The sequence below is a fragment of the Xanthomonas sp. 3075 genome (assembly GCF_014197275.1).
In the GTDB taxonomy this organism is placed as follows: Bacteria; Pseudomonadota; Gammaproteobacteria; order Xanthomonadales; family Xanthomonadaceae; genus Xanthomonas; species Xanthomonas campestris_B.
The window spans coordinates 1-204,741 of the sequence record NZ_JACIFI010000008.1; the positions used below are offsets into that span (position 1 = coordinate 1).

General features: G+C 65.0%; 151 protein-coding genes, 4 other RNA genes, 3 pseudogenes and 1 riboswitch. Of the genes and pseudogenes, 65 read left to right on the top strand and 93 right to left on the bottom strand.

The window, feature by feature from the left end:
* Positions 1 to 250 precede the first annotated feature (250 nt).
* The 3 genes and pseudogenes from GGR62_RS09255 to GGR62_RS09265 form a co-directional block, all read left to right on the top strand.
* Positions 251 to 703 (top strand): hypothetical protein, encoded by a 453-nt coding sequence (locus GGR62_RS09255; protein WP_221229116.1) that lies wholly within the window; start codon positions 251 to 253, stop codon positions 701 to 703.
* A gap of 65 nt (positions 704 to 768) precedes the next feature.
* Complete coding sequence (locus GGR62_RS09260) at positions 769 to 1,359, top strand: hypothetical protein (RefSeq protein ID WP_184407755.1); 591 nt, start codon at positions 769 to 771, stop codon at positions 1,357 to 1,359.
* Positions 1,356 to 1,985 (top strand): annotated as a pseudogene (locus GGR62_RS09265) (DUF6792 domain-containing protein); the annotation flags it as partial. The gene GGR62_RS09260 and the pseudogene GGR62_RS09265, both read left to right, overlap by 4 nt.
* A 259-nt stretch (positions 1,986 to 2,244) precedes the next feature.
* Here GGR62_RS09265 and GGR62_RS09270 read toward each other — a convergent pair.
* Positions 2,245 to 2,769 (bottom strand): hypothetical protein, encoded by a 525-nt coding sequence (locus GGR62_RS09270; RefSeq protein ID WP_326520247.1) that lies wholly within the window; start codon positions 2,767 to 2,769, stop codon positions 2,245 to 2,247.
* 250 nt (positions 2,770 to 3,019) lie between these two features.
* On the opposite strand from GGR62_RS09270, the gene GGR62_RS09275 reads away from it, so the two are divergent.
* Positions 3,020 to 5,047, top strand: coding sequence for a sodium-translocating pyrophosphatase (locus GGR62_RS09275; RefSeq protein WP_184407623.1), 2,028 nt, complete (start codon positions 3,020 to 3,022; stop codon positions 5,045 to 5,047).
* A 266-nt stretch (positions 5,048 to 5,313) separates the two neighbouring features.
* Here the strand turns inward: GGR62_RS09275 and GGR62_RS09280 are convergent, their stop codons facing one another.
* On the bottom strand, positions 5,314 to 5,796 hold the full coding sequence (locus GGR62_RS09280) for a hypothetical protein (RefSeq protein WP_184407624.1): 483 nt from the start codon (positions 5,794 to 5,796) through the stop codon (positions 5,314 to 5,316).
* A 197-nt stretch (positions 5,797 to 5,993) separates the two neighbouring features.
* Between GGR62_RS09280 and ppa the strand changes: the two genes are divergently transcribed.
* Both ppa and GGR62_RS09290 read left to right on the top strand, forming a co-directional pair.
* Complete coding sequence (gene ppa / locus GGR62_RS09285) at positions 5,994 to 6,530, top strand: inorganic diphosphatase (RefSeq protein WP_005990841.1); 537 nt, start codon at positions 5,994 to 5,996, stop codon at positions 6,528 to 6,530.
* Between the two features lie 113 nt (positions 6,531 to 6,643).
* Entirely contained in the window at positions 6,644 to 7,792 is a 1,149-nt protein-coding gene (locus GGR62_RS09290; protein ID WP_184407625.1) for an HDOD domain-containing protein, read from the top strand.
* Positions 7,793 to 8,077: 285 nt separating this feature from the next.
* Here the strand turns inward: GGR62_RS09290 and GGR62_RS09295 are convergent, their stop codons facing one another.
* The 3 genes from GGR62_RS09295 to GGR62_RS09305 form a co-directional block, all read right to left on the bottom strand.
* Positions 8,078 to 11,047, bottom strand: a complete 2,970-nt coding sequence (locus GGR62_RS09295; RefSeq protein ID WP_184407626.1) for a TonB-dependent receptor — start codon at positions 11,045 to 11,047, stop codon at positions 8,078 to 8,080.
* Between the two features lie 48 nt (positions 11,048 to 11,095).
* The gene (locus tag GGR62_RS09300) at positions 11,096 to 11,989 is read right to left on the bottom strand and encodes a helix-turn-helix domain-containing protein (protein ID WP_184407757.1); all 894 of its coding nucleotides are present in this window, start codon (positions 11,987 to 11,989) and stop codon (positions 11,096 to 11,098) included.
* Between the two features lie 110 nt (positions 11,990 to 12,099).
* Positions 12,100 to 14,436 carry a winged helix-turn-helix domain-containing protein gene (locus GGR62_RS09305; RefSeq protein WP_184407627.1) on the bottom strand — a complete coding sequence of 779 codons (2,337 nt, stop codon included), beginning with the start codon at positions 14,434 to 14,436 and terminating at the stop codon, positions 12,100 to 12,102.
* On the opposite strand from GGR62_RS09305, the gene GGR62_RS09310 reads away from it, so the two are divergent.
* Positions 14,402 to 14,737 carry a hypothetical protein gene (locus GGR62_RS09310; RefSeq protein ID WP_184407767.1) on the top strand — a complete coding sequence of 112 codons (336 nt, stop codon included), beginning with the start codon at positions 14,402 to 14,404 and terminating at the stop codon, positions 14,735 to 14,737. The two genes, GGR62_RS09305 and GGR62_RS09310, sit on opposite strands and share 35 nt — an antisense overlap.
* 129 nt (positions 14,738 to 14,866) lie before the next feature.
* Here the strand turns inward: GGR62_RS09310 and thiC are convergent, their stop codons facing one another.
* A complete protein-coding gene (gene thiC, locus GGR62_RS09315; protein WP_184407628.1) occupies positions 14,867 to 16,744 on the bottom strand; it encodes a phosphomethylpyrimidine synthase ThiC in 1,878 nt (625 codons plus the stop codon).
* 114 nt (positions 16,745 to 16,858) lie between these two features.
* Positions 16,859 to 16,955, bottom strand: a riboswitch (TPP riboswitch).
* Between the two features lie 342 nt (positions 16,956 to 17,297).
* Between thiC and GGR62_RS09320 the strand changes: the two are divergent.
* Both GGR62_RS09320 and GGR62_RS09325 read left to right on the top strand, forming a co-directional pair.
* A pseudogene (locus GGR62_RS09320) lies at positions 17,298 to 17,578 on the top strand (TonB-dependent receptor plug domain-containing protein); the annotation flags it as partial.
* A 289-nt stretch (positions 17,579 to 17,867) separates the two neighbouring features.
* Positions 17,868 to 19,838, top strand: a complete 1,971-nt coding sequence (locus GGR62_RS09325; RefSeq protein WP_184407629.1) for a prolyl oligopeptidase family serine peptidase — start codon at positions 17,868 to 17,870, stop codon at positions 19,836 to 19,838.
* 9 nt (positions 19,839 to 19,847) lie between these two features.
* Here the strand turns inward: GGR62_RS09325 and GGR62_RS09330 are convergent, their stop codons facing one another.
* Together GGR62_RS09330 and ggt are read right to left on the bottom strand one after the other, a co-directional pair.
* Positions 19,848 to 21,686, bottom strand: a complete 1,839-nt coding sequence (locus GGR62_RS09330) for a methyl-accepting chemotaxis protein (protein WP_184407630.1) — start codon at positions 21,684 to 21,686, stop codon at positions 19,848 to 19,850.
* 78 nt (positions 21,687 to 21,764) lie between these two features.
* Positions 21,765 to 23,474, bottom strand: coding sequence for a gamma-glutamyltransferase (gene ggt / locus GGR62_RS09335; protein ID WP_184407631.1), 1,710 nt, complete (start codon positions 23,472 to 23,474; stop codon positions 21,765 to 21,767).
* Between the two features lie 644 nt (positions 23,475 to 24,118).
* On the opposite strand from ggt, the gene ilvC reads away from it, so the two are divergent.
* The 5 genes from ilvC to GGR62_RS09360 all read left to right on the top strand — a co-directional run bounded on the left by ilvC (position 24,119) and on the right by GGR62_RS09360 (position 29,881).
* Positions 24,119 to 25,120, top strand: a complete 1,002-nt coding sequence (ilvC, locus tag GGR62_RS09340; RefSeq protein WP_184407632.1) for a ketol-acid reductoisomerase — start codon at positions 24,119 to 24,121, stop codon at positions 25,118 to 25,120.
* A 42-nt stretch (positions 25,121 to 25,162) separates the two neighbouring features.
* Complete coding sequence (gene ilvG, locus GGR62_RS09345) at positions 25,163 to 26,884, top strand: acetolactate synthase 2 catalytic subunit (RefSeq protein WP_184407633.1); 1,722 nt, start codon at positions 25,163 to 25,165, stop codon at positions 26,882 to 26,884.
* Positions 26,868 to 27,125, top strand: a complete 258-nt coding sequence (locus GGR62_RS09350; protein WP_184407634.1) for an ACT domain-containing protein — start codon at positions 26,868 to 26,870, stop codon at positions 27,123 to 27,125. The genes ilvG and GGR62_RS09350 overlap by 17 nt, the downstream gene beginning before the upstream one ends.
* A 75-nt stretch (positions 27,126 to 27,200) precedes the next feature.
* The gene (locus GGR62_RS09355) at positions 27,201 to 28,322 is read left to right on the top strand and encodes a threonine dehydratase (RefSeq protein ID WP_184407635.1); all 1,122 of its coding nucleotides are present in this window, start codon (positions 27,201 to 27,203) and stop codon (positions 28,320 to 28,322) included.
* Positions 28,319 to 29,881, top strand: coding sequence for a 2-isopropylmalate synthase (locus GGR62_RS09360; RefSeq protein WP_184407636.1), 1,563 nt, complete (start codon positions 28,319 to 28,321; stop codon positions 29,879 to 29,881). The genes GGR62_RS09355 and GGR62_RS09360 overlap by 4 nt, the downstream gene beginning before the upstream one ends.
* A 1,011-nt stretch (positions 29,882 to 30,892) precedes the next feature.
* Here GGR62_RS09360 and GGR62_RS09370 read toward each other — a convergent pair.
* The 4 genes from GGR62_RS09370 to leuC form a co-directional block, all read right to left on the bottom strand.
* Positions 30,893 to 31,693, bottom strand: coding sequence for an inositol monophosphatase (locus GGR62_RS09370; RefSeq protein ID WP_184407637.1), 801 nt, complete (start codon positions 31,691 to 31,693; stop codon positions 30,893 to 30,895).
* A 44-nt stretch (positions 31,694 to 31,737) separates the two neighbouring features.
* Positions 31,738 to 32,811, bottom strand: coding sequence for a 3-isopropylmalate dehydrogenase (leuB, locus tag GGR62_RS09375; protein WP_184407638.1), 1,074 nt, complete (start codon positions 32,809 to 32,811; stop codon positions 31,738 to 31,740).
* A 76-nt stretch (positions 32,812 to 32,887) separates the two neighbouring features.
* On the bottom strand, positions 32,888 to 33,535 hold the full coding sequence (leuD, locus tag GGR62_RS09380; protein WP_184407639.1) for a 3-isopropylmalate dehydratase small subunit: 648 nt from the start codon (positions 33,533 to 33,535) through the stop codon (positions 32,888 to 32,890).
* A gap of 67 nt (positions 33,536 to 33,602) precedes the next feature.
* Entirely contained in the window at positions 33,603 to 35,042 is a 1,440-nt protein-coding gene (gene leuC / locus GGR62_RS09385) for a 3-isopropylmalate dehydratase large subunit (protein WP_184407640.1), read from the bottom strand.
* Between the two features lie 120 nt (positions 35,043 to 35,162).
* On the opposite strand from leuC, the gene GGR62_RS09390 reads away from it, so the two are divergent.
* A complete protein-coding gene (locus GGR62_RS09390) occupies positions 35,163 to 36,047 on the top strand; it encodes a LysR family transcriptional regulator (protein ID WP_184407641.1) in 885 nt (294 codons plus the stop codon).
* A gap of 222 nt (positions 36,048 to 36,269) precedes the next feature.
* On the opposite strand, the gene GGR62_RS09395 is transcribed toward GGR62_RS09390, so the two are convergent.
* A complete protein-coding gene (locus GGR62_RS09395; RefSeq protein WP_184407642.1) occupies positions 36,270 to 39,224 on the bottom strand; it encodes a ligand-binding sensor domain-containing diguanylate cyclase in 2,955 nt (984 codons plus the stop codon).
* Positions 39,225 to 39,607: 383 nt separating this feature from the next.
* Between GGR62_RS09395 and GGR62_RS09400 the strand changes: the two genes are divergently transcribed.
* From GGR62_RS09400 to GGR62_RS09410, 3 genes are all read left to right on the top strand, one after another.
* On the top strand, positions 39,608 to 40,261 hold the full coding sequence (locus tag GGR62_RS09400) for a TetR/AcrR family transcriptional regulator (RefSeq protein ID WP_184407758.1): 654 nt from the start codon (positions 39,608 to 39,610) through the stop codon (positions 40,259 to 40,261).
* A gap of 129 nt (positions 40,262 to 40,390) precedes the next feature.
* The gene (locus GGR62_RS09405; RefSeq protein ID WP_184407643.1) at positions 40,391 to 41,047 is read left to right on the top strand and encodes a protein-L-isoaspartate O-methyltransferase; all 657 of its coding nucleotides are present in this window, start codon (positions 40,391 to 40,393) and stop codon (positions 41,045 to 41,047) included.
* Between the two features lie 20 nt (positions 41,048 to 41,067).
* Complete coding sequence (locus tag GGR62_RS09410) at positions 41,068 to 42,450, top strand: TolC family outer membrane protein (RefSeq protein ID WP_184407644.1); 1,383 nt, start codon at positions 41,068 to 41,070, stop codon at positions 42,448 to 42,450.
* Positions 42,451 to 42,655: 205 nt separating this feature from the next.
* Here GGR62_RS09410 and waaA read toward each other — a convergent pair whose 3' ends face one another.
* On the bottom strand, positions 42,656 to 43,972 hold the full coding sequence (gene waaA, locus GGR62_RS09415) for a lipid IV(A) 3-deoxy-D-manno-octulosonic acid transferase (RefSeq protein WP_184407645.1): 1,317 nt from the start codon (positions 43,970 to 43,972) through the stop codon (positions 42,656 to 42,658).
* A 76-nt stretch (positions 43,973 to 44,048) separates the two neighbouring features.
* On the opposite strand from waaA, the gene GGR62_RS09420 reads away from it, so the two are divergent.
* Complete coding sequence (locus GGR62_RS09420) at positions 44,049 to 44,969, top strand: LpxL/LpxP family Kdo(2)-lipid IV(A) lauroyl/palmitoleoyl acyltransferase (RefSeq protein WP_184407646.1); 921 nt, start codon at positions 44,049 to 44,051, stop codon at positions 44,967 to 44,969.
* Between the two features lie 64 nt (positions 44,970 to 45,033).
* Here GGR62_RS09420 and GGR62_RS09425 read toward each other — a convergent pair whose 3' ends face one another.
* Genes GGR62_RS09425 through GGR62_RS09435 form a run of 3 tightly spaced genes read right to left on the bottom strand, consistent with a single transcriptional unit; the run spans position 45,034 to position 47,669 of the window.
* Positions 45,034 to 46,368, bottom strand: a complete 1,335-nt coding sequence (locus tag GGR62_RS09425) for an O-antigen ligase (RefSeq protein WP_184407647.1) — start codon at positions 46,366 to 46,368, stop codon at positions 45,034 to 45,036.
* Positions 46,349 to 47,461 carry a glycosyltransferase gene (locus GGR62_RS09430; protein ID WP_184407648.1) on the bottom strand — a complete coding sequence of 371 codons (1,113 nt, stop codon included), beginning with the start codon at positions 47,459 to 47,461 and terminating at the stop codon, positions 46,349 to 46,351. Before GGR62_RS09430 ends, GGR62_RS09425 begins: the two co-directional genes overlap by 20 nt.
* Before the next feature lie 10 nt (positions 47,462 to 47,471).
* Positions 47,472 to 47,669 carry a zinc-finger domain-containing protein gene (locus GGR62_RS09435; RefSeq protein WP_016902555.1) on the bottom strand — a complete coding sequence of 66 codons (198 nt, stop codon included), beginning with the start codon at positions 47,667 to 47,669 and terminating at the stop codon, positions 47,472 to 47,474.
* 319 nt (positions 47,670 to 47,988) lie between these two features.
* Here GGR62_RS09435 and GGR62_RS09440 point away from each other — a divergent pair, with 319 nt between their 5' ends.
* Positions 47,989 to 51,351, top strand: coding sequence for a GH92 family glycosyl hydrolase (locus GGR62_RS09440; RefSeq protein ID WP_184407649.1), 3,363 nt, complete (start codon positions 47,989 to 47,991; stop codon positions 51,349 to 51,351).
* Between the two features lie 233 nt (positions 51,352 to 51,584).
* Here GGR62_RS09440 and GGR62_RS09445 read toward each other — a convergent pair.
* The 3 genes from GGR62_RS09445 to GGR62_RS09455 form a co-directional block, all read right to left on the bottom strand.
* A non-coding RNA gene (locus GGR62_RS09445) (sX9 sRNA) lies at positions 51,585 to 51,660 on the bottom strand.
* Positions 51,661 to 51,736: 76 nt separating this feature from the next.
* Entirely contained in the window at positions 51,737 to 54,046 is a 2,310-nt protein-coding gene (locus GGR62_RS09450; RefSeq protein ID WP_184407650.1) for an NADP-dependent malic enzyme, read from the bottom strand.
* Positions 54,047 to 54,212: 166 nt separating this feature from the next.
* Complete coding sequence (locus GGR62_RS09455) at positions 54,213 to 55,586, bottom strand: dicarboxylate/amino acid:cation symporter (protein ID WP_184407651.1); 1,374 nt, start codon at positions 55,584 to 55,586, stop codon at positions 54,213 to 54,215.
* Positions 55,587 to 55,870: 284 nt separating this feature from the next.
* Between GGR62_RS09455 and GGR62_RS09460 the strand changes: the two genes are divergently transcribed.
* From GGR62_RS09460 to GGR62_RS09475, 4 genes are all read left to right on the top strand, one after another.
* The gene (locus tag GGR62_RS09460; RefSeq protein ID WP_184407652.1) at positions 55,871 to 57,043 is read left to right on the top strand and encodes a porin; all 1,173 of its coding nucleotides are present in this window, start codon (positions 55,871 to 55,873) and stop codon (positions 57,041 to 57,043) included.
* A 205-nt stretch (positions 57,044 to 57,248) separates the two neighbouring features.
* Positions 57,249 to 59,894, top strand: a complete 2,646-nt coding sequence (locus tag GGR62_RS09465) for a PAS-domain containing protein (RefSeq protein WP_184407653.1) — start codon at positions 57,249 to 57,251, stop codon at positions 59,892 to 59,894.
* A gap of 314 nt (positions 59,895 to 60,208) precedes the next feature.
* Positions 60,209 to 61,558 carry an MFS transporter gene (locus GGR62_RS09470; protein ID WP_184407654.1) on the top strand — a complete coding sequence of 450 codons (1,350 nt, stop codon included), beginning with the start codon at positions 60,209 to 60,211 and terminating at the stop codon, positions 61,556 to 61,558.
* Positions 61,559 to 61,566: 8 nt separating this feature from the next.
* Positions 61,567 to 62,334 carry a substrate-binding domain-containing protein gene (locus tag GGR62_RS09475; RefSeq protein ID WP_184407655.1) on the top strand — a complete coding sequence of 256 codons (768 nt, stop codon included), beginning with the start codon at positions 61,567 to 61,569 and terminating at the stop codon, positions 62,332 to 62,334.
* Here GGR62_RS09475 and GGR62_RS09480 read toward each other — a convergent pair.
* From GGR62_RS09480 to GGR62_RS09500, 5 genes are all read right to left on the bottom strand, one after another.
* On the bottom strand, positions 62,326 to 63,228 hold the full coding sequence (locus GGR62_RS09480) for a LysR family transcriptional regulator (protein WP_184407656.1): 903 nt from the start codon (positions 63,226 to 63,228) through the stop codon (positions 62,326 to 62,328). The two genes, GGR62_RS09475 and GGR62_RS09480, sit on opposite strands and share 9 nt — an antisense overlap.
* Positions 63,229 to 63,551: 323 nt before the next feature.
* Complete coding sequence (locus tag GGR62_RS09485; protein ID WP_024938967.1) at positions 63,552 to 64,190, bottom strand: response regulator transcription factor; 639 nt, start codon at positions 64,188 to 64,190, stop codon at positions 63,552 to 63,554.
* Positions 64,191 to 64,224: 34 nt separating this feature from the next.
* On the bottom strand, positions 64,225 to 65,274 hold the full coding sequence (locus tag GGR62_RS09490; protein ID WP_184407759.1) for an ABC transporter substrate-binding protein: 1,050 nt from the start codon (positions 65,272 to 65,274) through the stop codon (positions 64,225 to 64,227).
* Between the two features lie 8 nt (positions 65,275 to 65,282).
* Positions 65,283 to 66,668 (bottom strand): sensor histidine kinase, encoded by a 1,386-nt coding sequence (locus GGR62_RS09495; RefSeq protein WP_184407657.1) that lies wholly within the window; start codon positions 66,666 to 66,668, stop codon positions 65,283 to 65,285.
* The gene (locus tag GGR62_RS09500) at positions 66,661 to 67,362 is read right to left on the bottom strand and encodes a response regulator (RefSeq protein WP_184407658.1); all 702 of its coding nucleotides are present in this window, start codon (positions 67,360 to 67,362) and stop codon (positions 66,661 to 66,663) included. The genes GGR62_RS09495 and GGR62_RS09500 overlap by 8 nt, the downstream gene beginning before the upstream one ends.
* A gap of 250 nt (positions 67,363 to 67,612) precedes the next feature.
* Between GGR62_RS09500 and GGR62_RS09505 the strand changes: the two genes are divergently transcribed.
* The 4 genes from GGR62_RS09505 to GGR62_RS09520 all read left to right on the top strand — a co-directional run bounded on the left by GGR62_RS09505 (position 67,613) and on the right by GGR62_RS09520 (position 72,343).
* Positions 67,613 to 68,806 (top strand): porin, encoded by a 1,194-nt coding sequence (locus tag GGR62_RS09505; RefSeq protein ID WP_184407659.1) that lies wholly within the window; start codon positions 67,613 to 67,615, stop codon positions 68,804 to 68,806.
* A gap of 106 nt (positions 68,807 to 68,912) precedes the next feature.
* Positions 68,913 to 70,241, top strand: a complete 1,329-nt coding sequence (locus tag GGR62_RS09510; RefSeq protein ID WP_184407660.1) for a CitMHS family transporter — start codon at positions 68,913 to 68,915, stop codon at positions 70,239 to 70,241.
* 169 nt (positions 70,242 to 70,410) lie between these two features.
* Positions 70,411 to 71,151, top strand: coding sequence for an acetoacetyl-CoA reductase (phbB, locus tag GGR62_RS09515; protein WP_184407661.1), 741 nt, complete (start codon positions 70,411 to 70,413; stop codon positions 71,149 to 71,151).
* A 160-nt stretch (positions 71,152 to 71,311) separates the two neighbouring features.
* Positions 71,312 to 72,343, top strand: a complete 1,032-nt coding sequence (locus tag GGR62_RS09520; protein ID WP_184407662.1) for a LacI family DNA-binding transcriptional regulator — start codon at positions 71,312 to 71,314, stop codon at positions 72,341 to 72,343.
* Positions 72,344 to 72,476: 133 nt separating this feature from the next.
* On the opposite strand, the gene GGR62_RS09525 is transcribed toward GGR62_RS09520, so the two are convergent.
* A complete protein-coding gene (locus GGR62_RS09525) occupies positions 72,477 to 73,796 on the bottom strand; it encodes an MFS transporter (protein ID WP_184407663.1) in 1,320 nt (439 codons plus the stop codon).
* Between the two features lie 265 nt (positions 73,797 to 74,061).
* Here GGR62_RS09525 and GGR62_RS09530 point away from each other — a divergent pair, with 265 nt between their 5' ends.
* The 3 genes from GGR62_RS09530 to GGR62_RS09540 all read left to right on the top strand — a co-directional run bounded on the left by GGR62_RS09530 (position 74,062) and on the right by GGR62_RS09540 (position 78,635).
* Positions 74,062 to 76,515, top strand: coding sequence for a TonB-dependent receptor (locus GGR62_RS09530; protein WP_184407664.1), 2,454 nt, complete (start codon positions 74,062 to 74,064; stop codon positions 76,513 to 76,515).
* An 81-nt stretch (positions 76,516 to 76,596) separates the two neighbouring features.
* Positions 76,597 to 76,672: non-coding RNA, sX9 sRNA (locus GGR62_RS09535), on the top strand.
* Positions 76,673 to 76,694: 22 nt separating this feature from the next.
* Complete coding sequence (locus tag GGR62_RS09540; RefSeq protein ID WP_184407665.1) at positions 76,695 to 78,635, top strand: alpha-amylase family protein; 1,941 nt, start codon at positions 76,695 to 76,697, stop codon at positions 78,633 to 78,635.
* 739 nt (positions 78,636 to 79,374) lie between these two features.
* Here the strand turns inward: GGR62_RS09540 and GGR62_RS09545 are convergent.
* The 3 genes from GGR62_RS09545 to rsgA all read right to left on the bottom strand — a co-directional run bounded on the left by GGR62_RS09545 (position 79,375) and on the right by rsgA (position 82,649).
* Complete coding sequence (locus tag GGR62_RS09545) at positions 79,375 to 80,055, bottom strand: type 1 glutamine amidotransferase domain-containing protein (RefSeq protein ID WP_184407760.1); 681 nt, start codon at positions 80,053 to 80,055, stop codon at positions 79,375 to 79,377.
* 240 nt (positions 80,056 to 80,295) lie between these two features.
* Positions 80,296 to 81,558, bottom strand: coding sequence for a flavohemoglobin expression-modulating QEGLA motif protein (locus GGR62_RS09550; RefSeq protein ID WP_184407666.1), 1,263 nt, complete (start codon positions 81,556 to 81,558; stop codon positions 80,296 to 80,298).
* Complete coding sequence (rsgA, locus tag GGR62_RS09555) at positions 81,558 to 82,649, bottom strand: ribosome small subunit-dependent GTPase A (RefSeq protein WP_184407667.1); 1,092 nt, start codon at positions 82,647 to 82,649, stop codon at positions 81,558 to 81,560. Before rsgA ends, GGR62_RS09550 begins: the two co-directional genes overlap by 1 nt.
* Positions 82,650 to 82,802: 153 nt before the next feature.
* On the opposite strand from rsgA, the gene GGR62_RS09560 reads away from it, so the two are divergent.
* From GGR62_RS09560 to GGR62_RS09575, 4 genes are all read left to right on the top strand, one after another.
* Complete coding sequence (locus tag GGR62_RS09560) at positions 82,803 to 84,074, top strand: pyridoxal phosphate-dependent aminotransferase (RefSeq protein ID WP_184407668.1); 1,272 nt, start codon at positions 82,803 to 82,805, stop codon at positions 84,072 to 84,074.
* Complete coding sequence (locus tag GGR62_RS09565; RefSeq protein ID WP_184407669.1) at positions 84,074 to 84,733, top strand: SGNH/GDSL hydrolase family protein; 660 nt, start codon at positions 84,074 to 84,076, stop codon at positions 84,731 to 84,733. The genes GGR62_RS09560 and GGR62_RS09565 overlap by 1 nt, the downstream gene beginning before the upstream one ends.
* Positions 84,730 to 85,155 (top strand): hypothetical protein, encoded by a 426-nt coding sequence (locus GGR62_RS09570; RefSeq protein WP_184407670.1) that lies wholly within the window; start codon positions 84,730 to 84,732, stop codon positions 85,153 to 85,155. Before GGR62_RS09565 ends, GGR62_RS09570 begins: the two co-directional genes overlap by 4 nt.
* 258 nt (positions 85,156 to 85,413) lie before the next feature.
* Positions 85,414 to 86,085 (top strand): methyltransferase, encoded by a 672-nt coding sequence (locus GGR62_RS09575; protein WP_184407761.1) that lies wholly within the window; start codon positions 85,414 to 85,416, stop codon positions 86,083 to 86,085.
* 34 nt (positions 86,086 to 86,119) lie between these two features.
* Here GGR62_RS09575 and GGR62_RS09580 read toward each other — a convergent pair.
* The 3 genes from GGR62_RS09580 to GGR62_RS09590 form a co-directional block, all read right to left on the bottom strand.
* Positions 86,120 to 86,195: non-coding RNA, sX9 sRNA (locus GGR62_RS09580), on the bottom strand.
* Between the two features lie 314 nt (positions 86,196 to 86,509).
* Entirely contained in the window at positions 86,510 to 88,693 is a 2,184-nt protein-coding gene (locus tag GGR62_RS09585) for a TonB-dependent siderophore receptor (RefSeq protein WP_184407671.1), read from the bottom strand.
* Positions 88,694 to 88,981: 288 nt separating this feature from the next.
* Positions 88,982 to 89,773, bottom strand: coding sequence for a polysaccharide deacetylase family protein (locus GGR62_RS09590; RefSeq protein WP_184407672.1), 792 nt, complete (start codon positions 89,771 to 89,773; stop codon positions 88,982 to 88,984).
* Positions 89,774 to 89,818: 45 nt separating this feature from the next.
* Between GGR62_RS09590 and grxD the strand changes: the two genes are divergently transcribed.
* On the top strand, positions 89,819 to 90,745 hold the full coding sequence (gene grxD / locus GGR62_RS09595) for a Grx4 family monothiol glutaredoxin (protein WP_184407673.1): 927 nt from the start codon (positions 89,819 to 89,821) through the stop codon (positions 90,743 to 90,745).
* Between the two features lie 450 nt (positions 90,746 to 91,195).
* On the opposite strand, the gene GGR62_RS09600 is transcribed toward grxD, so the two are convergent.
* Positions 91,196 to 91,762, bottom strand: a complete 567-nt coding sequence (locus GGR62_RS09600; RefSeq protein WP_184407762.1) for a DUF924 family protein — start codon at positions 91,760 to 91,762, stop codon at positions 91,196 to 91,198.
* Between the two features lie 134 nt (positions 91,763 to 91,896).
* Here GGR62_RS09600 and GGR62_RS09605 point away from each other — a divergent pair, with 134 nt between their 5' ends.
* The 7 genes from GGR62_RS09605 (at position 91,897) to GGR62_RS09635 (ending at position 99,385) form a co-directional block, all read left to right on the top strand.
* Positions 91,897 to 93,297, top strand: a complete 1,401-nt coding sequence (locus GGR62_RS09605) for an amidohydrolase (protein WP_184407674.1) — start codon at positions 91,897 to 91,899, stop codon at positions 93,295 to 93,297.
* Entirely contained in the window at positions 93,294 to 94,574 is a 1,281-nt protein-coding gene (locus GGR62_RS09610; protein ID WP_184407675.1) for an amidohydrolase family protein, read from the top strand. The genes GGR62_RS09605 and GGR62_RS09610 overlap by 4 nt, the downstream gene beginning before the upstream one ends.
* Positions 94,575 to 95,156: a DUF2809 domain-containing protein gene (locus GGR62_RS21425; protein ID WP_326520248.1), complete on the top strand. Its 582-nt coding sequence runs from the start codon at positions 94,575 to 94,577 to the stop codon at positions 95,154 to 95,156.
* Between the two features lie 138 nt (positions 95,157 to 95,294).
* Complete coding sequence (locus GGR62_RS09620) at positions 95,295 to 95,621, top strand: hypothetical protein (protein ID WP_184407763.1); 327 nt, start codon at positions 95,295 to 95,297, stop codon at positions 95,619 to 95,621.
* 226 nt (positions 95,622 to 95,847) lie between these two features.
* On the top strand, positions 95,848 to 97,446 hold the full coding sequence (locus GGR62_RS09625) for a rhamnogalacturonan lyase B N-terminal domain-containing protein (protein WP_184407676.1): 1,599 nt from the start codon (positions 95,848 to 95,850) through the stop codon (positions 97,444 to 97,446).
* Positions 97,447 to 97,869: 423 nt separating this feature from the next.
* A complete protein-coding gene (locus GGR62_RS09630) occupies positions 97,870 to 98,814 on the top strand; it encodes a DegV family protein (protein WP_184407677.1) in 945 nt (314 codons plus the stop codon).
* Between the two features lie 232 nt (positions 98,815 to 99,046).
* Entirely contained in the window at positions 99,047 to 99,385 is a 339-nt protein-coding gene (locus tag GGR62_RS09635) for a hypothetical protein (RefSeq protein ID WP_184407678.1), read from the top strand.
* Between the two features lie 232 nt (positions 99,386 to 99,617).
* Here GGR62_RS09635 and GGR62_RS09640 read toward each other — a convergent pair whose 3' ends face one another.
* Positions 99,618 to 100,544: an EamA family transporter gene (locus GGR62_RS09640; protein WP_184407679.1), complete on the bottom strand. Its 927-nt coding sequence runs from the start codon at positions 100,542 to 100,544 to the stop codon at positions 99,618 to 99,620.
* Positions 100,541 to 101,332, bottom strand: coding sequence for a PhzF family phenazine biosynthesis protein (locus tag GGR62_RS09645; RefSeq protein WP_184407680.1), 792 nt, complete (start codon positions 101,330 to 101,332; stop codon positions 100,541 to 100,543). Before GGR62_RS09645 ends, GGR62_RS09640 begins: the two co-directional genes overlap by 4 nt.
* 128 nt (positions 101,333 to 101,460) lie before the next feature.
* Here GGR62_RS09645 and GGR62_RS09650 point away from each other — a divergent pair, with 128 nt between their 5' ends.
* Positions 101,461 to 102,876 carry a PLP-dependent aminotransferase family protein gene (locus tag GGR62_RS09650; protein WP_184407681.1) on the top strand — a complete coding sequence of 472 codons (1,416 nt, stop codon included), beginning with the start codon at positions 101,461 to 101,463 and terminating at the stop codon, positions 102,874 to 102,876.
* 617 nt (positions 102,877 to 103,493) lie between these two features.
* Here GGR62_RS09650 and fghA read toward each other — a convergent pair.
* From fghA to GGR62_RS09670, 4 genes are all read right to left on the bottom strand, one after another.
* Entirely contained in the window at positions 103,494 to 104,324 is an 831-nt protein-coding gene (fghA, locus tag GGR62_RS09655; protein WP_184407682.1) for an S-formylglutathione hydrolase, read from the bottom strand.
* Between the two features lie 59 nt (positions 104,325 to 104,383).
* Positions 104,384 to 104,959, bottom strand: coding sequence for an S-(hydroxymethyl)glutathione synthase (gfa, locus tag GGR62_RS09660; RefSeq protein WP_184407683.1), 576 nt, complete (start codon positions 104,957 to 104,959; stop codon positions 104,384 to 104,386).
* Between the two features lie 67 nt (positions 104,960 to 105,026).
* The gene (locus tag GGR62_RS09665) at positions 105,027 to 106,136 is read right to left on the bottom strand and encodes an S-(hydroxymethyl)glutathione dehydrogenase/class III alcohol dehydrogenase (RefSeq protein ID WP_184407684.1); all 1,110 of its coding nucleotides are present in this window, start codon (positions 106,134 to 106,136) and stop codon (positions 105,027 to 105,029) included.
* Positions 106,137 to 106,200: 64 nt separating this feature from the next.
* Positions 106,201 to 106,476, bottom strand: coding sequence for a metal-sensing transcriptional repressor (locus GGR62_RS09670; RefSeq protein WP_184407685.1), 276 nt, complete (start codon positions 106,474 to 106,476; stop codon positions 106,201 to 106,203).
* A gap of 486 nt (positions 106,477 to 106,962) precedes the next feature.
* Between GGR62_RS09670 and GGR62_RS09675 the strand changes: the two genes are divergently transcribed.
* Positions 106,963 to 107,039, top strand: a non-coding RNA gene (locus tag GGR62_RS09675) — sX9 sRNA.
* 46 nt (positions 107,040 to 107,085) lie between these two features.
* Here GGR62_RS09675 and GGR62_RS09680 read toward each other — a convergent pair.
* Complete coding sequence (locus GGR62_RS09680; RefSeq protein ID WP_184407686.1) at positions 107,086 to 108,186, bottom strand: glycosyltransferase; 1,101 nt, start codon at positions 108,184 to 108,186, stop codon at positions 107,086 to 107,088.
* Positions 108,187 to 108,323: 137 nt separating this feature from the next.
* Here GGR62_RS09680 and GGR62_RS09685 point away from each other — a divergent pair, with 137 nt between their 5' ends.
* A complete protein-coding gene (locus tag GGR62_RS09685) occupies positions 108,324 to 109,043 on the top strand; it encodes a response regulator transcription factor (protein WP_326520249.1) in 720 nt (239 codons plus the stop codon).
* A complete protein-coding gene (locus GGR62_RS09690; RefSeq protein WP_184407688.1) occupies positions 109,040 to 110,560 on the top strand; it encodes an ATP-binding protein in 1,521 nt (506 codons plus the stop codon). Before GGR62_RS09685 ends, GGR62_RS09690 begins: the two co-directional genes overlap by 4 nt.
* Before the next feature lie 236 nt (positions 110,561 to 110,796).
* Here the strand turns inward: GGR62_RS09690 and GGR62_RS09695 are convergent, their stop codons facing one another.
* Positions 110,797 to 112,161: a glutamate--cysteine ligase gene (locus GGR62_RS09695; RefSeq protein WP_184407689.1), complete on the bottom strand. Its 1,365-nt coding sequence runs from the start codon at positions 112,159 to 112,161 to the stop codon at positions 110,797 to 110,799.
* A 215-nt stretch (positions 112,162 to 112,376) separates the two neighbouring features.
* Here GGR62_RS09695 and GGR62_RS09700 point away from each other — a divergent pair, with 215 nt between their 5' ends.
* Positions 112,377 to 113,072 carry a VIT family protein gene (locus tag GGR62_RS09700; protein WP_184407690.1) on the top strand — a complete coding sequence of 232 codons (696 nt, stop codon included), beginning with the start codon at positions 112,377 to 112,379 and terminating at the stop codon, positions 113,070 to 113,072.
* A 172-nt stretch (positions 113,073 to 113,244) separates the two neighbouring features.
* Here GGR62_RS09700 and yihA read toward each other — a convergent pair whose 3' ends face one another.
* A complete protein-coding gene (gene yihA, locus GGR62_RS09705) occupies positions 113,245 to 113,868 on the bottom strand; it encodes a ribosome biogenesis GTP-binding protein YihA/YsxC (RefSeq protein WP_184407691.1) in 624 nt (207 codons plus the stop codon).
* A gap of 144 nt (positions 113,869 to 114,012) precedes the next feature.
* Between yihA and GGR62_RS09710 the strand changes: the two genes are divergently transcribed.
* From GGR62_RS09710 to GGR62_RS09745, 8 genes and pseudogenes are all read left to right on the top strand, one after another.
* Complete coding sequence (locus tag GGR62_RS09710; RefSeq protein ID WP_184407692.1) at positions 114,013 to 114,810, top strand: c-type cytochrome; 798 nt, start codon at positions 114,013 to 114,015, stop codon at positions 114,808 to 114,810.
* A gap of 97 nt (positions 114,811 to 114,907) precedes the next feature.
* Positions 114,908 to 115,558: a thiol:disulfide interchange protein DsbA/DsbL gene (locus GGR62_RS09715; protein WP_184407693.1), complete on the top strand. Its 651-nt coding sequence runs from the start codon at positions 114,908 to 114,910 to the stop codon at positions 115,556 to 115,558.
* A 91-nt stretch (positions 115,559 to 115,649) separates the two neighbouring features.
* On the top strand, positions 115,650 to 116,468 hold the full coding sequence (locus GGR62_RS09720) for a thiol:disulfide interchange protein DsbA/DsbL (protein WP_184407694.1): 819 nt from the start codon (positions 115,650 to 115,652) through the stop codon (positions 116,466 to 116,468).
* A gap of 49 nt (positions 116,469 to 116,517) precedes the next feature.
* On the top strand, positions 116,518 to 117,255 hold the full coding sequence (locus tag GGR62_RS09725; RefSeq protein WP_184407764.1) for an endonuclease/exonuclease/phosphatase family protein: 738 nt from the start codon (positions 116,518 to 116,520) through the stop codon (positions 117,253 to 117,255).
* A 134-nt stretch (positions 117,256 to 117,389) separates the two neighbouring features.
* Positions 117,390 to 119,369: a choline BCCT transporter BetT gene (gene betT, locus GGR62_RS09730; RefSeq protein ID WP_184407695.1), complete on the top strand. Its 1,980-nt coding sequence runs from the start codon at positions 117,390 to 117,392 to the stop codon at positions 119,367 to 119,369.
* 40 nt (positions 119,370 to 119,409) lie between these two features.
* A complete protein-coding gene (betB, locus tag GGR62_RS09735) occupies positions 119,410 to 120,882 on the top strand; it encodes a betaine-aldehyde dehydrogenase (protein WP_184407696.1) in 1,473 nt (490 codons plus the stop codon).
* Positions 120,883 to 121,039: 157 nt separating this feature from the next.
* Entirely contained in the window at positions 121,040 to 122,710 is a 1,671-nt protein-coding gene (gene betA / locus GGR62_RS09740; protein ID WP_184407697.1) for a choline dehydrogenase, read from the top strand.
* A 190-nt stretch (positions 122,711 to 122,900) separates the two neighbouring features.
* Positions 122,901 to 123,155, top strand: a pseudogene (locus GGR62_RS09745) (MarR family transcriptional regulator); the annotation flags it as partial.
* 236 nt (positions 123,156 to 123,391) lie between these two features.
* Here the strand turns inward: GGR62_RS09745 and GGR62_RS09750 are convergent.
* Positions 123,392 to 126,271, bottom strand: coding sequence for a TonB-dependent receptor (locus GGR62_RS09750; protein ID WP_184407698.1), 2,880 nt, complete (start codon positions 126,269 to 126,271; stop codon positions 123,392 to 123,394).
* Between the two features lie 270 nt (positions 126,272 to 126,541).
* Between GGR62_RS09750 and GGR62_RS09755 the strand changes: the two genes are divergently transcribed.
* Both GGR62_RS09755 and GGR62_RS09760 read left to right on the top strand, forming a co-directional pair.
* Complete coding sequence (locus tag GGR62_RS09755) at positions 126,542 to 128,515, top strand: transglycosylase SLT domain-containing protein (protein ID WP_184407699.1); 1,974 nt, start codon at positions 126,542 to 126,544, stop codon at positions 128,513 to 128,515.
* Positions 128,516 to 129,174: 659 nt separating this feature from the next.
* The gene (locus GGR62_RS09760) at positions 129,175 to 130,407 is read left to right on the top strand and encodes a multifunctional CCA addition/repair protein (protein ID WP_184407700.1); all 1,233 of its coding nucleotides are present in this window, start codon (positions 129,175 to 129,177) and stop codon (positions 130,405 to 130,407) included.
* 166 nt (positions 130,408 to 130,573) lie between these two features.
* On the opposite strand, the gene GGR62_RS09765 is transcribed toward GGR62_RS09760, so the two are convergent.
* The 25 genes from GGR62_RS09765 to GGR62_RS09885 form a co-directional block, all read right to left on the bottom strand.
* The gene (locus GGR62_RS09765; protein ID WP_184407701.1) at positions 130,574 to 133,237 is read right to left on the bottom strand and encodes a TonB-dependent receptor; all 2,664 of its coding nucleotides are present in this window, start codon (positions 133,235 to 133,237) and stop codon (positions 130,574 to 130,576) included.
* Between the two features lie 640 nt (positions 133,238 to 133,877).
* Complete coding sequence (locus tag GGR62_RS09770; protein WP_184407702.1) at positions 133,878 to 135,257, bottom strand: S41 family peptidase; 1,380 nt, start codon at positions 135,255 to 135,257, stop codon at positions 133,878 to 133,880.
* A gap of 221 nt (positions 135,258 to 135,478) precedes the next feature.
* Complete coding sequence (gene nagA, locus GGR62_RS09775; RefSeq protein ID WP_184407703.1) at positions 135,479 to 136,633, bottom strand: N-acetylglucosamine-6-phosphate deacetylase; 1,155 nt, start codon at positions 136,631 to 136,633, stop codon at positions 135,479 to 135,481.
* Between the two features lie 2 nt (positions 136,634 to 136,635).
* Complete coding sequence (locus tag GGR62_RS09780) at positions 136,636 to 137,664, bottom strand: SIS domain-containing protein (RefSeq protein WP_184407704.1); 1,029 nt, start codon at positions 137,662 to 137,664, stop codon at positions 136,636 to 136,638.
* 5 nt (positions 137,665 to 137,669) lie between these two features.
* Positions 137,670 to 138,737, bottom strand: a complete 1,068-nt coding sequence (locus GGR62_RS09785; protein WP_184407705.1) for a LacI family DNA-binding transcriptional regulator — start codon at positions 138,735 to 138,737, stop codon at positions 137,670 to 137,672.
* Between the two features lie 40 nt (positions 138,738 to 138,777).
* The gene (locus tag GGR62_RS09790; RefSeq protein WP_184407706.1) at positions 138,778 to 140,115 is read right to left on the bottom strand and encodes a sugar MFS transporter; all 1,338 of its coding nucleotides are present in this window, start codon (positions 140,113 to 140,115) and stop codon (positions 138,778 to 138,780) included.
* 46 nt (positions 140,116 to 140,161) lie between these two features.
* Positions 140,162 to 140,884, bottom strand: coding sequence for a GntR family transcriptional regulator (locus tag GGR62_RS09795; RefSeq protein ID WP_184407765.1), 723 nt, complete (start codon positions 140,882 to 140,884; stop codon positions 140,162 to 140,164).
* Between the two features lie 258 nt (positions 140,885 to 141,142).
* Positions 141,143 to 142,303 (bottom strand): heparan-alpha-glucosaminide N-acetyltransferase domain-containing protein, encoded by a 1,161-nt coding sequence (locus tag GGR62_RS09800; RefSeq protein ID WP_184407707.1) that lies wholly within the window; start codon positions 142,301 to 142,303, stop codon positions 141,143 to 141,145.
* 118 nt (positions 142,304 to 142,421) lie between these two features.
* A complete protein-coding gene (locus GGR62_RS09805; RefSeq protein WP_184407708.1) occupies positions 142,422 to 144,797 on the bottom strand; it encodes an alpha-N-acetylglucosaminidase in 2,376 nt (791 codons plus the stop codon).
* Positions 144,794 to 147,688 carry a beta-galactosidase GalA gene (galA, locus tag GGR62_RS09810; RefSeq protein WP_184407709.1) on the bottom strand — a complete coding sequence of 965 codons (2,895 nt, stop codon included), beginning with the start codon at positions 147,686 to 147,688 and terminating at the stop codon, positions 144,794 to 144,796. Before galA ends, GGR62_RS09805 begins: the two co-directional genes overlap by 4 nt.
* A gap of 159 nt (positions 147,689 to 147,847) precedes the next feature.
* Positions 147,848 to 150,556, bottom strand: coding sequence for a TonB-dependent receptor (locus GGR62_RS09815; protein ID WP_184407710.1), 2,709 nt, complete (start codon positions 150,554 to 150,556; stop codon positions 147,848 to 147,850).
* Positions 150,557 to 151,288: 732 nt separating this feature from the next.
* Positions 151,289 to 152,008, bottom strand: coding sequence for a type II secretion system protein N (gene gspN, locus GGR62_RS09820; protein ID WP_184407711.1), 720 nt, complete (start codon positions 152,006 to 152,008; stop codon positions 151,289 to 151,291).
* Complete coding sequence (gene gspM / locus GGR62_RS09825) at positions 152,005 to 152,463, bottom strand: type II secretion system protein GspM (protein ID WP_184407712.1); 459 nt, start codon at positions 152,461 to 152,463, stop codon at positions 152,005 to 152,007. Before gspM ends, gspN begins: the two co-directional genes overlap by 4 nt.
* Positions 152,460 to 153,554 (bottom strand): type II secretion system protein GspL, encoded by a 1,095-nt coding sequence (gene gspL / locus GGR62_RS09830; RefSeq protein WP_184407713.1) that lies wholly within the window; start codon positions 153,552 to 153,554, stop codon positions 152,460 to 152,462. The genes gspM and gspL overlap by 4 nt, the downstream gene beginning before the upstream one ends.
* Positions 153,551 to 154,543 carry a type II secretion system minor pseudopilin GspK gene (gene gspK / locus GGR62_RS09835; protein ID WP_184407714.1) on the bottom strand — a complete coding sequence of 331 codons (993 nt, stop codon included), beginning with the start codon at positions 154,541 to 154,543 and terminating at the stop codon, positions 153,551 to 153,553. Before gspK ends, gspL begins: the two co-directional genes overlap by 4 nt.
* Positions 154,540 to 155,142, bottom strand: coding sequence for a type II secretion system minor pseudopilin GspJ (gene gspJ / locus GGR62_RS09840; protein ID WP_184407715.1), 603 nt, complete (start codon positions 155,140 to 155,142; stop codon positions 154,540 to 154,542). Before gspJ ends, gspK begins: the two co-directional genes overlap by 4 nt.
* Positions 155,139 to 155,519 carry a type II secretion system minor pseudopilin GspI gene (gene gspI, locus GGR62_RS09845; RefSeq protein WP_184407716.1) on the bottom strand — a complete coding sequence of 127 codons (381 nt, stop codon included), beginning with the start codon at positions 155,517 to 155,519 and terminating at the stop codon, positions 155,139 to 155,141. The genes gspJ and gspI overlap by 4 nt, the downstream gene beginning before the upstream one ends.
* Positions 155,503 to 155,955, bottom strand: a complete 453-nt coding sequence (locus GGR62_RS09850) for a GspH/FimT family pseudopilin (protein WP_260305758.1) — start codon at positions 155,953 to 155,955, stop codon at positions 155,503 to 155,505. Before GGR62_RS09850 ends, gspI begins: the two co-directional genes overlap by 17 nt.
* A gap of 51 nt (positions 155,956 to 156,006) precedes the next feature.
* Positions 156,007 to 156,471 (bottom strand): type II secretion system major pseudopilin GspG, encoded by a 465-nt coding sequence (gene gspG, locus GGR62_RS09855; RefSeq protein WP_184407718.1) that lies wholly within the window; start codon positions 156,469 to 156,471, stop codon positions 156,007 to 156,009.
* Positions 156,472 to 156,499: 28 nt separating this feature from the next.
* Complete coding sequence (gene gspF / locus GGR62_RS09860) at positions 156,500 to 157,702, bottom strand: type II secretion system inner membrane protein GspF (protein ID WP_184407719.1); 1,203 nt, start codon at positions 157,700 to 157,702, stop codon at positions 156,500 to 156,502.
* Complete coding sequence (gene gspE, locus GGR62_RS09865; protein WP_260305760.1) at positions 157,689 to 159,188, bottom strand: type II secretion system ATPase GspE; 1,500 nt, start codon at positions 159,186 to 159,188, stop codon at positions 157,689 to 157,691. The genes gspF and gspE overlap by 14 nt, the downstream gene beginning before the upstream one ends.
* Before the next feature lie 4 nt (positions 159,189 to 159,192).
* On the bottom strand, positions 159,193 to 161,277 hold the full coding sequence (gene gspD, locus GGR62_RS09870) for a type II secretion system secretin GspD (RefSeq protein ID WP_184407721.1): 2,085 nt from the start codon (positions 161,275 to 161,277) through the stop codon (positions 159,193 to 159,195).
* Positions 161,274 to 162,092 carry a type II secretion system protein N gene (locus GGR62_RS09875; protein ID WP_184407722.1) on the bottom strand — a complete coding sequence of 273 codons (819 nt, stop codon included), beginning with the start codon at positions 162,090 to 162,092 and terminating at the stop codon, positions 161,274 to 161,276. Before GGR62_RS09875 ends, gspD begins: the two co-directional genes overlap by 4 nt.
* A 159-nt stretch (positions 162,093 to 162,251) precedes the next feature.
* The gene (locus tag GGR62_RS09880; protein ID WP_184407723.1) at positions 162,252 to 164,891 is read right to left on the bottom strand and encodes a TonB-dependent receptor; all 2,640 of its coding nucleotides are present in this window, start codon (positions 164,889 to 164,891) and stop codon (positions 162,252 to 162,254) included.
* 78 nt (positions 164,892 to 164,969) lie between these two features.
* The gene (locus tag GGR62_RS09885) at positions 164,970 to 166,442 is read right to left on the bottom strand and encodes a hypothetical protein (RefSeq protein WP_184407724.1); all 1,473 of its coding nucleotides are present in this window, start codon (positions 166,440 to 166,442) and stop codon (positions 164,970 to 164,972) included.
* Between the two features lie 187 nt (positions 166,443 to 166,629).
* Between GGR62_RS09885 and GGR62_RS09890 the strand changes: the two genes are divergently transcribed.
* Both GGR62_RS09890 and GGR62_RS09895 read left to right on the top strand, forming a co-directional pair.
* The gene (locus GGR62_RS09890) at positions 166,630 to 167,490 is read left to right on the top strand and encodes a 2OG-Fe(II) oxygenase (RefSeq protein ID WP_184407725.1); all 861 of its coding nucleotides are present in this window, start codon (positions 166,630 to 166,632) and stop codon (positions 167,488 to 167,490) included.
* A gap of 339 nt (positions 167,491 to 167,829) precedes the next feature.
* Positions 167,830 to 169,875 (top strand): TonB-dependent receptor, encoded by a 2,046-nt coding sequence (locus GGR62_RS09895; RefSeq protein ID WP_184407726.1) that lies wholly within the window; start codon positions 167,830 to 167,832, stop codon positions 169,873 to 169,875.
* Positions 169,876 to 170,118: 243 nt separating this feature from the next.
* Here the strand turns inward: GGR62_RS09895 and GGR62_RS09900 are convergent, their stop codons facing one another.
* Both GGR62_RS09900 and GGR62_RS09905 read right to left on the bottom strand, forming a co-directional pair.
* Positions 170,119 to 170,532, bottom strand: a complete 414-nt coding sequence (locus tag GGR62_RS09900; protein ID WP_184407727.1) for a VanZ family protein — start codon at positions 170,530 to 170,532, stop codon at positions 170,119 to 170,121.
* Positions 170,520 to 171,773 (bottom strand): SAM-dependent methyltransferase, encoded by a 1,254-nt coding sequence (locus tag GGR62_RS09905; RefSeq protein ID WP_184407728.1) that lies wholly within the window; start codon positions 171,771 to 171,773, stop codon positions 170,520 to 170,522. The genes GGR62_RS09900 and GGR62_RS09905 overlap by 13 nt, the downstream gene beginning before the upstream one ends.
* Between GGR62_RS09905 and GGR62_RS09910 the strand changes: the two genes are divergently transcribed.
* The gene (locus tag GGR62_RS09910; RefSeq protein ID WP_184407729.1) at positions 171,772 to 172,509 is read left to right on the top strand and encodes a pteridine reductase; all 738 of its coding nucleotides are present in this window, start codon (positions 171,772 to 171,774) and stop codon (positions 172,507 to 172,509) included. The genes GGR62_RS09905 and GGR62_RS09910 overlap by 2 nt on opposite strands.
* On the opposite strand, the gene GGR62_RS21170 is transcribed toward GGR62_RS09910, so the two are convergent.
* From GGR62_RS21170 to GGR62_RS09935, 6 genes are all read right to left on the bottom strand, one after another.
* Complete coding sequence (locus GGR62_RS21170; protein ID WP_260305765.1) at positions 172,502 to 172,630, bottom strand: hypothetical protein; 129 nt, start codon at positions 172,628 to 172,630, stop codon at positions 172,502 to 172,504. The genes GGR62_RS09910 and GGR62_RS21170 overlap by 8 nt on opposite strands.
* Before the next feature lie 67 nt (positions 172,631 to 172,697).
* Positions 172,698 to 173,213, bottom strand: coding sequence for a 2-amino-4-hydroxy-6-hydroxymethyldihydropteridine diphosphokinase (gene folK, locus GGR62_RS09915; protein ID WP_184407730.1), 516 nt, complete (start codon positions 173,211 to 173,213; stop codon positions 172,698 to 172,700).
* Between the two features lie 93 nt (positions 173,214 to 173,306).
* Positions 173,307 to 174,809 (bottom strand): hybrid sensor histidine kinase/response regulator, encoded by a 1,503-nt coding sequence (locus tag GGR62_RS09920; protein ID WP_184407731.1) that lies wholly within the window; start codon positions 174,807 to 174,809, stop codon positions 173,307 to 173,309.
* A gap of 3 nt (positions 174,810 to 174,812) precedes the next feature.
* Positions 174,813 to 175,253 carry a response regulator gene (locus GGR62_RS09925; RefSeq protein ID WP_184407732.1) on the bottom strand — a complete coding sequence of 147 codons (441 nt, stop codon included), beginning with the start codon at positions 175,251 to 175,253 and terminating at the stop codon, positions 174,813 to 174,815.
* Positions 175,250 to 177,061, bottom strand: a complete 1,812-nt coding sequence (locus GGR62_RS09930) for an ATP-binding protein (protein ID WP_184407733.1) — start codon at positions 177,059 to 177,061, stop codon at positions 175,250 to 175,252. Before GGR62_RS09930 ends, GGR62_RS09925 begins: the two co-directional genes overlap by 4 nt.
* A 298-nt stretch (positions 177,062 to 177,359) precedes the next feature.
* Complete coding sequence (locus GGR62_RS09935) at positions 177,360 to 177,731, bottom strand: BON domain-containing protein (RefSeq protein ID WP_184407734.1); 372 nt, start codon at positions 177,729 to 177,731, stop codon at positions 177,360 to 177,362.
* Positions 177,732 to 177,880: 149 nt separating this feature from the next.
* Between GGR62_RS09935 and GGR62_RS09940 the strand changes: the two genes are divergently transcribed.
* Positions 177,881 to 178,939, top strand: a complete 1,059-nt coding sequence (locus GGR62_RS09940) for an oxidoreductase (protein ID WP_184407735.1) — start codon at positions 177,881 to 177,883, stop codon at positions 178,937 to 178,939.
* Between the two features lie 225 nt (positions 178,940 to 179,164).
* On the opposite strand, the gene gnd is transcribed toward GGR62_RS09940, so the two are convergent.
* The 8 genes from gnd to GGR62_RS09980 form a co-directional block, all read right to left on the bottom strand.
* Entirely contained in the window at positions 179,165 to 180,106 is a 942-nt protein-coding gene (gene gnd / locus GGR62_RS09945) for a phosphogluconate dehydrogenase (NAD(+)-dependent, decarboxylating) (RefSeq protein ID WP_184407736.1), read from the bottom strand.
* A 21-nt stretch (positions 180,107 to 180,127) separates the two neighbouring features.
* A complete protein-coding gene (locus GGR62_RS09950; RefSeq protein WP_184407737.1) occupies positions 180,128 to 181,441 on the bottom strand; it encodes a hypothetical protein in 1,314 nt (437 codons plus the stop codon).
* 186 nt (positions 181,442 to 181,627) lie between these two features.
* Positions 181,628 to 182,008 carry a glycine zipper 2TM domain-containing protein gene (locus GGR62_RS09955; RefSeq protein ID WP_184407738.1) on the bottom strand — a complete coding sequence of 127 codons (381 nt, stop codon included), beginning with the start codon at positions 182,006 to 182,008 and terminating at the stop codon, positions 181,628 to 181,630.
* 126 nt (positions 182,009 to 182,134) lie between these two features.
* Positions 182,135 to 182,908 (bottom strand): DUF2242 domain-containing protein, encoded by a 774-nt coding sequence (locus GGR62_RS09960; RefSeq protein WP_184407739.1) that lies wholly within the window; start codon positions 182,906 to 182,908, stop codon positions 182,135 to 182,137.
* Between the two features lie 73 nt (positions 182,909 to 182,981).
* The gene (locus tag GGR62_RS09965) at positions 182,982 to 184,046 is read right to left on the bottom strand and encodes a DNA methyltransferase (RefSeq protein WP_184407740.1); all 1,065 of its coding nucleotides are present in this window, start codon (positions 184,044 to 184,046) and stop codon (positions 182,982 to 182,984) included.
* A complete protein-coding gene (locus GGR62_RS09970; RefSeq protein WP_184407741.1) occupies positions 184,039 to 185,145 on the bottom strand; it encodes a radical SAM protein in 1,107 nt (368 codons plus the stop codon). Before GGR62_RS09970 ends, GGR62_RS09965 begins: the two co-directional genes overlap by 8 nt.
* A 16-nt stretch (positions 185,146 to 185,161) precedes the next feature.
* Positions 185,162 to 186,565, bottom strand: a complete 1,404-nt coding sequence (locus GGR62_RS09975; protein ID WP_184407742.1) for a nicotinate phosphoribosyltransferase — start codon at positions 186,563 to 186,565, stop codon at positions 185,162 to 185,164.
* A 115-nt stretch (positions 186,566 to 186,680) separates the two neighbouring features.
* Positions 186,681 to 187,736 (bottom strand): bifunctional nicotinamide-nucleotide adenylyltransferase/Nudix hydroxylase, encoded by a 1,056-nt coding sequence (locus GGR62_RS09980; protein ID WP_184407743.1) that lies wholly within the window; start codon positions 187,734 to 187,736, stop codon positions 186,681 to 186,683.
* 160 nt (positions 187,737 to 187,896) lie between these two features.
* On the opposite strand from GGR62_RS09980, the gene GGR62_RS09985 reads away from it, so the two are divergent.
* Complete coding sequence (locus GGR62_RS09985) at positions 187,897 to 188,769, top strand: endonuclease/exonuclease/phosphatase family protein (protein ID WP_184407744.1); 873 nt, start codon at positions 187,897 to 187,899, stop codon at positions 188,767 to 188,769.
* Positions 188,770 to 188,826: 57 nt separating this feature from the next.
* On the opposite strand, the gene GGR62_RS09990 is transcribed toward GGR62_RS09985, so the two are convergent.
* Positions 188,827 to 189,711 (bottom strand): LysR substrate-binding domain-containing protein, encoded by an 885-nt coding sequence (locus GGR62_RS09990; protein ID WP_184407745.1) that lies wholly within the window; start codon positions 189,709 to 189,711, stop codon positions 188,827 to 188,829.
* Between the two features lie 188 nt (positions 189,712 to 189,899).
* Here GGR62_RS09990 and GGR62_RS09995 point away from each other — a divergent pair, with 188 nt between their 5' ends.
* Positions 189,900 to 190,643 (top strand): sulfite exporter TauE/SafE family protein, encoded by a 744-nt coding sequence (locus tag GGR62_RS09995; RefSeq protein ID WP_184407746.1) that lies wholly within the window; start codon positions 189,900 to 189,902, stop codon positions 190,641 to 190,643.
* A 191-nt stretch (positions 190,644 to 190,834) separates the two neighbouring features.
* Here GGR62_RS09995 and GGR62_RS10000 read toward each other — a convergent pair whose 3' ends face one another.
* From GGR62_RS10000 to GGR62_RS10015, 4 genes are all read right to left on the bottom strand, one after another.
* Positions 190,835 to 192,994, bottom strand: a complete 2,160-nt coding sequence (locus GGR62_RS10000; RefSeq protein ID WP_184407766.1) for a carboxy terminal-processing peptidase — start codon at positions 192,992 to 192,994, stop codon at positions 190,835 to 190,837.
* Between the two features lie 389 nt (positions 192,995 to 193,383).
* A complete protein-coding gene (gene lipA / locus GGR62_RS10005) occupies positions 193,384 to 194,397 on the bottom strand; it encodes a lipoyl synthase (RefSeq protein WP_184407747.1) in 1,014 nt (337 codons plus the stop codon).
* A 16-nt stretch (positions 194,398 to 194,413) separates the two neighbouring features.
* Positions 194,414 to 195,112, bottom strand: a complete 699-nt coding sequence (gene lipB, locus GGR62_RS10010; RefSeq protein WP_184407748.1) for a lipoyl(octanoyl) transferase LipB — start codon at positions 195,110 to 195,112, stop codon at positions 194,414 to 194,416.
* A complete protein-coding gene (locus GGR62_RS10015) occupies positions 195,100 to 195,378 on the bottom strand; it encodes a YbeD family protein (protein WP_184407749.1) in 279 nt (92 codons plus the stop codon). Before GGR62_RS10015 ends, lipB begins: the two co-directional genes overlap by 13 nt.
* Positions 195,379 to 195,640: 262 nt before the next feature.
* Between GGR62_RS10015 and GGR62_RS10020 the strand changes: the two genes are divergently transcribed.
* A complete protein-coding gene (locus GGR62_RS10020) occupies positions 195,641 to 196,702 on the top strand; it encodes a lipid A deacylase LpxR family protein (RefSeq protein ID WP_184407750.1) in 1,062 nt (353 codons plus the stop codon).
* 144 nt (positions 196,703 to 196,846) lie between these two features.
* On the opposite strand, the gene GGR62_RS10025 is transcribed toward GGR62_RS10020, so the two are convergent.
* From GGR62_RS10025 to GGR62_RS10040, 4 genes are all read right to left on the bottom strand, one after another.
* Entirely contained in the window at positions 196,847 to 198,052 is a 1,206-nt protein-coding gene (locus tag GGR62_RS10025; protein ID WP_184407751.1) for a D-alanyl-D-alanine carboxypeptidase family protein, read from the bottom strand.
* Positions 198,053 to 198,312: 260 nt separating this feature from the next.
* On the bottom strand, positions 198,313 to 199,701 hold the full coding sequence (locus GGR62_RS10030) for a septal ring lytic transglycosylase RlpA family protein (protein ID WP_184407752.1): 1,389 nt from the start codon (positions 199,699 to 199,701) through the stop codon (positions 198,313 to 198,315).
* Positions 199,698 to 200,846: a lytic murein transglycosylase B gene (gene mltB, locus GGR62_RS10035; protein ID WP_184407753.1), complete on the bottom strand. Its 1,149-nt coding sequence runs from the start codon at positions 200,844 to 200,846 to the stop codon at positions 199,698 to 199,700. Before mltB ends, GGR62_RS10030 begins: the two co-directional genes overlap by 4 nt.
* 423 nt (positions 200,847 to 201,269) lie before the next feature.
* On the bottom strand, positions 201,270 to 204,620 hold the full coding sequence (locus tag GGR62_RS10040; protein ID WP_184407754.1) for a peptidoglycan-binding protein: 3,351 nt from the start codon (positions 204,618 to 204,620) through the stop codon (positions 201,270 to 201,272).
* Positions 204,621 to 204,741: the final 121 nt, after the last annotated feature.

A 204,741-nucleotide genomic window follows, 5' to 3' on the forward strand; every position in this document is an offset into this window, starting at 1 on the left:
GTCACCTTGGAGACTGCGCCATGCGCGCACTTGTTTCCACTGGATCAGTGGCATAACTTGCTGATCCAGCTAGGGAAAACGTGGGGATACCTCAGGGTCTGCCCCATCGCGCACAGGCATGGCACGCCCCAGGGTACTTCAGGTTCTGCGAAGTAGGTAACTCGCACGTCATAGGAGCGATGCAGTGGATAGAGCGCTCTTCCCTCATGAGGCACGTTGGTATCGGTCTGCCGAGAGCCTTCGAAATCTGATGATCGTTGTTATCTTGATGCTCGCCCTTAACATCACCCTGATCGCATTGGCCTATCGCACGACGTTTAATGTCCTGCTCGGGCTTGCGCACTATGTGGCCATTGTCGGTGCAATGCTGCACGTTGCCGTTATCCTGCTGCTGACAGTGCGGATTGCACATGCTGCAATCGTCTGTAAAAACCTGCGCAGCCAAGGCAAACACACTGCGGAACTGAGACAGTTGCGCCAGACCATCTTCAACACGACCGGCATGACTGTGCTGATGCTGCCACTGACAGTTAGCGCAGCATGCCTCCCATTGGTGATGCAACTCCCCGAGCTCGGGTTGGTGTTCGGCTTCCTGCTTATCGCCGTGGTGTTGCACAGCGCCAATATCAATCGCAGCGCTCGCCAGCTGCGTGATGCGATCACCGCCGCCGAGCGGTCTGCCCAGCGCACAATAGCTGCATGAACGGTCATCTGAAAATCAAAATTCTAGGCTGTCTTTCCCTAATTCTCTTGGTCGGGTGCAACCCCATGAATGGTGCCTCTGAAAGACACGACACCAACGCGACCACCATCGACGGCGATCCGGTCTACCGCAAGAACCCGCATCCGACGCAGGCATACCGGATCACGATGACCATCGAGGATGCGCCGGGGCCGTTTGGCATTGTGTCAGGCACCGCGTTCTATGACATGACCAACCGCGACGACTGCGCGCCGTTCGATGCTGCATTGGGAATGTCAACAAAGCCAAAAGAAGAAGTAATCCCTATCGTTTTTCAGAGGATTGATGACACGACTTATACGGCGACAATCCATACAGATGGCATGGCTGATGCTGATTACTATGGCAAGGGCGTCTGTCACTGGGATTTCGGCGGCTTAGGGATTTCGCTGAAAGCGACTGGCAAAGATGATGAAACAGAATTCCTGCCGAGTTTGGATAAGAAGCAGCTGGCGACGCTAACTCCGGAAGTTAAATACTTCTGGAAATCTCGCTATCCAAAGTCCGGAATGGAAAACTTTCCCGATATGGGTAAGAAGAAAATCGAAGATTTTAATGAGGATGCTCGGAGCAATCTCTTCAAGGTGACTCTGAGTGCGAAAAGGATAGCCCCATGACCTTGACTAGCCAGCAATATGCAGCGCTTTCGCGCGATGTCTATGACGAACCAGAACAGACGGGGCCAAGAAGCCCCATCGTAGATATCGGCGGAGTTTCTTATCAACGTCTCAAGTACATCGACAACCCATCGGGTTATCAAGGCATCGTCTATCAACGCGTCGATACCCAGGAGATCATCGTCGCCCATCGCGGCACAGAGACCGAGCGGCAGCTCAAAGAAGATGGTCTGTACACCGATGGCGGCATGGTCACGGCACGCTACAACAACCAAGCTGCCGAGGCACTTGAGTTGACCCGCTATGCGCTGAACTATGCCCACGAATTGGGCAAGGGCGGTAAGTCTCCCCAGGTCACCGTCACTGGCCACTCGCTCGGGGGCGATCTGGCACAGGTCACGGCGCATCACTATGGCCTTAAAGGCGAGACTTTCAATGCGTACGGCGCGGTTAGCCTGGATCGCCGTATTCCCGAAGGTGGCTCGGATGTGATCAATCACGTGATGGCTGGCGACGCGGTCAGTGCTGCCAGCAAGCACTACGGCCAAGTGAAGCTCTATGCCGCGCCGCAGGAGATCGCTTTGCTGGAACAGGCCGGTTACGCCAGTGACCGCAGCGTGTTGAATGCTGGGCTTCGCGGCCAAGGTAGATTTGTCCGAGCGTGTGCCCTCCCAGCAGGAGAGCATTCGTCAGTTGCAGTTGCTGGATATGCATCTATCCCCGCAGGATGCTAACCGTCTTCCAAAGCCGCTTTCCCTAGCTTTCCCTATGAGCAATGAATATATGTACCTTAGTCCGTCAAGACTTTTTTAAAGGCAATCGTCATTCAAGCATCATATTCACTCTACGACTGTTAACTCGGCAACGGCTCACCCGCTTACATTTTCACTGGCAGGCCTTGCCTTCCATCGTCTGCTGCGCAGCAAACATCGGCACTTGCGGGATCTTGCCGGCGGCGGCCTGCTGCTTTGCCTCTTCCAGATAGATGCGTGACTGGCCTTGTCCGTCGAGCTGCGGCTTGGCATCCACCGGCTTGCGCCACACGCGTACAACCGCCTGCTGCGCTGGGCAAGCTGCACTCGGCACGCGGATCACATCGTTGAAGATCCAGCCCGACGCAACGCTGGGTGCAGCCTTGGCGAAATCCACGAAGCGCGCACGCGGTTGACACGTGGGGCTGCTACGTACCACCGACAAGGTGTAGGGCTGCGCCGCGTTGCCGGTGAACACACCTTCCAGGCGAGCGCAGGCTTCGGGAATCTGGCGCAAGGTGTGCACGGCACCGACCGCTTGCGCGGTTCCGGGTGCACGCTGTTTCAACTCGGGGGTCGGGTCGGCCGCAAGCGCGTGGCCACTGAGCAACAGTGCAGCGATGATCACGGCATATTTCGACGCGGCATGGTTTGACATAGTCACTCCTGGATCAGATCGGTCACGTTGCCCGCAGGCTGTCACGTGGCGACTGAACAGCACGCCAAAGCCGGCATGCTGGCAGCCACGCACTCTGCGGCGCATACTCGGTCGCAATCCGGCCACCATGAACACTCGCGACGCGCATCGCGGTCCCTGTGGCCGTCGAGTCTGTCTCCACTGTCCACTCGCTGCGTGCATCGCCCTTCGTTCGTCCGACCGGACGACATCCATTCTCTTGGGAGGGGTCATGCTGGAACACTACGGGTTACTGCTTGCGCTGGCTTGCGCGGTCTTGGCAATCGTCTATGGAATCGTATCGGCACGCTGGGTGATCGCGCAGCCCAGCGGCAACGCACGCATGCAGGAGATCGCCGCGGCGATCCAGGAAGGCGCGCGTGCCTATCTCAACCGGCAATACCTCACTATTTCGGTTGCTGGCGGCGTGTTGTTCGTGCTGGTCGGACTGTTTCTCAGTTGGTACACCGCCGTGGGGTTTGCGATCGGCGCGGTGTTGTCCGGGCTGGCCGGCTATATCGGTATGAACGTCTCGGTGCGCGCCAACGTCCGTACCGCCGAGGCGGCGCGGCATGGCATCGGCCGTGCGATGGATGTGGCGTTCCGTGGCGGCGCCATCACCGGCATGCTGGTGGTGGGCCTGGGGTTGCTCGGGGTGGCCGGCTACTACGCGGTGCTGCAGGCAATGGGATTGCCGTTGGAGCAGAACCTGCACGCGCTGGTAGGGCTGGCATTCGGCTCGTCGCTGATTTCGATCTTCGCCCGCCTGGGTGGCGGCATCTTCACCAAGGGCGCGGACGTGGGCGCGGACCTGGTCGGCAAGGTCGAAGCCGGGATCCCCGAGGACGACCCGCGCAACCCGGCGGTGATCGCAGACAACGTCGGCGACAACGTTGGCGACTGCGCAGGCATGGCGGCGGACCTGTTCGAAACCTATGCGGTCACCGTGATCGCCACCATGCTGCTCGGCAGTCTGACGCTGGCCGAAACCGGGCCGCATGCCGTGCTGTACCCGCTGGTCCTTGGCGGGGTGTCGATCGTTGCGTCGATCGTGGGTGCGTCTTTCGTCAAGGTCAAAGCGGGCGGCTCGATCATGGGCGCACTCTACAAGGGCGTGATCGTGTCCGGCGTGCTGGCCGCGCTGGCCTATTGGCCGATCACCCAGTCGTTGATGCGCGACAACAGCCACGGTGCAACATCGTTGTATGTCTGCGCCTTGATCGGACTGGTCCTCACCGGCCTGATCGTGTGGATCACCGAGTACTACACCGGCACCCAATACGCGCCGGTGCAGCACGTGGCTTCTGCCAGCACCACCGGACACGGCACCAACATCATTGCCGGCCTCGGCATCTCGATGAAGTCCACCGCGCTGCCGGTGATCGCGGTGTGCGCAGCGATCTGGGGCGCGTTCCACTTCGGCGGCCTCTACGGCATTGCGATCGCTGCCACGGCAATGCTGTCGATGGCCGGCATGATCGTGGCGCTGGATGCCTATGGCCCCATCACCGACAACGCCGGCGGCATCGCTGAAATGGCCGAACTGCCGCCGGAAGTGCGCGCAATCACCGACCCGCTGGATGCGGTCGGCAATACCACCAAGGCGGTCACCAAGGGCTATGCGATCGGCTCGGCGGCGCTGGCGGCGCTGGTGCTGTTTGCCGACTACACCCACAACCTGCAGGCAGCCAATCCCACCGAGGTCTTCGCCTTCGACCTGTCGGACCACACCGTGATCATCGGTCTGTTGATCGGCGGCCTGATCCCGTATCTGTTCGGTGCAATGGCGATGGAAGCGGTGGGCCGCGCGGCCGGCGCGGTGGTCGAGGAGGTCCGCCGTCAGTTCCGCGAGATTCCCGGCATCATGGCCGGTACCGCCAAGCCGCAATACGACCGCGCGGTGGACATGCTGACCCGCTCGGCAATCCGCGAAATGATCGTGCCCTCGTTGTTGCCGGTGGTGGTCCCGATCGTGGTCGGGCTGCTGCTCGGGCCGCGCGCTTTGGGTGGCTTGTTGATCGGCACCATTGTCACCGGGCTGTTTCTGGCCATTTCGATGACCACCGGTGGCGGCGCCTGGGACAACGCCAAGAAGTACATCGAGGACGGCCATTTCGGCGGCAAGGGCAGCGAAGCGCACAAGGCGGCGATCACCGGCGACACCGTGGGCGACCCCTACAAGGACACGGCCGGGCCGGCGATCAATCCGCTGATCAAGATCATCAACATCGTCGCACTGCTGCTGGTGCCGTTGCTTTGAGTGCAACTTGCAACCCGCCGCGCCGTTGGTGAGCGCGTGCGATCGGCGCCCCGGTGCGGGACGTGCCCCTGCACGTCCCGCCTCCTGCGCCAGCCCAGGCTGTGCGGCTGCCGCTAATAGCCATCGCGTTGGTCCCAATACCAACCGGTGTGCGGGCCTTCGATGTCCATTTGCAACAGGCCCGATCCCATCGCCACTGCACAGCCCCTGGGCACGGTCATTGCCTTGGGCGAGATGCGGGCCGCCGCAACAGACCTACCAGCCGCTTACAGACAACCGATCAGCCCGTCGTAGATGGGAGGCGCACCATGCGGCAGTGGCTCGAACAAGGGGTTGGTCACCGCCAGGGTGCGATACATCTCGTCCAGGCGGGTCCCCGCTTTCAAGGGTGCGGTACAGCGCCAGACCCGGCTATCCGAACGTAGGAACCCACTGCGCGGATCCACACTCACCTCACTGGCGCCGAACGTCCAGATACAGCTGCCGATCACACCGGTCGCCTGGTTCACCGAGCAGCGGAAGCGCAAGGGCTGGTAGTCGCTGAAGTCCCCGCCGCAGAAGGTGTCGCCACAGATCTGGTCGAAGTCGTGATCCAGCCGCTGTTCCAGATCGACAAACGCCTCCCAGCCCTCGCCATTGGCGGGCCAGTCCACCGCGTCCACGAAGGTCGGCGGTGGCGTGGCGGCCACAGCCAGTTGGGAGAACGGCGACAGCAGCAAAACGACGAGTACACGTGCAAATCTGGACATGGCGATTCCCGCGCAGTGAATGAGCCTGCAGCGTGCGCTGTGGCGCTGGCTGCAACGATCGGGAACCTGCCCGCGATGAATGCAGGCTATGCCGCATCGCGCCCTCAGGAGATTGCCCATTCAGTGTCGCTGCACCGCAACAGCCGAACGCGTAGAATCGCGCCCTACACACTAGCTGACGCCTCGGAGTTACGCGCATGGGTCTTGAACTGGTCACCTCCGGCAAGAATCTGCCGGAAGAAATCAACGTCGTCATCGAAATCCCCAAGGATTCGGAGCCGGTCAAGTACGAAGTGGACAAGGCCAGCGGGGCGATCTTCGTCGACCGCATCCTGTCGACCCCGATGCGCTACCCCTGCAACTACGGCTACGTGCCCAATACGCTGTGCGGCGATGGCGACCCGGCCGATGTGCTGGTGGTGCTGCCGCTGCCGCTGGTGCCTGGCTCGGTGGTGCGTTGCCGTCCGGTGGGCGTGCTGCGCATGAGCGACGAAGCCGGTAGCGACGAAAAGATCCTGGCGGTGCCGATCGAGAAGATCTTCTCCGGCTATGCGCACATCGAGGACATCAACCAGGTGTCCAGCCACTGGATGGAACGCATCGGCCATTTCTTCGAGCATTACAAGGACTTGGAGAAGGGCAAGTGGGTCAAGCTGGATGGGTGGGGCGGCGCGGCCGAAGCCAAGCGCATCCTGGTGGAGTCGGTGGAACGCTATAATTCCGACGCTCCCTGATCCTTAGATCGTGGTGCAGCCCCGCAGCCAAGGGGCGATCGGGATCACGCTTTGGGCGTGATCCCGGTGACCGCCGTTGGCGGATTAGGTACATTGCCGACAGCGTTTGGCCGGTGTCTGTCGCCGGTGACTCTTGGGGAAGTGTCTTGCGTATTCTGTTTGTTGGGGACGAAGCCAGTCTTCCGTCCGATCTGATCGACTATGTCGCCGATCTCGGCGATGACTGGCAAGCCCAGCGGGTAGCCGATGGCAATTCGGCGATCGAAGCCGCTGCCCTGTCGCCGTTCGATGCGGTCATCGTTGCACCCGTGTTGCCTGATCTCACGTCCGCCACGTTATTGGGGCAGATCCGGACACTGCGCCCGGACACCATCCGCATCGCGTTGATCGATGTCCAGGATGGCCAGCGCACGCCGCCGGCACGCATCATCGGCGTGGCGCATCGCTTTCTGCCGATGCCGCTATCGCCGGAAGTCATGCTCGAAGCGATCACCAGCCTGGAAGAGTTGCGCGACCTGCTCGGCAATCCGCGACTGCGCGCCACCATCGGACGCATCGAAAAACTGCCCTCGCCGCCGCATCTGTACCTGAGCCTGATGCACGCATTGGAGGAGGATGACGGCGCCGATGCTGCCGACATCGCCAAACTGATCACCGGTGACCCGGCAATTGCGGCCAAGGTGCTGCAGCTGTGCAATTCGGCGTTTTTCTCCGGCGGCCGCAGCATCACCGATTTGCGCACGGCCGTGACCCGCCTGGGCGTGGCGACGTTACGCGACCTGGTACTGGCCAGCGAGGTGTTCTCGGTGCAGACCCTGAGCCCCGCCGAGCGTAGCTCGATGCAACGCCGTGCCCTGCTCTCTTCGCGTCTGGCCGCCAAGGTATTGCCGCCGACCAGCGCAGAACTCGGCTCGACCGCCGCGTTGCTGGCCGATATCGGGCTGTTGTTGCCTGGTGTGCGCGACGAGCGTGAACCGCCAATGGAAGGCGGCGACGAGCGCCTGGGTCACACCGAAGCCGGTGCCTATCTGCTCGGCCTGTGGGGCCTGCCGATGCCGATCATCGAAGCGGTGGCCTTCCATCGCCACCCGCAGCGCTCGAGCCTGCGTAGCTTCTGGGTCACCGGCGCAGTGCACGTGGCCACCGCACTGGCCAGCGGCGAGGCCGTGGACGAAGAGTATCTGACCAAGGTCGGCGTCATTGCCCGCCTGCCCGCCTGGCGCGAGCAGGCCGATACGTTGTTGGGGCTTGCTGAGGCCTGAGTGCGGCAAGACTTGCGATCAAGCGAAAAGGGCGCGACATGGTCGTGCCCTTTTTCTTTGCGTCGTGGTTGAGCAGGCGGCGATCGATGCACCAGCTATCTGCACGGTGCATGGGACGGTTCTGATAGCTCTCGTCTCGATACCGACGTATGTTTTTCTGCAAGTGCTCGTACGGCTGCACGCAGCTTTTGCAAGCGAATCAACGCAACGCCGCTAACCCGCACGGTTGCGACGAATAAAAAAAGCGGGCCTTTCGGCCCGCTCTTTTTCCCGACGCTTCGATGATCAGAAGCGCTGGTTGTATTGCATGAACAGGAAGCGGTCGTAATCGAGCATCGGATCGATCGCAGCACTGCTGCTGTTGGTGATCGAGTAGCTGATCGGCGGCTTCTTGTTCCACACGTTACGTGCACCGATGGTCACGCTGCCGTCCCACGGCGCCTGCCAGGTGAGCGAGACGTCCTGGTAGGAGATCGAGCCCTTCTTGTTGGAGCCAGTGCCGCCGCCCCATGCCGGGTTCGGGGTCTGGTAGCCAGGGTTGTTGCACTCGATTCCAGCCTGTGCATCCCAGCAGTAGTCACGGAAACCACCGTAGTAACGCAGGTCCCAGCTGGCCGACAACGCATCACGCGACCAGTTCACGCCCAGCGTTGCACGCACGCGCGGGTAGTTCCAGTAACCCGCATTGTTCGCCCAATCCGCGCCCGCCTCTGCCTGCGACTTGTAGGTCGCCAGGTAGTTGGTGTCGAGGTTGACGGCGAACTTGCCGATGCCCATTTCCGGCAGACGGTAACGCACGCCGAAGTTGTAGCCTTCGGTTTCCAGGCGACCCAGGTTGACGTTGCCACGGCTCAGCGTGGTGACCTGACCGGTGACCGAATCACGGCCGTAGTCGGCGCAGTAGCTGGCCAGGTTGTTGAGGTAGCAATTGTTCAACACATCATTGGCGGTCAGCGCGGTGATGATGTTGGAGATCGAAATGCGGTACCAGTCCAGCGAGAAGTCCAGGCCCTGCACCCAATGCGGGCTGTACACCATGCCCACGGTACGGGTGATGCTGTATTCCGGCTCCAGCTCGGCATTACCCACGCCCGAGTTGAACGGCGCATTGCCCTGCACATCGCGGCGCGTCACCGGGTTGCCCGCGGTATCGGTCTGGCGGAAACCAGCCGGCAAGCCTTCGCCTGCGCAACGTGCTGCCACGCCGCCGGTGCCCAGCGAACCGAAGGTGGCATCGCATGGATCGGTGAAGGTATCGAACGTCTGCGAGCCGCCACCGAAGGTGTCCGACAGCGTCGGCGCACGGAAACCGGTGCCGTAGGTGCCACGCACCAGCAGGTCGTCAATCGGCTTCCAGGTGAAGCTGAACTTGGTGTTGGTGGTATCGCCGAAGCGGCTGTAGTTGCTGTAGCGCGCGGCGACGTCGAACGACAGTTCCTTGGCACCCGGCAGATCCTTCAGCACCGGAATCAACAGTTCCAGATAGGCTTCGTTGGTCTGGTAGCTACCTTCGGTTGCCTGCGCGGCCAGGTCGGTGGTGTAACCGGCGCTGGACAGCATGTCCGGATAGTCGTAACCGCTGATCTCGCGGTGTTCGAAACCAGCCGCAAAGCCCAGCTCACCTGCCGGCAATTCGAACAGGCCGCCAGTGATGTTGGCGGTCCACTGCTTGCTCAGGCTCTGCTGCGTCGACTGACCCAGTGCATTGATGTACTGCAGCACATCCGGGTTAGAGGCCGACGGGCCGCCCAGGATGTTGAACGGGGTGCACTGGCCCAGGGCGTTGCTGGTGCCCAATGGCAGCGGGCTGGCCGCAGTGCCGCACTGCACCTGACCCTGTGCATTGAGGAACGACGGACCGAGTGCTTTCTGCAACGCCAACAGGTTGATGTTGCCGCGCGACACCTGGGTGACGTCGTACTTGTTGTAGTTGAAGCCCACGTCCCAGTTCCAGCCGTGGCTGCCGACGTCGAACACGCCTTCCAGCGCCGCATCGAAGTGGGTGGACTTGACGTTGCCTTCGGTGGTGCGCGGCAACTCGATGGTACGGCGGAACCAGCTATTGATGTCCTGGCCAATCGGGTTGTAGTAGCTGCTGCCACTGATCGCCACCGGGAACTGCGGCTGCGAACTTGCTTGCAGCGGGTAACCCGCGATCTGGCGAAGGGACTCGCGCTCGGAGTACATCGCGGTCGACTTGAAGGTGATGCTGTCGGTGATGTTGTAGCTGCCGCTGGTGAAGACCGACTTGTTCTTGCTGGACTGCTGCAACATCATCTGGTCGACGGAGTTGTAGTAGTCGTCCACGCCCGCGCCAACGTGATAGTTGGAGAGGTCGCGCGAATCGGCACCAACGCCCTTGCCGTCGAAGGAGCCAGTGTGATTGAGCACCCACTGATTCGGCGTCCACGTCCCCTGGCCAGCACCGACAACGTTACCCCTGGCATCGCGATAATCGCCCGCGCCCACAGTACCCTCTGCACGCGGATCGTTGAAACGACCCCACGGGCCGGTCGCGCTCAAGCTGTCTTCGATATGGTTCGGGCCCGACGAGTAACGGGTCAGCGCGCGATCCTTGGCCCACACCGGGTCTTCCTGGGTGTAGTTGACGCCGAACACCAGCGAGGAGCGGTCATTGCTGGTGCCGGCGGTGAAGGAGTACTGCTCCTTGGAACCGTCGCCGCGACCATTCTGGCCAAAGTAGGCAGACGCTTCGGCGCCCTCGTAGTTCTTGCGCAGGATGATGTTGACCACGCCGGCCACTGCGTCGGAGCCGTAGATCGCCGAGGCACCGTCCTTCAGGACTTCGATGCGCTCGATCAGCGAGCTCGGAATGGTGGACATGTCGCTCAAACCAGACAGGCTGCTGGTCCAACGCTTGCCGTTCACCAACACCAGGGTACGGTTCTCGCCCAGGTTGTACAGGTTGACGTACTGGCCGCCCTGCTCCGGGTCGGAGGTCAGCACGGCTGCCTTGCTGTAGGTCTGCGTACCGGCAATCGACAGGTTCTGGAGGATGTCGCCAACGCTCACCAGGCCGGACTTCTGAATGTCCTGCTGAGAGACGGTGAATACCGGCTGTGCGGTTTCGACGTCGACCGAGCGGATGCGCGAGCCGGTGATTTCGATGCGGTCCAGCGTCGTGGTCGACGGGGCGGACTGCTCTTGTGCATTGGCGGCAAATGCCGGCGTCAACGCGATCGCAATACCGGCGGGCAACAGGCCCAGCCGCACTGCGGAGGTGCGAAGGTTCATCAATCTCTCCAGGGTTCGTTAGTGGCGCGTTAAACGCCCCCGTGCAAATTACGTTTGCGTGAACGCCGTCGCTTTGCGCGTCACGTTACGTGGCTTTGCCGAATCTGGCGGATTTGTCGTTTGGTCGCGGTAATGCGAAGCGGAGACACCGAAACGCGCACGAAAGGCACGCGCGAAGCTGCAGCAATTGTCGAAGCCGCTGGCGGCGGCAACCTCGCCGATCATCATCGACGTGTCGCGCAGCAGATCGGAGGCGCGCTCCAGCCGCAGGCGTGCCGACAAGGCCTGCGGGCTTTCTTCGTACAGGCTCTGGAACGTCTTGGAGACGTACCAGCTGGAGAAGTTGGTCAGCTGCGCCAGTTCGGCGATGCGCACGACGCGGTCGCTGTTGCCTTCCAGATACAGCCGGGCGCGTTGCATGCGCCCGAACACCTGACGGCGGCGGCTGCGCGAGCGGCCCGGGCACCGTTGTTCCTGTTCGGTGAAGCCGCGTTGCATCGCGGCCAGATGCAACAGCAACGGGCGTGCCGAGGCGCTGCCGCTCTGGGCCGCTGCGTTGCGCCACAACCGCAATGCAATGCGTAGGTCGCTGCGCGCCAGGTGGCTGCGTCCCGGATACAGCGTGGCGTCGGTCAGCTCGGCCAGCGACTGCAGGCTGTCGCCATCGAGGCTGACGCCGACGCACAAGGCGCTCCGGTCGGCCTGCACCGTCGGATGCGATTCCTTGTCGAAGGCGATCCAGTCACCGGCGCGCAGACGGAACCGGCCTTCCTTGGATTCCACCCAGGCGCGCCCGCGCAGCTGCACCCATAAGGTGAAGGTAGCCGCAGCAGTACGGATGCTGCCCAGGCGCGAGACTGCCAGACAGGTGGTCGATGTCGACCCGCTGGCACTATCCAGCGCGAGGGCGAGCCCACGATCTGCAGTGATGACCTGTTGCATGTTGGCAGCCCCCTGTACAAAAGAGGGCATAGTGTTTTGCCGAATCTGGCGCCAGTCAGGAAGTCCCGACGAAGGCGTTCCGAAATCGCCACGAAACCTTTCCGAAGAAGTTACGAGACGATTTTTCTCAGCAGGAACAACAGGTTGGATACCCAGCCTACGCTTACCAAAGCGCGTTCCGGCAGCGGCATGTAGGCGATGGCACTGCCATCTTCCTCTGCCAACGCCACGTAGAGCGCGCCACTGTGCTGATCCGCGCTGAACCCGTTGATGGTGGTGTACTTGGACACATCCAGGCATCGCCCGGCACCACCACGCAACTCGATGTCATAGGTGGCACAGGCGTCGTTGGACGCCAGGTAGTGCACCTTATTCGGCAGGCCAGGCGCCCAGCTGCGGTAGCGCCAGCGCGATGGCTGTTGCGGGTTGATCGAGTGCAATGTGTCGGCTGCCAGCGACGGCGCAATCTGCAACAGCCCTCCGCCACTCAACCGGGTCAGCAGCACCTGTCCGCTGGTACGGTCCAGCCGTAGTTGTGACACATCCTGCAACGACGCCAGCGCACGCCAGGGACTGCTGCGCCTGTCGTACAGCGTGGCGAAGGTGCGCCCATCGGCGGCGGCCGCAAGCACCATCAACCGGTCAGGATCGGGAAGATGGATCGCCTGCAACGGGTGGGCCTGCGGCACAGGCAGGCGCTCGACCTTGCCACTGCCCGGAGTCACCTCGAACAGCCCCACATGCCCTCGCGCGTCGCTGCCAGTGACCAGTATTCGCTGCGCATCGGCCGACCAGTCGGCGGCCTGGTGCGCATCGGGTTGTATCCCTTCGATCAACCGCACCGAACCCGGTTTGGTGACATCGCCCCACCACAGCGCATATGCACCGGAGCGGTTGGAGGCGAAGATCAACTGGCGCCCGTCCGGCGCGATCATCGGCTGGCTGTCGCGCCCGTTCGAAGGGAACAGGCGTCGCCGGATGTAGCCACCATTCATCCGGTCGCCAATGACCTGGTACACCCCGAATTGCGGCTTGCGCTGCACGAATACCAGATGGCCATGCGCCACATCCGGCGCCTGCGCGTCATCCACCCCCAGGTCGTACAGGCGCCGGTCGTGCAGGTCCAGGCGATACAGCCGCGCCTCGCTATCGACCCGGCGCCCGAAAATCAGTCCACTGCCATCCGGCAACCAACTCCAGCCACGGATATCGGCGCTGTCGTGGGTGAGCCGTTCGGCGGTTCCGCCAGTGGCCGGAATGCGCCACAGATCGCCAAACTGCGGATTGCGCAGAAAGACGATCCAGCGGCCATCGGGCGAATAGCGCGGCTTGTAATCGAAGTCGTTCGGTTGCGCGCTGTAGGTCAGCGTCTGCCATTGCCCGGTCTCCAGATCCAGCCGGCGGATGCGCGGCGCGCCACGCGCACCGGTCATGCTGCCGAACAACAACGCGCGGCCGTCCGGCGACCAACTGAAACTCAGCATGTCCGCGCCGTCGCAGCGCGCCACCTCGTGGGCAGCGGCCGGACCGTGTGCGGCGGCCACCATGATCTTGCAGTGGCCATCCGGGGCCTGCCTGGAGAAGGCGATTTCGCGCCCATCCGGCGACCAGGCCGGCAATCGATCGGAGATGCCGGGCGCGGGTGTGTCCAGCACCCGTGGGTAAGCGTTATCGGTGGTCTTGACGAGAATCGAGGTGCCGAGTCGATCGCGGGTCAGCGAGGCATACGCCACCATTGCGCCGTCCGGCGACAGGCTGGGTGTGAGGTCGAAACCGCCACCTGCAGTGATGATCTGATAGGGCCGCTTGGGACTGCCCATTACCGCAGACGACGCCTCGACGGCGTCGGCCGGCGCACGCAACCACCAGGTGCGCGCAGCCAGGCCCAGCACCACCAGTAACGCCACGCTGGACACCGCCAATGCCATCCAACGGCGTTGCCGCGGCGGGTTTGCAGGATGTGGAAGCGACGATGCGGGTTGCTCGTCTGCAGCGTCGCCTGGCGATGCAGCTGCAGCAGTAGCCACTACCTCAGTGCCCAGGTCGTCCTGGGCATGCACGTCGCCAGACGCTGCGACGCCGATGCTGGCGGCAGTCCCGGCCGAGCTGTCCGATTGTTCTTCCCAGGCCACCGGCGCCAGCAGGCGATAGCCGGTCTTGGCGATGGTTTCGATATGTTCCGACCGCTGGCTGCCATTGCTGGCGAGCGCCTTGCGCAGCTGCGTGATCGCCTGGGTCACCACGTCGTTGGTCGGCAAGGTGTCGGGCCAGACCTCGGCCAGCAGCTGCTCGCGCGTGACGACTTGGCCGGGCCGCCGCGCCAGCGTCAACAGAACCGCCAGCGATTTCGGTGCCAGGCGCATCGGGTGCCTGGCACCTGCCACGTGCACTTCGCGCGAGGCAACATCGACCATGCACTGGCCGACACGCAGCCGGTCCGATGGCATTGCATTAACGGGAGGAACACTCATTGGCAAAACACGCATCGGCATGCAAGGACGGCAAGAGCGAATCGCGCAGACCCTGCGAAACGCCAAATTCAGCAAAGGACCACAACCAACTGTGTCATGCATCCAATTGGTGCAAATTTTACTCTATGCCCTGTTGCTTCCTTACGACGGGCGGCAACGTCAGGCTCTCTCTCTCTCGCCGACGAATTCAAATAATTACGATGTTCCCTTCGCGCCTCTGGCGCGATTTTTTTATCTGCGGTTCAGGGAAATCCGTCGAAATCCTTATGTGGTGTAACCGCTTGCACTGCGATCGCACGGCGGCACTTGCGGACCACGGTGCGATCTGATGATGACTAAGCTGAATTTTTCTTAAGCGCTCAGTCCGCGGCAATGTCGTCAATGCATGCCGGCATGCCGCGTGTTGTCAGGTGGCGCGATACACCTGCGCGCCTTGCGCAAGAAATTGCGCCGACTTTTCCTCCATCCCGGCGGTCAGCGCGCGGTCTTCGCCCATGCCGTGCTCAGCTGCGTAATCGCGCACATCCTGGGTGATCTTCATCGAGCAGAAGTGCGGCCCGCACATCGAGCAGAAATGCGCCAGCTTGTGCGCGTCCTTGGGCAGGGTTTCGTCATGGAACTCCTTGGCCTTCTCCGGATCCAGGCCGAGGTGGAACTGGTCGTCCCACCGGAACTCGAAGCGCGCCTTGCTCAAGGCGTTGTCGCGCACCTGCGCACCGGGATGCCCCTTGGCCAGATCGGCCGCATGCGCGGCGATCTTGTAGGCCATGATGCCGTCGCGCACGTCCTGCCGGTTCGGCAGGCCCAGATGCTCCTTTGGCGTGACGTAACAAAGCATCGCGGTGCCGAACCAGCCGATCATTGCCGCACCGATCGCGCTGGTGATGTGGTCGTAACCCGGCGCGATATCGGTGGTCAACGGTCCCAAGGTATAGAACGGCGCCTCGCCACATTCGCGCAACTGCTTGTCCATGTTCTCCTTGATCAGCTGCATCGGCACATGCCCCGGACCTTCGATCATGGTCTGCACATCGTGCTTCCACGCAATCTTGGTCAGCTCGCCCAGCGTTTCCAGTTCACCGAACTGCGCCGCGTCGTTGGCATCGGCAATGCACCCCGGACGCAACCCATCGCCCAGCGAGAACGCCACGTCGTAGGCCTTCATGATCTGGCAGATGTCTTCGAAGTGCGTGTAGAGAAAGTTTTCCTTGTGATGGGCCAGACACCACTTGGCCAGGATCGACCCGCCGCGCGAGACGATGCCGGTGACGCGTCTGGCCGTGAGCGGTACATAACGCAGCAACACACCGGCATGGATGGTGAAGTAGTCCACGCCCTGCTCGGCCTGTTCGATCAAGGTATCGCGGAAGATCTCCCAGGTGAGTTCTTCGGCACGGCCATCGACCTTTTCCAGCGCCTGATAGATCGGCACCGTTCCGATCGGCACCGGCGAGTTGCGGATGATCCACTCGCGCGTTTCGTGGATGTGCTTGCCGGTGGACAGGTCCATCACCGTGTCGCCGCCCCAGCGGATCGACCACACCAGTTTCTCCACTTCTTCGGCAATCCCCGAGGACACCGCGCTGTTGCCGATGTTGGCGTTGATCTTGGTCAGGAAATTGCGGCCGATGATCATCGGCTCGCTTTCAGGGTGATTGATGTTGTTGGGCAGGATCGCGCGGCCACGTGCGATTTCGTCGCGCACGAATTCCGGTGTGATGCGTTGCTGGATCGCGGCACCAAAGGCTTCGCCTGGGTGCTGCTTGCGCAGGATCGCGTCGGTCACCGCATCCAGGCGCTGGTTTTCGCGAATCGCCACGAATTCCATTTCCGGGGTGATGATGCCGCGGCGCGCGTAATGCATCTGGGTGACGTTGGCACCGTCGCGCGCCACCCGGGGCAGGTGCCGCGCGGGGAAACGCACCGCATCCAGGCGCGCGTCGTGCTCGCGGCCGCGCCCGAAGCTGGAACTCAAGCCTTCCAGCGCCACGGTATCGTCGCGTTCTGAAATCCAGCGCGCGCGTAGCGGCGCCAGACCCGCGGCAAGATCGATCGCAGCGTGCGGGTCGGTATACGGCCCGGACGTGTCGTAGACACTGAGCGGCGCATTGTCTTCGCCACCGAACAAGGTGGGCGTGCGGGTCAAGACGATCTCGCGCATCGGCACCTGCAGATCGTCGCGCGAGCCCTGCACGAAGATCTTGCGGGACCCTGGAATCGGCTGGGTCACAGCCTCGGACAGCGACTGGGCTTGTTGCTGCAAAACGGTAGGCGCGGCATGCATGGCGTTCGTCCTGTGTGCTGGAAAACCAGCACCCACGGCGCTGGCTCTGCGAAGGATTCGCAGGCGGACGAAGCGGCGGCGCTCAATGGCGAGGTCCCCGTGCAGGCACGGACCATCGCATCTTACGAAGCTTCCCTACGCCGGTATCAGCCGGATCAGGTTCGAAGGGACTGTCTCAACCGCAGCCATCGCGGTACCCCCACTTCGGCGGCGATTAGATCACATCGCACTCGGCGAGGACATGTGTCCACGCGCGTCTTGCCGGTCAGCACTGCGAACGCACTGCATGCGCCGAACCACAACAACGTAGCGATTTGCGAAAACCGGTCGCGAAAATCGCTCGCTCATTCTCGCTAAGCCTGCGTGCCATGCAGATGAAACCGCACGCACAGCCGGCGTCATTCAACCCGGACCACATCGCCGCTCATCCTCTACCGGGAAACCGCCGCACACATGACGATGCCGGCGCTCCACCCGACCATGCGCAAGGGCTCGCTCGCGCTCGCGATTGGCTTATGTGTCACCCACGCAGCTGCTGCGCAGGGCCAGATCAACGGGCCTGTCCGGCTCGGTGGCTCTCAATCCCATGCCCTCGGCGATCGTCGAGCGGGTGGAAGTGCTCAAGGACGGCGCTTCGTCGATCTATGGTTCCGACGCCATCGCCGACGTGGTCAACATCATCACCCGCAGCGATTTCGATGGTGCCGAAGTCAACGCCTATGTCGACCAGTACGCCAGGGCGATGGTCAGCGCGGCTCGTTCGATACCACCGTGGGTACCACCCGCGAGCGCGGCAATCTGGTGATCGGGCCGTCCAGCGTCAAGGAGGATGCGGCGAACCCCGGTCGTCCGACCCGATCCTGCGCCACGTCTGCGGACCACACGGCCTGCCGCAGGAGGTCGTTGTCTTTTGCCAGCGCTGACACGCAACAGGCCGCCTGGCGCGGCGCCCCCGACAGCGCCATCCGGGGACATTCCCACAACACCCCCATCGGTAATCTGGCGGCAATACAACAAGAAACTGCTCGCTCTCCCTGCCGCCGATCTTCGGCGGCTTTTTTTCGCTTGTCATCGCCACCCGCATTTCGTTATGGTTCCGTGAAATGACCAATGGACGATGCAGATGCACGGGATGCAACGATGCGCTTGGGCCGCAGCGGCACTGCTGGCGCTGCTGGCGGGTGGTGTGATGGCGGCTTCCCCGCCGCCTGTCGAGGCCTTCGTCGAATCGGGCCCGATTTCCTCGCCCTCCATGTCGCCCGACGGCAAGCATCTGGCGGTCAGTGCAGAGCTGGGGGACGGCAACTACGCACTGGTGGTCTACCGGATCGCTGACATGCAATCGACCACGATGCTGCGCCTGCCGCGCTATGAGCTGCCGGTACGGATTGCCTGGGTCAGCGACCGTCGTCTGGTGATCGGCAAGGGGCGCAAGCTCGGCTCGCTGGAAGAACCCACCCCGATGGGCGAGATCATCGCCACCGACCTGGATGGCACCAATCAGCGCTACGTCTACGGGTATCTGCAGAGCACACGCAATGCGGGACTGGAGCGCGGATTCGGCTATATCGAAGGCCTGCCGAGTCGCCGCAATGGTCACTTCTACATGCGCCGCCTGTCGCTTGGGTCGCGCCACTCGATGCTCTACGACGTCGACACCACCACCACCACCCATCGCCTGATGGCCGACATCGACGTCCCCGACCTGCGGTTCGTACTCGATCACGATGGCGTGGCGCAATACGCCTACGGCACCGATGACGACGACAACTCGCTGTTGTTTCGCCGTGCGGGCAATGGCTGGTCGCCGATGCCCCAGGTCCAGGCCAACTGGCGCCCGATCGCATTTGCGCGGCAGCCGGGTCGGCTCTATGGCTGGTACACCGAGGCGGATGGCCCTGCGGTCCTGGTAACCACCGATCCCGATGGACAGCAACGCAGCGTGCTGGCGTCAGACCCGTTCTATAGCGTGGACGATCTGCAATGGGGGCCGGCGCCGCAGACGCCGTTCGCAGCTCGGCTCGGACCGGGCCGGCCGACGCTGCGCTACTTCGAGCAGGACACTACCGAGACGCAACTGCACCGGAGCCTGAGCCAGACCCTGGCCGGCCAGTACGTGGACTTCATCAATTTCACCGCCGACGGCAATGTCCTGCTGCTGAAGGCCTATAGCGACCGCGATGCCGGGGCCTGGTACATCTTCGACCGGCCGAGCAACACGCTGAAACTTGTCATCAAGGCACGCACTGCATTGCAGGCGGCGCAGATGAGCGAGCGTCGCATGGTGACGTTCCAGGCCCGCGACGGCTTGATCCTGGACGGCGTCCTCACCGTCCCCGGCACCGCTGCCGATGGCGTACGGCTGCCGATGATCCTGCTGCCGCACGGCGGCCCGCATGCGCAGGGAGATGGGTGGGCGTTCGATACCGACGCGCAGTTCTTGGCCAGCCGCGGCTATCTGGTGCTGCAGGTCAATTACCGCGGCGGGCTTGGCCGTGGCAACCGGTTCGAGCGCTTGGGCTATCGCCAGTGGGGCGAACGTATCCAGGATGACCTGATCGACGGCGTGCGCTGGGCGGTGAGCCAGGGGCTCGCCGATCAGACGCGTATCTGCAGCTACGGCGCCAGTTTCGGTGCGTATGCCGCGATGATGGTGCAAGTCAAGGCGCCGACACTGTTCCGCTGCGCGGTCGGCGTTGCAGGCATCTACGATCTGCAAATGATGTACAGCAAGGGCGACATCAATCGCAGCGACTACGGCATGAATTATCTGGAGCGCGCCATCGGCCATGACACTGCCGAACTGGCCGCCCACTCACCGGTGATGCTGGCCGATCGCATCAAGGTGCCGGTGCTGTTGGTACACGGCGAAGAAGACGAGCGCGCACCATTTGCCCAGGCAAAGAGCTTGCGCGCGGCGCTGACGCGCAGCGGCAATGCGCCGCAATGGATGGCCGTTCCCAAGGAAGGACACGGCTTCTACAAGGACGCCAACCAGGTGACGTTTTATCGCACCCTGGAACGCTTTCTGGGCGAACAGCTTGGGAGCGCGGCGACACCGCCCTCCGCTGCGGCATCTACTGCGGCGCAGTAACGACGGCACCTACTCCAGCGTATAGCCCACCCGCAAGCCGCCCCAGTGCTTGCGGCCGACGAAGATCGGGGCCGACAGGTCGAACATGATTTGCCCGGTGTCGCGGCGGTAGACCTGCAGACGATAGGGGTCGGTGTGCGCACCGACGCTGCGGCCGACGCGGTCGGTGAACCTGCGCTTGGTGCGGTTGCCGACCAGGTCGCGCTTGGCGTCGCCGGTCAGTGGCTGGGTGAAACGCAGATTGTGGGTGGGCACATAGCCATCGGGATTGGCGCAAATGGCGAAGACGATCCACGGATGCGCCTCCAGCAACGGTTCTTGCAAGGCCGGCAAGACCTGATCGCAGAGCGCATCGAAGTCGGTACTGAACTTGGGTGGCTCCACGCCGGGGATCTGCGTATAGGTGCGTGCGAACAGCGACGCTTCATCGATCTGGCCGCGCGCTATCGCCTGCGCCAATGCGGCGCCGATGCGGCCGGCGGTGGCCACGGCCAGTTCCTTGACCCGGGCATGCCGGGGCACGTGCAGCGGGTCGGGCGGCAGGCGGAACAGGCCCACGCAATCGCGCAGTGTTTCGGTGCCACGCTCCAGCGCTTCGCTGCGTTCGGCCACATGCGCGGCGTGTTGCAGATTGCTGCGCCCCAACGCGACCACACCCTCCACGGCACGCTCGATACCGCGAATCTCGCCATCTTGCGCCTGGATACGCCCGGCCACCGCCGTCATCGCGCCGCTGGCCTGGCCGAGCACGTGGGTGATGCCCTGAAGCACCGCCTCGGTGCCACGTGCCGAGGCGGCGCCCTCGCCCACTGCGGCACTGGTTTCGGCCAGAATCGCGCGCACGTCGCGGGCTGCTGCAGCGGCGCGCTCGGCCAGGCGACGGATCTCGGTGGCGACCACCGCAAACCCGCGCCCGGCATCGCCGGCATGCGCCGCTTCGATGCCGGCGTTGATCGACAAAATATTGGTCTGGAACGCCACCGAATCGATGACTTCGATGACTTCGCCGGCGCGCGCAGCGCGACGTTCCACTTCATGCATGGCCTGGCCCAGGGCATGTGCGGCAGCTACGCCTTGACGTGCGCTGTCATCGGCGCTGGCGGCCAGCCCAATGACCTGCGCCAGCTCGGTGTTGACGTCCTGCAGGTTCGACGACAACCGCTCCACTGCCGTGCGTGCGCCATCCAGCGCCACGGTCTGCGCTTGCGACTGGCGCACCATCTCGTCGTTCTCGGCGACCAGCGGCGGTACTTCGGCAGCGATCTGCACCGACAACGCCACCGCCTGCCGGATCGCTTCGGCCAGGTTGCCGAAGCCAGCCTGCAGACGACGGCCGATGTCGGTCTCGGCCAGCGCGGGCGGCAACGACAGGTCCAGCTCGCACCCGGCCAGCGCCTCGGTGGTGCGCTCAAGCACGGTGCGATCGTCGTGTTCGGCCTGCAGTCGCGCCACCAACGGCTGCAGCAGTGGCGAAATCGGCACCGGCAGGCTGTCGTCGGCCAGCCGGGTCGCTTCGCGTAGCAGGATGGCGGTTTCCACATGCGGCAGCGACAGCATCCAGCCGCCATGCGCACGATCGCGCACATAGCGCACGCGCCTGGCCGGGTCGTCGCCCGGTGCGGCCCATACGCCCTCTTCGCCGCTCAAATCGGCCGCATCCAGGCCCCACAGCACCTGCGCGGGCGCGCCCTGCAACTCGCGCGCGGTCTTGCCCAGTAGGTCCAGGCCGGCACGATTGCAGGCCACCACGCAGGCATCGGCAGACAACCGCAACAAGGCGACCGGTGCATCGGGCAGCACGGCCGCATCCGTGTGCGGCGGCAGATCAGACGGTTGCATCGCAGTCATTAGGAGTTCTCCGAACCCAGTCGAACCATTAGCGGCATGGCATGCGGATATCTGCAGCAGTGGGCAGGCGCCGGCTGCTCAATAGCCGGCCGCCTGTCCGTCCTTGCGGCTTTCCGACGCGCCGTAATAGACCCCGTTGACCGGGTCGCGCGCAATGGCCTGGTAACCGCCGTAGGGGCCATCGGCAAAGATCACCCGGTGGCCCTTGCGCATCAGCGCACGGATGGTGTCGTAAGAGAAGCCGGTTTCCAGATTGAGTTCGCCGCCATCGCTCATCGCGGTCGCCTGGCCGGTCGGCTCGGTGGAGCCTTCGTGCTGGATGCGCGGGGCGTCGCCGGCTTCCTGCAGATTCATATGGAAGTCCACCAGATTCATCACGATCTGCGCATGCCCCTGCGGCTGCATCGCCCCGCCCATCACGCCGAAGCTCAGCCACGGCTTGCCGTCCTTGGTAACGAAGGCCGGAATGATGGTCTGGAACGGGCGCTTGCCCGGCGCATAGCCGTTGGGGTGATCCTTCTTGAGCACGAACATCTCGCCGCGGTCCTGCAGGATGAAGCCCAGCCCTGGAGGCGCCATGCCGCTGCCCATGCCGCGATAGTTGGACTGGATCAACGACACCATCATGCCGTCGGCATCGGCCACGGTCATGTAGATGGTGTCGCCCTCCTCCAACTGCTTGGGCGTGCCCGGCTGCACTTCCTTGAGTGCCTTGTCCATGGAGATCAGCGCGCGACGTTGTGCGGCGTAGTCCTTGGAGATCAGCTTTGCCAACGGCGCCGGTTGAAACGCCGGGTCGGCATAAAAGCGCGCGCGGTCGGCGAAGGCCAGCTTCTTGGCTTCGGTGAACAGATGCACATGCTCGGCAGAGCCGAACGGGATTTTGGAAAAGTCGTAGCCCTCCAGGATGTTGAGCATCTGCAACGCGGCAATGCCCTGACTGTTGGGCGGCAATTCCCACACATCGTAGCCACGGTAGTTGGTGCTGACCGGCTCGACCCACTCACCGTGGTGGCTGGCCATGTCCTCGTAACTGAGAAAACCGCCGTTGGCCTTGAAGTACGTGCCGATGGTGCGCGCGATGGCGCCCTTGTAGAACGCATCGCGGCCGCCGTCGGCGATCTGCTGCAGCGTATTGGCCAGGTTCGGGTTCTTCCACAGCTCGCCCTTGCGCGGGGCATGCCCGTCGATGGTGAACTGCTCGTTGAAGCCCGGGTATTGCGACAGACGCGGCACCGAGCGGTCCCAGTAATAGGCGATCGTCTCGGCGACCGGATGGCCTTCGCGGGCGTAGCGGATCGCGGGCGCCAGATTCTGTGCCATCGGCTTGCGACCGAAACGCGCGTGCAGCGCGAACCAGCCATCCACCGCGCCCGGCACCGACACCGGCAACGGGCCGGTCGGCGGGATGTCCTTCAACCCGCGCCGCTGGAACTCGGCCAGCGTCAGCGATTTGGGCGAGCGGCCCGAACCGTTGTAGCCATAGAGCTTGCTGGTCTTGGGATCCCAGACGATGGCGAACAGGTCCCCACCCACCCCATTGCCGGTCGGCTCCATCAGCCCCAGTGCGGCATTGGCGGCGATCGCCGCATCCACCGCCGAGCCGCCGTCCTTCATCACATCCAGCGCGATCTGGGTGGCCAACGGTTGCGACGTGGCCGCCATCGCATGCGGCGCGATGACTTCGGAACGGGTGGCGAACGGCTGCCCGGTGATGCGATCGGCGGCGCCGAGAGGTGGCGCGAGCAGCGCCAGGGCAGACACCAACAAGACAGTTACGCGACGCATGACAGGAAGGCCCCCAAGACGCAATTTGTAAGTCGCCAACCATACCAGCGGGACATGCCAGGTCGCTCGATCCACGCCTTTGGGCATGGCAGATCCCGCGCAATGGGTGACCTGGGTTGTCTGTTTCCACGCAGCGCCGATCCTGTTTCAGCAGTAACCATGCTGTCACCACGCGGCTTCGCGCAATGGGCTGCCTGTCTCTGCAGCCGTTTCACCCGCAAGGGTTGACACCCCACTGGCGACGATGGTTATCTCGGATCCATGCCGCAACGCCACACCACCTCGAATGCCCCGATGTCCGCGCCTGTCGGCGTGTCGGCAGCGTCGCTTCTTGTGCTCGTACTTATTACCTCGCCAACCGGTGCGGGACGAGACTTCGTGTAGGCAACAGACACACAAGGCTTCGATCAGACCCCGCACCGGCAACGGCGCGGGGTTTTGCTTTTCAGGGACAACCAAAAGTTTCGAATGACATGAACCACACCACTGACATCGCCGTCATCTGCCCCAGCCGCGCCGACCGCTGCGCTGGTGCTGTGCCTGCATCGCCGGTGTCATCGTCCATCCCCGCATTGCTCGGCCGGCCAGCCGCTGATGCTGCCCGCTGATCTTTTTCCCACTGCCAACCCCGCAAGGACTACTCCATGAGCAACGACATCCAACCGAAAATCGCGATCATCGGCTACGGCAGCCAGGGACGCGCCCATGCCTTGAACCTGCGCGATTCCGGCTTCGACGTCACCGTCGGCCTGCGTCCCGGTGGCCCGACCGAATCCAAGGCGCAGGCCGACGGCTTCACCGTCGTGGCGCCGGCCGAAGCGGCGAAGAGCGCCGACCTGGTCGCAATCCTGACCCCGGACATGGTGCAGAAGAAGCTCTACGAAGAGGTCATCGCCCCGAACATGAAACAGGGCGCCTGCCTGCTGTTCGCGCATGGCCTGAACGTGCATTTCGACATGATCAAGCCGCGCGCCGATCTGGACGTGGTGCTGGTCGCGCCGAAAGGCCCGGGCGCGCTGGTGCGGCGCGAATACGAAATCGGCCGCGGCGTGCCGTGCATCTACGCGGTCTACCAGGACACCAGCGGCAAGGCCGAGCAGTTCGCGCTGACCTATGCCGGCGGCCTGGGCGGCGCACGTGCCAACATCATCAAGACCACCTTCAAGGAAGAAACTGAAACCGATCTGTTCGGCGAGCAGGCGGTACTGTGCGGCGGCGCCTCGTCGCTGGTGCAGGCCGGTTTCGAAGTGCTGGTGGAAGCCGGCTACCAGCCGGAAATCGCGTATTACGAAGTACTGCACGAATTGAAGTTGATCGTGGACCTGTTTTACGAAGGCGGCATCACCCGCATGCTCGAATTCGTGTCCGAAACCGCACAATACGGCGACTATGTCAGCGGCCCGCGCGTGATCGACGCCAGCACCAAGGCGCGCATGAAGGACGTGCTGACCGATATCCAGAACGGCACCTTCACCAAGAACTGGGTGGCCGAATACGACGCCGGGCTGCCGAACTACACCAAGTTCAAGCAGGCCGATCTGGAGCACCCGATCGAGGAAGTGGGCAAGAAGCTGCGCGCCAAGATGGTGTGGCTCAACGGCGAACAACAGGCCGCCACCGCACCTGCGAATCAACAAGCGGCGTAATGCCGCCGCACCCCCACCGCTAACACCGAAGGTCCGCAACGCATGAACACCTCCGCACACAGCACGCCCCGCAACGGCGCGCGCTGGCTGACGCAGGCCCTGGAAGCCGAGGGCGTGGAAACGCTGTTCGGTTATCCGGGCGGCACCATCATGCCGTTCTACGACGCCCTGGTGGATTCCAGGCTCAAGCACATCCTGGTCCGTCACGAACAGGGCGCCGCGCTCGCCGCCAACGGCTACGCCCGCGCCAGCGGCCGGGTCGGCGTGTGCGTGGCCACGTCCGGCCCGGGCGCGTCCAATCTGGTCACCGGCATCGCCGACGCGATGCTCGACTCGGTGCCGATGGTGTGCCTGACCGGCCAGGTCGCCACGCCGTTACTGGGCACCGATGCGTTCCAGGAGCTGGACGTGTTCGGCATGACCATGCCGATCGTCAAACACAGCTTTCTGGTGCGGCGGGTGGAGGAGCTTCCGGAAATCGTGCGCGAGGCGTTTCGCATCGCGCGCGAGGGACGCCCCGGGCCGGTGTTGATCGACCTGCCCAAGGACGTGCAGATTGCCAATGCGGCGCATCTACCCGACCACGTGCCGGCGGCGGTGCTGCCGCCACCGGCACCGGCGGACGCGAAATTGGCCGAAGCACTGGCGGCCATCGCCAGTGCCGAGCGCCCGGTGGTATACGGCGGCGGCGGCATCGCCTTGGCCGGCGCGGTGGACGCATTTCGACACTTCGTCGAAGCCACCGGCGTGCCTACCGCGCTGACCTTGCGCGGCCTGGGTGCGTTGCCGCATGCACACCCGGACTACCTGGGCATGCTGGGCATGCACGGCACCCGTGCGGCCAATATGGCGATCCAGGAATGCGATCTGCTGGTGGTGGTCGGCGCACGTTTTGACGACCGTGCCACCGGCAAATTGAGCGAGTTCGCCCCGTTTGCGCGCGTCATCCATCTGGATGCCGACGCCTATGAAATTTCCAAGCTGCGCACGGCCGACATCGCCGTACCCGGCGATGTGACCATCAGTCTGAAAGCCTTGAGCGCGGCGCGCGGCAACTGCCAGGCATGGCGCACGCGCTGCTTTGCCAACCGCGAAAAATTCGGCGCGCGTTACGATGCGCCCGGTACCGATATCTACGCACCAGCGCTGCTCAAGCGCCTGAGCGAAGTGGCCCCGCCCGACACCATCATCGCCTGCGACGTGGGTCAGCATCAGATGTGGGTGGCCCAGCACTGCCGCTTCAATGACCCACGCAATCACCTCACCAGCGGCGCGCTCGGCACGATGGGCTTTGGCCTGCCGGCGGCGATGGGCGCGCAGTTCGCCTGCCCCGACCGCACCGTGGTGCTGGTCTCCGGCGACGGCAGTTTCATGATGAACGTGCAGGAGCTGGTGACGATTGCGCGCTGCAAGCTGCCGGTGAAGATCGTGCTGCTGGACAACAGTTCGCTGGGCATGGTGCGGCAGTGGCAGGAGCTGTTCTTTGCCGAGCGTTACAGCGAAATCGATCTGTCCGACAACCCGGACTTTGCCGCGCTGGCGCAGGTCTTCGGCATCCCCGCCAAGCGCATCATCGCGCGTGGCGATGTGGATGCGGCGCTGGCCGAGCTGCTGGCGCAGCCCGGCCCCGGCCTGCTGCATGTATCCATCGATGCGCGTGCCAACGTGTGGCCGCTGGTGCCACCCAACAACGCCAACAGCACCATGCTGGACAGCAATCCCGCACACGCGGTCAAGGAGACGCCCAATGCGTTACCGGCTTGATCTGGTGCTGAAGTCGGCCGAAGGCGCACTGGTGCGCGTGATCGGCATGACCGAGCGACGCGGCTTCCGCCCGTGCGCCATCCAGGGCGGCACGGTCCCGGACGATGCCGGCCGCTGGCATCTGCAACTGGATGTGGACAGCACCCGTCCGCCGGAAACGCTGCGCCTGCAGTTGCAGAAGGTGTACGACTGCGAATCGGTGGCGATCACTGCACTGGATTCGGTCGAGGCCGCGGCATGAACGCCCCGACCTCGCACGACCAACAAACCGCTGTCCGGAGGTGTCTTCTTCCGGATTGGCCGTGCGCGTGCCGCAATGCCTGATTCCGACCGCCCGTCACTGCAGGAGCCCGACGTAAGCGACGTGGCCGTCAGCGTGGCCGATGTGCTGGCTGCGCAGGCACGTCTGCGCAAATACCTGTCGCCCACGCCGTTGCATTACGCCGAGCGCTTCGGGGTGTGGTTGAAGCTGGAAAATCTGCAGCGCACCGGCTCCTACAAGGTGCGCGGCGCACTGAACGCGTTGCTGGCCGGCCTGGAACGCGGCGACGAGCGCCCGATCATCTGCGCCTCGGCCGGCAACCATGCGCAAGGCGTCGCGTGGTCGGCGTATCGGCTGGGCGTGCAGGCCATCACGGTGATGCCGCACGGTGCGCCGCAGACCAAGATCGCTGGCGTCGCACATTGGGGCGCCACCGTGCGCCAGCATGGCAACAGTTACGACGAGGCATTTGCGTTTGCGCGCGAGCTGGCCGACCAGAACGGTTACCGCTTTCTGTCTGCCTTCGACGATCCCGACGTGATCGCCGGGCAGGGCACGGTCGGCATCGAACTGGCCGCGCATGCGCCGGATGTGGTGATCGTGCCGATCGGCGGCGGCGGGCTGGCGTCGGGCGTGGCACTGGCACTGAAGTCGCAAGGCGTACGCATCGTCGGCGCGCAGGTGGAAGGCGTCGATTCGATGGCGCGCGCGGTGCGCGGCGATCTACGCGAAATCACCCCGGTGCCGACGCTGGCCGATGGCGTGAAGGTCAAGATTCCCGGCTTCCTGACCCGCCGTTTATGCGCGAGCCTGCTCGACGATGTAGTGATCGTGCGCGAAGCTGAATTACGCGAAACCCTGGTGCGGTTGGCACTGGAAGAACACGTCATCGCCGAGGGCGCTGGGGCACTGGCATTGGCCGCTGGTCGCCGCGTTTCAGGCAAACGCAAATGTGCGGTGGTCTCTGGCGGTAATATCGACGCAACTGTCCTGGCCACCCTGTTGTCCGAGGTACGGCCGCGGCCGCCACGCAAGCCGCGCCGTCGCAATACCGAGCGACTTCGTAGCGAACGCAGCACCAAGCCACCTCCCGAAAAAACCAACGCACCTTCCCGCCCATCCGCAGTCGCTTCAACGCCTGTCACCGCCATCGCCGTAGAGGAGTCTTCCTGGTGAACACGACCGTATCCAACCAGACCCCGCGTATCCGAATTTTCGACACCACCCTGCGCGACGGCGAGCAATCCCCCGGCTGCAGCATGACGCCCCAGCAGAAGCTGGTGATGGCGCGCGCACTGGACGAGCTCGGTGTGGACATCATCGAGACCGGCTTCCCGGCCAGCTCGCATTCCGACCGCGAAGCCATCGCGATGATCGGCCGCGAGTTGCGTCGCCCCACGCTGGCAGTGCTGTCGCGCTGCCTGCAGGCCGATATCGAAACCTCCGCACGTGCGCTGGAGGCGGCCGCCAATCCGCGCCTGCATGTCTTCCTGTCCACCAGCCCGCTGCACCGCGAGCACAAGTTGCGCATGAGCCGCGAACAGGTGCTGGAATCGGTGCACAGGCATGTGACGCTGGCGCGCGGCTACATCGACGACGTCGAATTTTCCGCCGAAGACGCCACTCGCACCGAGGAGGATTTCCTGGCCGAGGTCACCCGCGTGGCGATCGCCGCCGGCGCCACCACGATCAACCTGCCGGACACGGTGGGCTTCACCACCCCGGAAGAAATTCGCGGCATGTTCTCGCGCCTGATCGCCAGCGTGGAAGGTGCCGACACCGTCATCTTCAGTGCGCACTGCCACAACGATCTGGGACTGGCGGTTGCCAATTCGCTGGCCGCCATCGAAGGCGGCGCGCGTCAGGTCGAGTGCACCATCAACGGCATCGGCGAGCGCGCCGGTAACTGCGCGGTGGAAGAAATCACCATGGCACTCAAGGTCCGTGGTGCGTTCTACAACATCGACTCGGCCATCAACACACCACGTATCGTGTCCACCTCGCAGCTGCTGCAGCGCCTGGTCGGCATGCCGGTGCAGCGCAACAAGGCGGTGGTGGGCGGCAATGCGTTTGCGCACGAGTCGGGCATCCATCAGCACGGCATGCTGCGCCATCGCGGCACCTACGAAATCATGCGCCCGGAAGACGTGGGCTGGGAATCCTCGCAGATGGTGCTGGGCCGCCACAGCGGCCGCGCGGCAGTGGAGCAGCGTCTGCGTGCGTTGGGGTACCTGCTGGAAGAAGAAGAGGTCAAGCTGGTCTTCGAACAGTTCAAGACACTGTGCGAGAAGCAGCGCGTGGTCTCCGACGCCGATCTGCAGGCGCTGATGCAAGACGCCACCGTGCAGGAAGGCTATCGTCTGGCCTCGATGACCATCAGCGATGTCGGCAGCCGCGCCAATGCGCTAGTTGAATTGTCCGATCCGGAAGGCAATCGTGTTGCCGAAACCGCGCAAGGCAATGGTCCGGTGGATGCGCTATTCGGTGCGCTGGCGTCGGCCACCGGTGTGAAGCTGGAATTGGACAGCTATCAGGTGCACAGCGTGGGCATCGGTGCGGACGCACGTGGCGAAGCCAGCCTGAGCGTGCGCCACGACGGCGTGGAATACGAAGGCACCGGCACCAGCAAGGACATCATCGAAGCCAGCGCGCTGGCGTGGTTGGATGTCGCCAACCGCTTGTTGCGTCAGCGCCAGCGTGGCGTGGTTGCTGGTAAGACGGCTGCGGTGGCGTAGCGCTGCCATCTGCTAAACGATGTAAACCTGACGGCCGGCGGAGTGATCTGCTGGCCGTCTTGCTTTTTGGTAGTTGGTGATTTGAACGTTTTCCAAGAATGCATTGCGTGCCGATCAGCAGCCGCGAAGAGTGGGAGCGCGGCGCCGCATCGACCAATCCCACGCACGACGTCTGCCGGGTTCGCGCAAACGCCTCGATCACTGAGGGCGCTTGCACGCGTACCGGCGTGGGACACGCCGCGAGTACGTCCCTGTAGGCTCTTACGCGGCATCCATGCCGCGTAAGGTCCCACGCCGGTACGCGCACAAGCGCCTCCGAATATTGTTGGAGACTGAAGGAAAAGCGACGTCTGGTTGATTGATGGTGCTTCAGAACGCGGCTTTCGCTGCCACAGTAAAGGCGAAGCATTGAAGTGATCCTAGCGACATCGCCTGCCGAGTCGGCGGGCCCGGCGTGTGCCTGAAAGCATTGTTTGCCGATCAGCGGCAGCGATAGTGGGAGCGCGGTGTTACGTCCGGGGGCAGGACCATGTACCGGCATGGATGCCTCCACATAGTCCTCATGGATAAATCCACGGCGTGTCCGGATAACTGATGCGGCACCGCGCCATCAATGAGCACCACAAACGAAAACGGCCATCGCCCGATAAAGCGATGACCGGTATTACCTAATGAAACTCTTCCATGAGCAGGCCAACGATGCCGCGGCCATCGTACTTGCCAACGCGTGCAGATAGTCGCTGCCGGTACAGAAGGCGCGCACTCCCGCACCTGCCAAAACGATCACGCCGATGGTCCTGTCGTACCCGGCGCGGTGCAGCGCGGCTATGAGCTCATCGCAAGCCTGCCGACGAAATGCGTTCAGCTTGCCTGGCGGTTGATGGTGATCCACTCGAAGCCATTGCGTCGCTCGCACAACGGATCTTCAAACTCAATCGGCTACTCCAGTTGGTGAGGTACAGGGTCATGGGAAGACAAGACAGCGCACCGGCGTACCGCGCCGTAAATCTTCTAGAGATGTTTACGAACGAGCTTTGCGACTTGCCGATGTAGCGCGGGTGCACCGGCAAGGACTGCGTACTCCTTGTCGTGCGCGGTCTCGGTCAGATCGAAAGACAGAAGATCACCCGTGATGGTGGTGTAAAGCCCCCCAGATTCCTGGACAACCAGGGACGGTGCTGCGATGTCCCATAGCCGCGTGTTGCGGTTAAGCATTCCTCCAATCTTTCCGGTGCACGTTAAGGCGGAATCGACCAGACTGTTGGTCGTCCTCAAATTTCGCACGCTCCGAAGAACGTCGAAAAGCAGCCGACCATCCCGTTGCTCGTGCAATTCATCAGGCGCGTCCATGCCGTACGCCCACAGTACGTTACTCAGCTCCGTCTCTTCAGTTACGCGAATCCGCTGACCATTAAGAAATGCGCCTCGACCGCGCTCGGCAACGAACAACTCGCTGCTTTCTGGCAAGTACATGACTCCGAGCTCTGGCGTTGCGTCGCGCATCAGCGCGATCAGTACGCCGTACCAGGGTAGCCCCGCCGCATAGTTGGAGGTTCCATCCAGCGGGTCGACGACCCAGGTATATGGGCTTTCGGGATGGAGCTTTACTCCACTCTCCTCCGCAATGGTCGAGTGGTTTGGAAATGCTCGGTGCAAACCATCAAGGATCAGCCTTTCCGCGCCGATGTCCGCCTCTGTCACGACATTAAACTGGTCGCCCTTGGCGACTGCCCTGCCGATGTTCGACCGGTTGCGCATCAGATAAGCGCCGGCCTCTTGAGCCACAGCCATGGCCACAGCCAGCATCTTCATCTAGTTGACCCTCGCCAGTACAAAAGACAAGCGAATGAACGGCTTTACAGCGCAGCCACCACCGCATCACCCATCGCGACCGTGCCGACCTTGGTCGTGCCTTCCGACCAGATGTCGGCGGTGCGCAGGCCCTGGTCGAGTACCTTGCCGACAGCGTGTTCGATCGCATCGGCAGCGGCGGCCTGCGCGAAGGTGTAACGCAACATCATCGCCACCGACAGGATGGTCGCCAACGGATTGGCGATTCCCTTGCCCGCAATGTCCGGTGCCGAGCCATGACACGGCTCGTACATGCCCTTGCTGTTGGCATCCAGCGACGCCGAGGGCAGCATGCCGATGGAGCCGGTCAGCATGGAGGCCTGGTCGGACAGAATGTCGCCGAACATGTTGTCGGTCACGATCACGTCGAACTGCTTGGGTGCGCGCACCAGCTGCATCGCCGCGTTGTCCACGTACATATGCGACAGCGCGATGTCCGGATAGTCCTTTGCCACTTCTTCGACGACCGCACGCCATAGCTGGCTCGACGCCAACACGTTGGCCTTGTCCACCGAACACAGCTTCTTGCCGCGCAGACGGGCCATCTCGAAGCCGGCCTTGGCGATGCGGCGGATCTCGCTTTCGCTGTACGGCAACGTGTCGTAGGCCTGGCGCTCGCCGTTGTCCAGCATGCGGGTGCCGCGCGGCTGGCCGAAATAGATGCCGCCGGTGAGTTCGCGCAGGATCAGCAGATCCAGCCCGGCCACCACCTCCGGCTTGAGCGTGGAGGCATCGGCCAACTGCGGATACAACAGCGCCGGGCGCAAGTTGGCGAACAACCCCAGCTGCGAGCGGATCTTGAGCAGGCCACGCTCCGGGCGCAGCGCTGGATCGATGGTGTCCCATTGCGGCCCACCGACCGCACCCAGCAGCACCGCGTCGGCAGCGCGCGCGCGCTCCAGCGTTTCGTCGGCCAACGGGCTGCCGTATTTGTCGTAGGCCGCGCCACCCAGTTCGTCGTACACCAGGGTGAAGCCCAGGCCATGTTGCGCGTCGATCCGCGTCAACACCTTGACCGCTTCGGCCATGATCTCCGGGCCGATGCCGTCACCAGGAAGAATCAGAATCTGCTTGCTCATGCAATCCTCGTCAGTGAAATCAACACAGCGCAGCACGTCCCTGGCGTAACCGGATCGTTGGCACGTGCCGGCGAAATTACTGCAGCGCGCCGAACAGCCACGGTTGGCGCGCGCGATGGCCTTGCTCGAAATGACCGATTGCATCGGCGTCCTGCAAGGTCAGGCCGATGTCGTCCAGCCCGTTGAGCAGGCAGTGCTTGCGGAATGCATCGATCTCGAAGCTGTATTCCACGCCATCGGGACGGCGCACGCGTTGTGCGGCCAGATCCACGGTGAGCTGGTAGCCCTCGGTGGCAAAGCACTCCTCGAACAAGGCGTCCACTTCTGCTTCGGCCAACACGATCGGCAGCAAGCCGTTCTTGAAACTGTTGTTGAAGAAGATATCGGCAAAGCTGGGCGCGATCACTGCGCGGAAGCCATATTCGTCCAGTGCCCACGGCGCGTGTTCGCGCGAGGAACCGCAGCCGAAGTTCTCGCGTGCCAACAACACGCTGGCACCTTGATAACGCGGAAAATTGAGCACGAATTCCGGGTTGATCGGGCGCTGGCTGTTGTCGCGGCCGGGCTCGCCGATATCCAGATAACGCCATTCGTCGAACAAGTTCGGCCCGAAACCGGTGCGCTTGATCGACTTGAGGAATTGCTTGGGAATGATCTGGTCGGTATCGACATTGGCGCGATCCAGCGGGGCGACCAGGCCGGTGTGTTGGGTAAAAGGTTTCATAGGAAGGCCGGGAATTAGGAGTGGAGAATGGGGAATCGGCAGAGCGGAGACGGGACGTGGCGATTCCCTATTCCCGATTCTCGATTCCCTGCAGTGCACGCACATCGACGAAGTGGCCGCTCACCGCCGCCGCCGCCGCCATTGCCGGGCTGACCAGGTGGGTGCGTCCGCCGGCGCCCTGGCGACCTTCGAAGTTGCGGTTGGAGGTGGAGGCGCAATGTTCGCCGCTGCCCAGCTTGTCCGGGTTCATTGCCAGACACATCGAGCAACCGGGCTCGCGCCATTCGAAACCGGCATCCAGAAACACCTTGTCCAGGCCTTCCGCCTCGGCCTGCGCCTTGACCAGGCCCGAGCCCGGCACCACCAGCGCCTGCTTGATGGTGGAAGCAACCTTGCGGCCCTTGGCCACCGCAGCGGCGGCGCGCAGGTCTTCGATCCGCGAGTTGGTGCATGAGCCGATGAACACCCGATCCAGGCGGATGTCGGTGATCGGCTGATTGGCCTTCAGGCCCATGTATTTGAGCGCGCGCTCGATCGAATCGCGCTTGGTCGGGTCCTGCTCGGCGGCCGGATCCGGCACCTGCTGATCCACCGCCAGCACCATTTCCGGCGACGTGCCCCAGCTGACCTGCGGCTTGATGTCTTCGGCGCGCAGCTCCACCACCGTATCGAAGTGCGCGCCCGGGTCGGAGACCAACGTCTTCCACAGCGCCACGGCAGCGTCCCAGTCCGCACCCTTGGGCGCGAACGGGCGGCCTTGCACGTAGGCAATGGTTTTCTCATCCACCGCCACCATGCCCACGCGCGCACCGGCTTCGATGGACATGTTGCAGATGGTCATGCGGCCTTCCATCGACAACGCGCGGATCGCGCTGCCGGCGAATTCCAGCGCATGCCCGTTGCCGCCGGCGGTGCCGATCTTGCCGATCACCGCCAGCACGATGTCCTTGGCGGTCACGCCGAACGGCAGCGTGCCGTCCACGCGGACCTGCATGTTCTTCATCTTCTTGGCGATCAGGCATTGCGTGGCCAGCACATGCTCGACCTCGGAGGTGCCGATGCCATGCGCCAGCGCGCCGAACGCGCCATGGGTGGAGGTGTGCGAATCGCCGCAGACCACGGTCATGCCCGGCAACGTGGCGCCCTGCTCCGGGCCGACCACGTGCACGATGCCTTGGCGCGCATCGTTCATCTTGAACTCGAGGATGCCGAAGTCGTCGCAGTTCTCGTCCAGCGTCTGCACCTGCAGGCGCGAGACTTCGTCGGAAATGGACTCCAACCCACCCTGACGCTCGGCGCGCGTGGTCGGCACGTTGTGGTCGGGTGTGGCGATGTTGGCGTCGATGCGCCACGGCTTGCGCCCGGCCAGGCGCAGGCCTTCGAACGCTTGCGGCGAGGTCACTTCGTGCAGGATGTGGCGATCGATATAGATCAGCGACGAGCCATCGTCGCGACGCGTGACCTCGTGCATGTCACACAGCTTGTCGTACAGCGTCTTGGCAGTCATTGCGGCGATCCGGTTGACGGTTGGTGGGAGCGCCCACCTGGCTGAGCTCGATGCTAGGAGCTTGCCTTGGATTACGCAAATTCATATTGTTTATTCAACAAATGAATTTTAGGAATAGAAGTGGATCTTGCGAGCCTCAGCGCGTTCGTGGCGATTGCCGAAAGCGGCAGCTTTTCGGCCGCCGGCGAGGCATTGCATCTCACCCAACCGGCGGTGAGCAAGCGCATCGCCATGCTGGAGGGCCAGTTGTCCGCCCGCCTGTTCGACCGCCTCGGCCGCCAGGTGGTGCTGACCGAAGCCGGCCAGGCCCTGCTGCCGCGCGCACAACGCGTCCTCGCCGAACTGGATGACACCCGCCGTGTGCTGGAACATCTGGGTGCAGCCGTCGGCGGACGCCTGAGCCTGGCCACCAGCCATCATGTCGGCCTGCATCGCCTGCCCGCCCTGCTGCGCGGCTTCACCGCACACCACCCGCAGGCAGCTTTGGACATCCAGTTCCTGGATTCGGAATTGGCGTACGCGGCGGTGCTGCGCGGCGAGGTGGAATTGGCGGTGACCACCTTGGCGCCCGACACGCGTGCGCCGCTGCGTGCGCAACCGATCTGGCACGACCGCCTGCATTTTGTGGTGGCACCCGATCATCCGCTGGCAGCGATGACCAGCGTCGCGCTGGAGGATGTGGTGGCACATCCGGCGGTGCTGCCGGATCCGGGCACCTTCACCCATCGCATCGTCGCCGGCCTGTTCGCCGCGCGTGGATTGGCCCCGAGCCTGCGCATGACCACGAATTATCTGGAGACGATCAAGATGCTGGTGTCGGTGGGCCTGGCCTGGAGCGTGTTGCCGCAGCGCATGATCGACCATCAGATCGTGGCGCTGCCGCTGGCCGATGTGACGCTGTCGCGCGAGCTGGGCTGCGTGACTCACGGCGGGCGCACCTTGTCGCGCGCGGCGCAGGCCTTCGTTGCTTTGCTGAACGCGCAGGCCGACTCGCTGCAGGTCTAGGTGTATCGCGTTTGTTGCACGCTGTCTTTATTGAACACGCCGACATCCTGTTGCCGTCGAAGACCACATCAAGACAGGGAGTGCGAACGCAGTGCAGCCAGCAGCGACCGTTGGATACGCGCGCGACGCATGGCGCACAGGACACGTAGCGCAAGGACGCATGCACCACGCCGGATAAATCTAAAGACCTCGCGCGTCGAAGCACAGCCCACAACACCAGCGCTACGGCCCCACCAACTGCGCCCGCCCCTGCCGCTTTGCCTGATACAAGCGGCGATCGGCCAACCCCAGCAATTCGCGCCGCGTCGGCGCCTCTTCGCTCATCGCCATGCCCATGCTGGCAGTGCACTGCACCTGCACGCCTTGCACTTCCACGCTGATCGCAGCCAGGCGTTGGCGCATGCGCTCGAACAGCGCCTGGGCCTGCGCCACATCGAGGCCGGTCGCCACCAGCAGAAACTCCTCACCGCCATGACGCGCCGCGAAGAAATGCACCTGATCCTGTTCGCTCAAGGCCTGACCCACCGCACGCAGCACCGCATCGCCCACCTCGTGCCCGTACGCGTCGTTGATGCGTTTGAAGTGGTCGATATCCATCAGCGCCAGCGACAACGCGGCGCCACCGGCGTGCGCCTCGTCGAACCATTGCTGCAGCACCCGCTCTGCCTCGCGTCGGTTCGGCAATGCGGTGAGCACATCGTGGCTGGCGCGATATTCCAGCTGTCGCATCAACGCTTCGCGTTCCTGGCTGGCCTGCTGCAACGCGAGATTCTTGTCGCTCAGTTCGCGCGTACGACGGTCGATGACCGTATTGAGTTGGCGTTGACGACGACGATAACTGGCGGTGCGCCACAAATAAAAGCCGTAGATCAGCCCGCTCAGGCAGGCGATGCCCACCGCGAGCACTTCGGCGCGACGCCACCACGGCGGCGCCAACGCGATGAACAAGCTGGCCTCGCCCACCAGGTCGGCCTGTCGCCAGTCCACCGGCAGCGACATCGCCTGCACGCGAAACCGGAAGCGCCCCGGCGGCAGATTGGTGTAGATCGCTTCGCTGGCATTGTCGCTGTCGATCCACTCCGGATCGAACCCCTCCAGACGGTAGCGATAGCGCAACTTGTCCGGGCCGCGAAAATTCAGTCCCGCAAAATTGATGGCGATCCGTCGGGTCTGCGCGCCGAACCGATGCAGGCCGCTCAGCGGCTGCGCCATGCCATCGACCAGCAGCCGCTCGAACACGATCGGCACACGATGGCCTTCCAGGGTGCCCACACGCGCCGGATCGATCACGCCCAGGCCGGCAGAAGTGGGGAACAACAGCTGCCCGGCGTGGGTCAGCCAGCCGGCCGGTGCACTGCTGCCGTTGCCTTGATTGCCAGGCATGCCATCGCTGCGATCCACCACTTCCACACTCAGTTGTTCGCGGATGCCGGCGTCGACCTGATCGAAATCGCCGCGCGCGATGCGGAACACGCCGTGGTGGCTCGAGAGCCACAAGTAGCCGCGGCCGTCGTCGATCACGCGAAACACCTTGTCGCGTGGCAGCCCGACGCGGTGGTCGTAGACGGTGAACTGCTCGCCATGCAGCCGCAGCAGGCCACGGTCGCTGGCAATCCACAGATCGCCACCGCCATCGCGCAGGAAATCGAACACGTTCTGCGCCGGGAAGTCCTGCTCCCCCAACCACTCACGCGTGTTTCCGTTGGGCGCTAGCGCGGTCATGCCGCGATCGGTGCCGATCCACACCACGCCCAACGTATCGCGATACAGCACCTGCACCGAACCTTCCGGCACACCGTCGGCGGCGCCATAACGGCGCGCCTGGCCATTACGCCAGTGCACCAACCCGCCCGCCGTGCCGATCCACAGGGCATCGCCATCGGGCAACACCGAACGTACCGTCATCGATGGCAGACCATCGGCCACCCCGATGCGCGACAGCGCGCGGCCTTGCGCATCCAGGCGTACCACTCCCTGGCTGTAGGTGCCGGCCCAGACACCGCCATCACCGGCATCGGCCAATGCCAGCACCGACTGCTCCCGCACGCGTCCGCGGTCGTCGGGCAGCAGCGACACCCGGCGGGTGATGCCGTTGCGTAATCGGTCCAGACCGACCGCGCTGCCTACCCACACCGTGCCATCGCCGGTCTGCAGCACGCTGCGGACGTAGTCCGACGCCAACCCGTCCTCGTGGGTGACGCCATGCGCGGCGCCTTCGGCAACCCGGAACAGGCCGTGCGTGCTGCCAGCCCAGATCAGGCCTTCGGCATCCTCCAGCAGCGCCGGACTGGAGACGCCGGAGATCGGGATTTCTTCGTCCGGGGTATTCCGGCTGCTGTGCACCACCAGCATGCCCGACGGCATGCTCATCCACAGATGCCCGCGCCGGTCCAACAGCAACGCATCCACGCGCTGGCCCCGATGGAATCGCTGCAAGCCGCCGCCGCCACGCTCCCACCACCACACGCCATCATCGCTGGCGACCAGCAAGCCGCCCTGACGGTCGCCGGCAAGCCGCCGCACCGGCACGCTGCGCATGCCGTTGGCCTTGCCCCAGGCTACCGCCGCGCCACCCTCGCGCGGCAGGCGATACAACCCCACCTCGGTGCCGATCCACAGAGCGCCGCTATCGTCGGCCAGCAATGCCGTGATGCGCGCACGCGGAAGCCCGGCCTGTTGCCCCACATCGACCGCGCGGCCGTTCGCTTCGATCCGGTACAGCGTCTGCGGCGTGCCGACCCACAGCGCGCCGTCCGCAGCTCGCAACAGCGCACTGACGGCCAAATGGCGCGCGGACGCATCGCCCAATTGCTGCCATCGACCATCCTGATAGTGATAGACCCCATCGAAGGCAGTGCCGAACAGCATGCCGCCGGCGCTGTCGCGCACCACCACGAACACGCCGCCGAGTTCGACCCCCGGCGTGTTCTGCCTGTCGTAGACCGTGAAGTCGCGGCCATTGAAGCGCGCTGCGCCTTCCCAGGTGCCCAGCCAGAGCTGCCCATCCTCTGCCTGCGCCACCGTGTGCACCAGGTTGTGCGGCAGGCCGTCGTCCATGGTCCAGCGCGTGACCGTGTGGTGGGTGGTGTGGTCGAGCGCCTGCGCAACGGCCGGACAGGCGCCGAACAGCCCGCAGCAGAGCAACGCCCACAGCCACAGTCGCCCGATCCGCTGCACGCATGTGCTGCGAACGCAGCCTGCATGCGTATGCGCCCTGGACGTATCCACCCTCCAAATCCCCCTGTATCCATCTATCGAAGATACCCGCCGGTATGGTACAGACAGACTGCGGCAATCTATCACCGCAGTTTTCCTCGCATCCTAAAATTCCGCACCTGCCGGTAACTCACGGCATCCGGTGACATGCGCTGTTTGCGGGGACCGCCCTGGAACGCCCCCACGGGACCGGATCGCAGCCGGCGATGCCATCGATTCCCCATGCATCGACGCCTACGGCACATCGCTTCGCCGCTCTCGCGAATCGCCGCTCCAGGCCCCGGCCTGATGCGTTCATCGCAGCCGAGTATAAATATAGAACCCGATGGTCTAGTATTGGCGCCATGTCCAGTTCGCCCCCCCTCACGTCCAAGACCAAGAGCAACGGTCCCGGGCGCCCCAAGGATCTTGGGAAACGTGCCGCCATTCTGGGCGCTGCCCGCACCATGTTCATGGAACAAGGCTATGCGGGGGTCAGCATGGATGGGATCGCGGCCCAGGCCGGCGTATCCAAACTGACCGTCTACAGCCATTTTGGCGACAAGGAGAGCCTGTTTTCCGAGGCGATCCGTGCGCAATGCCAGCACATGATGCCGGACGACCTGTTCGATCACGCCCCCAAGGGAACGCTCCGCGATCAGTTGATCGAAATCGCCAACGCCTTCTTCGCGATGGTCAGTACCGACTCGGCGATCGCCACCCACCGCATGATGATGGCGCCGGGGACCGGCGACGTGCATGTGCGCGAAATGTATTGGGCCGCCGGACCCACGCGAACCAAGCAGGCGCTCGCAGACTTTCTTTCGGCGCGCGTGGCCGATGGCCAGCTGGAGATCCCCGATCTGGCCCGTGCCGCCTCGCAATTCTTCTGCCTGCTCAAGGGCGAGCTGCACGCGCTGATGATGTGCGGCCTGCATGGTCAGCCCACCCGCGCACAGGTGGATGCACACATCCAGGCCAGCGTGGACTTCTTCTTGAGGGCCTATGCGCCCCGCTGATCGCCCCCGGCCTTTGGTGGCGATGACTTCCGGCACTGCGCCGGTTGCCGCCGCGCAGCGATGCTAGATGCACCAGGCGCCCCCGCGCACCGCTAAAATGTTTGCCCCACCGCGTTGGATACCCGCACCATGACGATCGATTTCTCCCAGGCCCGCGAAAAGATGGTCGAACAGCAGATCCGGCCGTGGGACGTGCTGGACCTGCGCGTGCTCGACGTGCTGGCGCGCCTGCCGCGCGAAGCCTTCGTACCGGAGGCCTACAAGACCCTGGCCTATGTCGATGTGGAGATCCCGCTGTCGGCCGGCCACAAGATGATGAAGCCGGTCGTGGAAGGCCGCATGTTGCAGGCGCTGGATCTGCAGCCGGGCGAAGAGGTGCTGGAAGTGGGCACCGGCAGCGGCTATTCCACCGCCTGCCTGGCCGCGCTGGCGCGCGAGGTGGTCAGCCTGGAGATCGACCCGGCACTGGCGACGGCCGCACGCGCCAATCTGGACAGTACCGGCCTGGGCAGCAATGTGCGCATCGAAACCGCCGACGTGTTCGGCTGGCAGAGCGAGCGCCGTTTCGATGCCATCTGCGTGACCGCTGCGGTCGATACGCTGCCGACGCAGTGGCTGCAATGGTTGCGCCCGAACGGCCGGCTGTTCGTGGTGCGCGGTCACGAACCGGTGATGGAAGCAGTCCTGGTCCGTGGCGAAGTCAACGCCGCGCGCATCGAATCGTTGTTCGAAACCGACATCGCCTATCTCCAGGGCGCCGCACCGACGCCCCGATTCCAATTTTGATCCCCAAGGAAGCTTCCCCGATGATCCGCCGATCCCTCGTTCTGGCCCTGGCCGCCGCCCTGTCTCCAATGGCTGCGCACGCCACCGACCTGCTGCAGGTCTACGAAATGGCCCGCAACGGCGATCCGCAGCTGGCAGTGGCCGAGTCCACCCGCCTGGCGAATCGGGAGGGCCAGGTGCAGGCCCGCGCGGCGTTGTTGCCGCAACTGGATGGCAGCGCCGGTTTCACCCAGTCGCACCGTGAATTGGAAGGCGTGGACGGACGCTCCACCACCAAGCAACGCTCCTACGCGATCCAGGGCAGCCAGACCATCTTCAACTGGGCCCAGTTCGCCAACCTGCGCGCGCAGCGCGAAGTGGCCAAGGCCGCCGACTTCACCCTGGAATCGGCCAACAACGACCTGATCACCCGCACCTCGGCTGCATATTTCCAGGTATTGGTGGGCATCGAATCGCTGGCGGCAGCAGAAACCAACGAGGCAGCGGCCAAGAAGCAGTTCGACTACGCCGACAAGCGCCTGGAAGTGGGTCTTGCCCCGATCACCGACGTACACGAAGCCCGCGCCCAGTACGACCAGGCGCGTGCCGACACCATCAACGCACGTAATACGCTCAAGGATTACTACCAGGCGCTGACCGAGCTGACCGGCCAGCCGGTGGTCGGCTTGCGCGCGCTGCCGGAGGAATTCCGTCCGGAAGTGCCGGCCGCCTACGCCAATGTCGATCAGCTGGTGTCCACCGCCATCGCTGACAATCCGGCGCTGAAAGCGCAGCAGCTGCAGGTCAGCGCCGCCGAGGCCCAGGTCAATGCGGCACGTGCAGGCCATTACCCGACCTTGAACCTTGGTGCCAATGTCGGCCGCAGCAACAGCTGGGGCGGTGCCAGCACGGTCGATCAGGCGGCAGGCAACTTCACCACCAACGGCCGCGACATCGATACCGACTCGATCGGCATCACGCTGTCGATTCCGATCTTTGCCGGCGGCGCCACCCAGTCGGCGGTACGTCAGGCGCTTTCGCAGCGCGATATCCAGCAGGACACCTACGAGCAGCAGAAGCGCGCGCTGGATCGCAATACGCGCAATGCCTATCAGACCGTGGTCGCCGGCATCAGCGAAGTGGAAGCCCGCCGCCTGGCCGTGGTTTCCGCACAGGCCGCATACGACGCCTCGCAGGTAGGCCTGGAAGTCGGTACGCGCACCGTGCTGGACGTGGTGCAGAATCAGCGCACGCTGTTCCAGGCGCAGCTGAACTATGCGCAGTCGCGCTACAACTTCCTGCAGAACCGCCTGCTACTGGGCCAGGCCATCGGCAAGCTCGACATCAGCGACCTGCAGGATGTGAACCGCCTGCTGTCGCAGGACGCCGAGTCCAAGCTGCAGGGCAGTGGCTCACTGCAGTAAAGCCGGCAGCGACATCACTGCAGAAGAAGGCGGGCACAGGCCCGCCTTTTTTGTGCCTGCCCTGGGTGGACGTCGCCGCGTGCAATGACTGGGTTGTGCATCGCCGCGCTTGACTCCCGTCACGACAACAGCGCAAACGGCCGCGACGTGAAAGCATGTATTGCGTGACGATCGCAATGCAACGATGCACTGCGCGAAGGCATCGTCAGGACGAAGCCCCGTCGTCGACCACTGGCGGCAGGTCCGGCGCAATCTGCACCAGCGTGCGCGCCACTGCCCCCTTGCCATTGGCAACCAACGCCAATCCGTTGGCCGCCATCGCCTCGCGCTGCGCCGGGTCGCCGAGCAGACGCGCCAGATCGTGATACACGCAATCGGCATCCTCGCAAATGGCCACCGCCTCGGCTTCGCGCATGCGCCGCGAAATCTCCGAGAAATTATGCAGATGCGGGCCGGTCACTGCAGGCGTTCCGACCGCTGCCGGTTCGAGCAGATTGTGCCCGCCGATCGGCTGCAGGCTGCCGCCGACGAAGGCGACCTGCGCGCAGGCATAGAAGCTCATCAGCTCGCCCAGGGTATCGAGCACGAACACCTTGTCGCGCGCCTGCGGCCATTGCTGCGTCTTGCGCGTGGACACTGCCCAGCCGCGCTCGCGCGCCAGCGCTTCGACCCTGGCAAAGCGCTCGGGGTGACGCGGCGCCCACAGCAGCAGCAACTCGGGAAACTGCACCAGTAGGCGCGCATGGAGATCGGCCACCGCCGACTCTTCGCCTTCATGCGTGCTGGCCGCGATCCACACCGGTCGCGTTACCGGCACATGGGTGCGGAACTGCGTCACCAACGCCTGCAGTTGCGTCGGCGCGGCGATATCGAATTTCAGATTGCCCAGCGCGGTCACCTGATCGGGACGCGCGCCCAGCGTGAGGAAGCGCGCTGCGTCGTCCTGCGACTGCGCCGCCACGCAGGTGACGGTACGCAGTGCGCGGCTGATCAGCGGCGCCAGCACGCGGTAACCGCGCAGCGACCGCGCCGACAAACGCGCATTGAGGATGTACACCGGAATCTTGCGGTCGCGGCAGCCAAACAGCATGTTCGGCCACAGTTCGGTTTCCAGAATCAGCGCAAGACGCGGGCGAAAGTGCTCCAGGAAGCGACCGACGCTGCCGGGCACGTCGTAGGGCAGATAGACATGGTCCACCGCATCGCCCCAGACCGCGCGCACGCGCTCGGAACCGGTCGGCGTGATGGTGGTGATGACCCAGCGGATATCCGGGCGCTGCGCACGCAGCGCATTGACCAGCGGCGCGGCGGCGTTGACCTCGCCCACCGACACCGCATGCAGCCACACGCGTGGACGCCCGCGGGCATGCGGATAGGACGCATAGCGCTCGTTCCAGCGATTGAAGTATTCGCGTACACGGAAGCCGCGCCACACCAGGTGGTACACCGTCACCGGCAGCAACAGGTACAACAGCGCCGAGTACAGCCCGCGCAACAGCCATTCGATCGGATCTTTCCGCATCGGTGCAGGATACGGGAGCGTTGCAGCGTGCGCATGTGCACGCTGCCCGGCGTGCGTGATCCCTTAGACTTGACGCATGTCCGAATCCGCCACCGTCGCCGTCCGCCCTTCCCTGCGCAACCCCGGGCACTGGCCCATGTATCTGGGTCTTGCGGTCATGGTGCTTGCCGGGCGCCTGCCCTGGATGCTGCAGCGTGCGCTGGGCCGTGGCGTGGGCTGGATCGCGATGCGTCTGGCGGGCACGCGTCGGCGAGCGGCCGAGGTCAACCTCAAGCTGTGTTTTCCAGAGCAGGACGATGCCTGGCGGGCGCGACTGCTGCGCGATAGTTTCGATGCGCTGGGCGTGGGCCTGTTCGAATTCGCGCGTGCATGGTGGGGCAGCATCGATGCCATTCGCCCCGGCGTGCAGATCGAAGGCCTGGAACACCTGCAGCAGCTGCAGGAGCAAAAGCGCGGCGTGTTGCTGGTGTCCGGCCACTTCATGACGCTGGAAATGTGCGGACGGCTGCTGTGCGATCACGTGCCGCTGGCCGGCATGTACCGCAAGCACCGAAACCCGGTATTCGAATGGGCGGTCAAGCGCGGCCGCTTGCGCTATGCCACGCACATGTTCGCCAACGAGGATCTGCGCGCCACCATCAAGCATCTCAAGCGCGGTGGCTTGCTGTGGTACGCGCCGGACCAGGACATGCGCGGCAAGGACACCGTGTTCGTGCCGTTTTTCGGGCATCCGGCCTCCACCATCACCGCCACCCATCAGCTGGCGCGTCTGACCGGTTGCGCGGTGGTGCCGTACTTCCATCGCCGCGAAGGCGGCCGCTACATCCTCAAGATCGCACCACCGCTGGCAGGCATTCCATCGGACGATGTGATCGCCGATACCACGCAGGTCAATGCGGCGATCGAGGACATGGTGCGCGAGGCGCCGGACCAGTACCTGTGGATCCATCGCCGCTTCAAACGCCAGCCCGGTGGGCGCAGCGATTTCTATCGGTGATGTCGGTTGTTTGGATGCATGCGATGCAGGCATCCGCAGATGCCACGCTTCGAGCCAGCCTGGGTTATCGCGGCAGCAGCCGGTCTGCATCGTCGTTGAGCAAGGCGCCGGCATACAACGCGGCCAGCATCAGGCTCAGGCCGCCCCAGAAGCTGGAATAGAACGCCAGATGCGTATTGAACGGGAACACAGTGGCGACCAGTGCGATCATCGCCGGCCGCGCCTGCTCGCGTGCCGCCACACTGGAATAGCGCCACGCACGCCAGGCCTGCGCCGCACCGGCCAGCCACAGCAGTAAACCGATCACGCCGGTTTCGGCCAGGATTTCCAGTACGATCTGGTGCGCATGGAAAGCCGGCCCGGCGCCCCAGGCTGGTGCCTGTCCGGGGGCCGGATTACAGGCTGGATATGCCTGACGGAAACCGCGCGCACCGACTCCATTGAACGGATGTTCGCGAATCATGCACAGCGCCGCGCCCCATATCTGCGCACGCCCGGACAAGGCCTGATCCACGCCTTGTTCGCCATTGCCGAAGGCCAATGCGGTGCGCTGGACCCGCTCGCGCGCTTGCGGCGCCACGGCGACCACGCCGACGGCCAGGAGCGCGCCGACCAGCGCCACGCCCAGCAGACGACGGCCACCGAGCAACTGCCAGCCGGACAGCAGCACGATCACGCCATAGGTGATCCACGACGCGCGCGAGCCGGCCAAGACCAGCACCACCCCGACCGCCGCCGCCGCGCCTGCCCAGGCCCAGGCGTTGCGCCGCCCGAGCGCCAGCAACAGGAACGGCGACAGGCTGGCCAGGGTCTGCCCGAACTTGAGATTGCACGGCCCCAGCACGCCGCTGAGGCGGTCCACCAACGCCAACTCCTGCGGCGTACACAGGCCATGGCCACTGATCAGCTGCTTGAGCTGATCCAGCCCGAAGAACAGCGGACTGCTCCCGAATGCGGCCTGCAGCAACGCATCCAGCGTCCACACCCCGCCAATCACCGCCAGACCAGCGAAGGTGCGGCGGCGGCGCTGCGGATTGGCGACCGCAATCGCACACAACCACATGAAAGGCAGGTAGCGCAGATCGGTCGCCGATTTGCGCAACGCGCGGCCGACATCCACCGCGTCGAACGCCGACAGCATCTGTGGCAACCAATAGGCCATGAACAACACGCTGGTCAGCGCCCAGGCCGCGCTGCTAAGCAAGCGGGTGCCGCCGCGGAACCGCGCATGCAGCAAGCGATATCCAGCGAATACCGCACCCAGCGACAGCACTGTTTCGGCCAATCCGGGCGTGGGCCATAGCGCCACGAACAGGATGACCCACAACGGGGCCCAGCGACCGGCATCGGGCGTCAACACAGGCGTGTGCGGGATGGCCTCAGCGGCGGAGTTCGTCATAGACCTTCAAGGTGGCCGATTGCATGGCCTGCAACGTATAGGGGAGGACCGCGGGCGGTGTCGGCGCCTGCTGCAGCAAGGCCAGCGCCTGCGTGCGCAGGGCGTTGGCATCGAAGGCCGGCACGGCGCCGCCGGGATGCAGCTCGGCCAGCAGTTCGCCGACGCCGCCGTGCGCCCAGCCCAGCACCGGCCGGCCCACCGACAAGGCCTCCACCACGGTGCGACCGAAGGCCTCGGGTTTGCGCGACAGTTGCAGCACCAGATCGCTGGCTGCATAGGCCTCGGCGATGCGTGCGGTGGGCTCGGTGAACGCGACCGCATCGGCCACCCCCAGCCTGGCCGCCTCGGCCTCCAGTTCGCGCACATAGGCTTCGCGCCCCGGCTCGCGCGCGCCCGGCAACCACAGCCAGGCCGGCACACCGGCGGCGCGTACATCGGCCAGCAATTGCAGGCCGTCGGCATGCCCTTTCAGGCGCGTGCCGCGACCGGGCAACAACAACAGCGGCGCGTCGACCGGCAGGCCGGGCAACAGCGTCTGTGCCCACTTGCGCGCGCGGTTATCAGGCTGCGGACGACGCGGAAACTGCACGATATCGACACCGCGCGGGATCGTGCGCAAGCGCGCGGGGTCGGTCTGCGGATAATGCGTGCAGACATACTCGCGCACTGTCTGCGAGACGCAGATCACCCGCTCGCCGTAGGTCATCACCGCGCTGTAGCGACTGGGCGAATTGAGCCCGTGCACGGTCGTGACAAAGCGCGGACGCGTCGCCTCGGACATACCGCGCAGCGCGTACCAGCCCAACCATGCGGGAAGGCGCGAGCGCGCATGCACGATGTCGGCGCCCAGTTCGGCAAACAACCGGCGCAGGCCGACCACGTGGCGCAAGGTCAGCAGCGACTTGCGCCCGATCTCCAGGGTGAGATGTTCGCCGCCCGCCTCCAGCAACGGCTGCACCAAGCGGCCGCCGGCCGAGACGACCACCGCGCGGTGGCCGGCGCGCACCAGCGCAGCGGCGATTTCCAGGGTGGAGCGCTCGACGCCGCCGGACTGCAGCGCCGGCAGCAGTTGCACCACGGTCAGGCGGTGCATCCGGCCAGGATCAGTCGGCGAGTACGAACAACGCGCCGCAATACGGGCACTTGGCTTCGCAGTTGGGCTCGTCTTCGATCGGCAGATACACCCGCGGATGCGAGTTCCACAACGCCATCTGCGGCGTCGGGCAGCTCAGCGGCAGATCGCTGCGGTGCACGGTGTAGCGCGATTCGGCATTGGCGGGCGCGGTGGCGGTCTGGCTCATGGCGGCACGATCAAGGGGCAAAGGCAGAGCGCGGATTCTAGCAGCCTGCGTGGTGATCGGCCCATTGACCTCGCCGCGCGCGATGGCGCAGGCGATCGTTTCACTGGTTGCCGGTCAGGTTGCCGAGGTGGTCTGCGGATGCGGTCGCCGCCTATGCGCTCCGACAGCCACTGTCGCTGCAGGGCACGACACTGCGCCCCCACCATCGCGCCTATCATCGGGGCGAACGGCGTTCCGTCATCCGGCTGGTTCAGCTGAAAGACGATGCAGTACCCCATCGAACGTCATGCCGTGTCCGCCGCCAAGGAGCCATCACTACGTGACCATGCCTATTGTCCTGCTGCGCCAACCTGGGCTGCTGCGCTCGATCGCTGTTGCCCTGGCTGGCATCGTACCGTTGCCGGTGATTGCAGCAACTGGGTTCGCAACCGCGTTCGAAGACGGCGAGCCGTTGCCGGTCAACGCCGAGGCAGGCGATGTACGGATTGCGATCGGCACCGGACCGGCGACGCCTTATGCGGCCAAACCGAACGCCGGCTACAGCGGTGCGCATGCGTTGCGGTATGACAGCCACGGTGCGGGCGGGCGACGCAGCTTGTTTACGCGTGATATTGCGATCGGCGCCGATACGACGCTGTCGTGGCTGGTGTTGCCGGAAAGTGTGGGTAGCGATCATGTGGCCTCGACCTATGTGTCGTTGGATCTGTTGCTGGACGACGGCACGCGCGCGTCCGCCAGCGCTGCGCGGGATCAACATGGCATTGCGCTCGGCGCGCGGGCGCAGGGCGCGTCGAAGACGCTGTATCCACAGCAATGGGCGCGCAAGGTCGTGCGGCTCGGCGATGTGGCTGGATTGCGCGGGCGGCGTGTGGTGGCGATCGAACTGGACGTGGCACCGCCGGCAGGCGCGACCGGCGCTGGCTGGATCGACGACATCGCCATCACCGAAGTACCGCGCGCGGTTCCCGCGCGGCCATCGGATTGGGTGCTGACCACGCGTGGAACGCAGTCCAACGGCACGTTTTCGCGCGGCAATAATTTTCCGGCGACGGCAGTGCCGCATGGCTTCAACTTCTGGACGCCGGTGACCGATGCGGGGACGCTGACCTGGCTGTATCGCTGGAACGAACGTAACGACGCGGACAATCGGCCAAGCCTGCAGGCGCTGTCGCTCAGCCATCAACCGAGTCCGTGGATGGGCGATCGGCAGACCTTCCAGGTGATGCCGTCGCTGAGTGCAGGCGTGCCGCAAGCCGATCGCAACAAGCGCGCGCTGGCGTTCTCGCATGCCAACGAAGTCGCGCGTCCTTACCGCTATGCAGTGCAGCTGGACAACGGTATCCATGCCGAGATTGCGCCGACCGACCATGCAGCGCTGTTCCGCTTTCGTTTTCCCGCCCAGGGCGATGCCAATCTGCTGTTCGACAACGTGGATGCACGCGGCGGGTTGCAGCTGGACACCCAGACGCAGACGCTGTCCGGCTACACCGATGTGCGCAGCGGTTTGTCGACCGGGGCCACACGCATGTATGTGTATGCCAGCTTCGACCGGCCATGGACGGCCAGCGGCAGCATCGCAAGCGGGCGGCCGACCTGGTGGATCAAGTTCGATGCCGGAAGCGCGCGGCAGGTGCAGATGCGCATAGCGACCTCGCTGATATCGCTCGAACAGGCCAAACACAACCTGGCGCTGGAGATCGCGCCGCAGGCGAGCGTCGAGCAGGTCGCTGCGCGGGCGCAGGACGCCTGGGATGCGCTCCTGGGCCGGATCGAGGTCGCCGATGCGACGCCCGACCAGAGCACCACGCTGTATTCCAATCTCTACCGGCTCTACCTGTACCCGAACTCCGGGCACGAAAACGTGGGGAGCGCGCAGGCGCCGGACTGGCGCTATGCGAGCCAGTCCAGTTGGTCCGACGACAACGTCGATGGCAGCGCGGTGCGCAGCTTTGCGCCAGTCCGCGACGGGCGGGTGTACGTCAACAACGGCTTGTGGGACACCTTTCGCACCGCTTGGCCAGCGTATGCGTTGTTCGCCCCAGACGATGCCGGAGCCCTGGTACAGGGTTTCGTGGAACAGGCGCGCGCCGGGGGTTGGATCGCGCGCTGGTCCTCGCCCGGCTACGCCGACCTGATGGTGGGCACCAGCTCGGATGTGGCATTTGCCGATGCCTGGCTCAAGGGCGTGCGCGGCTTCGATCCGGCCGAGGCCTATGCCGCAGCGCTGAAGAACGCCACCGTGGTGCCGCCGGATCGGCATGTGGGCCGCAAGGGCATGGCGCGCTCGACCTTCCGTGGCTACGCCGATACCGACACCCACGAAGGCATGTCGTGGTCGATGGAAGGCGCACTCAACGACTTCGGCATCGCCAACATGGCCGAGGCCTTGTCTCGCCAGGTAACCACAGCGAACGATCGTGAGCGCTATGCAACCGAGGCGGTGTACTTCGGTCATCGCGCGGCCGGCTATGCGGCCTTGTTCGATCCGTCGATCGGCTTCTTCCAGGGACGCAATGCCGATGGCCGATGGCGGGTGGATGCCGCGCACTACGACCCGCGTGTCTGGGGCCACGACTACACCGAATCCAGCGGCTGGACCTTCGCATTCACCGCACCGCACGATGGCGAAGGGCTGGCCGCGCTGTATGGCGGACGCGCGGCGTTGGCCGCCAAACTGGATACCTTCTTTGCCACGCCGGAAACCGCCGAAGCCAAGTTCGCCGGTTCCTACGGCGACACCATCCACGAGATGACCGAAGCGCGCGATGTGCGCATGGGCATGTACGCGCAGAGCAACCAACCGGCGCACCACATTCCATGGATGTATCTGTATGCCGGGCAGCCGTGGAAAACCCAGCAACTGACGCGCGAGATTCTGGCGCGGCTATACCTGGGCAGCGAGATCGGCCAGGGCTATGCCGGCGACGAAGACAATGGCGAGATGTCGGCGTGGTATCTGTTCGCGGCGCTGGGCATTTATCCGCTGCGCATGGGCGCACCGGAGTACGTGATCGGCTCGCCGTTGTTCCGGCACGCGCGCGTGCGGCTACCCGGCGGTGGCACGCTGACCGTCAATGCGCCGCAGAATTCGCCGCAGAACGTGTACGTGCAATCGCTCAAGCTCAACGGCAAGCCATGGCGCAAGACCTGGTTGCCGCATGCGGCGATTGCCAGCGGCGCAACGCTGGATTTTGTGATGGGGCCGTCGCCATCGCGCTGGGGCACCGGGCCAGACGCTGCCCCGCCGTCGCTGACGCCGGCCGGGCAACGCCCTGCTCCCTTGCGGGACCTGCTGGGTGCCAACGCACGCATCATCCAGGCCGACGGTCGCGCGCTGGCGGCGTTGCATGACGACGATGCCGGCAGCGCGAGCGCGGTGTCGCCAGCCACGGTACTGACGTTGAGCGGTCTCGATCACGGTGAGGCCACGCTTTACACCTTGACCAGCGGCAACGCCGCGATTGCATCGGCAGGCTGGACGCTGGAAGCACGCAACGCAGAAGGTGCGTGGCGCGTCGTCGACGAGCGCCGCGAAGAGCGCTTCCCATGGCCGCTGCAAACGCGTCCGTTCCGGATCGCGACGCCGGGCTCGTATGCGGAGTATCGGCTGCGTTGGACGATGCCCGCGCGTGCGCAGTTGGCGGAAATCGAGTTACTGGGTGCAGTGCCGGATGGGCGTTGAGGCGTGAAGTCTTTGGCGTGATCGCTTCGGACGACGACGACGCACGACGCCTGATACTTGCGTCGCCCGTCATTGTTTCGGGTCGTCGACGCTGAGTCGACAGTTGCTGCAGATGTGGTGCCGGCTTGCTCGGCGCCTTGCAGCAGAACATCGAACGAAACACTTCTCGGCCGTTGCCCTGTCGACGGTGCGTTTACGACGTCGAATCAACCGGTGCTTTGTCGGCCAGGAGCGGCTAACAGAACGTGCCGAGAGTCGTCAGATAGCTGTGGACGGCGCGCTCGGAACCTGCGTGTACGCGTGGTACACGCCGATTCCGAGCACGCGCCCACCCAGCGGCTGCGCAGCCGTGTTGCTAGCGGCTCTAAGTCGTTAACGCCTCGACTCAGTCGTTGCTTTTCTCGGTTGCCGCTTTTTCCGCATCGCGCTGGCGGCGGATCTGCGCATCCACCGCAGCGATCGCGGTCATGTTCATCACCCGGCGCGAGGTGGCGCTGGTGGTGAGGATGTGCACCGGCTTGGAGATGCCCATCAGGATCGGGCCGATCGCCACGCCGTCGGTGAACACGCGCACCAGGTTGTAGGCGATGTTGGCCGCTTCCAGGTTCGGCAGCACGAACAGGTTGGCGCGACCCTTGAGCGTGCTGTTGGGCATGATCTGCTTGCGCAGCGCTTCGTCCCAGGCGGTATCGCCCTGCATCTCGCCATCGATGTTGAGCTCGGGCTTGCGCTTGAGCAGCGCCTCGCGCACCTGGCGCATCTTCAGCGCGTCGCGCGAGTCGTGGCTGCCGAAGTTGGAGTGCGACAGCAGCGCGATATTGGGCTCGATACCGAACAGCTTGAGGCGGTAAGCGGCCTGCAACGTGGCTTCGACCACCTGCTCCACGGTGGGGTCTTCCTGCACATGCGTGTCCAGGAAGAAGAACACGCCCAGCTGGTTGATTACACCGGTCATCGCCGAGGTGGAGCTCACCCGCGGTTCCAGCGGAATCACGCTGCGCGCGTAGCCCAGCTTCTTGTGGAAACGGCCCACCACGCCGGACAGCATCGCATCGGCTTCGCCGCGCGCCACCATCACCGCGGCGATCAGGGTCGGACGCGAGCGCATCAGTTCCTTGGCGGCGGTGACGGTCACGCCGCGACGTTCGGTGAGCGCGTGGTAGTACTGCCAGTATTCGTTGAAGCGGGGGTCGTCGAGGATGTTGGTGATCTCGAAGTCCACGCCGGCGGTCAGGCGCAGGCCCATGCGCTCGATGCGCGCTTCGATGACGTCCGGACGGCCGATCAGGATCGGGAACGCCAGGCCTTCGTCGACCACGTTCTGCACCGCGCGCAACACCACTTCTTCTTCGCCTTCGGCATACACCACGCGCTGCTTGTCGGCGCGCGCGCGGTCGTAGACCGGCTTCATCATCAGGCTGGTGCGGTAGACGAACTGGCCGAGCTTGTCGCGGTAGGCCTCCATGTCGTCGATCGGGCGCGTGGCCACGCCCGAATCCATCGCCGCCTGCGCCACCGCCGACGACAACTCCACCAGCAGGCGTGGGTCCAACGGACGCGGAATCAGATAGTCGGGGCCGAAGCTCGGGGTCTCGCCACCGTAGGCTGCGCCCAGGTCGGAGGCCTCGCGCCGTGCCATCGCCGCGATCGCCTTGACGCAGGCGATCTTCATTTCCTCGTTGATGCCGGTGGCACCCACGTCCAGCGCGCCGCGGAACAGGTACGGGAAGCACAGCACGTTGTTGATCTGATTCGGATAGTCCGAGCGGCCGGTGCCGATGATGCAATCCGGGCGCACCGCCTTGGCCGCTTCCGGGGTGATCTCCGGGTTGGGATTGGCCAGCGCGAAAATCACAGGCTGGCGCGCCATCGTGGCGACCATTTCCGGCTTGAGGATGCCCGCCGCCGACAGGCCGAGGAAGATATCGGCACCTTCGACGATTTCGGCCAGGGTGCGCTTGTCGGTGTCGCGCGCATAGCGCTGCTTGTCCGGGTCCAGGTCGGTGCGGCCGGTGTGGATCACCCCGTCGCGGTCCAGCGCCAGGATGTTCTCCGGCTTCAGGCCCAGCGAGACCAGCATGTTGACGCAGGAAATGCCCGCCGCGCCCATGCCGGTGGTGGCCAGCTTGACCTCTTCGATCTTCTTGCCGGTGACCACCAGCGCGTTGAGCACGGCCGCGCCGACGATGATCGCAGTGCCGTGCTGGTCGTCATGGAACACCGGGATGTTCATGCGCTCGCGCAGCTTGCGCTCGACGATGAAGCACTCCGGCGCCTTGATGTCTTCCAGGTTGATGCCGCCGAAGGTCGGCTCCAGGCTGGCGATGATGTCCACCAGCTTGTCCGGGTCGTTCTCGTTGATCTCGATGTCGAACACGTCGATGCCGGCGAACTTCTGGAACAGCACGCCCTTGCCTTCCATCACCGGCTTGGACGCCAGCGGGCCGATGTTGCCCAGGCCCAGCACGGCGGTGCCGTTGGTGATGACCGCCACCAGATTGCCGCGCGCGGTGAGCTCGCTGGCCTGGGTGGGTTCTTCGACGATCGCCTCGCAGGCGAACGCCACGCCCGGCGAATACGCCAGCGACAGATCGCGCTGGGTCAGCATCGGCTTGGTCGCGGAGACCCTGATCTTGCCGGCCGGCTGCTGGCGGTGATAGTCGAGGGCGGCCTGTTTGAAGTCGTCGTTGGACATCGGCTGTGTGGTTCTCAAAGGCGCAGAAGAGTCAATTCTACCCGTCTGCCTGAACAAGGGCCTGTCGCGCAGCTGTCACTGCGGCAGGAACATCGAACGCACTGCAACGCGAAACGGCCCTGCACCCCATCGGGATCGCCGATGGAATGCAGGGCCGCAGGACGCATCAGCGCAAGCTGGCCGGTGCGGTGCCTGGTTCGCCGACCGGGGCCTGCATCGGCGGTTCGCCGCCATCCAGGGCCAGCTTCAGCTGGTCCCGATCCAGGGCGTTTTCCCAGCGCGACACCACCACCGTGGCGACCGCGTTGCCGATGAAGTTGGTCAAGGAGCGGCATTCGCTCATGAAACGGTCCACGCCCAGGATCAGCGCCATGCCGGCCACCGGCACTTCCGGCACTACCGCCAGCGTGGCGGCCAGGGTGATGAAGCCGGCACCGGTGACGCCCGCCGCGCCCTTGGAGCTGAGCATCGCCACCGCCAGCAGCGCGAGCTGGTGACCCAGGGTCAGCTCGGTATTGGTCGCCTGGGCGATGAACAGCGCCGCCAGGGTCATGTAGATGTTGGTGCCGTCCAGATTGAACGAGTAGCCGGTCGGGACCACCAGGCCCACCACGGACTTCTCGCAGCCGGCCTTTTCCATCTTCTCCATCAGCGACGGCAGCGCCGACTCCGACGACGAGGTGCCCAGCACCAGCAGCAGTTCGGCCTTGAGGTAGCGGATCAGCTTGAGCACCGAGAACCCGCACAGCCGGCAGACCAGCCCCAGGATCACCAGCACGAACAACAGCGAGGTCAGGTAGAACGACCCCACCAGCCAGGCCAGGTTGACCAGCGATTCCACCCCGTACTTGCCGATGGTGAAGGCGATCGCACCGAAGGCGCCGAGCGGTGCGGCACGCATCAGGATGTGGACCAGCTTGAACACCGGCGCGATCAGCGCTTCCAGGAAGTGCAGCACCGGCTTGCCGCGCTCGCCCACCAGGGCCAGCGAGACGCCGAACAGCACTGCCACGAACAGCACCTGCAGGATGTTGGGCCCGGTCAGCTTGCCGTTGACGACCTGGTCGCCGGTGAAGGCGCCGATCAGCGAGTTGGGAATGATGTCCATCAGGAACCCGACCAGGGTCAGGTCGTGCGACTTCTCGACGTAGCTCTTGACCGCGCTCTGGTCCAGATCGGCCGGATTGATGTTCATGCCGGCGCCGGGCTGCACCACGTGCGCCACCACCAGGCCCACCACCAGTGCCAGGGTGGAGAAGAACAGGAAGTAGGCCATCGCCTTGCCGAACACCCGGCCCACCGTCTTGAGGTGGGTCATGCCGGCGATGCCGGTGACGATGGTCAGGAAGATCACCGGCGCGATGATCATCTTCACCAGCTTGATGAAGGCATCGCCCAGCGGCTTGAGGCTCTCGGCGAAGGCCGGTTCAAAGTGGCCAAGCAGGGCACCCAGGACGATCGCCACCACCACCTGGAAGTACAGCTGGCGGTAGAAGGGGACAGGCGCCGGCAAAGGGCCGGCAGGCTTGCTGATGTGCATGACGCCACTCCGAGGGAACTGGAAGGTGCCTGAGCAGGCACCCGGTGCACGCATTCTGGCCGTACGTCACAGCTGCGGCCGATAACCCATTGGTACTACGCGCTGTCCGTGGGCTGAACGTGGTCTTACACTTCAGCTGCGCCATCGCCGGCCGTTAATTGCGTTTAACGCAGACACCGACTTCAGGGTTGTCGCCGTCCGGAACCTGCGCGCTTGCTGAAGCTATTCAGTGCGAACGCCATGGCAGGACGCCCGGCCCCTACTCACAGTCGAAGACCACTCCTATGCGCATCAATCCGCTCGTTCTTGCGTTGGCCATCGCCGCCGCGCCCGCTGCCGCCAACGCGGCCACCTCGCTGGAAAACTGGCCGACCAAGTACACCTTCGGTGATGGCACCGAGGTTGGCGTGACCGGCAACTATGCCTACGACGACAACAACTTTTCCGGCGACGACCGCCTGGAAGACCGCACCGATTTCCGCCGCAAGGAATTCGGCGCCACGATCCGGAAGAAGGGCGTGTACGACGCCGGCGTCAACTTCGATTTCGAAGCCAAGCTGTGGCTGGACGTGTTCTTCCGCGTCGAGACCAAGGCGCTGCTGGGCCAGGATTACGGCCGTGTGCGCCTGGGCTACATGAAGGTGCCGGTGGGCCTGGAAGCGCTGCAGGCCTCGCGTGCGGGGACCTTCATGGAACTGGGCCTGCCGATCCAGGCGGTGTTCCAGGGCCGTCGTACCGGTGCGGAGTGGACGCTGGAGCGTCCGCAATACCTGTTGCAGGCCGGCGCCTACGGCGGCAAGGACCTGCAGGGCGACAACCCCGGCACCACCCAGGCGCTGCATGCGGTGTGGACCCCGATGAAGGCCGAAGGCGACGTGCTGCACCTGGGCATCGCCGGCTCGGTCGAAAACCCGCGCGGTTTCAGCGACGGCCGCGGCGTGTCCTTCAGCCCGCGCGTGCGCCTGCGTGCCCGTCCGGAAGCCGGCCTGACCGACGTGCGCCTGATCGACACCGGCACCATCCTGGATGTGGACCACGTGATCCGCGCAGGACTGGAAGCGGTGTGGATCCATGGCCCGTTCTCGCTGCAGAGCGAAGCGCTGCGTGCCGAAGTGGCGCGCAACGACAACCAGCCGCACTTCATCGCGCAGGGCCAGTACCTCTACGGCACCTGGACGCTGACCGGCGAATCGCGCACCTATGTCGCTGGCGTGCCGGGCAACATCAAGCCGGCGCACGACTACGGCGCCGTCGAGCTGACCGCCCGCTACAGTCGCCTGGACCTGGAAGACAACCGCGTCAGCGGCGGCCGCCAGCACGACACCACCATCGGCGCCAACTGGTACCTCACCAGCCACTTCAAGATGCAGGCCAACTACAGCTGGGTGGATGCCACGCGCAACGGCGTGCATGAGACCCCGCACGTGATGGAACTGCGTGCGCAGGTGCAGTTCTAAGCGTCGTCGCCACATCCGCTGTACGGCGGTATGACCGCCGCGCAGCGTGTGTGATGCCTGTTTCAAGGCACCACTTCCGCCACTGCGTGGTCCCATGCGACCGCATCCTTCCCGGGTGCGGTCGCAGTCGTTTAGGGCAGTGGTCGGTAAGTGCGGTCACGGCAATGGCTGACCGATCGACCGACAGACCGCCATACTTGCCGGCATGTACGCCTCGCAACGTCGCCGCCTGCTGCTCACCCTGACCATCGTGCTGGGGGGCATGGTGGTGGCCATGGTCGCGGCAGGGCACTTTGTCGAACAGAGCGCCCTGCACGACGAAAGCGCCACCGTGCGGCGTCAGCTGCGCCTCTATGCGCAGGCCTTGCAGCAGCGCATCGATCGCTATCGCACCCTGCCGCAGATTCTGGCGCTGGACCCGGAACTGCGCGCCGCAGTGTCCGTCCCGTTGTCGCCCGAACAGGTGGAAGAGCTCAATCGCAAACTGGAGCGCGCCAACAACGTCACCCAATCGTCCACGCTCACGTTGATCAACCGCAACGGCGTCGCGCTGGCCGCCAGCAACTGGCGCGGCGCGCGCAGCAACGTGGGCGTGGATTACGCGTTCCGGCCGTACTACCAACAGGCATTGGCCAACGGCACCGGCAGTTTCTACGGCATCGGCATGACCACCAGCGAGCCGGGCTATTTTCTGTCGCAGGCCATTGTCGACAGCGCCGGTCAGGTGCAGGGCGTGGTGGTGATCAAGATCGCGCTGGCCGCGCTGGAGCGCGAGTGGCTGCAGACGCCCGATATCGTGCTGGCTTCCGACGCGCACCAGGTGGTGTTCCTGGCCAGCCGCCCGCAATGGCGCTACCGCATGCTCGCTCCACTCAGCGTGCGCGATCGCAGCGAATTGCAGAGCACCCGCCAATACGCCGATCAGCGATTGCTGCCACTGCGGCGCCGGTTGATCGAGCAGACCGGCAACGGCGGCGTGCTGGCCGAGGTGCGCGACCCCGCACTCGCCAGCCCGGTGCTCTGGCAGAGCCTGGACGTGCCCGAAAGCGGCTGGCGCCTGCACCTGCTGCACGACACCCGCGCCAGTGCAGCGGCCGGGCGCGCCGCAGCGATTGCGGCCGCCGGTACCTGGTTGGCGCTGTCGTTGCTGTGGTTGTTCGTGCAGCAACGGCGACGGCTATCGGCCTTGCGCCAGCGCAGCCGGCACGAGCTGGAGACAGTGTTGCAGCAACATGCCGAGGAGTTGCGCACTGCGCAGGATGGCGTGGTCACCGCCGCGCAACAGGCCAACGCCGGCCTGAGCCGCAGCCTGGAACATCTGCCGCAGGGCGTGGTGGTGATCGACGAGGCGCTCAATCTGGTGGCGTGGAATTCGCGCTACGTGGAGTTGTTCCGCTTCCCGCCGGAGCTGCTCAAGATCGGCCGCCCGATCGAGGAGTTGTTCCGCTTCAATGCGCGCCGTGGCCTGCTCGGCCCGGGGCCGATCGAGGCCGCCATCGAGCGCCGCCTCAACCATTTGCGCAGCGGCAAACCGCATATGCGCGAGAGCGAGAAGGAAGACGGCACGGTGCTGGAAATCCGTGGCAATCCGCTACCCGATGGCGGATTCGTCACCAGCTACGCCGACATCACCAGCTACAAGAACGCCGCGCGCGAACTGCGCTCGCTGGCCGATGCACTGGAACACCGCGTGGCCGAGCGCACCCGCGACCTGGCTGCCGCCAAGCGCGAAGCCGAGAACGCCAACCGTTACAAGACCCGCTTCGTCGCCTCGGCGGTGCACGACCTGCTGCAACCGCTGAACGCCGCGCGCATGTTCGTGTCGGTGTTGCGCGGGCAGGTGCCCGACGCCGGCAGCGCGCGCGTGGTCGACAGCATCGAAGGCGCGCTGGCCGCGCAGGACGCCATCCTCAACAGCCTGCTGGATATCTCGCGCCTGGAAGCGGGCAGCCTGAAAACCCAGGTCCGCGATTTTGCGATCGCCCCGCTGCTGGAAACGCTGGCGCGCGAATTCGGCATCCTTGCCGAAGACCGTGGTCTGCTGCTGGACTGGGTGCCGACCTCGGCGGTGGTGTTGAGCGATGAAAACCTGCTGCGGCGCATCCTGCAGAACTTCTTGTCCAACGCCATCCGCTACACCCCGCGCGGCCGCGTCCTGATCGGTTGCCGCCGCCGTGGCGGCTGGCTGCGCATCGAAGTCCACGACCAGGGGCCCGGCATTCCCGAAGCCCTGCAGCACGAAATCTTCGAAGAATTCCGGCGCCTGGACGACGGTGTCGCCAACGATCGCGGCGCCGGGCTGGGCCTGGCGATCGTCGAGCGCATCGGCCGCCTGCTCGGCCACCGCATCGGGCTGCGTTCCACGCTTGGCGGCGGCAGCGTGTTTTCGGTCAGCGTGCCGCTGGGCGAGCGCGCAGCCATCGCCAGACAATTGCCACCACCCACCATCCCTGCGGAAAACGCCAACGACCCGATCCTGCACGGTTGCCGCATCTGGTGCGTGGACGACGACCCGCGCGTGTGCGAGGCCACCCGCACCCTGCTGGAACGCTGGGAATGCCGGGTGGATTTTGCCGGCGGCCCCGACGATGCCCTGGCCGCCGCCAATGCCGAGGACGTACCGGAACTGCTGCTGCTCGACGTGCGCATGGGCGAGCATGACGGCCCCACGCTGCTGCCGCAGTTGGTGCAGCGCTGGCACCGCGAACCGCGCGTCATCCTGGTCACCGCAGAGCCCGACCCGGCCCTGCGCGAACACGCGCTGGAACTGGGCTGGGGATTCCTGTCCAAACCGGTACGCCCGCCGGCACTGCGCGCGTTGGTGACACAGATGTTGCTGCGGCGCGGGTAGTTTCGAGCGGCCAGCGCTGCATGCTTCACCGCAACTGCGCGAGAGCGGCAGACTACGTACCCGCCAGGGCTGACCGCGCATCGATCGGTCGAGAGAGCGCCCGCTGCGACAGCGTCGGCCGATACCCGCCTGCGCCTGGCGGACTCCCTGCCCGCAGCTGCCGCATGCGCGACACCTGTCGCATCGCAGCGAGGCAGAGCCGCGCGCGGCTCCACTGCGCATTGATGTTCAATGCACATCAATCGATGAGAAAGCAGCAATTATCAACCTCGGCGATCTCGACCAGAATCGATTGCCTCAGATGTCATACGCACATGCATACCTATCGTGGAGGGCGATCTATGCAGACTTCGAGCCTTGAGGCAAAGGGGCAGTCGAAACTGGGAATGGTGCTGAGGGTGACCTCGGGCAACTTCCTCGAGCAGTTCGACTTCTTCCTGTTTGGTTTCTACGCAACCCAGATTGCTGCCGTGTTCTTCCCGGCGAGCAATGAATTCGCCTCGCTGATGATGACCTTCGCCGTCTTTGGCGCGGGCTTTTTGATGCGCCCGCTGGGTGCCGTGATCCTGGGCGCCTACATCGACAATGTCGGCCGTCGCAAAGGCTTGATCGTCACCCTGGCGATCATGGCCAGCGGCACCGTCTTGATCGTGCTGGTGCCCGGCTATGCCAGCATCGGTCTGTGGGCGCCTGCACTGGTGCTGCTTGGCCGGTTGCTGCAGGGCTTCTCGGCCGGTGCCGAAATGGGCGGCGTGTCGGTGTATCTGGCCGAGATGGCGACGCCGGGTCGACGCGGTTTCTATGCCAGTTGGCAATCGGCCAGCCAGCAGGTCGCCATCGTCGCTGCGGCAGCCATCGGGTATGCGCTCAACCAGTTCCTGGCACCGCAGGATCTGGCGCAATGGGGATGGCGGATTCCGTTCGCCATCGGCTGCGTCATCATCCCCTTCATCTTTTTGCTGCGACGCAGCCTGGAAGAGACGGCGGAGTTCGCGCATCGCAAGCAGCGGGTCACGATGCAGCAGGTGATGCGCGGGCTGGCGAACAATGCCGGCATCGTGGTGGCCGGCGGGCTGATGGTGGCGCTGACGACGACCGCGTTCTACCTGATCACCGTGTATGCGCCGACCTTCGGCAAGAGCGTGCTCAAACTCAGTACCGGCGATGCATTGATCGTGACGCTGCTGGTGGGCATCTCCAACTTCATCTGGCTGCCGATCGGCGGCGCGCTCAGCGACCGGTTCGGCCGCAAGCCGCTGCTGGTGGCCATGTCGGTAGTGTGCGCACTGACCGCCTATCCGGTGCTCGCGTTTCTCGCGGCCGCACCGAGCTTTGCGCATATGTTGCAGGCCTTGCTCTGGCTGTCCTTCATTTACGGCATCTACAACGGCGCCATGATTCCCGCACTCACCGAACTCATGCCGGCGCATGTGCGAGTAGCGGGCTTTTCGCTCGCCTACAGCCTGGCGACGGCGATCTTTGGCGGTTTTACGCCGGTGATGTCCACCTGGCTGATCCATGTCACCGGCGACAAGGCGGCCCCAGGGTACTGGCTCGTTTTCGCCTCCACCTGCGCGCTGTTGGCGACGCTGTTCCTGTATCGCCGCCATGGCAACGCAGCGACTGCGACCGGCCTGGATGCTGCTGCGGGAGCGGCGAGATGATGCGGGCCATGTGGAAGAAATGGCTGGGTGCGATTGTCGCAACGGCCCTGCTGTCGTCGGCCGCAGGCGCGCAGGATCTGACCGTGATGACCTCCGGCGGCTTCACTGCCGCCTTCGACCGCCTGGCGCCGCAGTACAGCAGGCAGACCGGGGTGACGGTAACGACGCTGCACGGCCCTTCGATGGGCAAGACGCCGCAATCCATTCCCAGCCGGCTTGGCCGCGGCGAGCATGCCGACGTGGTGATCATGGTGGGCAGCGCTTTGCAGAAGCTGATCGATGCAGGAGTGGTGGACCCGGCATCGCGGGTGGAGCTGGCCGATTCCAGGATCGGCATGGTAGTGCGCAGCGGTGCACGCAAGCCCAAGATCGACAGCGTCGAGCAGTTCAAGCAGGCGCTGCTGCAGGCCGGTTCCGTCGCCTATTCCGACAGCGCCAGTGGCGTCTACATCGAAACCACGCTGTTCAAGCGGCTGCAGATCGAAGGCCCGATGATGGCCAAGAGCCACAAGATCGAGCGCATCCCGGTGGGCTCGGTAGTTGCCGACGGCAGCTACCAGCTCGGCTTCCAGCAGGTGGCCGAACTGCTTCCGGTGGCGGGCGTGGATTTTGTCGGCAAGATCCCCGAGCCGCTGCAGTCGATCACGCGCTATGCGGCGGGCGTGCCGGTCACTGCGGATCACCCCGACGCGGCCAAGCGCCTGCTTGCCTACCTGCAGTCGAGCGACGCGCAGGCGGTCGCGCGCGAGACCGGGTTGGATCCGGTCTCACCCTGAGCGCGCAGGCATCCGCCGCACCAGCTTCGCCAGTTCGAGCGCGGTGGGCGTCAGCGTACGTCCACGGCGTTTAAGGATTCCCACATTGCGCAGCACCTCCGGTTCGACCAGCGGCACCGCCGCCAGCACCGGATGCGGGCCGGACGGCATGGCGATCGAAGGAACGGCGGCAATGCCGACACCCGCCTCCACCAATCCCAGCAACGTGGTGACATGGCGGGTTTCGCAGATGCTCGGCCGGTCCGGCGTAAAGGCAGACAACGCCCGATCCAGCACCAGTCGATTACCCGATGTCTTGTCGAGCGTGATGTAGTCGTAGCCATACGCCTCCTGCCAGCTGACCTGTTCGCGCCCGGACAAGGGATGGTCCTGGCGGCAGGCGATCACATAACGCTCCTGCAGCAACGGTTCGAACTCGACCTCCGGCGCCAGGTTGCCGCTAAAGCTGACGCCGAAATCCGCTTCGCCGGAGGCCACCGCCGCACTGACGTGGCTGGCGCTGCCATCGAACAGCCTGATGCGGATCTTCGGAAACAGCTGGTGCAGCCCGTGGATCGCCTGAGGCATGAAGTAGTACGCCGCCGACGGCACGCACGCCACGGTCACCGTGCCCATCCTGCTGGACCCGGCATCGCCGATGCTCATCAGCGCCATATCCAGATCGTCGAGCATGCGCTCGACCTGCGGCATGAACGCCTGACCGACCGTGGTGAGCACCACCTTGCGCGTCGTGCGTTCGAACAACTTGACGTTCAACGCCGACTCGAGCTTGTCGATCCTGCGACTGAGTGCCGGCTGGGTGATCCGAATGTGTTCGGCAGCCCGACGAAAGCTGCCGTTTTCGGCAACCGCGCGGAATGCCTGAAGATCGTTGAGGTCGAATTTGATGGTCACGATGCCGCGGCTGCGATGGTCGATGGCGGTCGGCATAGCATAGACAGTTGCCCGTCGCGCTGCGCGCGCGCAGCCTGCGCGGCACGTGCGCGACGCGATCGACCACGAATGCACACGCCTGCCGCAGACACAGCAGATGCCTGCGCTCGCAGCGCCTTGTTCCAACATCGCAGCGATGCGCTGCAGCACGCTGGAATGCGGTTCCATCGTCGGCGGACGGACTGACCACACGCACACCGCCGCCGCGCAGTGCATCGACGCGACGCGCAGCGCTGCACTGACCTCGCCGACCTCGAAAGCGCGCTGCCGAACAGTCGCCTTGCTCAGCCCTCGCCTTCCGGCTCCAGCGCCTTGACCAGCACCGCCGCTTGGGTGCGGCTGTAGCAGTCCAGCTTTTTCAGGATGGCGGTGACATGCACCTTGACGGTGTTTTCGGCCAACCCCAGCTCGTGTGCGATCTGCTTGTTGAGCAGGCCATCGGCCAGGCTCAGCAAGACCCGGAACTGTTGCGGGGTGAGCTGGGCGAGTTTGGATGCCAGTTGCGCATCGGCCTCCGAGCGCTCGGCGGTCATCGGCGGAAACCAGGTGCCTCCCTCCAGTACGCTGGCCACGGCGGTGCCGATCGATTCGGCCGGGGTGGATTTGGGAATGAAGCCGGCCGCGCCGAATTGCTGCGCGCGCCGGATCACGCGGGGGTGATCGTTGGAGGAGATCACCACCACCGGGATGTCCGGATGCTCGCCACGCACGTGCAACAGCGCCGAGAACCCGCGTGCGCCCGGCATGGCCAGGTCCAGCAGCACCAGCTCGGCCTGCGGATGCGAGCGCAGCATCGCGCTCAACGTGGCGGCGCTGGAGGCCTCCACCACATCGGCCTGCGGCAAGGTCTGCTGCAGCACGTGGATCACGGCGGCACGGAACAGCGGGTGGTCGTCGGCGACGAGAATGGTGAGATCGGCCATGCGCCAAGTCTGGCACATGGGCGGTGTGCCGCAACTATCGCGGTGGCTGCGTGCTCGCGCGCCAGGCGTCCAGAAACTGCCGGCGCTTGAGTTTGTCCAGATACACCAGCAGGCCGGGGCCGAGCGGGATCGGGCGGAACGGCGGCTGCGCCGGACCGCCACGGCCACCGGCGGCCGGCAGGATCGGCAGCAGCCGCGCCTCGTGCGAGAGAACCTGCTGGCCGCGTGGCGACAGCAGGTAATCGAGAAAGCGGCGCGCTTCGGGTGCATGCGGCGCGCTCTTGGGAATCACCGCAGTCCGCAGCGCCACCAGGGTGTAATCCTGCGGCTGCACGATACCCAGCGGCGCGCCGGCATCGATGCGCGTCTGGGCGTAGGAACCGAGCACGTTGTAGGCCAGCAACAACTCGCCACGGCTGACGCGATCGAGCAAGGCACCGGTGCGTTCTTCCAGCTTGACCTGGTTTGCGCCCAACGCCGCGAGCAAGGCACCGGCGATGCTGCCCACCTGCCCGTCCTGGGTGGCGAACAGATAGCCCACGCCGCTGCGCTCCACATCGTACGTGCCGACCCGGCCACGCAGCGGCGCATCGGGCGCACGCAACAGGGCCAGCAATTGCCGACGCGTGCGCGGCACCCGCGCAGCATCGAGCTTGCGGGTGTTGTAGACGATCGCCACCGGCTCGTAGCTGATACCGAACACTTCGTGCCGCCATTGCGCCCATGCCGGCAGCGCTTCGGTCTGCACGGAACGATGTGTCAGCGCGTGGCCGTCGTTCACCAGTTTGGTCTGCAGATCCATGCTGGCGCTGATCAACATGTCCGCACGCGGCGCGCGCGGCTGCGGATGCAGATAGCCCTCGTAGATATCCCAGGCGATGATGTCTTCGTAGATCACCTCGGTGCCCGGATACAGGCGTTGGTAGTCCTGGATCACGGCACCGAACACGTCCAGATCGGTGGAGCCCTGCACGCGCAAATGCGCGCGCGCAGGTCCCTGCGCAGGAAACACACGCACATCGCCGGCTGCCGCCCAGGCGAGGCTGTGGGCGAACAGCAGGCACAGCAGGCACAGCAGGCACAGTACGCGGCTCACCGGGCACCTCCAGGAAAATGCAGCGAGGCGATCAGCCCGCCACCGACACGGTTGCTCAAGTCGATGCGCCCGCCATGCGCCTCGACCACACGTTTGACGATGGCCAGCCCCAACCCGGCGCCGCCGGCCGGTGCGTCCGGCCCACGCACGAAGCGCTCGAACACCCGCTCGGCCTCCGCCGCCGGAATACCCGGGCCGTGATCGGCGATGGTGACCACGTGATGGCTGCCATCGCTGGTCAGCGCCACCTGCACCGCAGCGCCGCCACCGTATTTGCAGGCGTTGTCGATCAGGTTCTTGAGCGCCTCGCGCAGCAGCAGCGCATCGCCGCGCAGCAGTGCCGGTTGCGGGTCGATCGCCAGTTGCACGCGTGGTGCCGCATCGCTGCGCGGCAGTGCGTCGTGCAGTGCCTGGTGCAGCACTTCGGCCAGATCCACGGTGGCGAAGCGCTGCAGATTGGCGCGGTGAATCACGCTGGCGTCGCTGAGCAATTGATTGAGCAGCCGGCTCATATGGCTGGCGTTGCGCTCGATCGCCACCAGGCTGCGTTGCATGTCGCGCGGGTCGTCGTCGTCCATCGCCAGCTGCGCCTGCGCACGTAATGCGGCCAACGGCGTGCGCATCTGGTGCGCGGCTTCGGCCATGAACGCGCGCAAGGTTTCGTTGCTGGACGACAGCCGCGCCATGAAGCGATTGAGCGCGGCCACCATCAGCTGCATTTCCTGCGGCGCCGGCACCGTGAGCGGCTTCAGATCGGACGGCTCGCGCCGCGACAGATCGCGCTCGATGCGCTGCAACGGGCGCAAGGCGCGATACACGCCCAGCCACACCAGGCCCAGCGCAAGCAGCGACAGCACGCCGATCGCCACCAAGGCATTGAGCACCACATCGCGTGCCACCGCGTCGCGCGCGCGGCGGGTCTGGCCCACCTGCACGCGCACTTCGCCCTGCCCGGACGCCGACGCCACCCGATGCATCACCACCGCAAACCGCACCAGCTCGCCGCTGTAGTACGCATCGAACAACAGCGGGCGCTCGTCGCGGGGAGACCGCTGCGGCAACGGCAAGTCGTCTTCGCCGGTGATGGTGTGCCCTTGCGCATCGAAGACGCGGTAGAACACGCGATCTTCCGGTGCCATGCCCAGCAGATCCAGCGAGGCATACGGTAGATCCACCTGCCAGTCGCCGCCGACCAACGCCACGCTGTCGATGATCGACAGCGCCGAAGACACCAGCAAATGATCGTAGGAACGATTGGCCGCCCGCTCGCCGTAGTCGCGCGCGGCGAAGAACAACACCACCGCGCCCAGCAGCGACAGGCTGCCCAGATACAGCAGCAGGGTGCGCCGGATCGATGGCGCCACCACCAGCGGCTCAGCCATCGACGCCTGGCTCCACCGGCGCATGCCGGTCGGCTTCTTCCAGTTTGTAGCCGGCGCCGCGCACGGTGACGATGCGCAACGGCGCGGCCGCCAATTTGCGACGTAACCGCCCGACATACAACTCGATCGCATTGGGCCCGGCATCGTCGTCGAAGCCGAACAAGCCGTTGCCGATCTCGTCCTTGCCCACCACATGGCCCAAGCGTCCGATCAGGATCTCGAACAAGCGGTACTCGCGATTGGGCAACTCGATCGGCACGCCGTCCAGCATCAACGTGTGCGCGGCGTTGTCGAACACGAAGCCGCCGAGCTGCACCACCTCGCTGGCCTGGCCGCGATTGCGCCGCAGCAGCACCCGGCAACGCGCCTCGAACTCGCGGAAGTCGAAGGGCTTGCCCAGGTAATCGTCGGCACCGACATCCAGCGCCTGCACACGGTCCTCGATGCCATCGCGCGCGGTGAGCATCAGCACCGGCGTGGTGTCGCCGCGCTCGCGCATCCCGGCCAGCACCCGCAGCCCATCCAGCTTGGGCAAGCCGATATCCAGCACCACCAGATCGAAGCTCTGATAACGCAGCACGCTGGCCGCCGCCAATCCATCGGACTGCCAATCCACCGCATGCCCGCTACGGCGCATGCGCCGCACGATGGCATCGGCGAGGTCGGCGTTGTCTTCGACTAGCAGCAGGCGCATGGGGCGGGGAATCGGGAATCGGGAATGGGGAATCGGAACAGCGCTTGGCTGCGGCCGGAAGGTAACAGGCCTCGCGGGCAAAAGCTCTTAACGCTCTTGCGATTCCCCATTCCCGACTCCCCATTCCCCAATCCCCGCCCCAACGACAGGTCCATGACAGCTTCACCGGTCTAGGCTGCTTCCAACGCGCCGCAGGGTAGTTCTGCGGTGCATCGCTGAACGTGATTCACACATGTACCTGGGAGGGTCTGTGAGCAACGACACTTTGCGTCTGCGCGTCTTCACTGCCTGCGCTGCGCTGTGCCTGGTACCGGCGGCGCAGGCCGCCGATGACGATGGTCCGGTCACTGCCGAGATAGGCGGGCGTGTGCATTGGGACTTCACCGTGTTCGACAACGACGAACGTGGTGCGCCCGAGCGCAACGACACCCAGTTCCGCCGCGTGTGGCTGGATGTGGCGGGCAAGTTCTACGGCTTCAACTACAAGGCCGAAGCGGAATTTGCCGGCCTGCAGTACGAGCCCGGCGGGCGCGGCATTCTGGCGCGCGATGTGTACATCGCCAAGAAGTTCTCCGCCGGTACCCTGACCGTGGGCCAGTTCAAGCAATACTTCTCGCTGGACGATCGCACCGGCTCCAACTACGGCCCGTTCCTGGAACGCGGCTATGCTTCGACCACACTGGCGCCGATCTATCGCAAGGCCATTTCCTGGCAGGCCAATCGCCCCGACGCCACCTGGTCCACGGCGGCCTACAGCCTGGAAAGCATCGACAATTCGTCCACCAAGGGCGGCGCGCTGGGCACCCGTCTGACCTTCGCTCCGGAAATGGGCGAGGCGCGGCTGCGCCATCTGGGCGTGTCGCTGGCGCACGAGCGTTATTCGCACCCGGGCAGTGGCGGCGCGGCGGCGCTGCTGATCCGTCCGCGTCCGGAAAACGACCTGGCCAACAACAGCCGCATCACGCTGGCGCGCTTTGCCGATGGCCGCGATACCGATTTCGACAAATGGTCGCTGGAATACGCCGAAGTGCTGGGACCGTGGTCGTGGCAAAGCGAATTCAGCGGCGGCCTGCTCGACGACGGCGCACAGCATGCCAAGGTGTTGGCCAGCTACGGGCTGGTCAGCTGGTTCGTGACCGGCGAGTCGCGCGGCTACGACCGCAAGACCGGGCGTTTCAGCCGCATCAAAACCCCCAATCATCCTACCGGCGCGTTCGAGCTGGCGCTGCGCTACGACTACATGCGCGGCGACCAGCATCTGGATGGCCAGCCCGATTTCATCAACGCCAGCACGCAATCGTGGACGTTGGGCGGCAACTGGTACTTCAAGCCGAACCTGCGCGTGATGCTCAACGTGATCGACAGCCGCAACCGCGACCGCATGGCCGATGCGGTGGTCGATCACACCCTGGCGGTGACCGGCCGGTTTCAGTACGACTTCTGATCCACATGCCTGAGGTTCCACCCTTGATGCATTACCGCAGCTGCATGACACCCGCCGCCGCGCGCTCCACTCTCCCCCTGCTGTACGCCTCAAAGGATTTGCCCGCATGCTGACCGCGCTCGGTTTCGGAATGGTGATCACCTTCATGTACCTGATCATGAGCAAGCGGCTGTCGCCGCTGGTGGCTCTGATCACGGTGCCGATCGTGTTCGCGCTGCTGGGCGGCTTCGGCACCGGCATCAACGAGATGATGCTCGACGGCATCAAGAAGATCGCGCCCACCGGCGTGATGCTGATGTTCGCCATCCTCTACTTCGGGGTGATGATCGACGCCGGCCTGTTCGATCCGCTGGTCGGCCGCATCCTGCGTCTGGTCAAGGGCGATCCGTTGAAGATCGTCATGGGCACGGCGATCCTGGCGATGCTGATCTCGCTCGATGGCGATGGCTCCACCACCTACATGATCACCGTATCGGCGATGCTGCCGCTGTATCAGCGTCTGGGCATGAATGCGCTCAACCTCACCTGCGTCACCATCCTCGCCAGCGGCGTGATGAATCTGACCCCCTGGGGCGGGCCCACCGCGCGCGCCGCCACCGCCCTGCATGTGGACCCGGCCGATGTGTTCGTCCCGTTGGTGCCGGCGATGGCGATGGCGATCATCGGCATCCTCGCGCTGGCCTGGTATCTGGGCATGCGCGAACGCCGTCGCCTGGGCGTGGTGCGCCTGCCCGCCGACGGCAACTGGCTGGACACCAGCATGCCCGAAGAAAGCGATGCGCTGCCGCGCGTGGAAGACACCGAGGACATGAAGCGGCCCAAGCTGCTGTGGGTGAACCTGATCCTGACCCTGGCGCTGATGGCCGCGCTGGTGGTCGGTGTGCTGCCGATGCCGGTGCTGTTCATGATCGGCTTTGCGCTGGCGCTGATGATCAACTACCCCAACCTGGCCGAGCAGCGCCGTCGCCTGGTCAATCACGCCGGCAACGTGTTGTCGGTGGTGTCGCTGATTTTCGCTGCAGGCATCTTCACCGGCATCCTGTCCAACACCGGCATGGTCGAAGCGATGTCGCGCAGCTTTCTGGCGGTGATCCCGGATAGCTGGGGCCCGTACCTGGCGGTGATCACGGCGATCGTCAGCATGCCGTTTACGTTCTTCATGTCCAACGACGCGTTCTATTTCGGCGTACTGCCGATCCTGTCCGAAGCGGCCGGGCACTACGGCATCACCCCGGTGGAAATGGCCCGCGCCTCGCTGGCCGGGCAACCGGTGCATCTGCTCAGCCCACTGGTGCCCTCGACCTATCTGCTGGTCGGCCTGGCCAAGGTCGATTTTGCCGACCATCAACGCTTCACGCTGAAGTGGGCGGTGCTGATTTCGCTGCTGATGCTGGCGGGCGGATTGTTGTTTGGCCTGTTTCCGCTGGCGCGCTGATCGCGCGCCGGGAATGGGGAATCGGGAGTGGGGAATCGCAAGGGCGGCGCTGTGCTGTCGTGTCGATTCCTGACTTCCACATGGACAACAGACACCGCAAGCGCGGCTCCTTGCTCCACCGATTCCCCACTCCCGATTCCCTATTCCCAACTCCGAAGGAGTTCACCCAATGACTCTCCGCATCGCATACGTCACCAGTGGCATGGGCAGTGTGGGTACCGCGATCTGCCAGAAGCTGGCGCGCAGCGGGCATACCGTGGTCGCCGGTTGCGGCCCCAATTCGCCGCGCAAGACCGCCTGGTTGCGTGAGCAGCGCGAACAAGGCTTCGAGTTCGTCGCCTCCGAAGGCAATGCCGCCGATTGGGATTCCACCGTGGCCGCCTTCGCCAAGGTCAAGGCCGAGGTCGGCGAGATCGATGTGCTAGTCAACAATGCCGGCGGCAGCCGCGATACCTTGTTCCGGCAAATGAGCCGCGACGACTGGAATGCGGTGATCGCCAGCAACCTGCACTCGCTGTTCAACATCACCAAGCAGGTCGTCGATGGCATGACGTCACGTGGCTGGGGGCGCATCGTCAATATCGGTTCGGTCAGCGCACACAAGGGCCAGATCGGGCAGATCAATTTTGCCACCGCCAAGGCAGCGATGCATGGTTTCAGTCGCGCGTTGGCGCAGGAAGTGGCCTCGCGCGGCGTCACCGTCAACACCATTTCGCCTGGCTATATCGCCAGCGCCTCGATCAGCAGTTTTCCGCCCGACGTGCTCGACCGCCTGGCCACCTCGGTACCGATACGCCGGCTCGGCAAGCCGGCCGAAGTCGCCGGGCTATGCGCCTGGCTCGCCTCCGATGAGGCCGCCTACGTGACCGGCGCCGACTACGCGGTCAATGGCGGCCTCTACATGGGCTAAGGCATGCGCCCGCCGACGTGGGCGCCACGCCATGCACGCATGCCGCTTGCCATCGCGTCGGAGATGGCGTTCGGCCCGGGCACGCAAGCGACCGCCACTGCGCGATCGACCCGCCCCAGCGCGAACTGATTACACTCGGTGTTTTCCGCATCGCGCTGCCATGGTCAAACCTTCAGAACGCGCCACACCGGCTGCCCGCCCGCAGATGGCCGACATCGCCCGCATGGCGGGCGTCTCCGAATCCACCGTGTCGCGCGCGTTGGCTGGCAGCCCGGTAGTGGCCGAGCGTACGCGCGCCTACATCAAGCAGATTGCCGCCGATGCCGGCTATCAGGTCGACCCGGTCGCACGCAGCCTGCGCGCCAAGCGCTCCAACACCGTGAGCGTTGCGGTGCCGATGATGCACGCACTGGATCAACCCCTGTCCGACCCGTTTCTGATGACCATGCTGGCGCTGCTGGCCGAAGAACTCACCGGGCGCGGCTACAGCATGCTGCTGTCCAAGCTGGACCGTCACCAGGACGGTTGGGTCGAACAGCTCGCGCGCGGCAGCCGCTCCGATGGCGTGATCGTGCTGGGGCAAAGTTCCGAACATGCCGCGCTCGACGAAGCTGCCCGCGACGGCCTGCCGATGGCGGTATGGGGCAGCCGCATCGACGGGCAGTCCTACATCAGCGTGGGCAGCAACAACTTCCAGGGCGGCGTGCTCGCCACCGAGCACCTGATCGCCAGCGGCCGCCGCCGCATCGCCTTCCTGGGCGACGATCAACTGCCCGAGGTGGCACCGCGCTTTGCCGGCTACCGCGATGCGCTGGAGCGGCACGGGCTGGAATTCGATACGCGCCTGCATGCGCGTAGTCACTTTCTCAGCGAAGATGCCTACCGCCTGACCCGCGCCATGCTCAAGAAAACCGATCCGCCGGACGGCCTGTTCGCCGCCTCCGACGTGATTGCGGTCGGAGCGATCCGCGCCCTGGTCGAAGCCGGCCACCGCGTCCCGCAGGACATCTCGCTGGTGGGCTTTGACGACATTCCGCTGGCCGCGTACAGCCAACCGCCGTTGACCACGGTACGGCAGGATCTCGGGCTGGCTGCACGCTTGCTGGTGGACCGGCTACTGGCGCTGATTGCCGGCGAGTCGGTGGAGTCGGTGGAAATGCAGGTGAAGCTGGTGGTGCGCGAATCGGCTTGAATCGGGAATCGGGAATCGGGAATCGGGAATCGGGAATCGTAAGAGCGTGCGTCCGGGGCCGGTTGCACGCAATCAATTGGTGCTGCCACGCGGCGTTTCTTGGCGCCGAGGTAGTGCGGCACCGCCCCGGCGGCTACGCCACCACGGCCTGGGGCTTGCGCACTCGCACGCACAACATCGCTACCGCTGCGGCCAGCATCAGCGCGCCGGCCAGGCGGATCACGTTGCGTGGGTCGCCGTGCAGCAGCGGCTCGTAGTACAGAGGCAAGGTCACGATCTGGATCAGCATCGGCAGCACGATGAACAGGTTGAACAGGCCCATGTACACGCCGGTGCGCTCGGGCGGAATGCTGTCGGCCAGCATCAGATACGGGTTGCCCATCATGCTGGCCCAGGCAAGCCCAATGCCGATCATCGGCACTAGCAACAACCAGCGATCCTGGATGCCCGGCAACACCCACATGCCGATGCCGGCCGCGACCAGGCAGGCCGCATGCGTGTACTTCGGGCCGAGGCGACGTACCACCGGCACCATCGCAAACGCCGCCAGAAACGCGACGAAGTTGTAGAACCCGCCGATCTGTCCATTGACCAGACCCGCCTCGCGAAAGCCATGCGAGTTGGCTTCGGTGGTGCCGAACAAGGTGGTCGACAGCGACAGCACGATGTATTGCCAATAGCTGAAGATCGCATACCACTGGAACAACATCACCGGCGCGAGCTGGCGCATGGTCGGTGGCATCGCGCGCAAGGCACTGTAGATTTCGCGCACCGTCGCTCCCAGGCCCGCCCCGGTCTGGCGCATGCGCGCGATCTCTGCCGGCGGAATCACCGGTTCGCGCACGCTGCGCGCAGTGAGCAGGATCGATGCCGCAGAAAACCCCGCACCGATCACGAACGCCGCGATGGTCACGTAGGGAATATGGTGGGCATTGGCGGCGTCCTGGTTTATGCCCATCCACACCAGCAAGGGCGGTGTGAGATAGGCCAGCGTCTGCGCCAGGCCGGTGAATGCGCTTTGGGTGAGATAGCCCAGCGGCCGCTGCGGCGGCGCCAATACATCGCTGACCAGCGCACGGTACGGCTCCATCGCCACATTGTTGGCCGCATCCAGCATCCACAACAGGCACACCGCCATCCACAGCGCGGTACTGAACGGCATCGCCAGCAGGCACAGGCTGCACACCAGTGCGCCCAGCACCATATAGGGCATGCGCCGGCCCCAACGGGTCACCGAACGGTCGCTCCACGCGCCCACGAACGGCTGCAACACCAGCCCGGTGATCGGCCCGGCCAGCCACAGGTACGGCAGGCTGGCGTGGTCGGCGCCCAGGTAGTTGTAGATCGGGCTCATATTGCTCTGCTGCAACCCGAAGCTGTATTGCACGCCGAAAAAGCCGGCGTTGAGCGCCAGGATGCGCGCAAAGGAGAGCGGTGGAGCGTTCGACGACATGCAAGGTCCTGAGCTTCGGTGCGGCTATCAGTGGCCGCAGCGCACTGTACGCTGACGTCTTTGCAATCGATTGTAACGCTGCGGCGCAACACGCTTATGATTTTCAAATAACGCAACAAATGCTGAGCTAAATGCTGCAATGCGGGATTGCAATCGATTGTAGTGCAGCGTATTACTGCGCTCGCACTGCAGGCCCCACGGCCATTCCCTGGGAGGGGACGATGCAGGCGTCGGCACACCACCATCCGTGAGAGAGAGAATCGCGATGTCCACCTTGCACACCCTGCGCTTGCACGCCCTGGCCTGCGCGGTCGTTTCCTGCCTGTGCGCGCCAGCCGCGCTGGCCCAGGACGCCACTGCCGCACCCACCACTCCGCCGGCTGCCGACAGCGCTGCGGTCAACCTGGATTCGGTGTTCGTCACCGGCACCTCCACCGCCACCACCAAGCTCAAGTCCAGCGTCTCGGTCAGCACCGTCGGCGCCGAGGCGATCGAACAATCGGCGCCGCGCAGCACCGCCGAGATCTTCCGCAACATTCCCGGCATCCGCTCCGAATCCAGCGGCGGCGAAGGAAACGCCAACATCGCCGTGCGCGGCCTGCCGGTCGCCTCCGGCGGCGCCAAGTTCCTGCAGCTGCAGGAAGACGGCCTGCCGGTGATGGAGTTCGGCGATATCGCCTTCGGCAACTCCGACATCTTCCTGCGGTCGGATTTCACGCTCGACCGCATCGAAGCCATTCGCGGCGGCTCGGCCTCGACGTTCACCAGCAACGCGCCCGGCGGCATCATCAACTTCATCAGCAAGACCGGCGACACCGCAGGCGGCAGCGTCGGCGTGAGCCGCGGCCTGGATTACGACAACACGCGCGTGGACTTCAACTACGGCGCACCGTTTGCCGAGCACTGGCAGTTCAACATCGGCGGCTTCTTCCGCCAGGGCGATGGCGTGCGCGACGCCGGTTACACCACCGACAAGGGCGGCCAGCTCAAGGCCAACCTCACCCGTCTGTTCGACAACGGCTACGTGCGCCTGTACGGCAAATACCTCAACGACCGCGCCGCCGGTTATCTGCCGGTGCCGACCTCGGTGCGCGGCCGCGATGGCGCGCCGGACCTGGGCGGCTTTGCCGGCTTCGATCCGGGCAACGACACGCTGTACAGCCGCAACTTCCGCACCGATGTCGGTCTGGATGGCAACAATCAGCCACGCCGCACCGACCTGGGCGACGGCATGCATCCGATCTCGCGCACCATCGGCGCCGAGGCCTGGTTCGACCTGGGGAACGGTTGGAACCTGAGCGAGAAATTCCGCGTCGCCGACAACAGCGGCCGCTTCGTCAGCCCGTTCCCGGCCGAGGTCACCGATGCGGCCACGCTCGCCGCATCCATCGGTGGTGCCGGCGCGCAACTGGTGCAGGCCAGCGGCCCCGACGCCGGCCAGGCCTACACCGGCAATGCGATCCGCACACATCTGTTCAACGTGGCGATCAACGACCTGGGCAACGTCACCAACGACCTCAGCGTTTCGCGCGCATTCGGCGGCGACGACCGCACGCTCACCCTGCGCATGGGCTATTACAGCTCGCGCCAGACCATCGACATGGACTGGACCTGGAACTCCTACGTGCAGACCCTGGGCCGCGACTCGCGCCTGCTCAACGTCGTCGATGCCGGCGGCGCCGCGTTGTCGCAGAACGGCCTGTACGCCTATGGCGTGCCGTTCTGGGGCGACTGCTGCAATACCCGCAGCTACGACGTGCGTTACGACGTCAACGCACCGTACGTCGCGCTCACCTTCGACAGCGGCAAGTTCAGCCTCGACGGTAGCCTGCGCTACGACATGGGTGATGCGCGCGGCACGTACGCCGGCACCGCGATCGCGCAGAACCTGGACGTCAACGGCGACGGCGTGATCCAGCCGGTGGAGCAGAACGTGGCCACCGTCGATCTCGCCAACCCGAAGCCGGTGGACTACGACTGGAATTATCTGTCGTATTCGTTGGGCGGCAACTATCTGATCAACGACGACCTGGGTGCGTTTGCACGTATCAGCCGTGGCGCACGCGCCAATGCCGACCGTTTGTTGTTCGGCGTGATCCGCGACGATGGTTCGGTGTCCTCCGATGAAGGCGTCAACGTGGTCCGCCAGGCCGAAGCCGGCTTGAAGTGGCGCCGCGACGGCTTGAGCCTGTTCGCTACCGCGTTCTCCGCACGCACCGAGGAACAGAACTTCGAAGTCACCAGCCAGCGCTTCTTCAACCGCAGCTACAAGGCGCACGGCGTGGAGTTGGAAGCCAGCTATCGCTACGAGGGCTTCACCGTCAACGGCGGCCTGACCTGGACCGACGCGGAGATTTCCAAGGACCAGATCACCCCGGAAAACACCGGCAATGTGCCGCGTCGCCAGGCCGATGTCGTCTGGCAGCTCACCCCGAGTTATCGTGGCGATGGCTACCAGTTCGGCGTGAACCTGATCGGCACCACCGATGCCTACACGCAGGATTCCAACCAGCTGAAAATGCCGGGCTACACGCAGGTGAACCTGTTCGGCGACTACCGCGTGACCGATGCGCTGACCGTGGCGCTCAACGTCAACAATCTGTTCAATACATTCGGCCTGACCGAAGCAGAGGAAGCCACGATTCCTGCCAACGGCATCATCCGCGCGCGCTCGATTGCCGGCCGCACCACCAGCATCAGCCTGCGTTACGACTTCTAAGGACCCCTCGCCCCGCCCAAGAGCGACCAGCAATACGCCTGCGCGGCCGTCAGGCAGGCGCAGCCGGTGCAAGGAATCGGCGTGTATCGTTCGTACACGTCGGTTCCTTCGCGCCGTCCGCACCCACCTGACGACCGCTCGCTCCGTTTTGTTAGCCGCTTCAAGCCCGGCCCTTGCCAATGACCGCCTCCCCCATCGATTTCACTGCATTGCGCGCGGCCTTTGCCGCGCCATTGGATGCGCAGCGTGCAAGCGCGCTGCTGACGCGCTTCGACCGGCATGCACCGCGTCTGCTGGATGCGTTGCACATGCTGTATGGACAGCGCCCCGACTATGCGTCCTGGCTGACGCAATGGCTGGGCGCGCTCGGCACGCGCGCCCAGCAGCGCTCATCTGCACTGCAACAGCTCGACACGACGCGGCAGGCCGGCTGGTTCGGTCAACAACACATGCTGGGCTACAGCGCCTACGTGGACCGCTTCGCCGGCACCTTGCAAGGCGTGGCTGCGCGCGTGCCGTATCTGCAGGAGCTGGGCGTGCGCTATCTGCACCTGCTGCCGTTCCTGCGTGCGCGCGCCGGCGACAACGATGGCGGCTTTGCGGTCAGCGATTACGGCCAGGTCGAACCGAGCCTGGGCAGCAACGACGATCTCATCGCGCTCACCACGCGCCTGCGCGAGGCGGGCATCAGCCTGTGCGCGGATTTCGTACTCAACCATACCGCCGACGATCACGCCTGGGCACAGGCAGCACGCGCAGGCGATGCGCGCTATCTGGACTACTACCACCACTTCGCCGATCGCACCCTGCCCGACCGTTACGAGGCCACGCTGGGCCAGGTCTTCCCGCATACCGCACCCGGCAACTTCACCTGGGTGGACGCCACCGCGCAGTGGATGTGGACCACGTTCTATCCGTATCAATGGGATCTGAACTGGAGCAACCCGGCGGTGTTCGGCGAGATGGCGCTGGCGATGCTGCAGCTGGCCAATCTGGGTGTGGAAGCCTTCCGCCTGGATTCCACCGCGTATCTGTGGAAGCGCACCGGCACCGACTGCATGAACCAGCCCGAGGCGCACACCTTGCTGGTGGCGCTGCGCGCGGTCACCGATATCGTCGCACCGTCGGTGGTGATGAAGGCCGAAGCCATCGTGCCGATGACGCAGCTGCCGCCCTACTTCGGCAGCGATGCGGATCGAGGACACGAATGCCACCTGGCTTATCACAGCACGCTGATGGCGGCCGGTTGGTCGGCATTGGCGCTGCAACGCGGCGATATCCTGCATAACGTCATCGCGCATAGCCCAACGCTGCCGCCCAATTGCGCGTGGCTGAGCTATGTCCGCTGCCATGACGACATCGGCTGGAATGTGCTGCAACACGAAGCGGCCGGCACTGCGGAGCAGCCGCCGTTCGCGTTGCGCGATGTGGCGCGTTTCTACGCCAACGACGTGCCAGGCAGTTATGCGCGCGGGGAGAGCTTCCAAAGCAGCGGCGACGGCGTGCACGGCACCAACGGCATGACCGCCGCGCTTGCCGGCATTCAAGCCGCCCACGCGGCCGGCGATGCGGCGGCATTGGCGACGGCGGTGGATCGCCTGGTGCTGCTCTATGCCATCGCATTGGCGATGCCAGGCGTCCCGTTGATCTACATGGGCGACGAACTCGCCCTGCCAAACGACAACAGCTATCGCAACGACCCGCTACGCCGACACGAAGGTCGGTGGCTGCATCGCCCGGCGATGGATTGGCAGATCGCCGCACAACGCGAGAATGCAGAAAGTGTGAGCGGCAAGGTCTATCGCCGCCTGCATGCATTGATCCAGCAACGCGCCGTACTTCCCGCGCTGGCGGCAGATCAAGCAGTGGGAAGCCTCGCGTTGAGCGACTCACGTCTGTTCGCATTGACGCGTGGCGACCGCTTTATCGCCGTGCACAACTTCAGCGACCGCGCATTGCAAGCACAGCTTCCGATCGGCGCACAGACGCAATGGAAGTTCAGTGCAGCCACGCAATGCGCGACCTCACGCGATGGCGGCGACATCGCGACCGAACCGCTGAGCGCAGGTACACACCTGCAGCTTCCCGCTTACGCAGTGCGATGGCTGGAGCGTTGCTGACCGCAAGCCACAAGCGGACGAACGCACCGGTTTGGTCAAGCCCGGATCGCATCCAGAGCGCGTTTTCCTGTCTGCGAACCTGTTCCAGCCTGCGAACTGACCGCCTCTTGCTTACAAACCGACGGCGCCCATTCTGCAGGCTGAGCTCCCTTCCCCCGCCTGCGGGGGAAGGTGCCCGACAGGGCGGATGGGGGCAGACCCGTCAAGCTCCCAGACTACGAAACGACTTCGCGTCAGCCTACTGCAGGCCGGCTGATCTGCGGCCTGGCTGCAGGGCCCTTGCCCGCCCAGCGTCGCGGGACACGCTGCAAGTACGTCCTTGTAAGCTCTTACGCGGCATCCATGCCGCGTAAGGTCCCGCGACGCTGGGCGGGCAAGGACCAGTCAAGATGGTCGGCATGCATGGGTTTAAACACAGCAACCAGCGGAGTCTCTGGTGCGGTGTCCTCGCCGCTTGCGGGACCGTGTGGCGGCATGGATGCCGCCACCGAGCCCCCAGGGACGGGTTCACGGCGTGTCCCGCGAGCGGTGAGGGCACCGCGCATTCGACCCACTCAGTGTTTGATCTGGACTTCTGACTGCATCCACCAAGATACGGCCGACAAACCACTGCACTCACTGACAGGCGCTCGCCAGGTTTTGTTAGCTGCTCTAAAACCGAAACGCGATCCGCCCAGCTAGCACCCAACATGGGTGTACCCAATGGGTGTACCCACTCCCCCCTTCAACCGCCCATTCCTCAGCGCGCAAGCAACGCCAACAGCGCCTCGGCAGCCTTCTCCGACGACGCCGGATTCTGGCCGGTGACCAACGTGCCATCGGTGACCACATGCACGCCCCAGTCCGCACCCTTTTCGTAGCGGCCGCCGAGTTCGGTCAACACATCCTCGACCAGGAACGGCACGATCTTGGTCAGGCCAACGCCGTCTTCTTCGCCATTGGTGAAGCCGGTGACGCGGCGACCATTGACCAGCGGCTTGCCATCGCTACCCTTGACGCGACGCAGGGCGCCCGGCGCGTGACAGACCAAGCCATGCGGCTTGTTTGCAGCGGCAAATGCTTCGATCAGCGCGATCGAGTGCGCGTCTTCAGCCAGATCCCACAACGGGCCATGGCCACCGGGGTAGAACACCGCATCGAAGTCGTCGGCCTTGACGTCCGCCAGGCGGTGCGTGCTGGACAGTGCCTGCTGCGCATCGACGTCCTGCTTGAAACGCTTGGTGGCCTCTGTCTGAGCGTCGGGCTCGTCGCTCTTGGGGTCCAGCGGCGGCTGGCCGCCCTTGGGCGACACCAGGGTGATCTGCGCGCCTGCATCCTTGAAGACGTAATACGGCGCGGCGAATTCCTCCAGCCAGAAACCGGTCTTCTTGCCGGTATCGCCCAGCTGATCGTGGGAAGTGAGCACCATCAGGATGTTCATCGCATTGCCTCGTGTCATGGCCCATCTTGGGCAAGGCGAGCAGTGTCCGGCTCAACCCGTTGCAGCCTCGTGTAGAACGCGTGGGCACGATGCATACGATTCAGCGGCACCTTGCATGAGACCCGCAATCGCGATCACAACGCAGTCACATTAAACATCCGCATGTCACGTGCGATGACCACGCTACGTCGTGCAGCCGCACCTGGCGGGCGACTGCAGTTGAAGATCTGCCAGCGATGCTCAGACATTCATCGCAGGTGGCTGCAGCTGATCCATGCGAATGCGGTTGGCGAACAACGAGAACGCCAGCATGCCGGCCAGTCCACTGACCCGGCTCACCCAGGGCGGCAACCAGCGCGGTGCGACCAGCACACCACTCTCGAACAACGGCGCAAGGCGCGCCACATCACCCAACGCCATCTTGCCGGCGAACAGATAACGGCACAGCTGCAGCTGGTCGCGCTGCAAGGCATGCCGGAAGAACGTATGCACCGCCACCAGCCCGCGCAGGTACACCGTGTCCTTGGTGAAGGCACCGCCGCCGTGGGTCGGCACGCCGCGGAATACGCGCTGCGCCGAGGAAAAGCTTTCCGCCGCGCTCTGCCCGCCTGCGGTGAAATAGCGGAACACCTCGATGAAGTCCGCACCCGAGCGCGCCATCGCGATCGCTTCGATGCGCAGGCTGATGCGCTTCATGCGTTCGATATCGATGCTGCCGGTGATCTGCTCGGCAAAGGTCGCCAGGCCTTCCTGGGTCGCGGTGGTCCGCGGCGAGGAAATGCCCAGGCTGGGCAGGTGCACCTGCGCGCGCCCGTTGAGCGCGGTCAGCGAATGCACCAGTGCCTCGTGGTGGAACAACTGCGCGCGGTCGTAATCGCTGAAGGTGGCACCGCTGCGCAGGCGGATGCGATGCGCGCCGGCCGCCGCCTTGGCGAGCAGATCGGGGTCCAGCGTGACGGTGATGACGCGCCCTTCGAAGAACGCATCCAGATCGTTCTGCAGCTGCATGCGCAAGGCGGTCGCGGAGACAGGCACCTGCTCTTCGGGCGCCAGCAGTTCGCGGTCCAGCTCCTGCGCAATCTGGATGAAATGCCGCGCCGCCTCGCGCGTGCTCGGGCCGTTGCCCGGCATCGGGTCGTCGGGCACGCCGAACAGCTGCGCCGAGTAATCGCTGACTGCGGGAGTGCCCAGCGATTCCAGCAAGCCGGCGGCCAGGCTCCAGCTATGCGTCGAATCGATCAGGTACGCACCCAGCGGATGATGCGGGTCGGCGTCCTTGGCGATGGCCGCCAGCTCGCGCCGGGTGTCGCCGAAATCCAGCGCCGGGTACTCCACCTGCGGCAACTCCGGCTGCCCACGCGCCACGCTCTGCAGGAACGGCTCCTGCAGCGAGCGCGGCCAGCTGGCCAGCGCAAGCAGGCGCACACCGCGTACGGCCTTGACCAGGCGCGCATCCAGCGTCGCGTGGTGGACGATGTCTGGAGGCCCCTTGCGCGCTGGCATCAGCGCCGTCCGGTGCGATCGACGCTGGCAGGCCGCCGGCCAGATCCCTTGCCACGATTGTTCTGCGCCAGGCGCGTGGCGAGCTTTTCGGCCGCTGCGGCCACTTCCACGCGCAGCTTCATGTAGTTGGCCACCCGCTCCGGATCCAGCGTATCGGCCTCGATCGCCGCACGCACCGCGCAGCCGGGCTCGGCGATATGTGCGCAATCGTTGAAGCGGCATTGCGCTGCCAATGCCTCCACATCGGAGAAACCGCCCTCGGCCAGGTCTTCCTCGCCGGTGGGCTTGAGCTCGCGCATGCCGGGCGTATCGATCAGGCAGGCACCGGACGGCAACGGAATCAACGCACGGTGGGTGGTGGTATGCCGGCCGCGCGAATCGTTCTCTCGCACCGCATTGGTCTTCATTCGCTCCGTGCCGAGCAAGGTATTGGTCAGCGTCGACTTGCCGGCTCCCGACGAGCCCACCAGCACCGCGGTGCGGCCGTCGCCCAGCCACGGCCGCAACGCGGCCACGCTCTCGGGATCCTTGGCATTGACCGCGCGCAGCGGGATGTTCTGCGCCTCCAGCTCCTCCAGCACCGCCAACGCATCCTCGGCGTACTCGGTCTGGTCGGCCTTGGTCAGCACCACCACCGGCTCGGCACCGCCACCACCCACCAGCAACAGATAGCGCTCGATGCGGCGCGGATTGAAGTCCGCATCCAGCCCGCACACGATAAACACCGTATCGATATTGGCCGCGATCACCTGCTGATGGTAATGCTCGCCGGCCGCACCGCGCTTGATCGAGGTGCGCCGCGGCAGCAAGGTCACGATGCGCTTGCCCTCCATCAGCACCCAATCGCCCACCGCCGCCCGCTCATGGCTGGGAAACCGCGGCCGCTGCCACTCCGGCAACGACTCCGCCTTGAGACTGGCCTCCGGCGTATCGGCCACCACATAGCCGGTGCGGTGCTGCTCCACCACCCGCGCCGGCATGGCCTGTGGATGCGCGGCGAAAAGAGCCTGCCAGGCCGGGTCCTCGGCAGGGCCAGGCCAGGGCCAGCCGATGGATTGGAGGGTGGGGTAATCGGGGGACACATTGCTCATGGGACGATTCTAGCCGGCTGGCTGCAGCAGCTTGTGCAATAGCACTCCGCGCAAGGCTTCAAGCGCCTCTTGACATCGTTGCCGATGCAAGCATGTCCGCCTGTCATATTTCCGCTACCATGCCAAGACTCACGCCTACAACCGGCCCGTCGCATGTCCACTGCCCCGCAAAAGCCGCTCGCCATCCGCGAGCGTCTGTCCGAAGTCCGCTACGAAATTCGGGGCGAACTGGCGCGGCGAGCGCGGGAGCTGGAGGCGCAGGGCCGCAAGCTGATCAAGCTCAACATCGGTAACCCGGGCGCGTTCGGGTTCCGGGCACCGGAGCATCTGCAGCGCGCGATCGCCGACGACATGGGCCGCACCGATCCGTACACCCATCAGCAAGGCCTGCCGGAAGCGCGCGAGGCGATCGCCAGCGCGTATGCGCGGCGCCAGCACCCGGACGCGCACCCGGACCGCATTTTCATCGGCAACGGCGTCAGCGAGCTGATCGATCTGTCGCTGCGGGCGCTGCTCAACCCCGGCGACGAAGTGCTGGTGCCCTCGCCCGACTACCCGCTGTGGTCGGCGGCAACCATCCTCAACGATGGCCGCCCGGTGTATTACCGCTGCGCGCCGGAGAACGGCTTCCAGCCGGACCCGGTGGAAATCGAGACGCTGGTGTCCTCGCGCACCCGCGCCATCGTGCTGATCAATCCGAACAATCCCAGCGGCGCCAGTTATTCGCGCGAGTTGCTGGAGCGCATCGTGGCCATCGCCAGCAAGCACAATCTGTTGCTGATGGTCGATGAGATCTACGACCAGGTGCTCTACGACGATGCCGCCTTCGTGCCGGTCGCGCCGCTGGCCGGTGCGCATCCGTGCATCACCTTCAGCGGGCTGAGCAAGGTGCACCGCGCCTGCGGCTGGCGCGTGGGCTGGGCGCTGCTGTCGGGCGAACAGTCGCGCATCAACGACCTGCGTAACGCGATGGACCTGCTTGGCGCCTTGCGCCTATGCGCCAATGTGCCGGGCCAGTACGCCATCGATGCGGCGGTCAACGGGCCGGACACTATTTCCGCGTTGTGCGCGCCCGGTGGCCGCTTGTACGAAACCCGCCGTGCGGTGATCGAGGCCTGTGCGGCCAGCGAGCATCTGCAGCTGGTGGCACCGGCCGGGGCGCTGTACGCATTCCCGGCGGTGGTCGGCGCGGCCGCGCGCAATTTCGACGATCACGCGTTCGCGTTGGATCTGATGAACGAGGAAGGCGTGCTGGTGGTGCCGGGTTCGAGCTTCAATGTGCCGTACCGCCATCACTTCCGCGTGACCTTGATGCCGGAAGCAGCCGTCATGCGCGATGTGTTTGCGCGCATCGACCGTGCACTGGCACGCCGTGCGGAAGCCGTGACCAAGGTGGTACCACTCAAGTCGCGCAGCGTCGCTTGATGGCGGCGCTTGGTACGCCGCTGCGCTATCTGGCGCTGGGCGACTCCTACACCATCGGCGAAGGCGTTGCCCCCGCGCAGCGCTGGCCGATGCAGTTGGTCGATGGCCTGCGTGCCCACGGTTGGAACGTGGCGCCACCGCAAATCATCGCCACCACGGGCTGGACTACCGACGAATTGCAGGCCGGTATCGATGCGGCCGCACCGCAGGGGCCGTTCGATCTGGTGAGCCTGCTGATCGGCGTCAACAACCAATACCGCGGGCGCTCACTGGATGAGTACCGCACCCAGTTCGATGCCCTCTTGCAGCGCGCGATCGCCTTTGCCGACGGCCATGCCGCGCGCGTGCTGGTGCTCTCCATCCCCGATTGGGCGCTGACCCCGTTCGCGCATGCGCAAGGCGGCGATGCAGCGCTGATCGCTGCACAGATCGACGCCTTCAACAGTGTGGCGGCAGAACGTTGCGCAGCGCGCGCCGTGCGGTTTGTCGACATCACCGCCACCAGCCGCGATGGCGGTGACGCCGTCGACATGCTGGTCGACGATGGTCTGCACCCCTCAGGTGCGATGTACGCGCGGTGGACAGCGGTCGCGCTGCCTGCTGCGCGCGATGCGCTGGGCGCTGTCGGTACGCTTGAGACGAGGCATGAGACCCTATGAAACTCGGTATTTCGGAAGCATTCCGAAGATACGGAGCAACGCTCAAGAACGTTAACTGGTCCGTCAGCTCGTGGACGGACGAAAGAACTTTGGTGGTGAGTCTCTGGGACCATCACCATCTCAAAAATTATGGCGTGGGAATTCTGGCATTCGGGGACCAATTTGATCGTTGGTCCGGGCCGGGCAACACTGAATTTCGTGCCAACGTGACCCGCGCTTATGAACAAGAATCGACGGTCCGCCTGGTCCTCGCTCGTGCTCTGGAACCGGACCGCGTCCAACGGGGCGAGGATGGCAGCAAAATCCCAAAAACGTTCGCTGTCCGCGATGACGTGATCGGCCGGGTAGCGAATATCAGCGGAGAGACCTATGTCATCGAGTTCCGCAGACCAGCAAGCCAAGCGCTCTCAAACGCTGAATAACCAGAGAAATGACGCTGAATCTTTGTCGCATTTCCGCCACATGCGACAGCGTTGAGTTGGGGAGAGACAACGACATCTGCGGCCGATGCTGCCAGTGCTTGGCACCCCGATATTTCCTGAAATAGCGCAGTCGAGCCTGGACCAGTGACGCGACCCACCCAACCGGCCCTACCCCAATCAGCCCGACAAGCCCTAAGCTAGCCGCGCAGCACGCCTGATTGCCAAGGAACGACATTGCACAGCACCGCCACCCAACCGATGAGCCGCGCGCAGGCGCTGGCGATCGCACGCGCTTTTTTGCCCAAGCATCCGCTCGGCAACCGCTACGATTACTACTACACGCAGGCCAAGCTGCGCACCGACCCGTTGTACCCCGGTGTGCTGGCCGAGCTGCGCAGTACCACTGCGCCGGTCCTGGATCTGGGCTGCGGGCTGGGCTTGCTGGCGCATGCATTACGCGCAGACGGCCAGGCGCTGACGTATCACGGCGTGGATGTGGATGCGTCCAAGATCCGCCGCGCGCAGCACATCGCGCAACGCTCGAATTTGGGCGATACCAAGTTCGAAGTGGTCGATCTGAGCATCGCGTGGCCGCAGCATCAGGGCAGCGTCACCATCCTGGATGTGCTGCAGTATCTGCAGTCGGACATGCAGGCCAGTCTGCTGCGCAGCGTGGCGCAGATGCTCACACCCGGCGCCAAACTGGTCATTCGCAGTGCATTGGGCGATGCCAGCAGCCGTGGCCGCACCAGCCGCGTCACCGACGTGCTGGCGCACCTGAGCGGCTGGATGCAGCGCATGCCGCGTAGCTATCCCACTCGCGACAGCCTGCAGGCACATCTCGAAGCCGCCGGCCTACGCGCGACGTTTGCGCCGCTGTATGGCAACACGCCGTTCAACAACTGGTTGATCGTGGCCGAGCCGCGCTGAGCCGCTGCGCGAAGCGCTTTGTTCGATTGGGAGCGGCTAACAAAACGTAGCGAGCAGTCTTCAGGCGGGTGCGGACGGCGCGGAGGAACCGGTGTGTACGCGTGGTACATGCTGCACCCAGCACCGGCCGCGCAGTCGTTCTAACAGCCGCTCTTGACGTTATGTAGATGGTCCCAAGCTGCGTTGGTCGAGTGCGGCGCCCTCACCGCTCGCGGGACACGCCGTAAATCCGTCCGTGGAGGCTCGGTGGCGGCATCCATGCCGCCACACGGTCCCGCAATCGGTGAGGACACCGCACCAGAGAGTTCGCTGGTTGCTTTGTTGAAAGCCATGCACACCGACCATCTCGACCGTCCCTTGCCCGCCCACCGTCGCAGACCTTTTGCGGCATGGATGCCGCCAGCGGCTGGCGCCTTGAGCAAAATCAGAACTTCCAGGACACCGTCAGCTCCACATCGCGCGGGTCGCCGTAGATCAGCTGACTCTGGTAGACGATGTTGGCGTAATACGTGCGATCGAACAGATTGCGCACGTTGAGTTGCGCCGACCACGCCTGGTTGATGTCGTAACGCGCCATTGCGTTGGCCAACACCACGCTGCCCTGATTCAAACGCACGGTATTGCCCTGCGGTCCGGCCATCAATTCGTGGATCGCCGACTGCCAGCTCAGGCCACCACCAACGCGCCACGGGCCGGTCTGCCAGCTGGTGAACAGCGTGGCTTCGCGACGCGGGCTGGTTGGGTTCACATCGACGCCGCTGGCATCGTTGGCATCGAACTGGGCAAAACCAAAGGCAATGCGCCATTGCTCGGAGAGCTCGCCATCGAGCTGGAATTCCACACCCTGGCTGACCGTACCCTTCGCCGCCACGTACGCCTGATCGGTGGTACCAGGCACCAGCTGACCCGGGTCGTTGACCGCCAGGTTGTCCTGCTCGATACGGAACAGCGCCAGCGCCGCATTGAGCTGGCCGCCGAGGTATTGCCCCTTCGCACCGATCTCGTAGCTATTGCCTTCCAGCGGAGCGATGGTGCGCCCGCTGCGGTCGCGATTGTTCTGCGGTTTGAAGATGCCGGTGTAGCTGGCGTAGAGCGAATGGTGGTCGTCCACATCGAAGATCAGGCCGGCGTAGGGCGTGGTCCGGCCGCGGCGTTCATAGGTGTTGGCCGGCAACAGTTGATCGGTGTTCTTCCAGTCGGTGACGCGTGCGCCGATGATGGCCTTGAGCGAATCGGTCAGGTTGAAACGGCCTGCCGCGTAGGCGGCCACCTGGCGCACATCGCGCTCTTCGCCTTTCGCCAATGCGGTCCATTGCGGCTGCGCCATGGTGCCGGTCCAGGCGTACACGCTCTCGGCAGTCAGGGGCTGCAGCGGTGCGTTGGACCAGCTGCGCACGTTGCGGTTCATCCAGGTGGCGCCGGCCACCACTTCATGCTCGCGGCCCCACAGCTGCAGCGGCATCCTGAGGTAGGCATCCAGACTATTTTGCGCATTGAGCGCGGGGTAGCGCCCGCCAGAATTGCTTTCAAGGCCCAAGCCGGTGTCCCTGTCCGGATAGTCCAGGTAGCCGAACAGCACCGATTTCCAATCGGCTTCGAAGCGCTGATGCGAATACTCCACATGCAGCTGCGCACCGTTGTCGAAGCGATGGGTCAGCCCGGCGAAGGCATTGGTGGTATCGGCCACGCCGCGCGCCCAGCGCGGAGTGAACGAATCCGAGCGCGCGAAATCGGTGCGACCGCCATCGCTGAAGTAAGCCGGCACACCGCCCCAAGTGGTGCCCCGGCCGTCGTTGCGTTGCTTGTTGATGCCGATGTAGCCACTGGTGGCATCGCTGAAATCGGCATCGACGATGCCGTAGAACAGCGACGACTGCTTGCTGTAGTAATCGCGGAACGACTGCTTGTCTTCATAGCTGGCCACCACGCGGCCACGCACGTTGCCGGCGGCATTCAATGGCGACTGCAGATCGACAGTGCCGCGATAGCGGTCCCAACGCCCAGCCGACAGATCGACCCGGCCAGTGAACACATCGCTGTTGGCATGTTTGCGTACCAGGTCGATGGAGGCGGCCGGGCTGCCCGCGCCGGAGGTAAGGCCATTAGCGCCCCGGACGATCTCGACCCGGTCGTAGATGGCCATGTTCTGCTGCACATCGCCGGTGTAATCGACGGGAATGCCATCGATGCGGTAGTAGTCCACCTCGAAGCCGCGCGCACTGATGTAGGTGCGCTCGGTGTCCCAGGTCGGCGAGTTGAAACCGGCCACGGTATCGGTCACGTCCTGCAGCGATTGCAGATTGCGGTCGGCGATCTGCTGGCGGGTCACCACCACCACCGACTGCGGGGTGTCGCGCAGCGACAGCTCCAGCTTGGTCGAACTGCGCGCGACATCGGCCGTGTAGGAGTCGGTGCCTTCGGTGGCGGCGCCGCGATGCGCCTCGATCTGCAGGCGGTCCAGATCGACCGGATCGCGCGCGCTCGACTGCGCCATCACAGACAACGGCCATGCACAGGCCAGGGCCAGCAAGGAGTACGACAGACGGGCGGGCGACGGGCGGAAATCCGCACGCACAACAGCGCGCGCAGGGACGATGCGATAGGACATGGGGTCAGCCTCAAGAGCAAAAATAATGCCGTCGGTGACGGCTGGTGAGGCTGGCGTGGCAGCGCCATGAACAGGCGCGCACCATTTGCTGGCTGGGGCGCATGTTCGATCCACGTTAAATCGCTGTCAATACATGCGTGGATTACAGGTTCGGTCGACCCTCGATCATTTCCAGCCATGTTGCACGCGGCAACGACCACACAGGCAGACGCAGCGCTCCACACCCCGACGCTGCCGCCATCGGCCTACGGCATCACGCCGGGCCGGCCAGGCTCCGTTCGCAGGCACTCAATCCGGACGCTGTCCCACCAGCCCCCGCTCCCGCATCGCCTCCAGCACGCCACGCAGGATGGTGAGGTTGTGCCCGTGCGCGGCGCCTTCGTGCAGCAGGACGATCGCGCCGGGACGCAGGTCGCGCACGATGCGGGCGATGGTGGCATCCGGCTCGCAGCGCACACCATCGAAGCCGCGCGCGCTCCAGGCCACGCGGGTCAGCCCATGCGCACGCAACGGCGAGGCCACGAAAGGATTGGTCATGCCCACCACCGAGCGATACAGCCGTGGCGCCTGTCCGGTGATGGTGGCCAGCACGCGCTGCGTCTTGCCGATTTCCTGCGCCATGCGGCACGGCCCCAGCGCCCAGAACCAGGCCTGCGGGTGACTGTGGCTGTGGTTGCCGATCCCGTGCCCGCGCCGCACCATCTCGCGCACCAGCTCAGGCCGCTGCTCGGCGCGTGCGCCGACCACGAAGAACGTGGCCTTGGCTGCGTAGGCGTCCAGCAGGTCCAGGATGGCCGGGGTGTCGTCGGACGGTCCGTCATCGATGGTCAGCCAGACCTGCGGTGCGCGGCCCGGCAGGCGTGCCAGCACCGGCGCGTACAGGCGCGCGCGCGGCAGGAACACCGGCACCACGAACAAGGCGTGCGACAACAACAGCCCCGACACCCCCCAGACCCAGCCCAGCTGCCACCACAGCAGTGCGACCGCCGCCTGCGAGAGGGCCAGCCAGACGATCCAGCGGTAGGGATGCGCGGGAATGCGATACAGCGTTTGCAGCGTGGTCATACCGCATGATGCCATGCGGCGTAGAATGGGCGGACTCCACGTTCTGACTGAAGTGCTGCCATGTCCCTCGATCCCGCCCTGCGTTCCCGTATCGATACGCTGCTGCAATCCAGCCGCGTGGTGCTCTTCATGAAAGGCCAGCCCGGCATGCCGCAGTGCGGTTTTTCGGCCAAGGCGGTCGGTGTGCTGGATGGTCTGGGCATCGACTATGCCCACGTCAACGTGCTGGCCGACCAGGAAATCCGCGAAGGCATCAAGGCCTATGGCGATTGGCCGACCATTCCCCAGCTGTACGTGGACGGCGAGCTGGTCGGCGGCAGCGACATCATTTTGCAGATGGCCGACAGCGGCGAACTGAGCAGCATGCTCGGCCTGCAGGCGCCAGACCGGACTCCGCCCAAGATCACCATCACCCCGGCGGCGGTCGAAATGCTCAAGGGCGCACTGGCCGACGCGCCGGATGCATCGCTGACGTTGTCCATCGATGCCAACTTCCAGCCGAATTTCCAGCTGGCGCCGACCAACCCGAACGCCATCGCGGCCGAATCCAATGGTCTGCGCGTGCAGTTCGACCTGGCCAGCGCACGCCGCGCCGATGGCATCACCATCGACTGGGTGGACGATATCCGTGGCCGTGGCCTGGCCATCGACAACCCGAATGCGCCCAAGCCGGTGCAGGAACTGTCGGTGCGCGATGCGGACGACCGCCTCAAGGCCGGCACCCTGACCCTGGTGGACGTGCGCCCGGCCGACGAGCGTGCGCTGGCCTCGGTCGCTGCCCCGTTCCGCACGCTGGATGCGCACGAGCGTGCCGCCATCGAACAGTTGCCCAAGGACACCCCGCTGGCGTTCCTGTGCCACCGTGGCGGGCGCAGCCTGCAAGCGGCCGAGCACTTCCGCGGCCTGGGCTTCAGCAACGTCTACAACGTCACCGGCGGCATCGATGCCTGGTCGGACGAGGTGGACAACGGCGTGGCGAAATACTGAGCAAGACAGCCACTACGCAGCGGTACTGACTTGGCTGGCGCTGCGCTGTTCGGGAACTGTGTTGTGCCGGTTTAGCGCTCTGGTGTTCGGCAGTGGGTCGCGGGTGCGGTGTCCCCGCTACTCTCGCGGGACATGCCGTCAATCCGTCCATGGCGGCTCCGTGGCGACATCCATGCCGCCACAGGGTTCCGCAAGCGTCGTGCACACCGCACCAGCGATTTTGCTGGCCGCTTTGTTGAAAACCATGCACACCGACCATCTCCACTGGTCCTCGTCCGCCCACCGTCGCTGGACATCATGCGGCATGGATGCCGCACAAGCGCCTGCATGGACGGATTGACGGCGTGTCCCGCGACGGTGGGCGGGCAAGGGCCCTGCAGCCAAAATACGGATCAGCCGCCCTGCAGCCGAAGTAGCAGCCTCCGATCGGCGCAAAACTGCCAGCGCCCCTTACCCGGCAAACCCACCGTCATCGAGAAACTGCTGTTCTTCAGCAGTGGTCTCACGCCCCAACACCGCATTGCGATGCGGGAAGCGCCCGAAGCGCTGAATGATCTGCTGATGTTCCACTGCCCAATGGGTGGTTTCGGCATCGTCCAGCGCGGTGATGAGCTGCACCGCGCGCGCCTGCTCGTGCAGATCTTCCGCATGCTCGAACGGCAGGTAGAAGAACAATCGCAATTGCGCGGAAACCTGTTGATCGAAACCGTCGGCTACCGCCTGTTTGGCGTAATGCAGCGCCAGGCCGTCGGTGGCGTAGGAATGCGCGCTGCCGCGAAAGGCATTCCGTGGAAACTGGTCGAGCAGGATCAGCAAGGCCAGCGCATCTTCGGCACGTTCCATCCAGTGCGCATACTCGCCGCGCGCCGCAGCGAAATGCTGCTCGCTGAAATGCTGGCGAAAGTTGGCGTCGAACGCATCGTTGTGGGTGAACCACCGGGCCGAACCGGCCAGTTCCCAGAAAGCCAACACCACATCGGCCTGCTTGTTGCGCTCTGATTTGGCGATCATCGACATCTCCCCTGACGAATAGGGCATAGCATGCACCCGCGTGTGTGATGAGGCCGCCGCCATCGCCCTGACAGCACTTGGCAAGCACCGCGCGGGCGGCTAGGTTTGCGGCCTACGCTTTCGTTGCATCGGGGAAATCCATGCGTTCCATCCTGTTCGCCGCACTGGGCGCGGCCATGCTGTGCCAGCCAGTGTCGGCCGCGTCACGCTTTGTCCAAGATCCCTATCCGAGTACCTACCGCGTGCTCGCCTCCGGGCCGGTGCTGATCCAGCACGCGACGGTCCTGACCGGAACAGGCCAACGGTTGGACGACGCCGATGTGCTCCTGCGCGACGGCAAGGTGGCGGCGGTCGGCCACGCGCTCGACACACCGGCCGATGTGCGTCGCATCGACGGCACCGGCAAGTGGGTCACGCCCGGCATCATCGATGTGCACTCGCATCTGGGCGTGTATCCCAGCCCCGGCGTCAGCGCGCACAGCGATGGCAACGAGATGACCGCACCGGTGACGCCGAACGTCTGGGCCGAGCATTCGATCTGGCCGCAGGACCCCGGCTTCGGCACCGCGCTGGCTGGTGGCATCACCTCGCTGCAGGTATTGCCGGGCTCGGCCAATCTGATCGGCGGACGCGGCGTCACGCTCAAGAACGTGGCGTCGACGACGTATCAAGGCATGAAGTTTCCCGGCGCGCCCTGGGGCCTGAAAATGGCCTGCGGCGAGAACCCCAAGCGCGTGTATGGGCAAAAGGGCGGCCCCGGCACGCGCATGGGCAATGTCGCCGGGTACCGCGCGGCCTTCATCGATGCGGCCGAGTATCTGCAGAAGAACGCGCCAAAGAAAAAGGCAGCGAAAAAGCGCCACTGGTGGAGCAGCGGCGGCGACAACGACAGCAGCGGCGATGCCGGCGGCAAGCGCGATCTCAAACTCGACACGCTGGCCGGCGCCATCAATGGCGACATCCGCGTGCACATCCACTGCTACCGCGCCGATGAAATGGCGACCATGCTGGACCTGTCCAAGGAATTCGGCTTCCATATCGCCGCGTTCCATCACGGCGTGGAAGCCTACAAGCTAGCCGACCGTCTGGCGCAGGAAAACGTCTGCGGTGCGCTGTGGGCCGATTGGTGGGGCTTCAAGATGGAAGCCTTCGATGGCATCCAGGAGAACATTGCGCTGGTCGATCGCCCGGCCAACAGTTGCGCCATCGTGCATTCGGATTCGGAAGAAGGCATCCAGCGCTTGAACCAGGAGGCGGCCAAGGTAATCGCCAACGCGCGCCGCAGCGGCATGGAGATTCCGCCCGAGCGCGCGATCCGCTGGCTCACCAGCAATGCCGCCAAGGCGCTGGGCATCGAGCAGCAGACCGGCGCGCTGGAGCCGGGCAAGATGGGCGATGTAGTGGTGTGGAACGGCAATCCCTTCAGCTCCTACGCACTGGCCGAACAGGTGTATATCGACGGCGCGCAGGTCTACGACCGGCATGACCGCAGGCTGCAGCCGGTGTCCGACTTCATGCTTGGCCAAGAGGTGGCACGATGAACCGCGCGAATCGGTTTCGCCCGCGTGCGCGCGTCCTGCCGGCGGTACTGCTGGCGGCGCTTGCGTTGCCCGCACTCGGCCAGCAGGTGCTGATCCGTGGCGCCACGGTGCACACCGCCACCGCCCAAGGCACGCTGCGCAACACCGATGTACTTGTGCAGGGCGGCGTGATCCGCGCCATCGGCAGCAACCTGGCCGTGCCCACCGATGGCCGCGTCGTCGACGCCAAGGGCCGGCCGCTGACGCCGGCACTGTTCGGCGGCATCACCGAGATCGGTATCGAAGAAGTCTCCGGCGAAGACAGCACGGTGGACAGCGGCGTCAAGCTGAGCGATCAGCCGATGCGCCCGGAATTCGACGTCACCCTGGCCTACAACCCCGACTCGGTGCTGGTGCCGGTGGCGCGGGTGGAAGGCATCGGGTTCACCGCGCTGGGCGCGACCACCAGCGGTGCGTTTATCGCCGGCCAGGGCGGCATCGTGCGGCTGGATGGCAGCCCCGATCCGATCGGCCCGCATGCGCTGTTTCTGCGTCTCGGCGCGGCGGCGTCCGACCTCACCGGCAGCTCGCGCGCCGCGCAGTGGATGCTGCTCGATCAGCTGGTGGCCGAAGCGCGTGGACGCGTGCCGGCCGACTCGCCGCATGCGCTGTTGACGCCGGTTGGCCGCAGCGTGCTGGCCAAGTACCTGGCAGGGCAAGGCCGCATCGTGGTGCAGGTGGAGCGGGCGGCCGACATTCGCCAGTTGTTGCGCTGGGCGCAGCGCGAGAAGGTCCGCATTGCCATCGCCGGCGGTGCAGAAGCGTGGAAGCTGGCGCCACAGCTGGCGCAGGCCAAGGTGCCGGTACTGGTGGATGCGCTGGCGGATCTTCCTTCGACCTTCGACCAGATCGGCGCCACCCTGGAAAACGCCGCACGCCTGCGCGCGGCGGGTGTGGATGTGAGCTTCAGCCAGAGCAACGATGCCTCGCACAATGCGCGCAAGCAGCGCCAGTTGGCCGGCAACGCAGTGGCCAACGGGATGCCGTGGGAGACCGCACTGGCCGGGCTGACCCGGGTACCGGCGGAGATCTTCGGCGTTGGCGACCGCATCGGCAGTATCGCCGTTGGCAAGCAGGCCGACCTGGTGTTGTGGGACGGCGACCCGCTGGATGTCGCCCACTACGCAGAGCAGGTGTGGCTGGGCGGCCGCGACATGCCGATGCGCTCGCGCCAGAGCGAGCTGCGCGACCGCTACATGCAACAAGCCGGATCGCTGCCGCGCGCCTATCTGAAGTGAGTGTCGCGGCAGTTGCATGCGGTGCGGGACAACACCCCGTGCCGCGCCTGCGACCTTGCCCCGACGTTTCGCCTGCGCCATGTGCGCCGGCAGCGCGCACGCACCGGCACCGGCACGATGCCCATCACGACACACTCGCCCGGGATTGCCGATGCACGCAATGACACGGATGCCGCCCGCTGCACGCGGTCTCTCTCTGTTGCTTGCCGTCGCCATGCTGTTGATCGAAGTGGCGATCGGCGCCGGCACACTCGGCGGGCCATGGTGCGCGGCACCCTGGGCGATGTGCTGGCGGCGATGCTGGTTGACTGCGGGCTGCGCGGTCTGTTGGCCATGCCGCCGCATTGGGCCGGTGCGCTGGCCATGGCGCTGGGAGTGCTGATCGAAGCCATGCGGGCGATCCAACAGGCCGACCACCTTGGCCTTGGCCTGCGCCCCGGCAGCGCAGCATCCATCGCGCGCGGCAACACCGCCACGCCGCGCGATCTGATGCTGTATCTGTCCGGCATTGGTATTACATACATCTGGGATGTGGTCTCATTACGTAGCACTGTGCTTGCCGGGAGTGCTTCGCCCCGTTGATGCCCTCCTTCAGGTCCCGCCCATGTCGTCCGTTTCGCCATCGGCTCCGACCGGCACATCCGGCACTTCGCCGCTAACGGCTCAGCCGAGCCCTGCGGCGGGAGCGGAACAGTGACCGCGCTGTTTCAGGGCGGCGGATTGCGCTCGATCGATCGGGTGGTACTACGCCAGACCCCGGCCAATCTGCAACGCGGGTTGGGCGCGGTGGGCGGGCGCTTGATCCTCACTGTCGATGCGCTGTTGTTTCAGCCGCATAATTTCAATGTGCAGACCCGATCGCTGACGCTGCACCTGACCCGGATCGTAGCGATGCAGCGGCGCTGGACACGTGTGTTCGGGCTGCTGCCGTTGGCGCCGACATCGCTGGCGATACAAGTCGACGACGGTAGCGAATATCGCTTCGTGCTCGGCAAGCGCGTGGAATGGATCGCGGCCATCGAGGCGGCGCGCGCCGCATTGCGCTGAGATCAGCGGCCGATTGCAGCGCAGCACCTGTGCAGGACATCGGCGTACCCGCACCGCACGTCGCCGCATCCTGCTCCCAGGCCAGGCATGAAACGGCGTGCGTTTCATAGCGGTTGTCCAAGCGCGGCGCACGCTCTGCACACTTGGCCGGCGCTGCCATGGCGCACGCTACCTGGGACCGCGTGCCGGTAGAACGACGGCCACTTACCTCGACATGGAAAGCGCTATGCCCCGCTCCATCCTGCGCCGCCTGGCATACGCCTTGTTGTTGTACGGCGGCGTCAGCGCACCCGCCCTGGCCGCGTTCGGCGCCACCCGCAGCGGTGACCGCATCGTCGTGGATACAGGCGCCGAGCTGGTGTTTTCGGTAGACGCCAACAACGGCGATATCGTGTCGATGCGCTACCGCAACAATGAATTGCAGACCACTGAGCCCAAAGGCTCGCATCTAGCCTCGGGCCTTGCCAGCGCCAGCGTGCACACGCGCACGCTGGGCGAATCGATCGTGGTCTGGGCCAGCGCCGGCGACCTGACCCAGACCTACATCGCGCGCAAGGGTCGCAATGCGATCTACATGGCGACCTACGCACCGACCTTGCTGCCGATCGGCGAATTACGCTTCGTCGCCCGCTTGAACGCGTCCAAGTTGCCGACTGCACTGCAACAACCCGATTCCAACGTAGGCACGCCGATCGAGGGCCACGATGTGTTCCTGCTGCCGGATGGACGGACCAGTTCCAAGTTCTACTCGGCGCGACGCATGATCGACGATCAGCTGCATGGGGTCAGCGGCCCGGGCGTGGCGGTATTCATGCTGATGGGCAACCGCGAACGCAGTTCGGGCGGGCCGTTCTTCAAGGACATCGCCACGCAAAAGACGCGCACGACCCATGAACTCTATAACTACATGTATTCCGATCACACCCAGACCGAAGCGTTCCGGGCGGGGTTGCACGGTGTCTACGCGCTGCTGTTCACCGATGGTGGCGCGCCCTCCGGCATGCAGCTGGAGACCGGTTTTGTCGCCACGTTGGGGTTGAGCGGATATCTGGCCAAAGCTGGGCGCGGCGCGGTGAGCGGGCGCGTGAGCGGCGTGCTGCCTGGGCAACCGGCGGTGGTCGGGCTAAGCAACGACCAGGCCGAATACTGGACCCGTGCCGATGACAACGGTCATTACCAGATCGCCGGCGTGCGTCCGGGCCGCTACCGCATGACGCTCTATCAGAACGAACTGGAAGTGGCGCAGTGCGATACCCAGATTTTCGCCAACGCGACCACGCAAGCCTCATTGCGAGCGGTCCCATTGCCGGGCACGGTGAGATGGCAGATCGGCATGCCCGATGGCACTCCGGCGGGCTTTCGCTACGCAGATCTGTTGCCGCACGCACATCCATCCGACCAGCGCATGCGCTGGACAGCGGCCACCTACAGCGTCGGCTCGAGCAGTGCGGACAACGTTCCGGCACTGCAGTGGCGCGACATCAATTCGCCGACACGCATCGCGTTTTCCCTGGCCGCCGATGAGGTGCATGGCTATCGCCTGCGCATCTTCGTGCCGCTGGCCCAGGCCAATGCGCGTCCGCAGATCCGCGTCAATGCGCGCTGGAACGGACCGCTGCCGGCTGCGCCCAACCAGCCCAAGACACGCGGCATCACGCGTGGCACCGCGCGCGGCAACAACACGCTGTACGAAGTGAATATCCCCGCCTCCGCGTTGCAGGCCGGCATCAACCGTCTGGATATCGACATTGCCTCCGGTGCACCGGACAACGGCTTCCTCGGCCCGGCACTGGTGTTCGACAGCATCCAACTGGTGGCGATGTGAACATGGCCGGCGCGGAGCGTGCCATGTGCAGCGCCGGTATCGCCGTGGTCGCGCGGCGCCATCGCAGTGACCGCGCTCGCCCGGCAATTGCGCCGATGTTTCTGGTGACTGCTACAGAGGCCCAGCCTGCGCCGATGCTCGATTCATCCGTCCACTTGCCATCGCTGCGCGGCTCTCGCTCCGATGCCCAGCAAGCTGGCGTGCATGCATGGTGCGTCGCCACATCCGCGCACCGTGGGGCTGGAGGCGCGCCCACTCGCCGGATCATGCAGGGCGCGCGACAGCTGTTGCAGCCCGAACGCAATATATGGAAGAGCTTGCCAGCAGGTGTCATGCGCCGCACCGGACCGACGGCGCTACGCCCAGCGGCCGTTTTGCGATAGCGTGCGCCCCTGGAAGACGCAATGGCCGAAGGGGGCGACGATGCGCATCGGAATCGTGGTGGACAGTGCGTGCGATCTGCCGCAGGACTTCATCCAACACAACGACATCATCGTGCTACCGATCAGCGTGCGCATCGGCGAAGCGGTGCTGGCCGATCACCGCGATGAGGAGGCGACGCTGAGCTTTCTGCAGGCGCACGTGGCCGAGCGCGGTCACGAAGCGGAGACCACCCCGCTGTCGGTCAACCAGATCCGCGACCTGTTCCTGCAACAGCTGGTCATCGATTACGACCACGTGTTCTGCCTGACCATTTCCAAGCTGCGCAGCCAGATCTTCGACAACGCCACCCAGGCCAGTTTCGCCATCCTCAACGATTACAAACCGGTGCGTCGCGCTGCCGGCCACAGCTCGCCATTTGCCTTGCGCGTGATCGACACCTTGAGCCTGTTCGCCGGCCAGGGGATCACAGCAGTGGAGGCGGTCCGCCTGCGCGAACAGGGCCAGGGCGTGGCGGCCATTCGCGCGCGCCTGGAACAGCTGGCCGAACATACGTACGGCTACATGATTCCGCGCGATCTCTACTACCTGCGTGCGCGTGCACGCACCAAGGGCGATCGCAGCGTGGGCCTGATCGGCGCAGCGCTGGGCAGTGCGCTGGATATCAAGCCGGTGCTGCGCGCCTATCGGGGTGTCACCGAGCCAGTCGCCAAACTCAAGGGCTTCGAGCCGTCGGCCGAGAAGCTGTTCGGCTTTGCCGTGCGCAAGATTCGCGAAGGCCTGATGACACCCACCGTGTGCGTTGGCTATGGCGGCGAGCTCGCCGAGTTGCACGCGCTGCCCGGCTACAGCACCTTGCGGACTGCCTGCCGGGACCAAGGCGTGGAATTGTTCGAAAGCGTGATGAGCCTGACCGGCATGGTCAACGTGGGCAAGGGTGCGCTGGCAGTGGCGTTCGCGGCCGAGCCGCATGCGTTCTCGGCCTGAGCGCTACGGATCCCACCTTGCGAGCGGTGGCCGCGTGGTCCGGGCGGCGTACACAGCCCCTGCATGCGCCAGATAGGCAGCGTTTGCCGGTCGTCCCGGGTGCGTCTGGCCGCATGCTGGTCGCGTCGCCGACTCTACTGCGTTCGCCGACGCGCATCTGCGCATGTGCGTCGACGGAGCACTCACCGCCGCTGCACTAACGTGCCGGCGTCATCCACCGGAGTCTTTGCCCATGCCCGTCACCTATTCGATCAGCCTGCCCGACCCCAAACTCGCCCGCAGCAGCGACCCGAGCGTGAGCTTCACTGCCCATGGTGCCGAGTCCTTCGCCGAGCAGTTGCAGGCCGCATTGCGTGATGGGTCCTGGTTCGAGCGCTGGCGCCAGCTGCAACCGGACCCGGATGCAGTGGACCCGAGCCTGGGCGTGACCGATCCGTCGGCGACGGTGACCGGTCAGCAGGGCGATCTGCGCATCGATCTGGTCGCCACCACCAGCATCCCGGGCGATCTGCTCAAGCTGCGCATGCAAGCGCTGGCCGGACATCACTGGGAACTGCGCGACGTACGTTGAGCGCGTTTGATCACACCTGAACACCGCCGCGCAGCCAGTCTGGTCGCGCGGCTGCTTAAAGTGAGACGGCAGCGCCGCTTTAGTGCGGACACGTTCGCCGCATCTGCCTGCGCCAATCACCGCGCGTTGTCTCTGGCCTGAGCCTGGGAACCAGTGCGCGTATCCGCTCCGTTTCTCGGCACGCTGCCCACGCCAGAAAGACGACGGCTCGTTACGTGGTAGCGGCCACTCCTTACGTCAGTGCGCTGGCGGCGGCACGCCGTGGCCAACGCCACTTCAGATTCACTGCCAATGTCCCGAGCACGATAAGCGCCAGACCCACCCATTGCACCGGCACCAGCGCGTGGCCGTACAGCAGGTAATCCAGCACTAGCGTGACCAGTGGATACACGAATGCCAGTACTGCGATCGTGGCCACATGCAAGTGGCGATACGCCGAATAGAACAGCACGTAGACGATGCCGCTGTGGATCACGCCCAATCCCACCAGCCACAGCCAATGCACGCCTGGATGCAGGACAGCGCTGCTGGAAAATCCGGCAAGCAATACCGTGCCGACCCAGCATTGCACCGTCACCACCGCCAGCGGCCGCTCGCGACTGATGCGCCGCGACATCAGCAACGAGGCACCGCACAACAGCGCGGCCAGCAAGGTCAGCGCGATACCGATCACGTAGCCGCGATCGGCCGCCTGCCACAGCCGTGCCGGATTGGCCGAACAGGCCACGCCAACAAACGCCAGTACCGTCCAGCCCAGATCGGCACGCCGCGTGCGCTCGCCCTGCAGCAACGCTGCCAGGATCAGGATCACGAACGGAAACACGTGGTAGACCATTGTCGCCACGCCGATCGAAGAACGCGCCATCCCCGCGAACAGGGCCACCCAGTTCAATACCAGCAGCACGCCGCTGATGCTGGCATCGCGCAGCAACGCATGCTCGCGCCATAGCCCGCGCAGCTGCCCGCCGATCACCCCGCACACGGTGAGGAACAGGGCACCGAACAGGCAGCGGTAGAACACCGCAGTGACCGGATCCTGACCACTCTCGTGGACGAACACGCCGACCGAGCCGATCAGCACTTCGGCCACCAGCAGCTGCCAGACCGCGCGACGCGTCGCACCGACCGTCGTCGTTTGCATCGAGAAGCACGTGCTCATACGGCGATCGTTCCCTGCAGATACTGGACAGCGCTACCGCGCACAGACACGTGCTGCGGCTCGACGCGGCAATCGAGCTCGCCGCCGCGTGCAGAGACCTGTCGCGCACGCAACTCGGTTTTCCCAAGCCGTTGCGCCCATAACGGCGCCAGCGCGGCATGAATCGAACCGGTCACCGGATCCTCGCTACCGCCATTGGCCGGCCAGAAATAACGCGAGACGAAATCGTGCCCGATGCCTGGTGCGGTGATCGCCACATCGCGCGGCGCCAGCGTCAGCATTCGCCGCAGATCAGGCACCACGTCGCGCACCTGTGCTTCATCTGCATATACGGCGATATACGCCTGCGCGTTTGCATGCACTGCCTGTGGCGGAATCGACAACGCTTCCAACAGCGCCGGCGGCGGCACCGCGACCACTGATGGTGCCTGGTTGGGGAAGCGCAACTCGAACGTGTTCTCGTCCACCCGGGCGATCTCGATCTCGCCGACCGCCGCCGCGCGCAATCGCAACGGAAACGCGACGCGTTGATGCGTCGCAAGCACGAACGCACTGGCCAAGGTCGCATGCCCGCAAAAGCCGACCTCCCTGGTCGGGGAGAACCAACGAATATCGAACACACCGCTGGCGTCGCGGACGAAAAACGCGGTCTCCGACAGATTGTGCTCGCCCGCAATCGCCTGCATCAGCGACTCCGGCAGCCAGGCCTGCAATGGCACCACGGCTGCAGGGTTGCCGTTGAAACGTACCGTGGTGAACGCATCGACGATGAAGACAGGAAGCAGCACGACCAACCTCATGGGAAAGAGCATCGCCGGGCGTACTGACCGGGCACACGCAGTCTGCGCCGCAGCACACGACCATGACAGATTCAGATACGCTGCAAATAGACCAATACAGATGGAAGGCGCGGCGCATGCTTCTGTACGAATCGTTGGCCATGCAATTGCGGCAGCAGATCGAAGGCGGCACCTTGCGCGCGGGCGAACGCCTGCCGTCGATCCGGCAACTGGCGGCCAATCACGGCATCAGCACGGCGACGGCCGTGCAGGCCTGCCTGCAGCTCGAACGCGAGGGACGTGTACAGGCGCGGCCGCGCTCCGGCTACTTCGTGCGCAGCATGGCGTCTGCGATGCCGGCGGCAGCACCGGCGGCACGGCGGCGCAAGCCGGGCATCATCGATAACCCGGCACTACAGCGCGTCCTCGACACCCTGGCGCGCACCGATCTACTGCCGCTGCACACCGCCACTCCCGCACCTGCGCTATTGCCGACTGCGCAGTTGGCGGCGGCCCTATCGCGCCAACTGCGTCGCCAACGCACGGCTGCGCTGGACTACGCACCGCCGCAGGGCCACCCCGCACTGCGACGACAGATCGCTCAGCGGTACGCCCACTGCGCAACGCCCGTCGCCGCCGATGAAGTAGTGATCACCGCAGGCGCGATGGAAGCGATCAGCCTGGCGTTGCGCGCGCTCACCGCACCGGGCGATGTGGTCCTGGTGGAAACACCTACCTACCACGGCATCTTGCAGGCAGTGGCCGCGTTGCGGCTCAAGGTGCTGGAAGTCCCCAACCGCGCCGGTCACGGCATCGATGTCGCGCGTCTGGAAGCGTTGCTGCAACGCGCGCCCGTGCGTGCGGCGGTGCTGGTGCCCAACTTCAACAATCCCAACGGCAGCCTGACGCCCGATACTGCCAAGCGCGCATTGCTCGACAGCTGCGCGCGTCACGGCACCGTGGTGATCGAGGACGATATCTACGGCGAGCTGGATTGGTCGGGACAACGCCCACGGCCGCTACGCCATTTCGACACCCATGCCAACGTCATCACCTGCGGCTCGTTCTCCAAGGTGCTGTCGCCTGGCTTGCGCGTCGGTTGGCTGCTCGGTGGTGACTGGACCGACGCCTTGGTGCGCGCCAAGTATTTTTCCACCGTCGGCAGCGCCAGCCTGCCGCAACTGGCCTTGGCAGATTATCTGGCGCAACACGATCTGGAACGGCATCTGCGCAAGCTACGCCGCACCCTGGCCGACAACGGCCAACGCCTGCGCGATGCGATCGTGCGGCATTGGCCTGAGGGCACGCGGGTGGGCGACCCGGCCGGCGGACTGTCGCTATGGCTGCAATTGCCTGACGGCGGAAGTGGTCAAGCCTTGTTCGAGGCGGCACTGGCCGAAGGCATCGGCACCTCGCCCGGCCATCTGTATTCCAGCCGTGGCGACTATGCCGATCATCTGCGCCTGACCTGCGGCCAGCCATGGAGCGACACACTGGAACGCGCCATGCGCCGCTTGGGCAAGCTGGCGGCGCAGGTGGCGTCTGAGCGATGACTGCAGGGTTGGCAGTGGCAGTGGATAACCAAGGATGTCGTGTCGCCGCAACTGCTCCGCCCGAACGTCCATGGGTGAGCCAAGGAGCCCGGCTCTTCCGCGGGACGTCGGTCTTCTTCGTTGGGCGCACCGCTGCCCTGACTACCAGCTGCGATCCGCGCCCTCATCCGCCCCTGCGGGGCACCTTCTCCCACTCGTGGGAGAAGGACGTCAAGATCGAACGCGCAGTAGCCCCTCTCCCGCCTGCGGGAGAGGGGTTGGGGTGAGGGCACGCGCCGAAGCCCTCGTAATCTTCTAATTGCACGAAGCTCCACACGCGCCCTCATCCGCCCCTGCGGGGCACCTTCTCCCACTCGTGGGAGAAGGACGTCAAGATCGAATACGCATTAGCCCCTCTCCCGCCTGCGGGAGAGGGGTTGGGGTGAGGGCACGGGGCGAAGCCCTCTTAGTGTTCCAACTGCACGAAGCTCCACATGCGCCCTCATCCGCCCCTATGGGGCACCTTCTCCCACACGCAGGAGAAAGAAAATCGTCGAGTGGCAGTCGTACGTCATCAACCCTGGCAACACGGCCACGCCAATCGCGTCGCCGTGCGTCGACCTTACTTGAGCGCACACTCAGCCATGCAACGCCGCAGCATGATGCGCAATATGCTCGCCGATAAAGCTGGCGATGAAGTAATAGCTATGATCGTAGCCAGGCTGCAGCCGCACTGTGAGCGGATACCCGGCAGCCTTTGCCGCCGCCTCGAATAAGCCGGTCTTCAGTTGATTTTCAAGAAACTCGTCGGCATCGCCCTGATCGATCAACAGCGGCAAGCGCTCCTGCACCTGTGCGATCAATGCGGTGGCGTCGTACGCCTTCCAGCTGTCGCGATCGTCACCCAGATACTGCCCGAACGCTTTCTCGCCCCACGGCACCTGGCTGGGTGCGACGATCGGCGAGAACGCCGACACGCTGCGATAGCGCCCCGGATTTTTCAACGCAATGGTCAAGGCGCCATGACCACCCATCGAATGGCCGCTGATCGCGCGCGCGCCGGTGGTGGCAAAGTGCGCTTCGATCAACGCCGGCAATTCGTTCACAACATAGTCGTACATGCGGTAATGCGCAGCCCACGGCTGCTCGGTGGCGTCCACGTAGAAGCCGGCGCCCTTGCCGATGTCGTACCCCTCTGCATCGGCGACATCGTCGCCACGCGGGCTGGTATCCGGCGCGACCAGGATCACCCCATGCTCGGCGGCATAGCGCTGCGCACCGGCCTTGCCGATGAAGTTCTGTTCGGTGCAGGTCAGGCCGCTGAGCCAGTACAGCACCGGCAACGGGCCATCCGCGGCCTGGGGTGGCAGATAGACACCCACCTGCATGCTGCAACCCAGGCTCTGCGACTGATGCCGATACACATCCTGCCAACCGCCAAAACAGGCACGGTGTTCGATACGTTCCATGAAGATTCCTTACGAAGAGAAAACCCTGCGCCCGGATCAGCGGGCGCAGGGTTGGACCATCAGTGCAACACGCCCTTCTTGCGCGCTACCTGCGTCGACAGCGCATCCATCAACGCCGGCGACAGGCAGTCGTAGGGCGCCAACCCCAGCTCGGTCAGACGCGCACGCACGCCATCCATCTGCTCCGGCGGGGTGCCGGTTTCGATGATGGACGAGACGAATGCGGCAAAGCCTGGCGCCGACCATCCCTGCTGCTTGGACAGCTCGGTGTGCACGAAATCCAGCCCATAGAACGCATGCTCCTTGTTCTCGATCCGGCCGATCAGATGCACGCCGCATGCTGTGCAGGCGTGTCGCTGGATCATCGCGCTTTCATCGACGATCTTCAGCTTTTCTTCGTGCGCAAGCACCTTGACCTTGTCGCGCGGCGCTACTGCAATCACGGAAAACGTCGCGCCCGCGGGTTTCCAGCATTTGCTACAACCGCATGCGTGGTTGTGTGCGGTCTGCGCAGCCACTTCCACTACCACCTTGTCGCTGGCGCAGTGACATTCGAGGGTTCCCCCTTGAAAGTTTTCTGCACCACCTCGCGCAATGCCCCCATCTACCGAAGGATGAATCGACACGTTAGCCATCATGCCCCTCCCGGAGTCTCGGTCCCACGTGCGCGGAAGCGGCCGCGCGCCGCTCCTGGCCGTGTGGTCAGAAATGAATCACGGTGCGGATCGACTTGCCTTCATGCATCAGGTGGAAGGCTTCGTTGATCTCTTCCAACGGCATGGTGTGGGTGATGAACGGATCGAGATCGATCTCGCCCTTCATCGACTGCTCCACCATGCCCGGCAATTGCGTGCGCCCCTTGACGCCACCGAAGGCGCTGCCGCGCCAGACGCGGCCGGTGACCAACTGGAACGGACGGGTACTGATTTCCTGGCCGGCGCCAGCCACGCCGATGATGACGCTCTCGCCCCAGCCCTTGTGGCAGCACTCCAGCGCCGAGCGCATCACATTGACGTTGCCGATGCACTCGAAGCTAAAATCCACGCCGCCATCGGTCAACTCCACGATCACTTCCTGGATCGGCTTGTCGTAGTCCTTGGGGTTGATGCAATCGGTGGCGCCCATGCTGCGCGCCAGGTCGAACTTGCCCGGGTTGGTATCGATGGCCAGGATGCGCCCGGCCTTGGCCTGCACCGCACCCTGGATGACCGCAAGACCAATGCCGCCCAGGCCGAACACCGCCACGCTCTCGCCCGGCTTGACCTTGGCGGTGTTGTGCACCGCACCGATGCCGGTGGTGACGCCGCAGCCGAGCAGGCAGACCTTTTCCAGCGGTGCTTCGGGATTGACCACCGCCAGCGAAATTTCCGGCACCACGGTGTACTCGCTGAAAGTACTGCAGCCCATGTAGTGGTAGATCGGTTCGCCGTTGTAGGAGAAACGCGTGGTGCCGTCGGGCATCAATCCCTTGCCCTGCGTGGCACGCACCGCCTGGCAAAGATTGGTCTTGCCGGACAGACAGAATTTGCACTTGCGGCATTCGGCCGTGTACAGCGGGATGACGTGGTCGCCGACCTTGACGCTGGTGACGCCCTCGCCGATCTGCTCGACGATGCCACCACCCTCGTGTCCCAGCACCGACGGGAAGATGCCTTCCGGGTCATCGCCGGACAGCGTGAAGGCATCGGTATGGCACACGCCGGTATGGGTGATGCGGACCAGCACTTCGCCGGCCTTCGGCGGTGCAACGTCGATCTCGACGATTTCCAGCGGCTTGCCGGGTCCGAATGCAACTGCTGCACGGGATTTCATTGGGATAGCGCTCCTGACGAGGATGTTCAAGGACGGGCGCGGCATGCGCCGGCCCGGTGGGAGTTCATTTGAGGTAAGACCGGACCAGGCCGAGCAATTCCTGCACGCGCGCTGCACGTTGCGCATCGGATGCGGCGGCATGCCCGAAATCTTCGCGGATGTGTGCCTCCAACACCTGCGACATCAGCCCATTGACGGCCCCCCGGATCGCGGCGATCTGCTGCAGAACGGGGCCGCAGTCTGCGCCCGCCTGCAACGCGCGCTCAAGCGCATCGCACTGCCCGCGCAACCGCCGCACGCGTGCCAGCGCCCGTTTCTTCTCTTGCGGCGAATGTGGCATGACGGCCCCGGCCGGATACTGGGGGGTAGTATATGACGTCTGGCGAAGAAAACTACAGGCCGCTGCTCCGCCAGGCGATACCGGTGTAGCGGTCGTCCGCGACGACGAGACGGCCTGCCGGGCCGAGATGCCTTCCAGGAATCACGCGCCCCCTCGTAGACTTCGCCAGACAGCGTGGTCTTGTATCTACCCAGGATTCGCCTGGGCTACGCAGAGGTGCCGACGGCGCAGCAGCAGCGCACCGCGCAGATGCGCGTGTCGCACATATGCAGTGGAGATCGGACTGCACACACATCATTCCCCCTGTGGATCGCGCACCGCGCACGCCATGCGCGTATGTGCAAAGCGGGCCGTACTGCGTGTGACCAGGGAGCGTTGCACGCGGATATGCGCGGCATTTGCCGCTCCACGCCGCTAACTGGTGCGGGCCGGCATGCACTCAGCGCGGCTCATGGCGCTACTGCGCAGCCAGTGCCTGCAAGCGGCATGTACGCTCCGTACACGCCGGTTCCGAGCGGGCCGTCCGCACCCACCTGACGGCCTCTCGCCATGTTGGGTCAGCCACTGTTCTACCGCTGCCGCAGATCCTGCGGAACCAACAGTGGAGCATCAGTTCTTGAGGACAGCCGGCGCCACACTGACGGCTTGCTCCACCGCGTGGCCAGGCAGGCTGGACAATACCGCGTCGCGAAAGCGCGCCGCAAACGCGGCGTCGTTGGCCTGGTAGAACGCACGCGCATTGGCCGACAGCTGCTCCAGCTGGGCCTGCGGCAATGCCAGTGCGGCTTCCACCGCCTGCGCGATGCCGATGGCGTCCACGTAGTAATACGAGGCCAACCGCCGCTGGCGCACCTCGGCCACCGGAATCAACACACCGTGTTCTGGCCTGACCAGCTCGTTCATGGGCTCGCCGTCGGTGGCCAGCGTCACCGCACCTACGCTCAGCGCTTCCATCAGGTAATGACCGAAGCCCTCGGCCTCGGACGGGCAGATATGAAACAGGTGCGCATTCTGCAGCCGACGCAGTTCGGCATCATTGAGATAGCGCACGCGGTGGTCGATGTTGGGCGCCACCACCGGCTTGCCGGCAGTGCGCGGATTCTGCACCACCGTCAGCAGCGGCCATTCCGGATGCCGCTGCCAGGTCTCCAGCAGTACGCGGGTTCCCTTGGCGGTACTGCGCCCGGCCAGATGGAAAAAGGCGCGCTGACGCGTCACTTGCCCATCGTGCCGGTCGGGGCTGGTGAAGCCGATATAGCGCGTGCTGCAGCCCAGACTGCGAAAGATACGCTCGGCGTGATGGGTCTTGCACAGCACCGCATCGAATTGCGGCAGACGCGGCAACCACTTGGGCAGCAACCACTCCGGATTGGGCACCAGCAGGTTGATCTGGCCCAGCGGCAGGCAACGCGCATACACGCGTTCGGAAAAGATCTGCAACGGCACCCGCCCGAACAGCGCGCGGCTGGCCCACAGACGGGCTTCGCGCGCGGTGTCCTGCAGACGCTGGCTGGTGAAACCAACTTCCTGCACCGGCACACCGCCGGCACGCAGTGTCTGCGCCATCAGCTCCATGTCTCGGGTCAGGCCCACGCCATTGTCGCGGCTGATCACCCGCATCATCGGAAACGCTTCGTCATGCGCACATGCGCCATTGCAGCGGCGGAGTGTCGATGTCGTGGGTTCCTGCGCGATGTTCCGTTCTGTCATGTTGCGTCACACGTGTGCCAATAGTTGACAAATTCGATCATTATGATGCGTGCTCCTGCCCTGCAACGAGGAGCACCATGTATCCGGTAGCCACTACCCTACGCGGGCCAACCTCCGCGCCACCGACAATGACCTCCATGGACATGCAACAACCCTGCGTTCTTGTGGTCGACGACGACCCGGACCTGCGCAAGCTGATCGGCGAGTTCCTCAGCGCCCATGGTTATCTGGTGGACGTTGCCGAAAACGTGGCAGAGATGCGCAATATGATAGCGCAGCGCCGCCCCGACCTGATCGTCCTCGACGTCATGATGCCTGGCGAAGACGGCTTGAGCGCCGCCCGCACCCTGGCCAGCGAGCGCGGCTCACCGGCGGTGATCATGCTCAGCGCGCTGGGCAACGACACCGACCGCATCATCGGGCTGGAAGTGGGGGCCGACGATTATCTGGCCAAACCCTGCAATCCGCGCGAATTGCTGGCGCGGGTGCGCGCCTTGCTGCGCCGCAGCCAGGCTGCCAGCGAGCAAGCCGATCACCGGGGCAATGTCTATGAGTTCGCCGGCTGGCGCCTGGATGTGGTGCGCCGCGATCTGCGCGACCCCACCGGCATCTTCATCAATCTGTCCGATGGCGAGTTTGCCTTGTTGCGCACCTTCGTCGAGCATCCGCAGCGGGTGCTGAGCCGCGACCAGCTGCTGGACTACGCCCGTGGCCGCGATACCGACGTCTACGACCGCGCCATCGACAGCCAGATCAGCCGCCTGCGCCGCAAGATCAACGAGCGCGTGCATACCGAGTTGATCCGCACTGTCCGCAACGAGGGCTACATGCTGCTGCCGGGCGTCTCGCGTCTGTGAGCAAACCGGCACGTCGCGGGCTGTCGATCTTTGCCCGTACCTTCGTCTTGCTGGCGGTGGCCCTGCTCACCGCGCAGGCGGTGGGCATCTCCCTGCTGGTGATGCGCACGCCGGTCTACGAGCTGCCGGTGCATCCGCCGGAGGTGGTGGCGCTGCTGTCCACGCGCATGCCGGCCGGCACCCAGACCCTGAAGGTCAACGAGTCCGCCCAGGCCCCGACGCCGCCGGCAGGCCAGGTGCGCGACCATTTTGCCGAAATGCTGCTGGCCCACTGGCTGGACGTGCCCGAGCAACGCGTACGCTTCTACCGCAGCGCCGACGATCGCGAAGCCAATCGGCTCGAAATGCTCCAGCCGCAACCCGCGCCCAGCCAACCGCACGCGTCGGTTGCCAGTGCTGGCAACGACCATAGTGCTGGCAACGGACGCGACCGCGAGCCGCAGATACCGCCATTGCCCGACGACTGGCCACCCAACCGCCAGCCTGGCGAGCCGCCGTTCGGCAATGGGCTACGCCCGGACGACCTGCAGGCGGGGTGGGAAAGCGAGCGCCTGACCCCGGGCGTGCCGTTGCTGGATGGCTTCACCGCCGCATTGCAGCAACCCGATGGCAGCTGGCGCACCGTGGAATCTCCACCGCGGCGCCTGTCGGCCGAGTTCAAGACCCACGTCACGCTGTTGTTCCTGGCCGGCTTGCTGGCCAACGTGCCGTTGGCATGGTGGTTCTCGCGCGCGTTGTCGGCGCCGATCAAGCGCTTTGCCGAAGCTGCCGATCGCCTGGGCCGCAACCCGGATGCGGCCGCACTGCAACGTAGCGGCCCGCCGGAAATCGTGCGCGCAGCCGATTCGTTCAACGCCATGCAGGCACGCCTGAACCGGCTGATCAACGAGCGCACTCACATGGTGGCGGCCATCGCGCACGACCTGCGCACGCCGTTGGCGCGCTTGTCGTTCCGCCTGGATGGCCTGCAGCCGCCGCTACGCGAGAAGGCGCTGGCGGACATCGACGAAATGAAGGCGATGATTTCCGCAGCATTGAATTTCATCCAGAACGACCGGCACCGCGGCGAACGCGCACCGCTGGACCTGCGCCTGCTGGTGGAAAGCGTGGTCGACAATGCCGCCGACATCGGCGCGGATGCGGAGTTGCTACCAGGCCGGGCGATCACCCTGGACGGCGACCCGCTGGCGTTGCGTCGGGCCGTGATGAACCTGCTGGAAAACGCGTTGAAATACGGCAGACGCGCACGCCTGCAACTGCAACGTGATGGCGAAGACGGCGTGTTGTGGATCGACGACGACGGCCCCGGCATCGACCCCAGCCAGCGCGAGCAATTACTGCTGCCGTTCGTGCGTGGCGAATCCTCGCGCAACCGCGACACCGGCGGCATCGGGCTGGGCCTGTCGGTGGCGCACAGCATCGTGCTGGCACACGGCGGCGATCTGCGCCTGGACAATCGTGCCGGTGGCGGGCTGCGGGTCACGGTGCGCCTGCCGTGCATGCCGGAGCGACGCTGAGCTCCGCAGCGGCGTTGGGCCTGCCATTCCGGGAGCGGCACGCGTCACTGCGACGGCATGGTCAGAAGCAGAGCGCGCCTGGCCCCAGCACCATCGCTAGCGGTGCGGCAGTCCGGGCAAGAACACGGTAGGCGGCAGGCCACCGGTAGCGCCGCGGCGCACCCGATCAGCGCGCGCGAACCTGCGCTCGGCGCGCCACAGCAACACGGCCGCGCCGCCTTGCCGTCAGCACGCGCTCAGTATGCAAACTCGCGGAATACGCGATCGATATCACCGTTCCATGCGCCGTGATACAGCGCCAGCTTGCGCTCGGCGGCAGTCACGCCGCTTTCGGCGATCTCGGCGATCACATCGACAAAGCCGGTTTCATCCTGACCGTCGGCATTCAACCGCGCGCGCCGACGCAGGCCTTCGCGGGCGATGTTGACCGCCTCCACTGCCAGATCGCGCACGGTGCCGTTGCGGAACGGCAGGCCCAGCGCATGCTTGGGCACGCCGTCGCGCAAGGCGTGGCGCTCGGTGGGGCTGAAATCCTTGACCAGGTCCCAGGCCGCATCGAGCGCGGTCTGGTCGTACAACAGCCCAACCCAGAACGCCGACAACGCGCACAGGCGATTCCACGGGCCGGCATCGGCGCCGCGCATTTCCAGATACTTCTTCAAACGCACTTCCGGGAACGCGGTGGTCATGTGATCCGACCAATCGCGCAGCGTCGGCAACGCGCCCGGCAGTGCCGGCAGCTTGCCCTGCATGAAATCGCGGAAGCTCTGCCCGCTGGCATCGACGTAGACGCCGTCGCGGTAGGAGAAATACATCGGCACATCGAGCAGGTAATCGACGTAGCGCTCGTAGCCGAAGCCGTCCTCGAACACGAAATCCAGCATGCCGGTGCGATCGGCGTCGGTGTCGGTCCAGATGTGCGAGCGGTAGCTCAGGTAGCCGTTGGGCTTGCCTTCGGTGAACGGCGAATCGGCGAACAACGCAGTGGCGATCGGCTGCAGCGCCAGCGACACGCGGAACTTCTGCACCATGTCCGCTTCGGTGGCGTAATCCAGATTGACCTGCACCGTGCAGGTGCGCGTCATCATGTCCAGACCGAGCGAGCCGACCTTGGGCATGTAGTTTTTCATGATCTGGTAGCGGCCCTTGGGCATCCACGGCATCTGGTCGCGGCGCCACTTCGGCTGGAAGCCCATGCCGAGAAACCCCAGTTGCAGCTCGCCGGCCACCTGGGCCACTTCGTCCAGATGGGTGCCGGTTTCCACGCAGGTGTGATGCAGGGTTTCCACCGCCGCGCCGGACAGTTCCAGCTGGCCGGCCGGCTCCAGCGTCACCGAGGCGCCGTCGCGCAGCAGCGCGATGGTGCGGCCGTTTTCCTGCACCGGCTCCCAGCCGAAGCGGGTCAGGCCGGTCAGCAAGGCCTGGATGCCGCGCGCGCCTTCGAAGGTGGGCGCGCGCAGGTCATCGAGCTGGAAGCCGAACTTTTCGTGCTCGGTCCCGATCCGCCAGTCGGCGCTGGGCTTCTCGCCGGAGGCCAGCACCTGGACCAGCTCCGCACGTTCGGTGATCGGCGTTTCGGCAACGTGGCTGGGACTCGACAAGGGCAGGCTCGCAGGAAAATTTAGGGGAACGATGTGGGGATCCTCCCCAGCCACCGCAAGGCCCGCACTATAACCGTAGGTCATGGAAGAATCGCGGTCACCGGCCAGGTCTGAGATTTCCATCCATGGGCACTAAGCGGCCCGATGCGATTGCGAGACAGTCACTCCGATGGCAATGGCTTGGCATACGCTCCTGGTAGCCAACGGACCCCGACATGCCTGCGCAACCCACCGAAACTCATCGCACCGACCGCAGCGGTTGGCTGCGTGCAGCCGTGCTCGGTGCCAACGACGGCATCGTCTCGATCGCCGGGCTGGTGGTCGGGGTGGCCAGCGCAGGCGCTTCTGCCTCGGTGGTCCTGGCGACCGGCATTGCCGGAACCGTGGCCGGTGCGATGTCGATGGCAGCGGGCGAGTATGTCTCGGTGCAGTCGCAGGTCGACACCGAACACGCCGACCTGGCGACCGAGCGCCGCGAACTGAAGGACTTTCCCGAAAGCGAACTGGACGAGTTGGCTGCCATCTATTGCCAGCGCGGCCTCGACCCCACGCTGGCACGCCGTGTCGCAGAACAGCTCACCGCTCACGACGCCCTGCAAGCCCATGCACGCGACGAGCTGGGCATCACCGAAACGGCGCGCGCCCGTCCGCTGCAGGCCGCAGCAACGTCGGCGGCAGCATTCATTGCCGGCGCGGTCCTGCCGGTGTTTGCCGCTCTGCTTGCACCGGCCGGCGGGCAAATCTGGGCAACGGGCGCGGCGACGCTGGCCGGACTGACCTTCACCGGCGCACTGGCGGCGCGCGCCGGTGGCGCACGCATGTGGCGCGGCGCGCTGCGGGTGGTGTTCTGGGGTGCGGCGGCGATGCTTGCCACCGGCCTGGTCGGCAGCTTGTTCGGCGTGCAGGTCTAAAGCGCGGCAGGCCTAGAGCGTGATGGGCCGTGAGGCGAGTCCGCAGCGGCCGATCCCTTGACGGCGCCCGGCAAGTGGACCGATCGTCGCATCGCACCAGGAACTGCACCGAACTCCGCCAGCCTCCGCCGAGCATCGCTGACCGCGCGCGCCCGATGCAGACCAGCGTCGATCACGCCTGCGCGGGCGGCGCCGTCTCCAGGCCCAGCCAGCCGCCGACGATGCCGCGCAGTTCGTCCACGCCCTGGCGCGATTCGCCGGAGTAGGTCTGCACGGTCACGCTGTCGCCGAAGCGCGAGGTCACTTCCTTCTTGACCTTCTGCAGGGTCTGCATCTGCTGGCCACGGCCGAGCTTGTCGGCCTTGGTCAGCAATCCGTGCGCGGGCAGGCCGCGTTCGGCGGCATAACCGAGCATCTGCAGGTCGTAATCCTTGAGCGGATGGCGGATGTCCATCACCACCACCAGCCCGCGCAGCGCCTCGCGGGTGCGGAAATAGCGGTCGATGAAGGCCTGCCAGTGCGCCTGCAGGTCCTGCGGCACCTTGGCGTAGCCGTAACCGGGCAGATCCACCAGATAGCGCTCGGGCTGGATCTGAAAGAACACCAGCTGCTGGGTGCGGCCAGGGGTCTTGGACACCCGGGCCAGCGCGTTCTGGCGGGTCAGCGCATTGAGCGCGCTGGATTTTCCGGCGTTTGAGCGGCCGGCGAAGGCGACCTCGTAGCCGCCGTCGTCCGGCAGTTGCCGGGCGTTGTGGGCGGACAGGTGGTAGCGGGCTTGTTCGATAAGGAGCGACATCCCCCTAGGATCGCACGTTCGGGCGTTGGCAGTTTTGCTGCACTGTTCGTTGACCCTGGCGCAAAGGCGTGTCGATAATCGAAGTACGCCTGCCACTGCCAGCACCCAACGCGCGCGGGCCGGGTCCATACGGAGCTTTAGCTGATGCGCCATGCTCGTGTGCTAGTTCTCACCGCCCTCGCCGTGCCGGTCATTGCCGCCGTGGCGTTTGCGCAATCGGCAGTCACGCCGATCCCCGATCCGCCTGCCGTGCGCGTTGCGCCGCTGGAGGTGGACCTGTCCAAGACCACCTGGGGCGATGCCAAGGCCGGCCAGACCAAGGCCGCCGCCTGCGCGGCCTGCCATGGCCCGGACGGCAATCCGGCGCTAGCCATGTACCCGCGCATCGCCGGCCAGACCGAGCGCTACGTGGCGCATCAGGTCGCCCTGATCGCCAGCGGCGAGCGCAATAGCGGCATGTCGGCGGTGATGGTGCCGTTCGTCAAGGACCTCACTGCGCAGGACATGCGCGACCTGGGTGCCTACTTCGCCACGCAGAAGTCTGCCGCCGGGGTGGCCGACGATGCCGTGGTCAACGAGGGGCCGTACCAGGGCATGAAGTTCTACGAGGTCGGCGAGAAGCTCTACCGCAGCGGCGATGTCGCACGCGGCCTGCCGGCCTGCATGGCCTGCCATGGGCCATCCGGCAGCGGCAATCCCGGTCCGGCGTATCCGCGCCTGGGCGGCCAGCATGCCGAGTACGTGGCGCGACGCCTGAAGGAATACCAGGCCGGTACCACCCAGGAGCGCAATCCGGCGCTGTTCAATATCATGGCGCAGGTGGCGCACCCGCTGACCGAGCAGGAGATCCAGGCGCTGGCCAGTTATCTGCAGGGTCTGCACAACCGCGCCGACGATGCCGCCGCCGCACAGGCACCGGCCACAACGCCGGCGCGCTCATGAGTTGACCGCCGCCACGGCCCCACCGCGTCACGACGCCGGTCCCGCGACCGGCGTCGTCGTTTCCCGCTCTCCCTCTCGCATCCCCTACGGAGCCTGCATGAATCTGTTTTCCCGCTTGTCCTTGCTGTTGTTGATCGTGGTACCGCTGGCGGCCTGTGCCGCCGACAAGAAGGCGGTGCCGGTCGAGGGCGAGGACTACACCCTCATCGAGGGCGGCCAGCCCTACGCGCCGCTGGCCGGCAAGGTGGAAGTGACCGAGATGTTCGGCTACACCTGCCCGCACTGCGCGCATTTCGAGCCGGTGCTGGAAGCCTGGGCGGCCAAGCAGCCGGCCTATGTGCGCTTCACCCCGGTGCCGGCGGCATTCGGCGGATTCTGGGATGCGTTCGCACGCGCCTACTTCGCCGCCGACATGCTGGGCGTGGCCAAGCGCAGCCATCGCGCGATGTTCGAGGCGATCCACGAAAAGCAGACCGTACCGACCCAGAACGTGGCCCCGGAAGAGCTGGCAGCGTTCTACGCCAACTACGGCATTGCGCCGCAGCGCTTCATCGATACGCTCAAGAGTCCGGCGGTGGAGGCCAAGCTCGATGCCTCGCGCGCCTTCGCCAAACGCAGCAAGATCCCCGGCACCCCGGCCATCATCATCAACGGGCGCTATCTGATCGGCGCGCGCAATTACCCGGACATGCTGCGCGTGGCCGACTATCTGATCGCGCGCGAGCACGCCGCACCTGCCAAGCCCTGAACTGCGTAACCGCCACCGACGGCGGCCCGTGGCATCATGCGCCCCGCGGCCGCCCGGCCCTTTCCTCGCCCCACGCTGGAGATCCAACCCGATGAAGACCCGCTTCGCCCTGACGCTGATGGCGCTGCTGCCGATCCTGGTCGCCTGCAAGGCCCAGGACGGCTCGTCCGACACCGCGCCGGCCGCCACCACGCCGGCTGCCGGTGCCGCATCCGCGCCTGCCGCGTCCACGCCGGCCGCCGATCCGGCTGCACCGCCTGCAGTTGGCGAAAGCGCCACCACGCCGCCGCCGGCCGCCGCGCCCAGCGCCGCCCCGCGCGCACCGAATGGCCCGGAGCCGGTCGCCGGCACCGATTATCTGGATATCGAAGGTGGCCAGCCATACCAGCAGGCCGCCGGCAAGATCGAAGTGGCCGAGGTGTTCGGCTACGTGTGCCCCGCCTGCAACGCGTTCCAGCCGCTGATCGGCCCGTGGAAGGCCGGCTTGCCGTCGGACGTGCATTTCGTCTACGTGCCGGCGATGTTCGGTGGCCCGTGGGACGACTACGGCCGCGCGTTCTATGCTGCCGAAACGCTGGGCGTGCAGGAAAAGACCCACGAAGCGCTGTACAAGGCCATCCACGTCGACCAGACCCTCAAGGGCGAGCGCGGCAAGGATTCGGTGCAGGACATCGCTGCGTTCTACGCCAAGTACGGCGTAGACCAGAAGACCTTCATCGACACCATGAGCAGCTTCGGCGTGTCGGCCAAGACCAACCGCGCCAAGCAGTTCGCCCAGCGCAGCAATCTCACCGGCACTCCGTCGCTGATCGTCAACGGCAAGTACCTGGTCAAGGGCCAGAACTTCCCGGACATGCTGCGCATTGCCGATCACCTGATCGCGCGCGAACGCGCCACGCTGGCCAAGTGATCGCAGCGATCGCAGCCCCGTGAACGCGTCGGATTCGCGCACCCTGCGGGTGCTGACCGCCAATATCCAGGCCGGCTCCAGCACTCGCCGTTACAGCGATTACGTCACGCGCAGCTGGTCGCACGCGTTGCCGCTGGGCGCAAAGCGCACCAGCCTGGACAGCATCGCCAAGCTGGTAGGCGAACGCGACATCGTGGGGTTGCAGGAGGCCGACCCCGGCAGCCTGCGCTCGGGCTTCACCAACCAGACCCACTATCTGGCCGAGCGCGCCGGCTTCCATTACTGGAGCCACCAACCCAACCGCCGCATGGGCGGGGTGGCCTCCAGCGCCAATGGCCTGCTCAGCAAACTCGAACCGCTGGAAGTGCAGGATCACGCCCTGCCCGGTCGTATCGGCGGGCGCGGCATCCTGTTGGCCAAGTTCGGCGACGGGCGCGATGGCTTGGCGGTGGCGGTGGCGCATCTGTCGCTGGGTGCCAATTCGCGCATGGCGCAGTTGGCCTTCATCGCCGAGTTGTTGTCCGATCATCCCAACGCGATGTTGATGGGCGACTTCAACTGCGTAGCTGACCGGCCGGAAATGCAGGCCTTGTACCGCCACACGCGCCTGCAACCGCCAAGTTGCGTCGTACACACCTTTCCGAGCTGGCGTCCCGAGCGGGCGATCGACCATATCCTGGTCAGCGACAGTCTGGTGATCGAACATACCGAAGCGATTCCTGCGGCATTTTCCGATCATCTGGCAGTCGGCATGGATATCCGCGTTCCGCTGCAGTTGCTGCGCTAGCGCACGTAAAGTGCCGACGGGTTCGCACTGGCGAACTCGACCGACGACACCCCCTAGACGCCGCCTGTGCGATAACACAGGCGGTTTTTCGTTGGGAGCACGTCACGTGATACGCATCATATGAGTGCGTCGGTATGAGTGCAGTCGAACCGCAGCCGTTGCCGGTGCGCACCTTGCGGCCGGTGTTCTTGCTGGCGGCGACGGTGGTGTGCACATTCGCCTTGCTGGTTGCGCTGTTTCCGCTGGATGCAGGGCGTGTGCTGCTGGATGCGCAGACCTGGGCCTCGCACAACGTCGGCTGGTACTACCTGCTGGCGATGACGGTGTATCTGGTGTTCGTGCTGGGCGTGGCCTTGTCCAGCTACGGCAACATCAAACTCGGCGCCGATCACGACGAACCGGAATTCAGCTATCTGTCCTGGGCCGGCATGTTGTTCGCTGCGGGCATCAGCATCACGCTGTTCTTCTTCTGCGTCTCCGAACCGCTCACCCATTATCTGCAACCGCCGCAAGGCGGCACCGGCAGCGGCGAAGCCTCCGCACGGCAGGCGATGCAGCTGTTGTTCCTGCATTGGGGCCTGCATGGCTGGGGCGTATTCGCACTGGCCGCAATGGCGCTGGCGTACTTCGCCTTTCGTCACAACCTACCGCTGGCCTTGCGCTCGGCGTTGTATCCGCTGATCGGCAAGCGCATCAACGGCCCGATCGGCTACACCGTGGATGCGCTGGGCATCGTGGCGACGGTGTTCGGCATCGGTGCGGACATGGGCTTTGGCGTGCTGCATCTCAACGCCGGGTTGAGCACCTTGTTCGATGTGCCGCATACGCACTGGGTGCAGGTCGCATTGATCGTGGCGATGATGGGCGCGGCGATCGTGGTGGCGGTCTCCGGCGTGGAAAAAGGCGTGCGCTGGATGTCGGACATCAACATGCTGCTGGCGATCGCGCTGCTGCTGTTCATGCTGTTCGCCGGCCCCACGCAGTATCTGCTCAACGCATTGATGCAGAACCTGGGCGACTACCTGGGCAGCGTGGTAAACAAGAGTTTCGATGTGTACGCCTACGGTGGCCGCAGCGACTGGCTCGGCAACTGGACGGTGTTCTACTGGGCGTGGTGGATCGGCTGGGCGCCGTTCGTGGGCCTGTTCATCGCACGCATTTCGCGTGGCCGCACCATCCGCGAGTTCGTGCTCGGCGTGTTGCTGATCCCGCTCGGCTTCACCCTGGCGTGGCTGTCGATCTTCGGCAACAGCGCGCTGGACCAGTTGCTGCATCACGGCCAAGGCGCGCTGGCGCAACAGGCCATCGATGCGCCGCAGACGGTGCTGTATTCGCTATTGCAGAGCTACCCGTGGAGCCGCACGGTGATCACGGTGACGGTGGCGATCAGCTTTGTGTTCTTCGTGACCTCGGCCGACTCGGGCACGGTGGTGCTGTCCACGCTGTCCTCGCACGGCGGCGAGCCGCATGACGATGGCCCGCGCTGGTTGCGGGTGTTCTGGGGCGTACTCACTGCGGTGGTGACCGCCGGTTTGTTGCTGGCCGGCAACATGGATGCGCTGAAATCGGCGGTGGTACTGGCATCGCTGCCGTTTTCTGCGGTATTGCTGCTGATGGCATGGGGGTTGTCGCGCGCCCTCAGCGAAGAGTCGCAGCGCAAGCGTGCGCAGCTCTACAGCCCCAGTCCGTTGATCGGGCAATCGCGGCATCACCGTGGTTGGCGTCAGCGTCTGGGCCAGGCGATGCATTTCCCGGCACGCGACGAGGTCTACCGTTTCATGCACGACCAGGTGCGGCCGGCGATCGAAGCGGTCACCGCGCAGCTGCAGGAAGAAGGCTGGCAGGCCGGCAGCCGGCTGGACGACGACGACATGGAAATCAGCGTCGATCACGGCGAGCAGCAGGGCTTCCGCTACCAGGTGGTGATGCGCGGCTACCTCACGCCGTCATTCGCCGCGCAGCGCCTGCGCAACGAACGTTATTACCGCGCCGAAGTGTATCTGTACGAAGGCAGCCAGGACTACGACCTGGTGGGATACAGCCGCGAACAGATCATCAACGACATCATCGATCAATACGAGCGCCACCTGCAGTTTTTGCATCTCACTCGCTGAGGTGCCGTCGCTGCGGCGTGCGCTCCACAGGAGGTTTGTCATGCCACGTTTCCCCGACCAGTTGCTGTATATCGGCGGCCGTTATGTTCCCGCCCGCGGCGGCCACACCTTCGAAGTGGTCAACCCTGCTACCGGCGAAGTGCTGGCCAATGTGCACAACGCCGGCGCCGACGATCTGGATGCCGCCGTCGATAGCGCCAAGGCCGGCCAACAGCAGTGGGCGGCACTGACCACGGTGGAACGCTCGCGCATCCTGCTGCGCGCGGTGGCGTTGCTGCGCGAGCGCAACGACGCGCTGGCCGAACTGGAAACGCTCAACACCGGCAAGCCGCTGAGCGAAACCCGCAGCGTGGATATCGTCACCGGTGCGGATGTGCTGGAGTACTACGCCGGGGTGGCGCAGGCGCTGCAGGGCGTGCAGGTGCCATTGCGCGAGGGCAGCTTCTTCTATACACGGCACGAACCGCTGGGCGTGGTCGGCGCGATCGGTGCGTGGAATTACCCCATCCAGATTGCGTTGTGGAAGGCCGCACCGGCATTGGCCGCCGGCAACGCGATGATCTTCAAGCCCAGCGAAGTGACCCCGCTCACTGCACTCAAGCTGGCGGAACTCTTTACCGAAGCCGGCCTGCCTGATGGCGTGTTCAACGTGCTGCCCGGCGATGGCGCCAGCGTGGGCACTGCGCTGACCGAACACCCGCAGATCGAAAAGATCAGTTTCACCGGCGGCACCGCGACCGGGCGCAAGGTGATGGCCAGCGCGTCCAGTTCGTCGTTGAAAGACGTGACCATGGAACTGGGCGGCAAGTCGCCGCTGATCGTCTGCGCCGATGCCGATCTGGATCTGGCGGCCGACATCGCGATGATGGCCAATTTCTACAGCTCCGGGCAGGTCTGCACCAATGGCACCCGCGTGTTCGTGCCGCGCGCATTGCGCACTGCCTTCGAAGCGCGGCTGCTGGCACGCGTGCAACGCATCCATATCGGCGACCCGCTCGACGAACGCACCACCTTCGGCCCGATGGTCAGCGCCGCGCACATGCAGCGCGTGCTGGACTACATCGAACAGGGCAAGGCCGAAGGTGCACGCCTGCTCTGCGGCGGCGAGCGGCTACGCGATGGCGCGCTGGCACAGGGCTGCTATGTCGCACCGACCATCTTCAGCGACTGCACCGACGTGATGACCATCGTGCGCGAAGAGATCTTCGGACCGGTGCTGAGCCTGCTCACCTACGACGACGAAGACGAAGCGATCGCACGCGCCAATGCCACCACTTACGGCCTGGCCGCAGGGGTGGTGACGCCGGATCTGGCGCGCGCGCACCGGCTGATCCATCGCCTGGAAGCAGGTATCTGCTGGATCAACACCTGGGGCGAATCGCCGGCACCGATGCCGGTGGGTGGCTACAAGCAATCCGGCGTGGGTCGCGAGAACGGGCTGGCGACATTGCAGGCCTATACGCGTACCAAGTCTGTCCAGGTCGAACTGGAACGCTATGCGTCGGTGTTTTGAGTGACTGACGAAAGTTAGCAAGTAGCCGCCAGCAACATCGGCGGCATGCAGAAGTCGCAGTGCGGTCAGTGCGGTCGTTTCGATCACACGCATCGCCAGCCCACTGCGCAATCGTTTTAGACGTCGCTTCACACCGACACCGCAACAGGAGCACAGCATGCAACGCGAATACGACTACATCATCATCGGCGCAGGTTCCGCAGGCAACGTACTGGCCGCGCGCCTGACCGAAGATCCGGGCGTCACCGTGTTGCTGCTGGAAGCCGGCGGGCCGGATTACCGGCTGGATTTCCGCACCCAGATGCCGGCCGCGCTGGCGTTTCCGTTGCAGGGCCGCCGCTACAACTGGGCCTACGAGACCGAGCCGGAGCCGCATATGGACAACCGGCGCATGGAATGCGGGCGCGGCAAGGGCCTGGGCGGTTCGTCGCTGATCAACGGCATGTGCTACATCCGCGGCAATGCGCTGGATTTCGATCATTGGGCCAAGCGCCCGGGCCTGGAGGACTGGAGCTACCGCGATGTGCTGCCGTACTTCCGCAAGGCCGAGACGCGCGACATCGGCGCCAATGACTATCACGGCGGCGAAGGCCCGGTGAGCGTGGCCACGCCGAAGAACGACAACAACGTGCTGTTCCACGCCATGGTCGAGGCCGGTGTGCAGGCCGGCTACCCGCGCACCGACGATCTCAATGGCTATCAGCAGGAGGGCTTCGGGCCGATGGACCGCACGGTGACGCCGCAGGGCCGGCGCGCAAGCACCGCGCGCGGCTATCTGGACATGGCCAAGCCGCGCGATGGCCTGCATATCGTCACCCACGCCACCACCGACCGCATCCTGTTTGCCGGCAAGCGCGCGATTGGCGTGCATTATCTGGTCGGCAACAGCAGCGATGGGATCGATGCGATGGCACGCCGCGAAGTGCTGGTGTGCGCTGGCGCGATTGCCTCACCGCAGCTGTTGCAGCGCTCCGGTGTCGGTGCGCCCGATCTGCTGCGCGCACTCGACGTGCAACTGGTCCACGACCTGCCCGGCGTCGGCCAGAACCTGCAGGATCATCTTGAGGTCTACATCCAGTACGCCTGCACCAAGCCGGTGTCGTTGTACCCGGCACTGCAATGGTGGAACCAACCCGCGATTGGCGCCGAGTGGCTGTTTTCCGGCACCGGCACCGGCGCCAGCAATCAGTTCGAAGCCGGCGGTTTTATCCGCACGCGCGACGAGTTCGACTGGCCCAACATCCAGTACCACTTCCTGCCGGTGGCGATCAATTACAACGGCAGCAATGCGGTGAAGGAACATGGGTTTCAGGCGCATGTGGGCTCGATGCGCACGCCCAGCCGCGGGCGCGTACATGCCAAATCGCGCGACCCGCGCCAGCACCCGTCCATCCTCTTCAACTACCAGTCCACCGATCAGGACTGGCAGGAGTTTCGCGATGCGATCCGCATCACGCGCGAGATCATCGCGCAGCCCGCGCTCGATGCTTACCGCGGGCGCGAGATCAGCCCCAGCGCCGATTGCAAGACCGACGCCGAGTTGGACGCATTCGTGCGTTCGCGTGCGGAAACCGCGTATCACCCGTCGTGCTCGTGTGCGATGGGCACCGATGACATGGCCGTGGTGGATGGACAAGGCCGCGTGCATGGCATGGAAGGCCTGCGTGTCATCGACGCCTCGATCATGCCGCGCATCATCACCGGCAACCTCAATGCCACCACCATCATGATTGCCGAGAAGATCGCCGACCGGATGCGGGGACGGACTCCGTTGCCGCGCAGCACGGCCGATTACTACATCGCCGGCGATGCGCCGGTGCGCCGATAACGATCGGCCACGAGTGAGGCCGACGGATGCGCGACGCACTGATGCGTCGCGCATCCGCCACAGCCCATTGCAAGGCGCTGCGTCAGCGTCGAAAGATGCGCCAGCCATTACGTGCCAATCACGATGCTGCGCCCGCGACAGCGGCCGTCGCGCGGCGCCATCGCCCACACGCGTGGGATATGCTTCGCGCATGAACTCGGACATCCACCCGGAAGCCGCCATCGCACCCGGCTATATGGCCAACCATGCCGCGCGCGTTTTCAATCGCAGTGTCGACGCACGGCTGCGCGAGCACGGGCTGACGCTTGCGTTGATTGGGCCGTTGCTCCTGCTGTCGTGGAAAGGCCCCATGCTGCAGCGGGATCTGGTGCGCGACTCCGCAGTGAAGCAGCCTGCGATGGCCGCGCTGCTGGACAAGCTCGAAGCAATGGCGCTGATTGCGCGCGATTCCAGCAGCATCGCCTTGCCAGACTATCGGCCGGTGGAGCCATGCTGAAGCAGGCGTTGTCGCCGGCTACGACACCCACTGCACGGCAACGCGTCGGTGATGCGCAGGCAACCGGCACCTGCGCATCACATGCCATCACCAGGCGCGCTGCGACGACGACACCTCCGCAGCGCTGCGGTTACCCAATCAGCCTGCATGGTTCTCGCTGAAGAGCCACGCAGCACCCGGCCGCCCTAGAACTTCAGATCCGCACGGACATACCAGAAGCGCCCGCCGGGGATGTCGTATGTGGAGGCGTCGTAGCCGTTGAGTGAGCACGACAGGCAGATCGGCGGGTCCTTGTCGAAGACGTTGTTCAAGCCGGCGTTGAGTTGCAGGCCCTTGAGCCAGGCGAAGCGGTACCCCACCTGCGCATCGTGATAGGTGATCGCATCCAGCCGGTTGGTGCCTTCGCTCGGGTTGGAGCACACCGCAAATTCCACCGCATCGCCGCACTGCTCGGTGAGCTTGGAGATGTGGCGCGCCGTCCACGATGCGGTCCAGTTGCCCAGCGACCAATCCAGCACGGCATTGCTGGTCCACTCGGGAATCGCACTGTCGACCACTTCGATGCCCGGCCCCTGCGGCTGCCGCTGCCCGGCCGCGCCCAGTGCTTCGTAACGGCCAACGAAGGTGTTCTGCCACGACAACTTGAAGCGGCCGAGCGCGCTTTCCGGCAGCGTCCAGAACAGGTCCACGTCCCAACCATCGGTCTTGATCGAGCCAAGATTGGTCAGGCGGTTGTTGAAGGCGTTGATGCCGCCGGTGGATGCGCGCCCGATGCCGTCGCAGTACAGCGCATCCAGCGTGTCCACGCACAGATCCAGCTGCGTCTGCGCATTGATGGCCTGGATCGCGCCATCGACATGATGGCGATAGAACGTCACTTCCATGTCCAGCCGGTCGGACCAGCTGGCGTTGCTGGCAAAGCCAGGACTGAACACAAAGCCGGCGCTGAAGCTGCGCGAACGCTCCGGATCCAGTTGCTCATTGCCGCCGGTGGTGACCGAGATCTGCTGGTTGGCCTGCTGGTAGCCACCCGGCACGCCCAGTGCGGCGCAGTTGGCCGCACTGCCGCGCGGCGCGGTGCCGCCCAGTCCGATCGAGCAAGGGTCGGATAGCTGCAAATCGGCGCGCGCGGCCGAACCGAACAACTCGCCGATGGTCGGCGCACGGAAGCCTTCGGCGTAGCTGGTACGCAACACCAACTCGTCGGTGACCTGCCAGCGCAGGCCGTACTTGGGCGTGAATTCACCGCCGAATGTGGAGTAATCCGAGTAGCGGCCGGCGATATTCAGATCGAGTTTGTCGCCCAACGACGAGTTGGCGAAGATCGGGATATTGAGTTCGAGATACGCCTCGTTGACGTCGTAGCTGCCGGAGGTCGGCAACGACGGCACGCCGTTGTAGCGGCCGGCCACGGTGAGCGGATCGGGTTGATACGCGCCTTCGTACTTACGGTATTCGTAGCCGCTGGCAAACGACACCGCGCCGCCCGGCAGCTGGAACAATTCGCTGCTGAGGTTGGCGGTGAACAGGCTCAATTCGTTCTGGCTGCGATCGCGCACCACCGGCTGGATCCAGCGCAACATGTCCGGCGTGATGCTGCCCGCACCACTGAAGATATCCAGCGGCACGCAGCCGGCCACCGCCGCGCACGCGGCCGGGTCGCCCAACGCCAGATTGATGTTGAACAGGTTGTAGCTGCCGTAGTTGGTCTGCTCGGCCTTGTTCTTGCTGTACATGCCGTTGACGTCCCAATACCAGGTGCGCGCGGCCGCTTCGAAGGTGCCCACCAAGCCGGTACCGAAATACTGCGTATCCACCTGCTGCTCGTAGCGACGCGGCCCGCCTTCCACCGGACGCCGGCCGATCTGGATCAGGTTGGTGGCCGAGTTCAGATCGAAGCCGAACGGATTGAACGGATTCAAGCCGGAAATCACGATGTTGTCGGCGAGCGGATTGCCGGTGCCGGCATCGGGGCCGAGAAAGATCGGCTCCGGCGCGGCCTGGTTGGTCGACTCGCGGCGATTGCCCAATGCCTTGACGTACCACTGCACGTCGTCGTTGAAGTAATAGCGGAATTGCGCAAACACGCCCTTGCGCTCGGATGGTGTCAGCAGCAGGTTCTGCTCGGCAAAGTTGTAGCGGTCTGCGGTGCCGAAGCAGTGGTAGTCGTCGCTGCGCGTGCATCCGGCGCTGCCGTCGTATTGCGGCGTGCCCACGCCGGCATTGGGCGTGAGGTTCTGGCGTGCGCCGGTCGTGGGATCGACGAACTGAAAGCGCCCATCCGGCGTGGCCGAGCTGCCGAAGGTCAGGCCGGTGCCCGGGATCGGAAAACGCGCCTGCGCACGGTCGCGCGCATAGATCGGATCCTGCTTGACGTAGCTGGCGCCCAGAAACAGGCTGAAATCCTCGCCACTGGTACCCCAGGCCAGGTCCACCCCCTGGTTGGCACCGTCGCCCTTGCCGTACTGACCATAGTTGAGCGTGACCTGCGCGCCGTCGAAGCTGCGCCGGGTGATGATGTTGACCACGCCGGCAATCGCGTCCGAGCCGTACAGCGACGAGGCACCGTCTTCGAGCACTTCGATGCGCTCGACGATCGCCAGCGGGATGGTGTTGAGGTCGGTCGACGAGCCCACACCCGAGGCGGACGACTCGTTGACCCAGCGGATGCCATCGACCAGCACCAGCACGCGCTTGGAGCCGAGGTGGCGCAGATCCACCTGCGCCGAGCCGGCGCCCACGCCGCCGCCATCGGGCGGAAAGCCGAAATTGCCGGACGAATTGAACTTGGCGTTGAGCGCCGAGCCGGAGGCGGTGAGCTCCTGCAGCACCTCGCCGATCGAGGTCAGGCCGGTACGCTCGATGTCGGCGCGATTGAGCGTCTGGATCGGCACCTGGCCTTGCAGCTCGGCAGTCCTGATGCGGGTGCCGGTGACTTGCACGCTATCGAGCGTGCGCGTACCGGGGGCGGCTTCGGGCTGTTGCGCCCAGGCCAGCGTGGGGATCAGACACAACGACAACTGCACGGCCAGGCATGACCGAGAAGGGCCAATCAGACGCTTCATCCTTTCTCTCTCCAGAAGGATTTTAAGTGTCCGCACGCCCCCGTGCCCTGCGGTCCGGCCCAAGTTGTAAACGAAACCTTAACGCATCGCAATCTGGCGGTGCAGCACTGCGATGCGCGTCGCAGTGCGTGGCGTAAGCGCCGATGCCCATCTCGATGCGCGAGCACATCGCCCAGACCACGCTCGCAGAGCGACAGCGAGAGGGTGCATGCTGGCAGGCGCGATGCGTGTTCACTCAAGTGCTCAGGCGTGCTTCGGTATAGTCGCGCGATGACTTATTTCCCGCGTCTTGCCACTGTTTTCGTCGGCCTGTTGTGCCTTGGCAGCACTGCGCTGCATGCGCAAAGCCTGGATCCGCAATTGACTGCCATGCGCGATGCGATCGCCGCCGCAGAGCGCGGCCAGTCCGATCCCGCCCAGTTCGCTGCATTGAGCCGCCATCCGCTATACGGCTGGTTGGAGTACGCCACGCTCAAGCGCAACATCGACAGCGTCTCCAACGCGCAGGCGCAGGGATTCTTGCAGCGCTACGCCGGCCAACCGGTAGCCGAGAGCTTCCGCAGTACCTGGTTGCCGGCGGTCGCACGCCGCCAGGACTGGACCACGTTGCTGGCCAACTGGAAGACCACCGACAACGTGGGTTTGCGCTGCGCGCAGCTGACCGCGCGCCAGGCCACCGGCAAGCTGGACGCACAGTGGAGCCGCGATGCGTTGACGTTGTGGCGTAACGGCAAGGCTCTGCCCGATGCCTGCGACCCGGTGGTGGCGGGGCTGGAGTCGCGCGGCGACCTCACCCCGGCACTGCGCTGGGAGCGGGTGGAAGCCGCTGCCGATGCGCAGCTGCCCGCAGTGATGCGTGCGGCGGCACGCGGCTTGCCGGCGGCCGATCTGGCACTGGCCACCGATTACGCCGCCTTTCTCGACAAGGTCCACCCGCGTGCACTGGGTTGGCCCAAGACCGAGCGCAGCCGTGGCATCGCAGTCGATGGCCTGGCCAAACTGGCCAAGAGCGACCCGGATGCCGCCGAGCAACAGCTGCCGCAGTTTGCGAGCGCACTCGGCTTCAGCGAGGCGCAGCGCGGCCAGGTGCTGTATCAGATCGCCTTGTGGACGGTGGCGTCCTACCTGCCGGATTCGGCGCGCAGGCTCAATGCAGTGCCCGATGCAGCGTACGACGAGCGCCTGCACGAATGGCGGGCGCGTGAGGCGATGTCGCGTGGCGATTGGCCGGCCGCGCTGGCCGCGATCCGCAAGATGCCAGCAACCCAGCGCAGCGATTCGCGCTGGCAGTATTTCGAAGCACGCCTTACCGAGAAGACCGGTTCGACAGCGGCCGCGCAACCGCTGTACCGCGCCGCCGCGCAGTCGCCCACCTTCCACGGCTTCCTGGCCGCCGACCGCCTGCAGCAACCGTATCGGCTGTGCCCGTGGGAGCCCAAGGACAGCCCGCAGGCCAAGGCCGCAGTGGCGCGCGACCCGGCACTGACCCGTGCGATTGCGTTGTTCCAGATCGATCGCCCCGGTTGGGCCGTGGCCGAATGGAACGATGCCGCCAGCCGCTTCGACGACACCCAGCGCCGCCTCGCGGTGGAAGTGGCTGGCGATAACGGCTGGTTCGACCGCGCGGTGTTTGCGCTCGGCAAGCAGCCCGACGAGCAACGGCTGTATTCGCTGCGTTTCCCGTTGCATCACGATGAAAGCATTCGCCGCGAAGCCGCCAAGAACGCCATCGACCCGGCCTGGGTTGCCGCGGAGATCCGCGCGGAAAGCATCTTCAATCCACGCGCACGCTCGCCTGCCAACGCGATGGGCCTGATGCAGGTCTTGCCGGGCACCGGCGCAGCGGTGGCCAAGGGCATCGCGCTCCCCGGCTATGCCGGCGCCGCCAGTCTGTACGAGCCGGACACCAACATCGCCATCGGCACCGCGTACCTGCGCCAGCTGCTCAACACCTATGGCCTGCCCTATCTCACCATCGCCGCCTACAACGCCGGCCCTGGCCCGACCGGCCGCTGGCAATCGCAGCGACCGAATTTCGAGCCGGACTTCTGGATCGAGACCATCAGCTACAAGGAAACCCGCGAGTACGTCGCGCGCGTGATGGCGTTCAGCGTGATCTACGACTGGCGCCTCAACGGCGACATGCTGCCGCTGAGTGATCGCCTGATGGGTAAGCTGGTCGACAAGCGCCTGAAACCGCTGTGCACGCCAGGCCAGGCGACCAATAACGCGGCGCAGGACTGAGCTCCGAGTCAACCGACGAGCACGCCGGGTGGATGAGCTAGTCGTGCTTGCGCGGTTGCACGTGTCTGTCTCGGTCTGGGGCACAAGCTACCTCCGAGACTCGTCTCTCGGCACTCTCTAGGGCTCTAGGGCTCTAGGGATTCAAGGCTTCGAGGCTTCAAGGCTTCGAGGCTTCAAGGCTTCAAGGCTTCAAGGCTTCAAGGCTTCAAGGCTTCAAGGCCAAGCAAGATATCGCCTCGTTGCGTCGTTTAGCTGCAGTCGAAGGCTCGGGCCGTCGAGGGCGCGGTGCCCTCACCGCTTGCGGGACACGCCGTACATCCGTCCATGCCGCCACACGGTCCCGCAACCGGCAAGGACACCGCACCAGGACACTTGCAGGTTGCTTTGTTGAAAGCCCGCCTGTTGCTCTGCACGTCTTGGCAAGCTGATTGGGCGCGCCGTTACCCGAACAACGGGGGTGATGCATTGCCTGCACCATGCATACCGACCATCTCGACTGGCCCTTGGCCGCCCACCGTCGCGGCACCTCATTGCTGCATTAGAGCATCCAGGGACGGATTCACGGCGTGTCCCGCGATGGTGGACGGCCAAGGGTCCGGCAGCCAGGCCGTAGATCAGTCGCGCTACGACCCGCGCACCGCATCGGGCATCATGTCGCCATGAAGATCTATCTCGTTGGCGGCGCAGTCCGCGATGCCCTGCTTGGTCAGCCCGCCGGCGACCGCGACTGGGTGGTGGTCGGCGCCGATCAGGCGCAGATGGAAAGCCTGGGCTTCAAACCGGTGGGGAAAGATTTCCCGGTATTCCTGCATCCGCGTAGCGGCGAAGAGTATGCGTTGGCGCGTACCGAGCGAAAATCGGGGCGCGGTTATCGTGGCTTTGTGGTGGATGCCGATCCCTCGGTAACGCTGGAAGAAGACCTGCTGCGCCGCGACTTCACCATCAACGCGATTGCGCGCGACGAAGACACGGGCGAGTTGTTCGATCCTTACGGCGGCGCACGCGATCTGCAGGCACGCGTGCTGCGGCATGTCGGCCCGGCGTTTGTCGAAGACCCGGTGCGCGTCCTGCGTGCGGCGCGCTTCATGGCACGGCTGGCACCACTCGGCTTCAGCATTGCGCCGGAGACGGCCGCACTGATGCGCGAAATGGCCGCCAGCGGCGAGCTGGACAGCCTGGTGCCCGAACGCGTCTGGCAGGAGTTGCGCCGCGTATTGCAGAGTGCACAACCTTCGGCATTCCTGCGTACGCTGCACGACACCGATGCGCTGCGCGTCATCCTGCCGGAAATCGACGCGCTGTATGGCGTGCCGCAACGTCGCGCGTTTCATCCGGAAGTGGACACCGGCATTCACCAGGAAATGGTCAGCGACATGGCCGCGCGGCTGGCGCCCGGCGACGCACTGGTCGGCTTTGCCGCATTGACCCACGACCTGGGCAAGGCGCTTACACCGCAGGAACAATGGCCACGCCATGTGATGCACGAGCAACGCGGTGTCGCACCAGTGCAGGCATTGTGCGAACGCCTCAAGGTGCCGCAGGATTATCGCCAGCTCGCCATCACCGCCTGCCGCGAACACTTGAACGTGCATCGCCTGGCCGAACTGCGTGACCGCACCGTGCACGACGTGCTGGTGCGCTGCGATGCGTTTCGCCGGCCCGAGCGCATCGCACAACTCGCCCTGGTCTGCGAAGCCGACAAGCGTGGCCGCTTGGGCAGCGAGGATGCACCCTACCCGCAGGCCGAAGAACTCAAGCGTCTGCATGCCGCCGCGATGGCGATCAATGCACGCGACCTGGCAGCCGACGGCCTGCAAGGGCCGCAAATCGGCGAAGCATTGGCCAAGGCGCGGATTGCCGCGATTGCGGATGCGCGAAAGGGCGGCGCATAAGCAAGAGTGCACATCGTTGCCCAGGCGCAACCGTGGTGGGCGCGTGCTGCGCCAAGGCGTGCAGCAACGGTCAAACCGGGCCAAAGGCGGTCGTCATCGCAACCGATGCAACCTGCCCGCCATGACGGCCGGAGCGGCTGCACGAACGCAGCCGCCCGGCGATGCATCACAACTTGAAGTTCAGACTCAGCATGAAGGAACGGCCGTTCTTGTAGATGTAGTACGGCTGATCTTTATTGCCGATGTAGCTGTAATAGGTTTCGTCCAGCAGATTGGTGGCTTCCAGCGCCACGCGCAGGCGTTCGGTGGCCTGGTAGCCGAACGACGCATCGACCTGGGTAAAGGCATCGGTCATCTGCTGGCCGTTGAGCCGGCCGATCTGGGTAAAGTATTCCGAACGCCAACCCAGATTCACCCGCGCGCTCCATTTGCCCTGCTCGTAATACGGGCTGATGTTGTAGGCGTTGCGCGAGTTGTACGGCAGGCTGTAGTCGCCGTCGGTCTTGGAATCGGAATACGTGTAGTTGGCCACCACGCCGAATCCGTTACCGAAGTTGTGCTGCAGATTCACCGCCACACCGCGCACCTTGGCATCGCCGGCATTGGTCGGCACCGAGGTCTGATAGGTGCTGGAGCCGCCGGTGGCGTTGTTGAAGAACACCCGGTCCTGCACGGTGGTCAGGATGTAGTTGGAGATATCGCGCGAGAAGAACTCGCCGCTGAGCAGACTGCTGTCGGAGAAATACCATTCCAGCGATGCACCCAGGTTGGTCGACTCGTACGGCATCAAACCCGGGTTGCCGGAAGAGGCGGTCAAGGTGGTGTCGTCGGTGGCCACGTACGGGGTCATGTTGGTGTAGCGCGGCCGCGCGATGACCTTGGACGCGGCAAAACGCAGCATCAGATCGTCGCGCAGGTCGTAGGCGATATTGAAGGACGGCAGCCACTTGCCGTAACTGCTGAGGAAATTGACCGGCGTATAGCCGCCACCCGGTGCATAGCTGTAGCCGTCGGTGGAATCACGCGAATGCACATAGCGCACGCCGATGTTGCCGCGATAGCGCTCGCCGGAGAAATTGCCTTGCAGGAACCAGGCTCGGTTCTGTTCTTCGATGCTGTAGTTGCCGGCGTAGCTGATCGGCAGCCCGCCGTCGCCTTCCAGGCCGCTGATGTACCGGCTGATCGCGCCGCTGTTGATGGTCGACCAGCGCTGCATATCGGCACTGGTCGATAAACCGTTGAGATAATCCGATGGCGTGGTGCCCGGCGAGAACGCCGCCAGCGTACTGCCGTCGTTCGGCGCCCAGGTACGGCTGTAGGCCGATTGCCCGGTGGCGTGGTTGGTGAGCTTGATGCCGGTCAGGATCTGCGTGAACGGCCCCCACTCCACTGCATGATCGAAGTCCAGCTGCAGATAGCGCTCCTTGTCGTACTGCGGGCTATGGCTGGCCGACGCGTTGTTGAGCTGCATCGCGGCCGCATTGGTGGGGTCGGTGCTGTAGTCCATGCCGGTGCGGCGGCCGTCGATGTTGTAGCTGTAGCCGGCAAGATTGCGGAACTGGATGCCGTAGATGCGCTCTGCACCGCCTTGCGAGCTGGTGTAGCCCACCTGGCTCGACGCATTCCAGCCATCGCCATGCCAATCGGCACGCAGATGGATGCTGCCGGTGGTGACGTCGCTGTTGCGCAGGTAACCGTCAAGGAACGTGGTGGATTGATCGCCGAACGTGCCCGAGGTGGCTACCCCGTTCTCGAAGCCCAATGCCTGTGCGTCGCCGGGATTGGAGCCCCAATAGCCGTAGCGGCTCTGATTGTAGTTGTCGAAGCTTTCCTTGACGTACAGGCCGGTCAGATTGAGCTCGAAGTCGGCATCCGGTTTCCATTGCAGCGCTGCGCTGACGCCATCGCGCTTGCGCGTCTGTTGAAACAGCGCCGTATTGATCGAGGTGGGAAACACACCGGTGTTGTTGCCGACCACTGCCGGCGGGAAGCCGGCATCTTGCACGTCGTCATAGCCGAAAATTTCCACGCCATCCCGACGCAGCACGCGCTGCGAATGCATCACCGAGGTGAGCACGCCAAACGTCTCGTCCTGATTCTTCCAGCTGTACAGCGCCGATGCGTTCGGCTTGCCGTCTGCGGAACGATCGTTGTATCCGTAGCTCACCGTGCCGGTCAGCGTGTTGCGGTCCAGCTCCAGCGGCTTGCGCGTGTGCACGATCACGGTGCCGCCGATCGAGCCTTCATCGATCCGCGCCTCCGGGGTCTTGTAGACCTCCATCAAGCCGACCACTTCCGGCGCCAGCGTGCTGTAGTTGAACGAGCGGCTGTCCGGATCGTTGGGATCGCCGCCCCAACTGGTGGAGGCGATGGTCTGGCCGTTGAGCAGCACGCGATTGAGCGCCGGGTCGGTGCCGAGAATACTGACCTTCTCGCCCTCGCCGAATTGCCGATCCACCGTGATGCCGGACAGCCGCGACAGCGATTCGGCAACATTGGTATCCGGGAACTTGCCGATGTCTTCGGCACTGATTGCATCGACGATGGCATCGGCGTTGCGCTTGACATTGAGCGCCTTGCCGAGACTGGCCTGATAGCCCACCACCTTGACTTCATCCAGCGTGGAAACGGATGGATCGGTTTGCGCAGGCGTTTGCGCTTGCGTGGGTGCAGCCTGCTCCTGCGCAAACGCCGGTAGCGTTGTCGCACCCACAAGGGCCACACCACCGATCAGCAGACCGCGTACCGCAGCACTCAGCGGCGAGCGACGCAGCGCATGCGGATGACGCGACAGGTGATGGGACAACTCGAACACACGGGGAGACGGCATGACGTGGACCTCTTGGTGATGTCTGGTAGCAACCCTGCGGTTGCACAACGACGCGCGATGCGCGTGCCATGCCCGCGATCCGTCCCCTGTACCGGATGCGAGCGAGGTCCCGCACGACCGTAACGGCATGCGGGACCAGCCAACCCGATCAACGATCGGGCGGCAACTATGCTTCGTGAACTCGGACGTAAGCTCCTGCACGCTGACAACGTTATCGGCGAAGGTGCCTCCCGCACGCTGCGCTGTCAACACATCGCCGAATCGAGCCAGTGCGGATGCTGCACGATGCACGCCATGCAGACGCAAGGATCCCCGGGTGTCGGCCACTGGATTTTTTCTGTGGCGCATGCAGACCACTGCGTGTCGCGGCCTGATGGCACAAGGCTGTGCAGCCGGATGATGCGATGCACCGTGTTTTATGGGCGCAAATGTGCATCGTCGGCCCATGCCTTATCCACACCGACGCTTTTGCGAGGCACCCATGTTCAGTCCGTGACTGCGGAATGCGCCATCTCTGCGATGCAGTCGGCTACCTCCACCACACAACGTGCGATGCACTGTCGAGCGCAGAACCTTCGTTCGCATCGACATGGCGCGCATCGGCTTGCACACCCGTACGCCATCACGCGAAACAACGCGCCTACTTCACGCCCGCGCACGCCTGCGTCCGCAACCACTGCGCTGCCGCCTCGATCGCATCGGCTTGCGGGTCAAGCACCGCATCCGGTTGCAGTGCGCCATCGATGCGATGCCCGCTGCGGTCCTGCGTGTAGCTGCCGGCAATGGCCAGCAGACCGCCACCCGGCAGTTCCACAGAACGATTGCCGGTGGTCTGGCCGGAAGTTGGCTGACCAAAACTTCGCGTGCTGGCACGGCCACGGAACGAGATCGCCACCATCTCGCCTGCGCTTGCGGTCCTGGGACCAACCAGGACGGCGACCGGGCGATCCGTCTGCAGGCTACCCGGCGAAGCGCTCGACCGCGCTACCGACCGAGCTTGCCACGGCGACTGCTTGCCTGACGCATCGACGAAGCTGCCGAGCACTGCATCGCCCAACAACGCGTGCAAGCCATTGATCATCGGCCACATGGTGCCTCCGCGGTTGTGGCGCAGATCGACGACCCAGCCGCAGGTGGCCTGCGCCGCAACATGCTCCAGCGCTGTCGTGAGCGATGTTTCATAAGCGCGAACGACCTCTCCGGAGGAAGTCACCAGGCCTGGGAGGTCGAGATAGGCAATCCCGGATGACAGCAGGCGTGTCTGCGTGGCGGGCAGCTCGCGCTGGGCAACAGCTTCCAGGCCACGTCGCCTGGAAGGACGCATCAGGAAACTATGGCCGTCATCGAGCTGGGCGATCAGCGCCTCGATAGCAGCATACGCATCGGCCTCGCGCATGCCTGCTGCCTGCGTACGCAGCTGCGGCTCACGCGTGGCCCAATCGATGCGGGCACTGTGCAGCGCTTGATCCCGGATCGCGGGGATGGCGATATCCAGGATCGCGCTGGCCGATGCGGCATCGACGATTGGCTGGACGGTCAGGCGCAACTGGCTGACATCCAGCATTCCATCGCCTCGCAGCACCACACCGATGAACACCTTCTGCGCTTCAATCGGCACCTGCAGCGCAATGGAGCGGCTTGCACGCGTCGTGCCGCTGACCGGATCGGTTTGCGAGCTTTCAAACGCCAGGCGTTTGCCATGCGCATCATCGGCGCGCATCCATAGCGTGGCGCCCTGCGATGCATTGGAGGTTGCCAATACGCCGGACAACAGCAACGACTGGCCCCGCAAAGACACAGTGTCCAGTTGTGCGGAGGCAGCACCGAACGGTGCAGTGCGCGCGGCAATTGCGGTCAGACGCAATTGCGCACCTTCACTGGACTGCACGTCGCCTTGCACCGCAGTCAGTTGGTAATCAGCTCCACCGGCAGCCGCGTACCAGCTTGGAATCGCTGCCATCGCATGCATACTGCACAACAGACTCAGCACCAGCCACCACCGCATCCGTGCGTATTTCATCCGTTACTCGTCAAAATCTAAGGTCAGACGCCACTCTAGCAGTCATTGCATACGCTGTAAGGCCGTGCGCGAGCTGCGATATCCAGCCCCGCCGGAGGTGGCAACTGGTGGCAACGCGGCTGCAGATCGCGCGCAACAGCTGCGGTGGTCGTGCAGCACATCCCGCGGCGCGCGGTCATCGCTCCCGCTTGGCGGGAGCGCGTTCGGTCTGAGCGATACGCTTAGGCGCGCTGCCCGGCCACCCAGGTGGCAAGCACCTGTACATCGGCATCCACCAGCACCAGATCGGCCTGATACCCCGGCGCGATCCGGCCAAGGCGCTCACCCAAGCCAATGCACTGCGCCGGATATGTCGATGCCATGCGTGCGGCTTCGGCCAGATCCACGCCCAGCCACTGCACGCTGTTACGCACGGCCGTGGCCATGTCCAGCGCCGAGCCGGCCAACGCGCCGTCGGCATTACGCACCACGCCGTCGATGGCAGTGATGGTTTCGCCGTACAGATCGAAACTGGGACTGTCGGCGCCGACCATCGGCATGGCGTCGGTGACCAGCAGCACCGTGCCACGCGGTTTGGCGGCCAGCGTCAGGCGCAGGCTGGCCGGATGCACATGCACGCCATCGACGATGATGCCGCACCACACGTTGGCATCTTCCAGCGCGGCGCCCACCGCATTGGGCTCGCGCCCTGCCAGTTGCGACATCGCGTTGTAGAGATGGGTGAAGCCGCTGACGCCGGCGGCGATGCCGTCGCGCGCCTGCGCGTAGGTTGCGGCGGTGTGGCCGGCAAAGACAATCGCGCCGCCGGCGACGAAGGCGCGGATATCGTCCAGCGGCACGCGCTCGGGCGCGAGCGTGATCAAGGTGACGCCGTTGTCCAGCGAGGTATCGACCGCAATCTCGTGCGCGTTCGGCAGGCGGAACTTCTGCGCGTCGTGCGTCCCCTTGCGGGCCGGACTCAGGTACGGGCCTTCCAGATGGATGCCGAGTATCCCGGGCACGCCTTGCGCGATCGCCTGCCGCGTGGCGTCGATGGCCTCGGCCATGACCTCGGCGGTGTCGCTGATCAGCGTCGGCAGCATGCCGGTGGTGCCGAAGCGACGATGCGCAGCAGCAATGGTGGCCAGCGCCTGCGGGTCGCGTGCGTTGTTGAACAACACGCCGCCACCGCCATTGACCTGGATGTCGATGAAGCCCGGCAACAACGTCGCCCCGCCCAGATCCACACGCGTAGGCGCCTGCGCAACGCGCGCATCGTCAGCCGGCACGACCGCCTGGATCTGCGCGCCGGCCAGCAGGACGACCCATCCATCCTGCAGGCCATCGTCGGTCAGCACGCGTGCATTGCACAGCGCTTGAAGCGGGGAAGCATCCATGTTCAAACGGTTTCCGTAACCTTGTTCAAATGCGGCGGTAAATCGGGATTGTTGCCACGTTGCAGTGCCAGCGCGTTGATCGCGCGATAGAAGCTCTGCACGGTCAACAGCGGTGCGGCGGCCGGGTGTGCGTCGGCGGCAAGCGGCAGATCGCCATCGGGCGCGGCCAGCCACACCTGCGCGCCACGCGCACGGAATTCGGCGGCGAGCGCACGCGTGCCGGCGCCGGTTTCGTCGGGTTGGGCGAATACCAGCACCGGGAAGCCCGGTCCCACCAACGCCATCGGGCCGTGTTTGACCTCGGCCGAGCTATAGGCTTCGGCATGCAGGCCGCAGGTTTCCTTGAACTTCAAGGCCGCTTCCTGCGCCGCGCCCAGGCCCAGGCCGCGACCGAGCACGAACAGGTTGTGCGCCGGCACCAATCCGGCAGTGAGTGCGGACCAGTCGGCCTGCCAGGCGGTGCGCAGCTGCTGCGGCAATGCATCGACCGCCGCGAGCAACGCCGGGTCGTTCTTCCACACCGCGCCCAGATGCAGCACGGCAGCCAGCGAGGCGAGATAGCTCTTGGTGGCGGCGACGCTTTTTTCCGGGCCTGCGCCGAGCGGAATCACCACCTCGGCCAGTTGCGCCAGCGGCGAATCTTCGACGTTGACCAGCGCGACCACGCGCGCGCCAGCGGCCTTGGCGGCTTCGGCGTTACGTAACAGGTCAGGGCTCTTGCCCGATTGCGAAATCACGATGTACAGCGCGCCGCGCAACTGCAGCGGCGCTGCATAGACCGAGCCCACCGAGGGCGATGCGGATGCGGTGACGATACCCAGCTGCGTTTCGAACAGATACTTGGCATACGTCGCTGCATGATCGGAGCTGCCGCGCGCACAGGTCACCACGAACGGCGGCGGCGCAGCGCGCAGCGACTGCGCGAGTGCGGCGACGGTATCGGCGTTACGGGCGAATTGGGCGGCGACCACGTCGGCGGTCTGCGCCGCCTCGCGGAACATCAAGGTCTCGGTTTCGGTGGGAAGGCTCATCGGGCTCAGGTGGATTCGGGGGGAAGGGAGTTGGTGGCCGGCGTCTGCGCCGGTGCAGTGGAACCGCGCACCACCAACTGCGGCACAAATCCGCGGTTCTGCAGTTGCGCGGGCTGATCGTCGTAGGCGTCGCTACGCAACTGGCTGATCAACAGGCGTGCAGCATGCCGCGCGATGTCGTCGGTGGCCTGCTTGGCGGTGGTCAGTGCCGGCCAGGACTGGCGCGAAAACGGGCTGTCTTCGAAGCCGGCGATCGACAATTGGTACGGCACGTTCATGCCGGTGGATTTGGCTGCGGCCAGCACCCCGGCGGCGATTTCATCGTTGCTGCCGAAGATGGCGGTAGGCGGTTCGCGCAACGACAACAGCCGGCGCGCGCCACGGAAGCCGTCGTCGAAGGTGTAGTCGCCGGGAATCACCAGATGCTTGTCCAGGGTGATGCCGTAATCCTTCAACGCCGCCTCGTAGCCGGCGTAGCGCTCGCCGCTGGAGCGATGTTGCGGGCCGCCCCACAGGAAGCCGATGCGCTGATGACCGAGCTGGATCAGATGCTCGGTGATCTCGTAGGCGGCAGCGCGGTCGTCGATGTAGACGCAGGGGCCATCGCCCGGATCGTCGGTGGCGGCGATGATGCGCACGCTCTTGATGCCGCGTGCGGCCAGACCGGCCATCAGCTCGGGGCGCTCGGACATCGGCGCAGTCAGCACCACGCCGGCCAGCCGCGAGCGCTGCACCCATTCGGCCAGTTCTTCGGCCAGCAGCGGCGAGGTGGAGTCGCAGGGATGGATCTGCAGGCCGAAGCCGGTTTCGCGGCAGGCGGCCAGCACACCGTTCTGGATGCCGATGATGTGATACGGGTTGGGATTGTCGTACACCAGCCCGATCACGAACGGCGTGCCGCTGCGCAGATTGCGCGCGGACGGATCGGGTTCGTAGTCGAGATCGGCGATGGCACGCAACACACGTGCGCGGGTTGCCTGCATCACCGATGGTTCGTTGTTGATCACCCGCGACACGGTCTTCAACGAGACCTTGGCGCGCTCGGCGACGTCTTTGATGGTGGGCCTACGCATGGATGTACCTTGTTCGTCGGAAGCTATCATGCTGCCGCGCTCACTTTGCCTGGGCCGGCAGGCCCACGCGATGACCGCGCAACGAATAGAACAGGATGTACAGATAGCACGGCACCATCAGCGCAGCGAACACGACCTGGAAGTCGTAGTGCTGTTTGAGAATGGCGAACAGCTGCGGAATGATCGCGCCGCCGGCAATGCCCATCACCAACAATGCCGAACCGATCTCGGTGAAGCGACCAAGTCCGCGAATGGCCAGCGGAAAGATCGCCGGCCACATCATGGCGTTGGCAAAGCCGAGCGCGGCGACGAAGCCCACCGACACGTAGCCCGGCCACATCATTGCGTTGGCGAAGCCGAGAGAGGCGAAAAAGTCCACCGACACGTAGCGCTGGGCGAACAAGGCACCCAGCGAGAACAACACGCCCAGCACCGCCGACACGCTCAGATAGCGCGCCTGCGAGATCACACCAGGAATCAGCACCAGACCGGCGATGTAGCCCAGCAACATCGCCCCCAGCGTGTAAGAGGTGAAAAGCTTGGTGCTGTCCAACGGCAGATTGAGGCTGTGGCCATAGGTACCGATGGCATCGCCGGCCATCACTTCCACGCCCACATAGACGAACAGGCACAGCACGCCCAGCCACAGGTGCGGGAACTGGAAGATGCTGGATTTCTGCACGCCACCGGTCGCGCCCGGCGTGGCATTAGCTTCGGAGGCCTTGAGCTCCGGCAACGGCGAAAACAGCACGCCGATGGCCAGCAGCAGCAGCACGCCGGACATCACCAGATAGGGGGCGTGAATCTTGGCGGCGAAGGCAGTGAGCAACGTCTCCTTGGTCGCCGCATCGGCGCTGGCCACCTGCTCGGACAGATCGCCGATGCCGTGCAGCACCAGCGAGCCGATCAGGATCGGCGCCAGGATTCCGGCGATCTTGTTGCAGATGCCCATCAACGCGATGCGCCGCGCTGCGCTTTCGATCGGCCCGAGGATGCTGATGTACGGGTTGATCGCGGTCTGCAGCAGCGCCAGGCCGCTACCGATCACGAACAAGCCGCCCAATGCGCCCGGATACCAACGCTGGGTGGCGAACTGACCGAAGCCGGCCGCGCCCACCGCCATCACCACCAGACTCAGCGCCAGGCCTTTCTTCATGCCGGTGCGCTTGAGAATCCACGACGACGGCAACGCCAGGAAGAAGTACGACAGGTAGAACACCATCAGCACCAGAAACGCGTTGACCTCGTTGAGGTCGAACGCCAACCGCACGAAGGTGATCAGCGGCCCGTTGATCCAGGTGAAAAAGCCGATGATGAAGAACAGCACGCCGACGATGGCGATCGAGACAACGGGATTTGCGGGCCTGGCGGTAGTCATGGATCGGCTGGCTCTTGAGTTGTCGGTTGGGAAACGCCGCGCTGGATCAGCGACGCAGTTCGGCAACGAAATCGTAGAAATCGTTGTGGCAATAGGTGTCGGTCAATTCGATCGCGCTGCCATCGCGCGCATAGCCCACGCGCACCACATGCAGGATCGCCTCGCCGGTTTTCATGCGCAGGTGTTCGGCCAGGCGCGCGGGCAGATTGATCGCACGGAAATACTGCAGCGCGCGCACCACCGGCGTGCCCTGTGCATCCAGATAGCTATAGAGCGAATCGCCGATCTGCTGCGGGTCGGCGACGATGCGTTGCGGCAACACCGCATGCTCGTAGGCCATGACGCGGTCGTCGGCGCTGCGCAGGCGGGTGAGCGAGGCCACCGCCGCATCCGGCGACAACCCCAGGCGCAGGATTTCTTCGCCGTGGGCCGGGCGCAAGCGCCGCTCCAGCCAGCGCGTCCCCGGCTCGTAGCCCTTGATGCGCAGCGTTTCGCTGAAACTGGTCAGGCCGCTGAGCTGATGCTGGATCTGCGTGGTGACGAAGGTACCGGCACCCTGCCGACGCGAGACCAGACCCTGTTCAACCAGTACATCCACGGCCTGACGCAGCGTCACCCGCGAGATCTGCAGCCGTTCGCACAGCTGACGCTCGGCCGGCAGCGCTTCGCCCGCCTTCCATTGGGCGCTGCGGATCTGCTCGTCCAGCTTGCTCGCCAACTGCAAGTACAGTGGCGTGGGCGCCGAGGCGTCCAGCGCCAGCGCATCCATCCTGGGGTCGCTGTCCGTCCTGGCATCGGTTTTCGGTTTGACCATTGCCTGTCCTCTGGACCGACTTGGATTCGTTAGGTCCAATATAGTACCAATTTGCCTGGAGCGCATTAGCCGCAGCCGGGCCCGGAAGCGAGACATCTGCCAGGGGATCGCCCCACGGCGCATCGAAGGAAACCTACTGCGGCCACCATCACAGCGCCGCGCCGGAACTGACCGCGCCCCGCGCCTCGCGCCACCGCCCAGGTGGCGATGCCGTTACAGCCGCAGATACCAGCGCCGCCGATCCATCCACCAGCCCACGCCCCAGCACAGCAGGGTGTAGCCCAGCGCGCACAAGAAAGAACCCAACGGCCCCGGCGCGATGGTCTGGAACACGCGGATACCGGCCCAGGCGTACAGGTCCAGGCCGGAGCTGCCGGCCGGCAGCAGCCGCAGCACGACCACGAACAACTCGGAGAACAGGTAGATCGCCAGCGGGTTGCGCCCCAGCACGGTGAAAAAGCCGCTGCCGCCGACCCGGCCACACAGCTCCAGCAGGTAGACCAGCGCGCCCAGCGCCAGCAGATCCAGTCCCACCGTACAGGCGACGAACGCGCCGCTCCAGAGCTTCTTCGACAGCGGCCAGGCGGGGTGCCAGAGCAGCGCAAGCAGTACCAGGCCCACGCCGGCCAGCAGCAACGCGCGCGTGGCGGCACCGGTCTTGCCGCGCCGCTGCAGGAAACGCCCGGCCAGATAGCCGGCCAGTACGTTGACCGTGGCCGACAACGTGCCGAGCAGGCCCTCCGGGTCGAAGCCGCCATCCTTGCGATACAGATGCGCGCGCCCGAACAGCCACAGATCCAGCCGGGTGCCGGCATTGCCGGTCTTGCTCAACTCCGCGCCGGGCTGGCCGAAGGCATACAACAATGCCCAGTAGCCCAGCAGCAGCGCCACGCACGCCGGCGCGATGCCACGCGGCGGCAGATAGCGCACCAGCAATGCCGCCAGCAGATAGCACAGGCCGATCCGTTGCAGTACGCCAGGCAGGCGGATCTGATCGATCGCAGTGAACGCCCATCCGCCACCTGGCTGCAGATGGAAGAACGGGAACCAGTACATCAGCACGCCGCACAGAACGATCAGCGCGGCGCGCTTGCTCACGCGGCCGAGGAACTGCCGATGCGGCGTGTCGGTGGCCAGTGCGAAACTCATCGCGCTGCCGACGGCGAACAGGAACGAGGGAAACACCAGGTCGGCGAGCGTGAAGCCGAACCAGGGTGTATGTGTCAGCTGCGCATACGCCTGCGCGCCCGGCCCGGGGGTGTTGACCAGAATCATCAGGAAAATGGTCAGCCCGCGAAACACGTCCAGCGATAGAAAACGTTCGTGCTTCGGCGGCGCGGCGCTGGTTGCGGCAACAGCGGCCTGTGCGCTCATCGGACTGCCTCGCCGATCCACCGCGGTGTGCCAGGTGCGCACATGACGCCGGTGAACTGCGGCATTGCATCGCCGCTATCGCCGTCCTGCATGGCCACGCTATGCGGCACGCAGCCGATCATCGAACGGCGCCTTCGGCCGCGCCATGCGTGGTGCCCCGACTCTCGCCTTGCACGTCGCCGCGGACGCCCTGTTGCGCATCCACCTGCGCCAGCAAGCGACCCAGCAGCTTCAGCGGGTCGCGCGGTGGTTGGCGCTGCGGCGCCGTGCCCTGCTCGGCCCAGTCGCGTTCCCACGCGACCAGCTGCGCGTTGACCGCCGCTGCATCGAACGGCGTGCCGGCCTTGCGTGCAGCACGATACGCGCCCAGAAAGCGCGTCCAGCGCTGCAGATAGAACTCCGCGTACATGCCCTGCCACGCCTTGGACGCGTAATCGGCCAGATTGCCGTCGCCGCCCCAGACGCTGACCTGCGCACGCGCATTGCCGACATAGGCACGACGCAATCCGGCATCGTTGCCAGCGGCCGCTGCGGCCTGCCCGGTCCAGTCGGCCAGGGTTTCGTGTTGACCGCCGACCAATGCATCCAGTCCCTGTACCAGTTGCGTGGTGCGCGCCAGCAGCGCATCGCCGCGGGCGAAGTCGCCGGCGTCGTACGCCCGCACAACCGCCTGCAATTGGCGGTCGGCGTGCAGGCTGAGGTAATGCCGCGCGTCTTCGATCAGGTCGTAGCGGTACAACGGCGCATCGGCATAGCGGTCGGCCTGCTGCAGCAAGGCATCGATGGCCCGGCGCAGGCGTTGCGGATCGCCGGGGCGGTCGTCGAAACCGACGATGTCGGCCGTCGGCCGCTTGAACAGCAGGTAGGCACCGGCACGCTTGTTCCACCAGCGCGGCGACCAGTAACGGGTCTGGTAGATCCCCGCCTCCAGATCCGACCAGGCCTGCAGCACTGCTGCATCGCTGCGACCGTAGCGCGCACGCGTGTACTGCGCGAGCCATTGCGACCAGGACTGCTGCGGCCCTTCCCAAGCCAGCGCGTAGAGATACTCATAGACCACCGAGTTGCTGTGCAAGCCTTCCGGGAACACCCCAAAGCCGCGCAGATTGCGTTTGTCCGGGTCGGCCAGCAAGGCCTGCAGATCCTGCCGATAGAACGCGAAGTCGCCGTACAACGGATTGCTGGCGCCGTAGTTGTGCACGTAGCCGTAGATCCACTGCTTGTTGTCGAAGGCCTGGGAGGCCTTCCAGGTGCCGGGATAGCGGTCGTTTCCGATGTCCAGCACCATCAAACGCGCGTCGGGCACCTTGCCGAGAAATGCGGCGATCGCCTGCGGTTGCCAGAAGTCGCGGTCGGCACCGAACAGCCAGCCCTGCATCACCCAGGTGGCCTGCGGGTTGACCTGCGCGATGGAGCGATACAACGCCTGCCCGTACTCGGCCAGGCGTGCATCGCGTTGCGCTGGCGGCACCGCTTTGGCGCGTGCGGCGTCGGAGTTGGCGATGCCGTCGCCGTACTTGGCGGCGGCGACGTCGCTGCCGTCGTCGGCCACTGGCGGCAACATTTCGTTGAAGGCATCGGCCAGATAGAACTCGCCTGCGCCATAGGTCTGCGTGTACAGCTCCAGGAACCGCCGCGCGACCTTGGCGAACAACGGATCGCGCGGATCCAGCCAATAGGTCTCGTGAAAGCCTTCCCAGGCACGCATGCGGTAGATGCGCGCCTTCGGATGCGCCTGCGCGAACGCCTTGGGCACGTAGCCGGCAAACGCCGGCAGCACCGGTTGCATGCCCAGCTCGCGCATGCGCGTGAGGATCTGCGTCTGCAGCACGCGCTTGCTGTCGATCCATTGCTGCGGCAGTGGCGCACGATAGCCTTCGATATTGCCCATGCGCTGCCACGGGGTGAAGGCCGGGCCGGAGAAATACTCCGCCAGCGCCTCATCGCCCACATCGAACTCGCGCCACAGCGCCTGCCAGATGGCTTCCTGCCCTTCCATGGCCAGCGGCATGTCGATGCCGTGCAGTGCCATCCAGTCGATTTCGCGCTGCCAGCGCGGCCAATCCCAGAACGGCGTGGTGTACCCGTAGGTGCAGGTGTTGAGATAGGCGCGATGGGCGAACGGCGTGCGCACCTGGCCGCTGTTGTAGGCAGGCCATTGCGCCGGCAGCGCCACGCGGTCGCCTTCCCAACTCATCGAGGCCGCGCCGGCCTGACCCAGATACGCGTAGGCGCCACGCGCCAATGCCACCTGCGAGGAGCCGGCAATGCGCACCGTGTCGCCACCGGCATCGATGCGGTACCAGTCTGCGCCATCGCCGCGCGGTGCCACGGTCATCTCGAACTGGGCGGCGCGCGCGCCGATCAGGCGCTGCAGCACCGCCTGTGCAGGCGGCGCGGCCAGCACGGTGACGGGAATGGCGAGCAGCGCGCTCAGCACGGCGCCTGCGAACAGGCGCGCGGGCGACGACAGGGAAAACAGTGGGGCGATCATGGCGAGTTCCGATAATGCACGGTGACGACGTCGTGGAATCCAAACGGTTGATCGGCAGCGACCTGCAGAATCACCGCCAGCGTGCGCGCGCCGGTCGCGGGTGCAAGCGCCAATGTGATCGGCGTGCCGGCCGCCGCCTGCGCGACCGCGCGGCCATCCAGAAACACCTGCGCCGGCCCGCTGAGCCGGCCCAGATCGAGCATGCCGCCGTGGGCCTGCACGCCTTGCCAGGGCGTGAACTGGGTGCGGTACAACACGTAGCCAGCGCGTTTGGGGGCGGTTTCCAACGTGCCGGGCAGCGTATTGCTCCAGCTGTTGTTGTCGTTGGGGCGGCGCGACAGATCCGGTGCCGGCGGCTGCGCGAAGGCAGCGGTGTGGCGCCAACTTTCGACCACCATCACCGGCGCCACGATCGGCACTGTGGCTGGTAGCGGGGCTGCCACGCGTGCGATCTCGACCACCGCATCGCGCAGGCCTGCGCTACGCGCCTGCAGCCGTAGCACGCCAGCGCCGCGCCCGGCCTGCACGATCGCCTGCGCCAGCCCGTTGAACAAGGCCACCTGCGTACTCTGATCGGCGGCATGCGCATTCGGGTCGCCATTGCCGACGCCCAGCAAGCGGCCGCCGCTGATCTGCAGCGTCAGCAGCGCATTGCAATCGGGTACGTGGCGGCCCTGCGCATCCAGCGCTTCCAGCGTCAGCGGTTGCGCGTCACGACCATCGCCACGTAGCTGCGTGCGGTCGGGCGTGAGCCGCAGCGCGACCGCTGCGCGGGTGGTTTCCACCCGCGTTCGCGCCACCTCGCGCCCGTCGCGCCAGGCCACCGCTTCGAGCACGCCTGGCGCATAGTCCACCTGCCACTGGTTCATCTGCGCGCGATCCACCGCCTGCTTTCCCAGCGAGCGGCCGTTGAGCCACAGCTCCACCTGCGCGGCATTGCAGAACGCCATCACCTTGATCGGCTGGCCTTCGCGTCCGCGCCAGTTCCAGTGCGGCAACAGGTGCAGCACCGGCGCGTCGTCGATCCACAACGCACGGCGCAACCAATACGCCCCCTTGGCAAATCCGCATTGGTCCATGATGCCGAAGAACGATCCCACCGACGGCCATTCGAACGGCGTGGGCTCGCCGCGATAATCGAAGCCGGTCCACACGAAACTGCCGGCGACGAACGGGCGTTCGGCGATCAGCTGCCAGGCGCGCCGATGGGTATTGCCCCAGTCGGCCGCCAGGCTGTCGTCCTCGGCCACCACGTGCGCGTCCAGGTCGGTGAACCAGGCGCCACGCGTCTGGAAGGCGCTGGTGTCCTCGCTGGACAGCATCGGCGTGCGCGGCCGCGCGGCATGCACGCGGTCGTAGTTGAACTGGCGATAGTTGAAACCGAGTACATCCACCACATCGGCCGCACCGCGCGTGGCGAACATGCCATCGTTCATGCCGGCGGTGATCGGGCGGGTGTCGTCGAGCGCACGCACGGCGCTGGCGGCGCGCGCCATGATCGCGTAACCGACTGCGGTGCCCTGCAGCGGCTCTTCGTTGAGCAGCGACCACAGGAACACGCTGGGATGGTTGCGCTGGCGCCGCACCATGTTGCGCAATAGCGCCACATACTCGGGCGCCGGATTGAACAGGCGGTTCTCGGCCATCACCAGCATACCGAGCCGGTCGCAGGCCTGCAGCAGTTCCGGCGCCACCGCATGATGCAGGCGGATGGCATTGCAGCCCATCGATTTCAGGCGCTGCAGACGAAATGCATGCAACGCATCGGGCAGTGCCACGCCGACGCCGGCATGGTCCTGATGCAGGCACACGCCCTTGATCTTGAGCGCGCGACCATTGAGGAAGAAGCCGTGGTCGGCATCGAAGCGCAGGCTGCGAAAACCGATGTCGCACTCGGCACGATCGTTGCGGCCGTCTGCGCCGCGCACGTTGGCCTGCACGCGATACAGCACCGGCGTGTCCACGCTCCAGCGCTGCGGCTGCGGCACCGACAGGTTGATCGCGGCCTGCGCGTTACCGAACGCGGCGACGCGCAGTTGCGTCTCGCCGTGCGCCACCACAACACCGTGTGCGTCGCGCAGCGCCACATCCACCCATGCCTCGGCAGGCTGCTGGCCGCTGTTGACCAGCTCCAGCTGCACCGGCACCTGCCAGACGTCGCCCGGACCCTCGCGCGGCACCGCTGCCAGGCCATCGCCGGCGATATGCAGGGGCGTACGCAACACCAGCCAGGTGTGCCGATAGATGCCGCCGCCTTCGTACCACCAGCCATCCATCGCCTCGGCATCGACACGGATGGCGATGCTGTTCAAGGCATTGCCGTAACGCGCGACCGGCGTGAGGTCGATGACCAGCCCGTTGTAGCCGCTCCAACTGCGCGCCATCAGCATGCCGTTGACCCACACGGTGGCGTGGCTGGCGATGCCGTCCAGACGCAGCTCCACCGCCTGGCCGCGCACGGACGCGTCCAGCCGCAGCGTGCGCCGATACCAGGCAATCCCGCGCGGGCGATAGCCTTGCGCGATATTGGCGTCGGCGCTTACCGTCTGTTCCACCACAAAATCATGCGGCAGTTGCAGCTGTCGCCAGCCGGTATCGTCGAAGTCCGGTGCCGCCGCGCCCCAGGCGCGGCCGGCCTTGGCATTGTCGTAGGTCTCGTCCTGCCCGACCAACGGCGGGAACGGCAGGTCGCCGGCATGGAAGCGCCAGCCTTCGTCCAGATCCAGCCATTGGCCGTTGTCCGCTGTGGCCGCTGCGACTGGCGCGGGACGCGGTGTCCCGCTGCTGCCCGTGCGCCCCGAGGCAGCGCTCGCCATGCCGGGTACCAACGCCGGAACGCCGAGCAGCGACGAGGCACAGACGCTTCCGGCGAGGAAATCACGCCTGCGCATGGCAGCACCGAATCGACCGCAGCGCATGCGCGCCAGGCAGCAGGCGTCGCGCAGCGGCGTCCGGTAGGTCAGGTGCCGGCACAGCCACCGCAGCGACGCATGCGCTGCCTGCTGCCGCACGCAGCGCTACACGCTGGCGCAGCGATCGCTCAGCCACCATCAAAGCATGTCCCACTGCATCGACAGGTAGTAGCTGCGGCCGGTGACGCCGGTCATTTGCCAGCGGCTGGGGATGTCCTTGTACGCCTCCTCGGTGCGGTTGGTGAGGTTCAGGCCACCTAGCTGGAAACTCAGCTTGTCGTTGACCTGATAGCCAAGCACCGCATCCAGCTGCGTGCGCGCCTTCATGGTGTGGCCTTCGCGGGCGAAGAAGCTGTCGCTACTGTCCTGTTCGTACTCACTGCGATGGTTGAGCGAGACGCGCGCCGAATAATGTTCGCTCTCCCAGTATGCGGTGGCGTTCCAGGTCTGTTCGGACAGGTTGCGGATCTGGAACGCGGTGCCGCGCTGCGGAATCACCCGGGTGAAGTTGGAGGTCACGCCGAAGCCGTCGATCGGCAACCAGGCATCCAGCGATTGCGTCCAGCCAAGCTCGTAACCGCGGATCTTGACCTTGCTCGGATCGTTGGCGGTGGCGGTGATCTCGTAGATATCGCCGCCACTGTCCACGCAATCGCCGGCCGCATTGCTGGACAGCGCAGTGCCGTTGAACGTCGTCGGGCATACGATGCTGTTGAAGGTGCCGTTCTTGATGTTCTTCCAGAACCCGGCCACGGTCAGCGCGCCGCCGTTGCCGTAGTACCACTCCAGGCTCAGGTCGGCCTGCTCGGCGGTCAGCGCCTTCAGGTCGGTCTGGCCCTGGGTGACGAAAAACGTGGTAGTGCCGCCGGTGTTGGTGCCGGTGGAGATCGTCGAGGCGATGGCGGTATTGCTGTCCAGAATCGGCCGCACCAGCACCTTGGCGGCGGCAAACCGCAGCAGCAGGTCCTCGCGCATGTCCAGCACCAGATTCAAGCTGGGCAACCAGTTGGAATATTCGTACGGCGCACGCGCGGTGCCGATCACCAGGTTGGCATCGTCGCTGGCGGCCTGCGCCTGGGTCAGGTAGGTATCGGTGGTGCGCTTGGTGTTTTCGTAGCGCATGCCGACATTGCCGCGCAGGCGCATGCTGCCGATATCGGTATCGATGCGCGCCATCGCATACGCGGACGAGATATCGTTTTCGATGCTGTAGCTGCTTTGCGGCGCGAACAGCACCGGCACGGTGATGCCCGCAGCGGCCAGCGAGCGCGCATAGGCGTCGATGTCCGGGGTGACCCAGCTGTCCTGCGAGGCGAGCTGCCCGTCGAGAAAATTATTGACCGTGCTGTTGGCGGCCGACAGTTCCGGGAACATGTCGAAACCGGAGACGGCACCGGTCCTGAGCAGATACAGAAAATCGCGCCGGCGCACGTCGCGTTCGAAGGTTTCGCGGCGGTATTTGGCACCGAAGCGCACCGCATTCAACGCGCCCATGTCCAGATACCGCTCGGCATCCAGTTGCAGCGACCATTCCTTGTTGCTGAGCGACTGAATGGAACCGTTGGGATATTCGCTGCGCACCAGATTGGCCTTGTCCCAGGCGCTGGCATCGGTGGCGTCGGCATCGGTGGTCAGCGAGATCGCGTCGGAATTGGAGGTATCCAGCAGTGTCGAGGTCGGCTTGCGGCCCAGGATCGCCGCGCGTTCGTTCTCGTCGGTCTTGCCCTGGGTGTAGTTGGCAGCGCCACTGAGCGTCCAGGCATCGCCCTTCCATTTGAAGTCGTAGGTGAGCAACTGTGTGGACAGGTCGTGTTGTTCGATCTGGCGATTGTTTTCCAGCCAGTAGTCCGATGCCGACACCTGCGTGGCGGTCAGTCCGTTGGTCTGCAGCACCGTCAGCGGGTTGCGCTCGAACGAGTACACCAGCTGATTCATGTCGTTGGCGGTCCTGTCCTGCGAATACAGCGCCGTGAGGTTCATTTCCAGCTGGTCGTTGGGCTTCCACTGCAAGCCGCCGTTGAACATCTTGCGCGTGGTTTCGCGCTCGATCGAGCGATAGCGCGGACGGCGCGGGATATACAACGTGCCGGCGTCGGTTTCCTGTGTATACCACCGGTCGATCCACAGATAATCGGCGCGGTCCTTGAGCTTCTGATAGCCGGCACTCAGGAACACGCCCACATTGCCGTCGCCGACCTTGAACTGGTCGATATAGGTCAGCACGCCCTTGGGCGTGGGCGAGCCGCCGGCGAATTCGGCGTACTGGGTCTTGGCCGAGAACAGCAGCTTGGTCTGTTGATAGTCCAGTGGCTTGGTGGTGTTGATGTTGACCGTGCCGGACAGGCCGCCGGCATCCATGTCCGCCGAGGGCGACTTGATCACCTCGATCCCGGCGGCCACTTCCGGCTGGATGATGTCGTAGCGAAACCCATCGGTGAAATCGGCGCTCTTGATCACCTGTCCGTTGATGGTGGTGGCCGAGTACTGCGGCCCCAGACCGCGCACGCTGATGGTGGAGCCACGCCCGTTGATGGTGGAGATCTGCACGCCGGGAATGCGCTGGATCGCTTCGGCGATATTTTCGGCGGGGAATTTACCGATGTCCTGCGCCGAGATGCCATCGGTCATGCGCACGTCGTCGCGCTTGTTGTCCATCGCAGTGATCAGACTCTTCTGGTACGAGCTGGTGACCTTGACCGTGTCGAGCTGGGAAATCGGCGCAGGATCGGCAGGCGGCGACTCCTGCGCCTGCGCTGCGCCGCCACAGGCAAGCAGCGACAGTGCGATGGCAATGGACAGGGAGGAAGGCGAGCAACAGCGCACGGCGGCACGGGACACGGACGGCATAGGAGTTCCTGGTTGGAATGGCTGGACGACAACGCGACTGGCATTCCGATTGACCAGCGATCAACAGACCGAACACGGCGGCAAACACCATCCGACGCGCACAGGCCAGCCGCCCCGGATATCCGGAACCGCCTGCGATCTGTTGTTTGCAAACACCCCGTACGGCCCCCCGTGGGTGCCGATGTCACGCCCCCTTCCCAGGACCGGACACCGCAAACCGTTGCTGATCAACGGTCCTGATTGGCAAATACCAATTCAGTGGTTTCGATTCTTATGGTCTTTAAAAGATTGTGTCAACAGTCACTGATGAAAGCGTCTGCCGGAACGGGATACCCGATGATGAAGCCTTTTCCAGCAGGGATTTCGTCAATCTGCGTGGGGGAAGGCGGATCGACGCGGGGCATCGTTGTCATGGGACCAGTCAGTTACCAATTTATCGAGACCAGACCAATCGTGGCGCTGCGGCCGGCGGCCGGCGCCCTGTAGCTGCTGCGAACCAGGTCACAGTGCGTCAATCACACGCATCAGCACGGTCGAAGCGGGCAAGCGTGCCTCGCCAGCATGGCGCGCCGGGGAACGGATGACTCAAGCGAATCAGCTGAAGACAACGTTGTCAGCGATCGCCCCGCTCCATCGCCGGTACGGACCACCGACAAACTACAGACAGGCGCATGCGCGTGCTCACCGCAGGCAGGTAAGGCTGCGCACATCGGCGCGCAGCGCAAGCTCGCCTCAGTACAGCTGCCCTTGATCGGTGCGCACCAACATGCGTTCGGGCGTGGCGGCAAAGCCGAGCAGTTGCAGGCCCATGGCCAGTGCGGCGTCCTGGCCCGGGTCCACGCGCGACTGCAACTGCCAACGACCATCGCGCTGCAGGCGCAACTCGGCGCTGAGCTGCATGCCCTCGGGCACGCCGCCATCGGGCATCAGCGCCAGCACCACTGCCGCGTCCACGCACTGCGGACTACCCCGCAGCCGTAGCGGCAACAGCCCCACCGCTTCGCCGCGTTCGTTGGGCAGGAGCTGCACCGCAACGTCGCCGCCTGCCTGCATGCAGCGCGTGCTGTCGAACAGCGCACGCACATCGCGCAGGTCGATCGACACATCCATCAAGGTCACCCCACCCGGCTTGCGCAGCAACAGCCGCCCATTGGCCTGCTCCACGCCGTGACGTGCGCCCTGCAGCGCTACCAGATGTGCGCTGGCCGAGCTCAGCTGCAGCTTGCGCTCGCCGCGCAGCAGCGGCAACGGATGCAGGCGCACGCCGACATCGCCCAGCTCCATCGTGTTCCAGGTCACCGCACGCAGGGTGCCGTTCCAGACCGAGCCCTGCACGTCCAGCGCAGAGAACGGCAAATCCCTGGTGGGCAGCACCCAGCGCAGCGGCAAGGTAGCGATCACGGCACCGATCAGCAACGCCAGGACCAGCAACATCCAACGGACGACGTTCATGCTGCCACCTCCGGGAACACGCAACGCACCTGCAATTGGCCATCGCGGCGGGTGATGGTGAGCTCGCTTGGGGCCAGGTTGTCGCGCTGGCGCAGTTGCTCGAGCCAGGCGAACAAGACGGCGCTGGCGACCGCATCGATCTGCAGTTCGAGCGCGCCGGTCGCACTACGGCCTTGCCTGGTGATGGCGATGCCGGCGTCTTGCGCGCTCTGCAGGACACGCGCAAGTGGAACAGGGCCGGACGCGCTGCGCTGTGTGGCGCGCGCGCGCAGCGCTGCCTGCGCGGCGAGGTCATAGCGCGCCTGCGCACTGCTGTGCCAATGCCGCAACGGCACCACCACGGCATACCAGGCTACGCATGCGGCCACCGCCAGCAGCATGACCGTGAGCATGATCCGCTCGCGCGGTGCGCGCGCCTGCCACCAAGCGTGCGTGCGCTGCTGCAGGTTGCTCATCGCGGTGGCTCCAGTTGCAGCGGGGTACGCACTCTATCGTCCTGCGCCTGGCTGGCGCCGGCTTGCAACTGCCAACCGGCGCGGCTCAACTGTGCAGACAGCTGCTGCAACTGGGCCGCGTCGTCATGCACCAAGGTGACACGTAGCGGGCCGGCGTGCCGATACGCCAGCGTGTCCAGTTCTGCACCCGGTACGGCCTCCACGGCCGCAAACAGCGTTGCCAGTTGCGTGGCGAACGTGCTCGCTGTGGCAGCGCCATGCTGCGGCGTTGCGGCCGCATGCGGATCGGCAGGTGGTTGCACGCCAGGCATGGCTGCACTGCGCCGTTGCAGCAGCTGCGCCCCGGTCTCGTACCGCACGGTCTGCGCCAGCAACAGCAGCAACGGGGAAATCGCCAGCACCACAAGCAGGATCGCCAGCTTGCGCGTGGTGAGGCCGGCGCGCGCCTGGGTTGGCGCGGCAAACCGGTGTTGTCGCAGATTGATCGGCACCACTGCGGCATGCCGTGCGAACAGTGCGATGGCATGCTGCGGATCGGGGTTCGGTGGCAGCGACGGCGTAACTGGCTGCGTGGCGAGCAGCAGCTCGGCCAGCGGCGGCTCCAGACTGCAGGCCATCTGCGCACCATGCATTAGCCAGCGCCCATCCCACTGCACGAGCGTGGCCGCGTGGTCGGCGTCTGCGCCAGGCAGCAACAGACACTCCGGCACCACCGCGTCGGGCACCACGCCCAGGCGTGCCGCGCGCTCCAGCCACTGTTGCATCACCTCCGCCTCCACTGCGGCGACCAGGCGCATGCCGTCGGCGTCGGCGCTGTCGGCAATCACCACATGCACCGTTTGCGCATCGGTGGCCAGATGCTCGGCCAATTGCAGGCGTGCGGCAGCCACCGACTGGGCGACGCTGCGGCCCGGCAAGCGCATCCAACGCAGATGCACGTGCGTACCCGGCACCACCAACACGGTGCGCGCGGCGGGGTCGTGCAACGCGCCGCCGGTGCCCTGCGCCAGTACCCGCCCCTGCGCATCAACGCGCACAGCGATGGCCTCGGTGGCCGCGTCGGCCGGCAGCAACACCAGGGTGGTACTCATTCGTCGGAACTCCATTGGCGTGCCACCAGCCGCACGCGGCCGGCCGGTTCCTGCTGCAGCAAGGCATCCAGCACGACCTGCGCGCCGGCATGGTCGACCTGGCTGAGAAGAGAAAAGTAGGAGGTGCGCAGTTGCAATTGTTCGAACACCGCATCGGAAAGACCGGCCTGCATCAATGCAGGCTGGCTCAAGAACGTCTTGGCGTCGCGCCAGCCGCCGGCCGGCCGCGCCGCGATGACACGTCGTGCCGCCGGCAATTCCAGCGCCCCGTCGCTCAATGCCACCAGCACCGGCGCGTCTTCCAGTCGCAGGGTATTGATGTTGATCGGCGATAACCGCCCCTCCGGCAATGCGCACACATACGGCCGCAGTTGCGCGATCACCTCTGGCGTGTAGCCGACGATGGCGCGGAGCTCGCTGACGCCTGCCAGCAAGGCGGCCCCGGTGCGTGACGGCACCGCTGACTGGACGTAGCGATCGTCCTCGGCGCCTTGCGCACCGGGCTGGCTGTCGCTGTCGATCCAGTCCACCAGCGCATCGGTCAACGCCTGTGACTGTTGCGGTGCGATGCCAAGCACCTCCAGCAATGCGCGGTACTGGCGTGCGCCAGCGTCGCTGCGCTGCCATTGCTCGGTGGCGCCGAACACCACGCTGTTGAGGTTGAAGCAGCCGCCGCGGTCGCGCAGACGCACGCTCACCAGGCCATCGTCCAGCGGGAAGCTGATCGGCTGATCGCTCCAACCGCCGTCCAACGTGGTACGCAACGGATCGCGCCTGGCCAACGCCTGCAAGCGCTGGCGCGCGATGGTTTCGGTGCCCAGCGCATACCACTGCGCCTGGGTCATCGCTTCGCCATTGCCGCTGCGGCGCAGGCCGAAGCGCAGGTCGTCCAGCACCGCGACCATCAGCAGCGTCATCACCGCAACCAGCAACAACACCGTCAGCAACGCGACGCCGCGCTGCCGGCGACTGGAACGCAGCACCTTCATCCGCGCCCCTCCGGCAGCAGGAACAACTGGCGCACGCGCCCCCATTGCTCCAACTCCAACTCCAGCGCTATCGCATCCGGCAGCGCTTCCAGACCGCCACTCCAGCCGTCGCTCCATTGCGCGCGATAGTGAAACGCCACCGCCGCAGAACGAACGCCGCGCAGCAATACCTGTGGTGTGCCGGCCGCCGTGCCGTCGAGCGCAGGACGCGCACTGCGCTCCAGCCGGCCATCGATGACGCGGTACTCGACATATTGCAAGGACGCGCGCGGCGCCTGATCCGGGTTGCTCCAGCCGCGTCGCACGAAGCCGAACAAGGGTCCGGACACGCCCGGCGGGCTGGCGACAAATGCCGTGCGTGCAGCGCCACCATCGCGATGGCGTGTCCGCCGCACGGCGGCCTGTTGCAGATCGCTCCGCAACAGGCCATGGGCCAGTTGAAACTCGCGGATCTGCTGCAGGCGCGCGCGCACGGCGTCGCGCTGGTCGATGCTCTGCCGCATCACCACCACTGACGCTGCAGCCACCAGCGCGAATACCGCCAATGCGACCAGCAGTTCGATCAGGGTGAAGCCGGCAGTGCGAGGTCGGTGGTTCATTCGGTGCTCCGCAACACGCTCAGGCCGGCGATTTCCTGCGCCTGGCCCGCCGCGCGCACCTGTACCTCGATGCGCACCATGCCGGCAGTGCCTGCCGGTAGCGCCCGGCGCTGCCAGTCCCAGCTGCGTTCGCCCAGCATTTCCTGCCCGGCTGCCGGCGCCAATGCTGCGGCCGTGGGCGCAAGCATCGCCTCGATCGCCTGATTCTCCACAACCACTGCCGCGAGCGCGCGTTCTTCCAGCACCACCGCAGTGCGCGTGCTTTCGCCGGAGAGATTCAACAGGCCCACCACCGCCATGCCGAAGATCGCCAGCGCGACCAGCAGTTCGAGCAGCGAGAATCCTGCGCTATGTCTTGGATTACTGGCGTGGCGCATCGACCCGCACCACGCCGGCAGCATCCACCATCACCTGCACCTGCTGCCGGCCATCGGCCAGTGCAATACGTTGCGGCGTCGCCGCGCCGGTGGGATCGAAGCGCACGCTGAGTTGGTTGCCGCCCGCCGGCAACCTCGCCTGCACGCCGGCCGGCCAGCGCACGCCAGCGAACGGTTTGTCATCCAGTGGCACCCAGCGCTGTTGCGCCTGGCGACGAAACGCGTAACCGCCGGCATCGATGGTCACCTCGACCATGCGCAGGCTCAGGATCGCCTCGTCGCGCGCATTGACCAGCGCAGTGGCCAACGCATCGGCCTGATCTTGCAGATCGCGCCGCGTGTCGGGCAAGGTCAGCACCACCAGCGTACTGGCCAGCGCGGTGATCACCAGCACCGCGAGCAGTTCGAGCAGGGTGAAGCCGCGCATGCGCGGCATGCGTACGCGTGGTCGCCTTGCAATGGACGGTTGCAAACGCACGGCAGTGACTCAGCGCCAGTTGCCGATATCGGCATTGTCGGCATCGCCGCCTTCTGCCCCGTCGGCACCCAACGAGTAGACGTCGAAGCCGCCATTGCGGCCGGGACGACGGTATTGATACGCATGCCCCCACGGATCTTCCGGCAGCCGGCGGATATAACCACCCTGGCGATAGCGCTCCGGCCGGGTCAATCCGCCCGGTGCAGTGAGCAGGGCCTGCAGGCCTTGTTCGGTGGTGGGATAGCTCAGGTTATCCAGGCGATAGGTCTCCAGCGCCTGCTCAAGCACGGCGACGTCGGCGCGCGCTTTCTCCACCATCGCGCGGTCCTGGCTGGGCATCACGTTGATCATCACCACGGTGGCGAGCAGGCCGATGATGACGATGACCACCATCAACTCGACCAGGGTGAAACCGCGTGCGTGTCCGCGCTGGGCGAGCGAGCCGATACGTGCACGGGAATGGATGGACTGCATGACGATCTCCGAAGATGGGCGGCTGCGCTCAACCAAGCGCAAGGGTGTTGAATTGCAGGATGGGCAGCAGGATCGACAGCACGATCACCGCCACCACGCCGCCCAGCAGCACGATGATGACCGGCTCCAGCAGGCTCATCGCCGCAGTGGTGAACGACTCGAACTCGCGCTCCAGATAATCGGCGGCGCGTTCCAGCATCGGCGCCAGGCGCCCACTGTTTTCGCCGCTGGAGGCCATGTACAGCAGCGTTGGCGGGAACACGCCGGCACGCTTCATCGCCGCCGCCAGGCTGCCGCCTTCGCGGATGGCGGTGACCATGCTGTCGGTGGCCAGGCGCAGCGCGCGGTTGTCCACGGTGCGTGCGGCGATCATCAGGCCTTCCATCAGCGGCAAGCCGCTGTTGACCATGATCGCCAGGGTGCGCGCCATGCGTGCGGCATGCAGGTCGCGGATCAGCCGGCCGAGCAAGGGCGCGCGTAGGAGCAGGCGATCGGCCGCCAATCGCAACGCGGGGCGCTTGAGCAGACGCAGCGCTGCAATCACTGCAACGACCAACGCAAGCAGCAACGGGATGCCCGCATGCAGCAGGAAATTCGACACCCCGATCACCGCACGCGTCAGCCAGGGCAGTGCGCGCCCCATCGAATCGAACTGGTCCACCACCTTGGGCACCACGAAGGTCATCAGCACGATGACCACCGCACCGGCCGTCAAGGCCAATGCGGCCGGATAGACCAGGGCGGATTGCAGCTTGCTGCGCACCTGGGCTTGCCGTTCGAGCAGGTCGGCCAGGCGTTCCAGCACCTGTGGCAGGGCGCCGGCACTTTCGCCTGCGGCCACCATCGCCCGATACAGCGGGGGGAACGCGTTGCCCTGGCGTGCCATCGCATCGGACAGACGAAAGCCTTCGACCACCAACCCATGCGTCTGGCTGGTGACCCGGCGCACGCCACGGCGTTCGGACTGCGTCCCGATGGTGCGCAATGCCTCTTCCAGCGGCGCGGTCTCCACCAACGTGGCGAGCTGGCGGGTGAACAGCACCAGATCCTTACCGCTGAAGCGCGCCGGCCGCGCCGTCGTCGTGGCGACCGCCGCAGCCGCTTCGACGCGCACCGGCAGCCACTGCCGCCGCTCCAGCTGCGCACGCGCACCCTGCACGCTGTCGGCGCTGATCACGCCCTGGCGGCTCTGCCCATGCAGGTCGAGCACGGTGTAGTCAAACCGCGGCATCGGCCTGATCCTGCTGACGGGTCACGCGCAGCGCTTCTTCCAGCGTGGTCAGACCTTGCAGCACGGCGGCGCGCGCGGCATCGCCCAGCCGCTCTGCGCGTGCGAACGCCGTTGCCGCCAGCGCCTCTTCGTCGGCGTTGTCGCCGATCAGCCGACGCATCGCATCGTCCACCGCGATGGCTTCGTAGATGCCCACCCGCCCGGCATAGCCGCTGTGATGGCAGGCGCTGCACCCCACTGCGCTGTAGAGCGTCGCAACGCCAACTGCATCATCATCGACAGCGAGCATCTGTCGCGCCGACGCATCCAGCGGGCGCGGCGTGCGGCAGTGCGGGCACAGGCGCCGCACCAGGCGCTGCGCCAGGATCAAGCGCAGACTCGATGCAAGCAGAAACGGCTCGATGCCCATGTCGCGCAAGCGCGTGACCGCACCCACCGCATCGTTGGTGTGCACGGTGGACAGCACCAGATGACCGGTGAGGCTGGCCTGCACGGCGATCTGCGCGGTCTCGGTGTCGCGGATCTCGCCGATCATCACCACGTCCGGGTCCTGCCGCAGGATGGCGCGCAAGCCGGCCGCAAACGTCATGCCAACACGCGCATTGACCTGGGTCTGGCCGACGCCGTCGATGGCGTATTCCACCGGGTCTTCCACCGTGAGGATATTGCGCGAGCCATCGTTGAGCAGGCTCAGCGCCGCATACAGCGTGGTGGTCTTGCCCGAGCCGGTCGGGCCGGTCACCAGCACGATGCCGTTGGGCACCTGCAAGGCGCGCTGCACCGTGTGCATCACCGCAGCCGGCATGCCCAACTGCGTCAACGACAGCGTGCCCTGCTCCTTGTCGAGAATACGCAGCACCACCCGCTCGCTGCTGCGGGTCGGCAGCGTGGACACGCGCACATCCAGTGCCTTGGCGCCCATCACCAATGACACACGGCCATCTTGCGGAATGCGTTTTTCGGCGATGTCCAGGCGCGCCATCACCTTGACGCGCGACACCAGCAGCGGCGCGATGCGTCCGGGCAAGGTGGCCGCCTCGCGCATCACGCCATCCACGCGCAACCGTACGCGCAGGTGCGATTCGTAGGATTCCAGATGCACGTCCGAAGCGCCCAGGCGCGCGGCCTCGGCGATGATGCCGTTGATCAGGCGGATGATCGGCGCATCATCCTGGCTGTCGAGCAGGTCGGCGGTGGGAATATCGTCGATCAACGAATCCAGGCTGCCGTGCAGATCCAGCGCTTCGACCTGCACGCCCTGCTCCAGGCCGGCATCGGCATAGATCTCCGACACATGCCGGTCGAACACCGACGGGGCCAGGGTGCGCACTTGCAGCGGCATGCCCAGCGCACGCCGCAGCTCGATCAAGGCCTGCACATCGCCGCCTTCGCGCAGGCCGATCTGCGCGGCGCTATCGCTGCCGAGCAGCACCACGCCGTGACGCTTGGCGAATGCATAGGAAATGCTGGTGCGCACGCTGCTCATGGCATCAGCGCTGCGATGGACGCGCGCCGGGCGCAGGTGCTGTTGCCGGTGTCGGTGCTGGCGCAACCGACGCGGGCCCGGCCGGCAGCTGCGGCGGCTGCGCACGCAGATAGTCGCGTACCAGCGCATCGAGCGCGGCTTCCGGGTCGCCATCGGCCAGCTGGCGATCGCGCAGATAGTTGTAGCGCGGCGCGGTCATGCGCTGCGCATCGGCCGCATCGCGGATGATGGTCGGGCGGATGAACACCATCAGGTTGGTCTTGTCGCGGTTGCGCGACTTGTGCCGGAACAGCGCGCCCAGACCCGGCACGTCGCCGAGCAACGGCACTTTCTCCACGGTCTGGCGATCGTTCTGATCGAGCAGGCCGCCCAGCGCGACGATGGCACCGTTTTCCACCACCACGCGTGTTTCGATCTGGCGCTTGTTGAACACCAGTTCCGAGGACTGCGTGCTGACCGGCCCGGCGATGGCCGAGACTTCCTGCTTGATCGCCAGGGTGATGCCGCCGGCGGTATTGATCTGCGGGCGCACTTCCAGTTCCACGCCCACGTCCTGCCGCTGGATGGTGCGGAACGGGTTGTCGTTGGCCGCGCCCAGCACTTCGCCGGTGGTGATCGGCACCTCCTGGCCCACCAGGATGCGTGCCTGCTCGTTGTCCAGGGTCATGATCGACGGGGTCGACAACAGGTTGGAGCCGGTATCGCTCTTGACCGCATCGATGATCATGCCGAACACCGCATCGTTGCTTTGTCCGGCCAGGCCGATCAAGCCGCCGCTCAAGCCGAGCAGCGATTGCGCGGCGACATTACGCGCCTGCTCCAGCACCGAATCGTCTTCTCCGTTATTGCTGCGCGTGCCGGCCGCCGCTGCGGCCAGCGGCACGATGCCCGGCGCTGCGCCGCTGTACTGGGTGGCCATCAACGGCACGGTGCCATTGCGCCCGGCCAGCAGCAGTTGCACGCCCAGGCGCTTGGCGGCGGTGTCGGAGATCTCCACCACGATCGCTTCCACCAGCACCTGCTCGCGATGCACGTCCAGCTGGCGGATCACATCCATCAAGGCGCGCTGGGTTTCCGGATCGGCATTGATGATCAAGGCATTGGAGCCGGGATACCGCACGATCACCGGGCGCTTGCCTGCCGCCGGTGCGATCACCTGCGTCTGCGCAACGCCGGCAGCGGCCGCCACATCCACCACGTTCGATCGTGTCTCCTGCCCCGGCTGCGCGTCGTTGCCTGGCGTCTGCCCGACCAGTTGCTGCAGCACCGGGAGCAATTGCTCGGCGCTGGCGTGTTGCAGGCGCACCACGCTGACATCGCCACGCCGTTCGGCGCGCCCGTCCAGATCCACCGCAGTGCGCACCACGCGCTGCACCAGTGCCGGATCGCCGCGCACGATCAACGAATTGCTGCTTTCCACCGGCAGGATCGACAACACCGCGCTGCGCTCGCCGGCCTGACCGAACAACGAGGTCAGGGTACGTGCCAGCTCCTGCGCAGAACTGTTGCGCAGGGTCAGCGTGTCGATCGCCGCACGGTCGGTATCGATCTGCGCCACCAGGCCACGGATGCGGCGCAGGTTGTCGGCGTAGTCGGCAATCAACAGGCTGTTGCCTTGCGGCATCGCCATGATGACGCCGCCGCGTCCTACCAGCGGCTTGAGGATTTCGGCAGCACTGCGCGCATCCACGCGTTGCAGCGTGAACACCTGGGTGGCAAAGCCGAGGTTGCCGCTGGCCGCACTGCCCGGCTGCTGCGCGGCAGTGTCGTCGGGAATGATGCGATACGTCGACGGCCCGCTGGACACTGCGATCAGGCCATTGGCACGCAGCACCGCCAGCAGCATGCCGAGCAGGTCCGCTTCGCTCATCGCCTGCGCGCGTGCCACGTTGACCGTGCCCTGCACGCGCGTGTCCACGATGAAGGTGATGCCGGTGGCGCGCGAGACATCCTGGATGAAGGCGCGCAGGTCAACGTCCTGCATGCGCACGGCGGGCGCGTCGGCAGCCTGCAGCGCCGTCATCGGCACGGCGGGCAGCACCAGCAACAAGGTGGCCGAAAGCAGCCAGAGCGGGCGAACAGCGATCATTGCGGGCGCTTCAAGGTCATGGTGTGGGTCTGGCCATCGCGGCGATAGGTGAGCGTGGCCGCCTGGCCGCCGCGCAGTTCGTCCTGCAGCTCGCGCAGATGCTCGGCATCGAGCGTGCGGCCGTTGATCTGGGTCAGCACATCGCCCGGCGCCAGGCCGGCCTGGCGCAGCAATGCGCCATCGCCACGCGGCATGACGGTGAAGCCACTGCCGTCCTCGCTGGCACGCAGGCCGGCGCTGGTCAGCAGTTGCTGCGGGTCCACTGCAGTCGCTCCGGCAGGAGCAGCGGCGGCGCCGACATTGGATACTGCTGCAGGCGCAGCCGTGGTTGACGTGATGGTCGCGCTGGGTGATGGCGTTGCTGCAGTCCCCGTGGCGACGACCTCGGCCAATGCCAGACGCTGCACGCCGGCACCGGTCCGCAGCAGCACGTGGTCGGCGGCGATCGCCTGCACCACCACGCCAGGCAAGACGCCGTCACCGACGCGGTACGCGCCCTGCCGGCCATCACCATGGCTGAGAAATGCTGCCGCCTGGGTACCGCCGGCGCGCACGCCATGCAGGACGATGCCCTCACTGTTGCCATCGCCAACGCGGCGAAAGAACACATCGCGGCGCAATGCAGACAGGTCGGCATCGGCATCTGCGGCAAGCTGTGCGGTGCCCAGGGGCCCGATCGGCGTGATCAGCAACCACAGCAGGCGCAGGCACTGCACTGCCAGCAAGGCGACCATCACCCACACCACCGCAGCGCGCACGCCACGCGCCGACAGAATGGTGTTGAAGGTGGGCGAAAGGCGCTGCAAGGCGGACATCCGTCATCAGGATTGCGGTCGGATGACAGAATGCGGCAGCAATGTGTCAGCCAGAAGAAACTGATGACACAACCTGACACACGGCTGGGTCACTTGAAACGCAAACGCCCGCCATGCGAAGCACGGCGGGCGTTTGCGCTCATCTCAGCGCCTGCTGGATCAGAAGCGTGCTGTCACACTGATGTCATAGGTGATGCCGGGCTGGTACTGATACAGATCCACCCGGTTGCCACCCTGGCTCTGATATTCCTGGTACTTGGTCTTGAGCAGATTGCGGGCGGCGAAGTTCACCGACAGCGTATCGCCCGACCACACCAGGCCCTTCTTGATCACCAGATCCAGCGACGTCCCAGGCTTGTCGATGTAGTCCGGCTGACCCGGACGGCCACGTGCCGAGACCCGCTCGCCGACATAGTTGGCAATCAACGTCGCCTGGCTGTGGGTGCTCTCGCTTTCCACGCCGATCTGCAGGTTGGCGATGTCATCGGACTGGCCCTGCAAGGCAGACCCGTCGCGGATGAACAGGTTTGCCTGCACCGGCGCGCTGAAGCCGAACGGCTGCACGGTATCGCTGGCGCTGGCGCTCACCTTGGACTTGGTGCGCGTGTAGTTGCCGGACACGAACACGCGGTTGTCGCCCCACCAGTTCGCCGCGATCGGCAGATCCACATACTTCTTGGCTTCCAGCTCGATGCCGTACAGATTGGCCTTGGGTGCATTGATGAAGCTCTGCACAATGCCGCCGCCCGGTGCATCGTTGACGATGGCTTCGATCGGCTTGTCGATATCCTTGTAGAACGCACCGACAGTGACGTATTCGCCAGGCTCGAAGAACCATTCGTAACGCGCATCCAGATTGACCAGCTCGCTATCGACCAGGAACGGGTTGCCGAAGAACTGGCGGTCGATATCCGGGTCCATGTACTGCTGCGGGGCCATTTCGCGGAACTGCGGACGCGCGATGGTCTTGGACGCACCAAAGCGCAGCTGCTGGTTCTCGGCGAAATTCCAGGTCACCGTCGCCGACGGCAGCGCATAGCTGTTTTCCAGCGGCGCCACGCTGTCCTGACGCGTTCCGCTGAAGATGTCGTACGGATGCACCGCCTGGGTGGCATCTTCGTAACGCACGCCAACGGTGGCACGCAGGGTCGGCACGATCTCGCCTTCGGCCTGCAGATACGCAGCCTTGACCTTCAAGGTTGCGTCGTATGCAGCCGCACCGAAGCTGCCGGTGGTCTCGCGCAGGCGCAGCAGATCGTTACTGATGTTGTAGTCGGAGATCAGGTAATCCACGCGCTGGAACTGGTTGTAGAACGGCAACGGGCCATCCAGTGCCAGGAAGCGGAATTCGCGGCTCCACGCGCTACGGTCGTTATCCAGATAAGCCAGACCGCCCTTGACGGTGAAGTCGTGCTCGATCGGCAAGCGCCAGGTCACGTCCACGCCGCCGCTGGCCACCTTGTCGTCGACCTTGCTGAAGCGCGTGTAGTTCTGCACGCGCGAGGCATCGTGCGCCCAATAGCCATCCAGCCGCTCGTAACGGATACCGGTTTCGTACGGCACATCGCGGCTGGCATTGGCCACTGCCGCGCGCCATTCGATCTTGAGGTCGTCGTATTCGCCGAAGGCGTGGGTGCCGCGCAACTGGTTGTTGATCAGCTGACGCTCGTACCACTCGGTGTTGTCGTCGCGCACATCGAAACCGGCCAGCTCGTCGCGTCCTGCACGGCTGCGCGCAACCTTCAGGGCATCGTGCACATACAAGGTGGTCCAGCCGATCTTGTGCCGCCCGTACTCCCAGCCCAGGCCCAACATGCCATTGGTGCGCACGTTGTTGCGGGTGGTAGCGAAGTCGTAGTCGGAATTGTATTCGACCGTATCACCGACAAAGATGCCGTCCTGCTGCTTGCCGGTACGCGTGCGCCATTCGTTGTCGTAACCGGCAACGGCAATGATGCCCAGCTTGGCCTCGCCCACGTCCATGCTGTAACCGGCGCTGCCGCCCACATTGACGTCAGGATCGATGCTGTCCTTTTCCTGCAGCACGTACAGATTGGCGTTGTTCAAGCTACGCCCGATGTTGCGGATGTCCTCGCGCGAGAAACTGCCCAGATCGACACGGCGGCCACTCTGGATCGCATCGCGCAACGCGGCGGGCTGCTTGCGTGCACCGTCGTCAAAGCCCCACTCGTCATCGCCGGAACCGTAATAGGTCAGGCCCTTTTCGCCGGTGCTGACGCTGTTGGCGCCGCCCCCGACGGTCAGTGACAGAAACGCCTTGTCGGGCACCGTCATCGATTGCAGATCGATCACGCCGCCGCCGAATTCGCCCGGATAATCGGCCGAATAGGTTTTTTGCACGGTCACGCTGGCCAGCACATCGCTGGGAAACAGATCCAGCGGCACCACGCGTTGCATCGGCTCGGGACTGGGCAACGGCGAGCCGTTGAACAACGCCGACGAATAGCGTTCGCCCAGGCCGCGCACATACACATACTTGCCGCGCGACAGGCTCAAGCCGGTCACGCGCGTCAACGCCACCGCAGCGCTGCTGTCGCCGGTGCGCTCCATGTCTTCGCGGGTGACGAACGACGCCACCTCGGAAGTCTGCAGCATCGGTTCGGGAATGTAGTCGCCACGCACCACGACCTGGTCAAGCTGCTTGGGCGTGCTGGTGTTGCCGGTAGCGCCGGCATCGGTGGTGGTCGATTGCGCCAACGCAACACCGGAGAACAACAAGGTGGAAATGGAAAGAGACAGGCCCGTCCTGGAGAGACGGGCGACGGCGGAGGTTCGCATCGTGGGAGCCCTGGCAACAGAAAGATGAAGCTGGACGCATCACGCGGCGACCATCAGGCCGCCGCGTGATGCTATGCCTCAGCAGGGACGATCGGCGGTCAGGCCGCAGGTCCAACCCTGCCACCAGGTATCGTTGGCATCACGCACGCCACCGATGTAATTCACCTGCTGGAAGAAGCTGCTCACCCCGTTCAAGCCCTGGAAGGCCGGTACGGCGGTTTCGTTGGCGCCGTTGATGAAGGTGCTCTGCAGCGTGGACACGCCGTTGGCGACGTTGTTGGTGCCGGCCGCAAACTGGGTGGCCGCACGTGCATCGCTGCCGAAGGCGGTCGGGCAGGCGAAGAACACCGAGTTGAACGTCCCGAGCGTGTCGGTATCGGCCAGGTTGAAGCACACCAGGCCATCACCGGTGCCACCGGCCGGGCGGGTGAATACCGAGTTGTAGAACGCGGCCTGGGTGCCCTGGTTGAGCATGATCGCCGCACCGGCGCGCGCATTGCCCACGTAGGTGAAGTTGGCCACCTTCGGACGCGAGTACGGCTGGCGTCGCAGGCTGCTCCACTCGTTCATGCGGTCGCCGCCACCGGCGCGCTGCACCACGATGCCGAACTGCAATGCGCCGCTCCAACCGGCATCGGTGTCGAGCGAATCGTCGTCGGCGCCGGTGATGACCACGTGGCTACCGTTGACCGTACCGCCGAACCATTCGATACCGTCGTCGGAGCTGTTGTGGATCTGCACGTAGTCCAGCTTGGTGCCGCTGCCCACGCCGGCCAGGGTGATGCCCTGCAGCTCGTTGTTGGGCGAAATTTCAAAGCCCGAGTACATCACGCGCAGATAGCGCATGGAACCGCTGTTGTCGGTGGCGCTGTTGCCGCCGTAGAACGCGTTGGTGCCTTCGACCTGCGCCTGGCACTCCGGCGTACCGGAAACCGTGGTGCCCGGGCAGTTGTTGATGGCCGCACGGCCCAATACCACGATGCCGCCCCAAAGACCGATGGTGTTGGCGCTGACCTGCCCCTCCAGCGCCTGACGCGCGGTGAACACGATCGGTGCGGTCGCGCTGCCTTCGGCAAAGAGTTGCGAGCCACGATTGACCACGATGTAGTCGCTGCCCGACGAACCGTACAAGGTCGTGCCCGGTTCGATGGTCAGCACGCCCTGCGTGCTGCCGGCTGCCGGCGCGGTGGCGTTGCCGCCGCGATCGGTACCGACATTGACGCGGCCGCTGATCGAATATGCGGTGCCGGCGCGCGCCGGGACCACCAGATTGCCGTTGATGGTTTCCGGCAACTGGCAGGCACGCAAGCTGTTGTTGGCAATGGTGCCGACGTTGGAGAAACCGGTCGGGCAATCCGCAGCCGGGCCGGTCGGTGAAGGGGCCGGTGTGGGTGCCGGCGTCGGCGCGGGCGTTGGCGTCGGCGCAGGTGCCGGCGGGAAGGCGCCCTCGCCCGGCGAGGCGACACGGTCGGCGCCACCACCGCAGGCCGACAACGCCAGCGCGGTACCGAAAGTCATAAGAAGTGTCTTACTGCTGTTGCGAACGGACATGCGGCTGATCTCCAGGTCAAGAAAGGTCCGGTATGAAGAGGAGTCGTCAAGAATGGTTGCGTTCCGCTCACTGCAGTGGCGAGCACGTTCAAGATCCCCGCTGCTTTTATAGAGGTCGTCTGTTGCATTTGTCTTACGGCGACATAATTGACACATTGCTGCCACACACCGACACGACTGTAGCGGCATGACTTCCCACCCCATCCCCGCCCCCCTGGGCGACTGGATCATCGCCCAGGCGCTGGCCGGCCAAGCGCCCGAGCAGGCATTGCAGCCGCTGCTGGAGCAAGGCTGGAACGAGCAGGACGCCATCGACGCGGTCGAAGCGTTGCTGCGCGAGCACATCCAGCAACATGCGCGCACGCACGCGCTGCCACTGCCGGTGCGCGTGCCCGCACTTCTGCAGGACAACGACGCTTCGCTGCTGGACCTTGGCGATCGCCAGGTGCATGTGCTGGTCAGCCTGTTGCTGCCACGCGTGGTCGTGCTCGGTGGCTTCCTGTCCGATGCCGAATGCGATGCACTCATCGCGCTGGCGCAACCACGGCTGTCGCGTTCGCGCACGGTGGATCATCGCAATGGCGCGCAGATCGTGCATGCCGCACGCACCAGCGACAGCATGTGCCTGCAACTCGGCCAGGACGCGCTGTGTGCGCGTATCGAAGCACGCATCGCACGCCTGCTTGACTGGCCGGTCGACCACGGCGAAGGGCTGCAGGTGCTGCGCTATGCCACCGGTGCCGAGTATCAACCGCACTACGATTACTTCGACCCTGCTGCTGCAGGCACGCCGGTGTTGTTGCAGGCCGGCGGCCAGCGCGTCGCATCGCTGGTGATGTACCTCAACACGCCCGAACGCGGTGGCGCCACGCGCTTTCCCGACGCGCATCTGGACGTGGCCGCAGTCAGAGGCAATGCGGTGTTCTTCAGCTACGACCGCCCGCATCCGATGACGCGTAGCCTGCATGCCGGCGCGCCGGTCCTGGCCGGCGAAAAGTGGGTGGCGACCAAGTGGTTGCGCGAACGCCCGGTGCGCATGCCCGGTTGAGCGCGGCGACAGACACACCGCACGCAATGGCCGGCGGCGCGGCGGCGGCAGGAACGAATCAGCATGTTCTGCGGCGGCGGCATCTCCCCCGCCCGGGGTGCCCCGAGCGCGCCTGATCGCGCCACCCACGCGACGTCTGCCAGCAAGCGCGAACCAGATCCAGCCACCGGCTGCTCCTTGGTGCGATGCGGTGTGCTGCAGCGCCATTGCGTCCAGGCAATGCTCGGGCAAGAGGCGGGGACGCCTGAACCATCACCATCCATTTATGTTATAATATTGCACACGCTGACACATACACGCCGGTCAGCCTCGTCACTTCGCATTGGTGCTGTCCGATCCATGAAAACCCACATTCTTGCGGCGGCTGTCGTCGCCGTTCTGCTTGCCCCCGAAGCGCGCGCACAATCATCGGATTCGGCGCTGACGCTCGGCAAGGTCGATGTTCACCAGCATGGCGAAGGCCAGCTCACCGCACACCAGGTATTGACCTCGGTGGATGTGCTCGGCGCCGACCAGATCGCAGACAAGAACGTCTCCTACAGCTGGGAACTGCTCGGACAGATGCCGGGCATCCAGCTCACCGAGACCCGCCAGGGCGCCGAGTCCGGCAAGGTCAGCTTCCGCGCCTTCAACGGCGAGGGCTATCTCAATGCGATCAAGACCCTGATCGACGGCATTCCCAGCAACGTCAATAGCGGCAACCAGCGTTTCATCGACATGCTGTTTCCGCTGGAAATCAGCTACATCGAAGTGGTGCGCGGCACCAACGACCCGCGTTACGGGCTGCACAACATCGGCGGAAACATCAACTTCGGCACCCGCCAGGGCGGCAACTACACCGACGCCCGCCTGACCTACGGCAGCTTCAATACCCGCGATGCACAGCTCGCCGTGGGGCGCGAACGCGATGGCTTCGCGCAGAACTACTTCGTCGGCGTCCAGGCGTCGGACGGCTATCGCGACCACGATACCTCCAGCAAGTATTCGTTGGGCGGCAAGTGGTTCTACGGCAATCTCGATGACGGCATGCGCATCGGCCTGACCGCACGCGTGTACCACAACCAGGCCGATGAACCCGGCTTTATGACCGCAGCGGAGATGCGGGCAGACCGCCGCGCCTCGGACCTGCGCAATCGCAACGATGGCGACGACCGCGACATGCGCCAGCTCGGCGTACACATGGACCTGAAGCTGGCCGAAGGCCTGTTCCTGGGCACCAAGCTGTACCACAACAGCTACGAGGACGACCGCCGGGTGACCTTCAGCGACCTGCCCACCGGCAATGCGCCGCGCCAGCGCCGGATGTGGGACGAGTCGCAGGTCGGCATGCTCAACACGTTGACCTGGCGCAGCAGCGACACGCTCACCCTGGAAGGCGGCGTCAACTACGAGCATCAGGACAACGCCTACCGACGCGAGCGCTTCAGCTACGCCGAGCCCACCAACTTCAACGCCACGCCGGCACGCATCCAGAACGACGACCGCCATACCTTCGACAACTGGGGCGCCTACGTGCAGGCGATCTACCAGCCGATCGAGGCGCTGAAGATCGTCCCGGCCTACCGCGTGGATCGCTTCGACGGCGACACCCAGTTGCCGGGCGGCGTGCGCGCACCGCTGCAGCGCTACGGCACCATCGAGCAGCCCAAGCTCAGCCTGGTCTACGCGTTTAATCCAACAACCAACCTCTATGCCAACTGGGGCCGCACCTTCCAGGTGCTGACCGGCTCCACCGCCCCGGCCTATCTCACCGCCGGCCAGGCCGACGTGCGCCCGTCCACCAACACCGGCATGGAGCTAGGCATGAAATTCAGCCCGTTTGCGGGCAGCCAGGCACGCATCGCGGTGTGGCAGCAGGATGCGGCAAACGAGGTCTCCAACATGCCGGCCACCGGCACCACCGTCACCCTGGGCAAGACCCGCCGTCGCGGCGTGGACGCGCAGATCAGCGCGCAGCTGGGCGACAAGTGGACGCTGTGGGCGTCGCATGCCTACCAGGAAGCCAAGATCGCCCGCGACGACCGCGATGCCAGTGTGTCGCTGCAAGGCAACGAAGTTGCCGCAACGCCGCGCTACATCAGCAACATCGGCGTGGACTACCGCGCAACCGATGCCCTGCAACTGGGCCTGCAGGGACGCGCCCAGGGCGATTACTATCTGGAAGAGCGCAACATAGCCGGCAAATACGGCGGTTTTGCAACGCTGGACCTCACTGCCAGATACACCATCAACCCGGCCTGGAGCGTGGACCTGCAGGTTCGCAACGCCACCGGCCGCGAGTACGCCTATGTCTGGTACGACAGCTTCTTCTGGTCACAGGCGCAACCGATGTTTTCGCCAGCGGCCGGGCGTCAGCTCTACATCGGTCTGAACATGAAGCTGTGACGCGGCGCGATCAGATCGGTTGACCGAATCGCTCGCATGCGGCAACGGCCGCGTGCGAGCCGACTGCGCCACAGGCACTCGCTGTGGCATGGCAACAGCTCACCAATAATGCGGTGAGTCTGGTGGCGACGGTCCGCTGATCGTCGCCACGTCACTGCTGCGGCCACACCGCAGGCCACTTACCGGTATTGATCTGGCTCAACGCGTCCAGGCATCCATCCCAGGCACGCGAGCGCGGTGCACTCATCGCCGCGCGAACAGGCGCTGATCCATCCGCAGCATCACAAAGCGCAGCCGCGTCCTGGCCAGACACAACCCGGCCAGGATGCCCAGCGTATCGGCCAGCGCATCGAACGGGTCGGCGCTGCGATTGGTGGTGAACGCGCCTTGCGCAATCTCGATGCCGATGCCCAACAGCACCAATCCGAACGCCGCAAGCAGCAGCGCGCGGCGCGTGGCGAACAATTGCACCGCGCCCCAGCACAGCAACGCGAAGGTGAGGAAGTGCTCGCCCTTGTCACTATTGGACGGCAGCTCCGGGAACTCCGGCGGCGGCCCCAGGCAGACCGCAATCACCACGCCGATCGCTGCGATCCACAACCCCACCCACAGCCGCGGCCGATGGAACGGGCGCAGCGGCGGGGTCACAGCCGCCATGTGAGATCGCCCAGCAGAAATGCCGGCGAAAAATCCACATCGCGGGCAAAGCCCATCACCTGGAAGCGCTCGCCCATTTCGCTGGGCAGGGTCAGCCGCTTGATCTGCTCACGCAGCCGCATGCGCCCCACTTCATCGGTACGGGTATCGGCCTGCGCCAACAGCGTGTCCAGGCCATTACCGAGCAGGAAACTCGCCTGCGTGCAGTAACCCGCCAACTCGAAGCCGGCCCCGGTGCCGGCCTCGGCCAGCGCGGTGAAGTCCACCGACGCGGTCAGATCCTGCAGGCCGGGCCAGCGATACAGATCTTCGTGCGTGCGATGGCGGTAGAACGCCCGCAAGGTGCCGTCCTCGCGCTGCGCACGATAGAACTCGCCACGCGGGTAGCCGTAATCGACGAACAGCATCGCACCGCGCTTCAGGCCACCGGCCACCGCCTGGATCCAGTACGGTAGCTGCGGCAGCAGCTCGGAGCGATACCCATCGGCGAACGGCTGCTCCAGATACCGCTCCAGATGCCGTACCGCCGCACCCAGCAATGCATCGGCGGGCTGCTCGCCACGCGCAAAGTGCTGCTGCGCATCCAGCACCACGGTTTCCTCATACACCTCGCCATCGCGCAGCGCGAAGCGCGGCGTGGGCAAGGCGTCGATCACTTCGTTGGCGAACAGCACCCCGTCCCAATCGTCGGGGAACGGACCATCCAGCCATTCGACCAGATCGAACACCGGTGGGATCAACGTGCGTCCCAGCCGCTCGCGCTGCCGTTCGCGCAGATCCGCACTGGGTTCCAGGATCGCGTAGCGCTCGGGAAGCGCATCCAGTTCGAGCAGGCGCTTGAGCGTGACTTCGGCAAATGCGCCGCTGCCGCCGCCCACTTCCAGCACGCGCGCCTGCGGGCCGAGCTGCTGCAGCACCGGCGCCAGCGCGCCGGACACGGTGGCCGCGAACAAGGGCCCCAGCTCCGGTGCGGTGACGAAATCGCCAGCCTCGCCGAACTTGCTGGACCCGGCGCTGTAATAGCCCAGGCCCGGCGCATACAGCGCCAGCTCCATGAAACGGGAGAACGGAATCGCACCACCGGCAGCGGCGATTTCGGCGCGCACATGCGCAGCCAGGCGATCGCTGTGCGCCAGTGCATCCGGATCGGGAGTGGGGAGGTCGGCGTGCATGCGGGCACCGGTTGCGAGGACAATGCACAGGATAGCCGAGCCCTTTGCAACGCCGAGCGAGTACGCCATGACAGACAGTTCCAAGGTGGTGTTGATCACCGGCGCAGGCCGCCGTATCGGCGCGCAGATCGCCACCACGCTGCACGCGGCCGGTTATCGGCTTGCCCTGCATGCGCATCGCTCCGGCGAAGCGCTCGACGCGCGCGTGGCCGCGCTGTGTGCGCAGCGTGCGGGCAGCGCGCTGGCCTTGCACGCCGATCTGCGCTTGCCCGAAGCACCAGCGCAATTGGTCGATGCCTGCATCGCGTCGTTCGGCCGCCTGGATGGGGTGGTCAACAATGCCTCGGCGTTCTATCCCACCGCGCTGGGCGAAGCGACTGCAGCGCAGTGGGACGAGCTGTTCGCAGTCAACGCACGCGCGCCGTTCTTCATCGCCCAGGCCGCTGCCGCGCAGTTGCGCCTGCACCACGGCGCCATCGTCAACCTCACCGATCTGCATGCACAGCAACCGATGCGCGATCACCCGCTGTACGGCGCCTCCAAGAGCGCGCTGGAAATGCTGACCCGCTCGCTCGCGCTGGAACTGGCACCGCAGGTCCGGGTCAACGCGGTCGCGCCCGGCGCGATTCTGTGGCCGGAACAAGGCAAAGCATCGGACGCAAAACAGGCGTTGCTCGCACGCACGCCGCTGGCACGTATCGGCACGCCGGAAGAAATTGCCGAAGCGGTGCGTTGGCTGCTGGACGAGGCCAGCTTCGTCACAGGCCACACCTTGCATGTGGACGGTGGCCGCCAGCTCAGTTGAGCGGCACGCGACCACGCCAAACGCCACCAACTGCGGACGGCCGGCACCGCTGCGCGGCATCCAACGCGACGACGGCATCGGCCAGCATGGCCTTGGCCGCGCCGTCGCCGTCCGCATCCATCCAAGGGCTGCTCGTGAATGTCCTAGCGGTCCTAGCGGCCAGGCACTGGCCGCACCGCACCGCCGCGCTAACGCGCCACCACCGCGGCTGCAGGGTCCGCATCCAGTTCCACCGTGGCAAACGTGTCGCCGTAGTGCGGGTGCGCCTGCCATAGCGTGGCCAGCGTCTGGCCGCTCAGCGGGTCGACGAAGTCGGGCGCGATATCGGCCAGCGGCTTCAACACGAATGCGTGCTTGAGCTCGGGTCGCGGAATACGCAGGTGGCCCGGCCCTTCGACGATGCAATCGCCGAAGAACACCACATCCACGTCCAGGGTGCGGTCGCTGAAACGCGGGCCGCTGCGGTCGCGGCCGTGCGCGTCTTCCAACGCATGCAGCCAATGATCAAGCGCGTACAGGCCCAGATCGCTCTCCAGCACCACCGCGTTATTGACGAAGTCCGGCCCGTCGAAGCCCACCGCCGGCGTGCGATACGCCGGGGAGACACGCAGCGGGCCAAAGCGCGCGCGTAAGGCATCGACGGCCAAGCGCAGGTAATGGGACGGCTGGACGTTGCTGCCCAGGCTGAGAAGCACGGTGGTCATGCGTTATTCGCGCATGCGGCCGGCACCAACGTCAACCGTCGCCAGCGCGCTGCGCTTGCAGCAGTGCGCTGGCAACACACCGGAACCAGACGGTCAGGCCACTTCGAGCGCATGCGATACGGCACGGAACACACGGCGCATCTCCAGCGGCTTGCGCAGCACGTGCACCGGGATGTCCGCCGGAAAATGCACGCGTTGCAGCGGCGCGCCAACATCTTCGAGCACGATTGCCGGGCCTTGATAGCCAAGCTCCTGCATGCTCAACAACACGCTGACCGCCGAGAGCAGGATGATGTCGCTGTCGATGATCACCAGATCCGGCATGGCGTGTTGTTGCACCAGTTGCAGGGCAGCGGCGCCGTCGGTCGCCAGCTGCGGCTGATAGCCCTGACTGGACAACGCATTGCCCAGCAACGACAGGCGCGTGGCCTCGCCATCCACCAGCAGGATGCGCTGCCCACGGCCCAGCGCCAGCGGCGGCTCGGCGTCGGCGACGGCAACCACGGCCCCGCGCATCGGCACGATCATGTCAAAGCGCGTGCCCTCCCCCAGCCGGCTATCGACCAGGATGCTGCCGCCATAGCTTTCCACGATGCGCTTGCACGAGATCAGCCCCAGGCCGGTGCCATCGGCCTTGGTGGTGAAAAAGGGACTGAACAGGCGCGCGCGCGTTTCATCGCTCATCCCCACGCCGGTGTCGGCCACGCTCATGCGCACGCGCGCCTCGTCGTAGCGATCGGCCGACAGGACCAGCGTTCCGCCCGCCGGCATCGCCTGGATCGCATTCAAGCCAAGGTTGAGCAGGCACTGCTGCAATTCGGTGTGGTTGGCTTCAATGGTCAGATCCGCAGTGATCGTGTCCATCTGCAACCGCACGCCATCGGGCAGGCTGCTCTTGAGCAGCATCTGCACGCCCTGGAACAGATTGGCGATGGACACCTGCTCGCGCGGTTTGTTGGAGCCGCGCACGAACGACAGCATCGACTCGGCCATCTCGTGCCCACGTCGGCCGCACTCGGCCACCACGTTGGCCAGCTGACGCAGCTGCGGGTCGTCGGTGCGTCCGGCCAGCAGGTCGGGCACGATCAGCAACGGCTGCAGGATGTTGCGCAGGTCATGGCTCAAACCGGCCGCCAGCATCGCCAGGCTTTCCAGCCGCTGCGCGCGCATCAACTCGCTCTCCACACGCTGGCGTTCCAGGTCCGCACGCGCTTCGCGGATCGCGCGGATCACCGCGCTCGGCAGGCGGGTCGGGTTGTGCTTGATGATGTAATCGTTGGCGCCGTCCTGCAGCGCCTTGACCGCCGTCTCCTCGCCCATGGTGCCGGAGACGAAGATGAAGGGCGTGGCGCCGCCCTGCCGCACCAGACGCAGCGCCTGGTGGCCAGAGAACCCGGGCATGCTCAGATCCGACAGCACGATGTCCGGCTGAAACTGATCCAGCGCCGCGCGCAGCGACGGCTCGCTGTCCACGCGCTCGAAGGACGCATCGATGCCGGCCTCCAGCAACTGATCGGACAACAGCTCGGCGTCTTCCGGTGAATCTTCCACCAGAAGGATCTTCAGCTGCTCCAGCTTGCCACCCTCATGCGGCATGATTCAGTCCAGCTCCGGTGCCTGATTGATGACCGCCCAGAACGTACCGAGCGTCTTGACTGCGTTGAAGAACTGATCCACGTCCACCGGCTTGACCACATAGGCGTTCACGCCCAGGTCCCAGCTACGAGCCAGGTCGCTCTCTTCGCGCGAGGACGACAGGATCACCACCGGCAAGCGCTTGAGCGCCTCATCGCTGCGCACCTGCTTGAGCACTTCCAGCCCGTCCAGGCGCGGCATCTTGATGTCCAGCAGCAACACGGCCGGCAAGCCTTCCTCGCGGTCGGCAAACATGCCACGACGCAGCAGATAGTCCATGGTTTCCACGCCGTCTTCGACGTGCACGATGGGATTGGCCAGACGGGCTTCGCGCAGGGCGTCGACCGCCATCTCCGCATCGGCCGGGCTGTCTTCTGCCAGAAGAATGGTACGGATGGCGGTCATACGGTGAGCTCTTGGTTGGGCGCTTCATGCGCAGGGGGAAGCACAAAATAAAAAGTAGCACCTTCATCGACCACGCTTTCGGCCCAGACCCGGCCGCCGTGACGCGTCAGCACGCGTCGCACGCTGGCCAGACCGATACCGGTGCCGGGGTATTCGCTGGCCTTGTGCAGGCGCTGGAACACACCGAACAACTTGGCGCTGTATTCCATGTCGAAGCCTGCGCCGTTGTCGCGCACGCTGAACTGATGGCCGCCGTCGGCCATGGGCGTATAGGCGACCTCGATCCTGGCCACTTCACGCTTGGCGCTGTACTTGACTGCATTGCCCAGCAGGTTCATCCATAGCTGGCGCATCATGTTTTCGTCGGCCACCAGCACCGGCAGCGGCGCGATATTCCAGTCCACACGGTGGCCGGTGTTTTCGCTCTGCACACTGGAATCCAGAATCGCGCGTGTTTCGGCGACCAGCGACTGCATGTCCACCGCCTGCAGACGCAGCGCACTGCGGCCCAGCCGCGAATACACCAGCAGGTCGTCGATCAGCGAGGCCATGCGCCGCGCCGAACTGCTGATCACCTCCATGTAGTGGCGCGACTTCTCGTCGGCCGCATCGCCCAGATGACGCGCCAGCTTGTCGGAGAACCCGGCCACGTGACGCAATGGCGCGCGCAGGTCGTGCGAGACCGAATAGCTGAAGGCTTCCAGCTCGCGGTTGACTTCCGACACCTGCTCCATCTTGCCTTCCATCTGCCGGTTGAGCTCCTGGATGCGCAGTTGCGAGGCTTTCTGCAGGCTGATGTCGCTGACGGTCATCAGCACCACGTCTTCGTCGCTGGTGTCCGGTAACGGCATGCGGCGGGCGTTGATCAACATGGTGCGCAATACGCCATCGGCGGCGCGCTGCTCGTGCTCGAAATCCCACAATTCGCGGTCGCGCAGCAACACGTCGGCCAGCCGCTGATGGATCTGCGGATCGCGCCACACGCCCTCACCCACCTCTTCCAGGGGCATCGCTTCATTGCCCTGCTCTTCCAGTCCATACAGCTCGGCGAAGGCCGGGTTGTGCAGCAGGATGCGCTGCTGCGCATCCAGCAACACGATCGGCTCGCGCACCGTCTGCAGCACCGAGGACGCACGGCCGTTGGCGCGCAGGTATTCCTGTTCGGCCGCCAGGCGCCGCCGGATCTGCCGCTGCAGCAACCAGGTCACCGTGCCCAGCAACAGCAGCTGCACCACCAGCGCCGCCCAACTCAACACCACGTAATGCCCGCGGTCGGTCTCGGCTCGCCGGTTGCGCAGATCCAGCAAGTAACCCTCGGCCGTTTGCAGATCGTCGATCAGCGAGCGAATCGGGTTGTTCGCGGTCATGTCTTCGATCAGCGCCCGGATCTCATCCGGTGCGCTCGTCGATGCGATGCGCTCGGCAAGCTGCAAGCGACGCTCGATCGTGCTCTGGATACGCCCCAGGCGCACCTGCTGCGGCGGGTTGTCCTTGGTCAGGACGATCAGCCGCTCCACTGCGGCCAGCGACTCGCGCCGGCCGCGACGCATGCGCTCCAGCAATGCCGGGCGCTCTACCCCGTGCGAACGCATCAGCGCCGCCGATTCGGTATCGCGCATCGCCGATTCCAGGCGCTGGGCGGTCTCCTGCACGTCCTGGCTGTGCGAGACCCAGCGCGCGGCCTGATTGGCGCTACGCGCCATCTGCTGCAGCAGCAAGGACGGCACCACCACGATCAGGAACACGGCAACCACCAGTAAAGGCAGGCGCCAGCGATCCCATCTGTCTGCGTGGACCGTTGTCTGCATCGGTAATCCAAATCCGCTCGCTACAAGGCCCAAGGCCGACCCGGTATTGTCCCCGATCGGGCGCACATTAAGATTAATGATTCAGACAAATCTACCGGAAAGGCGACATAGCTGAATGGGCATATCATAAGTGTTGCCGCGCCGAAACGGTGAGCGCGTCTTGCTGTTGCATGGATCGCATCGATGCGCCCCATTGGCAACGCCCGCGCGGGCAAAAAAAAGGCGCACTCCGTAGAGTGCGCCCGGTGCGCGGGTAGACCGCCTCGCCTCGGTCAGCCCGGCAGTGCAGCAGCTGCGCTTACTTTTTCGCAGCGGTGACCTTCAGCCCGGTGGACTTGACGCTCTTGACGCCTTCGATGCCCTTGGCGGTCGCCACGGCCTTGTCGTGCTCGGCCTGGGTGGCAACTGCGCCGGTCAGGGTCACGATGCCGTTCTTGGTCTCGACCTTGACGTCGGTGCCCGACACATTATCGGTGGCCAGCAGGTCGGCCTTGACCTTGGTGGTGATCCAGGTATCGGTCACCGGCTTCTTGGATTCGTTCATGCCAGCGGCATGATCCTTGTGCGCAGCCATCTCCTGCGGCGCGGCGAATGCCTGCGCGGCACCCAAGGTCAGACCGAGCGACAACGACAGCGCCAACAGCGTGCGTGCATGTTTGATGTTCTTCATTCGATCTACTCCCGTTGAATGTATCGCCAGCTTGCGTCAGTACTCGTCGAGCAGGCGTGACCAGCGCATGCAGAGGTTGTGAACCCTGCGCACACAGTTGTGTGCAATACCATGCAGGCTTCCCCGGTCGTTGCGATGAACCGTTTTCAATGCCTAAACCGTTCAATCTGGCTGTCGTCGGCTACGGCTACGTCGGCCGCACCTTTCATGCACCGCTGATCGCCAGTACGCCTGGCCTGCACTTGCACAGCGTGGTGTCGTCCAAACCGCAGCAGGCCCAGGCCGACTTCCCGGATGTGCGTGTCGTTGCCGATCTCGACATTGCCCTGGCCGATCCCGCGCTCGACGCGGTGGTCCTGGCCACACCCAACCAGACCCATGCACCGCTCGCGTTGCAGGCCCTTTCCGCCGGCAAGCACGTACTGGTGGACAAACCCTTCGCACTGGACGCCGCACAGGCACGCGCGGTGGTGGAGGCTGCAGCAAACGCCGGGCGTATCGTCAGCGTGTTTCAGAACCGTCGTTGGGACGCGGATTTTCTCACCGTGCGCCGGCTGATCGACGAAGGTCAGTTGGGCGAGGTGATGGAATTCCACTCGCACTTCGATCGCTTCCGCCCGCACGTGCGCGACCGCTGGCGCGAGAGCGATCTCCCCGGCGCCGGACTCTGGTACGACCTTGGACCGCATCTGCTCGATCAGGCGCTGCACCTGTTCGGCATGCCGCAGGCCATCGGTGCGGATCTGCAACGTCAGCGCAACCAGGCGCGCAGCGACGATTATTTCCACGTCACCCTGCACTACCCACGGCTGCGGGTGATCCTGCATGCCGGTTCGCTGGTGGCCGACGGTAGCTTGCGCTTTGCCGTGCATGGCACGCGCGGCAGTTATCTCAAGCACGGGCTGGACACCCAGGAAGACCAGCTGCGCGCCGGCCGTCGCCCTGGCACGGCCGGCTGGGGCGTGGATCCGCTCCCGGGCACGCTCACGCGCGTGGACGACGAGGGACGCGTTCATGCCCATCAACCCGACACGCTGCCGGGCGACTATCGACAGTGCTATGCCGCCTTCCGCGATGCCTTGGCCGGCACCGGACCGGCGCCGGTCAGCGCGACCGATGCCGTGCAGTTGATGGAACTGCTGGAACTGGCGCAGCGCAGTGCGGCGTCGGGCCAGCTGCAGCGGCTGGATGCTGCACGCACGCGGTAACCTGCCAAACGCGCATCTGCGCTTGCGCCAAGCCATCGACGCGTCACGCGGCCAGTGCTACGCATGTATTGCGGGTCGCAGGGTCGCTCGCAACCTCCGCAAGAGGCGCAATCGGCGCCTTCCTGAGAACGTGTATCAGCACTGCAGTCACCGCGTCCACGGACACCTCACACCCCACTGCGCGCCCGAGGCCCCAAGACGCGCAGTGCGATCGCAGCGGGTCGCTTACGCGTCCTTGCGACCGATCTTCGGCGATGCGGCACCGGTCGTCATCACCGCATGGCCGCCGAACTGGTTGCGCATTGCAGCCAGCAGTTTGTCGGTGAACGAATCCTTGTCGCGCGAGCGTAGCCGCTCCATCAGCGACAGCGTGATGATCGGTGCCGAGACTTCCAGATCGATCGCCTCGGCCACGGTCCAGCGGCCCTCGCCCGAATCGGCCACGAACGGGGCGATGCCGGCCATGGTCGGGTTGTGCGTCAGCGCATCGGCGGTGAGGTCCAGCAACCACGAACGCACCACGCTGCCATCGCGCCAGATCTCGGCCACCTGGTGCAGGTCCAGCGCGAAATCGGTCTTGTGCTGCATCAACGAAAAGCCTTCGGCATAGGCCTGCATCATTCCGTACTCGATGCCGTTGTGGACCATTTTGGTGAAGTGGCCGGCACCGCTCGGGCCCACACGTCCCCAGCCCTTGTCGGGCGCAGGCGCCAATGTGGCCAGGATCGGATGCAACGTGGTCACTGCGGTTTCGTCGCCGCCGACCATCAGGCTGTAGCCTTCTTTCAGGCCCCACACGCCGCCACTGGTTCCGCAATCGACAAAGGCGATGCCGCTGGCCTGCAGCACCGTGGCGCGACGCTGCGAATCCTTGTAATACGAATTGCCGCCATCGATGACGATGTCGCCGGCCTGCAACAGCGGCGACAACTGTGCCAGCGTGTCATCGACGATCTTGCCGGCAGGCACCATCAACCACACCACCCGCGGGCTCGGCAATGCGGACACCAGCGACGCCAACGCATCGGCAGTGACAATGCCTTTGGCCTGCGCACTGCTGCGTGCAGCCTCGCCCGGATCGTAGCCGTGCACGCGGTGTCCGCCGTGTACCAGGCGCTCGGCCATATTGGCGCCCATGCGGCCCAAACCCACCATACCCAGTTCCATAATCGCTCCTCAATGCTCTGATCAGTGCAGGTTGCCATGCCCGGCGTAAGCCGGCGTGGCGGAATTCTCAATGGATTGTTCCGTTGCGGTACCGGCGCTGCATTGCTGCAGCTGCCAATCGATCCATCGCCAGTACAAGGTGCTGCGCAGATTGTGCAGGGTCAGTTCGATGGCATACGGCGTGCGCGGATTGCGGTCGAGCAGGCGCGCCACGTGATACCCGATCGGCTTGCTGCCTTTGGGATGCACGTAAACCAGAAAGCCTTGATAGAACGGATCGTCCAGCAACGTCTGCAGTTCCTGCAACGTTGCCTGTTGTTGCGGATCGAGCGTGGCGCGCAGGGCTGGGTCGCGTTCGTACAGCAACCGCTCGAAACGGCGCTTGTCGCCGCCGCGCAGCTGCTTGGCCAACTCCCAGATCTGGCGATTGAGCGCGTCGTAATGCGCAAAGCCGCCGTGCTGGGCGAGCGCCTGCGCGGCCGCGTCGCTGACATCGACCACCACGAAGTTTTCGGCCTGGTTATGGATATCGTCCAGAGACGACTTGTCGAACACATGCGCGATGAAACCCGGCGCACCGACAAATGCCTGCCGCCCCATCCGCGATGTCTTGACCGCCTTGCCGTCGGCAAAAAACTCGCCTGCATGCGCTCCCAGCAAAATGCTGTCGGTGTCGTGCAAGGTCCAGAACGTGCCGATCGACAATTCGCCGGAGGTAAATACCCGATCGAATCCCGCATCGCCGTACAGTTCGCGCTGCGTGGCCAGCTGCGCCACCTGCCGCCCGACCCCGCATTCGGAACGCACCCGACCACGATAAAACGCATCCAGCGCCTGCGCGTTGCTGCCGCGCGGCTGATACCCGCGCCCGAAACTGCGAAAGCCACTCCAGCCTTGCGCCGCCGCACCGCGCCAGCCAAATCCGATCCATCCCAATTGCACCGCCGAAAACCGGTAATGCGGATTGTTTTCCAACTGCGTCACCGCACGTCGCGTAGCGGCACCTAGTTCGAAGGCATAGGCGCATTGCGTGGCCGAATCGTCCAGCAACGCCTTGAGCGATGCGCCGCGTTGGTGATCGTCCCATCCCGCCGGCAATGTCGCCTGCAGATCGCCAGCCGCGCGCGCCTGCGCAAGCGAGCCACGCGTGCACGGCGCGCCACGCTGGATCACGGGCGCACCCACCTGTGCGTATCCAATTTTCCATCCCAGCCGCCGCAACAGGATTTCCACGCACTCGTCGCTTGCGGCGTTGACGGTCGCACTCGGCGCGGCGCGTGCGGTCTGCGGCCACTGCGCCGCGATCATTGCCGCCACGCACAGCAACGTGGCCATGCGCCGGCACGACGCGCGCGGTCGTTCTGCCTGCCGATGACCCGGCCATGTTGCCGACAACTGCAGGCGGTGCGCGTTGAAAGAAGTCATCGATCAGCGGTGTATGTGTCGGCAGCGCAGTGCTGCATTGTCGCGCAAAAGAAAGCCCCGGCATGACCGGGGCTCGCAGGATTCAGTCCGGCATGCTCAACGACGTTCGCAGACGCGCTCGACCTGACGGTTGCCGTTGGCTTGCTGGCGATTGCCCTGGATCGTACGACCCGCCGCACCGCCAGCCACTGCGCCGGCCACGGTGGCGAGCTTCTTGCCATTACCACCGCCAACCTGGTTGCCCAGCAGTCCACCGATTGCAGCGCCGGCAAGCGTGCCGCCGATGCGATTGGGGTCGGTCGAATTCTTCTGCACTTCGACATTGCGGCAGCGTACGCGCGTGCCGTCGGAGAACTTGCGGCCTTCGTCTGCTTCCGAATAGCGCTGCTGATGCGAGTGGCTTTGCGCCTGCGCGAAGGTGCTCGTGGCCATCAGGCCGATCAAGGACATACCCAGCAGTGAATTGCGCATCTTCATCGTCATTTCTCCATCGTTCTCGCCCGCTCGGCGCGTCGTGGATGCACTCTGGTCGCTGCGTCGAGAACGGAACGTGAAGCGCGCGCCCCTCCATTCAGGCTTTGGACCGCAGCGTGAATCACGCCGTCACGGCTGTGTGGCGGGCTCGGTCTGCGGCACATTGGCCGGTGCTGGCGGCGGATCCTGCGCCTCGACCGGCAACGGTGCGACCGGCGGTTGTGCAACCGATGGCGTCGACGCTGGCGCTGCAGGCGGCGTGGTCGGCGCGGCGGCGTTCGGTACCGCTGGCGCTGGCGCTGGAGGCGGCGTGGCAGTCGGCGCACGCGCGGCCGGCGCAGGGGCGGCATTGGCCGCGGCCGGAACCGCTTCGGTCACCTTGGGCAGATACGAATTCAGACGCTCGAAGAAGCGCTTGTAGAAAGCGGCGTCCTGCACCGTGGTGCTGGACACGCGTACCAGCGAATCGCCGCTGCTGCCGACCGGCAGCGACAACGAGCCGAGCACGCCGACACCGACGCTGGCCGAGGTCGAGCTCTTCTTCAACGCATAACGGTCTTGAAGCGCGCTCACAAACACCTGCGCCTTGCCACCGTCCTGGGTGGCGCAGGAGATGCGCAGATTGAGCTGTTCGCTCTGGTCGGCTTCCTTGAGCTGGAAGTTCTTGCTGCCCTCCACGGCACTGGCATCGGCACGCGTGACCGCATAGCCCTGGCTCAACAACACCCGCCGGGCCGCCTCGCAGGCTTGCGGCGAGGTGGACGCCACGCTGCGGGAATAAGTGTCGTCGGAATTGAACGACTCGCGCATCAGCATCGTATCGCCCTTGCTGCCACCGCAACCGGCCAGGGTTGCCAAGGCACCAAGCAATGCGCCGCGCGCGATCAGGGTAGAACAAGACATAGATGACTCCGGCATCCAAAACCGAGGTAAAGCATAGCCGCAACCCATGTGCGCACGGCGTCGCGTTGCCGGATCACGGCAACGGCGGTTCATCCGCTGGCAGTTGCAGGTCCACCTGCAGGCGGCGGCCATCGGCGCCGATGCGCTCGGCACGCAGGTAATGGTGCGCACGCACCGACGCCAGCGTTACCGGTGCCTGGCACGGCGCGCCCCACAGGCTCAATGCGAAGCCTTGTGCCTGCAGCCAGTGGCTGAGGCGATCCCACAGCGGCTGCTCGGCCGGCAGCATCAGGTCCAGATCCGCCGGGCCCTCGGGCACCAGCGCCGGCGACTCCAGCCAGCGCGCGTAGCTGCCGTGCACCTGCACCGGCAGGCGTTGTGCGCGTAAGGCCTGCAACAGCTGCGCCGCCTGCTGCAGGTCCAGCTGTGCACGGCAATGCTGAAAGATCAGCGCGTATTCGTGGCTGCGGTTGCTCTGTGTGTCTGCATGCGCCAGGGCGGCCGCCGGACGCTGGTAACACAGCACGCGTTCCTCGCGCAGCGTGAACAGGCTGGCAAGTATCCGGCCCAGATCCCAGGCCTGCGGAATCACGCGCCCGCCCACCACCACATTCTCGACCATCGCCACACCGAAGGCGTCTGGCCGCATGCGTTTTCGCAGCGCATGCAACACCGCACGCATGCCCGCCAGATAGCCTGCGTAATCGGCACTGGCATACAGCTGCCCCGGCGGCGCCTCGCCACGCCACCGACATCCGAAATACGGCACATTGGTCAGGCATAGATCGACCGCCCCGGCTGGCGCGGTATCCACCAGGCTGCCGACCACGACCGGCGCCGCCACCGCTTGCCGCTGCAGGCGCGTGCGTGCGATCTGTGCACGTGCAGGATCGATCTCCATGCCATGCGCACGACGGCCTTCCAATGCAGCAGCCAGCAAGGTGCTTGCGAAACCGCAGAACGGATCGAACACCTGCTCGCCCGGTCGGCTGAAATGGCGCACGAATGGACGCATCTGGTTGACCCAGCCACAGTCGCGTCCGTTCAGTGGATCGGCCGCACGCAGGTCGTCGGGCAAGGCCCAGGCGGCATCGTCCGGCGTTGGTGTCCACCAACTGTGCTGATCGAGCTCATCCATCGGCCGGCTCCCAGAGCACATCCGTATCTGGATCCCAGCCCGCGCACAGCCGCCCGTTGGCGAAGAACACCAGCTTGTACAGATCCCCGGTTGCGTGCCGCGCGTGCATGGCTGCGTAGTCGGCGCTTTCGAAGACCACGTCCAGGCCGTCTTCGCTGCGCATGCGCAGATTCCAGAAGTAATAGCCTTCCGTCACTCCCAGCGCCTGCCAGCGCCCCCACCACGGCTGCTGCATGCAGTCGGCCAGCAGGTCCTCCACACCGACACGGTGCCGGGCGATATAGCGCCAGGTGCCATTGCTGCGGTACGCATCATCTAGGCGCGACAGCTCGCGAAAGATCACCTGGGTCGCGCCACAGCGGCGTGCCCAAGCGATGTACTGCGCCACCGTATCGGCACTGTCCACGCCACCACGCTGCACGATGCAGACCAGCCGCACCGGCAGCCGCGCAGCAATGCGCTGCGCCACGTGCCTGAAGGTTGTCGCATCGGCGATCGGCTCATCGGGCCGGAAGCGCATGATCGCATCGTTGCCCGTTTGCAGCGGATGGTGACGCGACAGCTCGATCCACGACAGACCGAAGTCCACCAACGCATCGATCAACTGCTCGCCCTGTGCGCGCGCAAATCCGGCGCCGTTGCTGTACAGCACGCGCTGCTCGACGCGCGGCCCATCCGGCGTTGTCGACAAGGTGCGCAGCAACGCCTGCAACCACTCGGGGTCATCGGTCATTTCCAGGCCGGACAACGAATACGACAACGGTACCTCGCGCAGCAGCTGCAATGCAGCGCTCAACTGCGCGAAGTAGTCCGGCCCCGGCCGCAACGTCGCTGCAGCCACGCCACCATGCGTTTGACGCAAATTTTCCGAACAGAACCCGCAACGCGCCGAACATGGCCGCACCGACGCATACGGGGTAAGGGTGACCGGCAGCGCGACCCGATAGTCACGTTCGCCGATGCGCAGTGCGTGCCATCGGCTGGCCTGGTTCTGCAGCGGCACGCGCCGCTGCAGATTGGGGGCCATGATGCGCAACTGCGCCAACAGCGGCGATACCGGCAAGGCCGAAACAGCATCGATGGCGGCGTGCGTGGTCATGCCTGCGCACCACCCGTCAACGACGCGCGGCATCGGCGCGCGCGCGCACCTGCTCCAACGTCCACTCCTGCTGCATCACGCCGTTTTCCCATACCGTCACCAATGCGTCTTCGCTGTCGACCTGCGCTGCAACCTCGTCCAGCAAGGCGCTGCGATAACTGCCGTCGCGCCGATCGCGCAGCAAGGTCAGGCGACCACGCTTGCTCTGCTTGCCCTTGTCGGTGATCGGATCCTTGTAGACATCGATCCACTGCCCGTCCACGCGCACTGCCGAGCACTTGAGCGCAAACTTTTGTGTATCGCGGTCCACCTTCTGCAATAGCGCACCGCCCATGCCGAAAGCGACGTTGTCGGTGGCATAACCGGCGGCGGTGATGCGTTCAAGAATCGCGCGCAACGACTGCGGGTTGATGCCATCGCCCTGGATCACCCGCACATGCTTGAGCACCTTGTAGCCCTTGCCGTTGACCTGGTGACCAAACGCTTCATCCAGCAGCAGCAGGCATTGCTCGACCACATCCACCGGATCGCCCGAATCCGGACGGATCACCACCGTCGCGCCCGAGGCGATGACGTCATCGCGCAGCGTCGTGCCCCAATGCTCGCGGATCGCGCGATAGATGTCGTAGCTGTCCGATACCACCGCCACAACCGAACCGGGCCGCCCAAACTGCGCCAGCATGTTGCGATACGCATCCACCTCGCGCTCGCGCCCCCAACTGGTGATGGTGCTGTGCTCGGCGGCGGGAATCGAGTACCCCGCTACTGGTGTGTGGTAGTGCGCGCGCGCCAGCAACAACGCCGACAAGGTATCGGTGCCGAGGAAATTCACCAGATGCGCCGCACCGCCCAGCGCAGCCGAACCGAGGCTGGACACGCCACGCGCACCGAAATCGTGCAGCTTGAACGGCAACTGCCCTTGCGGATCGTCGCTGGTACGCTCCAGGTACTCGCGCACGACCTGCTTCACCTGCCAGCTCACCGTGGCCACCGTCACCGGGTACCACACGCGCAACAGCAGCGTTTCCAGATACGAGGGCACCCAGAACGCCTTGGCATCGGTGGATTCGATCGTCATCAACACGTTATGCGTCGGCACCACGGCGCCTTCGGGCACGGCGCGGATGCGGATCGGCAACTGCCCGCCGAGACGATCGACGATATCGCGCCAGCCGGCTTCGTTGAACGGCTCGCCGTGCGCGGCCAGCAACGCCTTGGCATCGTCGATGTCGGCGTGCGTCACCGGCCGGTTGATCGCTTCTTTCAGGATCGATTGCAGGCCGAAGAACACGGTCTGGTCATAGATACCGCCGCGCGACTCGACATAGAAAAACGCCGCATCGGTGCCGGGCGGATATTGCAGCCAGTGGCTGGCCTTGTAGCTGTCGGTATTGAGCAGCAGGTTATCGAGGTAATGCATGACGGAAGCTCCTTCGCGTCGAATGAACCAGCGGTCTATCCGCCGGCGGGAGGTCGCAGTTCAAGCCGATCAGGCTTGCGAGCGGCCGTGTGGCGGCACGCAAGCATTGTCGCGCTCAGCCACGGCCCAGGAAAAATTCGAGAATGTGCAGATGATCTTCGTACAAGCGCGGCCCCATCGCCATGACTTCGGCAATGGGAATCCAGCGTGCCTTGTCGGCATCGTCGCCACCGCGCACCGCAGGCAGTTCGCCAGCCGGAAACTCGAAGTGGAACGCATGGGTGATGGTGCGCCCGCGCAGGCTGCGTTCGGGGTGATCGAACACCTGACGCCCCCGCAGCGAGCCCTTGAGGACCGGCACCGGCACCTTGAGCCGGGTTTCTTCGCGCAGCTCGCGCAGGCAGCCATCCAGCAAGCCTTCGTCCTGGCCGACAAACCCACCTGGCAATGCCCACAGGCCCTTGCCCGGCTCGGCGCGACGACGCACCAGCAGCACGTGACCGGAATGCACCACCACCGCATCGGTGGTCACGAAGGTCGGTGCATAGGGTGCATCTTTCCAGGCTGCGCGGTACTGCTCGATGAAACGGTATTCGGCCACCAGCTGCGCGTAACTGGGCGAATTGCGCCGGAATGCTTCCAGCATGTCGTAGACCGGCGCCGGCACATTGCCGCGCAACATCAGCAGCCCGCCGTGGAAACCGATCTCGCCGGCCTCGAACAGATACCGGCGCAACTCGGTGGCCGATAGCGTGGCGGTGTGCTGCACATCTTCCAGCGGCCACTGCGGGAACTCACGCAGGTAATAACTGCTGGCATCCTTGTCCATGCCGATCAAACCGATGCGTGCATCGAGCGTGCCGCCATCGGCCTGCACGGCCTCGGCCACCTGGCGCTGCACTTCGGCGATCCACAGGCTTTCGTTATACAGATGGTCGCGCAACGGCCGCAGGATCAGCCGCTCGCCCTCGCCCGGCAACGCAGACTCGATCATCACCGCGCGCTCGGCGACGGTCCAGGGATTGCGAATGGTACGTGGCGTGTCGGCCGAGCCGATCAACACAATGAGCTTGTTCGCCTTGCCCAGCGCGCGGCGGGCGACGGCGGCGTGGCCGTTATGAAAGGGCTCGAAACGCCCGATGAACACGAGATAGTCATACTGCGGTGCCATGAGAATCCCTCACGGTTGAGTGGTCAGCCAGCGGTCTATCCGTTGGCTTGGCGCAAATGCTACGCCGATGCGCGGCGACGTCAAGCGACCGCTGTCGCGGTGACATTTCGGTCATGCGCGCCGACTAGACTTGGCGTCCGGTCCCGTTGGAAGCGCCTGTATGCCACGCCTGTTGAGTCGCGTTGTGTCACGTTCCTTGCTCGCAGCAATCGCGGTGCTGTGCATCGCAGCACCGGCGCTGGCACTGGCAGCGCCGACGCCGGATCCATTGCGGGTCATGTCGTTCAACGTCCGCGTGCCGGTGGATACCGATGGCGACAAGCGCTGGGCGGTACGCCGTACGGCGATGGTCGCGTTGATCGAGCAAGTCCACCCGGACGTCTTCGGCACGCAGGAACTGGTCAAGGAGCAAGCGCAGTACCTGGCTGCGCAATTGCCTGATTACCGCTGGTTCGGCAAGGGCCGCCGCGCCGACGGCAGCGACGAGCACATGGGTGTGTTCTATGACAGCCGTGCGTTGTCGGTGGTGGAATCGGGCGATTTCTGGCTATCGGAAACGCCCGAGGTGCCGGGCAGCAGCAGTTGGAACACCGACCTGCCGCGCATGGTCACCTGGGCACTGTTTGAGCGCCGCAGCGACAAGCGTCGTTTCTATTTGCTCAACACCCACTTCGCCCACCGCGATCAGGACGAGGCCGCGCGCGAGCACAGCGCGCGCGTGATCCTGTCGCGCATCGCCACGCTGCCCGCCGGCGTCCCGGTGGTAGTGACCGGCGACTTCAACAGCAACCCCGATCAAGGCACCTACCGCATCCTCACCGCCGCGCTTGGCGATGCACGCGCCCGCGTCTCCGAGCCGCAAGGCCCGGAAAAAACCTTTCAGGATTTCACCACCCATCCGACCCGACGCATCGACTGGATTCTCTTCCGTGGCCTGACACCGACCGGCTTTTCCACGCTGGATAATCGCCCCGGCGGCGTGTTGCCGTCCGACCACTACCCGGTGCTGGCCGAGTTTGCCTGGCCACGTTGAGCGTGCCGGCGACGTGACACGCTCACGGTGCCGATCGGTCTGACGATACCCTGGTGGTCAGTCGCGTTGCAGCCAATCGACCAGCGCTTTCAGCAGGGTCGACGACGCCGGCTCGTGCCGCAGCACGATTGAAAGTTGCCGAGGTGCCCAGGCTTCCTCCAAGGGCACCGTGACCAGCTGATCGCGCACGCATGCGCGTTGCACTGCGGCGTGCGGAAGAATCGCCATGCCCATGCCTCGCGCGAGCATGCGACACAACGCATCGATTCCTTGCACCTTTGCACGCATGCGCAACTGCACGCCGGCTCGGTTCATTTGCACGCGCAGATGCCGTTGCAAGGCGCTGTCGCCAGCCAGCCCCAGCATGTCCATTCCCGCAAGCTCGCTCACCCGCAGCGTCGAGGCGCCGGCCAGTGGATGACCGGCGGCCACCACCAGCACCAAGTGATCCTCGCGGAATGGCAGCACCTGCAGCCCACTGACATCGGCATGGCCTGCGACCACGGCGAGGTCGGCGCGTTCCTCGCGCACCGCATCGGCAGCTTCATCGCTGCCCTGCTCGGTCAACGCCAGATCCAGCTGCGGATGTGCGATGAGAAAATCCGCCAGCCGTTCGGGCAGCCATGCCGACAGCGCCGCCGTATTGGCCGCCAGACGCAGCGTCACCTGCCCACCGCCCCCGTAGGCGCTCAACTCCAGCTGCAGCGCCTCGGTCTGCCGCTGCAGGTGGCGTGCGTGTCGGAGCAGTACACCGCCGGCCGGAGTCAGGCTGACGCTGCGGCGCCCGCGTTCCAGCAGCGCGGCGCCCACTTGCAACTCCAGCGCACGAATACGCGCACTGGCAGCCGCCAACGACAACGCCGCACGTTCCGCACCGGCCGTGATGCTGCCTGCCTCGACCACCGCGACGAACAAACGTAAATCGACAAATTCCAGATGCATGACCGCTCCACAAGCACGCGCACGTCAATCAGAGTGCGCTCGCCGCCAGCGAAACAGGCGGGGCAGGCGATTGCTGCATCGGATCTTTCCACGCCCGAGCTCCCATGTCTCAGCCTTCGGCTCGACCGAAGCCTGCATCACACAATCACGAATTGTCTGCTGCGGAGCAAGCCCGGATCCTTGGCTGCATGGAAACCTTGCACACCCACTGGTATCTGATCGCATGCATTTTCTTGCTGGCTGGCTGGGTCAAGGGCGTGGCCGGGATGGGCTTGCCAACCGTGGCTATGGCGCTGCTGGGTCTGTGGATGACGCCTGCCGAAGCGGCAGCGTTACTGGCACTGCCCTCGCTTGTGACGAATGTGCAGCAAGCCTGGGGGCCAGACACCGCAGCCCTGTTGCGACGTCTGTGGCCATTGCTGGCAGCGGTGACACTCGGCACCTGGCTGAGCGCAGGGGTGATGACAGGCGCCGACCCCAGCCTGGTCCGCGCCGGGTTGGGCGCGCTGCTGGCGCTGTATGCCGTGCTTGGGTTGGCGCGCCGACACTGGAGTGTGCAGGCGCGCCACGAACCCTGGGCAGGGCCACTGGCCGGACTGGTCACCGGCCTGTTGAGTGGCGCCACCGGTGTGTTCGTGCTGCCATCACTGCCCTACCTCACCGCACTGCAACTACCGCGCGAGTTGTTGATCCGTTCGCTGGGCTGGTGTTTCGGCGTTGCAACGCTGGCGCTGGCCAGTGCCCTGGCGTGGCGTGGCGCGCTACCCGGCGCGGCGATCGCTCCGTCGTTTTTGGCGCTGCTGCCCACTGCCCTGGGTATGTCGCTGGGTGCCTGGGCGCGTCGCCGCATTTCCGCCGAAACGTTTCGGCGCGTGTTCTTCGCCACATTGCTGGTGCTTGGCCTGCAGGGAATGTGGCAGGCAATGACGTAGGTCTGCGTCGGGCATGACGACGCGTTGCACGGCACGCCGGCAACGCTCCCTGCCAATCAATCCATCTCTCCCAACGCGCGCTTGCCGTGGTGCCCGACATAAGGCGGCGACCAACAAAAAACGCCACCGCAAAGCGATGGCGTTTTTGGTCCTTCAGCCTGTCTTTCGTATTTCAGGCTATCGGCAAACGATCAGTCGGCCCAGCGTCCCGGGGCGGTCGACTGCGGCAATACCTGCGCCGACAGCGGCTGGTCCTGCGAGAGCAGCCCCAGCGCATCGGCGAGGATCGCAGCCGACTCGTGCAGCAACGGATCCGGGCGCTTTTCTGCGGCCTTCTCGCGTGCGGTGTCCTTGACGATGTCGCGCTCGTTACCGGTCAGGCCGTCGTCACTGTCTTCCGACAGCGGATCCAGCGGCAGGCCCAACTGCTTGCGCATCTGTTGACGATCCTTGCGCTGCTGGTCCTGCTTCTGACGCTCCGCAACGCGCTCGGCCTCGTTCAACGAGATGTATTTCTTGGCCTTCTCATCGCGGAACTGCTTGACGTCCTCTTCCCACCACTGGAATTCCTTGTCGGTGGCGATGCGCGCAGTGTGCAGGCCCTGCAGCTTGGGCAGCAGCGGCGCGAAGTTACCGTACTGGGTATGCGGCGAGGCGGCGATGCGCGTCCACGGCAACGCGTTGTCGTAGGTGCTTTCCCCGAACTCGGTGGCATCCACGCTGGCCGGGAACGCGATATCCGGCACCACGCCCTTGTGCTGGGTGCTGGAACCACTGACGCGGAAGAACTGCGCGATCGTCAGCTTGACCTGCCCGTAGCGCTGGCCTTCTGCGGCCGGCCAGCGGTCCAGGTCGACGATGTTCTGCACCGTGCCCTTTCCGAAGCTGGTTTCACCGATCACCAACCCACGACCATAGTCCTGGATGGCGCCGGCAAAGATCTCCGACGCCGACGCCGATCCGCGGTTGATCAACACGCCCAGCGGACCATCCCAGGCCACCTTGGGATTGCTGTCGCCATTGACGGTGACCCGGCCGCCGGACTCGCGCACCTGCACCACCGGCCCCTGTTCGATGAACAGGCCGGTGAGCTCGATCGCCTCGTCCAGCGAGCCGCCGCCATTGTTGCGCAGGTCCAGCACTACACCGTCGACCTTGTCGGTCTTGAAGCCGGCCAGCAGCTTGGCGACGTCGCGCGTTGCCGAGGCATAGTCGGTCGCGTTGCGGCGACGGCCTTCGAAATCCTGATAGAAGCCCGGCAACTTGATGATGCCGATACGACGTTCCGGCTCACTGCCATGCGCGGGCAAGGTGATGGTCTCGCCCTTGGCCGCCTGCTCGGCCAGACGCACCTTCTGCCGGGTCAGGGTCACGGTGCGGTGCTTGCCGTCGATGCCGGCTTCGGCCGGGATGTACTCCAGGCGGACCTGGGTGTCCTTGCTGCCGCGGATCTTGGCGACCACGTCGTCGATGCGCCAACCGATCACATCTTCGATCGCGCCGTTCTTTGCCTGGCCCACACCGACGATGCGATCGCCCGGCTTGAGCGTGCCATCCACCGCTGCCGGACCACCCGGGATCACCTCGCGGATCACCACCATGTCCTCCTGCTTCTGCAGCTGCGCGCCGATGCCTTCCAGCGACAACGACATCTGCTGGTTGAAGTTTTCGGCCGTGCGCGGGGTGAAGTAATCGGTGTGCGGATCGACCGCGTTGGTGTAGGCGTTGAGGAAGAACTGGAACACGTCCTCGGCTTTCAATTCTTTGACCGAGTCGGCCAGCGCCGCATAGCGCTTATCCAGCGTCTTGCGAATTTCCTCAGGCTTCTTGCCGGCCAGCTTCAGGCGCAGCCAATCGTTCATCACCGACTGGCGCCACAGCACGTCCAACTGCTTGTCGTCGGTCGCCCACGGCACATCCTTGCGGTCGTACTCGAACTTCTCGTTGCCGGTGAAATCGAAATCCTGCTTGAGCAGGTCGCGCGCATACTTGACGCGTTGATCGACCCGCTTCCGGTAGACCGCGAACACCTGGAACGCCGGCTCCAGATTGCCGCCGCGCAGCGCATCGCCCACGCCGGCTTCCAGCGGCGCAAAGCCGGTGATGTCGGTCTGGGTAAAGAACTGTTTGCTGCCGTCCAATGTTTCCAGATAGCGCTTGAACACATCCTTGGACATGGCCTCGTCCAAGGTGCGCGGACGATAGGCGTAACGGCTATCGGAGAGCAGGCCGTAGACCAGCTTAGTCGCGGTCGCCTGGTCGGGCGTGGCTGCCGCCGGCAGCGCCGTGTCGGCGCGTGCAAGCAATGCCATCGGAGTAGTCAACACCAGCGCCAGCAAGCCGGCCTTCATGGACGCAGAAACGTTGTAGGTCATCGAATGGCTCTCGGCACGGGGCCGACGAAAGAAAGGCGGTGAACGGATCAGACAGCATGACAGTGCCGAAAGTTGCTGGCGTTGTCATCTACTTGCTGAATCAGCCTAGCGCCGGGCCTGTATCAGATTGTGAACGCGACCGTACCCTCAGGCGGCGGTGCCGATGCCGGATACGACACGGCCCTGCCGCGTGGGCAGGGCCGTATGGACTGCTCGACACCGGCCTGCCTGCAGGCAACTCATCCAGGTCACCAACGGCGGTCAGGCCGGGACCGACCACCCGCCATGATCGCGTGCTACGTGCCGCTCCCACTACGCGCCGCGCCCGCCCGACGATGGGCGCATGACGGCGCCACCGGGTTCGACTAAGCCGCGACGCCGGCGCCAGCGGCCTGGCGATCGGCGTGATACGACGAGCGCACCATCGGACCGGAGGCGACATGGCTGAAACCCAGCGCATTGCCGTACTCCTCCAGCGCCGTGTATTCCTCCGGCGTCCAGTAACGCATCACCGGGTGGTGGTGCGGCGTCGGCTGCAGATACTGGCCGATGGTAATCATGTCCACATCGTGCGCACGCAGGTCGCGCAAGGTGGCCTGCACCTGCTCCATCGTCTCGCCCAGGCCGAGCATGATGCCGGACTTGGTGGCGATGGACGGATGCTGCGCCTTGAAGCGCTGCAGCAGGGTCAGCGACCACTGGTAATCCGCGCCGGGGCGCACGTTCGGGTACAGGTCCGGCACGGTTTCGATGTTGTGGTTGAACACGTCCGGCGGGCTGAGCGCGAGGATCTCCAGCGCGCGGTCCATGCGCCCCTTGCCACGGAAGTCCGGGGTCAGGATCTCGATGCGGGTGTTCGGCGAGCTGACCCGAATGGCCGTGATGCAATCGACGAAATGCTGGGCACCGCCATCGCGCAGGTCGTCGCGGTCCACGCTGGTGACCACCACGTACTTCAGGCCCATGTCGGCCACCGTGGTGGCCAGGCTGGCCGGCTCGCTGGCGTCCGGCGGCTTGGGCCGACCATGCGCCACATCGCAGAACGAGCAGCGCCGCGTGCACACCTCGCCCAGGATCATGAACGTTGCGGTGCCGTGACTGAAGCACTCGTGGATGTTCGGGCAGCTGGCCTCTTCGCACACCGTGACCAGGCGGTTTTCACGCAGCTTGGCCTTGAGGTTCTGCACCGCATTGCCGGATGGGATCCGCACGCGGATCCACGACGGCTTGCGCAGCACCGGCGCATCGACGAACTGCACCGGCGAACGATTGATCTTGTCGCCACCGATCTGCTTGACGCCGGTCTGCAACGACGCAGGCGCGGCGGTGTCGCCGGAGACGACCTGCAAGGGGATGGAACGGGCGATAGGCTGGGTCATGGCAATAAACGGGCGCTCAGGCCGGAAGCGAAAGGTCGGGCAACGCGGAAACAGGCTGCAACACGAGACCGAACTGGCGCGCCAGCTGATCGAGCAGCACCGCCTTGACGGCGTCCATCCCGGAGGGGCCGCCCAAGTCTAGCACCGAGGTCACTTGCAGGCCCTGATAGCCACAGGGATTGATGCGGTGGAACGGTTCCAGATCCATCGCCACGTTGAACGACAGCCCATGGAAGGTACAGCCGCGCCGTACCCGGATCCCGAGCGCGGCGATCTTGGCCCCGCCCACGTACACGCCCGGCGCGCCATCGCGGCGCTCGGCGACGATGTTCCATTCGTCCAGGGTGTCGATCAAGGCCTGCTCGATCTTGCACACGTAGTCGCGCACGCCGATCTTGAGCCGGCGCAGATCCAGGAGTGGATAGACCACCAGCTGGCCGGGGCCGTGATAGGTGACCTGGCCGCCGCGATCGACCTGCAGCACCGGGATCTCGCCCGGCGCCAGCACATGCTCGGGCTTGCCGGCCTGGCCCAACGTAAACACCGGCGCATGCTCGACCACCCACACTTCGTCGGCAGTGGCTTCATCACGCACATCGGTGAAACGCTGCATCGCACGCCACACCGGCGCATACGGCTGCCGGCCAAGGTCGCGGACCTGCGCCGGCTGCACGGGGACCGATGCCAACACGGGAGCGGCCGCTACAGCGTCCACTTCACTTCCGGGTGATCGCGCAGCGCCTGGTGCGCGGCATCGAATTGCTCGCGGCTCTCGGCGCGAAAGCCGATTTTCACCGAGACGTATTTGCCGCTGGAGGAGTGCTTCCAGCTGATGCTTTCCTCCAGCAGCTCCACGCCCGTGGCCGCGAGCAGACGCGGCAGTTCGGTTTCCAGCCCGCGCTCGGCAGCGCCCATCGCGCTGAGCTCGAACGTCCCTGGGAATTGAAAGCCGTGATCGGGGTTGTCGGTACTGATTTCCATCCGCCCATTATCGGGCCGGCGAAGAGCAAACCCAAGCCTTGCCAGGCAACCGAGACATCCGCCTGCCAACAGCTATGCGCACACCCTAAACATTCGCCAACCTCCTGGCGTTACCGTCGAGACCAAACGCATGTGCATGGGGCAGGCGGTTGTCGAAGACGAATGCGCCGCCAGACATGGCGGGTTGCATCCATTTTCACGCGACGCAGCAGCGGCCGCAGGCACCTTTCTGAACATTGTCCTTCTACCTTTCAGGCTCTCCATGCTTCGACCGCGCGCGTTGGCTGTTGCCCTGCTGTTTTCTCTATCCGGGCTGTCGATACCTGCCCTGGCGGCTGACCAGTGCGATTCCAGCAGGTTGGGCAGTACTCCACCGGCGGTGAACTTCCGTGTCGACAACGACCTGTTCGGCGGTGAGGATCAGGATCAGGGCTATTCCAACGGCGCCGTGCTCACCCTGGTATCGCCCAATGTGGTCGACTACACCAACGACCCGTGCCTGCCGCGCACTGCGCGCTGGGTCAACAGCTACCTGGAACGTCTGCATCCTGGCGAATTCGACCAGCAGAACATGGTGTTCGCGTTCGGCCAGGCAATCTTCACCCCGAGCGACTACACCCGCCGCGATGTGATCCCGGACGACCGTCCGTATGCGGGCATCCTGCTGGCGAGCTTCGGCTACAACGCCCGCAACGAGGCGCACTTGCGCACCACGCAATTGCAGATCGGCGTGGTCGGGCCGTGGTCGCTGGCCAGGCAGACCCAGAACGCGGTGCACGATGTGCTGGGCGACGAGAAATTCCAGGGCTGGGACAATCAGTTGCACAACGAACCGCTGATCAACCTGGTGCACGAGCGCATGCATCGCTGGCCGGCCGATTCGGCGGCCAATGCCGACGGCTTCGGCTGGGATTTCATTTCGCATTGGGGCGGCGCGGTCGGCAACATGACCACGCATCTGAATGCCGGCGGCGAAGCGCGCTTCGGCTGGAAGCTGCCGGACGACTTCGGCAGCACCCCGACCCGGCCGGCCGGCGAAAACACCGCACCCAGCCGACTTGGGCGCGCCAGCGGTTGGTCGGGCCATCTGTTCGTGACCAGCGATGCACGCTGGGTGCTCCGTGACATCACGCTGGACGGCAACACCTTCCGCAACAGTCACAGCGTGGACAAGCGCCCCTTCGTCGGCGAGGTCGGTTACGGCCTGGCGGTGATGTACGGCCGCTGGAAGTTCGCCATCGCCCGCTACCACCGCACCCGCGAGTTCGAGACCCAGCGCGAAACCCCGGTGTATGGGAGTTTCACGATCAGTCGGATGCTTTGAGGGCAGAGATTGGGGAGTTGGGATTCGGGATTCGTAAGAGCAGGCTGCTGGTGCTTCGCTCCTGCTCTCGCTCTTGCCAATCCCGAATGCCCAATCCCCAATCCCGCAAATGAAAAGCCGGCTTTCGCCGGCTTTTCATTTGAATTATTCGGATTCCCACCACATCCAGAACGCATCCCAGAGGCGCTTGAAGAATCCGCCCTCTTCGACGGCGTTGATCGCCACCAATGGGGCCTGGGCGATGATCTTGCCGTCGAGGCTGACCTTGACGGTGCCCATCTGCTGGCCCTGCTTGATCGGCGCCTGCAGGTTCTTGGCCACTTCCATGCTGGGCTTGAGGTCGTTGTAGCGGCCCCGCTGCAGGCTGACCAGCAGCGGTTGGGCCACGCCCAGCTGCACTTCGTCCTGCTCGCCCTTCCAGACCTTCTGCTTGGTCACGACCTTGCCGGGCGCGTACAGGCTGTGGGTCTCGAAGAAGCGGAAACCCCAGTTCAGCAGGGCTAGGCTGTCGGTCGCACGCTGCGCTTCGGAGCTATCGCCCATCACCACCGCAATCAGGCGCTGGTCGCCACGCTTGGCCGAACTCAGCAGGCAGTAGCCGGCCTCGGAGGTGTGGCCGGTCTTGATGCCGTCCACAGCCGGGTCGCGCCATAGCAGCCGGTTACGGTTGCTTTGCTTGATGGTGCCGACCTGGAACTCCTTGATCTTGTTGTAGGCATAGGTTTCCGGGTAATCGCGCACCATCGCACGGCCCAGTATGGCCAGATCGTAGGCGCTGGAGTGATGGCCTTCGGCGCTCAACCCGTGCGCGTTGACGAAGGACGAATCCTTCATGCCGATCTTGGCGGCGTAGCTGTTCATCAGCGAGGCGAAGGCTTCTTCGCTACCGGCCACATGCTCGGCCAGCGCGATCGCGGCATCGTTGCCGGACTGGATCGCCATGCCCTTTTCCATGTCTTCCAGACGCGCGGTCTGGTTGACCGGGAAGCCGCTGTAGCTGCCGTCGGTGCCGGCGCCGCCCTCGCGCCAGGCGCGCTCGCTCATCATGACCTGGTCGTCGCGCTTGACCTTGCCGTTCTTGATCTCGGCGGCCACCACATAGGAGGTCATCACCTTGGTGATGCTGGCCGGGGCCAGTTGCTGATGAATGTTCTCGCCGGCCAGGACCTGCCCGGTGGCGTAGTCCATCAGGATCCAGGACTTGGACACTGCCGGTGCGGGTGCCGGCGGAACCGGCAAGGCGGCGGGCGCAGCGGCCACGGCAGGCGTCGGCTGCGGCGCGGGCGTCTGAGCGCAAACCAGCCCAAAGGCAAACGTGGCCACGGCAGCGGCGGCGAAGCGGAATTTCATTGAAGAACGACTCCTGACGGGCCCGAAGGCTGGGTAATGCGAAATTGTAAGGTGCCACGGCGACCAGGGCGACGCATAAAGAACAGGCGCGCCTGCGCAGTTCAGCGATGACGGCAGTTGCGGCGCCCAGGCGTTCCACCAAAACAGATTGTTCTAGTCGGTCCGCGCGCCGCGCGCCGAAGCCAAGGCGTCTGGGCCAGCCCGCCGATTCCGGTCAGCGGCAAGGTCAACCGGCGCCTGGGCCAGCCTGTGGATCGCCCTTAGTTGGCGACGATCTGCGGGCGGCCGAAGCCAAGACCGGCGATGCGCTGGGAGATTTCCGACGCATTGGCGTGATCGCGTGCATTGACCCGCAACCGCCACAAGGTACGGCCGCCGCTGACGATATCGCTGACACTGGCACCGGCAATACCGGCCGAGGCCAGTTGCGACAGCGCCCGATTGGCGTTCTCGCGGCTGGCAAAACTGGCGACCTGCAGCAGGATGTCGCCCAGTGCGGCTTCCGCCACGCTCGGGGTCTTGGCGGGAGCCGGCTCGCTCTTGAGCGGACGGGTGGGCGCGCTGTCTGCCGGCTTGATCGCGGCAACCGCGACCGGGGCTGGTGCCGCCGGGACAGACGCCGCCGGCCGTGGCGCAGCGGCGGTCGGCTTGCCGGTGGCCACGCGTACGCCCTGCGCCTTCATCCAGGCATCGAAATTGTCGGCATTGCCGGGCTGGCGCGAATCGGCCACGCGATAGCGCCACCGCTCGCCTGCCGGGACCGCTGCGGTCGCGGCGCCGGCTGCTGCCCCCGCTGCAACCGGGGCGGCCGCAGCTGCGCCGGCCGGCACGGTGCGCGTGGGTAACCGCTGGACCAGGCCATCGATCTGACTACCGCCTGCAACCGGGCGCACTGCTGCAACGGCCGTGTTGCCCCGCACCGGACCGGCACGGCGCTTGGCCAGCAGATCGCCGTTGTCCGCTTCGGTCAGGCCGCGCACTTCGACATTGCCGGTGCCCTTGCCGGTGATGCCGAGCTTGACCGCAGCGGCGTAGCTCAGATCGATCACCCGACCATCGTGGAACGGGCCACGGTCGTTGACGCGCACCACCACCGAGTCGCCGGTGTCGGTATTGGTCACCAGCGCAAAACTGGGCAGCGGCAAGGTCTTGTGGGCGGCAGTGAAGGCGTACATGTCGTAGACCTCCTTGTTGGAAGTCAGGCGGCCGTGGAATTTATTGCCGTAGTACGAGGCGGTGCCACGTTCGACATAGCCACCCGGGCCATCCCTCACCACGTAGCGCTTGCCCAGCACCTCGTAGGGCGAGCGATTGCCCACCGCCGAATACGGCTCGTTGGTGACCAGCGGTTCGGGGATGCAGGCCACGTTGGGCACGTGGTCGGGCGTGGTGTCCTTGACGCCGGGCTTGTACAGGCCGCCGGCGGTGTAGTCGCCGCGCGTGGACGGGTCTTCCTTGGCCGCCGCATACGGCGAGCTCGAAGGACACCCGGTGGCGACATACGCCGGCCCCTTGCCTTCGACCTTGACGCCCTTGATCGCGCCGCTGCCTGCACTGCCCGAACTCTTCTTCGGTGCACTGCTACAGGCCGCCAGGCCGAGCATCAGCGCCATCGGGATCAGCCACTTGAGGCCTGTCGTGTGATTCATGCCGGGGGTAACTCCTTGCCGGCGATGGCGTCGGACAGCTGGAACACGGCCATCGCGTACATCTTGGAAATGTTGTATCGGGTGATCGCGTAGAAATTCTGGAAGCCCAGCCAGTACTGCTTGCCGTTGGCGTCGTCCAGGGTGATCGGGGTCGCCATGCTGCCGGCCACGACCGGCGCATTCGGGTGGTAGCCACGCGCCGACAGGTCGGCCAGCGTGTAGACCGGCGACCAATCGGTGGGATTGAATTCCTCGTGCCCGGCCGCCAGCGTGGCCGGTACCGCGACCTGACCACCGCGCACCCAACCGCCCTTCTTGACGAAGTAATTGGCGATCGAGGCGAAGACGTCGTTGTGGTCGGTGAACAGATTGCGCTTGCCGTCGGCATCGCCATCGACGGCGAACTGGCGGTAGCTGGACGGCATGAACTGGCCCATGCCCATCGCACCGGCATAGCTACCAATCAGTGTGGTGACATCGAGTTGCTCTTCCTTGCCGAGCGCGAACAGCTGGCCGAGCTCATCGCGGAAGAACAGCTCGCGGCGCACTTCGCGCTCCAGCTTGGCCGGGTCGCCGCTGCGCGGATAACGGAACGCCAGCGTGTACAGCGCGTCCAGCACGCGGTACTTGCCGGCATTGCTGCCGTAGCTGGTTTCCACCCCGATGATGGCCACGATCACCTGCGCCGGCACGCCGGTGGCGGCTTCGACCTTGCTCAGCTCGGCGCGGTGTTCGGCCAGGAACTTGCGGCCGCCATCGATCCGCGCCTGGGTGATGAACATCGGGCGATATTCGTTCCACGGCTTGACCCGCTCGGCCGGACGCGACATCGCGGTGACGATCGCGTCCTTGAATTGCGCCTGCGCCAGTACCGCGTCGATCTGTGCCGCGTCGATGCCGTACTTGGCGGCAGTGTCGCGGACGAAGTTGGCGCGTGCGATGTCGAACGGCACCGGGGTCAGATCCACCGGCGGCAGCGCGGGCGCTTCAGCCGCGGCGCTGACGGGCGCAACCGGCGCAACCGCTGCACTCGGCGGCTTGGCCGGAGGCGCGCTGGCGGCCGGCGGCGGGGTCGGAGGGCTGGGCTGGGTCGCGCAGGCGACAAGGCCGAGGGTGAGCAGGCAGGTCAGGGTGCGTCGAATCATCGGCCGAGAGTAACAGAGATCAGATGAACTTCTGACAATAAGGCCATGAAACGAAACAACTTTAGTCAAAGTCAAGATCTACCGCTTTAACGGCGGGACCTTGGGTGCAACGAATGACACCGGCGGGCCTGAGCGAGCCAAGCATGGCCGATATGCTGAACGATGTTCAGATTGGGGGTAAATAGCGTGCTGCCGGGGACAACCGGCTAGCCATCTCAAGGGAGCAGCATGCCGCCATCCGCGTCGGCAACGCAGGCACCCCGGCCATGCACTGCAGCCCCCACCCCTTTCCTTCGGTTCAAGGCATCGCATGCAGGCACATCAAACTCAGCACCGCCTGCAACGCAGGCCTACCTTCCTACTTTGACGCATATCTTGCGCGCTGCATTGACAGGCATCGTTCCTTGTTTAGTTCGGCAAACATCAACCGCCGTCACCACCGGCCCCATCTCCGCCAGGACCGCCCGACATGACCTGTTGCTGAGGGTGGGTCGCAAGCGTCATCACTGGGCCCGTTGGGTTCTTGTCGATTTCTTCGCGCTCGCGCTGGAACTGCACCATCTCCTGCGCACGTTGCTGATCCAACGTCTCCGTCTTCTGCAAGGTTTCATTGATGCCAGGCGATGGCGTGTCGAGCGCGACTTCCGAATGAAACCCTGGCGTTTTGCCGAAGACAAAAGCGACATCATCTTGGATGGTCACTTTCCGAAACTCATCCGCGCGCTCGATCCCTGACTCTTTGACGGCATGCAGCACTTCGGCCGTTTTCTCATCGGATGTGCCCTTGGGGAGCTGCGCCTGGATTGCAGAAAACAGGGCGTAATCCCGATGGTCCGAGGGAAACGCCTGCTGGGCGACGTTTTGGGAAGGCCTAGCTTGCTCGACCCGATCCTCCTTTTGTTCACCTGCGTTTGAGCGCCCGCCACTCCCACCAAGGCCAGGCAATGACGTATAGGAGGACGTGCGCTCAGGCAAGACGATCTGCGCCGGAATTTCGCTCCGCGTTGCGGTTGCCGGCGACGGCGCTCGCACCGCCTCTTGCTGCTCTGCCTGCAATGGAACAGGCGATGGCGCATCGCTCTGTCGCGTGACTACTCGGGCTTGCTGCTCACTGCCCTGCTCCACTGCTGTGTTTGTCGATGCCGGCTCTGTGGGTTTCAAGGCTTCTCGGCGCGCGTGTTGTGCCTGGGACAACGCCGCATCCAGGTCTTGGCCGGCAATGCCCGTTGCCGGCACACCTTGGTCTTGCTGGAACTGCCTCACCGCGTGTTCGGTCTCCGGACCGTAGTGCCCGTCTTGCGGCACGGCCTGGCCGTTTGGGCCACGGGCATCCACCTGCTGCAAGCGATACTGCAAGAACTCGACCTCTTGCCCTCGGTCGCCCAGGCGCAGCCCTTCCACTTCATGGGATGCCGGCGATACTGGGGCAGCGGCCTGAGTAGGCGCCTGATCGGGAGCAGTCGAAGCGGATGATGCCGGCCCGGCACTCGGCGCAGATACGCTTGCCAAGGCTGGGCCCACGGTCTCTGCCTTCGGCTGGACTGCATCAGCTGTCGAGGGTGCAGCAACCACAGGTGCTTGGGTCTCTTGGGGTTCGCGTTGCGGGACAGGTTCGGGCTTCGGCTCAGCGGGCTTGGCGACCGGGCGCATGTCTTCTTGTAGCGGCGCGTGGACGGATGCAGGCATCACGACCGGGGCCGGCGTTGCCGCCTCGGCAACAGCAGGCGTGTCGGGTGTGCGTGTAACGTCTCGATCCCGCTGCGCATCAATGGCTGCCTGAGGCGCTTGGGTTTCATCCACATGCGGGGCGGTAACCGTCGTTGCGGCGAAGTTTGCGACCTGTTGCGCTTCTTGCGTGGAAACGCCCTGCCGATTGGCCTCCCGCAACGCTTGATCGTAGGCATCGCGCTCTTGGGGCGAACGATGCTCGATCTGGCGTTCGCCAAGCTCAGGCACGGCAGACGCCTGGGCGTAAGCTTGCACCTGCTCCCGTGCGTTTTGGATGTCTTCACTGCTGGTGACCGCCGCGACGCGGATCACACCATCACTGCCGCGTTGCAGATGGGCAATGGGGCTGTCGAGCTGACGCGCGCCCTGTGCATCGGGATCGAGCGTCAAAGAAGAGTTCGACGCATCCAGGCCCGAGTTTGCACGCGTGGTGTTGATGGCCAACTGGATGGCAGCAAGGGACTCGGCATTCGGATTGAGGCCATAACCTGCATAGGTTGTCGCCAGGCTCGATAGGTCTAGCTGATCCTGGGTCGGGCGCTGCCACGCGGGGAGCGCTGCCATCGTTTGTTCGTGTTGTTCCAGATGTGGCTGCATGGCAACGCGGGTCGCCGACAGTTCCGCAGCGATCGTGCCGGTTGCTACCTCGCCGTTATGGCGCCACACACCGTCAGCAAATTGATACTGCTTGCTGTTGGACGCCTGCAAGTTATCCGGATTGAGCGCGGTAGTGACGGCTGACGGCGATTGAATGCCAGCGATCGTGTCCCAGCCATCCAGGCGGTGCGCAACCTGATACCGAGCGGCAAGCGCCGCTGGCCCCTGCACGATATTGCTTTCCACAACCTCGGCCGCTTGCGCGTCCAGTTGCGCAGCACGCGCAGCCGGCGCTACTTCGGCCTGAGTGGTGTTGCCGCCATTTGGATCAATGTCGGTAACGCGAGTGCGCTGCCACTGACCAGTATCGGCGTCACGCGTCCAGTTCGCCGGCAACAAGCTCGGAAGATCAGTGCTACTGGCTTCCAAGTTGTAAGGGCTACGCGGTGGCGGCATCCGGCTCATCGCCAGTTCGACAGACGTATTGGCGGCTCGGTAGTCCAACTCACGGCGGGTATCGAAGTCTGCCGAAAACGTTGTCTGCTGCGGATGGTCAATTCCATCGGCACGAAGATCAGCAGCCATCGGCTGCACCCATTGCCGCCCGTTGAAGCTCCACTGCCTGCCCAGGGAGTCCACTTGATGCGTGATCTCGCGCTCATCCAGGGTCGCCATTATCTTGTCTGACACGACGTAACCAGCAACGCCGCCCACAGCCCCACCAACGGCAACGCCAACTGGACCACCTACTGCGCCAATCTCCGCTCCTGCCCAAGCACCAGCCCAGGCGCTTGCGTTGTTAGCGGTGTAGTTGCGCAACTCGTGTTTAGCACCCAGCAGGTTGTCTTGCGCGAGCAACGTGCTCACCCGTTGGCCGGTCCCAATCGCATCGGTCGCCGATGCCAGCAAGCCCGTTACACGAAGTGCTTGGCCTGCGGACAAGCTACCTGCAAGAAGCTCGGGGGTGGCAAAGCCGCGCTGCGCTACGGGAATGCGTAGCGGCCTCGCCGCATCCGCTCCTAAAGCCTGCTCGACTTGCAAAATCCCCTGTTCAGAGAAATTTAAACGACCATTCGCGTGTGCTTCGGCAATGGCTTGCGAAAGCACAGTTCGTTCGAGAGCTGGATTACCGCCCTTGGACAGGTTTTCGCTCGATCGAACCATCACTTGCAGTGTGCGGGAAACATGCGTTTCGGACTGCGTGATCGATGACCAGGCCAGCTCTGACGGCAGCATTTGTCCAAAGCGTCCAATTTGTGCTTGGTGAACTTGTTCGTAGTTAGGAATTCCTTCAAAGAATGACTGCAGCCTCGGCCGAATATCGTCCGCTTTTAGACCCAGTGGCGCATTGGTGTATAGGTCGCCATTGATCAACCCAGCCCGCATGGTGTCTTGCAAACTCTCCACTTTCACGACTATTTTCTGCGCAGCATCTGGATCGCCAAGCATGAAATTTTGTCCGTCTGCAGAGTTTTCTAGAGCGTGTTATGAACTTTGCTCTTGTCACGCTAACGTATGCGGATGAAGCCTCGTAAGCCATATCCGACCGATATCTCCGACGAAGAATGGG

What these genes read in the sequence shown, in the direction of transcription:
- GGR62_RS09765 (WP_184407701.1), bottom strand. Translation starts at nt 133,237, where the DNA reads ATGCCGTCTCCCCGTGTGTTCGAGTTGTCCCATCACCTGTCGCGTCAT.
- gspG (WP_184407718.1), bottom strand. Translation starts at nt 156,471, where the DNA reads ATGCAGTCCATCCATTCCCGTGCACGTATCGGCTCGCTCGCCCAGCGC.
- GGR62_RS09815 (WP_184407710.1), bottom strand. Translation starts at nt 150,556, where the DNA reads ATGCCGTCCGTGTCCCGTGCCGCCGTGCGCTGTTGCTCGCCTTCCTCC.
- GGR62_RS09275 (WP_184407623.1), top strand. Translation starts at nt 3,020, where the DNA reads ATGCTGGAACACTACGGGTTACTGCTTGCGCTGGCTTGCGCGGTCTTG.
- GGR62_RS09455 (WP_184407651.1), bottom strand. Translation starts at nt 55,586, where the DNA reads ATGCACATCAGCAAGCCTGCCGGCCCTTTGCCGGCGCCTGTCCCCTTC.
- betA (WP_184407697.1), top strand. Translation starts at nt 121,040, where the DNA reads ATGCAACGCGAATACGACTACATCATCATCGGCGCAGGTTCCGCAGGC.
- GGR62_RS09955 (WP_184407738.1), bottom strand. Translation starts at nt 182,008, where the DNA reads ATGAAGATGCGCAATTCACTGCTGGGTATGTCCTTGATCGGCCTGATG.
- GGR62_RS09910 (WP_184407729.1), top strand. Translation starts at nt 171,772, where the DNA reads ATGACAGACAGTTCCAAGGTGGTGTTGATCACCGGCGCAGGCCGCCGT.
- nagA (WP_184407703.1), bottom strand. Translation starts at nt 136,633, where the DNA reads ATGGATGCTTCCCCGCTTCAAGCGCTGTGCAATGCACGCGTGCTGACC.
- GGR62_RS09650 (WP_184407681.1), top strand. Translation starts at nt 101,461, where the DNA reads ATGCTTCTGTACGAATCGTTGGCCATGCAATTGCGGCAGCAGATCGAA.
- GGR62_RS09400 (WP_184407758.1), top strand. Translation starts at nt 39,608, where the DNA reads ATGTCCAGTTCGCCCCCCCTCACGTCCAAGACCAAGAGCAACGGTCCC.
- gnd (WP_184407736.1), bottom strand. Translation starts at nt 180,106, where the DNA reads ATGGAACTGGGTATGGTGGGTTTGGGCCGCATGGGCGCCAATATGGCC.
- GGR62_RS09350 (WP_184407634.1), top strand. Translation starts at nt 26,868, where the DNA reads ATGCGTTACCGGCTTGATCTGGTGCTGAAGTCGGCCGAAGGCGCACTG.
- GGR62_RS09590 (WP_184407672.1), bottom strand. Translation starts at nt 89,773, where the DNA reads ATGGCATCATGCGGTATGACCACGCTGCAAACGCTGTATCGCATTCCC.
- GGR62_RS09420 (WP_184407646.1), top strand. Translation starts at nt 44,049, where the DNA reads ATGTCCGAATCCGCCACCGTCGCCGTCCGCCCTTCCCTGCGCAACCCC.
- GGR62_RS09425 (WP_184407647.1), bottom strand. Translation starts at nt 46,368, where the DNA reads ATGACGAACTCCGCCGCTGAGGCCATCCCGCACACGCCTGTGTTGACG.
- GGR62_RS09710 (WP_184407692.1), top strand. Translation starts at nt 114,013, where the DNA reads ATGCGCCATGCTCGTGTGCTAGTTCTCACCGCCCTCGCCGTGCCGGTC.
- GGR62_RS09805 (WP_184407708.1), bottom strand. Translation starts at nt 144,797, where the DNA reads ATGATCGCCCCACTGTTTTCCCTGTCGTCGCCCGCGCGCCTGTTCGCA.
- GGR62_RS09630 (WP_184407677.1), top strand. Translation starts at nt 97,870, where the DNA reads ATGCGCATCGGAATCGTGGTGGACAGTGCGTGCGATCTGCCGCAGGAC.
- GGR62_RS09965 (WP_184407740.1), bottom strand. Translation starts at nt 184,046, where the DNA reads ATGGATGAGCTCGATCAGCACAGTTGGTGGACACCAACGCCGGACGAT.
- GGR62_RS09520 (WP_184407662.1), top strand. Translation starts at nt 71,312, where the DNA reads ATGGTCAAACCTTCAGAACGCGCCACACCGGCTGCCCGCCCGCAGATG.
- GGR62_RS09500 (WP_184407658.1), bottom strand. Translation starts at nt 67,362, where the DNA reads ATGCGCCTGCTGCTAGTCGAAGACAACGCCGACCTCGCCGATGCCATC.
- GGR62_RS09570 (WP_184407670.1), top strand. Translation starts at nt 84,730, where the DNA reads ATGAAACTCGGTATTTCGGAAGCATTCCGAAGATACGGAGCAACGCTC.
- GGR62_RS09300 (WP_184407757.1), bottom strand. Translation starts at nt 11,989, where the DNA reads ATGCAACAGGTCATCACTGCAGATCGTGGGCTCGCCCTCGCGCTGGAT.
- GGR62_RS09605 (WP_184407674.1), top strand. Translation starts at nt 91,897, where the DNA reads ATGCGTTCCATCCTGTTCGCCGCACTGGGCGCGGCCATGCTGTGCCAG.
- gspE (WP_260305760.1), bottom strand. Translation starts at nt 159,188, where the DNA reads ATGAGCAGCGTGCGCACCAGCATTTCCTATGCATTCGCCAAGCGTCAC.
- GGR62_RS09305 (WP_184407627.1), bottom strand. Translation starts at nt 14,436, where the DNA reads ATGCCATCGGACCGGCTGCGTGTCGGCCAGTGCATGGTCGATGTTGCC.
- betT (WP_184407695.1), top strand. Translation starts at nt 117,390, where the DNA reads ATGAGTGCAGTCGAACCGCAGCCGTTGCCGGTGCGCACCTTGCGGCCG.
- ilvC (WP_184407632.1), top strand. Translation starts at nt 24,119, where the DNA reads ATGAGCAACGACATCCAACCGAAAATCGCGATCATCGGCTACGGCAGC.
- leuD (WP_184407639.1), bottom strand. Translation starts at nt 33,535, where the DNA reads ATGAAACCTTTTACCCAACACACCGGCCTGGTCGCCCCGCTGGATCGC.
- GGR62_RS09550 (WP_184407666.1), bottom strand. Translation starts at nt 81,558, where the DNA reads ATGCCAGCGCGCAAGGGGCCTCCAGACATCGTCCACCACGCGACGCTG.
- gfa (WP_184407683.1), bottom strand. Translation starts at nt 104,959, where the DNA reads ATGGCTAACGTGTCGATTCATCCTTCGGTAGATGGGGGCATTGCGCGA.
- GGR62_RS09625 (WP_184407676.1), top strand. Translation starts at nt 95,848, where the DNA reads ATGCCCCGCTCCATCCTGCGCCGCCTGGCATACGCCTTGTTGTTGTAC.
- GGR62_RS09880 (WP_184407723.1), bottom strand. Translation starts at nt 164,891, where the DNA reads ATGCGAACCTCCGCCGTCGCCCGTCTCTCCAGGACGGGCCTGTCTCTT.
- GGR62_RS09900 (WP_184407727.1), bottom strand. Translation starts at nt 170,532, where the DNA reads ATGGCGGCTGTGACCCCGCCGCTGCGCCCGTTCCATCGGCCGCGGCTG.
- gspM (WP_184407712.1), bottom strand. Translation starts at nt 152,463, where the DNA reads ATGAGCAACCTGCAGCAGCGCACGCACGCTTGGTGGCAGGCGCGCGCA.
- GGR62_RS09920 (WP_184407731.1), bottom strand. Translation starts at nt 174,809, where the DNA reads ATGCCGCATGAGGGTGGCAAGCTGGAGCAGCTGAAGATCCTTCTGGTG.
- GGR62_RS09450 (WP_184407650.1), bottom strand. Translation starts at nt 54,046, where the DNA reads ATGTCCAACGACGACTTCAAACAGGCCGCCCTCGACTATCACCGCCAG.
- gspJ (WP_184407715.1), bottom strand. Translation starts at nt 155,142, where the DNA reads ATGAACCACCGACCTCGCACTGCCGGCTTCACCCTGATCGAACTGCTG.
- GGR62_RS09795 (WP_184407765.1), bottom strand. Translation starts at nt 140,884, where the DNA reads ATGGATGCGCTGGCGCTGGACGCCTCGGCGCCCACGCCACTGTACTTG.
- GGR62_RS09940 (WP_184407735.1), top strand. Translation starts at nt 177,881, where the DNA reads ATGCCTAAACCGTTCAATCTGGCTGTCGTCGGCTACGGCTACGTCGGC.
- GGR62_RS09270 (WP_326520247.1), bottom strand. Translation starts at nt 2,769, where the DNA reads ATGTCAAACCATGCCGCGTCGAAATATGCCGTGATCATCGCTGCACTG.
- GGR62_RS09750 (WP_184407698.1), bottom strand. Translation starts at nt 126,271, where the DNA reads ATGAAGCGTCTGATTGGCCCTTCTCGGTCATGCCTGGCCGTGCAGTTG.
- GGR62_RS09600 (WP_184407762.1), bottom strand. Translation starts at nt 91,762, where the DNA reads ATGTCGATGATCGCCAAATCAGAGCGCAACAAGCAGGCCGATGTGGTG.
- GGR62_RS09530 (WP_184407664.1), top strand. Translation starts at nt 74,062, where the DNA reads ATGTCCACCTTGCACACCCTGCGCTTGCACGCCCTGGCCTGCGCGGTC.
- GGR62_RS09485 (WP_024938967.1), bottom strand. Translation starts at nt 64,190, where the DNA reads ATGGCCGATCTCACCATTCTCGTCGCCGACGACCACCCGCTGTTCCGT.
- GGR62_RS09875 (WP_184407722.1), bottom strand. Translation starts at nt 162,092, where the DNA reads ATGTCCGCCTTGCAGCGCCTTTCGCCCACCTTCAACACCATTCTGTCG.
- leuC (WP_184407640.1), bottom strand. Translation starts at nt 35,042, where the DNA reads ATGACTGCCAAGACGCTGTACGACAAGCTGTGTGACATGCACGAGGTC.
- GGR62_RS09800 (WP_184407707.1), bottom strand. Translation starts at nt 142,303, where the DNA reads ATGAGCGCACAGGCCGCTGTTGCCGCAACCAGCGCCGCGCCGCCGAAG.
- GGR62_RS09700 (WP_184407690.1), top strand. Translation starts at nt 112,377, where the DNA reads ATGCCTGCGCAACCCACCGAAACTCATCGCACCGACCGCAGCGGTTGG.
- GGR62_RS09975 (WP_184407742.1), bottom strand. Translation starts at nt 186,565, where the DNA reads ATGCATTACCTCGATAACCTGCTGCTCAATACCGACAGCTACAAGGCC.
- ilvG (WP_184407633.1), top strand. Translation starts at nt 25,163, where the DNA reads ATGAACACCTCCGCACACAGCACGCCCCGCAACGGCGCGCGCTGGCTG.
- gspN (WP_184407711.1), bottom strand. Translation starts at nt 152,008, where the DNA reads ATGAACGTCGTCCGTTGGATGTTGCTGGTCCTGGCGTTGCTGATCGGT.
- GGR62_RS10020 (WP_184407750.1), top strand. Translation starts at nt 195,641, where the DNA reads ATGCTTCGACCGCGCGCGTTGGCTGTTGCCCTGCTGTTTTCTCTATCC.
- GGR62_RS09310 (WP_184407767.1), top strand. Translation starts at nt 14,402, where the DNA reads ATGCACTGGCCGACACGCAGCCGGTCCGATGGCATTGCATTAACGGGA.
- GGR62_RS09720 (WP_184407694.1), top strand. Translation starts at nt 115,650, where the DNA reads ATGAAGACCCGCTTCGCCCTGACGCTGATGGCGCTGCTGCCGATCCTG.
- GGR62_RS10015 (WP_184407749.1), bottom strand. Translation starts at nt 195,378, where the DNA reads ATGGAAATCAGTACCGACAACCCCGATCACGGCTTTCAATTCCCAGGG.
- thiC (WP_184407628.1), bottom strand. Translation starts at nt 16,744, where the DNA reads ATGCATGCCGCGCCTACCGTTTTGCAGCAACAAGCCCAGTCGCTGTCC.
- fghA (WP_184407682.1), bottom strand. Translation starts at nt 104,324, where the DNA reads ATGGAACGTATCGAACACCGTGCCTGTTTTGGCGGTTGGCAGGATGTG.
- GGR62_RS09790 (WP_184407706.1), bottom strand. Translation starts at nt 140,115, where the DNA reads ATGACTACCGCCAGGCCCGCAAATCCCGTTGTCTCGATCGCCATCGTC.
- GGR62_RS09680 (WP_184407686.1), bottom strand. Translation starts at nt 108,186, where the DNA reads ATGACAGAACGGAACATCGCGCAGGAACCCACGACATCGACACTCCGC.
- GGR62_RS09330 (WP_184407630.1), bottom strand. Translation starts at nt 21,686, where the DNA reads ATGACTGCGATGCAACCGTCTGATCTGCCGCCGCACACGGATGCGGCC.
- GGR62_RS09510 (WP_184407660.1), top strand. Translation starts at nt 68,913, where the DNA reads ATGCTGACCGCGCTCGGTTTCGGAATGGTGATCACCTTCATGTACCTG.
- GGR62_RS09405 (WP_184407643.1), top strand. Translation starts at nt 40,391, where the DNA reads ATGACGATCGATTTCTCCCAGGCCCGCGAAAAGATGGTCGAACAGCAG.
- phbB (WP_184407661.1), top strand. Translation starts at nt 70,411, where the DNA reads ATGACTCTCCGCATCGCATACGTCACCAGTGGCATGGGCAGTGTGGGT.
- GGR62_RS09410 (WP_184407644.1), top strand. Translation starts at nt 41,068, where the DNA reads ATGATCCGCCGATCCCTCGTTCTGGCCCTGGCCGCCGCCCTGTCTCCA.
- waaA (WP_184407645.1), bottom strand. Translation starts at nt 43,972, where the DNA reads ATGCGGAAAGATCCGATCGAATGGCTGTTGCGCGGGCTGTACTCGGCG.
- GGR62_RS21170 (WP_260305765.1), bottom strand. Translation starts at nt 172,630, where the DNA reads ATGGATGCGGACGGCGACGGCGCGGCCAAGGCCATGCTGGCCGATGCC.
- GGR62_RS09980 (WP_184407743.1), bottom strand. Translation starts at nt 187,736, where the DNA reads ATGGCACCGCAGTATGACTATCTCGTGTTCATCGGGCGTTTCGAGCCC.
- GGR62_RS09370 (WP_184407637.1), bottom strand. Translation starts at nt 31,693, where the DNA reads ATGAAGATGCTGGCTGTGGCCATGGCTGTGGCTCAAGAGGCCGGCGCT.
- GGR62_RS09770 (WP_184407702.1), bottom strand. Translation starts at nt 135,257, where the DNA reads ATGAAATACGCACGGATGCGGTGGTGGCTGGTGCTGAGTCTGTTGTGC.
- GGR62_RS09685 (WP_326520249.1), top strand. Translation starts at nt 108,324, where the DNA reads ATGGACATGCAACAACCCTGCGTTCTTGTGGTCGACGACGACCCGGAC.
- GGR62_RS09540 (WP_184407665.1), top strand. Translation starts at nt 76,695, where the DNA reads ATGACCGCCTCCCCCATCGATTTCACTGCATTGCGCGCGGCCTTTGCC.
- GGR62_RS09460 (WP_184407652.1), top strand. Translation starts at nt 55,871, where the DNA reads ATGCGCATCAATCCGCTCGTTCTTGCGTTGGCCATCGCCGCCGCGCCC.
- GGR62_RS09355 (WP_184407635.1), top strand. Translation starts at nt 27,201, where the DNA reads ATGCCTGATTCCGACCGCCCGTCACTGCAGGAGCCCGACGTAAGCGAC.
- GGR62_RS09565 (WP_184407669.1), top strand. Translation starts at nt 84,074, where the DNA reads ATGGCGGCGCTTGGTACGCCGCTGCGCTATCTGGCGCTGGGCGACTCC.
- GGR62_RS09525 (WP_184407663.1), bottom strand. Translation starts at nt 73,796, where the DNA reads ATGTCGTCGAACGCTCCACCGCTCTCCTTTGCGCGCATCCTGGCGCTC.
- grxD (WP_184407673.1), top strand. Translation starts at nt 89,819, where the DNA reads ATGTCCCTCGATCCCGCCCTGCGTTCCCGTATCGATACGCTGCTGCAA.
- GGR62_RS09280 (WP_184407624.1), bottom strand. Translation starts at nt 5,796, where the DNA reads ATGTCCAGATTTGCACGTGTACTCGTCGTTTTGCTGCTGTCGCCGTTC.
- GGR62_RS09930 (WP_184407733.1), bottom strand. Translation starts at nt 177,061, where the DNA reads ATGCAGACAACGGTCCACGCAGACAGATGGGATCGCTGGCGCCTGCCT.
- GGR62_RS09430 (WP_184407648.1), bottom strand. Translation starts at nt 47,461, where the DNA reads ATGCACCGCCTGACCGTGGTGCAACTGCTGCCGGCGCTGCAGTCCGGC.
- GGR62_RS09670 (WP_184407685.1), bottom strand. Translation starts at nt 106,476, where the DNA reads ATGCCACATTCGCCGCAAGAGAAGAAACGGGCGCTGGCACGCGTGCGG.
- GGR62_RS09495 (WP_184407657.1), bottom strand. Translation starts at nt 66,668, where the DNA reads ATGGCTGAGCCGCTGGTGGTGGCGCCATCGATCCGGCGCACCCTGCTG.
- GGR62_RS09260 (WP_184407755.1), top strand. Translation starts at nt 769, where the DNA reads ATGAATGGTGCCTCTGAAAGACACGACACCAACGCGACCACCATCGAC.
- GGR62_RS09755 (WP_184407699.1), top strand. Translation starts at nt 126,542, where the DNA reads ATGACTTATTTCCCGCGTCTTGCCACTGTTTTCGTCGGCCTGTTGTGC.
- GGR62_RS09585 (WP_184407671.1), bottom strand. Translation starts at nt 88,693, where the DNA reads ATGTCCTATCGCATCGTCCCTGCGCGCGCTGTTGTGCGTGCGGATTTC.
- gspI (WP_184407716.1), bottom strand. Translation starts at nt 155,519, where the DNA reads ATGCGCCACGCCAGTAATCCAAGACATAGCGCAGGATTCTCGCTGCTC.
- GGR62_RS09990 (WP_184407745.1), bottom strand. Translation starts at nt 189,711, where the DNA reads ATGCATCTGGAATTTGTCGATTTACGTTTGTTCGTCGCGGTGGTCGAG.
- betB (WP_184407696.1), top strand. Translation starts at nt 119,410, where the DNA reads ATGCCACGTTTCCCCGACCAGTTGCTGTATATCGGCGGCCGTTATGTT.
- GGR62_RS09325 (WP_184407629.1), top strand. Translation starts at nt 17,868, where the DNA reads ATGCACGGGATGCAACGATGCGCTTGGGCCGCAGCGGCACTGCTGGCG.
- GGR62_RS09295 (WP_184407626.1), bottom strand. Translation starts at nt 11,047, where the DNA reads ATGAACCTTCGCACCTCCGCAGTGCGGCTGGGCCTGTTGCCCGCCGGT.
- GGR62_RS10030 (WP_184407752.1), bottom strand. Translation starts at nt 199,701, where the DNA reads ATGAATCACACGACAGGCCTCAAGTGGCTGATCCCGATGGCGCTGATG.
- GGR62_RS09255 (WP_221229116.1), top strand. Translation starts at nt 251, where the DNA reads ATGATCGTTGTTATCTTGATGCTCGCCCTTAACATCACCCTGATCGCA.
- lipA (WP_184407747.1), bottom strand. Translation starts at nt 194,397, where the DNA reads ATGACCCAGCCTATCGCCCGTTCCATCCCCTTGCAGGTCGTCTCCGGC.
- mltB (WP_184407753.1), bottom strand. Translation starts at nt 200,846, where the DNA reads ATGATTCGACGCACCCTGACCTGCCTGCTCACCCTCGGCCTTGTCGCC.
- GGR62_RS09885 (WP_184407724.1), bottom strand. Translation starts at nt 166,442, where the DNA reads ATGTCCGTTCGCAACAGCAGTAAGACACTTCTTATGACTTTCGGTACC.
- gspL (WP_184407713.1), bottom strand. Translation starts at nt 153,554, where the DNA reads ATGAGTACCACCCTGGTGTTGCTGCCGGCCGACGCGGCCACCGAGGCC.
- GGR62_RS09950 (WP_184407737.1), bottom strand. Translation starts at nt 181,441, where the DNA reads ATGGCCACGTTGCTGTGCGTGGCGGCAATGATCGCGGCGCAGTGGCCG.
- GGR62_RS09985 (WP_184407744.1), top strand. Translation starts at nt 187,897, where the DNA reads ATGCCACGCCTGTTGAGTCGCGTTGTGTCACGTTCCTTGCTCGCAGCA.
- GGR62_RS09890 (WP_184407725.1), top strand. Translation starts at nt 166,630, where the DNA reads ATGACTTCCCACCCCATCCCCGCCCCCCTGGGCGACTGGATCATCGCC.
- yihA (WP_184407691.1), bottom strand. Translation starts at nt 113,868, where the DNA reads ATGTCGCTCCTTATCGAACAAGCCCGCTACCACCTGTCCGCCCACAAC.
- GGR62_RS09925 (WP_184407732.1), bottom strand. Translation starts at nt 175,253, where the DNA reads ATGACCGCCATCCGTACCATTCTTCTGGCAGAAGACAGCCCGGCCGAT.
- leuB (WP_184407638.1), bottom strand. Translation starts at nt 32,811, where the DNA reads ATGAGCAAGCAGATTCTGATTCTTCCTGGTGACGGCATCGGCCCGGAG.
- GGR62_RS09665 (WP_184407684.1), bottom strand. Translation starts at nt 106,136, where the DNA reads ATGAAATCCCGTGCAGCAGTTGCATTCGGACCCGGCAAGCCGCTGGAA.
- gspF (WP_184407719.1), bottom strand. Translation starts at nt 157,702, where the DNA reads ATGCCGCGGTTTGACTACACCGTGCTCGACCTGCATGGGCAGAGCCGC.
- GGR62_RS09575 (WP_184407761.1), top strand. Translation starts at nt 85,414, where the DNA reads ATGAGCCGCGCGCAGGCGCTGGCGATCGCACGCGCTTTTTTGCCCAAG.
- GGR62_RS09785 (WP_184407705.1), bottom strand. Translation starts at nt 138,737, where the DNA reads ATGCGTAGGCCCACCATCAAAGACGTCGCCGAGCGCGCCAAGGTCTCG.
- folK (WP_184407730.1), bottom strand. Translation starts at nt 173,213, where the DNA reads ATGACCACCGTGCTTCTCAGCCTGGGCAGCAACGTCCAGCCGTCCCAT.
- GGR62_RS09960 (WP_184407739.1), bottom strand. Translation starts at nt 182,908, where the DNA reads ATGTCTTGTTCTACCCTGATCGCGCGCGGCGCATTGCTTGGTGCCTTG.
- GGR62_RS09895 (WP_184407726.1), top strand. Translation starts at nt 167,830, where the DNA reads ATGAAAACCCACATTCTTGCGGCGGCTGTCGTCGCCGTTCTGCTTGCC.
- galA (WP_184407709.1), bottom strand. Translation starts at nt 147,688, where the DNA reads ATGCGCAGGCGTGATTTCCTCGCCGGAAGCGTCTGTGCCTCGTCGCTG.
- GGR62_RS10000 (WP_184407766.1), bottom strand. Translation starts at nt 192,994, where the DNA reads ATGAAGGCCGGCTTGCTGGCGCTGGTGTTGACTACTCCGATGGCATTG.
- rsgA (WP_184407667.1), bottom strand. Translation starts at nt 82,649, where the DNA reads ATGAGCAATGTGTCCCCCGATTACCCCACCCTCCAATCCATCGGCTGG.
- GGR62_RS09850 (WP_260305758.1), bottom strand. Translation starts at nt 155,955, where the DNA reads ATGCCGCGCATGCGCGGCTTCACCCTGCTCGAACTGCTCGCGGTGCTG.
- GGR62_RS09560 (WP_184407668.1), top strand. Translation starts at nt 82,803, where the DNA reads ATGTCCACTGCCCCGCAAAAGCCGCTCGCCATCCGCGAGCGTCTGTCC.
- GGR62_RS09905 (WP_184407728.1), bottom strand. Translation starts at nt 171,773, where the DNA reads ATGGCGTACTCGCTCGGCGTTGCAAAGGGCTCGGCTATCCTGTGCATT.
- GGR62_RS09640 (WP_184407679.1), bottom strand. Translation starts at nt 100,544, where the DNA reads ATGAGCACGTGCTTCTCGATGCAAACGACGACGGTCGGTGCGACGCGT.
- ppa (WP_005990841.1), top strand. Translation starts at nt 5,994, where the DNA reads ATGGGTCTTGAACTGGTCACCTCCGGCAAGAATCTGCCGGAAGAAATC.
- gspK (WP_184407714.1), bottom strand. Translation starts at nt 154,543, where the DNA reads ATGAAGGTGCTGCGTTCCAGTCGCCGGCAGCGCGGCGTCGCGTTGCTG.
- GGR62_RS09970 (WP_184407741.1), bottom strand. Translation starts at nt 185,145, where the DNA reads ATGACCACGCACGCCGCCATCGATGCTGTTTCGGCCTTGCCGGTATCG.
- GGR62_RS09465 (WP_184407653.1), top strand. Translation starts at nt 57,249, where the DNA reads ATGTACGCCTCGCAACGTCGCCGCCTGCTGCTCACCCTGACCATCGTG.
- GGR62_RS09760 (WP_184407700.1), top strand. Translation starts at nt 129,175, where the DNA reads ATGAAGATCTATCTCGTTGGCGGCGCAGTCCGCGATGCCCTGCTTGGT.
- GGR62_RS09780 (WP_184407704.1), bottom strand. Translation starts at nt 137,664, where the DNA reads ATGAGCCTTCCCACCGAAACCGAGACCTTGATGTTCCGCGAGGCGGCG.
- gspD (WP_184407721.1), bottom strand. Translation starts at nt 161,277, where the DNA reads ATGATCGCTGTTCGCCCGCTCTGGCTGCTTTCGGCCACCTTGTTGCTG.
- GGR62_RS09610 (WP_184407675.1), top strand. Translation starts at nt 93,294, where the DNA reads ATGAACCGCGCGAATCGGTTTCGCCCGCGTGCGCGCGTCCTGCCGGCG.
- GGR62_RS10040 (WP_184407754.1), bottom strand. Translation starts at nt 204,620, where the DNA reads ATGCTTGGCGATCCAGATGCTGCGCAGAAAATAGTCGTGAAAGTGGAG.
- GGR62_RS09935 (WP_184407734.1), bottom strand. Translation starts at nt 177,731, where the DNA reads ATGAAGAACATCAAACATGCACGCACGCTGTTGGCGCTGTCGTTGTCG.
- GGR62_RS09545 (WP_184407760.1), bottom strand. Translation starts at nt 80,055, where the DNA reads ATGAACATCCTGATGGTGCTCACTTCCCACGATCAGCTGGGCGATACC.
- GGR62_RS09470 (WP_184407654.1), top strand. Translation starts at nt 60,209, where the DNA reads ATGCATACCTATCGTGGAGGGCGATCTATGCAGACTTCGAGCCTTGAG.
- GGR62_RS09435 (WP_016902555.1), bottom strand. Translation starts at nt 47,669, where the DNA reads ATGAGCCAGACCGCCACCGCGCCCGCCAATGCCGAATCGCGCTACACC.
- GGR62_RS09715 (WP_184407693.1), top strand. Translation starts at nt 114,908, where the DNA reads ATGAATCTGTTTTCCCGCTTGTCCTTGCTGTTGTTGATCGTGGTACCG.
- GGR62_RS09995 (WP_184407746.1), top strand. Translation starts at nt 189,900, where the DNA reads ATGGAAACCTTGCACACCCACTGGTATCTGATCGCATGCATTTTCTTG.
- GGR62_RS10025 (WP_184407751.1), bottom strand. Translation starts at nt 198,052, where the DNA reads ATGAAATTCCGCTTCGCCGCCGCTGCCGTGGCCACGTTTGCCTTTGGG.
- GGR62_RS09635 (WP_184407678.1), top strand. Translation starts at nt 99,047, where the DNA reads ATGCCCGTCACCTATTCGATCAGCCTGCCCGACCCCAAACTCGCCCGC.
- ggt (WP_184407631.1), bottom strand. Translation starts at nt 23,474, where the DNA reads ATGCGTCGCGTAACTGTCTTGTTGGTGTCTGCCCTGGCGCTGCTCGCG.
- GGR62_RS09475 (WP_184407655.1), top strand. Translation starts at nt 61,567, where the DNA reads ATGTGGAAGAAATGGCTGGGTGCGATTGTCGCAACGGCCCTGCTGTCG.